This is a genomic window from Brevibacillus sedimenti, from assembly GCF_020923495.1.
Lineage (GTDB): Bacteria > Bacillota > Bacilli > Brevibacillales > Brevibacillaceae > Brevibacillus > Brevibacillus aydinogluensis.
In genome coordinates this window covers 2946208-3176893 of the sequence record NZ_CP064048.1, presented here as the reverse complement: position 1 = coordinate 3176893, position 230686 = coordinate 2946208, and the positions used below count along the sequence as shown (strand labels likewise).

Genomic DNA, 230686 nt, shown 5'->3' with positions numbered 1-230686 from the left:
CAATCCCGACAGCTTGGGCGGCAGGAGCTTGTCCAGGCCGTTCACCAGCTCCCGGATGATCGACTCCGGTCTGGGGCCAAACGCCATGTCGACCCGCTCCACCGTCCCAAACAGGTTGGTGACGACGGGAAATGATTTGCCTTTTACATTGGTAAACAGAAGTGCTGGTCCTCCGTCTTCAATCACGCGGCGGTGAATTTCCGCCAATTCCAAATACGGGTCAACCGGCGCGTCGATTTCCACCAACTGGCCGGATCGCCGCAGTTGTTCCATAAACGTACGCAGATTTGCGTGCATCTGTCGTAACCTCCACATCCGCTTCAATTCCCTCTCTACTGTACACGAACGGCGCTGGCGAATCTACCTTTTTTCCTGCGGGGGATGGTAAGATGAACGAGAGGTGAACCAACGATGATTTCAGCACGATTGCGCCTGACGCTGCAAACGCGAATGATTCTGCTGATGACGCTTGTCATCATCGTCTTGATCGGATCGATGGGCGCGGTGTTTTCTTCGATGATTGCGGCCACGATCGAAGACCAGGTGGGAAAACGCGCCCTGAGCGTGGCCAAGATCATGGCCAATCTGCCGCAGGTGCGCGGCGCTTTTGCCACCGGCCACCCCACGCAGATTATCCAGCCGATCGCGGAGAATGTGCGCATGCAAGCGGACGCCGAGTTCGTCGTGGTGGGAGACCGGAACGGGATACGCGTTGCCCATCCGCTGCCGGACCGCATCGGCCGGGAAATGGTGGGCGGCGACAACGAACCGGCGCTGCTGCACGGCCAGTCTTACGTCTCCAAAGCCGTGGGCAGCCTGGGGCCGTCATTGCGGGGAAAAGTGCCGATTCATAACGACACAGGGGACGTGATCGGGGTCGTCTCGGTCGGCTTTCTGCTGGAGGATATCGAAGCGGCGATCGACAGCTACCAGCAAAGGGTGATGCTGATTCTTGCCCTTGGCGTTCTGTTTGGCACGGCCGGTGCGATCTGGCTGAGCCGGTGCGTCAAGCGGGCCATCCTCGGCCTGGAGCCGGAGGAGATCGCCTCCTTGTACATGGAGCGAAATGCCGTGCTGGAATCGGTCCGCGAGGGGATTATCGCCATCAACCGCCACGGCAAGGTGACGATGGCCAACAAGGCAGCGATCCAGATTCTGGACCTGCCGGACGAAGAACTGCGGGACAAGCCGATCCTGGAGCTTTTGCCGGACAGCCGGATGCTGGAGGTGCTGGAGTCCGGGGAGCATCAGTTGGACCGGGAGAGCACGATTGCCGGAAAAGAGATCATCGTCAACCGCGTACCGATCAAGTGGATGGGCAAGGTGGTCGGCGTCGTCAGCAGCTTCCGCCTCAAATCGGAAATTGACCAGTTGACGTCCGAACTGTCCCAGGCGCGGCGGTATGCGGACGTGCTGCGAGCGCAGACGCACGAATTTCACAATCTTCTGTATACGATCTCCGGCCTGCTGCAGTTGGGGTCGATTCAGGAAGCGATCGAACTGATCACGAGTGAGACTTCGGCGGAGCAGGAACTGGTCCTGTTCCTCGCCAAGCAGGTGCCTGACCCGCTGATCGGGGCGCTGCTGTTGGGCATGCACAATCGGGCCAAGGAACTGAAAATTCAGTTTTCTGTCAATCGGGACAGCCGGTTGAAGGAGCTGCCGCCCGACATCAATCGGCAGCAGGTGGTCGTAATGCTGGGCAATCTGATACAAAACGCATTGGAAGCAGTTGGGGAGATGAAATCCGGCCCCAAAGTGGTGGAATGCTACCTGTCGGACGCCGGCAGCGAGATTTTGTTTGAAGTGGAAGACTCCGGGCCGGGCGTGGACGACTCGATGCGGGAGAAGATTTTTGAGCACGGCTTTTCGACCAAACCGGGCGAGCATCGCGGCATCGGGCTGGCCAAGGTGAAAGGCATCGTCGAGGAGTTGGGCGGGTACATTCTGATCGGAAAAAGCGAGTGGGGCGGCGCGTTGTTTACGGTGTCGCTCGGCAAAAGAACGGAGGGAAAAGCATGAAGCCCGTAGAGGTAGTAATCGTGGAAGATGACATTCGCATCATTGACATTAATCGGCGGTTTGTGGAAAAGATCGAAGGATTTCGCGTCATCGCCACCGCGACCAGCGGGGAGGAGGCCAAGGAACTGATCGCCCGTGCCAAGCCGCACCTGGTCCTCTTGGACGTCTATCTGCCGGACACGTTGGGGACCGAGCTGGTCTGGCAGATGAGGCAGCAGCATCGCGAGTTGGACATTATCATGATCACTGCCGCCAAGGAGATCGAGATGGTGCAGCACGCCCTGCGCGGCGGGGTGTACGACTACATCGTCAAACCGCTGGTGTTTGAACGCTTCCGCGAACGGTTGGAGAGCTACCGGGAGCATTTCTGGCGCACCCGGGAAGCGGGCGAGGTGGACCAGGAAGAGATCGACCGGATGTTGACCCGGCGGCTTGCGAGCGCGAAGCCGCGCGATTCGCTCATTCCCAAGGGGATTGACGCGCTTACACTGGACAAGGTGATCAGCGCCATCAAACGGGCGGACAAGTTGGGCCTCTCCGCCGAAGAGGTGGGCCGGGAGATTGGCACCAGCCGCACCACGGCGCGCCGCTACCTGGAGTACCTGGTGGCAGAAGGAAAAGCGCAGGCCGATCTGGTGTACGGTACCGTAGGACGGCCGGAGCGAAAATACAGGTTGCTGTGAGATGGATTCCCGGACGCGGGACGCCAGCGGTGCACAATATGAAAAAATGAACAAAATATTCAAAATATTACTTATGAACATAAACTGTTCAGCCTCCCTCCAGCGTGCTACGTTTATCTCAGTTTTGGATGCGCTTACAAAAAACGTTGGAGAAGGGGGCTTCAGTATGAAAAAACGAATCACTCTGACAGCGCTGTCCGTCGTCATAAGCCTGGCGCTTGTCGCGTGCGGCGGGGGGAACGGCACAAATAGCACTGCCACCGGGCAGGGGGGCTCGGCTGGTTCCGGGTATCCGGACAAGCCGATCGTCATCGTCGCTCCGTCCGGCGCGGGAGGGGGCTGGGACAAGACCGCCCGCTCCGTCGCCAAGGTGCTCGGCGAGAGCAAGCTGGTCAATCAGGCGATTACGGTGGAAAACAAGCCGGGCGGCGGCGGTGTGGTCTTTCTCGCCGATTACGTCAGCAAGGAAAAAGGGAACGCGTACCGGCTGTTTGTCAACTCACCGCCAATCTTGATCAACCACAACAAGAAGGAGGGCAACAGCCCGTTTGGGTTCCGCGACGTCACTCCGCTGGCACAGTTGACCAGGGATTACGGCGCCCTCGTGGTCAAGGCGGACTCGCCGTATCAGGACGTGAAGAGCCTGCTTGCGGCCATCAAGGAAAATCCGTCTGCCGTCACAGTGGCGGGCGGGTCGGCTCCCGGCTCGATGGATCATCTAATCGCTGTATTGCCGGCAGCCAAATATGGCATTGATCCGAAAGCAGTCAAATACGTCTCCTACGACGGCGGCGGCGAAGCGATGGCGGCGCTGCTCGGCGGCAACGCGGACATGATCGCGACTGACGCATCCAGCGTGGGCGAGTACCTGAAAGCGGGCAAAATCCGTGTGCTGGGCATCACGTCTCCCGCACGGCTGGGCGGTGACCTGAAGGACGTGCCGACGCTGATAGAGCAGGGGATTGACGCCGAATTTAACATCTGGCGCGGCGTATTTGGCCCGGCCCAGATGCCGGCTGACGCCAAGGCCTATTGGGATGCCAAATTAAAGGAACTGTCCGAGAGCGAGGCGTGGAAAAAAGAGCTGGCTGTAAACGGCTGGGAGAGCGAATACCGGGATTCCGCCAGCTTTACAGCTTTCCTCGAAGAGCAGGACAAATTGGTCAAGGAGCTGTTGACTTCTCTGGGTATGTCCAAGTAAGGAGAGGGCAGCCCTCTCCATTCTGCGGTCTTTTTCATTCATCATGAGGAGGTAACCATGAACAAGACATTTGATCGCACCAGCAGCATCCTCTTTGCCTTGATCGGGGCGCTGTTTGTCGCGGAAAGCCGCGACATTTCCACCAGCGCCTACGGCAGCGAAGTTGGCCCCAACCTGTTTCCGATGGGGCTGGGCATCATTTTGATCCTGCTCAGTCTTCGCCTGTTTTGGGAGACGTTCCGCTACCGGGAGTCGGTCACGTCTGCTGTCGTGCTCCGACACAAGCGCTTTTTGCTGATGTTATTGGCGACCGTTTTGTACGCCTGGTTTTTGGAGGATATTGGTTACGTCATCAGCACGTTTTTCTTTTTGCTGGCCGGGTTTCGGCTGATGGGCAGCGCCAGTTGGTGGAAGTCGGCCGCTGTCGCGCTTGCCTTTTCTGGCGGGGTCTACGCCGTCTACGTGCACATCCTGAAAGGAACGCTGCCAGGTTTTCCGACCTGGCTTGGCTTGTAGGGAGGGAGACGCATGGAAGCTTTGCAGTATTTGGCGGATGGCTTCACGATTGCCCTGCAATGGCACAATCTCGTCTACGCCTTTGTCGGTGTGCTGATCGGGACGTCGGTCGGGGTGCTGCCCGGCATCGGCCCGATGAGCGGGGTGGCGCTGCTGCTGCCGGTTACCGCCTCGCTGACAAACGGGCTGTCTCCCGAACAGGCCGCAGCAAGTGCGCTGATCCTCCTCGCGGGAGTTTACTATGGCGCGATGTACGGCGGTTCCACCACGTCGATCCTGCTCAATACGCCCGGCGAGTCATCCTCCGTCGTTACGACGCTGGACGGCTATCAGATGGCGCGGCAGGGGCGCGCGGGAGCTGCCCTGTCGATTGCGGCAATCGGTTCATTCGTCGCCGGTATAGTGGCGCTGGTGGCCCTGGTGTTTTTGGCGCAGCCGCTGTCCGAAGTGGCCCTCACGTTCGGCCCGGCCGAATACTTTTCGCTGATGATACTGGGGCTGTGCGCGGTCAGCGGCCTGGGCGGGAAGTCGATGACCAAGGCGCTGATCATGACCGTCTTCGGCCTGTTGCTGGCGACGATCGGTATCGACAACGTGTCCGGCGTAGCGCGGTTTACCTACGATATTCCCGACCTGTACCAAGGGTTGGAATTCCTGACGATTGCCGTCGGGCTGTTTGCGCTCGGCGAAGTGTTCAAGACCATTCTCGAGGCGGACGGAACGGAAGCGCAACTGATCAAGGTGGACCGCATCCTGCCGACCAAAGCGGACTTGAAGCGAAGTGCCGCCCCGATCGCAAGGGGGTCCCTGCTGGGCTTTTTCATCGGCCTCCTGCCGGGCGCGGGCGCGACGCTGGCGTCGTTCTTTTCCTATATCGTGGAGAAAAAGGTGAGCAGACAGCCGGAACGGTTCGGCAAAGGGGCGATTGAAGGTGTGGCCGCTCCGGAGTCGGCCAACAACGCGGCGTCCGGCGGAGCGATGATTCCGCTGCTTACCCTCGGGATTCCCGGCTCCGGGACGACGGCGATCCTCATGGGAGCGCTCCTGATGTACAATGTCCAGCCCGGTCCGCTGCTCTTTTCCGATCACCCGCAGGTGGCCTGGGGGCTGATCGCCAGCATGTTCATCGGCAACGTAATGCTGCTGATACTCAACCTGCCGCTGGTCAAAGTCTTTGCCAAAATCATCGAGACGCCCCCTCAGTACCTGATTCCGCTGATCATCGCGATTTCCGTGTTCGGTGTCTACGCGGTGCAGATCAGCACGTTTGACCTGATGCTGCTGATCGCCTGCGGGGTGGCGGGGTATCTGCTGGCGAAAAACGATTTCCCGCTTGCGCCATTGGTGCTGGGCCTGGTATTGGGACCAATGATTGAAAACAACATGCGGCGCGCCCTCACGACATCCAATGGCGACTTCCTGATTTTCCTGCAAAAGCCGCTGTCTGCGATCTTTCTCGCCTGTGCGTTGTTGTGGCTGGTCGTGCCGATGATATTGAAACTGCGCGGCCGTCAGGTAGTCGTCAACGAAGAAGCGTAGCCCGTCCCGTTTTCCCCTGTCGACAAAAAACAGCTTGACAGGCGATTAGCGGTATTCTATTCTTGGAAAAATTCCGCAGACATGTTCGGTTGGCTGCATCGAGCTTTATTTCGGAGAAGGAGGAGTATTGCATCATGCTGGAGATTGCTCCTGTCACGCTGGAAGGGGAAAGGGTGCGGCTGGAACCGCTCGGCCGCCATCATGTGGACGGCCTGTGGGAAGCGGGACGATACGAACAGATATGGACTTACATGTCGGTCGTGTTTCGGCAGCCGACAGATGCGGAGCAGTTCGTGAACCAGGCATTGCAGGCGCAGGAGGCGGGAACCGAACTGCCATTTGCGATTGTGGATCGCCGGAACGAAAAAGTAATGGGCAGTACCCGTTTTCTCAACATTTCTCGCAAGGACCGGGGACTGGAGATCGGCTTTACCTGGCTGACCCCGTCCGTATGGAAGACGCCGGTTAACACAGAGTGCAAGTGGCTGCTGTTGCGCCACTGTTTTGAAACCTTGGGCTGCATTCGCGTCCAGTTAAAGACGGACGCCCGCAATCTCAACTCGCAGCGGGCGATCCAGCGCATCGGCGGCGTCCGCGAAGGCGTGCTGCGCAATCACATGATTGTCCGCGACGGATACATCCGCGACTCCGTCTACTTCAGCATCCTTGATCGAGAGTGGCCGGCGGTGAAGAAGAAATTGCAATTGTTGCTGTTTGGTGAATAACGGCCCGTTCCGATTGTGGCCGTCCCGTAATGGTGTGTACAATAAGCGTGTGCAACACTGTTACGGGAATGAGGGCTGCGATGAATCGGACACATGCTTTGGCCAGATGCGTGCTGATAGTTGGCGATCTGGCCGCTTTTCTGCTCTTTACCTACTACGGAAAACGGGCCCACGGGCTGCCTGCCGACGCTGCGGGGATTTTGGCGACGGCTGCTCCGTTTTTGCTCGGCTGGCTGGCCGCCGCGCTGTTGTTGGGGGTTTACCGCCCCCATAGGTACGAGCGGCCGGGAAAACTGATCCTCATCACTGTGGCGGCGTGGACGGTGGCAGCGCCGATTGGCCTCATCATCCGCGCACTGTGGCTGGGCACGCCGATCACGCTGATGTTCGCGGTGGTCGCGTATGGGCTCATGCTCATGTTTCTGCTTGGTTGGCGCATCCCCTTTGGATTCGTTCACACGCTGATTCGCCGCCGGAATACGCCGCGCTGATAAAAGCCCGGAACTTCGGAGACGCTAGCCAGTGACGACAATCCAGGGGAGGTGTGCACATGGGCAAGAACAACAACAGCAAAGACCTCGGGAAAAATCGCGGGAAGACGCTGGATGAGCACGATCAGAACACCAATCTGCGTCAGTCCCAGCACAATGATCGGAACAAGCAGGAGTAACTAAAAACCGCCGGTGAATCCGGCGGTTTTTGTTTGCGAACAAAGTCCGGGGTGTCATGGGTGATGGTGCCCGCTCGCCCCCCTGACGATCGGCAAAAAAAGTGGACAGTGTCCTGACGTGGTGCAGGCTTCCGGCCAGGAACGTATGGGAAAAGCGATTTTTGCAACGACAAACCAACTGCATAGAGGGAGTTTCCAGGCAGAACGACTTGCGGGCCAAAACGAGTGGAGCAGCGATTTGCGGGCTTGGCGGAGCCGCATCGGCTAGTGATATAATAGGGGGAGTTTCTCAACAAGTGGGGGGAGCAACCGTGACCGAACCGATGCAGGATGTACAGCAGGTGACGCTGTCGACACAGGCGTTTTTGATTTTGTGCCGCCTGTTCGACGGCTGCTACGATGATATGAAGCAGCAGGAATCGATGCAAGATCTGGTGGAATCCATTGCCGATATTTTGTTGGCAGGAGTGCAGGAGCTGGAAGGGCGAGAGACAAAGCCGAGAACGGTCACGTTCCCGCTGACGCTGCCGCAATCGTTTTTGCTTCGCCGCTTGGCGCACGAGATGCTGGCTCGCGTGCCGGAGGGCCAGGAGGACAACATGACAAGCTGGCTGCAGGAGTGCGTGTCAGCATTGACAGGAGGGGCAGGGGCATATGGGACCCCGGCAACCTGAACTGCACGTCATCACCAGCGGCAGGCAGTCCCTCAATGAAGTGCTGAGGGTGGCGGAGGCCGCCTTTTTGGTCGGGATGGACTACCTGCACATCCGTGAAAAGCAGCGGACTGCCCGAGAATGCATGGAGTGGGTGGAAGCGCTGGCCCAGGTCATGCCCCGTGAACGAATTCTGGTCAACGACCGGGTAGACGTGGCAGCAGCGGCCGGGTGCAGGGGCGCTCATCTCGCGTACCACAGCTTGACCCCGGCGGAAGCCCGCCGTGTGTTAAAGCCGGGGCAGCAGATCGGCCGATCCGTTCATTCGCTGGCCGAAGCCAAGCAGGCGGCTGTGGAGGGAGCGGATTACCTCTTGTACGGCCATATTTTTCCGAGTGCGTCCAAACCCGGTCTGGAGCCGCGCGGAACGGATGAATTGCGTAAGATCGCTGCGCAGGTGAAGATTCCCGTCATCGGCATCGGCGGGATCACGCCGGAAAACGCCTCTCATGTGCTGGCAGCAGGCTCAGCGGGGATCGCTGTGCTGTCCGGCATTACAGCGGCGAGTGACCCGCAGGCGGCGGCGCGAGGGTACCGGGAGGCGCTGGATCGATGGAAGGAGAGTCAGAGATGAGAGACCGTGAACGCTTGCGGAAAAGCATGCAGGTCTATTTTGTGGTGGGCACGCAGGATTGCGGTTTTTCGCCCGAGCGTACGCTGGCCATTGTCCGCGAGGCATTGGCCGGCGGCGTCGGGATGCTGCAGCTGCGGGACAAGGGGAGCCGTTTGACGGACGAAGAGCGGTACCGTCTCGGCCTGGAAATGCGGGCCTTGTGCCGGCAGTACGGTGCGTTGTTTGTCGTCAATGACGACGTATCATTGGCAGTGCGCCTGAAGGCGGACGGGGTCCACGTCGGACAGGACGACATGCCGCTCGTCCAGGTGCGGGAGTTGGTTGGCGAGCAGATGTACATAGGCGTATCTGCCGGGACGGTGGAGGAAGCACTTGCTGCCCAGGCAGGCGGAGCCGACTGCCTGGGAGTCGGCGCGATGTATGCCACCGCATCCAAAGCGGACGCCGGGGAGCCGATTGGTCCTAAGGGACTGCGAGCCATCCGCGAGGCTGTCGGCAGCGGACTGCCGATCGTCGGCATCGGCGGCATCACGCTGGAGAATGCGCGGAACGTACTGGCGGCAGGAGCGGATGGCGTCGCCGTCATCAGCGCAATCACTCGTGCCTCGTCGCCCGCCGAAGCGGCCAGAGAACTGAAACGCATCGCGACAGATGCGGCGAAAGGGCAGTCAAGCTGAGCGCATAACGTACAATAACCAACAAAACAGTGCCCTCCCAAGCGGCGAGGAGGTGGAAATGATGAAACATCGCATATACCGGATCGGGTACGAATGGGTCAGCAAGCGGGAGCTTCTGGAGAGGTTGCAGTTGACCGATTGCGTGTTGGTCGAGCTCAAGCGGTTGTTCCCCGCGGATGAGGGCACGACAGGAGAGATCGTCCCGGAAGATGAGCGGCACGCCGTGCTGATTCGCAGCCAGCGCCGTCCGGGGGAATGGATCACCTTCAACGGTCTGTACGAAATTCAGTCCCGCGAGCCAATCCCCTGGATCGATTCGCCGCTGGAGTACCATCAGTTCGGCACAGAATTGATTCCGGGCAACATCCGTCGGGACAAGGCCCCTCAGGCGCGCATTCCGGCGCGGACCAAACTGCAGATCGCGGCCATCCGGCAGGAGACAGTGTTTGTCACGGTGCCCGGCCACCCGTCCCGCCGATACGAAATGTCACTGGCCCACGCCCGGTTCGCCAAAGACTTTCCCACGGAATTGGAGCTGAAACTGCAGGTGTATGCGTTTCCGCCCCGCCATGACATCTTTGTCGACTGGCTCCTGAAAGAAGGGCGAAAGACAGGAATTATCATCCGGCCGAATCAGGAGCGGGTGGAGCGTTCAGCGTTTCAGGTGTGGGAAGAACTGCGCCAGGAATACGGAATCAGCGTCAGCGCCGCGCTGATCGCCATCAAACAGGCCCTGATCGTACTGGACAGAGCCGGTCTGGAGAGTGATTTTCCTTATCCGGTCCAGGAGTTGTCCGACCTGTCGCTGTCCAACGACGCAGAACGGGACGCCTTTTACTCGTACCATGCCGTCCGCTGCGCCATGGCGGCCGTCTCGGCACTGTTGACGACTGATCCCAAGGACCCACTGCAAGATTTGCTGCTGGTGGACATCATGCTGGAACAGCAGATCAACCGCAGACGCGAGTAAGCGTCCTGCGGTTTTTTCATTATTTATGCTTTTGTTGTATAATGGAAGAAAATAGAAGTCGGATGATCTTATCCAGATAAGTTGAACAATAAACATTTTTTGCACAATTTTGGTCCGGGACGTGGTATGATAGATCGAGAAAGCGTTTTCACAAAAACCTGTTGAGGAGGCTGTGAGAATGAATCGTGTGGAATCCGATTTTTCTCTGGTGCAGGTGCCTGTCCATCTCAGAGAGTTTGTAGTGGAACAGGATTACGAGCGGTACACGCCCGTCGACCACGCCGTCTGGCGCTACGTGATGCGGCAAAATCTCAGTTTTCTCAGCAAGAAGGCCCACGCCGCCTACGTGGACGGTCTGCGCACTTCCGGTATCAGCGTGGAGCGCATCCCCAACATCCGGGAGATGAACGAAAGCCTGGCCCAGATCGGCTGGGGCGCCGTTACCATCAACGGCTTTATTCCGGCCGTGGCGTTTTTTGACTTCCAGGCGCACGGCATCCTGCCCATCGCCTGCGACATTCGCCAGTACGATCACATCGCATACACGCCGGCACCGGACATCATCCACGAGGCGGCGGGACACGCGCCGATCATCAAAGACGAAAAGTACCGTTCCTACCTCAAATTATTCGGGGAAATCGGTTCCCGCGCACTGTCCTCCCGCGAGGATTACGAATTGTACGAGGCCATCCGCTTGCTGTCGATCGTCAAAGAGGATCCCGAGTCCACCGATGAGGAGATCCGGGCAGCGGAGTTGGCATTGGAGCAAAAAGCGCAGGCGGTCAAGGAAGTATCTGAAGCCAACCAGCTTGCCCGTCTCTACTGGTGGACGGTGGAATACGGGCTGATTGGCGACCTGGAGAATCCGCAGATTTACGGTGCCGGCCTGCTGTCATCGGTAGGGGAGAGCATGAGCTGCCTGAAAGACGACGTGAAAAAAATTCCGTTTTCCCTTCAGGCCTGCATCGAAACGGATTACGACATCACCAAACCGCAGCCGCAGTTGTTCGTCTGCAGGGATTTTGACGAGCTGATCGAAGCCGTGCAGGAATTTGCCAAAACGATGGCCATGTCCGTCGGCGGCACACAGAGCCTGATCAAGGCGAGCAAAATGCCGCAGACGTCCACCTCCGTATACAGTTCCGGTCTGCAGGTGAGCGGCGTGCTCAGCGAGCTGGAATTTGACGACAGAGGTGAAGCGGTCTACTTGAAGACGACGGGACCGACTGCGCTGGCCGTGGGTGACAAGGAACTTCCCGGCCACGGCAAAACCTATCACGCAGAAGGCTTCGGCTCTCCGATCGGCTTGCTTGCCGGCGAACCCACCCCGCTGGAGGCGTTTACGGACGGACAGCTTGAGGCGTACGGAATCGTCGTGGACCAGACGACCACGCTGACCTTTGCCTCCGGTGTCCAGGTGGTCGGCAAAGTGGCGTACATTCGACGGGAAAACGGCAAGATCGTCTTAATCGGATTTGACAACTGCACCGTCACGTACCGGGGAAAAACGCTGTTTATGTCCGAGTGGGGGACGTACGACATGGCGGTCGGCGAAAAAATCGTCTCTGTCTTTGCGGGAGCGGCAGACCGCGAAGCGTTTGCCACCGGCACGCACAAGCCTTCGGCCGTCAACGCCAGACGCCCGGTGTACAGTCCGGAGCAAAAACGGCTGCATCGGTTGTATCAGCAGGTGCGCGACATTCGCGAACAGGCACCTGCTGCCGAGACGGCGCAGCGTGTACTGGCGGAAGTGCTGCGGGAAGTTGACGAGGCCTATACGGACGACTGGCTGATTCGTCTGGAAATCCTGGAGGTTCTCCACAAACGCGGCCTGCTCCCGGACAAACAGGCACAGCTTCGCCTGGCATTGGAAGCGCTGCGCGAGAAAGGCGAGGAGCAGGCGCAGTTGATCGATAACGGCCTGTTGTTGATCGGAACGTAATTTTGCGGCGGTTACAGCGGCGTGAATCGTGCGAGCCGATCATCACGCCGCTTTACACAGCGACAATCTTTTGGTGATAATAGGAAATGTAGGGCAACATCCAAAAATGGAAACAAGCGTGAAGGAGCCAGTGGGAAGTGAAAAAACGTGTCGCTATGCGCGTAACCAATCTGGCCCCTGATCTGGCGGCCAAAGCGAATTCGTTATTGTTGAACCACGACCAACTCTCCGATCTATTCAAGGCAGACGCCCCCCACACCCTGGCACTGCTGGAGCAGTTCATCAAGGGATTGGCGAATGTTTTGGAAACCGGGAACGGGTTGATGCTGGAACAGCAGATGCGAGAGTTTGCGTTGAAACAGGCCAAGCAGGGGGTGCCGCTCGCCAGCATTCTGGAATTTATCCGGCTGGGACGTGACGTGATTGTGGAGCAGCTGCAGGCAGAAGCGGAACAGTTGATGCAATCGCCCGCGGAATGGCCCTCATTTTCTTCAATGCAGATGGACGTGTTTCGTTATGTCGAAAAGCTGATAGACGCTGTGGTACAAACCTGTCAAATGGCCGAGCGCGAGGACATGCGCCAGCCTGAAAGCGCTCTTACCGCAGGTGAACCGTTTACGGAAGTGGCGGAACAGGGACTTGTGCAGCTCATCTTGAAGTCGACAGACATCGCCGTGCTGATGATCGACAAGGATCTGCGGATTGTGGAAGCCAACCAAGCCCTGGCAGATCTGCTCTCGGTGGAGCGGGAGCAAATCATCGGCAAGCAGATCGACGAAACGTTTCGCCCGCGCGAATGTGAACGCTTTCTGCAATGGGTGGTGGAGCGCGGCCAATCCGGTCACTACGTGGCGGAATACAATGGCAAGTGGACAACAGTCAGCACCAGCCCGATCTATCACGAAGGGGAACTGCAGGGAGCCATTGCCGTGATGCGCAACATTACGGAGAGCAAGCGGTACGATGAGGAACTGACCAAGCGGGAAGCCCTCGCCGCCGTAGGGCAGCTGGCTGCCGGCATGGCCCATGAAATCCGCAACCCGCTGACCTCGATCAAAGGGTTTATTCAACTGCTGCGGGAACAGATGGAGACAGACGGAAACCAATCGTATTTTTCCGTCATCTTGACCGAAATCGAGCGGATCGACGGGCTGTTGAACGACGTACTTGTCCTGGCCCGCTACCGGGACGACAAGATCGTAGCCGAACGGTTTTTGGTGATGGAGGAAGTGCTGGGCGTGATTCGCCTGCTGGAACCGGAGTCAATCCGACGGGGCATCCGGTTGGAACTGAACTGGTCCGGCGAACAATGGCATGTCTTCGGCTACCGCGCGCGCATTAAACAGGCGATTTTGAATATCCTGAAAAATGCGCTGGAGGCACTGGCATCCAAAGGGTCAGTCGTTCAGGTGTCGGCGTACGCGTCGATCAATCAGGTCGTCATTATTGTGGAGGATGACGGCGTGGGCTTGTCCGACAGTGTCAAGCAAAATCTGTTCGTGCCGTTTTACACGACCAAACCGGATGGAACGGGCCTGGGACTGTCCACGACGCAACGGATCATCATCGATCACGGCGGCGAGATCTTCGCCGACAATTCGCCGCAGTTGGGCGGGGCACGGTTTGAGGTTCGGCTGCCGATTTCCATGCAGTAAGCGAGCGGCAGAGAAAACGGGCACAAACCCTCGTGCTGATTGACCCGCAGTTGGACAGATACATATCAATTGAGAAAAAGACGGATGACTGTTTCATTCGTCTCTTTTTAGTTAGTGGGATCTTTTGGTTACAGCGAGTTACCATAATATATCTTCTGTAAACGAAATTCCAACGTTTTTAAGACAAAGTGCCCGATCCACTTTTTGGACAAGGACTGCATCCGTTACAATAGTACAAAATGGTGTCCTCGGAGGTAGTTATGACTGCAAATCTTTCCGTATTGCTGGCTTTTGGCGCGGGGCTTCTTTCCTTTGTTTCCCCATGCTGTCTGCCGCTCTACCCTTCGTTTTTGTCCTATGTGACCGGCATCACCATGGACGAGGTGAAGAAGGGGAGGGCGGTCTTTCAACGGCAGGCGTTGCTGCATACGTTGTTTTTCATTCTCGGGTTTTCCATCGTCTTTGTCGCACTGGGTCTGTCCACGTCCTGGCTGGGCAATCTGTTTGCCGAGAAAAAAGACCTGATCCGCCAACTGGGCGGCATTCTCCTGGCGGTGATTGGGCTGGTCCTGCTCGGTGTATTCCAAATGGACTGGATGATGCGGACGTGGAAGATTGATTTAAAATCTCGCCCGTTGGGGTATACTGGGTCCATACTGGTCGGCATCACCTATGCGGCGGGGTGGACGCCGTGTGTGGGTCCGATCCTCTCCGGGATCTTCGTGCTGGGCGTGACCGATCCGACGCGTGCGCTGACCTACACGCTGGCCTACACCCTGGGGTTTGCCCTGCCGTTCTTCCTCATGACGTTTTTCATCAGTAAGGTCGGAGCGATCGTCAAGTACTCGGACCGGCTGATGAAACTGGGCGGTGCAGCCATGATCCTGTTCGGGATCCTGCTGTATACCGATAAGTTGACGGAAATTACCCGCGTCCTGATTCAACTGTATGGAGGCTTTACCGGATTCTAAACGAGGTGAAGAGATGAAAAAACTGCTGCCGGCACTATTTGTAGCCTTTTTCGTCGGACTGATCTTCTGGCCGCATGCGGGACAAAGCCCGACGGTCATGGCGGAACCGAAAGCGGAACAAAAGCCGATACAGGGTTATGAAGCCCCCCATTTTACGCTGATCGGGATGGACAACCAGACGTATCAGCTAAACGGCAAGCGTAATAAGCCGCTCATCCTGAATTTCTGGGCTTCCTGGTGCGGTCCGTGCCAGATGGAAGCACCGGAACTGCGCAAGTTCTACCAAAAGTTTGGTCAGCAGGTGGATCTGTACGCCATCAACGTGACCAGTGAAGACAGCGTGGACGGCGCCAAAAACTTTGTGCAGACATACAAACTGCCGTTTCCCGTGCCGATGGACAAGACAGGGGAAGTGGCCAACCGCTATCGGATTATGGCGTTTCCCACCACATTTCTGATCGATCAGCAGGGAATCATCCGCAAAACCATCATCGGCATGGTTGACGCGGCCGTCCTGGAGCAGGAAGTACGCAAACTGCTGTCCGAGAAGCGCTGACCGCTGCGAGGTGCAGCGTTTTTTTCTTCGTGTTAGTGTTTCGATACGTACATGAAAAGGAGCCTGGATTTCCGGCTCCTTTTTTGTGATCCGTATGTCAGCGCAGGGCGTGGTGTTTCCGGTCGTCAGTTCATTGTGCCGTCTGGGCAGTCCCGCCATGCACGCTGCCGTCCGGATCGATCCTGACATGGGTGGAGATGGATTCGATCCGCTTGAGCAGGCGGGCGCCGTCCGCCTCGTTCATCGGCACCGCCTGTCCCAACTCCGCGTGGTACGGCAGCATCTTCAGAGTGCAGTCTCCCTGTTTCGTGCATGTCGCCTGCAGCACCATGGTCTCCCAGGTTTTCGGCTCTGCGGCACGCGTAAAAATGAAGTTGCCCAAACTGTACGCAATCCACTTGCCATGATACGATTCAACCCCCTGCAGCACGTGCGGATGACTGCCGACGACGAGATCTGCACCGGCGTCAATGTAGGCACGGGCCAGTTCCTTTTGGTGATCGACAGGGAGGTCCACTTTTTCCTTGCCCCAATGGGCGATTACGACGACGAGGTCGGCTTTGGAACGTGCCGCGCGAATCGCCTCGACAGCGCGGGCCGGGTCGTACGAGACGGCGAGTCCCGGCTTGTTTTTGCCGGCGTACCAACTGACTTCCGGTACAACCCGACTGAAGCCGAAGAACGCGATGGTGATGCCGTGTCGCTCGACCAACACCGGGGCGTATGCGCGGGCTGCATCCGCACCGGCGCCGACATAGGCGATCTCGTTTTCATCCAGTACGCGCATCGTGTCAAGCAGGCCTTCCACACCCTGGTCCATGGAATGGTTGTTCGCCAGGTTGACCAGGTCAATCCCGGCTGTTTTCATCGCCGGTACAGCTTCCGGGGGCGACTTGTACACATAGGTCTTGGCAGCGGGTGTTCCGCGCGTAGTCACGGGTGTTTCCAAATTGACGACGGTAACATCGTCGTGCTGAAACAGCGATGTAACGTGCACAAACGGAAAGTCGAAGCCATTCTCCCTCAACCTCGTTTCCACGTGGCCGGACATCATCGTGTCTCCCGCAAAGCTGAGCGTGACGGTCGGATCGCTGCCTGCCGTTGATTCGCCGGCTTGTTCCACTTGACCGCTTCCGCTCTGCCGGGGAATCTCCCTCTGCAGATTCTCCATATGATACAACCCGAAGAACAGAAAGAACATCACACCGAGTACGAGGCCATTAAGCAACATGTACAAGCGTCTGCGCCGTCTCTTCCTCTTTTCGGCCTTGACCCGTTCCGTTCTGGTCCGATTCATCGCTCTCCCACCTGTAACATCACGGTTTTTCTCTGACAGCAAACACTTCCTCATTATACCATCCTTTGCTTGGCTCCCACATGAAAAGCGGCCCATGACAGCCAATATGATGCGCAAGTCCTCCGTTCACGAGCGACGGTCATGAGGCCCAGATGGGGAGACGAATGGGCGATCTGTCGTGGGAAAGCAGCGAAAATACGGCAGTGAACGGCTTCAAAGGCAGTACTCCAAAGTGTTAGAATATTGAAAAAAGGAGGTCTTTCACATGGAGGAAAAGGTGTCCTTTTTGGAACGGTACAAGCGCGACCACCAGCATCCCGTCAACAAGCTGACCCACGCGTTCGGCATTCCCATGATCGTCATTTCCCTGCCGCTCTTTTTCTGGAGCTGGAAGTGGGCGCTCGGCCTGTTCATCGTCGGGTGGATCTTCCAATTTGTCGGCCACTACGTTGAGGGGAACCCTCCCTCCTTTCTGAAAAATCCCGTCTTTCTGCTGATCGGACCGTGGTGGATACTGAAGCGACTGTGGGGGTTTCTCACCGGCCAGCCGTACCGGTGAGGAGGTAATCCACAGCGGACCGGGGCCATGACGAACGGCCGGAGGCGCTTGCTGCGCGCCGGCTGTTTTGTGCCGACACCGTCATGGCGAGACACCGGGCGAACCAAAACCGTGCCGCATCTTTTCCGCTCCCGGCCCAAATTCCGGCGGGTGTCTCCGCTTTGTGTCCGTGCCCATGGAACAGGGCTGTTCTCCTTCATACAATAAACCGATCCAGCGGAGGAGGGAGAACGGATGGCAAAACCAAAAAAGGCAAAGACGAACCGGGAATCCCGGCAGCATCCCAACCAGTTGAATCTGAAAATCGTCACAGCCGAGACCTGTAAAGCGTGCAAGCAGCCGTGTGCGCGAGGCATGGCGTACGTCGACAAGATGTCGCGGCCGGGGGCGGTGGGCCGTGGTGTGCCCTGCATTCTGACGGCTCCCCGGACATGATGGAAACGACAGCGCGAACCCGCGCTGTTTGTTTTTGAGGATGGTTTTGGGAAACATGCAACGTCTGGAGTCCCTTGCGCGGGACAAGCCCAGGCACCGGTGAGGCCATAGCAGCTGAGAGTTAGGCTGTGAGCGGGAAGAAAGAGGATTTTTGTTCCGCTGTGTGGAAAGCTAGAACGGTACAGTGAATTGAGGAGGGGAAACCATGTCGGTCAATGTGGCCCACAAATTTGGAAACGGATTGAAGCCTCAGGTGTTCATGGACACCATGAGCAAAAATAAGGATGCCTTCGCCGGGTGGTATGAAGCATTTTCCTGGCCGAACGAAGAGGATCGGCAATTTTTTGCCTCGCTGCGCCACCGCGACGACTTGCGCTGCCTGATTTTGGCCGCCGACTGGTGCGGCGACGTCGTGCGCAATGTGCCCGTCTTGTTCCGCGCGTTGGAGGAAACGGAAATGCCCGTGGAAGTACTGGTGATGGAACAGCACCTCGATCTGATGGACCAGTTTCTCACCATGGGCGGCAGAGCGATTCCCATCGCCATCTTTGCCGACGCGGGCGGCCATGTGCTGGGGAAATGGGGACCGCGCCCGCAGCACGTCCAAGCGGTAATGGTCGCCTTCAAACAGCAAAACCCTGACCGCAGCGCGCCGGACTACGAAGAAAAGATCAAGGTTGCCCGCGCCGAGATGCTGGAGAAGTACGGTGAGGGAACGGGCTATCAGGCGGTAATCGTCAAAGAACTGAAAGAACTGCTTTCCTCGATCTAGGAAAGCAGCAACAGCGGATGTATGGAATTCCTCCGGCCAGACGCCCGACGCGATACATGGCCGGAGGTGCAGAAGAAGGGATGACGAGCTTGCATTACTACGGAAATGAGACGATTATGTCTGTGGAACAGGTACTCCGCCTGAAGCCAGGGGAAATCCGCATTCTGGAATGGGTGCGCACCTATGAATTCATGGAGAATCAATGGGGCGTGGACGAACCCGTTCCGCACTTTCTGGAAATCAAGTGCGAATCGGTCGGCGTCCGCATCCGCAAGAACCGCATCACCAATTTCCCCGATTACGTCTGCGAAGCGGAGCAGGTGTTCCCCGACGTGGAGCAGGCACTGCCAATATTCCACGAATGGGCGAAACGCATTCTCGAGGAGCAGGGGAAGTGAAACTTTCTCTGAAATTTCCTATTGACATGTATGACTTACTATGATAGATTTAATGGAGTCACCTCCTTTTTCACTCTTGATAAAAATGGGAGGCGGACGCAAATTTGCCGGTGTAGCTCAATTGGTAGAGCACCTGACTTGTAATCAGGGGGTTGTGGGTTCGATTCCTATCGCCGGCACCACGGGCATTATATGGGGAGATAGCGAAGTGGCTAAACGCGGCAGACTGTAAATCTGCTCCCTCTGGGTTCGGCGGTTCGAATCCGTCTCTCCCCACCATTGACGATTTCTTTCCAATCTGTTATAACATTATACAGACGTGCCGGTGTGGCGGAATGGCAGACGCGACGGACTCAAAATCCGTTTCCAGCAATGGAGTGGGGGTTCAAGTCCCTTCACCGGCACCATACTCCCAGATGCGGGTGTAGTTCAATGGTAGAACTCCAGCTTCCCAAGCTGGCGGCGTGGGTTCGATTCCCATCACCCGCTCCATATGAAACCCTTGAGAAATCAAGGGTTTTTTGCTTTTTGGAAAGGGAATGTTGAGGGGGGAAAGCGGGGGTGGTGACGGACTGTTGACAAAATCAAATTATTCGCTGTTTGCAAGGGTCAAACTTGTCGAGTTTGGATGTTGTTTCCTGCGCCACCTTTTTGGTTACGTGAGCGTTAAAATCTGCAGTTGTCTGGTATTTTGTATGACCGAGATGTTCTTGTACCGCGACTTCAGGTCAGCACCTTGTTCGATATAAGAGCGGTGCAGCCGTCATAAGAGAAGCCCTCTGCCGAAAAAACCGGTGGAGGGAATTTTTTATTCTCTCTCGTCTTTCTTCCTTCTGCCGCGAAGCCGGGGCGTGTCCATCCATGTTTGAACTTGCTCCCGAAGCCACAACGGTCCGCAAGCAAGCTCCTTGACGGGCTGCGGGAACTGTCCACGCCTCAGATACTCCTTCATGTAGTTCTTGGACTTGCCGGTCATTTCGCAGACCTCTGACAACCCCATGATGTCGTTCAAATTAATCTGTAATTATTTAATCCCTTCTTCCCAATGCTGCTGTTATCCACAAATATGCCACAACGTAAATCAGGATGGCTTTCTGCCACCACTGAGCAGCAGGCGAGTATGTGGCTAAAACAGCGAACCCTAACACTCCACGGATGGAACGCAGATTTCTGATGTCTATTTTTCTTGTCTTCATGCTATTCTTAGGATGGTGGGGGGCCTCACCAGTCACCTGCAGCGTTTACCTTGGCGGGAGCGCCGCTTTCACTTTTTCTTCCGCTAGCTTCGGGTGTACCTACTCCTTTCACCATCCCACGTACTCACCTCCTTTCTGGCCTTAATTATGCCAATTCGTTTAATCTGTAAAATATTGGTCTTCCCGCAGCAACTCTCTGCATGGCGGCGCAGGTTCGATTTCCATCACCCGCTCCAGATGAAACCTTTGAGAAATCGACGTTTTTTTGGTAAGAGGAAAAACCGCCTCCTGAGCGAAGGCAGGTTTTTTGCTGACACATCCTTGTATCCGAAGCATCGTTTATTAGCCCTTCGATCTCGTTACGACATGAACACACGCTGCTGTCGCAACACATACCAGAACAGACAAGGGGAATGTCAACAGGTACGCATTTGTAAAATAGGGAACGGCTTCGGCACTGACGAACATCATGACGTTTTCCCATGTGACAGGGCTCCCTTCCATTATGACATAGCAGATGCCGATCAGAAAAATCAGAACCTTTTCCGCAATGGCAGGGAGTATACCGATCCACACAGCTGCTTTTGATGCCCCTCGTTTATGAGCAATCCCTGCGTACAGACCACCGACGATATATGGGATGACTACCATTACTGATCCTAAAACCAGTCCTGACACATCTCGATGCTGGTCAATCGGCAGCTTCGTGATCGCAGTGTACATCCATGATGCAAGGAATAGGGTAACAAAATAGGAACCTGTAATCACATACCATCCATTTTTTATCACTGCTAGCCCCCCTGGGAACTGGAGTTCATACCGTATGACGAACAGATTGTCTGGCTGGTCACGTAAACAGCAGAAATTGCAACAACATTTTCGTATGGCGGCTTCTGCTCGTTGTACATATTAGTTCGCTTCAATAAGTGGAATATTTCAAATTTTGTGTGGAAATCCGTTTTTCCTGCCAGTTATGATGGTACTGTCACAAGCTTGTAAAAATCGGGGGGAAACCGGATGAATGCCTTTCACTACAATTGCTCCACGCGTATTGAAATGGGGATGGGCAAGGCTCTCCACCTGCCGGAACTGCTGCACTCCCTGCAGGTCGGCTCGTCCATATTGCTGGTCAGTGACCCCGGCGTGATCCGCGCGGGCCTGGTTGAACCGATCCAGACAGCTCTGCAGGAAGCGGGTTTTGCCGTGTCGCTGTTTGCGTCGCTCAGCCAAAATCCGCGGGATACGGAATGCTTGGCGGGAGCAGAACAATTCCGTGACACAGGTGCCAGCATGGTGGTGGCCATCGGCGGGGGAAGCGCCATGGACACGGGGAAAACGATCGCGCTGTGCGGACCAAATGGCGGAACTCCCGCCGACTACGCGGACGGACGGCTTCCCTACGCAAACATTGCCCCGATCATTTGCGTTCCCACTACAGCCGGGACGGGATCGGAAGTGACCCGCTCCGCAGTCATTACCGAGTCGGCCACGCACCGAAAAATGACGCTCAAACACGCCGCCTTGCGCCCAACGCTGGCCGTGCTTGATCCCAGTTTGACGCTCAGTGTTCCGCCCGCTGTCACCGCTGCCACCGGCGTCGACGCCTTGGTTCACGCCATCGAGGGGTATACCTGCAAGGTGACCAATCCGATCTCGCAAGCCCTCGGCGCCCGTGCGATGCAGACGATTGTCTCCGCACTGCCGGCTGCTTATGCCGATGGTCGAAATGTAGAGGCCCGTTCCGCCATGCTGGAGGGCAGTCTGCTGGCGGGGCTCTGTTTTGGCTCGGCGGATGTCGCGGCTGTGCACTGTCTGGCGGAAGCGCTCGGCGGGCTTTACGACACGCCCCACGGCGTCGCGAATGCAGTATTTTTGCCCCATGTGCTTCGGTTCAATGCAGTGGAAAACAAGCCGATGCACGCCAGATTGGCGCGTTACATGGGGTTTGCCGCCGATGCGGACGCGGACGAGTTGGCTGTCGAAAAGCTGATTGACGGCATTGAGGCCTTTACGCACAGCCTGGACATTCCAAAGCTGAAAGACTTGCCGGGTGTGCGCGAAGAGGACTTTCCGCGGATCGTAGAGCTGTCGGTGCAAAACGCCTCCACGCCAAGCAATGTGCGGACGATTACGGCGGAGGATTACCTGCGCATTCTGGAGGAGGCGTATCGGTCGTAAGAATGCCGGAAACAATTGAAGCGCTGCACTTCTGACGCAATCACCACAATGGGCTGACAATGGTGAACGAACACATGCTCCACGGACAGTGGGGCATTTTTTCTTGCATGTTCGCCTCATGTTCGCATATAATACAAACAAATGTTCGTATATACAGGAGGAATGACGATGATCGGGTACCTGCAGCGCTATATGAACAGCGGTCAGCTAGTCGAGATCATCTATCTGGATCGCCATGGGCGAACGTCGAAGCGAACTGTCCGAATTCATGAGATCAGCAGGGGGCGTGTAAAAGCCTACTGTTTTGCGCGTCGGGCGTTTCGCATCTTCTCCGTTGACAACATCCTCGCTGCAGTTCCAGTGGTGAAACAGCGTGCTGCAGGATATTGAACGGAAGGTGCTCCGCATCATCGCCAACTTTTCTGTTGGGCGCAGGCGAACGCCGAACGTGGATGAACTGTGCGTGAAAACAGGTCGTAGCCGCGCCGGTGTCATGGAGGTACTGGCCATTTTGGCACGGGAAGGGTACATCCAATGGGTTCGCTCACACCCGAACGACATCAAGCTGTTGGAAGCGTGGGAACGAAAGGAGACATCTAGATGGGGCAGAAAATAGGAGATTGGTTCAGAACCGCGCGGATGGTACAGCCGGAGAAAAAAACAGAAAGCGGGCCTGTGAACGCGGATGAAGGGCTTGCAGAGAGACCGGTTGTTGACGAGATCGACTATGATGAAAACTGTTTTCGTATCTATGACGCTACGCAGTACGACTACGCGATCAGCGTTACATGGTTCCGGGAAATATCCGCAGGACGCGGCGTGTTTGAAACGGCATGGGGGAGCGTAAAGCAGATTGACGCTGACGAACGACGGTTCCTGCTGGTCAGTGATTGGGATTCTGTGTGGATTCAGATCGAGGATGTCGTGCGTGTGACGAAATCGTACACCGGTTGACTCCTACAGCTCACTTGGTTCAAATGTTGTAAAATGTTGAAACCCCCATTATGGGGGTGGGGGTGGATTCATCATCTTACAGACCGATATGACGTTCTCTTTATTTCGAGGAGGACAAAGCCACCTCAAATGCATCCAGGATTTCGAGAAAGCGCGATGCTTCTCTGAATACGTGATCAGCGAGCAGCGGCGGGATTATGCTTTTTATTCTGCATGCCTCAATCAGTTCACGTGCTGTCTTCTTGAAGTCGCGCAATTGACGTACGGAAACGCGATTTTGATCGACAAATTGTTCAAGGAGAGGAAGGGTTTGTGACTGAGGCCGCATGGAGTTGAGGTCAATCGCTTGATAAAGGAGTTGATCAAAGTCATGGCTAAACTCACGAGCCTGTTCGACAAGTTTTCTTTCGGAAGGATCAAGCAAGTGGTTGATAAATTTGGCGTGGTCTGCCATGATTCTGAGGAAAAATACATTTTCATTAATGATGGCATCGGGCAAGGGATCAAGGGTTCCCGTATTTAATTGCTCTAATCGATTCATGAAATAGGCAGCTTCCCTGCTGATATGATCGACCAACAAGGGAAAATTATTTCCCCCAATCTTGCAGCGAATAATCAAGTCAAGGACTCTTCGTTTGAACTTCCAAATGTGACAAACCGCATGGTGAACGACATTGTTAAATTCGAAAATTCTTTGCGGGTCTGCATCCGGCGAGAAGGCATGGGCCTGATTTTCAATGTCTTCAAAAATGTTGTAAAACCGATTGGCTTCGTCGATTAATTTGGTATCGTCACAACGAAACCCCAATTTAAGGAACAGGGAATGTTCTTTCATGATTCTTGACCAAAATCTGATTTCATCTAACGACCGACTCACAAATGTATCTGCCATACGGTAACTCCTCCATGCATTTTTGTGTCGCTTCGCGCAATCCTGGCCACTGGGAATGGACAGTTCCCAGCGTGGATTCGCATCCGCAGACGACTCCTTTGTATTTGCAAGTACGATGTATCTCTATGCCAATACCCAGGTCGTGGACTGGGCTTACGCCTACATTTTGAAAAAGTGCGAACTTGGACGCTCACGCCCAAAAATGTTTTGTGCTGGAAACTGGCAACCGGAACTTTTCCATTTCATTGGCGTCTTAACATTTTGCAACACATTTGACGAAAGAGGGAGAAGTTACTTGAAGAAGTACAGAAAACACTGCTTGAAGATGGTAGTCGCCGGCGTTTTGGCGTGGAGCAGCGTCGGTTTGACGGCTGCGGCGGAGTCCGTTACGTTTCAGGACGTCACCTCGGCCTACTGGGGGTACGATACGATCAGATGGGGTGTGGAGCAGCGTTTGGTTTCCGGTTTCCCGGACCGCACCTTCAAACCGGATCAGTACGTCAAGGAAAGCGAATTTTTGGCGATGCTGCTCCGTTATTACGCTAACCACGGAAACGCACTGACGCTTCAGCCTGCAGGTACATACTGGGCTGACGTTTATTATCGTCAGGCCGAAGCGTATCATTGGCCGGTGTCCCGTGCTCAGTCGGATCGTCCGATCAAACGGGGCAGTGTAGCCAAACTGATAGCTGCCTCGCAGGGCTTCCGTTACGACACGAACAACGCGATCCAGTATTTGTACAACCAAGGGCTGGTCAAAGGGCGGGGGGAAACAGCCAGCTTGACCGGCTTTGCCAAGGAATCGTATCTCACCCGGACAGAAGCGGTTCAATTCATCAAGAATCTGGCGGACAAATCCATCGTCATGGCCAAGCCGGCGCCCGATCAGCCGTCCACTCCGCTCATTCCGCCGAGTGAGAAATTGTACCCGTTTAACCAAAACGGCAAATGGGGATACATGGATGCTGCGGGTCGTGTCCTGGTCGATCCGCAGTTTAGCAATGCCAGACCGTTTCGGGATGGATTGGGGGCGGTATACTTCAACGGCAAATGGGGATTTGTCGGAGCCAATGGCGAATTGGCGATTCCCCTGCAGTTTGATGATGTGAAAGATTTCAGTGAGGGACTGGCTGCCGCGCGGGTCGGTTACAAGTACGGGTACATCAATAAACAAGGGAAGTGGGCCATCAACCCTGTCTATCCGCTGGGGTCTGCCTACGAGTATGACAGAGGCGTCGATTTTCAAGAGGGGCTTGCTGTCATTGCACAAGGGAACAAGTACGCCTTCATCACCAAAAGCGGCAAGGTTGTCTCGGCAGCGTATGACGAGGTCATGCCGTTTCAGGAAGGACTTGCCGCCGTGCGGGTCGGCAACCTGTGGGGGTATATCGACCAAAACGGAAAGGTGGTCGTCAAACCGCAATTTGACATCGCCAACGACTTTCACGAAGGCCTGGCCGCGGTAGCGCGAAACGGTCGGTACGGCTATATCGGCAAAAACGGTGCCTACGTCATCAAGCCGCAATTTTCAGTGGAGGGGCTCAATTACAATTACAGCGGCAAGCCGCGGTTGTTTGACTTTCATGAAGGATTGGCCCGGGTTATGATCAACGGGAAGTACGGGTATATCGACAAAACAGGAAAGACCATCATTTCACCGACGTTTGACACCCGCAATCAAACAGGTGACTATGCCACGGATTTTTCTGACGGCCTGGCAATGGTCAGGATCGGATACCGATTCGGTTATATTGACAAGACCGGAAAAATGGTGATCCCGGCGCAGTTTGATGAAGCAGAGTCATTCTCCGAGGGGCTGGCGCGCGTCCGCGTCAAGGGGAAAGACGGATTTATCGACAAAACCGGAACATGGGTGATTTCGCCGCAATTTTCCCATGCACGCAGTTTTCAAGACGGTTTGGCGCTGGTGACGCCGGACGGGTCGAACGATCAAATCTATATTGATAAAAAAGGAAACTACGTAATGAAATAAGTGGCTGGAACTGACCTGATCCAATGAAGTGAGGGGCGAATGACTTCATGACCAGATAACGATCCCAGGCGGTTGATCGCTTAGCGCTTGGGATCGCAGATGCTTTTGCAAAAATACAGATACATGAGATAGGCGATTCGCCCGTTCTCCGTCTTGTGATCAATGCACCGCTTCAGGCATTTCACCATTTTTCTGTCGCAGCTGCACGCAAAATAGCCGCGTTTTTGGTAACACTTGTCGTGCATCATGCAGCACCAGTCTATTTCGTCAATGGGCGGATTTGGCCCAGAACAGCCGGGACCGCACCAGTTTCCGTAAAAACAGGGAATTGATCCAAAACGCCGCTTGCGGATTGGCACTTCGCATCACCGCCATGGAAAGAGTTACTACTACCATATCGGGTTTCGCCAAAAGTGATTGTACGCTTATCTGATCGACTGACGCTGCTTTTTCACCATTGACAGTTCAGGGATTGGCAGCCGGCGTCAAGACTGGCAGAATGAAGAGGACAAGCCAGCTTCCCTGTACAGGGCCGAAGCGTTTGACGAAGGAGAGAATTCAATGAAGACGGCATTATACCAGATCGCCTATCAAATCGGCATCCATCCCACAAAAATGGCCAAGCTGGTGCGGGAAGGCGAAATTACCGGCGAGGTGCCGGGAGACAACCCGCAGTCCAAGGAGGCCTGGATCGACCTCCTCTCCCTGCGCAATTACATCGAGTGGCAGCGTGAGCAGGGGCGACTGGACGAAGCAGCCTATTGGAAGGCGATTCGCCACATTGAACGAACGCTTAAAAACCGGTAACCCGCAGACAAGGCAAAGGAAGTGGAACACCCGCCGGGAAGAGCGTCCCCATCTGTCTTTGCGTTGTACACAGTACGAAACGTTTTCCGCCTCAAACACAAAATAGAAAGGTGCAGTCAACCATTCGCACTTCGCTTTGTTTCTACACATGAATTGTCGCTGAAAACGTGGTATGCTGATAAGGAACCTTAGTGAAAAGAGGAGAAAGACCATGAAGCGACCAGAAGACACGCGCGTCGTCGTCGGCATGTCCGGTGGGGTCGACTCCTCCGTGACGGCTTACCTGCTGAAACAACAGGGATACGACGTCATCGGCATCTTTATGAAAAACTGGGATGATACCGATGAATTTGGCCACTGCACGGCGGAAGAAGACTTCCAGGACGTCCGGCGCGTCTGCGAACAAATAGGCATCCCGTACTACACGGTTAACTTTGAAAAAGAATACATGGAGAAAGTCTTCCAGTATTTTTTGGATGAATATAAACGGGGACGCACGCCCAACCCGGATGTCATGTGCAACCGGGAAATCAAGTTTGGCGAACTGCTCGACAAGGTGATGGACCTCGGCGCCGATTACATTGCGACCGGCCACTATGCCCGGGTAGAGTACCGGGACGGAGCGTATCGGCTGCTGCGCGGTGTTGACACCAACAAGGATCAGTCCTACTTTCTCAACGCCCTGAATCAGCACCAATTGTCCAAAACGATGTTCCCGCTCGGTTCCCTGACCAAGCCGCAAGTGCGGGAGATCGCGGAAAAAGCGGGGCTGGCCACCGCCAAGAAGAAGGACAGCACCGGGATCTGTTTCATCGGGGAGCGCAATTTCCGCGAGTTTCTGCAAAACTATCTGCCCGCCAAACCGGGGAACATCGAAACGGTGGACGGCGAAGTGATCGGCCGCCACGATGGCTTGATGTATTACACCCTGGGACAGCGGCAGGGGCTGGGTATCGGCGGCGGACACGGAAAGACCGGCCAACCGTGGTTTGTGGTTGACAAGGATTTGGAGCGCAACGTGCTGATTGTCGCCGAAGGGGCCGGCCATCCCCGCCTTTACTCTACCAGTCTGATCGCTACTGACGTGAACTGGATCAGCGGCAAGGAGCCGGAGTCTTCCTTTACCTGTACAGCCAAGTTTCGCTACCGACAACCGGATCAAGGCGTGACGGTGCATCTTCGCGAAGGCAACACCGTGGAGGTCGTCTTTGATCAGCCGCAAAAAGCGGTTACGCCGGGACAAGCCGTTGTCTTCTACAACGGGGAGGAGTGCCTCGGCGGCGGAATCATCGACCAGGTAACGCGGCTGGATGCAGAGAATTAACGCGGATGGGAGAATCGGAACGTGGAAGCGACACAGAAATCAAAGCTGATCATCGTTTCGTTTTTGCTGGGAGCGATACTCATCGGGGGACTGGCCTACATGGGCTTGTACACCACAAGTCAGGAGCACGTGTCGATGATTCACGAAAAGATCGCCAGCCAAGGGGGAAAGGTGACAGCCATTACCGTCGTCCCTGTGGATGAGAGCCCGTTTGAGAAGAGCGGAAAAGGAAACACGATCTACAAAATCACGTACGAAAAGGACGGCAACACCTTGACGGCGTGGTACCGCTCGATCAATCATTCCTCGATCATCAAAGAGGAAGAAGCGTGGATTCTCCCCAGGTAACACCCGAGAAAACAAAGAGATGACAGGGGATGTGAGTGCATGAACATGATCAATGCGGAACAACTGCGCGACCTGGCAAGCCTGATTCGCAGGCTGGAGCCAAATCTGGCGGGAGCGTCGCTGACGATCCTGGCATACGAGCAACGCGATGCCATTGCCAAGGCGTTGGTGGAAGGACTGGGTGCCGACGTACCGGTACAGACCAGTTCGGGGGAGTACGCCAACCACCTGGCTGTTGTCCGGGTAGGGGGCAACAAGTACACGATCGCCCAGGACTGGCGGGAGGTGTACATTGCCGAGATCAATTACTGTCCATGCCGGATTCCGCCGCAATCGCACGGACTGCTCGTCTATCACAATGATTATCCCGGCGTGATTTACGACGTGTCCCGCATATTAGCCGACAATCAAATCAACATCTCCAAATTGAATGTCTCCCGAGAGCAAAAAGGGAAAAACGCGCTGCTCGTGTCCGTTACCGACGAAGCCATTACGCCTGACGTGGTCACCGCCATTGAGAAACTGCCGCAGATCACCCGCGTGATTTCCCTCCAATGAAGCACACGGCCGTCCGCAACCGCGGGCGGCTGTTTTTTGTACATCATTTGTACATCAGCAGATGGATGAGCGGGACGGGGCTGTATTCGGTCTGGTGGCCAAAATCGGGCCGCCCTCTAAATTGTGCGAGACCCGGGCTGGGAGAAACGCTTCTGATTTGTCCGCTCCCCTCATATGTATAAAAGGGATGAACATGAAAATGTAAGAGGAGGAGTGGCCATCGATGATCTACGCGCAGCCGGGACAACCAGGGGCAAAGGTTTCGTTCAAAAAGCGGTACGAAAATTTTATCGGAGGGAAATGGGTTCCGCCGGTAAAAGGGGAGTACTTTGAAAATGTCACGCCCATAACGGGACGGGCATTTTGCGAAGTGCCGCGCTCCACGGCGGACGATATTGAATTGGCGCTGGATGCGGCTCATGAGGCAAAAGCAGCGTGGGGACGCACATCACCGGCAGAGCGGGCGGCCCTCTTGAACAAAATCGCCGACCGCATGGAAGCCAATCTGGAAATGCTGGCCGTAGCGGAAACGTGGGACAACGGCAAGCCGATTCGCGAGGCGCTGGCAGCCGATCTGCCGCTGGCGATCGATCATTTCCGCTACTTTGCCGGCTGCATCCGGGCCCAGGAAGGAAGCATCAGCCAAATCGACGAGCACACGGTGGCCTACCATTTCCACGAGCCGCTCGGCGTCGTCGGTCAAATCATCCCGTGGAACTTTCCGCTGCTGATGGCCGTATGGAAACTGGCTCCGGCACTCGCCGCAGGCAACTGCGTCGTGTTGAAGCCGGCCGAACAGACGCCCGCGTCCGTTCTGGTCTTCCTCGAACTGGTGCAGGACCTCATTCCGCCCGGTGTCGTCAATGTGGTCAACGGCTTTGGACTGGAAGCCGGCAAACCGTTGGCCACCAGCAACCGGATCGCCAAAATTGCCTTTACAGGGGAGACGACGACCGGCCGCCTGATCATGCAGTACGCGTCGCAAAACATCATCCCGGTGACGCTGGAGTTGGGCGGCAAGTCGCCAAACATCTTCTTTGAGGACGTCTGCGCCAAGGATGACGCGTTTTTCAACAAAGCGGTGGAAGGATTCGTCATGTTTGCGCTCAATCAGGGCGAGGTCTGCACGTGCCCGTCACGCGCCTTTATCCAGGAGTCGATATACGACCGGTTCATGGAAAAAGCGCTGGCCCGCGTTGCGGCGATCAAGCAGGGCAACCCGCTCGACACAGAGACGATGATCGGTGCGCAGGCGTCGGCGGAACAATTGGAAAAAATTCTCTCCTACCTCGACATCGGCAGACAGGAAGGGGCTCAGTGCCTGATCGGCGGCGAGCGGAACATCCTTCCCGGCGAGCTGAAAGACGGGTACTACGTCAAGCCGACCGTGTTCAAAGGGCATAACAAGATGCGCATTTTCCAGGAAGAGATCTTCGGCCCGGTCGTCTCCGTGGCCACCTTCCGGAACCAGGAGGAAGCGCTGGAACTGGCCAACGACACGCTGTACGGGCTGGGGGCAGGCGTTTGGACCCGCGACGTGAATCTGGCGTACCGGATGGGGCGCGAGATCCAGGCCGGCCGCGTCTGGACCAACTGCTACCACGCCTATCCAGCGCATGCCGCGTTTGGCGGGTACAAGGTATCCGGCATTGGCCGCGAGACGCACAAGATGATGCTTGAGCACTATCAGCAGACGAAAAACCTGTTGGTCAGCTACAGCCCGGATGCGCTCGGATTGTTCTGAGCGAGACAAAGCCCCTGTAAAAGGAGGAAGCGCATGGGCACAGTGCCGAAAGTGCTGGCAACAGAAGCGGCGCTGCGGTTGATCGAGCGGCTGAAGGAGAGGTACGGACCGCTGTTGTTCCACCAGTCGGGCGGTTGCTGCGATGGCAGCTCGCCGATGTGCTATCCGCGCGGAGAATTTCTCATCGGGGAAAACGACGTGCTGTTGGGCGATATCGGCGAGACGCCGTTTTACATGAGCGCCGCCCAGTACGAATATTGGAAGCACACGCAGCTCATCATCGACGTGGTGCCGGGGAGAGGGGGCATGTTCTCCCTGGAAGGGCCGGAGGGCGTCCGCTTTCTCACCCGCTCGCGGGTGTTTACCGACGAGGAGATCCGCACGTTAAAAGAATCTGGCGAGCTGTGACAAGCGGCGGCGCGGTAAACTTCCGAAGCAAGTAACAAAGCATCCCGGAGGATCATCTTCGGGATGCTTTTTTTGCGGCAAACGTGTGAGCGTTTGGGCGAGACAAACACCTATCTGCCTCGCATTGAATACATGGAAGAGAGAGACAAAACGCGAAGGAGGAGGCGCATGCAAATTCATGTGGTGCAGCCGGGACAGACACTGTCAGGCATCGCCCAGGCGTACGATTCGTCTGTCGAAGCGATCGCGCGGGCCAATGAGCTCCCTGATCCCGGCAGGCTTGTCGTCGGACAGGCGCTGGTGATCCCCATCCGGGGCAGCTATTACTGGGTGAGGCAGGGTGATACGCTGTACACCATTGGCCAGCGTTTTGGCATCAGTGCCGCGGAACTGGCCCGGGCCAATCAAATTTCACAATTCCGTCCCCTGCAGGTAGGGATGCGGTTGTTCATTCCGCCGCGCCCGCGACCGGCGGCTGATTTTAACGCCTATGCCGAGCCGCGGCGAACGGTGACCCCGGCATTGGAGGCAGACGTGCGCAGAGCGGCGCCGCATCTGACGTATCTGGCGCCGTTCAGCTTTCGGATCAGGCGGGACGGCACGCTGTCGCCCCCGCCGCTAAATGACTTTGCGCAGATTGCCCGGGAGAATCGGAACGTCCTGATGATGGTGGTCACCAATTTGGAGGGGGAACGGTTCAGTTCAGATCTGGGCAGCCTGGTGTTGAACGACATGTCAGTGCAAAACCGGCTGCTGGACAACATCATCAGTACATCGCAGCGGCTTGGTTTTGGCGACATACACTTCGACTTGGAAGCTCTGCCTGCTGCTGATCGGGACGCCTACGTCCGCTTTTTGCGACGCGCCCGCCAGCGGGCGAGCGCAGTGGGAAAAATGGTCTCCGCCGCCCTGGCACCCAAGACCAGAGCAGATCAGCCTGGTCTTTGGTACCCCGCCCACGACTACCGGGCAATCGGAGAAATCGTCGACTTTGTCGTGATCATGACGTACGAATGGGGATACAGCGGCGGTCCGCCCATGCCGGTTTCGCCCATTGGTCCCGTACGCCGGGTCCTGGAGTACGCCTTGACGGAAATGCCCGCCAACAAAATCTTGATGGGCCAGAATTTGTACGGGTACGACTGGAGGCTGCCCTTCCAGCCCGGCACGACCGCTCGCTCCCTCAGCCCGCAGGCGGCAATCGCGTTGGCACGGGAGCGGAACGTCAACATTCAGTACGATTATCAAGCGCAGGCGCCGTTTTTCGAGTACACGGACGACGATCAGAACCGCCATCGCGTCTGGTTCGAAGACGCCCGTTCGATCCAGGCCAAGTTCAACCTGGTCAAGGAACTGGGCCTGCGCGGCGTCAGCTACTGGAAATTGGGGCTGCCGTTTCCGCAAAACTGGCTGTTGATCGAAGACAATTTTCGCGTTCGCAAACGAGTGTGAAGACTACGCAGAAACAAAAGGCGTACCTCCGAACGGGGCGTACGCCTTTTTCTTCGCCTGCCACTCATGGTATGATGGTGCAAAACGGAAGAAGGAGAGGGCATATGGGAGAATGCAGACTGAATCACAGCGTGGAAGACGTGCGGGCGAAGCTGGCGGAGCAGACGCCCTACCTGCCCGAAGCGCTGGCAGCCCGTCTTGAGGAATTGCTCGCAACGCCGCTGTCCCAGGAGACGTTGAACGAACTGTTTCATTTGTTGAAAAAATACGATCTCGCTTCGCCGGAGGAACGGGCAGAACGGGAGCAAAAACTGGCGCGACTGGCCGGCTGAGCGACACGTACATACGGCAGTATCCGGACGAGGGGAGACTTGCGTGAAGCGAAATGGATAAAACCTGCTGGAAGACAAAAATCGGCAGTAAGGAGCGGCTATGAACAACCGATTGTACTATGACGATCCGTATTTGCACACCTTTGAAGCAAGCGTGCTGAAATGGGGGACGGAACCCGACGGGACACCGTACGTGGTGCTGGACCGCACTGCCTTTTACCCGACAGGGGGAGGGCAGCCCTGCGATTTGGGCGAGCTGGGCGGCATCCGCGTCATCGACGTGGTGGAAGTGAACGGTGACATCCGCCACCGCTTGGAAGCTCCGCTGCCCCAGGAGCGGCAGCAGATCGCGGGCCAAATCGATTGGCCCAGGCGGTTTGATCACATGCAGCAGCACGCCGGGCAGCACATCCTCTCGGCGTCGTTTGTCGAGGTACTGGGGGCAGAGACCGTCGCCTTTCACCTCGGCAGGGATTACGTCACCATTGATGTCCGGTTGGATGAGCTGTCCATTCAGCAGGCGGAGCAGGTAGAAGCCCTGGCCAACCGCATCGTGCTGGAAAACCGGCCCATCGAGGCACGGTTTGTCACGGACGCTGAACTGGCCCTCATGCCTCTTTGCAAACAGCCAACCGTCAGCGAAAACATTCGTGTGGTAATTATCCCGGACTTTGACTACAACCCCTGCGGCGGCACCCATCCGGCTCGGACCGGCGAAGTGGGGCCGATTAAAATCATCGGGTGGGAGCGGCACCGCGGCAACATCCGGGTCACGTTCCTCTGCGGCTGGCGGGCTCTCGCCGACTATTCCCGCAAGCATCTGCTGCTGCGTGAGTTGACCCGCACGCTGAGTGCCGGCGAGCCGGAGTTGGCCGAGCAGGTACAGCGGCTGGTGACAGAACGGGAGCAGCTGAAAGCGGCGCTGGAGGAAAAAGAAACACAATTGCTCGAAGGAGAAGCGCAGTCTCTGCTGGCGCAGGCGGTACCGCTGTCTGACGTACGGCTGGTGAAGGCCGTGTGGGCTGGCCGGAGCATGCAGCAGCTGCAGCAGCTCGCCAAACTGGTAACGGCACAGGCAGCGGACGCGGTCTGTCTGTTCGCGGCCGAGGGAGACAAGCTGCAGATTCTGTTCGCTCGCGGCGAGCAGGTGGCGCTGCCGATGAACCAGTTGCTCAAGGATACGCTGCCCTTGATCGACGGCAAAGGAGGCGGCAATCCTGCGCTGGCCCAGGGAGGGGGCGCGCCGATTCTTCCTGCGGAAGCGGTGCTGGCACACGCCTGCCGGCTGCTGGAAGAATCGATCAGGGTATAACAGGACTGACGCTTTTTCAAGAAAGGAGAGATAGACATGTCGCTGTGGCAAACGGGAGATTTGGTACGCGTCTCCTACAGAACGGGCGAATACGTGACGGAAGTGTTGGAAAATCACGGGGACAAACTGCTGGTCAAGGTGCTTGCGGTATTGAAATACCCGACGCAGGGCGACCTGCACAACCCATACGAGGTGGATGTGCCGCTGTTTCATCAGCGTCCCGCGCTGTCTTATCAGGAAAAGATCATGGTGCCCAGTCAGACCGTGATCCGTTACGGTGGAGCGGTGCCCGACTACAAGGAATCGGTTCAGACCGCTTTGGAGCGGGAGATGGACAAACTGCGCAAAATGGTCACGTGGGCCCAGCGCTGTCTCGACGAGTTGGAGGCACTGCGCAAGGAGACCTTTACAAACTAAGGGCAGCGTGCTACTGTAGTAGTCGAGCAAGCAAAACTGCATAGCGCAATACCAAACGGGGGCCGAGCATAGTCGGCTGAGATTGTAACGAATGTGTTACTGACCGTTGAACCTGACCTGGGTCATGCCAGCGGAGGAAGAGGTATCGGCTGCATTAACGCACTGTCGTGATTTCGTGCCGCGACACGCGGACCGAAGTGCGATCACTGCACATGCATAACCAAAACCATCCGTGGCGGATGGTTTTTTTGTTTGCCGTCCGCCCGACATCGGTGCAAACGGCTTCTTCTGTCTGGACTTCGGTCAGTCAGGGAAGCTGTTTTTTTATCGGCTGGAAGACGACAAGCGGCCGGCCATTCCCGGCGGCGCTGACGAAAGGAGGGGGACCATGCTGGTACAGTTGAACGGCAAACGCGTGGAGCTGGACGACGAGGTTAATACTGTCAGAGCCCTGCTAATGTCCTACCAACTGCAGGAAAAGATCGTGGTCGTGGAGCGCAACGGCGAGATTGTCGACCGCGCCCGTTATGAAACCACGCCAGTCGCAGACGGCGATCGAATCGAAATCGTTCACTTTGTCGGAGGAGGCTGACAAGATGGATACATTGAAAATTGGACCGTATGAGTTTCATTCCCGCCTCTTGCTGGGAACCGGTAAATTTCCCGATTTGGACACGCAGACCCAGGCGGTGGCAGTATCGGAAGCGGAGATCCTTACCTTTGCCGTGCGCCGGCTCAATTTGGAAGATCCGCACGCGCCCAACTTTTTGGAACGGTTGGATTTGAAAAAATTCACCCTGCTGCCAAACACGGCAGGCGCTTACACGGCCGAGGAGGCGGTGCGGATCGCCCGGCTGGCCAAGGCGTCGGGGCTGTGCGACATGATCAAGGTGGAAGTGATCGGCGATCCCAAGACGCTTCTGCCTGATCCGATCGGCACCTTGGAGGCATCCCGCATCCTGGTGCAAGAAGGCTTCATCGTATTGACCTACACCAACGATGACCCGATTCTCGCCAAACGGTTGCAGGAAGTGGGTGTGCACGCAGTCATGCCGGGAGCGTCGCCGATCGGTTCCGGCCAAGGGATTCTCAATGAGCACAACCTGCGCTTCATCATCGAAGACGCCAAGGTGCCGGTTATCGTGGACGCGGGCATCGGGTCTCCGGCCGACTGCGCCAAGGCGATGGAGTTGGGGGCAGACGGCGTCCTGCTGAACACAGCCGTGGCGCTGGCAGACAACCCGGTGCTGATGGCCGAAGCGATGAAATTGGCCGTGGAGGCGGGGCGCAAGGGTTTCCTCGCCGGGCGCATCCCGAAAAAGCGTTACGCCTCGGCCAGCAGTCCGACAGAAGGGATGATTGAATAACGTGGAACGCGTCACGGCAGCTATAGCCGAGCGGAGAGAAGAGTTGTTTGCCCTGCTGGCCGAACTCGTCGCTCATCCCACGGTCAGCCCGCCTGCCCGCAACAGCGGCGGCGCGCAGAGCCTGATCGCCCGAAAACTGGACGAGCTGGGCTTTGAGGTAGATCGCTGGCCGGTCTTTCCCGGCGATGACAACGTGGTGGGCCGCCTGCGGGGCACTGCGCCGGAGCGGGCGCACAGCCTGATCATCAACGGGCATATCGACGTGGCGGAAGTGGGCGACGACAGCGGCTGGACCTATCCGCCGTTTACGCTTACCCGGGGCCGGGACGGACGCCTGTACGGACGCGGCGTCGCCGACATGAAAGGCGGCCTGGCAGCCAGCCTGTTTGCCATCCGGATGCTGCGCGAGCACGGAATCGAGCTGAAAGGCAACCTGATTTTTCAATCGGTGATCGGCGAAGAAGCGGGGGAAGCAGGCACTCTCTCCGCCATCGAACGGGGCTATTCCGCCGACTACGCCGTCGTGGTGGACACCAGCCACCTGCACATGCAGGGACAGGGCGGTGTGATTACCGGCTGGATCACGGTAGAAAGCCCCGTCACCCTGCACGACGGGATGCGGGCAAAAACCATCCATGCCGGCGGACGCGTGCACGGTGCCTCCGCGATCGAAAAGATGATGAAGATCATCGCCTCGCTGCAGGAGCTGGAACGCCACTGGGCAGTGATGAAGTCGTACCCGGGATTTTCGCCGGGCAGCAACACGATCAACCCCGCGGTCATCGAGGGCGGTCGGCATGCGGCATTTATCGCCGACCGCTGCGCGCTGTGGATCACCGTCCATTTTTACCCCAACGAATCGCATGAAGCGATCATTCAAGAAATCGAAGCCCATGTGCAGGCGGCGGCTGCGGCTGACCCGTGGCTGCGGGACCACCCGCCCACATTCCGGTGGGGAGGACGGTCGATGATCGAAGAGCGGGGCGAGATTTTCCCCTCGCTGGAACTGGATCAAAACCATCCGGCGCTGTCCAGACTGAAGCAGGCCTATCAGGCGGTGATGCAGCGTACACCTGTGGTGGACATGTCCGGAACGGTAACGGACGCAGGCTGGTTTGCCCACGCCGGCATTCCGGCGGTGATCTTCGGACCCGGCGAGCTGTCCCAGGCCCATGCCGTTGACGAGTCGATCGATCCGGACGAACTGGTCCGCTTTGCGCAAATCATGGCCCGGTTTCTCGCAGACTGGTGCAACACGGAAAAGGAGTGAATGTCCTCGTGGCCACTTTTACAGAGCGCCTGTTGAATCGCGTCGCCCCGATTTGGGAGCGTTCGCATCGTCATCCGTTCGTAACCGGCTTGGGCGACGGCAGTCTGCCGGTTGAATCGTTCCGGTTTTACCTGAAGCAGGATTACGTCTACCTGATCGACTACGCCAAACTGTTCGCAATCGCCAGTACCAAGGCAGACGATCTGGCCACCAGCGCCAGATTTGCCGCCCTGCAGGAGTCGACGCTTCATTACGAGATGGAACTGCACCGGCAGTACGCTGCCCGCTTCGGGATTTCCCGCGAAGAACTGGAGGCGACCGAGCCGTCATTTGTCATGCTGGCCTACACCAGCTACATGCTGAAAGTAGCCCACCAAGGCACGCTCGCCGAACTGGTCAGCGCCGTTCTTCCCTGCACGTGGAGCTATTGGGAGATCGGCAAGCAACTGGCGCAGGTGGACGGCGCACTGGATCATCCGCTCTACGGTGAGTGGGTGCGCACCTACAGCTCCGACGAGTTCGGCCAACATGCACAGTGGCTGATCGGACTGATGGATCAACTGGCGGAAGGCAAAAGTGAACGGGAGCTGAACCGTCTGGAAGAGCATTTTCTCAATACCTCGCGCATGGAGTATCTGTTTTGGGATATGGCATACCGGAGGGAAATGTGGCCGTGCGAGAAAAACTAGCCTTCGCCGGCGTCCGATTCTCCTACGGGGAGAAGGCCATTCTCGACGGATTTCAGCTTGCGGTCGGACGCGGCGAACTGGTCAGCCTGATCGGGCCGAGCGGGATTGGCAAAAGCACGCTGTTTCAGCTGGCGGCAGGCCTTCTGGAGCCGCAACACGGCGAGATCAGGCTGGACGGGGAACCGGCAGCCCGGCGGCTGGGGCAGGTCGCCTATATGCCGCAGCGTGATCTGCTGATGCCGTGGCGGACAGTCGTGGAAAACGCCGCGCTGCCGTTGGAGATTCAGGGCATGCCGCGCAGGGAGGCACAGGCCCGGGTAAGGCAGGAGCTGCCACGCTTCGGTTTGGACGGCTGGGCGGATGCTTATCCGGCGCAGCTCTCCGGCGGCATGCGGCAGCGGGTATCGTTTTTGCGCGCGCTGATGACGGGCAGCGACCTCTTGCTCCTGGACGAGCCGTTCAGCGCTTTGGACGGCATCACCCGGATGGAGATGCAGGAGTGGCTGCTTACGATGTGGCAGCAGACGGGTTGCACGATGTTGTTGATCACCCACGACATCGACGAGGCGATCCTGCTGGCGGACCGAATCGTCGTGCTGCTTGGCAGCCCGATCAGCAGTCCGGTGGAACTGGACGTCCCGGTGCCGCGGCCGCGCTCGCTGGCGAGCCGCAGTCATCCGGCGTTTCAGGCGCTGCGCGGGCAGATTTGGGAGCTGTTGCGGCAATCGGCCACGGCACAGCCGGTCGGGAGGTATGCGTGATGAAGACGGTTCACCAGGGTATCTGGTTTGGCCTCTCGTTCGTGCTGCTCTTGGCCGGCTGGGAAGCGGTCTGCCGCCTGTTTGCCATCCCGCCGTTTATCCTTCCGCCGCCAAGTGCCGTGCTGCTGGCCGTATGGGATTTGCGCGAGCAGCTGTTCGGCCTGCACCTGTGGGCAACGCTGCGGGAAGTGCTGTTGGGGTTGTCGGCGTCGATCGTGTTCGGCATTGCGCTCGCCCTGATGATGAATCTCAGCCGCCCGGTGGAACGGCTGGTCTATCCCTATATTGTGATTTCACAGACGATTCCCATCATCGCCCTGTCGCCTGTCTTCATCCTCTGGTTTGGCTACGAACTGTCGGGAAAAATCGCTGTGACGATCCTGTTCACGTTTTTTCCCATCGTCGTCAGCACCTATGATGGTCTGCGCGCGGCCGACCCGGAGATGGTCAACCTGCTGAGGACGATGGGGGCGTCGCGCTGGCAGATTTTTTCCAAACTGCAGCTTCCGGCCAGCCTGCCGCATTTTTTCAGCGGTCTGAAGGTAGCGGCCACGTACAGCGTAGGAGGGGCGACCATCGGCGAGTGGCTGGGCGCGAGCGAGGGATTGGGCTATTTCGGCCGGCGCGCATCGGGCAATTTTCAGGCACCCGCCCTGTTTGCCTCCGTGCTGCTGCTCTCTGCGCTCGGCATGCTGCTCTTCTGGCTGGCCGGCACGATTGAACGGCGGTTTGCACCACATGCGCGCACAAACACACGGAAACAGATGAAAACACAGTAAGGAGAATATTGAGCCATGAAACGTTATTCCAGATGGGCCAAGACATTGATGAGCTTGTCGCTGGCGGCCGGGCTGGCGGCGTGCGGCAGCCCGACAGGAAGCGAGACGGCACCGCAAGCCAATCAGCCGGCGGCGGGCACAGGCGAGCCGACCGAACTGACCATCGCGCTCGACTGGTATCCAAACGCCGTGCACTCGTTCCTCTACGCGGCAGAAGAACAGGGTTATTTTCGTGAGGAAAACCTGAACGTCCACCTGCAAATGCCATCGGACACCAACGACCCGCTGAAAATGGTGGCGGTCGGCAAGGTGGACTTGGCCATCAGCTACCAGCCGCAGGTGGTGCAGGCTCGTTCCGAAGACATTCCGGTCGTCTCCATCGCGGCGCTCGTGCGCGAGCCGCTGAACGTGATCATGACGCGCAAGGACAGCGGTTTGGACACGCCGGAAAAGCTGGTTGGCAAAAACATTGGCTATCCGTCCATTCCGCTGGACGAGTCGATCGTCCGCACTGTGCTGAAGCATACGGGCGCGGACGATTCCAAGCTCAGTTTTACCAACATCGGCTTTGACATCATCCCGGCGCTCACAGCGAAACAAGTGGATGCGGTAGTGGGCGGCTATATCAACCACGAACAGTTGATCCTGGAGAAAAATGGCGTGCCCGTCAACGTTATCAAGCCCAGCGACTACGGCGTTCCTTCCTACTATGAGCTGGTTATAGCCACCAGCGACGAGACCTTGGGCAAAAAGCAGCAGGCGCTGGAGGCGTTCCTGCGGGCGGCTGCCAAAGGACAGGAATACGTGAAGAACCACAAGGCGGAAGCGCTCCAGCTCCTCTTGGACAAACAGGCCAAAGAGTTCCCGCTGGATCAAGATGTGGAAACAAAGAGCCTGGACATCTTGCTGCCGCTGATGGACGCGGGCGACCAGCCGTTCGGCACCCAGACGGCCGAATCCTATCAGAAGCTGATCGACTGGATGAAACAAGAGAAGCTGATCACAAACGACGTCAAGGTGGACGACGTCATGCGCAATCTGTTGAAGTAGTTGAAGATAACGAACAAGCCCAAACGTTCAACACGCGTTTGGGCTTGCTTTTATCCTGCACACCCCCTTTCCTTTTTGCTGACAATGGTCTTATAATGGAAAGGGGAAATCAGGACAAGGAGACGTTTTGATGAACGACAATCGCGAAGATCGCTACAATAAGCTGATTATCTGGACGTTTGTCGGCAGTGTGTTGATTTGTACGCTGTCCGTCGCCATTTACATGTACATGATCATGTTTTGAATAAACGGGAACAACAATGAAGCCACTGACGCCGGTCAGTGGCTTTTTTTGGACGACGAGGCTGCTGAACGGACATCCTGGTAATGCGCTTTTAGTCGGCGGACTGTACCGTACCAGTTGAAAGAGGAGCGGACCCTCGCCCTGCCGTTGGCAATCAGCCGTCTGCGCAGTGCCGGATTGTTGCGAATGCGGGCGATGGCGCGGGCAAAAGCGGCCGGGCTGTTGGCCTGGTTGACCAGCAGGCCGCTGTGTCCGTGTATGACAACTTCCCGTATCCCGCCGCGATTGGAAGCCACAACGGGGATGCCGGATGCCATCGCTTCGGTGTTGACGGTGGCCAGGCCTTCGCGAAACAGGGTGGGGCAGACAAAGACATCTCCGAGCTGGAACATCTGGTGCACCCGGGAAGGCGGCACGTAGCCCGTGAAGCGGACAGGGACGCGCAGGCGCTTGGACAGATTGCGAACGTACCGCATGTATGGCGTCTGCCGCCTCACGCCTGGCCAGGAGGCGCCGACAGCCACCAGGCGGATGTTGGGTATGCGCCGTTTCAACTGAGCGACGGAGCGGATCAGGGTATGCAGTCCCTTGCCTCTGACGATTCGTCCGACGAACAGAACATTGAAACTCCCGGCCAATCCCATGCGTCTCCGCAGACGCAGTTTCGCCGCGGCCGGCCACGGACGGAATTTTACCGCGTCCACTCCGGGAATCGCGGTGCGGAATTTGTGGGCGTGGGCGGGATAGCGCCGTTTCATCGTGTTGGTGACAAACGACGATACGGACGTGATGCCGTTCACCTGACGGAGGATCGCATTGGCCTGCGGCAGGGTCAAGCGAGACATGAATGTAAGCGAGTGGAGCGACAGAATGATCGGCGTATGGGGGAACGCCTGTCGCACAAACGGAACAAATCGCGGCCGATTCTCAATCTGGATGATGTCAAACGACTGTCCCGCCACTTTGCGCAGCGCGGCGCGCAGGTAGGCGAACGGCCTGCTGCTGGGGACGCGGATCACCTGAAGGTTGCCGCCGACGTACCGGCTGACGCTCGGCAAGCGGGGATGGCTGCGGCTGAGCAGCACGACCTTTTCGCTTTGCGCCATGCGCTTGAAAATGTTGTACGTGACGGATTCGACGGAGCCGCCTTTGATCGGGGGGACCGGCAGTTGCTCTGGACAAACAACCAGGATGCGCACCTCTTCACCCCTCCACGTGTACGTTTGTTGAGTTAATGCCTGTATATCCTATGTCGGGACGAGGTGTGAACTCCTAGACAACTACCTGTTTTCAAAAAATAGGCCGCCCATGCCACACGGGGGATACAATGCTGCAAGAGAAACTGCCCCTTTGTTGCCGGTATGATATTTCGGAAAATTTTGCAAAATGGTATTATGGTACATAGGTCTGCTAGATTTTTCAATCTGGCACTACACTAGGAGAAGGAGGGTATTATGAATCAGTTACACAAACGCATAGGGATGTGGCTGCTGACGCTGCTGTTGCTGCTGAATGTTGCGGCGGTACCGGCCTTTGCCCAAAAGGCAGCAACCGCAGCCGACCCGCTGACAGCCCACATCGAAAAACTGCTGGCCGATCTGGCCCGTGACGAGAACAGCATCGGTCTTCACGCCGGCATCGCCGTATACGATTTGCAGGAAAAGGCGTATCTGTACCGGCACAACGCCCACCGAACGTACGTGCCCGCGTCCAACTTGAAGCTCTTTACCTCTGTCGCGGCGCTGGACAGACTGGGCCCCGATTACCAATGGAAGACGGAGGTGTACGCTGCGGGCAAGCTGCTGCCAAGCGGCGTGCTCAATGGCGACCTGATCCTAAAGGGGTATGGGAACCCCGGGCTGTCCGTCGAAGACTTGCAGCGTATCGCGGCCGCGCTGAAGGAGAAGGGGCTGACCCAGATAAACGGCGATCTTTTGGTAGACGACAGCTATTTCGATGACACCCGCCTCGGCATCGGCTGGATGTGGGATGACGAGCCATACGGCTACAGTGCCCAAATAAGCGCACTAGCGGTACATAAGAACAGCATCACTGTAACAGTCACGCCGGCGAAACAAGCGGGAGAGGCACCGACGTTGACGATGGAGCCGGATACGTCCTACATCCGGTTGGTAAACAAACTGAAAACGGTCGAGGGCACCACAAGCAACATCAGTGTAGAGCGGCCGCGCGGCACAAATACGGTCGTCTTTTCCGGAATGATCGGCATTCAGGCCAAGCCCTACCAGGAAGACGTGACGATGGAAGACCCCGCCCTGTTTGTTGCCGATGTGTGGAAGCGGCAGTTGGCTGCCGCCGGGATCAAACTGCGTCCCCAGGCGAAAACGGCCAAAACCACGGTCACTACGGGCGTCGCGCTCTACACCCACCTGTCCAAACCGCTGTCCGAGCTGCTCGTGGAACTGAACAAGGAGAGCGACAACTTCTACGCCGAGATGTTTTTGAAGACGCTTGGGGCGACGCAAAAAGGAGAGGGCAGCAGCAAAGCGGGGAGCGAAGTGGTCGCCGACGTGCTGAAGCGGGCAGGTATAGACGCCGGTTATCAACAGGTGGACGGTTCCGGCCTGTCTCGCTTCAACTGGATCACCGCCGAGCAGATGGTCAAACTGCTCGCCTTCGTGCAGGAGCAGGAGTATCGGGATGCGCTGGAAACGTCCCTGCCGATCGCCGGTGTGGACGGCACCTTGAAAAACCGTCTGCAGGGAACCCCGGCGGAGCGGAACGTCATCGCCAAGACCGGCTCGATGGGCGGCGTAAACAGCCTGTCCGGCTACGCCACAGCCAAAAACGGCCACAAGCTGGCGTTTTCCATCCTGATCAATGGCATCTACAAATCAAAGTACGCCCGCGATCTGCAGGACCAGCTCGCGATCCTGCTGACCCAGTACCCGGAGCTTGCCCCCCGGACAAATACGAGGCGCAGGAGCCCGCCACCTACAAGCTCTCTGCGCTGTTGGACCCGATCCTCGACGCTGCCGACCAGTCCGGTATCACCGCCGGCGTGATCGTCAAGTCGCTGGACGATAAAGGAGACGACGCTGTCTGGTACGAGCGCAACGCGGATACGTTGATGACACCGGCCTCCAATTTGAAACTGCTGACATCAGCGGCGAGTCTCCTCCAGTTGGGGAGTGGGTATACATTTAAAACGGAGCTGTATGGATCGGCGCCCTTGCCGAAAAACGGCGTGCTGAACGGCGATCTGTATGTCAAGGGCTACGGCGATCCCACCTTGCACACGGAGGACCGTCTGAAGGTGCAGGAAGGCGTTTCCGTCGAAGAAATCGCAGGCTGGCTGAAAGCGCAGGGCATCAAGCGGATTAATGGCAATCTGGTGCTGGACGACAGCTATTTTGATGACCAGCGGCTCGGCCTCGGCTGGGCCTGGGACGACGAGAGCTACTACTACAATCCGCTGATCGGCGCGCTGTCCCTCAACCGCGGCACGGTCATGGTGGAGTACCAGCCGGGTGCGAAAGCGGGAGAAGCGGTTCAGGTAAATCTGCTGCCCAAGACCGCGTACGTCAAGATCATCAACGAAGCGAAAACGGTCTCAGCCGGTGAGGAAAACACCTTTGCCATCACGCGCGAACGTGGAACGAACACGATTCACGTCACCGGAAACCTGCCGCTGGGAACGGCAGGCGACTACGAACGGGTACCGGTGGAAGAGCCTGCCTTGTACTTCGGCACAGTCCTGCGGGAGGTGCTGGAAAAGGAAGGAATCACCTTCGCCGGCAGCGGTAAGGTATTAGCAGGAACTGTTCCCGCTCAGGCGGTCAAGTGGACGGAGTTTGCGTCGCAGCCGCTGCGGGAGATCGTCTCCTATCTCAACAAGAAAAGCGACAACTTCTACGCCGAGATGCTGTTAAAAACACTGGGTGCGGTCAAAGGGGAGGAGGGCAGCGCTGTAGCCGGTGTGAAGGTCGTGAGTGATACTGTTCAATCGCTTGGAGGCCGCACCAATTTTGACATGGTGGACGGCTCCGGTCTGACCCGCTACAACCTCATCTCCTCCCGTCACGTCCTGTCAGTGTTGGAGGGAATGAGCAGGCAGGAGACCTTCGAGATGTACTACGACTCCCTGTCGGTGGCCGGCGTGGACGGAACGCTGCAAAACCGGATGAAGGGAACGGCAGCCGAACAGAACGTACACGCCAAGACAGGCTCGATGACAGGAGTGAACTGCCTGTCCGGCTACGTGACCACCCAGGACGGCAAGAAGCTGGCGTTCTCCATCCTGCTGAACGGGTACGCAAAAGGCAGCAAAACCTTTACAGACATCCAGGATCAGATCGCCATTGCGCTCGCCTCATTTCAAGAGGACCAATGAAAAGCTGGCGACTTCACCATAGCTGACAGACCACTTAAAGCTGACGGATGTTAGGAAGTCCGCAAGCCTTGTCGGATCGACGGCAAGCAGCTTGCGGACGTTTTTATTAACGGAAAATTCGTGATTGTATACGGATTGAAAATTGTCGTATAATGAAAAACAAAAAAAACGAAAACGGAATAAAAATTCCGAATATCGGAACGGAGGGTGAGGATTGTCGGACATTAACAAATCGGTCCACAAGGCGGCGGACCTGCTTCAGCTGTTTCTCGCCCGCCAGCACCTGTCGGAAACGGTCGAACATGCCGTTCACCCGAACATGTGCGGACACGGACTGGCATGGCGACAACCGTCAGGAGGGAATCGGCGATGAAGGTACGTCTGGAACCGCTCGGCGATCACGCCGTGGTCGTCCGCTTCGGGACAAGCATTGACCCGCACATTCACAGCCAGGTGATGCAATTTTCCGCATCGCTGGAGCAGGAGCCGCTGCCCGGCATGGTGGAATACATCCCCGCTTATGTTACTGTCACGGTGTTTTACGACCCCTTCCAGTTGTACGAGCGATACAAGGGACGGCAGCGGATGGACGGAGAAAGCCGTCAGCCGTTTTCACCCTATGAATGGTTCTGCGGGCAGATTCGCGAAAGGCTGAACAATCTGGGGCAAACAGCCCCTGTCAGCGGCCGGTTGGTCAAGATTCCCGTCCTATACGGGGGCGAAATGGGCCCCGACCTCGGGGAAGTGGCCCGCCACAACAACCTGACGGAGCAGGAAGTGATTGAAACGCACGCCTCTGGCGATTACCAGGTGTACATGATCGGATTTGCCCCCGGATTTCCCTATATCGGGGGGATGCCGGAAAAAATCGCCACACCGCGGAGACAGTCACCCCGCCTGTCCATTCCGGCAGGTTCTGTCGGTATCGCCGGCAAGCAGACTGGCATCTATCCGCTGGAAACGCCGGGCGGTTGGCAGATCATCGGCCGCACGCCGCTGAAGCTGTTCCGTCCGGAAGCAGATCCGCCCAGCCTGCTGCAGGCAGGGGATCGCGTCCAGTTTGTGCCCATAACGGAAGAGGAATTTCGCGCATACGAGGAGGGATCGGCATGACGATACGCGTCATTCGCCCCGGACTGCTGACAACGGTCCAGGATGCTGGGCGTTACGGGTATCAAAAACACGGCGTGATCGTAAGCGGGGCGATGGACCCGGTTGCCCACCGGGCCGCCAATCTGCTGGTGGGCAACTGCGACGCAGACGCCACGCTGGAAATGACGCTGATCGGACCGGCCCTCGAATTTACGGAGGACGCGCTGATCGCCATTTGCGGCGCCGATTTGTCGCCCACGATCGCCGGCGTTCCCGTGCCGCTGTGGAAGCCGGTGTGGGTAAAAAAGGGCGCCGTCCTGGAGTCAGGCGGCTGCCGTGCCGGGGCGCGCAGTTACCTGGCTGTGGCCGGAGGGATACAGGTGCCGGTGGTGATGAACAGCCGCTCTACATACTTGCGGGCCGGTATCGGCGGTCATGAGGGGCGGCCGCTTCGTGCCGGAGACGTTTTGAAAGCCGGGCCGCTTCCGGAACAGTCGGCGTTGATGATCCGCCACTTGCGCTCGCACGCGGAGGAGGGGGCATTTGTTCCGGCAGAGTGGGGGATCGGACCGGAACTGCTGCCGGCATACGATTCATCGCCAGTAATACGGGCCATGCGCGGCAGTCAGTGGGACTGGTTTACAGAAGCGAGTCAGGAGGCATTTTTTTCGCAGGCGTTTCGGATCTCACCGCAATCGGACCGAATGGGCTACAGGCTGGAGGGACCTGTCTTGTCGCTCGTCTCGCAGACGGAGCTGATCTCCGAAGCCGTGTCGTTTGGCACCGTGCAGGTCCCGGCCGAGGGCAAGCCCATCGTGCTGCTGGCCGACCGGCAGACGACGGGCGGCTATCCGAAAATCGCCCAGATTGCCAGTGTCGATCTGCCGCTCATCGCCCAGACCAAGCCGGGGGATGTGATCCGGTTCGTCGAAATCAGCCGGGCCGAAGCGGAAGCGCTGCTGCTTGAGAGGGAGTACAGCATTCGGCAGGCCAGGTTGGGCATTCAGTTCAAACTTGCATAGGAGGGATTTGCATGCACCGCGTGGATCTCAATTGCGACATGGGAGAGAGCTTTGGCGCCTACACGATTGGAAACGACGAAGCGATTCTGCCCTATATCACTTCCGCCAACATCGCCTGCGGCTTCCATGCCGGCGATCCGGGAACAATGCGCCGGACGGTAAAGCTGGCACTGGAACACGGCGTCATGATCGGCGCCCATCCGGGCCTGCCTGATCTGCAGGGCTTCGGCCGGCGCAACATGGCCGTATCTCCGCAGGAAGCGTACGATTTGATCGTCTATCAGGTGGGAGCACTGCAGGGCTTTGTACAGGCGGAAGGAGGCACGATGCAGCATGTGAAACCGCATGGAGCCTTGTACAACATGGCGGCTGCCAACCCGGAACTGGCCCGGGCGATTGCCGAAGCCGTCTATCGGATCAATCCGGAGCTTTACCTGGTCGGACTCGCGGGCAGTCAGCTTGTTGTGCAAGGGAAGAACATCGGTCTGCGGGTAATCAACGAAGTCTTTGCCGACCGCACCTATCAGAAGGATGGCTCGCTGACGCCCCGCAGCCGGCCGGATGCGCTGATTGCCGATGACGAACAGGCGGTCTCCCAGGTAATCCGCATGGTCAAGGAAGGTAAGGTGACCACACGGCAGGGGACAGACATCGAGATAACGGCGGAAACCGTCTGCATCCACGGCGACGGTCCGCACGCACTGACGTTTGCCCGCAAGATTCGTGCGGCGTTGGAAACGTCTGGAATCGCAGTCAAGGCGATGAAACATCCAATGTAGAGACAATCGGGGGGATCTAATATGAAAGCATCGAGAATCAGCCTGCTGTTGGGTGCCGCATTTTTGATGGCTACGTCCGCCATCGGACCGGGCTTCTTGACGCAGACGACTGTATTTACGCAGCAGTTGGCCGCCAGTTTTGGCTTTGTCATCCTGATGTCGATCCTGCTGGACATCGGGGCGCAGCTGAACGTGTGGCGCATTATCACGGTCTCGGAAAAGCGGGCCCAGGACATTGCCAACATGGTCCTGCCCGGCCTGGGTTACCTCGTCGCTCTGCTGATCGTCCTGGGCGGTCTGGCGTTTAACATCGGAAACGTCGCCGGAGCGGGGCTGGGATTGAACGTGCTGTTTGGCATCTCTGCAGAGACGGGGGCGTTGGTAAGTGCAATCATCGCCATCGGGATTTTCCTCGTGCGCGAAGCAGGCAAACTGATGGACCGATTTGCCCAGTTCATGGGCGCTGTCATGATTGTCCTGACCCTGTACGTAGCGGTCACCTCTTCGCCGCCTGTGGGGGAAGCGGTCGTCAAATCCTTTGTTCCCGACACCATTGACGTGCTGGCGATCGTCACCCTGGTGGGCGGAACGGTCGGGGGATACATCACGTTTGCCGGCGGCCATCGTCTCCTGGATGCGGGGATCAAGGGGTTTCCTCCTTGCCGGAAGTGACGAAAAGTTCTGTCTCCGGTATCGCCATCGCGTCTGTCATGCGCATCATCCTGTTTCTCGCGGCGTTAGGCATAGTCGCCCAGGGGCTGCAATTGGACCCCTCCAATCCGCCTGCATCTGTCTTTCAGTTGGCGGCTGGACAGGTGGGGTACAAGATCTTCGGCGTGGTCATGTGGGCCGCGGCGATCACTTCGGTCATCGGCAGCGCCTACACATCGGTCTCGTTTATTCGTACGTTCCATGAAAAGATTGACCGTTACCACAACTGGATCATCGTCGGCTTCATCGCTGTTTCCACGCTGGTCTTTGTGCTGGTCGGCCGTCCCGTGAAAATCCTCGTTTTGGTGGGGGCGTTAAACGGCTTGATTCTCCCGCTAACGCTCGGGGTGATGCTGATCGCCGCCTATCGCAAAAACATCGTCGGGGATTACAAACACCCGCTGTGGATGACCATTTTCGGCTTGATCGTCACGATTACGATGGCAGTCATGGGCGTATATACCTTGGTGAATGAGCTGCCAAAACTGTTCCAATAATCAAATGGATACCGCAGGACGCTTGCCGCCGCCTGCGGTGTTTTCCATGCAAATCACAAATGAATGGAGGGACTGAGCATGAACGAGTTTGCGTCGATGCATCCGAAAGAGGCCCGTATGCTGATGCGGGAAGGGCGTTGGGACAAACCGACGGCAGGAATGGCTGCCGGATATGCACAGGCCAACCTGGTGATTTTGCCGCAATCGCTCGCCTTTGACTTCCTGCTGTTTTGTCAGCGCAATCCAAAGCCGTGTCCCGTACTGGATGTGACCGAACCCGGATCACCCGTTCCGGCACTGGTCGCTCCGGACGCCGACCTGCGTACCGATCTCCCCCGATACCGTGTCTATCGGAAGGGTGTACTGGCGGAGGAAGTCACCCGGATTGACCATTTGTGGCGGGAGGATATGGTCGCCTTTTTACTGGGGTGCAGCTTTACCTTTGAACAAGCGCTGCTGGACAACGGCATTCCGGTGCGCCACATCGAACAACACTGCAACGTGCCCATGTACGTAACCAATCTGGACTGTGCAAAGGCGGGCCGCTTCTCCGGCCCCATGGTGGTCAGCATGCGGCCCATTCCGCACGATCAGGTGGTGCGGGCGGTACAGGTCACCTCCCGCTTTCCGGCGGTGCACGGCGCACCCGTCCACATCGGCGACCCGCGGCAGATCGGGATAGCCGATGTAAACACGCCTGACTTTGGCGATCCCGTCCCGATTTATCCGGGGGAGGTCCCCGTCTTTTGGGCCTGCGGCGTGACGCCGCAAGCTGTGGCGATGCGCTGCAAACCGGAACTGATGATCACCCACGCTCCGGGGCACATGTTTATTACCGACCAGCGGGACGCACAGTACGGGGTACTGTAACATGCGGCAGGCACTCTCGATCATTCAGTGGGCCATGTTTATCCTCGCCGGCAGTGTGGTGGCTCCGCTCGCGATCGGGCAGGCGTACGGCATGACGCCGGTGGAAATCGCCGACTTTGTGCAGCGCTCGCTGTTTGTCCTGGGGGTCGTATCGGTCCTGCAGGCCCTCTGGGGACACCGGCTGCCCATCGCCGAGGGGCCCGCAGCGCTGTGGTGGGGCGTGTTTCTCCTGTTTGCTTCCCTGGCTCCCGCGATGGGACTCCAGCCGCGCGAGGTTCTGCCTGCCCTGGAACTGGGGCTGATCGCAAGCGGCCTGATTTTCCTTGCACTGAGCGCGTTTGGCTGGATGGACCTGATTCGCCGGCTGTTTTCGCCGACGGTGGTCGGCACGTATTTTCTCCTGCTGGTGGCGCAGATGAGCGGACCGTTTGTCACCGGCATCCTGGGAGCAAAATCGGGCGCGATTGACGGAAAAGCGGCGGCCATTTCGCTCGCTACGCTCATCGTGTCGCTGGTCCTGGCAAGGAGCCGATACCAACTGCTGCGCAGTTATTCGGTGCTGATCGCAATTGCGTTTGGCTGGTCCTTGTTCGTCCTGGCGGGCCTGTACCAGAAAATCGAAGCACCGGCAGAGGACTGGGTTTCCCTGCCTCATCTGCTGTCGTGGGGATGGCCGCACGCTGACGGCGGCATTATGCTGACCTCGCTCATCGTCACCGTCCTTTTGCTGAGCAATCTGATCGCCAGCATGGAGGCGGTGAAACGGGTGGTCCACCCTGCCGAGCCCGTCAGTGCCAACCGGTCCGGCATCATCATGGGCATCAGCCAACTGCTGTCCGCCGCGTTTTCCACGATCGGCTTCGTGCCGGTGTCCTACACGGCCGGCTTTATCCTGACCACGCGGATGAAGGACAAATGGCCGTTTGTGATGGGCAGTCTGCTGCTGGTCGCGGTCAGTTTCATACCGGCGGTCACGCTGTGGTTTGCCTCGATCCCCGTCTCGGTGGGGTACGCCAGCGTGTTCCTCTCGTTTGCCAACATGATTGGCATGGGAATCCAGGAGATCGCCAAAAGCGGGCTGGATGAACGGCAGGGGTATATCGTCGGCGTTGCGCTGATGGCCGGTGTCGGCTGCATGTTTTTGCCCGCCTCATTCCTGGCGCAGCTGCCGCCCTACATCAGTCCGCTCGTCAGCAACGGTCTTTTGATGGGCGTGCTGATCTGCATGGCGCTGGAGCGGCTGGTCCACTCGCGGCCTGCGTCCAGCCGGGAAAGCGAATAATTCTTCCCATTTTTCTGCAAACGTGGTATGATGACACAGAACAAACGTTCGAGTTGGGAGGAAGGCATATGGAATGCGTGCTGGACGACGTGACGGTTCATTACGTAGAGTACGGTGAGGGATTTCCTGTATTGATGCTGCACGGATTTTCACCTGATCATCGGCTGATGACGGGCTGCATGGAGCCTGTCTTCGCCGACCGTCCGGGCTGGCGGCGGATCTATCTGGACCTCCCGGGGATGGGACGGACCAAAGCAGCGGATTGGATCACAGGATCGGATGAGATGTTGTCGGTCGTCGAGCGGGTGGTGGAGCGGCTGATACCGCACGGAGCGCCGTTTTTGGTCGCGGGAGAATCCTACGGAGGCTATCTCGCCAGAGGGCTGCTCACCCGGCAGGCGCATCGAATGGCCGGTATGCTGCTGATCTGTCCGGCCATTCACGCGGAAAAGGAGAAACGGGACCTGCCCCCGCTTACCGTGCTGGCTCGGGATGAGAAACTGCTGGCCGAACTGACGCCGGAAGAGCGGGAGGAGTTTACCTCCATTGCTGTCGTGCAGGACCGCTGCAGCTGGGAGCGCTTTGAGCGGGAAATCCTCTCCGGCTTACAGATGGCCGACAAGCACTTTCTGAACAAGCTGAAGCAGCGATTCTCGTTTTCCTTTGATGTGGAACCGCTGGTCGGGCGGTATGACAAACCGGTGCTGATCCTGACCGGACGGCAGGATGACTGCACGGGCTACCGGGACGTGTGGACGATCCTGGAGCATTATCCGCGGGCTAGCTTCGTCGTGTTGGATCGCGCGGGCCACAACCTGCAGATCGAGCAAAGCCGGCTGTTTACCGCGCTCGTCCACGAATGGCTGGACCGAGTGGAGGAGGAGCTGCGCAGGGAAAAACGGTAGTCTGCGTCAGTCAGGCAGCCGGTTATGTTCCTATGTCTCCGCTTGTCGTCCGCACGAGTAACAATTTCAGCGTGCAGACACAGGACTCGGCGTACCATCCTGATCAGGAACGTATTTTTCAAATAAATTGAAATCATTTACAAAAGTGAACATTGCGAATATCGCGTTGCTACTGGATTCCCGGCGGAAAAGTTGATAGAATCCCTCTCTATATAGGAGGAGGGAGCTATACTGTGAAACATACGCTGTCCAAAAAGGACATGGTCCTGATCAGTTTTATGCTGTTTTCCATGTTTTTTGGGGCGGGAAATCTCATTTTTCCGCCGTTTCTCGGCCAATCGGCCGGTGAGCAGGTGTGGCTATCCCTCGCAGGCTTTCTGCTGTCGGCGGTAGGGCTGCCGATTCTCGGGGTCGTTGCCATCGCCAAGGCGGGCAGCTTTTTCGCGCTGTCCCAACGCGTGCACCCGGTCTTTGCCTGGCTGTTCCCGCTCTTGATCTACCTGTCGATCGGTCCCGGTCTGGCGATTCCGCGCGCCGGAAGCCTGGCGTTTGAGATGGGAATGGCGCCGTTTCTGCCGGCTGCCTGGTCGACGCAGCCGTGGGGGCTGGCCGTGTACTCCGCCGTCTTCTTCGCGGTGGTCTTCTGGCTGAGCCTGTCCCCGTCCAAACTGGTGGATCGCTTCGGCAAGTTGTTGACCCCGACGCTGTTGGCAATCATTTTGCTCATCTTTGTTAAAAGCCTGCTGTCTCCGATGGGGCCATCGGCGCAGCCTGTCGGGCCGTACGCCGAGCATCCCGCGTTTCAGGGATTTCTCGACGGGTATCTGACCATGGATGCGCTGGCCGCTTTGGTCTTCGGCATCGTCGTGGCCAACACGCTGCGCGCCAAGGGCATCGAGGACAAAGGTCGCCTGTCCGTCTACATGATTGGCGCCGGTCTCGGGGCGGGTGTGCTGTTGGGCGTCATTTACGTGATGCTGGGGATGATTGGTTCCGCCAGTTCGTTCTTGGGCAAAGCGGACAACGGGGCGCAGATTCTGACCAACGTGATGGGCTACCTGTTCGGCGCCAGCGGGAAAGTGCTGCTTGGCGTCGTGTTTACGGTGGCGTGTCTCTGCGTTTCCATCGGACTGGTCACCTCGTGCAGCCAGTACTTCAACAGCCTGCTGCCGCGCCTTTCGTACCGGGCCTGGGTAAGCATCCTCTGTCTCGTCAGCATGACGATCGCCAACCTGGGGTTGACGCAAATTCTCGCGGTCTCCGTACCAATCCTGGGAGCGATCTATCCGGTCGCCATCGTGCTCATCCTTCTGGCGCTGGCCGACCGCGTCATTTCCGCCCGTTCGTTTGTCTACGTGACCACGGTCAGTCTGGTCGCGCTGTTTGGCGTGATTGATCTGATCAATGCGACGGCGGGAAATCACCGCTGGGACACCTGGCTGAATGCGCTGCCGCTGTACGCGCAGGGAGCCGGCTGGGTGATGCCGGCGCTGATCGGGTGCTGCGCCGGCATGGTGCTTGATTTCAGCAGACGAATCCGGGGCGAAAGAAGAGAGGAGCAGCCGTCCTAAGACGGCGATGCAGGGGGGAAGAAGCAGACGATTCTGCTTTTTCCGCCCTGTTTTATATTTCCCGCGTCTTGCGTAAGAAAGCTCGGGATTCATACCGGCAGCATCTCGTGCTTGCGCCCTTGTTATTCTGGAAGATTGTGACTTTTTGCCGGTACGTTCGTAGTAACCAAGGGAAGATTACATAGGAAAACACGGAAGATACGAAAAAGAAAGGATGACGCGAGTGAAGGCAACACCCGTCTCGGCTGGGGAGAGGATCGCCGAACTGGATGTTCTGCGCGGATTTGCCCTGTTTGGCATCTTTTTGGTGAACATGCCCACTTTCCTTATGCCTGACCTGTTTCTCCCAGATGACCGGTTGCCGCTGTCGCATTCGGTGTCGGACGATTGGATTCGGCTGCTGTTCGACATGTTTGTCCAAACCAAGTTTTACACCATCTTTTCATTTTTGTTTGGCGCCGGATTTTACCTGTTCATGAGTCGGGCAGAGCAGAAGGGATATGCGGCCAAACGGTTGTATCTGCGCCGCTTGACCGGGCTGATGCTGTTCGGGCTGGTCCACCTGCTGTTTTTCTGGTATGGGGACATTCTCCACACCTATGCGCTGGCGGGCTTGTGTTTGCTCTGGTTTTTCAACAGATCGGAAACGTCCATACGCAGGGCGGCACTCATTCTGCTGATCGGGTGGAATCTGTTGATGGCGCTGACGCTGTTGATTCCCGGCGAATCTTCGTACAGCGCTGAAACATGGCAGCTTGCACAGGAAACGATCTCCGTGTACAACCAGGCGGGGCTGGCGGAATGGCTGCAGTTCCGCTGGACCCATGAACTGCCGATCGTGCTGCAGAACGATTTGATAAACGTCTTGTCCATCCTGCCGCTGTTTTTGCTGGGATTGTACGCAGCCAAAAAGGGCGTCTTTCATCGTCCCGAACAGCACATGGCGGCCATCAAGCGCGTCTGGCTGTTGGCGCTGGCTGCAAGCGTTCCGCTGGTGGCGATGATTCCGCTTGTCCAATCTGGCGTCGTGGACCTGCCTGCACCGCCCGACATAGCTGGACTGGTGTTTATCGGGTGGAGCGGCCTGGCGCTGTGCGCGTTTTACATCACGTCACTGCTTCTGCTGATGCGGACAGGGCGAGGACGAAAGCTGCTGGCACCACTCGCGCCTGTGGGGCAGATGGCTCTAACCAATTACCTGGCGCAGACCGTTCTGTCGCTTTGCATCGTCCGGTTTTTCCATCTGTACGGGGAGGCGGAGATGTGGCTCGGACTTGTGCTGTGCCTGGTGATTTTTCCGCTGCAGGTGGCGTGGAGCCATTGGTGGCTTGCCCGCTATCGATTCGGACCGCTGGAGTGGCTGTGGCGCTGTTTGACATACGGTATTGTTCCACAGATGAAACGATGAGGCACATTCGCATCGGTCCGCCGCCCGCGCTGCACTTTCAGGCAAGTGCGGCGGATCGGCAGGATGTGAATATCTGTATTTTTTTGAACGGGAGAAAGGGTTGGAAACGAGTCAATGGCCCGAAAAGAACGAATTGTTGAACTGGACGCGTTACGCGCTTTTGCCTTTTTTGCAGTGGTGTATCAGCACGTGATCGGCGTCTACATGCGAAAGCCCGGAGTGGACGAGATGACGGCATTTTTGTACGGAAATCTATTTCACCTGTTCAAGTTTGCCGTTCCGGCTTTCGTCTTTATTACCGGACTGGTGCTGTTTTACAACTACTACGACCGGGTGAACTACCCCGGCTTTATCCGCAAGCGGTTTACCGAGATCGTCGTGCCCTACGCGATCTGGTCGTTGATCTACATGGTGTGGCGCCGAGACGTGACCGGGTGGGACGTCTCGGCGCTCGTCAGCTTCGTGAAATCGTTGGTCGCAGGCACCGCCTCGTACCACCTGTGGTTTGTCGTCATGATCTTTCAGTTTTATCTGCTGTACCCGCTGCTGTTAAAAGGCTTCAAGGCGGCAAAGCAGCGTTTGTCCGGCCGCGCGGCACAGGCGCTCGCCGTCGCAGCGGCGGCTTTCGTGTACGCGGGACTGATGTGGGTGTCGGCACGCTATCTGCCAGCTCATCCGTTCCGTTTTGACGTGGCCTGGCTGGACGCGTATCTGATCACCTGCAGGGACCGCAATTTCCTGTACTATTCCTTTTATTTCCTGATGGGTGGGATGGTCGCGTTGGCACTGCCCGCGTTCCGTTCGTTTCTGCAGCAGCGCTGGCCCTACCTGCTGATTGTGTTTGCCGCTGCCTACGCGTACATCGGGTATGAGCTGGTCAGGGATTCGGGCGGCTATATGGTCAACCTCAACGTGGCCACGTCGCTGAAACCGTCCATGTTTATCTATACGGTGGCCCAACTGCTGCTGATCTACCTGCTGGCCGTCCTCGTGACAAAACGGAACTCGCGCTGGACTGCCTTGTTTGCGATGATCGGCCGGAATTCGTACGGGGCGTACCTGGTTCATGCCCTTGTGCTCACGTACGTGATGAAGGGTTTGAACCTCTGGGATGTCACCTTTAGCAGCATGTTTGGCAGTGTGATCGCGTTTCTGCTCTGTTCAGCGGCTTCGATCGCTCTCTCGTACGGACTGGCAAAACTGCCGTTTGGAGCATTGTTGGTCGGGGCGGCGGAAAAAAAACGGGCCAGCGCGCCGGGACAGGCGGACAAGCAGTGGAAGCAGGCGATGTAAGAGGATGATACGAAAAAGGCTTCTCTACAGGGGAAGCCTTTTTGCATGTGCTCCGTCAGATTGACAATTTCCACGGCGTATCTGTATACTTAGCTGGGTAAAAGTTAGCTAGGTAAATAATTGACGGGAGGAATGTGTCACCGTGTACGGACACAAGGTGAATCAACTGGGCAGGCGTTTTTCCAAGACGCTGAACGAACGACTGACCCCGCTGGGTCTGTTCACGGCCCAGTGGGCTGTCGTCGTGCGGCTGCTGGAAGGGCCGGCCACGCAGACGGAGTTGTGCCAATACCTGTGCGTGGAAGCGCCAACAATGACCCGCACGCTGGCCCGGATGGAGCAGGCAGGATGGATCGAGCGGCACAGCGGTGCGGACAAACGGGAGCGGCGGGTGGCACTTACGGAGAAAGCCCGAGCGATGGCGGACGAGTGGATGCGCGCATCAGACTTCGTCGAAGCGAAAGCCGTGCGGGGAATTTCCGCCGACGAGCTGGCTGTGTTTTCCAGCGTGATAGATCGCATGATGAAGAATTTGAGTGAATCGTAGAAAGAGCCGCAGCAGGCGGCAGGAGATAGGAGAGGAGCAGAGATTGCGATGAAGCGAAAACAGGCAGGGTTGAGGCGTGCGGGGGTTTTCGGCGCCAAGCTGGTGCTGTTTGTCGCCGGTCTGATGGTGCTGGCGCTGGGCGCCGTGTCGTTGATGCGCGCCGCGGTGGGCGTCGCCACCTGGGACGTGCTGCACATCGGGTTGGCCGGGCTGACGGGCTGGTCGATCGGCACGTGGGTGCAGATCGTCGGCATCGCGATGATCGGCATGGCGTGTGTGCTGGACCGTCAGTGGCCGCGTATCGGCAGCGTCGCCAACATCCTTTTGATCGGCTATTTTGTCAACGGATTTCTCGACGCCGGGATCGTGCCGACGTTTTCGGCCTTGTGGGCCCGGTTTGCCCTGTTGCTTGCGGGGATTGTGCTGATGGGGATCGGGTCCGGCATGTACGTGGCTTCCGGCATCGGGGCGGGGCCGCGAGACGGGCTGACGCTGTCCCTGGCTCGGCTGACCGGCCGGTCGATCCGGCTCGTCCGCACCTTTCTGGAAGGGATTGCACTCTTGTGCGGCTGGCTGGCAGGCGGTCCCGTCTCCGTAGGGACGTTTGTCTCCGTGTTCCTGATTGGTCCGGTCATGCAGGCCTCGCTCGGCTTTTGGCGCGGTCAGGTGCAGCGCTGGGAACGCTGGGGCGGGGAGCAGTCGGGACCGCAGGCGATTCCCCGCGTTCAAGGCCAGGCAGAGCGCGCCTCCTGATTGAAAAGCGTCAAAGAAAAAGCGTTTTGGCGATAGAAGCCAAAACGCTTTTTTGCTGGGCGGTGCCGTGCTCTCCACTATTGTTGTCCCTGCAGGTCTTTTACGCCGCTGTACACCAGGTTGAACAGGTCCTCGATCTGTTCCTCCTCGATGCAGGAAAAGGCGATGCGCAGATCGGTGTCGCCCAGAGCGATCGTGCCGACGCCGTATTTCTCCAGCAGGTGCGTGCGGAGCTCTTCTGCGTTGACGGTTTTCAATTTGAGGCACATGAAGTAGCCGGAGTTGAACGGATAGTAGGTCCAGGCGTCGTCAAACCGGCCGCTGTCCAACAGCTCTTTGACGCGGTTGGCCCGGCGCTTCATGATCCCAAATTTTTCCTGCTTTTGCGCCTGGAATTCCGGGGCGTTCAGCGCATGCAAAACAAAGGTCTGCGACGGATGCGGACCGCTGGAGATGGTCGCCCGAATGATGCCGAGCGTTTTCTGTTCCAGTGCGGCCAGTACCGCATCGTTGGCTGCGCCGTACGTGATAAAGCCGACGCGGAATCCCCAGACGTATTCCTCCTTGGTGGCGCCGTCCACCTTTACCGGCAGCACGCGCGGATGCAGGCCGCACAGCTCGGCAAACAGGGATTCTCGCATCGAGTCTTCGAAGAACAGGCTGAAGTACGCGTCATCCGTAACGGCCACGATGTTGATACCGGCTTCGGCCGCTTCCTTCAGTGCGGCAACAATCTGCTTGCCTTCCTCGATGCCCGGCGTGTACCCTGTCGGGTTGTTGGGGAAGTTGAGCACGACGATGGCCTTGCCTTTTTCCTTTTGCGCCAGGATGGCATCGCGGAGGCCGGCTGCGTTAAACTTCATGTCCGCGTTGTAGAGCGGGTAGTAGACCAGTTCTGCTCCACGGCGAATGGAGAAGGTGAGCTCGTAGTTTTCCCAGTTTTTGTCCGGCAGAATGACGGCGTCTCCCGGCCCGGCGAACAGATCAGCGACTACGCTCAGCCCGTGGGTCAGCGCATTGGTGACGATTGGATTGCCAAAGGTTTTATCCGCAAGCGACGGATGTTCCTCGATCATCTTTTTCCGCCATGCCGCACGCAGTTCCGGTTTACCCGCGGGCGGGGCGTACTCGTACAGATCCTTGGGATTGTAGGCGGACAAGGTGCTTTGGATCACGTCCAGATGCATCGGTTGGCCGTTTTCCAAGGCAATTCCAATCGTGGCATTGTATTTGTGCCCTTTTGCCTTGGCTTCGGCAGACTGGCTGAGTATGCCTTCCTTGGGAAAGTAGATGAGCTTGCCCAGGTCGGACAGCATGGCAAAGACGTGCGGATTTTCTCGCTGAAGCGTATCGTTGAGCTTTGCTGCCAATGAATGCATGGTTTCCTCCCTCTTCGTTTCCATCATCAATCATGTTTACCATTAAAGATAGCGCATATAAGTGTGTTTGTCGATTGAAAAAACGGACGGAAGCCGGCGCAGATCAATTGACGGATGTCAGGTGCATTTGTTACGGTGAATACACGACAGTCTCAAACGAGAGGGGAACCGATATGGCAGAACGGCTCATCGTAAAATTGGGCGATCCGATCCTGCGGCAAATCTCGAAGCCAGTGACTGCCGTCACGAAAAACGTGGAAAGAATCTTGAACGACATGGCGGACACCATCTACGCCGACGAGGGCAGGGCAGGCTTGTCCGCAATCCAGATCGGCATACCGAAGCAGCTGGTCGTGATGGACTGCGGTACCGGCCTGGTGGAGCTGATCAACCCGCGGATCGTGGAAAAAAAAGGTGCAGAGATAGGGGCCGAAGGGTGCTTGTCCATTCCCGGCGTGGTCGGCAGAGTGAAACGGGCCACGTACGTGAAGGTAATAACGCTGAACCGGGCGGGCGAAGAAGTGGTCCTCGAAGCGGAAGGCTATTTGGCCCGCTGCATCCAGCACGAAATCGACCATCTGAATGGCATCCTGTACATCGACTACGTCAACGTTCTGTATGATGCCAGCACCGGCAAGCGGCTGAAACCCGAGGCCGCCAATCCGATTCTCGCGCATAAACGCCCATTGATCCGGTATTAGCGGTCTGCCCGGCATTGACGAAACGAGCGATGCAGCTGACGTCGCCGGCAAAAAAGCCGTGCCTCTCATGCGAGAAGCACGGCTTGCTGTTTCCATTGTTCATCGTTTATCCGGTAAATTCCTGCACCCAGTAACCATTGTAGTACGCCACGCCAATTTTCGTGAAGTTCGGATTCAAAATATTGGCGCGATGGCCTTGGCTGTTCATCCATTGCTGCATGACTTCCTGCGGGCTGCGCTGACCCATTGCGATATTTTCGCCGGCCGTTCTGAACGTGATGCCGTATTGTTTCATCATGTCAAACGGAGAACCGTAAGTCGGGCTGGTGTGGCTGAAGTAGCGGTTTTGGTACATGTCGACCGCTTTGTCCATGGCCACTTTGGACAGGGCGCTGTCCAGCGTCAGCGGCTTCAAGCCGGCTTTCGCGCGCTCCTGATTCACCAGGTCGGCCACCTGCTTGGCAAATTGAGAAACGGACGGTGCCGCTTGTTGGGCCGGTGCTTTCGGCTGGGTCACAGCATTGTTGTTGGCGGGAGCTGTCTGATTTTGTGCCGGTTGTTGCACCGGTTTATTAACAATTACCGGTTTCTTCACGATTACCGGCTGCTTGACGGTTACCGGCTGTTTCACAGTAGTCGGTTGTTTCACAATGACCTGGTTGTTCACGGTCCAGATAGGGGTAATGCTCCGTACCTTTTGGTAAAAATCGGAATATTGAACCAATTGTTTTTGGCTGGTGATCGATTGGTACGGGCACGTCGCGGCAAATGCGGACGTGGAAATGCTGGTTACGGCCAATCCCATAGCGATGGCAAGAATCGGCTTGGCAAATCGTTTCATGTGCACATCGTCTCCTTTTCTTCGCCTACGAGGTTAGTTGTCGGGTTAGGATTGAGGAGACAACCCTTTGCCATGCGGCAATTCACCCCATGCAGACCGTCGTCTGCAAAAAAAATCCCCCGCACTTCCACTCTCGGAAGTTTCGGCTTGTTTTTGGCTCGCTTACGAGAATAACAAAGATACCGGAAAAAAGGAACCTTTAAAATATGGAAATGAGATGGAAACGACGGTCACTTAGCGCCCGCCGTGCCCGCTGTTATCGGCCGTATAGCAATCTCGGATTTGCAACCATACTAAATGGGAAACCAACATGGGAGGCGATCAGCGATGGACAAGCAGACAGATGTCAATGTGGAACTGCAGCAGGTGGGCGCGTATCCGACCAAGCAGAAAATGCACCAGCAAAACGTGACGCTGCTGGATGAGAAAGAGCGCGAGACGACACCGACGAAGCAGCCGTCCAGCGAAAATACGCAGGGCTAATCAGGCAATCAGTCCGCGAATTGATACCAACAGGAAGTCATGGTACAAAACGGTTATCCTGCCCAGACGGGATAACCGTTTTTTTATGACGTTCGTGACAAACGGCGCAGGCATGTCGAGGTGCTCTCGGCCATGCTGCCATCATAAAGAACATGTATGGAATTACCAGAATGTTCTTGTTATCAGAAGCATGGATGATATAATGAAAAAGCAGCCATTTTTGGGAGGTGTAGCATGAACGGACAAATCGAATGGCTGCGAAGCAAAAGTCCCGCACTTCGATCAGCAGTCGGCTTCGAGCCGATCACCAATGGGTTTTCGACAGACAGAAAATATCTGGTCCAGATGGTGTCGGAAGAACGGCGAATCCTGCGCATAGCAGACCAGAGCAACTGGGAGCGGAAGCGGTCGGAGTTTCATATTCTCCACGCCCTGCAACCGTTCGGAGCGAGCATTCCGCAGCCGATTGAATACGGGATATCAGAGGACCTGCAGATTTGCTACATCCTGTTGTCCCATATCGACGGAGAGGTCGCCCGGGACATGCTGCCTCTCTGTACGGAAGAAGAACAGTTTTTTATCGGATGGCAGGCGGGTCAAGACCTGAGAAAACTGCACCAGCTTCACGCGCCGTCCGGCATCCCCGCCTGGAATTCGCGAGCCGTTCAAAAACACGCGAGATACCTCGAAGCGTATCGCACTGCTGGCAGTGCCATACCGCACGACGAGAAAATCATGGCGTTTGTGGAAGTAAACAAGGCGTATCTGCGCAAGCGGCCAAACCGGTTCCAGCACGATGATTTCCACGTGGGCAATCTGATCGTAAAGGACAAGCAATATGCCGGGACCATCGATTTCGACCGGTTCGATTGGGGAGATCCCATCTGCGACTTTTGCAAGCTGGCCTTGTTCAGCAGAGAAGTAAGCGTCCCCTTTTGCTTCGGACAGATTATCGGATATTTTTACCCACGCAAGATCCCGCCGGAGTTTTGGACGTTGTACGCGGTATACGTGGCGATGAGTCTGTTCTCCGCCGTGGTCTGGACTGCCCAAATGGGTCATGAGCAGCGTCAGGAGATGCTCGGCAGAGTGCAGCTCATTGCGGAAGATCACCTGTATTTTGAACGCATGGAACCGGTGTGGTTTTCACAAGATCGAGACAAGTGGGAAGCGTTCGCGCAGTCGCATTGTCAACATTGAAGAGGGACACGCAGTCCTGGAAAGGAAGGGGAAGCAAATGGCGGATGTGGCAGTGTTTCAGCAAAACGGATTTCACGCCCGTTTTGATTGGGGGTATGAAGGGGTGAAAGCCTTGGCCCCTGTTTCCGACATCGTGGTGATCGTCGATGTGCTCTCGTTTACGACCTGTGTCGATGTGGTCCTCGCTCGGGGCGGAGTGGTGTATCCATATCGCTATCGGCATGCGTCCGCCTCGGAGTACGCAGCCAGCGTACAGGCCGTATTGGCCGGTAAACGCGGCGAGCCCATCTCGCTGTCTCCCGCTTCGCTCTCTGCGATTGACGAGGGGTGCCGGATCGTACTGCCGTCGCCCAACGGAGCCACGTGCGCCTTTTTGGCAAAGGACAGCGGCGCGATTGTGGTGGCCGGCAGTTTGCGGAATGCCTCGGCGGTGGCCCGGTTCATCCGAAATACAGGGGGCATCGTCACGGTGATCGCCAGCGGAGAGCGGTGGCCGGACGGCAGCCTCCGTCCCGCATTCGAGGACATGGTTGCGGCAGGGGCGATCCTCGGCGAACTTCACGGATACCGGCTGTCACCGGAGGCCCGACTGGCTGTCGCTGCCTTTGACGCCGCCAAGTCGGAGATGTACCCGCTGCTGTGTGAGTCTGCCTCGGGACGGGAGCTGATCGCGGCGGGATTTGCCGAGGATGTGGCGATCGCTTCCGTTTGGAATGCCAGCCAGGTGGTTCCCGTGCTCAATCGCGAAGGGGCATTTGTTTCCGGATATTAAACATTTGTTTAAAAAATTCCTTCGTCTCACTCGCAAACGCTCCTCAATCATGATCTGCATCGTTGTGACAAACACGGACGCAGGGCCTCACTGTGCCATGTGGCCTTGCTCAAATTGATTGAACAATCACATATTTTTAATTATTCGATTACGTCAGAAATGTTGATTTACCAATGTTTTTTTTACTTGCACAATTGTCTTCGCGAAGAAAACATATTACAATACAATTACTTCAGCGCGAAGCAGAAGGAAAATAGTGTACAATTTTTCTCACTATTAGGAATGCTGAATAAAAATGGTACTGTCAAAAAACGGGATACCTGCCGCGTCATCGCGGACGAAAGGAGTGTCCCGCAGCATTCCTGAAAAGACAGCCGGTGTTGGCAGAAAGGAAAGAGGGAGCGACTAGTGGCGAACAAGGAATTGAAGCGGGGCCTGCAAGCGCGTCATATTCAAATGATCGCGTTGGGCGGAACAATCGGAGTTGGTTTATTCATGGGCTCGGCGAGCACGATCAAATGGACAGGCCCGTCCGTGATGCTCGCGTACGCAATTGTCGGGATTTTTATCTTTTTCATCATGCGTGCAATGGGGGAAATGCTGTACCTGGAGCCCAGCACGGGATCATTTGCGACCTTTGGACACAAGTACATCCATCCCCTGGCAGGTTATGTGACGGCCTGGAGCAACTGGTTTCAGTGGGTCGTCGTCGGGATGTCGGAAATCATCGCCGTCGGGACGTACATGAAATACTGGTTCCCGGATTTGCCCGCCTGGATACCAGGGTTGATCGCGATGCTGATCCTCGGTGCGGCAAACCTGTTCTCCGTGAAATCGTTTGGTGAATTTGAGTATTGGTTTGCCATGATCAAGATTGTGACCATTGTCTTGATGATCGTTGCCGGGTTTGGACTGATTTTCTTCGGTTTTGGCAACGGAGGAAACGCCATCGGGTTGTCTAACCTGTGGGAACACGGCGGATTCTTCGCAGGCGGCTGGACAGGCTTTTTCTTTGCGCTCTCGCTGGTGATCGGGGCTTATCAAGGGGTGGAGCTCATCGGGATTACCGCCGGTGAGGCAAAAGATCCGCGCAAAACGCTGACAAGTGCGATTCAAAGTATCATTTGGCGGATTCTGATCTTCTACATTGGTGCGATCTTTGTAATTGTAACCGTTTACCCGTGGGATCAACTGCAGTCGATCGGCAGCCCGTTCGTGGCAACCTTCGCGAAAATCGGGATTACGGCCGCAGCAGGGTTCATCAACTTTGTCGTCATCACTGCCGCCATGTCTGGCTGCAACAGCGGCATCTACAGTGCGGGTCGCATGCTGTACACGCTGGGGGTAAATGGACAAGCGCCGAAATTCTTTACCAAGCTGACCCACAACGGCGTGCCGCTGCTCGGAACGCTCGGCGTTCTCGTAGGGCTGGCCGTAGGTGTTGTCTTGAACTACCTGGCACCGGAAAATCTGTTTGTCTATGTATACAGTGCCAGTGTGCTGCCCGGCATGGTTCCGTGGTTTGTGATTCTGATCAGTCAAATCCGCTTCCGTAAGGCAAAAGGCGCCGAGATGGCACAGCATCCGTTCAAAATGCCGTTTGCACCGGTATCCAACTATCTGACGATTGCCTTCCTGCTCATGGTGCTGGTAGGGATGTGGATCAATCAAGAGACGCGCATCTCTCTTGTGGCGGGGCTGGTCTTCCTGGCTATTGTCGTGATCAGTTACTTTGCGTTTGGAGTGGGCAAGGCCAAAACCACGACGCAGGCGGAAGCCCATGAGGAAATCGCGTAAGAACGGATATGCGGTTAACGAAAAACGAAAAATCGATCTGTAAAGAGGGACATGTAAAAATGTCCCTCTTTTTTATGTTTATGCTCGCAATCAAAAAATAACTTGACTAAATAACTTAACCAGGGTTAACCTTTTAACTAAAGTCAAAAGATCAAGTGGAGGGATTAGCAAATATCCGGATTGCAGGAAAAGATACAACCGGAAGCTATCGGAAAAGGAGGGCAGAACCAACTGATGGGTAAAAAGGTGCCACTGCGTGAGCTCAAAAAGGCGAAGTCGAAAATTGCGCTCTTTCAGGCAAGTCTCGATCTGATCGGCAAAAAGTCGTTTAAAGACGTGAAGGTGGAAGACGTATGCGAAAAAGCGGAAGTCTCGAAGGTCACTTTTTTTAAATTTTTTCCGCAAAAAGAAGACGTACTGATTTACTTCATGTGCTTGTGGCTTACGGAGCGTATGATCGAACTCAAGCTGCATCCGAAACGGGGAATCGAGGCGATCCGTCATCTGTTTCAACACGTTGCCGCAGACGCCAGGGAAAGGCCGGGACTGATGCTGAGCTTGATCGGGTTTATGACGGAAGTAAACATGCACCCCCATATGCCGACCCTCAGTGAAGCGGAAATCCAGATTCTGTATCCCGACAAAGAAACGCTTGTTGACGCGGAAGCGCCCAATCTTGGTGCGTTGTTTACTCAGTTTATCGAGGAAGCGAAGGAAGACGGGGACATACCGGACCACCTGCCGACGGATGACCTGGTGAAAGCCACGTTCACCATTTTCTACGGCGCTTATCTTACCGCGCATCTATACAACTCTGATCAATTTATGGAGTTTTATGACCTGCATTTGCAACTATTTCTGTCAAACGGAGTGAACAGGTGAAGATGAGAAAAATAAGGATGCGAGTCGCGTCTGTACTGGCTTTGGTCGTTTCCGCGTATGCGATTGTGCAGTTTGTCGTGTTCAACCCGAAAAGCGCCGGGCTGGTACAGCTGCATTTGTTGGATAAAGAGTTTCCTTATACACAGTGGGTCAATTTCCTGTATCTGCATGCCGTCGGATCGGCGATCGCTCTGGCCGTCGGGCCGTTGTTGTTCAGCACGCGGCTTCAGACAAAACACCTGCGCCTGCATCGCCAGTTGGGCAAACTGTATGTATTGTCGATCGGGGTTGGAGGGGTCTCCGGCATCTACCTGGCCTTTGAGGCACTCGGAGGGGTGATGAGTCAAGCGGGATTCCTGGCGTTGGACGTGGTCTGGCTGGCGGCCACCTATCTCGGGTACAAACGGATTCGTCAAAAGCAGGTCGAGCAGCATCGGGAATGGATGCTGCGCAGCTACGCGCTGACGTTTGCAGGCGTCACGCTGCGGTTCTGGCTCGGTTTGCTGGGGATGCTGACCATCCCGGTTGAAAGCCTCTCACAATCCGACTTGCTGTTGGGTGACTTTAACCGCATCTACCGGATTGACGCCTGGTTGTGCTGGGTCCCCAACCTGATCGCTGCCGAATGGCTGATCCGCAGGCGGCGCAAAAGCGGAGCCCAAGCGCGCTTTCCGCTTGCCGACTGACATGCGGCACTCCGATTTTCCTGTACGAAAAACAAGGATTGGATGGAAATGGGGCAGTCGTGTTTTTTGTTCATGCAGGGTATGCTATGTGTCATATACAATAAAATCCAGTAGGAAAGGGGTTGTTCCCCATGACAACGCACCGCAAACCCAATCAATTGGCCAAAGAAAAATCACCGTATTTGCTTCAGCATGCCTACAACCCCGTTGATTGGTATCCGTGGGGAGAAGAAGCGTTCACCAAAGCCAAACAGGAAGACAAACCCATCTTCCTCAGCATCGGCTACTCCACCTGTCACTGGTGTCACGTGATGGAACGCGAATCGTTTGAAGACGAAGAAGTGGCCGCGCTGCTGAACGAAAAGTTTGTCGCCATCAAAGTGGATCGGGAAGAGCGGCCGGATGTTGACCACATCTACATGACGGTCTGCCAGGCGATGACCGGACAGGGCGGATGGCCGCTGACCATTGTGATGACGCCGGAGAAAAAGCCGTTTTTTGCCGGGACGTATTTTCCCAAGTCGGCCAAGTGGGGACGGCCGGGCGTGATGGACATTCTGCGGCAGCTTTCCGAGGTCTGGGAGAATGACCGGGGACGGATCGACCGCAGTGTGGACCACATTTACAACACACTGGCGCCGCAGATGGCCCGGACCGCTCCGGGGACGCTGAGCCGGGAGACGTTTGGGAAAGCGTTGGAGCTGTACAAACAGCAGTTTGACGACATCTACGGGGGCTTTGGCGAAGCGCCCAAGTTTCCCACGCCGCACAACCTCATTTTCCTGCTGCGCCACGCCAAGGCGGCGGGTGAGACGGAGGCGCTGCAGATGGCGGAAACCACCTTGGAGCACATGCACCGCGGCGGCATTTACGACCACGTGGGATTCGGATTCGCCCGCTACTCCGTAGATCAAAAGTGGCTGGTGCCGCACTTTGAAAAGATGCTCTACGACAACGCGCTTTTGGCCTACGCGTATCTGGAGGCGTACCAGGCCACCGGCAAACGCGACTACGCCCGCGTCGCCCGCGACATTTTCACCTACGTCCTGCGCGACATGACCGACCCGGACGGAGGCTTTTATTCGGCGGAAGACGCCGATTCGGAAGGAGAAGAAGGCAAATTCTACATCTGGACGCCGTGGGAAGTGCGCGATGTGCTGGGTGATGAACTGGGGCAGCTATACTGCGAGACGTATGACATCACGGAACACGGCAATTTTGAAGGACGCAGCATCCCCAATCTGATCGGGACCGATCTGGATGCGTTCGCCCGCCGCCGGGGAATGACTGTTGAGGAATTGACGCAGCGATTGGAAGAAGCGCGCCAGAAGCTGTTTGCCCGACGGAAACAGCGGACTCATCCGGGAAAGGACGACAAGATTCTGACGTCCTGGAACGGCTTGATGATCGCGGCGCTGGCCAAAGGGGGGCTGGTGCTGGAAGAGCCCGCATATCTGGAGGCGGCGGAGCGGGCATGTGAGTTTATCGAGAGCAAACTGCGCGACGCCAACGGCCGTCTGCTGGCTCGCTACCGCGACGGAGAAGCGGCGTATCTCGGCTACGTGGACGACTACGCTTTTCTCATCTGGGGGCTTACGGAATTGTATGAGGCCGGACAGGAGCCGCAGCACCTCAAGCGGGCGCTGGAGCTGGCCGATGATCTGCTCCGCCTGTTCTGGGATGAAGAAAACGGCGGACTGTTCTTCTACGGCAGTGACGGCGAACAGCTCATCGCCCGACCCAAAGAAATATACGATGGCGCGACTCCTTCCGGCAACGGCGTCGCCGCCTACACCTTCCTGCGGCTGTTCTACCTGACGGGACGAAGCGATTTGCGCGACAAGGCGGAGCACCTGTTGACGTCATTTGCGGGGAGCATCAATCAGTACCCATCGGGTACAGCTTTTCCCTCTTGGCGATGCAGCTGCTCCTGCATCCGGTGCGGCAGGTGGTTATCGCGGGCCCAAGAGACGATGAGCGAACGCAGGCGTTTCTCCAGGAGACGCGCAGCGGTTACGCCCCGTTCACAGTGACTGTGCTGCACGATCCGACCGAAGAGCTGGGCAGCATGGCTGAAGTGGTCCGGGACAAAGTGATGCAGGGAGGCGAAGTGACGGCCTACATCTGCGAAAACTTCGCCTGCCGCGCGCCGATTACCGATCGGGAACAGTTCCAAGCAGAGCTGGAGCAGACGCGCGCGTGAGGGACCATTCCTGAAAACGAAGAAGAATCGACGTCTACCACATATTACCATATAAAGAAGCCTCGCCGACTGGCTGAGGCTTCTTTTTTCTCCTATTCAAATCAGAAACATGGCCACCAGCGTGGTCACCAGCAGGCCGATCACGACCGGGTAGAGATTGCGCCGCGCCAATTCGAACGGATCGACTCCGCAGATGGCGGCAGCCGGAAGCAGCGCCCACGGGATAATCGTGCCGCCGCCCACCCAGATGGCGGCGATTTGCCCGAGTGCTGTCAGCGTCGCTTCTCCGCTTCCCAGTGCGGTCGCAAACAGTTGGGCAAGGGAACCGGCCAGCGTGATCCCGGAGAACCCTGAGCCATCCAATCCTGTGATGACGCCGATCGTCGTCAGGGCGAGAGCGGCCACCTCCTTGCCAATCGGGATGGTGTGGGCGAGAGCGACGCCCAGATCGTTGACGATCCCATGGGAACCGTTCGGCAGCATCTCGCCAAACACGCTGACGAAGCCGCTGTCACCCATGTAGAAAAACGCAGCGATGGGGATGACGGGACCAAATACGCGAAATCCGAATTGGAATCCTTGGATCAGGTGAGCGGTTACCTGTTCCAGACCAGCCTGTCTGTGGGCCAGCACGGTGACCATTAACAGGATCAACAGCGCGGTGCCGCCGACCAATGCGGTGGCGTCGCCTCCTCTCAGATCCAGCGCGAACATGGCCACGACATCCAATAGAAACAACAGGGGAACCAGCGTCGCCAGCCCGCTGCGCAGCACGGGCGAAAGCCGGACAGGTGCGGTGTCGCGAGGCGCGGAGAGTATGGCTGATGCTTCCGGATCGACGCGAAGTGCTCCGCTTTTCATGTCTTTATTCAGGTACCAAAACGCGGTCAGAGTGGTAACCGTCCCCATCACGATGACCAGCGGCACGCTGGCGGTCATCACTTCGGCGACGGGAAGGCCGGCCGCCTTTGCGGTGAGCGTGGGTGCACCCTGGATGATAAAGTCACCGGACAGGGCGATGCCGTGACCAAACAGGTTCATCGCGACGGCTGCGCCGACAGCGGGCAGCCCCACACGGAGAGCGACAGGCAGCATCACCGCGCCGATCAGCGCCACAGCTGGCGAAGGCCAGAAGAACCAGGACATGATCATCATGACAATGCCAATCACCCAGTATGCCAGCGCCGGCGTCCGCACCAGCGAGGCCAGCGGCCGGATCATCGTTTCGTTGATGCCCGTCTCGGTCAGCACGCGGCTCATCGCTACGATGATGCAGATGACCAGAATCGTCGGCAGCAGTTCCGTTATCGCGTATATGAAGCTGCCGAACACGCCACCCACCGCCGCCGATATTGAACCGGTAGCCGTCAGGCCGAGCGCGGCGATCCCGGCGATGCAGATGAGACTGGTATCGCGGCGGTGCACCATGGTGGCGATAATGCCGATTACGAACAGGACGTACACCCCGTGGAGCCAGGACAGTTCAACACCCATGCCCATCCCTCCTTCTCGTGTGTCGGGCAAACCTCTCTTGTTCACACACTATGCGGAGGTACAGACATGGGTGATAGCGGATTCTATCTTACAATTTTTTACAGTTTACTATAGTAGAGCACGCGCCACACTTCCCACATCCAGTGATGGGTGACGTGGTCCAGCTCTTCTGTTCGGCTCAGGATTTTAAAAATCCGTTCCATCAGATGATTGTATTCTTCATCAGACAGGTGAAGCTGGGGCATGACGATCCTCCTTTTGCATGTTTTGCTCTTGTTGGATATTGTTTCCAACACACACCTTCCATCATACGCGCGTGCCGCCGCGTTCATGCCAGCCGCCGTACCCCGCGTTCGTGCATTGGCTTGTGTGGTCCGATCAGGATGTATACACTACAGGTAGAGAGTGCCAACCGATACCAATCACATCTTGCACGAGGAGGGGGAACGGCGCAGCACGTCTGCCGTGACAGCACGATTGCGCCAGCGATGATGAACAAGTCAATCCCATTGACACACAAATTGGAACAAGCAGTCGAACTACTGGAGCGCCGTTTTCTCGAACGAAGCGAGCTGATCCGTCTGCTGCTGTTGGGCATCATGAGCGGAGAGAACGCCCTGCTGATCGGGCCGCCGGGTACGGCCAAATCGCAGATGGCCCGGGCCGTCGCTCAACTGTTCGGCTCCGAACACTGGTTTGAATACCTGCTGACGCGGTTCACCACGCCCGACGAAATTTTCGGCCCCGTGTCGCTGCAGCAGTTAAAACAGGACCAGTACGTGCGCAAGACAGCAGGCTACCTGCCGTCTGCCCAATTTGCCTTTCTTGACGAAATCTTTAAAGCCAACAGTGCGATCCTCAACTCCCTGCTCTCCATCCTAAACGAGCGCGTCTATTTCAACGGGAGGGAAAAAGAGGCGGTGCCGCTGCTGTTTTTAATCGCTGCGTCCAACGAGCTGCCGGACGAGGATGAACAGTTGACCGCGCTGTACGACCGCTTTCTCATCCGCTACGAGGTGGGCTACCTGCAGCAGGCCTCCAGCTACGAAAAAATGTTTTCACTGCCGAGCGAACCGCTGCCGGTTGTCTTTTCCCTCCATGACGTGAAGGACATCCAGCGCGAAGCGTCCCGGGTCAGCATCCCGGAATCGCTGATCTATTTCCTCTACCGCTTGAAGCAGGATATGGAAGCAAAGGAGTTCGTCCTCTCTGACCGGCGATGGAGCAAGATTGCCCACGTCTGGAAAACATCGGCCGCCCTTCACGGCCGTGAAAGTGTCTCGATCTGGGATACGGTGTTTACCCCGCACATGCTCTGGGACGTGCCGGAAGATTTGCCTGTATTGCAGGAACTGTTTGACCAGCGCTTCACCGAACAGTTGAAAGCAGACATGGAGCACGACTTGCCGCTTCGCCGTTCAAAGCAGACCGCTGAAAAGTGGATGGAAAAAGAAGCCGATCTGCATGCGTTTCAGTTTAAGAAAGAGATCGGGGCCAAACTGGGAAAAGAGGCCGCCGAGCGCTACCGTTCGCTCCTCGACGAATGCCGGTTGGAGCTGGAAGAGACCGGCCGCGACCTGCGCAACCGCCTGCTTCAGTGGCAGCAGCGGGAGCAGGATCTGACCGCGTTCGTGCGGGAGAAAAACCGACTGCTGCCCAATCCGGAAAAATACACAGTCAAATACGCCCATCTGCGCATTGAAGGTGAGCGAATCCTGCAAATGCTGCAGGGCATCTACCGTACGGTATTTGACCGGGAACTTCCCGGCACCGAATACGATTACACGTTGTAGGAAGGCAGGATGCAATCGCATGATCATTCGTGCCAGTCGGGTCGACCGCTACTTGTTTGATGCGTACCAGTACTCGTCGCGCACAGCGCGCGAATGGATGGAAGAAGCCAAAGCGCGGGCGCCGTGGTTCGACCGCGAACTGTTGGCCGATTTTTTCCTGGCGTTTTATCTTGTCCAACCCGAACTTGACCAGACGCAAAACGCACCGCCGTTTCACCGCTGGATGGTGCAGACGCTGATGAAACAGTATTTTTACCGGATGATCCACCCGCGGACGGCAGGCAATGAGAGCGCCGCCTTCAAGACGGCCATCAAGGCGCTCATGTGGCTGACGGCGTCATACGCGGAAGAAGTAAAACGCCGGGAGCGGGAACAGCAGCTGACGCCCTTGGTCGCCGGACTTAAGCAAAAGCAGGGACACGAGGGCAGAGAACAGGCCCAATTGTCCGAGCTGCTGACGGAAAAACAGGTTGCCAAGCTTCAGCTTGTCGGCTACACGCTGCAGCAGGGCAAGCGCATGGTAGAGGACAAACAGCAGGCGATGGACACCCGGCCGCTGGTGGAAGCGGAGATCCGCTCCCTGAAAGCGCGCATTCAGGAACTGCGGGAAGAGATGCGGGTGAATGTGACCAAGCGCCCCAAGCTGCAGCAAAAAGTCAAAAAGCTGGAGGACGAGCTGGGCCAGCGGGAAAAACAGCGAGAGCGGCTGTCCAGGCAGGAACGGGAGGCCGTGGCCCAGTTGGAACAGGAGCTGGGGCAGTGGCTGGACCGTTCCCTGAAAGAGACGCTGTCGCAGGAATCGGACGAATCGTTGTTCGTCCATGAGCTGCTTACGGCCAGCCAGCGCTTTGCCAACCGCCGCTGGGGGCATGAGTTGGGCAAGCTCCGGCGCCAGAGCTTTGAACAATATATGAAGTGGCTGGAAAAGTTGAAACGGCATCCGGACCTGGTTGATTTCCTTAACGAGGTGGGGCGCAACGTCCATCACGTCCGGATAAAAAGGAAGCAGATGCGCTCGCGGCGGCTGCCGGAAGAATACTACGATCTGAGGCAGTCGGGCGACATCGCGCACATGCTGCCAAGCGAAGCCGGCCTTTTGGCCGATGCGGATTACGAGACGTATTTTCTGCTCAAGTGGGTAGAGCAGAAGCTGATGACGTACGACACTGTCGGATGGCTGGAGGAGCCGCCCAAAGGTCCCGTGATCTGCATGCTGGACACTTCCCATTCGATGCGGGGGAGCAAACTGCGCCTGGCCCAGCTGTTTGTCATGACGTTTGCCGCGCTCAGCCTCCTGGAAAAACGAGACTTTTTGCTGCTGCTGTTTGGCGCAAAAGGAGAACTTCGCGAACAGGCTCTGTACCATCGGCGGCCGGACTGGCCCGCGTTTTACGCGCTGGCGCAAATGGCTTTCGGGGGCGGAACGCACTTTGATGCGCCCATGAAGCGGGCGATTCAAATCGTGGAGGAGAACCAGCAGTTTCGCGGGGCTGATTTCGTCATGGTGACGGATGGGGTGGGCGGCCTTTCCCTGTACGTGCGCGAGATGCTGGCCGATCTGGCCAAGCGCAAACAAGTGCGGCTGCACAGTCTCATCGTAGGCTCGCCCCGTCAACACCTGGTCCAGAAGTACGACATCCTGGGGGTCTCCCACCGGGTCCGCTTTGCCGCGACATGGGACTGCCAGGAAGAAGAGAACACCCGTTTGCTTCTCGATGTATTTGAGGAACGATACAAATCGTGAACAACCGCCGCGCATGTTAATTGAAAAAATCCCGGACCCTTATTCAAAAGGGCCGGGATTTTTCGCGTGCACGTTGGCGGTGCGACGACTCGAGCGTGTTTTCGCTCTATCGTCGCCGCAACATCATGGCAGACGGCGCTGTCGTGACTCAGCTTACCCTGCTGACCAAGGTGCGGCCAAACTCAAGTTCGGCAAACTTTTCTTGAACGCGTTCCCGATCGTACTCCCATTTTGCCGCTTCGAGTGAAAAATCGATCGGCGCATCGCGGAAAATCGTCGCCAGCTTTTTGCTCAGATACACCTGTTCGCGGTGTTCTTCCAGTTTGGCGCGCATTTTGGGCGTGCATGCATCCAGATTGGCGTACAGTCCGTCCAGCGAGCCGTGGGCGGCAATCAGCTTGACTGCCGTCTTCTCGCCGATCCCCGGGCAGCCGGGAATGCAGTCGGAGGCGTCGCCCATCAATGCCTTTACGTCGACGACCTGTTCCGGATTGATCCCGCGGACGGCCAGCAGGCTGGCGGGTGTGTAGTGTTCGTGCTTGCCGCCATTTTTCAGGATTTTCACGCTGACCTGCTCGGACAACAGCTGCAGGCTGTCATAGTCACCGGTCGCGATGACCACCTGATGCCCCTCGGCCTGAAGCCGCGTGCTGACAGTGCCGAGAATGTCGTCTCCTTCATATCCCGGGATGCCCAGGTTGGGGACGGAAAATGCATCCGTCACCTCCTTGACCAGATCAAACTGGGGGACCAGTTCTTCAGGCGGTGCCACCCGGTTGGACTTGTATCCCTCGTACCACTGACAGCGAATCAGGGTGTCCCGCGCAGCCACATCCCAGCCGACGGCGACGTGGGTGGGGCGCACCAGATCGATGTAGTCCAGCATCATTTTCGTAAACCCGTAGACAGCGTTTGTATAAACGCCTTGTGAGGTCTGCCGATACCCGCCCGCCCAGGCGGAGGCGTAAAACGCACGAAACAAAAAACTCATACCGTCAATGAGCAGAACTTTTTCGGGGTGGTTCACAAAAACGCGACTCCTCTCGTGTCCAACTGTCTCGCCCCATTATAACACAAAGCGTACGATCAACCTTGACAGATTTTACATCGACGAACACTGCATGGATGCGTTCAACGGAGGGATGATAGTAACACGAGAGAGCCAGAGTTGCTCTCACTCCACCGCCTCTCGGTCTCATCGGAGAGAAGCGGCTTCGCTGGCGGTTCAACCCCGTCCCGGGAGAAAACTTGTTATGAAGGAGGAATCACACGTGGCAAACAACACTGGTGGATCCAACAACCTGGTAGTTCCTCAAGCAAACGCAGCGCTTGACCAACTGAAGTATGAAATCGCTGCTGAATTCGGCGTAGTTCTTGGCCCTGACACCACCTCCCGTCAAAACGGTTCTGTAGGTGGCGAAATCACCAAGCGTCTGGTAAGCTTTGCTGAACAACAACTGGCTGGTCGCAGCTAACATCTGACAAAAAGCAAATAACTGGATGAACGAGGCCCCGGACAGGGGCCTTTTCTTTGCGTGTGCGTGGTGCACACGCCCTTTCTTTTTCTCCCGGTGTAAACACACAATCATATTCCGGGACTAGTCATATGGTGTAGGGAACAGGCAAACTAACCATGGCTGACGGAAAGGAGTGACGTCCGGGAATGAAAAAGAAAGAAGTAAAACGCCTGCTGCGGGACAATCCCGATTTCAAGGCGTGGCTGATGCAGGACGCTGCTCGCATCTCCAGTATCCGCTCCAATCCTGAAAAGGCAGGGGAGCTGTTCAGGCGCTGGAAGGACCGAAAAAAAGGGAAGATTGACTTTACCTCCATCTCGCAGAAGACAAAACGGGCAAGCGAGATGCTGACGAACATGACATCCATCATGGAGATGATGGCCGATTACAACAAAAGACAGGCGGAGCAGGAACAATAGGAAGGCTGGATGGTTAGCCTTCTTTTTCTTTTTCCTTTCCCGTATTCTTTTGGTATACTGGAAAATGGAAGGGAATGCGTCATTTTGATTGCTCGCCCATATACCTGGTCATTGGATTTCCATTCCCTTAAATGCGAAAGCCGGGCGCGTACCTGGTGCTGTCGGTGGACAAGCAGCATTTCGCCAGCCTGATCATCGCCCCCAACACGAATGCCGCCGACAAGCTGACTGTCAGCACACAGATGAACCAGATGCGGCACAACACGGAACGAATCGATGCCGACCAGACAGAGATAAACGCGGCACACTTCCGCTTTAGATGCCGTATTTTTCCGATACGTATCTCATGCCTGCCCCAAGGCCGTATGACGATGCCGTTTAGCTGTCAGCGCGTCGTCACGGGAAAGCCGCAAATTGTTTGCGGACAGGCTCAGACGCGGCCGAATAATCGACCGCATGGGGAGCACCGTTTTTTTCACAGGTCCCCATCCATCTGCACTGCGGCATGCTGATCTCACAACACGTATATGAACCCGCAGCCGCTGTGGAGACTCGCCTTTCCTCTGGGAGTGACATGGAGGTGAATTTGCATGAGCACTACACACGTACCCAACAAGGTGCTGAACAACCTTGTTCATTTTCTGGCCCCGTACGAACAGGCTGTCGATGAACTCAAGCTGAAATTGAAGGGCATCAAGTACGGTTTTTTGAAAAGAGGCCGTTATTCACCCATCGAGTTCGTCGTCGGGCGGGTGAAAAAGGTTGACAGCCTGATCAAGAAAGCGCAGGAAAGAGGGATCGATTTTCAGCAGGACACCTGGCAGGAGCGAGTGGCCAGGGAGATTACGGATATCGCCGGACTGCGCATCGTCTGCCGGTACATTGATGACGTGCGTGAAGTCCAGCAGCTGTTGCAGGAGCGGGAGGACATCGAAGTCCACGACATCAAGGACTACATCGCAACGCCCAAGGATTCCGGATACCGCAGCATCCACATGATCGTTTCCTACACAGTGTACCACGGAAGTGAAAAAATCACGCTGTTCTGCGAAATTCAAATTCGTACGTTGGGCATGAATTTTTGGGCGACGAACGAACACGAGCTGCGTTACAAATACGCCGGGAACATCCCGGAAAACGTGATGCAGCAGCTCCACGAGGCGTCCGTGATCACGCACCAGTTGGACGTCTTGATGAACAGCTTGCGCCAGGAGATTTTGACGCCGCCGGAAGTGAACACGTCGCTTGAGGAAAAACTGGAAGAAATCTTCTCGCTGTACGTGAAGCAGGATTTTGAATCAGCGGCAGCGTTGTACCGCGAACACGTAAGCGGTTTTGAACAGGCTTTTCAAGACAATCCGAAATTTAAAATGATTCACGATCTGCTGGGCAAGCGACTGGGCTAGCCGAGCACGGACGTGCTGATGCCCGCAAGTACAAAGAAAGGAACCGACAACCATGCGTCTACTGCTTACGTACCTGCTCGTTGCAGCCTGCGTTTTGTGCAGCTTCAACGTGCAGCCCGCATCCGCCCGTGGGGAAGACAATCTGACACCCAGCGGCATTTACGGGGAATCTGCCATACTGATTGACGCGGCAACGGGTCAGATTTTGTTTGAAAAAAATCCGCATCTTCGCCTGTATCCGGCGAGCATTACCAAAATCGCCACCGGGATTTACTCGATTGAAAACGGCAATCCGGATGATATTGTAACCGTCTCCAAAAGAGCGCGCTACGAAGAAGGCACACGCGTGTACCTGGGCGAAGGGGAGCAGGTCACCTTACGCAAGCTGGAGTACGGGCTGCTGATGAATTCCGGCAACGACGCGGCGACTGCGATCGCGGAGCATTTGGGCGGCAGCGTCGAGCATTTCGCCGATCTGCTGAACACATACTTGCAGGAAAAAGCGGGTGTCACTGAGACCCATTTTGCAAACGCACACGGCTTGCATGATCCCAATCACTATACGACTGCGGCAGACATGGCCAAAATCGCCCAATATGCGATGAAAAACCCGACCTTCCGCGAGATCGTGGCCACTGTCCGCCTGCCGTGGAACGGTCGCGAATGGCAGACGGAGCTGATTAATCACAACAAGCTGCTCCGCAATTACGAAGGGGCGACCGGGATCAAGAACGGTTTTACCGACCAGGCGATGCACACGCTGGTGGGTTCGGCCAAGCGCGGCGAAACAGAACTGATCGCGGTCACGATGAAAGCAGGGTCCAGCGCATACGCCTACAAGGACGTGACCGCCATGCTGGACTATGGGTTTGCCCACTATGAGACCAGACAGGTGGCCACTGCCGGCCAAACATTTGGTCAGGAAGCGGCGGCCAACGATGCTGCACCTGCGGTCACCTATCAGGCAGAGACTGATCTGTACGCCACAGTCCCCAAAGGGACGGAGCCGCAAACGGAGCTGACTGCCGACGGCCAGCTGCTGGTCAGGGCAGGGGAGATGACGCAGACGCTGCCGTTACTGCGGAAAGATCCCCCTCGCGCCGCCGCGATTGCGGATGCCGCACCCAAGGAGAAGGAAGCGGATTCCGCATGGCCGCGATACGCGATTTTCTTTGCCTGGCTGATGTTAAACCTGTTTTTGTTTGTCCTGACGGTTGCGCGATCTCGCCGCCGCCGTTGGGAGAGACTGCGGCATCTGCCACGCCGTGCGCATTGGTCCTGATTCCTGAGGATGGACGTCCCCAACCGGGCGTCCTTCTTTCGTATGGAATACCGCTTTCCAACAAACACTGAGCATGTGGGATCATGAGTTGGGACAGAGCGGATCGGTGGTGCACATGCGGCCCTTTAATTCTGCTCAGGGACGGCTGTGACAGCAGCCGTGTCCATTAGCCTCCTCCCGGCGTATCGTAGGATGAGACCCGATATTCCTGCGAAGGGGGAAACGCAATGGACAGCACGACATGTCCTGCACCTGAAGTGTCCGTGATTATTTCCGTCCAAAACGAGGCCCAGCGAATCGTCCGGGTCATCCAAGAGGCACGGCGTGTGTCCCCTTCAACGGAAGTGATCGTCGTATGCAGCGGCATGACGGATCACACACCCAAACGGGCGCTGGAACAAGGAGCCAAGGTTATCGAAGCGGTTCCCACTCTCGGTCAGGATGTTGGTCGTGCCATAGGAGCTTTTTTTGCCAGAGGCGACATCATGTTGTTCATCGATGCGGACTGTCTGGTGCCGGCTTCCAAACTTCGTCAGTACGTGGACGAAGTGAAAAAGGGATGGGATGTGGTGCTCAACGCTTCCACCGGCTGTCGGTATAACGGAACAGTCACCCAGGTCAGACGGCTGTTGAATCACATCGTGGGGCGGCCTGATCTGGCCGGCAGCTCCCTGACCACCGTTCCGCACGCCATGAGCCGGCAGGCGGCCGAACGGATCGGCTTCGAGGATTTGGCTGTCCCGCCCAGGGCGCTGGTCAAAGCCGCACTGCAAGGTCTGGCGATTACCAGAGTCTGCCCGATCAATACGGCGCGGCTGAACAATTCACGCGCCGGGCGAAACGATAGAGCTGTTGATCTTGAATTGAGCGATCACGCGGATGCCATCGCCACCTGTCTGCGAGAAAGGGGAGAGCGGGCAGGATTTTACGATCACGAACGTCATCGGGATCTGCTGTTAGTCCCTCCGCAGTTGCACCTGCGGACCGTATACAGTCAGATGATGAGAGGGACGACAGGGGGGGATTGGCGTGTCGTTCGAAAAGCCAAACAAAAGACTCGGCGCAAAACCGGGCCCAAAACGCGTCGTCCGCGCTAAACCATCATCCGGGCAGCAGCTAACGCCCCAACAGCTGGCAAGAAACAGCCGGATGCTCTCGGTAATTATCCCGGTCAGCAATGGAGAAAAGACGATTGGAGCGGTGCTGCGGCAGGTGGAAAAGCTGCGGCCCAAGGAAATCATTGTGATTGTCAACGGCTGCCGCGACCGTACGGTGGACATGGTCTGGAGTCACCCGGTCACCTGTGTGGTTTATCCGTTCGAGTTGGGACGCGACGTGGGGAGGGCCATCGGCGCTGGGGAAGCCAGCGGGGAGGTCTTGCTGTTTCTTGATGGCAGCTACGTCGTGCCCGCAGCGTCGCTGCAGTCATTTGCAAACGCCTGCTATCGGGGGGCGGACATCGCGCTGAACAACGCCAATCCGTTTTACCGTCAGCCAGCCAAACTGGACGCCGTCGCGATGGCGACATATTATCTCAACCGGATGCTGTCCCGCCCCGACCTGCGCTATTCGTCACTGAGCGCGGCACCGCATGCGATGAAGCGAAGCGCTGCTGCCGCACTTGGTTTCGACAGTCTGATGGTTCCGCCAAAAGCGCTGGCGATGGCGATTGCCAACGGGATGGTCGTCGTCCAGGCAGAGAGTGTGAACGTGTTTCGCCGAAAACTTTCACCCAAAATTCAGGAGCTGCTCCTGGGCGATCACCTGGAAGCGATACAGTACGTGCAACACGTGAAGAACTCTGACCGGATGGGTTTAGAAGACCCGTTTCGGCAGCGGGACGTGTTTTCGCACGTGGAGAAGGCGCGGATCATCAGCGATCGGCATGTCATACTGCCGTTTGAGACATAAAAAACTGTCCATGTGCCAGTACCACCGTTGTCACCTCATCGGGGTGGCGGCGGTGGTTCATTCTGTAAACGGATATACTTTGCGATTTGGGTCGTTTGTAGTACGATTACTTCGTAGGACAATCTGGAGTAGAAAAGGGGCAGATGATTTATGAGCATCCATATCGGAGCAAAGGCCAATGAGATTGCGGATACGATTCTGTTGCCAGGCGATCCGCTGCGGGCCAAATACATCGCAGAAACGTTTCTCGAAGATGCAGTGTGCTACAACAACGTTCGTGGCATGCTGGGCTTTACCGGTACATATAAAGGAAAGCGGGTGTCCGTACAGGGGACAGGCATGGGCGTGCCATCCATCTCCATTTACATCCATGAGCTGATGGAGGAATACGGCGTGCAAAACCTGATCCGCGTCGGGACCTGCGGTGCCATCCAGGAAGACATCAAGGTGCGCGACGTGATCATCGCCATGGCGGCGTCCACCGATTCGCAGGCAAACCGGCTGCGCTTCCAGCAGGTTGATTTTGCGCCAACGGCCAATTTTGATCTGCTGCACAAGGCATACCAGGCCGCCAAAGACCGGAATCTGTCTGTGAAGGTGGGCAATGTGTTCACCAGCGACACGTTCTATCAGGAAAGCCTGGACCTGTACAAAAAACTGGCCAGCTATCAGGTACTGGCTGTGGAAATGGAGACGGCCGCCCTCTACACACTGGCCGCCAAATTTAAGCGCAACGCCTTGTCCATCCTGACCGTCAGCGATCATATTTTCACCGGCGAAGCCACCTCAGCTGAAGAACGTCAGACCACGTTCAACGCGATGATCGAAGTGGCACTGGATGCAGCGCTGCTGAAGTAACACGCGGCCACAATCGAGGAAGAACTTTTGTCCGCAGGCAAATATGTCTGCGGATTCTTTTTTCTGCGGATTCCTAAAGCTTCTTATGTATTTACAGCGATTTATAGCGGAAAGATATTGCGAAGCGGATCGATTTCCTTTTGAGTCCGATAATATATATTATGTAAACTGATAAACATTCAAGAATCGCCATGTACTGGCGGTTCTCAGCAGGCATCCCATGATACAGACAGCGTCGCAAACTCCAAAGCAATAACGCTAATAGTGACACGAACAATGATTATCCAATAATAATCATCCGATGAGCATCCGATGACGTTTACCAGACAATCCTCATGACAAGAGCTCGATGACAAGTCCTTGATTGGAAACATGCGATCAGTAAGGTATCAGACACAGACATGCGACCATCACAATGGTTGTCGGATATTTTATATGATATTCCATCAAAGAACTCGTCGCTGGCTAGCGGTTCAAGCAGCATCCTGGCATAGACAACGTTGCCAAAGCCCATACAAAACGCAAGTTGTCAAGAACGAACAATATCGTTCGCCAAAAATGGAGATCAGCTGGTGCCTTGTGGATGGCTTTCTGTCTATTTTTTTGTATCAGTTCATGAAAATGCCATTTCATGAACTGATAATATGCTTCTTTTCAACCATGTACGCTGTATCTATTCCTATGCCATGTCCATGCGTTCTTTGAACCAATAAAAACGGAACGAATGAAAAACGCAGGTACGCCTTACTGGGTACCTGCGTATTCACACGACTCGATTTTTGTATTCCTATTTTATTCCGTTTTATTCCGGCTGTACGACTTTTTGCGGAGCTCCCCCCTGCTGCTGTTTGAGCAGCGGTAGAATCACCGCCACCCCAATGAAGAACAGCGCGGTAGCCACCTCGAACATCGTCACCAGCGAGAATGTGGCTTTCAACCATCCGGTGATGCTCATCATCAGCACCATCGCGCCCATGAACAGCGGGCTTAGAATGCCGTTGACACGCCCGACAAACGATGCTTCGGTGTTTTGCAGAATCAACGTGTTGATTCCGATATGGATGCACGGTATGACCAGACCGTTGATGAATTGGGCCGTCAGCGTCAGCCACAGTTCAGTCGACAGTCCCATCACCAGGAAACCGCAGGCGCTCACGGTCATCCCCAGCATGAGGAGCTTTTGCGGGGCAATTTTTTTCGCCAGGCCCATCATCACTCCTCCACCGAGGATCATGGCGACGCCGTTGACGGCCATCAGCCATTGCAGGTTCTCCTTCGGCAGTCCGAGACGTTCGGTGACGAGGAATACCACCAACGGCTGCGTCAGACCAATCGCAAACCCCGCTGCAGCAAAACAGCCGCCGAGGAGGGTCAACGTCCGGTTCCCCTGCACATAGCGCAAGCCTGCCTTCATCTCCTGCCAGAAGGTGGTGTTCTCATCCTGCTTCTCCACGTCGCGATCAGGCGGCAGCATCACAAGCACGACAGCGGACAGCAGGAAGGCTGCACCCGTGATTGCGATTGCGGCGCCGACGCCGTAATGCTGATACACAAATGTACCGACAACCGGTCCCAGGATCATGAACAGTGCAATCAGCGTCTGGTACATGGACATCCCCATCTGAATGAGCTGTTCCGGCACGTGCAGTTTGAACAACTTCATGCCGGACGGCTGCGAAAACTGCGACAGCACAGACGAGACCAGTGTCGCGAAAAAGATGGCTTTCCAACTGCCGAACACCAGCGTAAGCAGCACGACAAACATGGAAAGCGAACTGAGCAGGTCACACCAGATCATTGTTCGCTTGGGGCGCCAGCGGTCGGCAAACGTGCCCCCGATAAAGGAAAACAGAAAAATCGGCGCAAATTCAGCCACGGAGATGAGCGATACGGCAATCGGGTCCCCATTCGTCTGCTCCATCACGTACAGCAAAATAGCGTAGTTGCGGACCCAGATGCCGATCTGCAAAAATAACGCCGACAGCAGAATGGTCCGTACCACCCGGTTGCGGAACAAATTTCCCGCCGAATTGTTAGCAGTCGTTTGAGCTGTCATACCATCCCTCTTTCTTTTGTTTTTGTGTTTTTGTCATGTACATGTAAATGTCTGATAATAAGTCCAGCCGCATGTTTTGGCGATCACTCCTCTGTGGTCCGGTTGCGTCCCGGTCCGGTATTCAGCTGCCCATTCTCCACACTCCTGTTGCGTTGATCGGGCAACCCTCCACTGATTCGATTGCAGCGCACAGATTTACGTAATATGTGACAGCGGTTTTACCATGCATGAATGGCGGGTGTCCGGCACCTCGTCAAGCGCAAAAAGACGCCGGGCGTTTCCGACGTCTCACGCTGTGCACGAAGACGCGGGAACATTAATCATTCCGGCGTCTCGCGCTGCGCACAAAGAGGCCGGCACATATCTCCAGCGTCTCGCAAACACAAAAAGACGCCAGGTTGTTATCTGACGCCTCGTGCGGATTACGAAGACGCCGGGCTTTCCCCGCCATCTCGCAAACGCAAAAAGACGTCATGGTTCTTCCCGACGTCTGTGTTCATGCATGTATGGTTCCGGCTGTGCCGCTCGCCTTTCGCAATCCCTGATCCCATGGAACGGAAAGGGAACGCGAAAGAAACCTACGCTGCAATCGAACGATCGGGAAGTGTTTTCGTTTTGGCTGTTTGTACGAATTCACTTACCATGATCGTTCTTGCCTCCTTACGCAAAGTTTCCCTGTTACAGGATTCCAGGCACAAACCGTTTTGCCTGACATGGAAAAAGTATAGTATGGGTATTGGCAACTGTCAAGCAGTTTTTTTGAAATATTTTCGAAGAGTGGTACGCCCTAATTTCATTTCCGAAACAATTCAATGTAATTTCTCAATTAGTCATTTTTGTCAGTCAATGTTAAAATGATCGCATCACGCAACTCTTCTTTCCACAAAGGTTGTGACGACAGATGACGTTTTCCTGGAAGCGAAATCTCGTTGTGCTATGGATCGGGGTGTTTTTTTGCAGCACGGCGTACTCCATCTCCATACCGTTTCTGCCCCTCTTCCTCCACACGTCTCTTGGCGTCGATGAACATCTGGAGGCGTGGTCGGGCATTTCGTTTGGCATTACCTTCCTGGTGAGCGCCTTGATCTCTCCCTACTGGGGATCGCTCGCCGACCAGTACGGACGGAAACCGATGCTGATGCGGTCAGGGTTTAGCTTGGCCGTGTTGTACTTTTTGAACTATTTCGTCACCGATCCGTATACATTTCTGCTGCTTCGGGTACTGCAGGGGCTGCTGGCCGGTTTTGTCCCGGCATCCATCGCCCTGGTGGCGACGAACACACCGGAAAAACACGTGGGCTACGCGCTCGGCATCATGTCGACGGCCGGCGCCACCGGAGGGATTGTCGGACCGCTCGTGGGCGGCTTTGTCAGCCATTTGTGGGGCACCCGGGAAGCGTTTCTCTTCTCCGGGTACGTCGTGTTGGTGGCGGCGCTGATCGCCACGTTTTTCGCAAAAGAGACCAATGTAAACCGTTCCGCTGAGCGTTCCAACATACGCGACGACCTGCGCACCGCTCTGGGCAACCGCCCGTTTGTTGCCGTTCTGGGATTGTCGATGATCGTTACCGTGTCCGTCATGCTGCTGGAACCGCTGCTGACCGTGTACGTATTGCAGCTTGGAACGTCCCGGCAGGATGCGTCGCTCAGCGCGGGCATCATCTTTTCCGCCGTAGGCATCGCTACGGTGCTGGCCGCGCCTCGGTGGGGAGCGGCAGGGACTCGGCTCGGTTATACCAGGATTTTGTTTATCGGCCTGGTGGGCGGGGCCATTGGCAATCTCCTGCAGTTTTTCTTCACTCATCTGTACGGCTTCGGCGTGCTGCGGTTTGTGTACGGGCTCTTTTTTGCAGCCGTCTATCCGTCGATCAACGCGCTGATCGTCAGCGTCACCGCACCGGAGTTTCGCGGCAGAGCGTTCAGTCTCAATCAGTCCGTCACACAGTTGGCCACCATGATCGGCCCCGTGATGGGCGGCTTTTTGGGCGGACTGATTCCGATTCGCGCGGTGTTTCTCATCAATGGTGCGGCGCTGCTGGTCACGGCTGCACTGGTCAGATCAGGCAAACTGATCGGGAACGACCGCAGACAAGAGCGGCGTGCATCTGAAGGACACGTCCCAATCCAGGGGTAACGATAAACGCAAAAAAGAGGGGGAACTCCCCCTCATTTTTTATGACTGTCGCTAGCGGATAGCCGCCGGCTGCGGGCAAGCGTTTTGCGCCGTAAAAAACTCCTGGTAGAGCGCCAGCACCGCCCTGTCGGCATCGTCCGCCTTGACGCCAAAGATCATGCTCACTTCGGACGATCCCTGATTGATCATCTCCAGGTTGACCCGCGCGTTTGCCAGGGCAGTGGTGGCTCGCGCGCACACCCCGACGGAACGCCTCATCCCCTCTCCGACGATCATGACGAGCGCCAGATTTCGTTCGACGGAGACTTCATCCACATGCAGTTCGTCCATGATCCGCTTGATGACGCGCGACTCCGTCTCCTCGTCAAAAAACCGTTCCCGCAAGATGACGGAGATGTTGTCTATACCGGACGGCGTGTGTTCGTACGAAATGCCTTCTTCTTCCAGAATTTGCAGCAGTCTGCGGCCAAAGCCGATCTCCCGGTTCATCAGGTATTTGCTCACGTAGATGCTGCAAAAGCCTTTGTCGCTGGCGATACCGGCCACCGGCGCGTCTTTCGTTTCCCTGCCGGAGACGATCTTGGTCCCCGGCGCGGCGGGATTGTTCGTATTTTTGATGCAGACCGGTATGCCGGCGCGAAATGCGGGCAGCAGCGCCTCTTCGTGGAAAACGGTAAAGCCGGAATAGGCCAGCTCGCGCATTTCCCTGTAGGTGACGACGCGGATTTCTTTTGGATTGGCGATCAGGTTGGGGTTTACCGCGTAGACCGAATCCACGTCGGTAAAGTTCTCGTACAGGTCAGCCTTCACGGCGGCAGCCAGGATGGAACCTGTTATGTCCGAACCGCCACGGGAAAACGTGACAAGAACCCCGTCCGGCGTATACCCGAAGAACCCGGGGAACACGACGATGCCCTGCCGCTGGCCAAGAGACTGCAGCCGGTCGTACGCCTCCGGGAGCACCTGTGCGTTGCCGGCTTCATCCGTTACGTACAGTCCGGCTTCCCGTGGATTGACGTACTCCGCCTGCTCGCCAAGCTGGCGCAGATACGCCGCAACCAACTTGGCGCAGGTGTCTTCACCCGATGCTTTGACGGCGTCCACAAAGCGTTCGGGCTGATCGACGGGCGCCGCAGCCAGGCTCTCCTCCAGTGCGGCCACGATCTCGCGGGAAAGCTGTGCAGGAAACGCCAATCCCTCCATAATCTCCACAAACCGGTCGATGACGGCCTGCTTCTCGCTTTCCGCTTCGCCTTCGTTCAGGCGGCGTTGGGCATAAGCGATCAACAGGTCCGTCACCTTCGTATCCGCTGGATGCCGTTTTCCCGGCGCCGAGACGATCACGATCCGCCGCTCCTGGTCCGCTCTCACAATCTGGCACACTTTTTTGATCTGCTCGGCACTGGCCAGCGAAGTTCCCCCGAATTTTGCTACCTTCATCTCCTGATCCTCCTATCCCTCTAGTGAGGTGATCTCTCCTGGTTTTATCTTTCTTCTCTTCTTTTCATGGCATGTTTCCGCGGTCCCGACGCCGGCCGTGAAAGAGGAAGCCACCCTTTCGCCTTTGCGCGATGGCGGCTGATGCCGCGGCCGGACGATTGGCCCTGATGTCAATTCTTAGCTTACGCCATTTACGTCAAAAAGACAACTGTCTATTCCACATGGACATAGAGTAACACGGTTTGGCCGCAAACCATACGCAAACCATTGTAAAAACGCCTGCCATACCGGCAAGCGTTTCCTGGAACCTCTATTCACCTTTTGGCACCTCACATGCTGTTTTCCACTCCCCCGCTATCTCGTACAGCAACCGGTCAACGGTAACGTCAATGCGCTTGGAAGCCTGCACAAATGCTGCGCCCAAAAACATGTGATAGGTGTTCTCACCGCTGCCGCTCTGCCCGTATTCACCGGGCTCGCCCCGCTCGTTTGTCGCCGTTACCGTCAGCGGCAGTTTCCGATTGGTCCCCACTTCAGCATCGTTGGGCTTTCCGACAATCAGATGCATTCGAGGCAGTTTCTCCGCTTCCTGATGCTCATAGCGAATGGAAAAGGAAATGCCCCTGTCGTCGTAGTACAGTTCATCCAGATAGACATCGGTGTTTTTGATCGTGGCGAGGTGCTTCGCTACTTTTTCACGGTAGGAGTCTGTTTCATTGTTTAGGTGGCGGTCGTATGATTCAGAATCAATCGAAAAATGGATTTGGTCGTCTCCCGCGAGCCAAAGCGAATGCAGGATCAGTTCCAACTTTGCCGGCCGTTTGTCAAACGGTTCAAATTCGACGTAATGCTGCCCGTTTGGCCCTGTTTCGATCCGGCTCAGGTTGGAGTCGCGCACCTCTCCCGCTTCGGAATGCAGGGTAAAGGACACATGGCTCAACTGTTCGTGTGGTTCCGGGGAACGGAAGCGAAAGTACAGCCGATTGACCGTCGTGCCCAGTTCCAGGGACTCCAGGGTGATCGTGCGGTCCATCGCGTGCAGTTCCTGCTTCAACGGTACCGAGACCGTCACCTCCTGGCGAACGTCAAAACGAATGGGGAGAGTAATATCAGGCAGCGGAATGGTTTGTCCCCCGATGCTCACAGATACATCCCGCAGTACGATCTCGTCGACCTTGGACAAAATGTCGGTCATGCCATCCTTGTAAAGCGGGTTGGTGGTCGCGCGGTTGTAAAACCGCCCGTCGTAAATGACACCTTCATTTGGTTCCCAGTTCAAGGTAAAGAGCGGATGGCCCGGTCCATCCTGCTGATCCCCCGGCAGCCCCATCACAAACGAGACAATCGGCACCTCCCTCTCATTGGGGAGAGCCCCCAGAAATCCGGAAGGTACGTCAATGCTGGTAAAGAAAAAAACATGGTTGCTGTTGTACCAGATCTCGTCGATCGACAATGTGCGGCCGGTACCGGGTACAGGGATCTTCATGTCAAAGGTACGGACAAGATCCAATTCTTCCGCCCGTTTCAGTCCAGGGGTCTTGGTATATTGATACTGCTTGACTTCCTCCCACCTGTCGACTTTGATCACCTTCTGATCGACTGGTTGGTCCCATCGTTTCACAGCAAACAGGACTAGAAGCAAAACGACCAGAAGGATGACTCCTGTTCGTCTGTTACCGTACACCTTTTCCATTCCCCCCTGGATTGCAACAAGCGTGCTCAGCATTTCGCGAAACACCCATATTATACCAACGGGAACGAAATTGATCTAGGAGCGAACTCTTTCCACGTGAAAAAGCCCGACTCGACAAGCGAATCGGGCCATTCGTCCGAACCGGAGATTTACCTAATGTATCCCAGACCGTGACCAAACGGGTACAGGGTACCGCCTTTCCCGTCCGGAATGCTGACCGGCAGTGTTCCCGTCGGCTCGTTTTGACCGAAGATCGTCTCTGCTGTCGCGTGAAAGCTGGCGGTGCGAAAGCCGTATTGGGCCAGGTAGGCATCCACTTCCGGGTACGCCATGATGTCGTACGGATTGCGGATGCCCACGCCGATCACGGGGGTGTCCGCTTGCTGGCTGATCTCCCGGTAGAGTTTCATCAACGGGTTGTCCGAGGAACGTCCCTTTACGTCAAACGTGTAGGAACCGATAATGACCGCGTCTGCCTCCTCCACCTGCTTTCGCTGTTCGTCAGTCAGGGTGTTGTTTGTCACCTTGATCGTGACGGTGTTGGCATGATGTTTCCTGATGGCATCAGCCAGTTCGTCGACATACGTGGTGCCCACCACCGCAATGGTCGCTTTTTCGTCCATGTTGAGCGGCAGTACCCCGTCGTTTTTAACCAGGGTCACAGAACGAGCGGCTGCTTCCGCTTCCACCCGCTTGTGCTCCGCCGAGCCGACCACCTCGAGGGCACGGGCGATCTGGTCCTGTACATCAGCGGGCTGCTCGGCTTTAAAAATTCCCCGTTTTACTTTCAACGTCATAATCCGGCGGACGGACTGGTCGATCCGTTCTTCGCTGATTGTGCCGTCGCTGACGGCTTTCAGGACACCGTTTGTCACTTCTTCCAGTCCAACCGGCATCAGCACGATGTCCACGCCCGCCTGTATCGCGCGAATGGCAGCGTCCACCGGACCAAAGTGGTCGGCGATCGCCTGCATGTCCATCGCATCGGTGGAGACCACGCCGTCAAAGCCCAGTTCGTCGCGGATCAACCCGGTGATCACTTTGGGAGACAGGGTGGCAGGCAGTGAGATTTCCGTTCCGTCTTTGCGGGAGACGACTTTGGTGTCGTCGATTTTCGGGAAGGTAACATGGGCCGTCATAATTGCGTCCACCCCCGCTTCCATCGCCTGCTTGAACGGGTACAGCTCCACATTCATCAGCCGTTCCTTGTCGTGGGGAATTTCCGGCAGTCCCAAATGGGAATCGACAGCCGTATCACCGTGGCCGGGGAAGTGTTTGGCCGTAGCAGCTACGCCGTATTCCTGCAGTCCTTTGATGTAGGCCTCACCCATCTCGGCCACGAGCTTGGGATCTTCACCAAATGACCGCACGCCGATCACCGGATTGTCCGGGTTGTTGTTGACGTCCATGACCGGGGCAAAGTTGGTGTTGATGCCCAGGACGGAAAGCTCCCTGCCGATCACCTTGCCCACCTGATGGGCCAGTTCCGTGGAACGGGTGGCTCCGAGGGCCATGTTCCCCGGTGTGTCGGTGCCCTGCTGCAGCCGGGTCACGATGCCTCCCTCCTGGTCGATCGTCACGAGCAACCCGTATTTTTCCGCCGCCTGCTGGTAGTCGTGGACGAGACGGACCGTTTGCGCGGTATCCACCACGTTTTCCCTGAACAAAATGACACCGCCGATGTGGTACTTCTTCACCAGCTCTTCAATTTCCGGAAGCATGCGGGTCACATCGGTGCCGTTCCACTTGCGGAAGTCGGGCATCATCATCTGGCCAACTTTTTCTTCCAGCGTCATGCCGGCGATCGCTTTGCCGATGATGTCGTACCGCTTCCCTTTCTGCTTGACGATCTGTACCTGCGGCTCCCCTTTTTCCTTGTAGTCAATGGCGATGCGATCCTCAAATTTGCCGTCCGTTACGGAGATGAAGGTTCTGCCGTTGTGTCCGGTAATCGTGACGGTGCCCTGCGCATCGACACTGGCCACATTTTTGTTGGAGGAGTGCCATCTCAGCTTGCGCGACGTCTGCTCAAAATGGCCGTCCGCGTACAGATGCAGCGCCTGAAGCTGCAGCGTCATGCCCGACACGACCGCATCTGCCTCGGGGATGTTCAGGCTGATGATCAAATCGGTGACGCCGACCTTGTCTCCTTCTGGAGTCACAGGCGCTGCGTCTGCGCCAATCACGGCCGGGCAGAACATCAGCAGCAGCGCGAAGAAAATTGCCAGCCCTGCATGCTTTTTGTGCTTCACGATTATCTCCCCCTGTTTTTGCCTTCGTATGTCCAGCCTAGCGGGTTCCAGACGGTTTTAACCGGCTTGCCGGACGGGTCGGTAATGGTCGGGTTCTGCACATACCAGCCTCGGCCGTTCACGCTGGGATCGGTAGCGTAGCGGAACCGGACCTGTTGTGTACCAGCAGGAAGCTGCCACGCAACCGTCTGCCAGTCGCCTTCACCGGTAAGCGCAGTCCCCACCTCTGTCCATTGTTCGCCGTCTACAGACGCTTCCACATGGCCGAAGTCGCTCTCGTTTTCGATCCGGTACCAGGTGTCAAATGTGAGGAGTCCCCCTTCTGGCAGATCGGCCGTTGCCGTCAATGTGTTGTCCAGCTCATCGCCTGTCCCCGCAAACCAGGCACCGTCCTTTCCGGGCAGGTCCACCGGGATCGCCAGTGCGGCCAGACGAGCGACTCCCCGGCGAACCGGGTTGGTGGAGACGGTGTTGCGGGTGGGATGGACGCGGTTGGTCAGCACGATGCAGATCGTGTCGTTGTTGGGACTGACGACGATCGACGTGCCGGTGTAGCCGGTATGCCCCATGGTCCGGCTGTCGCCCAGCGCGTCCATGTACCAGCCCTGGTTCAGCTCCCAACCAAGCCCATGGTCGTCCCCAGGGAATTCCGGGATCTGGTTTTCCATCATCAGCTTCACCGATTGTTTGGACAAAATCCGCTTTCCGGCGTAGGTGCCGCCGTTGAGCATCATCTGTGCAAAGACAGCCAAATCGCGGGCAGTGCTGAACACCCCGGCATGCCCGGCGACGCCGTCCAGCGCCCATGCATTCTCATCATGCACCTGGCCCCAGACCAGCTCCCGGTTTGTCCAGGGCTGGTACTCCGTCGCCGCCGTCCGTTTCTGCAAGCGCTCAGGCGGATTGTACATCGTATCCGTCATGCGCAGGGGCTTGGTGATGTGCTCACGGACGTATTCGTCCAGGCGCTGGCCGCTCAGTTTCTCCACCAGCACCCCCAGTGCAATCAGGTTGAGGTCGCTGTATACGTACGCACTGCCAGGCTTGTTGACAAGGGGATGGCGAACAGCGATCTCCAGCCGCTCCTCCCGGCTGTTCCCCATCTTGTACAGGGGAATGAATGGTTCAAAGCCGGAGGTGTGGGTCAAGAGCTGTCGAATGGTCACGTCCTCCTTGCCGTTTTCCGCAAACGCCGGGATGTACCTGGCCACCGGATCATCCAGTTGGAACAGCCCTTGCTCGTGAAGCTGCATGACGGCGGTGGAGGTAAACAGCTTGCTGATTGACGCCAGGTCAAAGATGGTGTCGGTCCGCATCGCTACTGGTTGGTCCAGCAAATTCCCCTGGTCGTCGGCGAAGCGGGCGGCATAGCCATACGCCTGTTCCTTGACAATCACTCCGCGTCTGGCGATCAGCACGACCGCACCCGGCATCACGCCGTCCTGGATTGCCGTTTCAATGAATGAGTCGATTTCTCGCAACGGTGCAGGCGTCATCCCTGCGGCGGCAGGTGCTCCCGGATGCAGGATGGCGGAGGAGGGGCCGGGTTTGTCCCAGGGATGAGACAGCGGGTGCTTGACAGGCTTTGTCTTTTTTTCCTGCGCTTCCAATGCCGAGTGCGCCTCTTCGCCGTGCTTGGCGGCAACTGTCGGCAGTATGAACGCTCCCCATGACAAGCAGACGCACAGTCCAATCATTGCGGCGCGTTTGTTCATCGTCTACTCCTCCCTAGTGGTACAGCAGATAGGACTTGCGCAGTTTCTTGAATGCGTCCAATTCACCCCGCCACGATTTGACGATCTCCTCGACAGGCGTGCCTGCGTCCATCGCCTTGCGGACCTTGTCCGATCCGGTCAACTTGTCGATCCAGTTGTCGGCTCTCCAGGCGAAGTCGTCCGGATACAGGTCTTTGACTTCCTCGATAATGGCGAGAGCTGTGTGAATCGGATCGTACTTGTTCCGGTCGGTCACGTATACCTGCAGCCCGCCGACATTCACGCCCGCGTGCTTGGAAAACGTCGGATTGAAATACGCCTCGCGGAAGCTGACACCAGGCAGTCGGCGCGCATTCATCCGGTCGGCCAGCTCCCACGCCTTGATGTATGGTGCACCGATCAGTTCAAAGGGCCGCGTCGTTCCCCGGCCTTCGGACAGGTTGGTCGCTTCAAACAGACAGTTGCCCGGATAGACCGTCGCTGTCTCCAACGTCGGCATGTTGGGGGAAGGCAGCACCCAGGGAAGACCCGTTTCATCATACCACATGTCCCGCTTCCAGCCTTTCATCTTCACGACCGTGAGATCCGCTTTTTTCCCGATCTCCTTTTCCAGATACTGATCGTTAAACAGCATGGCCAGTTCACCCACGGTCATACCGTGGCGAATCGGGATGGGGTAAATTCCGACAAACGACTCGTAACCGGGCTCGAGAACGGGGCCCTCCACTTTTTCCCCGCCGATCGGGTTGGGTCTGTCCAACACAATAAACGGTTTGTCCTCCAATGCGGCCGCTTTCATCGCGTACGCCATCGTTGATATGTAGGTATAGAATCGGGAACCGACATCCTGGATGTCAAACAACACGACATCCACATCCCGAAACAGCGGCGCGATCTCTTCCGGCGACTTGTTGTACAGGTTGTAAAACGGCAGCCCCGTTTTCGGGTCTTCGTAGGTGCCAGGCGCCGAACCGGCCTGTTCTGTTCCGCGAATACCGTGCTCCGGTCCGTAGACGGCCACCAGGTTCACTTTTTTGGCCAGCAGGGCATCGACGTCGTGCGTCAGATCACTGGTAACACCGGTCGGGTTGGTGATCAACCCCACTCTTTTCCCTTTGACCAGATCCGGTTTGTCAAGCAGCACCTCGATGCCCGTCTGGACGCTGCGGCCGTTTGGCTTATCCTTGGCCAATCCGGGAGCGGCCGCACCCGCCATGCTTATCGTACCCAGCAGTGCCAGTGACAGAAGAAGCATCGACCAGCGGATGAGTATCAACAGGATCACCTCGTGTGTGAACATAGTCGACTGCAAATGGAAAAAGCCGCGACATTCCCTTTCACCTTGTCGAGAAAACCCGCTTGACTCCTGCCCCCTCCTCTCTGGAATGGAGATTTCTTTGACAGAAAATTCTGTAAGTATATCCTAATCATATAGGCTGTCCAGTCTTTTTTCTTGGGAATGATTACCTATATTTATGTATTTTCTTCAAATATTTCCCTTACTATACACCTAGTTCCTTTTGACTAGAGAGATTGGCAGGAAACGTACGCGGCCAGCGCTCTACTTTCATACGAAAAATAGCCGCGCCCACATCCGGACTGGATGCAGACGCGGCCGCATGCTCCTGGTGGGCAACAATTACGGGGAGCCCACGGGCGTTCTCCGTGACACCGACGAACGGGCAAACCATCGTGCGTCGGACTGGATATCCCGGTCAAATACGAACACCGTGATCGCGACATCGCTTGCGAGATTGATGTCCGCAAACAGCGTAACAAGTTTCGCGTGGACCAGTTTTTCCAGTTTCTCAACCACCTCGGCATGTTTGTAAATGTCTTTGACCATTTTCGTTCTCGTCTCATGGATGATGCGCCGGCCCTCTTCCGAATCAATCATCCACTTTTCCACGTCGGTCAAGTTGCCAGTCATCTCGGTGATGGCCCACGGGCCCACGAATCGCGTCCGGATCTTCTGCGGGCCGCAGCCCACGTATTCCTTGCGAATCTCGCGTACGAGCTTGCTGAATTCATGTTCCACACGTCTGGACATCCAATCACCACATCTCATGCCAACATTTACTCTTTCAATCCCTGCCCCATGCCTTTCAACAGGTTGAGGCCGAAGCTGATCGCCCGGTTAATGTCAGGGTCCTGCAGCGCTCTGACCAGGTCAAACAGGCCCACTTTGCTGTCCTGTTCGAGCCCTGCTTTGGCCTGCTGCAGCCCTTGGACCAGACTGCCGACCAGCTTTTTGGTCATGTCCGGCTCGATTTCCGCCAGAGCTTCGGCCGCTGCCATCGCGTTGTTGATCGAGTTGGTGACAGGCGGGCGAAGCAGTTGGCCCACGGCGATCTTGGCCACCTTTTCCTTTGCTTCGATGAGCGACTTCAGCGCCTCCAGAATGCCGCTGTCATGCAATTCCTGCAGCAGTTTCAGCGCTTCGCGGATGCCTTCCGCGTGCTGCGCCGCATCTTGTTTCACCTGCTCCAGCGCCTGCGCCTGCTTTTCTGCTTCGGTGAGCACAGGCCGCACGATTTTCGTCGTCGGTTTTGCCATTATTGCGCACCTCCTGCCGCGTTGACATCTGCGATGGGCTCGTAGTCGCTGCGCGCCCATTTGCGTTCCACCTGCACGCCCAACTGCGGGTTGCGCTTGGCGTAGCGCGGATTGTATCTCGGCAGCGGATTTTCCCCGTCCCGTTCGAGGATTTCCATGCGCACCTTGGCCTGCTTGTAGGCCGGGGTCTGCGTCCGCACGTCCACGGCGTTGCCGGTCAGGATGTTGATCGCGTTTTCGTGGCTGGCGGAGTGCATCGGGACAAACAGTTCCTTGCCGTGGACGCGATTGGTGACCACCGCCCGCAGCTTGATTGCGCCGTACGGGGACACCAGGCGGACCAGCGTGCCGTCCTGAATGCCGCGTTCGCGGGCCAGCTCCGGCGACACTTCGACGAAGACGTCCGGCACCTTGTAGGTAATACCTGAAGATTTGCCGGTCAGATTGCCCTCGTGGAAATGTTCCAGCATCCGGCCGTTGTTGACGACGAGGTCAAATTCCGCCGGATATTCGACCGGCGGCACGTAATCCACCAGCGACAAGCGCGCCCGGCCGTCCGGGAAGTTGAAGCGCTCCTTGTAGAGAAGCGGTTCGTCCGTTCCATCCGGGTGAACCGGCCACACCAGGCTGTTCCAGCCTTCCAGACGATCGTAGGAGACGCCGGCGAAAAACGGCGTGAGCGAGGCGATTTCGTCCATGATTTCGCCCGGGTGGCTGTAGTTCCAGTCGAAGCCCATCCGCTTGGCGACTTCCTGAATGATCCACCAGTCCGGCTTGGACTCCCCAAGCGGTTCAAACACCTGGTACAGACGCTGAATGCGGCGCTCCGTATTGGTAAACGTCCCTTCCTTTTCGAGAGACGGCGCGGCCGGCAGAATCACGTCGGCAAACTGGGCCGTCTTGGTGAAAAAGACGTCCTGCACGACGAAGAATTCCAGCTGGCTTAACATCTCATGGACGTGGTTGGAGTTGGAATCCACCCAGGCCATGTCTTCGCCTACCACGTACATCGCTTTCAGCGTGCCTTTGCCGATCGCTTCCAGCATTTGAATGCTGGTCAGTCCCGGCTCGCTGGAAATGGATACACCGTAAGCGTGTTCAAACCGCTTCCGGGCCACCTCATCTTTGACGCTCTGATACCCCGGCAGGAAGCTGGGCAGCGCCCCCATGTCGCAGGTGCCCTGCACGTTGTTGTGGCCGCGCAGCGGATAGGCGCCCGCCCCCGGACGGCCGAAGTTGCCGGTGATCAATAGCAGGTTGGCAATCGCCATGGAAGTGTGCGAACCGGCGACATTCTGCGTCACGCCCATTCCCCACAGCACGCACGTGCCGTCCGCTTCGTGAATCATCGTCGCGGCTTTGATCAGCTGTTCCTTCGGGATGCCGGTCACCTCTTCCGCATAGTCCAGCGTGTACTTTTCCACATGTTTCAGGTATGCTTCGTAGTTGTTCACGCGGGCTTTGATAAAGGCTTCGTCATGCCATCCCTGATCGATGATGTACTTGGCCACAGCCGTGATCCAGACAAAGTCTGTCCCCTGCCGCGGGTGCAGGAACAAGTCGGAACGTTCCGCCATCTCGTGTTTGCGCAGATCGGAGACGATCAGTTTCTGGCCGTACAGCTTCTTCGCCCGTTTGATGCGGGTGGCAAGCACCGGATGCCCCTCCGCCGGGTTGGCTCCGACAATGATCACCAATCCAGCGGATGCGATGTCCTTGATCGTGCCGGAGTCACCGCCAATGCCCACCGTATTCATCAGCCCGTCTGAAGCCGGCGTCTGACAGTAACGGGCGCAGTTGTCCACGTTGTTGGTTTCAAATACCTGACGGGCCAGCTTCTGCACCAGGTACGCTTCCTCGTTGGTCGTCTTGGACGAACTGATGAAGCCGAGCGCGCTGCCGCCATGCGTTTGCTTGATCGCGCCCAGTTTCTCGGCAATCAGCGTGAGTGCTTCGTCCCAGCTCGCCGGAACGAATGCGTCCCCTCGTCGGATCAGCGGCGTGGTCAGGCGCTGGTCGCTGTTGACAAAATCCCAGCCGAACTTGCCTTTGACGCATGTGGAAACGCTGTTGACCGGCGCATCTTCCGTCGGTTCAATTTTCAAAATCTGGCGTCCTTTCGTCCACACTTCAAACGAACAGCCCACACCGCAGAACGTGCAGACCGTCTTGGTCTTCTTCGTGCGGGTCTCACGCATGGCCGCTTCGATTTCGGAAATGGCCATGACGCTGCCATAGTCCGGCTCCACTTGCTTGACCAGATCGATCATCGGATTGAGCAGGTCTTTGTCCAGGCCGGTCATGAACCCCGCTTGGCCCAGCATCGACTTCTCCATCAGCGCGTTGCACGGGCATACGGTGACGCACTGGCCGCAGGAGACACAGGACGACTCGTTGATCGGCTTGTCGTCGTCCCAGATGACCCGCGGCATATCCCGCGCCCAGTCAATGGTCAGCGTTTCGTTCACCTGCAGATCCTGACACACCTCGACGCAGCGTCCGCACAAAATGCACTGGTTGGGATCGTAGCGGTAAAACGGGTGGGACATGTCGACTTCGTACCCTTTTTCCCGGAACGGACGGTTTTGATGCTGCACGTGCAGGAGTTCTGTCGTGTTGTGCACGCGGCAGTTTCCGTTGTTGTTGTCGCACACCGTACAGTAGAGCATGTGGTTTTCCAGTACCCGGTCCATCGCTTCCATTTGGGCGGCGCGGGCACGGGCGGATGCGCTCTCGATCTGCATGCCCTCGGTGATCGTCGTCGAGCAGGCGCGCATGATCTTGCCGTCGACCTCGCACATACAGGTGTCGCAGCTCTGAATCGGCCCCAACACCGGCGAATAGCAGATGTGCGGATGTTCGATCCCGTTCTCCAGCATGTAGTCCAGGACGCGGGTGCCTGTTTTGGCCTCGTGTACCTCACCATTCAAGTGGAATCGCACTGTTTTCTGTTCCATCGGTCCCTCCTCTGAAGCAAAAAACCCACCATAAAACAACCCGCGCCTGCAAAAAGCGCTCAAGCTGTTTTATGGTGGGTTAATACTTAGCATCTTCCATACCAGTTATCAATCCCGCCATAAGAACTGAGAAGCCAGGATGTGCCAGAAATGAGTGCATTCCTGCAAGCATCAATGAACTTCTCACCCTCATTATAACCAAATGGAGGAAGATTGCAAGGTAAAAACGCTTGCACGCGGCCTCATCATCCGACAGGAAATAGGATGTTTATGGCGAATCTCATCCAATATAAGAGAGAAAAACAAAAAAGGAAGGATGCCGCAATGGACTGCATTTTTTGCAAAATCGTGCAGGGAGAACTGCCGTCGAAAAAGGTGTATGAGGACGATCACATCCTGGCGTTTCACGACATCAATCCGATCGCGCCGGTGCATGTGCTGGTCATTCCGAAGAAGCACATCTCCTCGCTGATGGAGATTCAGCCGGAAGACAAGGAGCTGATCGGCCATCTGCACCTGGGTCTGCAAAAAGTAGCCGAGCTGACCGGCGTGAACCAGGACGGATTCCGCGTCGTGACCAACATCGGCAAGCACGGCCAGCAGACCGTCTTCCACATTCACTACCACGTGATCGGCGGCCGTCAGCTGCAGTGGACGATGTAAGCGGCCACAGCACCGAGCCGCATGAAAAAAGACAACGCTTGCCCGTACGGTAGGGCGCGTTGTCTTTTTTTCTATCCATCCGATTGGAGCTGACCGGCCAGATGGCGGGCGATCAGCTTGCCGTGGAAGCGGCCGTTCTCGATGAAGATGGCGTTGGCGTGGTGACCGGAGGCAATGACGCCGGCGATGTAGAGACCGGGAACATTGGTCTCCATCGTCTCGGGATCGTGTACGGGTACGCCGCTTTCGGGGTCTATCTTCCCGCCCAGGGCGTGCAGCAGCGTCCGGTCGGGACGGAATCCGATCAGCGATAAGACGAAGTCGTTTTCCAGCGTGAGCGTTTTTCCCTGTTGCACTATGTGGACTTCCCGCTCTGTAATGACCTGCACAGTCGCTTCGTAGAGAATGCGAATCCGGCCTTTCTGCACCATGCTTTCAAACACGGGACGCGTCCACGCCTTGACGCGGTCGGACAACTGCGGCTTGCGGCAAATCACGGTCACTTCGGCTCCCGCCCGCTCCAGCTCCAGCGCGGCGTCCACCGCCGAGTTGTTGCCGCCGACAATCGCCACTTTCATCCCGCTGTACGGGTGGGCTTCCGTGTAAAACGACGAAACTTTCGGCAGATCCTCGCCCGGCACGCCCAAGCGGTTGGGGTTGTCAAAATAGCCGGTGGCGATGATCAGGCGCCGGCACTCATACGTCTGCACCGCCTGAAACCGGTCGACGGTCGTCAGCCGAAACCCGTCCGCCGTCCGCTCCGCCGCCGTCACCGTCTCGTAACAGCGGACGCGCAGGTCATTGCGCGTTGCCACCAGCCGGTAGTAGTTGAGCGCTTCCAGTCTGGTCGGCTTTTCGTTGGCCGTGGTAAACGGAATATCGCCGATCTCCAGCAATTCCGGCGTGCTGTGAAAGATCATGTACGTCGGATACCGGTAGATGGAATTGACCAAGGGCCCTTTTTCAATCACGAGCGGGTCGATCCCTGCCCGCTTGCATTCCACCGCAGCCGCCAATCCGCACGGTCCGGCTCCGATGATAATCACCTGTTCCATATCCTCGTTCCTTCCTTTTCCTTCCTCACGTTCTGGCAGCCGTATTTTCATGATACCATACCCGCCGAGAGAGAAAAGTCCGGAATGTGCATCGAATTTCCATGAATTCATTCGATTTCCAGAAATTAAGCGGTGAATGTGCACATGGTTCCCTTTACACTGGATGTGATTGGTCTGCCGCCAAAAAAAATTTGACTATTTGAGTGAGTGCAACTATGCGAAAAAGAACCGTACATATGACAAGTCTATCGCTTCTGTGGATCGTTTCCCTCCTGTTTTTGACCATCGCGGTGCCCGCGTCGACAGCCAAAACCATGCCGCTGAAAGACATTGCCGACAGCTATGCGGAAGAGCAGATCCTGTCGCTGGTGAAGGCCGGCGTGATTGTCGGCGACCCTGACGGCTATTTCCGCCCCCACCAGTCCGTCAAACGGGCGGAGTTCGTCGCCTTGCTGAACCGCACACTGGGTATTCGCCCCGTCTCCAGCCAGATTCAGGCCTATACGGACGTGCCGAAATACGTCTGGTCCTATGGCGACGTGCAGGCGTCTGCTGCCTTGGGCATCGTCAACGGCACCAGTGTGACGACCTTTGCGCCGAATCGCACGCTTACCCGCCAGGAAGCGGCCGTAATCATCATGCGGGCGTTGGGCACAAAGCCCAGCGGGACGCCTAGCCTCCCCGTTGCTGATTCCTCCCTAATCGCGGCATGGGCAAAACCGTACGTAAGCGAAGCACTCAAGACCAAACTGCTGGTCGGCTACGCGGGTCACTTCCGCCCCACTGATCCAATCAGCAGGGAAGAGACGGCCGTCATTCTGCACCGGGTGCTGTCGCGTCTGGACAAACAACCGCCCAAACCTCCCGTCGTCCTCGGCTGGCAGTACCAGTCGACCACCCAGGAATTTCTCAACCTGGTGAACGGCTCCGAGGTCAATACGCTCTCGCCCCGCTGGTTTTTTCTAAATCCGGACGGGTCCATATCGGATTCCGCCGATCCATCGCTCGTCCAATGGGCACACGAAAAGGGGAAGAAGGTGTGGGCGCTGTTCGGCAACCGCTTTGACGCGAAGGCGACACACGATATCCTGTCAACCCCGGCCAAAATGAACGCCCTCGTGGACAAGCTGGCTGCGCTCGTGGATACGTACCGGCTGGACGGGATCAACGTCGACTTTGAAAACATGTATCCGGCCGACAGAATCGCCTTCACCACATTTGTCCGCGAACTCTCGGCCGCCTTGCACGCAAAGGGAGCGGTTGTCTCCGTCGACGTGCCGCGCGATTTGCACAGCGACTGGAGCGATCCCTACGATTACGCCGCATTGGCCCAACATGCCGACTACCTGGTGCTGATGGGGTATGAAGAGCATTGGAGCGGCGGTGCGAAAGCCGGTTCCGTCTCCTCCCTCCCGTGGCTGGCCGACAGCATCTCGGGACTGGTTGGACGGGTCCCGGCCGGCAAGCTGATCGTTGGGCTGCCGCTCTACACGCGGGATTGGTATCAGTCGAACGGCAAATGGCTCTCCGCCGACCTGACCATTCCCCAATCCTACCAGTTGGCCACTGCCAGCGGTGCGAGCATCCGCTGGGATTCCACACTTGGCCAGTACCGGGTAAGTTATCGAAAAAACGGGGTATCGCACACGATCTGGATGGAAGAGAGCCGTTCCATCGGACGAAAAGTGGAAACCAGTCTGAACTGGCCAGTGGCTGGGTTCGCGTTTTGGTACGTGGGATCGCCGGTGCCGGATATTTGGACAGCGGTGTCCAACGCAATTACCCTGCAGCAGGTCAGAGCAAACGTCCAATTGTAGCGACAAAAAGAGTCCTGCCCCCTGCAGAATCTTCACTGGCAAGAAAACGGCTGTCCGTCAATCGGACAGCCGTTTTTATGATGACTTGTCATTCAAATTCGGGAGCATGCCGTTCGCTCAGCCGATTTCCTGAAGCAGCTTTCCGCGCAGCTTGGCCAGCATGTCCTCGGTCATCTTCTCCAGATCGTACTCCGCCTTGAAGCCCCACTCTTCCCGGGCAGCAGACGCGTCAATGGAGTTTGGCCAACTTTCCGCGATCGCCTGGCGCACCGGGTCCACCTGATAATCCAGCGTAAAATCAGGGATGTGCTTGCGGATCGCGGCGGCGATCTGTTCCGGCTCCACGCTCATCGCCGTGACGTTAAACGCGTTGCGGTGCTTCAATTTGGCCGGATCGGCCTCCATCAGCGCAATAATCGCGTTCAGCGCGTCCGGCATGTACATCATGTCCATGTACGTATCCTTGGCGATGTAGGAGGTATAGGCGCCGCGGCGGATCGCTTCGTAGTAGATCTCCACCGCGTAGTCGGTCGTGCCTCCGCCCGGCGGCGCGACGTACGAAATCAGGCCGGGGAAACGGACGCCGCGGGTGTCGACGCCAAACTTGTGGAAGTAGTAGTCGCACAGCAGCTCGCCGGACACCTTGTTCACACCGTACATGGTCGTCGGCCGCTGAATGGTGTCCTGCGGCGTGTTGTCTTTCGGTGTGGTCGGGCCAAACGCGCCGATGGAGCTGGGCGTAAAGAACTTGCAGTTCAGTTCGCGGGCCACCTCCAGCGCATTGACCAGACCGCCCATATTGAGATTCCAGGCCAGGAGCGGTTTGGCCTCCGCCGTAGCGGAGAGCAGTGCAGCCAGGTGAATGATCGTATCCACCTTGTGCGTGCGTGCAAGCTCAAACATGGCCTTGTCATCCATCACGTCCAGGATGGCAAACGGACCGGACTGCACTACCGGGTTGTCCTCCGGCTGGCGGATGTCAGTGGCGATGACGTTATCTGCTCCATATACGTCGCGCAGTTTCATGGTGAGTTCGGAGCCGATTTGTCCGAGGGCCCCGGTAATCAGTATCCTTTTCATTTCAAAATCCCCATTTCTTTGCCCACTTTTTCGTAGATGTCCAACGCGCGGTCCAGCATTTCTTTCGTATGGGCGGCCGTCGGCATGTTGCGCACACGCCCCGTGCCTCTTGGCACCGTCGGGAAGACGATCGCCTTCGCGTAAACGCCCGCTTCATACAAGCGTTTGCTGAACTCCTGAGTCTGCTGTTCGTCACCAATGATACAAGGGGTGATCGGCGTCTCGCTGTGTCCGATGTCAAAGCCCAGCGCTTTCAGGCCGTTCTTCAGGTAGTTGCCGTTTTCCCACAGGCGCTCCTGCAGTTCCGTGCTGTTTTGCAGAATGTCAATGGCAGTGATGCAAGCGGCCACGTCTGCCGGCGTCAGTGCCGTGGAGAACAGGAACGGGCGAGAACGCACCTTCAGCCAGTCGATCAGCTCCTTGCGGCCGGCCACGTATCCGCCGACCACGCCGATCGCCTTGGAAAGTGTCCCGATCTGGAAGTCGATCTTATCCGACAGGCCGAAATGCTTGACTGTGCCTGCGCCGTTGCCGAGAACCCCGGAACCGTGCGCGTCGTCGACGTAGGTGATCAGGTCAAATTCTTCCGCCACCTCGACGATTTCCGGCAGCTTGGCAATGTCGCCGTCCATGGAGAAGACACCGTCAGTGATCACCATGATCTTTTTGTATTTGCCCGATTCCTTCGCTTCCTTGGCCTTGGCCCGCAGATCGTCGATGTCGGAGTGGTTGAACCGGATGATCTGCGCCTTGGACAGCCGGCAGCCGTCAATAATGGACGCGTGGTTCAGTTCGTCGGACAGGATCGCGTCGTTCTTGTCCATGACTGCGGAGATCGCGGCCATGTTGCAGTTAAACCCGGATTGATAGGCAATGGCGGCTTCCGTGTGCTTGAAAGCGGCCAGCTTTTCTTCGAGCTGAACGTGCAGCTCCAGCGTACCGTTGATCGTCCGCACCGCACCTGCGCCGACGCCGTACGTTTGAGCGGCCTTGACCGCAGCGTCGATCAAGCGCTGATCCGTGGCCAACCCCAGATAGTTATTGGACGACAGATTGATCAGTTCTTTTCCGGAAATGGTAATGACGGGGCCGTTAGCGCTTTGCAGAGGATCGATTACGTTGTACAGCCCTTTGCTTTTCAAGTCGGCCAAATTCTCGTGAAGAAATTGTTCCAACACCTTGCTTGCCAAGATAAATCCCTCCTGACCGGATCGTCTTTTTCGCGACGGACCATCTGATTTCTCACAAACAGTCGCAATCCGATGCACAAATGTCCTCGTGGAAAAGACGTTTTATCCGTTTGAAAAAAGCGATAAATCAATGTTCTTTACTACAACGATATCATTGTTTTCACAAAATGTCCATATGACAAAGACAAAAAAGTAAGCGCTATCAACTCATGGCAGCATGTTTACCATACCCAGCGGCGTCTGTTCGCATGTACCTGATGCCCGCTCGGTTGTTCGGCTGCAGGCCGGCAAAAGGCAATTCTCAACCTATCCTCTTTTTGCTAGAATATATGTTCGGTATCTTAGACTAGAATGGTGATGTGAACATGACGGTGACCAAACAGCGTGACGCTCTGCAGCTCTTAAAGACCATCCCTTTGTTTCCCTGGTACGTGGAAAAGTTCGTGGAGCACAAGAAGGCGAAAAAACACTCCCCTTCCACGCTGTTGGGGTATTTGCGCGACTTCGCCTTCTTTTTTCGCTGGTTGATGGCCGAGGGGTTGACCGACGCGCCGGAGATGAAGCAGATTCCGCTGCACGTGCTGAACGACTTGAAAAAGGAAACCGTGGAGAGCTACATCCTTTACCTGCAGGAATCCCACCTCTACGAGCGGGCCGCTCTCTTGGACAAGCCCACGCGCAGTTCCCGCCGGGAGTACAGCGATCAGACGATCAAGCGGAAAATCTCCAGTCTGAAGTCGCTGTTCCATTACCTGGCGTCGCTGGCGGAAGACGAAAACGGTGAATCCTACCTCACCCGCAACGTCATGGCCAAAATCGAGGTGGAGGCGGACGAACTGACCCCGCTCGCCCGGGCTCACGCCATGCGCGCCAAGATCTTGATCGACGGGGAGATACACCAGTTCGTCGACTTTGTCTACAACGGCTATCTGGCCCACTGCACGACCACAAAAAAACAGCAGTACCATTACCAGAACCGCGATCGGGACGCAGCGATCATCGCCCTGATCCTGTCCGGGGGGTTTCGCGTATCGGAAATCGTCAACCTCAATCTGTCCGACGTGGTGCTGGAAAAAAACCAGCTCAAAATGGTGCGGAAAGGAAAAAAGGAAGACGCGCCGTTTTTCAGCGACTGGGGCAAAGAGTACCTGCAGCGCTACCTGCAGGTGAGGAGCAAGTACCAACCGGCCGCAGGGGAACAGGCGGTGTTTCTTGCCGTATCGCCGACCAAACCGCACGGTCATCGGATCGAGGTGCGCTCCGTGCAAAAGCTGGTGAAAAAATACGCCCAGGCGTTTGGCATTCCCGACCTGTCCGTTCACAAGCTTCGGCACAGTTTTGCCACCCAGTTTCTCCGGCTTAACCCCGATCCGCACCAGCTTCAGGCACAGTTGGGCCACTCCAAACTGGAAACGACGATGCAGTACGCTCATGTGCTGGAAGATGCCTTGAGCGAAGCGGTCAACCGGACGACCCGAACGGTGGGCACGCTCTCCCCCGATACAACAGAGACGCACGATCCGACGGAGGAATCCTAGGGGTTTCAAATGAGCAAGACCTGCTTGCCGCAGCGGGCCCCACTCCACTTCGGCGGCGACAGTGCGCGGCATGAAAAACAGGTCCGGCCATGCTGGCGTTCGGACCTGTTGTGCTTGGATGGATGTGCGGCCGCTGTCACGTGCGCATCCGGTTGCTTTCCATCTGCCGAAGCTCGACGCGGCGGATTTTGCCGGACGTGGTCTTGGGCAGATCGGCGACGAATTCGATCTTGCGCGGGTATTTATAGGGGGCAGTCAGTTTCTTGACGTGTTCCTGCAGCTCACTGACCAGCGCATCGGACGGCGAGGCTCCCTGTTTCAGCACGACAAACGCTTTGACGACGTGGCCGCGTTCCGGGTCCGGACTGGCGACAGCGGCGCATTCCGCTACTGCCGGATGCTTGACCAGGGCATCCTCCACTTCAAACGGGCCGATCGTGTATCCGCCGGAGATGATGATGTCGTCGGCGCGGCCCTCGAACCAGATGTAGCCGTCCTCGTCCATGCGTCCCTGGTCGCCGGTGATGTACCAATTGCCGCGAAAAGCCTTGGCCGTTCGCTCCGGATCGTTTAGATAACCCTTGAACAGGGCGATCATCCCGCGGTCGATGGCGATGTCCCCCACGCTGCCTTGGGGCACCTCGTTCCCTTCCTCATCGACGATGGCCACGCGGACGACGGGAGAAGGGCGGCCCATCGAACCGGGCTTGGGGTCCATGCCGGCAAACGTCCCGATCAGGAGCGTGTTTTCCGTCTGGCCGTATCCGTCGCGCACAGTGATGGAAAAGACTCGGCGGAAGGTGTCAATCACTTCCCGGTTGAGCGGTTCGCCGGCGGAACATGCCGTCCGCAGCGCCTTCAGCCGGTATTGTTCCAGACCGGAGACTTTGGCCATCAGCCGGTACTCGGTCGGCGTGGCACACAGGACGGTAATGGGGTACTGCTGCATCAGCGTGAGATAGGCGGTCGGGTCGAAGCGTCCCTTGTACACGAATGCGGTCGCACCCATGCCCAGCGTGGAGACGAACGGGCTCCACACCCATTTGGCCCAGCCGGGTCCGGCCGTCGCCCAAACGAGGTCCTCCTCACGCACATCCAGCCACAGCTTGGCGGCCACTTCCAGGTGAGCGTACGGCCAGCCATGCACGTGCATCACGCCCTTGGGACCGCCGGTCGTGCCCGACGTGTACGACAAAAAGGCCAGTTCGTCCGAGCGCGTATCGGCGCAGACAAATTCATCGGATTGTTCGCCCAACAGTTCAGTCAGGGCAATCCAGCCTTCGCGCGCCTTGCCGATGGTGACCAGTACCGTAAGCGATGGACATTGGCCGCGAATCCCGTCTACTTCCTCCACGATGCCGTCAAAGCCGATCACAGCCTTGGCCGGTGCGTGATTGACGCGGTATTCGATATCTTTGCCGCGCAGCATCTCGGAACCAGGAATGATCACTGCCCCCAACTTGAGCAGCCCAAGGTACAGCCCGTACGCTTCCTTGCCTCGCGGAACGAGCACGAGAACCTTGTCCCCCGGGAAATCCCGAGCGACTGCAATCCGTTGGCGATGCGGTTGGAAAAACGGCGCAGTTCGCCGTACGAAACGATGGTTTCCTGACCGTCATTGGCAACTTCCCACACGGCCGGCTTGTCGGGGTGGCGGTTGGCCCACTCATCCACCTGTGCGGCAAAATTGTATCGTTCCGGCATTGTAAGCTGCATGAACATTCCCCCATTTCAAACAGGTATATAGGGTTACTTCTTCATTTTTTCAATTTTCCCTTTTTGGAAAATCATTCGACTTTTCCGATCAAAGGTACTGCCTGGTTCAAACAAACTGCCTGGCAAAGAAGAAAAAAGCTCCCGCGCCGCCGCGCGAGAGCAAAGCCTGTCCGCTCGTTATTCCGGAATGACGCGTTTGATCGTGACGACGCGTTTTTCCCAATTGGTGCCAAAGAATGTGGAGTACGTGACCCCCGGCTTGCCATAGGTGTGCAGAATTTTTCCGTCCCCTGCGTAAATGGCCACGTGCGTGATCCGGTCTGAACTGCTGCCGGAACTGCGCATGAAGATGAGATCTCCTTTTTTCAGCTGGCTTTTGGATACGGTTTTGCCGACAGTCGACTGCTGGCGGGAATCGCGAGGCAGGGTGATGCCTGCTTCCCTGAATACGCGCTGGGTAAACGACGAGCAGTCAAACGTACTGGTCGTATTGCTGCTGGAACCGTACTTGTACGGCGTCCCCAGGTACTTTTCGCCGATGCGGATGATCTGGTCCGCGATGCTGCTCACACTCTCGTTACTGCTCGACGCTTTCGGCGCAGCTGACGCCGTCGCCACATAGCGGCGGGCCCCCAGAAACTTGCTGGCGTAATCGGAGAGCTGCTTGAGAACGACCTGATCCTCGCGTTGGGACGAATAGACGAACTGGCCGCCGCCGATGTAGATGCCCATATACGTCGGTTTACTGCCGCCGCTGGACGAGAAGAAGAGCAGGTCACCCGCCTGCAGTTCATTCCTGCTCACCGGGGTACCGCCGCTGTACAGAGCCGTCATCGTATTGGCGATACGCATACCCGCCTGTCTGTAGACGTAAGTTGCAAACTGCGCGGAACCAAACGATTCCGGTCCTTCCGCCTTGTATTGGTAGTCTTTTCCGATCAAGGATTTGGCCGTCTGCACAATCGTTTCGGACATGGCAGAATTTTGCGAATATGCTGCTGCTTGTCCGACCTGACCACCCAGCAACAGGGATGTACTCAGCAAGAGGCCGATCGTTGATTTCCTTATCCAATCCCGTTTCGTCATCCTCTTTTCCTCCTTGTCATGATGTGATCCCGGTCAAGGGGTACATGGACAAGGGTAACGTAGGAAAAACAGGCAGATAACCCCTAAAAATTTTCCAATGCGGTAATTGGGACCTTGGAACCAGCTGCACTGCTACGTGACAGGACAGCGCTGCACACCGCTGTTCATCTGTGGGCAGCCCCATTTGGACAAGGCCGTTTCACACCAAAAAAACAGCCATCTATTGCCACAAACAGGCAACGAGATGGCTGCATGGTTGTCACACGATTACAAGATTACACCAGCTTGGCTGTAAAACTTCCCCATGTTTCGCCGCCCCACAGCAGCGCGAAGCGGTCGTTGTCCGCCACCGGACCGACGCCGGCCGGAGTCCCTGTGAAGATTACGTCTCCCTCGCCCACGCCAAAATGCTCATGCGTGTAGCGAATGATGGTCATCAGGTCAAAGATGACGTCGCGGATGTTTCCCCGCTGGACTTCCTCCCCGTTTTTTTGCAGGGAAAAATCGGTGGCGTGACAAGCTGCCAACCCCGGAAACGGCCGAAATGCCGTCAAGACGGCAGAATTGCGGAATCCTTTGGCCAACAGCCAGGGATGTCCTTTCTTTTTTAATTCGGATTGCACATCCCGCAGCGTGAAGTCTATCCCCAGGGCGATCTGATCCACCATCTCCTCCAGCGTCAGGCCCGGTTCGTACGGCCGGGCGATGCGAATCACCAGTTCGGCCTCGTAGTGCAGCTCGCCGCGGCTGCCCGGCAGCTCCAGCTGCTGCCCGTTTGCGTATGCGAGCGCATGCGTCGGCTTGCTGAACAGCATCGGATACTCCGGCACGGCATTGCCCAGTTCGGCCGCATGCAGACGGTAGTTGCGCCCTACGCAGTAAATGTTGCGGATCTGTTCCATGTCCATTCGCTCCTTTATATCTGTTGGTGCTGGCTTCTCCTCCTTACTATATCACGCCAATTTTTGGCTGGACAGCTACTCTGTTTCCCCGCTGCCCCATACAGCGCCGTACCAGAGCCGGGCATTGCCCTCCGCCTCCAGGGCGCAGACGGTGTCGCACAGCGAATCCAATACGGTTTCCAGATCGCGCTCCCCGCCGGCCGGCCAGTAAAACCGGTAATAGAGCATGCCTGCCGCTGCGTCCAATTGGTGAGCCGTCACCTGCAGGTCCCTTTTCCCGATGATGACGCTCTGCCGTGCCCGCAGCGTGTCGGAGAGGGGAAATATCCCGTCCCACGCCTGTGGATCGTATTGCGAGGTGACTTCCACCAACAGACGAGCGGAGTCGTGATCGCGCTGAAACGCGACGCGATCCTCCCGATAGAAGCCGCGTCCGGAAGGCAGGTGGTCTTCGATGGCAAAGCGGATACCCGCCGGGAGATCGGCAGGTTTCAACGCCGCGACCAGCCTTCCCGGGAGCCAAAAAAAGTCGTCCGGATGCCGCACCAGCTTTGCTCCCATCACATACAAGCTGACACGCCCCCGTTCTTGCCGCACTTCTACAAACATGACGGCACCTCCTCGTCTTACAGTATGGTCAGAGGCGCTCGCCCCAAAACAAAAAGGGAGGCAGTCGTCGGATCGACTGCACTCCCGTTCTCGCAGCGTTTTCATTCCGTTGTCCGTTAGGAGTAAAAGCCAGGTCGCGATCCTCCCTGCGCAGACGGCGGTTTGGGATTGGCGCAGGGGGTGATGGATCGTTACTGGAGTGTCGACATGTCGGTAGCCTGACGGAACGCTTGCAGGAAGTTGTCCGCCGGATGGGCGCCGGACAGCGCCAGTTTGCCGTCGATGATGAAAAACGGAACGCCGGTGATGTTCAATTCGCGTGCATACGCCAGGTCTTCGGCAATCTCCTCCCGTTTGGCGTCGGAGACAAGCTGGCTGCGGACCCAGTCAGCATCCATCCCCTGGGAGACGGCGATGGCGGCAAGCACATCCAGGCTGCCGATGTCTTTCCCTTCCTCAAAGTACGCCTGAAAAATCGCGTCCACCAGGTCGGTCGCCTTCTCCGGCGGCGCCAGTTTGATCAATGTATGGGACGCATACGTATTGGGCCACATTTTCACCCGGTCAAAGCGAAACGGAACGCCTGCCGCCTCACCCGCGTTGGCGGCATGCTGCACCATACGCTCCACGACGTCGCGACCGCCTTTCATCGCCGCCATCGTGTCCCAAAACGGCAAGCCCTCTTTGGGCGTATCCGGATTGAGCTGGTACGCGCGGTAACGAATTGTCACAGGCTCGCCGCCCCACTGACGAATCGCGTCAAACAAATGTTTTTTGCCGATGCGGCACCACGGGCAGATCGTGTCCTGAAAAATTTCAATGATCATGCTGAAAACTCCCTTCTGTGCAACTGAGGATTTCCAAGGCAGGCACAATTCATGCTCGAATGGTGAGCGGACGGACTGCCTCACCATCCGAAACGCATAAAAAAAGCCCAAGCGAAATGCGCTTGCGCTTTTTCGAATCTCGTCTAGGTTGTGGTTTGAGCTGATGCAAAAAGGTACAACGGTACGTGAACACGTACCATGTACCGTCTTGTACGGGATAGGTATGGTGCGGTCGAGAGGACTTGAACCTCCACGGTGTTGCCACCACTAGAACCTGAATCTAGCGCGTCTGCCAATTCCGCCACGACCGCATGGTACGGTGTGTATTGCAGGTATTCACATTGTCAATTAACTGCTGTTTTCCGGATTAAGCTGCCCGTACATGGCCCTGCTTGCACAAGAGGGATAATGGATGGTGCGGTCAAGAGGACTTGAACCTCCACGGTGTTGCCACCACTAGAACCTGAATCTAGCGCGTCTGCCAATTCCGCCATGACCGCATGTACATGGTGCCGAATCGCTGCACCGGTGTCGCTGTACGCGAAACGTTGTTTTAATGGCGGAGCTGACGGGACTCGAACCCGCGACCTCCGGTGTGACAGACCGGCGTGAACTCCAGCTTCACCACAGGTCCGTGTCTTCTGCCATCTGCTGATTTTCATCTCAGCGACTCTTGTAATATAGCATGGTCGAAAGGGAAAAAGCAAGCACTTTTTTGTCGTTCTTTGAAAAAATTTTTCATAGATTTACCATGCAAATTTCGCTACAATTTACCATAGAGACTTGCGGAAAATGCTGAATGATGGAGACGAACGACAATGAAACCAACTTCACGAATTTTCACTATCCTCTCCTTTATTGCCTTGACGGCGTCAGCGGCGATCCCGACAGCCGCCGCGCAGGAATCTCCCGCTGTCTATGTTGTGGCGGCCGGAGACACCTTGAGCAAAATCGCGCGTGAACACGGGACGACCGTGCAGGCGCTGATGCAGATGAACAACTTGACATCCGACCGGCTGGCGATCGGACAGAAGCTGAACCTGCCGCTCTCCGAAATCGCCCATGCTGAAACGCCGGTTCCACAACTTGCTGATGTTTCGCCGGCTTCCGGCAGCGATGTCGGTGTCCGCCCACCGGATATTGCTGATAGCCGGAACATGACAGTGACGGCGGATGTGCTGAATGTGCGTCAAACGCCTTCCCTCGACGGCGCGATTCTGGGAAAACTCCCCTTCGGCACCGTCGTGCAAATCCTGGAGCATGGTGCTGAATGGAGCAAAATCGCCTATGGATCGACGGAAGCATACGTCTACACTACCTATCTGAGCGACACCGCTGCCACTGCTCCTTCTGCTTCGCTGCCCGTTTTTTCTGATGATACCCGCGGCGCGGATCGTCTGCAGGCGATCGTCCAGCCGCTGCTGAAGACCCCTTACGTGTATGGTGGAACGACACCGGACGGATTTGACTGCAGCGGCTTTACCGCCTACGTCCTTCAGCAGCTTGGCGTCACGCTGCCACGCACGTCGGAGGAACAGTTTGCCGGTGGACAAGCCGTTCCCTTGGAACAGGCCGTACCGGGCGACTTGCTCTTCTACGACTCGCTGAACAAAGGGCGCGTCTCCCACGTCGCCCTCTACATGGGCAACGGCCTCATTGTCCACGCCAACGGAACCGACGTCCGTTACGAAAAAGTGGAAAACATGCACAAGCTCTACCCCTTTTACGGAGTGAAGCGCTACCTGATCCAATAGCTCCAATAGATCGCTCAGCGCGAACAAGAAACGGCAAGGCTTGCACTGGCCCTGCCGTTTTTTTATTTGTCATATACCCCTGTTGGCCGGTGTGGATATGACGCGCCAAGTCCTGTTCCGGACTGACGTCTGCGCCAAAAACGGGAGCAAAAATAAGACTTTTCGCTTTGTTTTTTTCCATCCTACCTGTGGTACAACTATGCTGAGTAATTCCAATCAGGAGGAAGCCGTTATGAAACTGTTTCGTCCCTCGTCGCGCGGCACGTGGATCGCTGCGGTAAGTGCGCTCCTCTTCCTGCCGTTTGTTTTTCCCGTACTCTCCCATGCTCCTGCTCCGGTTGAGGTCCAATCGGACGATCGCCGTCTGATCAAGGCGACGTGGCTGTGGGACGTACGCCGGATCGCGACCGAACCGGACGAGATCCTTTCGTTTTTGCAAAAAAACGGTGTGACTCTGCTCTACCTGCAGGTAAAGCCATCCGACGTCTCCGTCGATCACTACCGGCACTTCATTCGCAAAGCGCGGTCGCTTGGCATCGATGTACACGCCCTGAACGGCCAGCCTGAGTGGGCGCTGCGTAAACGCTATGACGACCTCCAGGCGTTTGTCGATTGGGTGCGTCGATACAACGATGCTGTACTGAGAAGCGAGAGCTTCACCGGCATCCACCTCGACATCGAGCCATATCTGCTTCCGCAGTGGAAAACCGACCGTGACCGAGTCATCCGCGAATGGAAGGAAAATACAGAACGCATCGTCGCGCAGATCAAGGAACACAGCGATCTGGTCGCCGGGGCCGATCTGCCCTTCTGGCTGGATGAGGTTCCGTCTGTTCCCGGAGAGACTCCCTCCGGGCAGCTCAGCTCGTGGATGATCCGGCAGTTTGATCACGTCACCCTAATGGCCTACCGCAACCAGGCAGTTGAAGACGACGGCATCATCGCGCATGTCCGCAGTGAGCTGAACACTGCCGCTGCCTGGAACAAGACCGTGCTGGTCGGCGTCAGCATCAACGCCACGAACGAAGGCGACAAGGTAAGTTTTTCGGAAAAAGGAAAGGCCGAGATGCTGCGCCAGTTGTCCATCACTGACGCGCATCTGCGGCCATTTGCCTCATATGGCGGGCATGCCATCCATGATTACGCCTCGTGGAAAGCGGCGAAGGACTAGATCGCCATGGACGGTTCCTTCGCCTCCACTGGCGCAATGGAGGTGCCCAGTTTGTATAAGTGCGGAACATGAATGCCGTCGAAAGCGTTACGCGTATCCAGAATGGCGACGCCCAGGTCGGCCAGTTCACGGTAATTAAACGCACTGTGGTTGGTGATCAGTACCATGATGTCATATTTTTTCCACTCGCGGATGTCGTACTCGACGCTCTTGACTTCTTGACCGTGTTTGTCTTTGAACGTGACGGCGTGCGGATCGTAGTAGTCAACGAACGCCCCTGCATCCTTGAACAGTTCGTATACTTGCAATCCCGGAGATTCGCGCACGTCGTCGATATCCGGTTTGTACGCCATACCCAGCAGCAGGACGCGCGAGTTGCGCAGCGATTTGGCGTAACGGTTGAGAATTACAGACGCTTTGTAGACGACGTAATCCGGCATGCCGTTGTTGATCGATTGGGCCAGGTCAATGAACTTGCTGAAGAAGCGGTAGCCTTTTGCCTTCCACGACAGGTACATCGGGTCCAGCGGGATGCAATGGCCGCCAATGCCCGGGCCGGGATAGAACGGCATGAAGCCGAACGGTTTGGTCGAGGACGCTTTGATAACTTCCCACACGTCGATGCCCATCCGTTCGCACATGAGCGCCATCTCGTTGATGAAGGCGATGTTCACGCTGCGGAAGGTGTTTTCCAGCAGCTTGGACATTTCCGCCACTTTCGTCGACGAAACGGGAACGATGTTTTCAATGAAGTTGCTGTACAACTTGACACCCAATTCCAGGCATTTCTCGGTCGTACCACCGATGACTTTCGGTGTATTGGTGGTTTGGAAACGGTTATTGCCGGGGTCCACCCGCTCCGGCGAGAAGCACAGGAAAAAGTCGACTCCCACACGGTAGCCCATTTTTTCCAGCTCCCACTGAATCAGTTCTTCGGTGGTGCCGGGATAGGTGGTGCTCTCCAGCGTGATCAGCGGTCCGTTTTGGACGTAGTGTTTGATCTGATCAACGACGCGGGAAATGTAGGACGTGTCCGGGTCCTGATTTTCACTCAGCGGCGTCGGCACGCAAATGCTGATTGCGTCCAACTCTTTCAATACGCGGTAATCGGCGGTTGGAATAAACCGGCCTTCTTCCACCAACGGGCGGACTGACTCGTTGGGTACGTCGCCAATGTACGACTCTCCCCGCTGCAGCGTCTCGATTTTTTTCAGATCCAGATCGATGCCAAACACGGTAAACCCGTGTCTCGCGATCTCGACGGCAAGCGGTAGGCCCACATAGCCCAATCCGATGACACCGACTTTTGCTGTTTTGTTTTCAATTTTTTGCTGCAATGCCGTAAATCTGTCCACTTGGCATCCCTCCGGTTTATTTGTATGTCTAGGAGACTAGCAAGCGCTTGATGCGCCAGTCCAGCTCAATGGGGGAAAATGGTTTGGTGATATAATCGGCAACGCCTTTTTGGAAGCATTTGGTCATGTCATCCTCCAGACGTTTGTCCGTCAGCACCACAATTTTGCATCGCGCTTCAGGTTCCTGCTGCTCTCGAAGCCAATCGATCACCTGAAACCCGTTCATCACCGGCAGCGTTAGTTCAGTGATTACCAGGTCAGGACGCAGCTGCAGGTATTTTTCCATCCCCTCTGCGCCGTCTATTGCGGTATGCACATCGTATCCGCTGCGCGCGAACCGAACCGCCAGGAGCTGCCTGACGACGGGGTCGTTCTCAATTAGCAGCAGGCGGTGAGGCCGCACAGACGGTTGGCACACGACAAACTGCAAACTGTCTGCGGCTCCGGCCTTTTGTTCCAGTCGCCGGATCACTTCCTGATACAACGCCTCGAACGAATCGCCGCTTTCGGGAAAGCTGGCAATGTAGACGCTCCCTTGCAGCCGGTGGCGCTCCTGCAACCTCTCCTTGACTTGCAGCGCCAGATAGTGCGTATCGGCCAGCGTTGTGCCGTCCAACAAGAGGAACAGCACCTTTGACTCGTCGTCGTAAAAGACCTGAGCAGCCTGCCGGGGATCGCGATCCTGGATATACTGCTGCAGTCCGGCCCATTCCGGGTCACCGTCTGATTCGCATCGGGCGGCAATCAGACCGCACGCCAGGTTGCTCGCCTCGTAGTACCGCAAAAAATACGACAGCTTTTCGGCAAACCGGGACTCTGCCACACGTTGGTTACCGCTTGTAGGCATCTTCTCCACTCCTTTGCAGATGCGTCACGATTGTCGCGTCTCTACTTTCCAACTCTGCCGCGTCATGACACCCCACGTGTTGTTCTTGCGGAAAAACTCAATGTGACCGAGGAGGCGCCAAATCGCTCCCAATTGGTAGTACCCGAAAAACATCAGGAATCCGTATCCCAGCAGCTTGGCCAGATCGCTCATTTTCGGATAACGGCGGAACGCCCGCTCTTCCAGCAAAATGGCGCTGACGGTGAGCATGTAGCCGTACAAGAGGTTGATCGCCATAAAGACCAGAACGATGTGTGCATCGGTCATGTCCATCAAACTGTATCCGATCAGGGCGAGCAGCCCGGTCAGCTTGAAATAGGGATTCAGCGTTTCAAACATCACGTTGTAAGGCATGGTCAACAGGCCCATGATCTTATACTTCGGATTGAACAGCATGTGCCGGTATTCCAGCATGTTTTTCAGGTTACCCCGGCCCCAGCGCTTGCGCTGACTGCTCAAGATACGGAATGTGTCCGGCGCCTGCGTCCAGCAGACAGCATCGGGACAAAAGGCAACACGGTACTTCAGCTTGTTCTCCAGCATGTACTTGTGCAATTTAATGATGATGTTCATGTCCTCGCCGGGGTACCCTTCGCGGTAGCCGCCAACTTTGATCACGCAGTCTTTGCGGAAGAGGCCAAATGCCCCCGACACGATGATCAAGCCGTTGATCGAGCTCCATCCAATCCGACCGCCGAGGAAGGCTTTCATGTATTCGATGGTCTGAAACATCGGCAGCAGTTTGTCAGGAAGCCTCACTTTCTTGACGATGCCGTCCTCGATCAGGCAACCGTTGGCGATGCGCACGTTTCCGCCGATGGCGACGGTCTCTTCCGGATTTTCCATGTACACCTGTGCCATCCGGATGAGTGCGTCTTTTTCCAGCAAGGAATCGGCATCAATTGACGCGATCAGCGGATAGTGGGACAAGTTGATGCCTGCGTTGAGTGAATCCGCCTTGCCGCCGTTTTCCTTGTCGATGACATAGAGCTGCGGGTACTGCGGGTTGTGATAAATCCCTTTAACGGGCGACGAGTGCACCACATTGCGGATCCGGGCGTGCGGCTGCCGGATCAATCCAAATTCCTTGATGAGCACCTGCAGCGTATCGTCCTTGGACCCGTCGTTGATGACAATCACTTCGTACTGCGGATAATGCAGAGCCAGCAGGGAGCGAACGTTCTCGATAATCGTCAGCTCCTCATTGAATGCCGGCACCAGGATGGAGACGGGCGGGACCCGATCCGATCCGGCAAGTGACTGATAACGGGTATACCGGGAACGCTTCATGATCTTCGAGATGTTCAGATGCGAGAAGATGGTAATCAGCAGGTATATCGAGTTGACCACCATGACGTAGTACATGGCAAACAACCCGTAACCCAGCAACAGATCGCGCATAATTCCTCCTTTCCCTCCGAAGAAATCTTCCATCGTAGACCTTCCGATGAAGTTGGCTTTCTCTCACGGAAGTAGTTCGTGCTGCTATCTCCCTTCTCGGGGAAGTATTCCACGCTTATCCTGTCATATGGCCTGCCTGCTGCGTGTTGAAATAAGAGTGGTACATGGCCTGCTTGGTTTTGGCTCCTGCGGCACCAGCCTGACCGCTGACGTCGCTCTCGCTGCGGAGCGCTTCCTGGATGTTTTGCATGGCCAGGTCGGCGATTTCAGGCTGCTTCGCCTGCGAAGCGATCTCGCACAGGGCTCTGAATCCGTCGTCGCCGAGTGCGGCCAGGCTGCGGGCGGAATTGTACCGCACCCACCAGTTCTCATCTTCAATGGCCCGACTGAGCAGCGGCACATAGCGGTCGTCTGCCCATCTGCCGATCGACTTGGCCGTAAGCGATCTGATCTCCCAATCCGGGTGCGTAATGAGCGATTCCACCTGCTGTGGCGTCACCCCATCCCCTGAACGGAGCAGCAGCTTGGCTGCGTTGATGCGGATCTCTTTCTCGTCCGCACCGATCAGCTTCCACAAGCTGCCGAGCAGCTCCTGGTCAGCCGTGGACGGCATCCCGGCCATCGCAACCAGCACCAGCCGCCAATCGGAATGTTCGATCCACTCCCGCATCAGCGGCACAGGATCGACAGCCGACTCGCTCAGAATCTCGGCCATAAGCCGGGGCGATTCCGGAGAAAGGGCGACCATGTGCGTAACCATTTCACGCAGATCCGCCGTATCTCTGGCGCAACGGGCGATAGCGCGGGCGATGATAAAGCGGCCCGGTTCGTCTCGCTCCGTTTTCAGGACCGACAACAGCGCAGGAGCAGCCTGGCTGCACCCCATCGCTCCCAATTTGTAGGCAGCGTCCAAGCGGCTCACGCCAAACGAACGGGACAGACGGGCCAGTTCCATTTCCGGCAGCCCCAGCCGCTCAAACAATTCGGCCAGCCGCTCGCGGTGTCTTCCTTTGACGCGCTCCGCCAGCTCGATCAACTGCTCTTCCAACACGGCCAGGTCCCACTTGTCGAGCGGACCAATCGGGAGTTTCAACTCCTCATCCGCATCGAGATGAGCGATGACGTACGCCACATAGTCCTGCTGCTTTTTTCGTGCTTCGTCTTTCATGCGAGCCACACGCAGGTTTCGCCACTTGAACACGAGCAGGAGGACCATCCCGCTGACAATCAATGCGGATGCGACGCAGATAAACCCGTATGCGATCTGCAGATGTTGAAACATGCTTCTCGCTCTCCTCTCCTCTCCTCTAACTTGACTACCTTGCCACTAGCGGTCGGCCGGAATGGTCTGCAGCGCTTTCTGGTAGATCGAATAGCTCTCTTTGAGTCGTTCCGAAAACTGCGGCAGTTCCCACTCCCGCCAGGTATACCGCTCCCATGTCGAGAGCGGAACAACGGTGCCGTCCACTCCCTGGAGCCGTCCGGACGCTTTATCCCCCCGCAGGGCAATGATGCGAATCCCTTCGGTCTTGACGGCGTCAAACGACTTTGTATTGCCGTCTCGATAGCTCAGGACGTGTTTTGTACTTGGATCGGTAAACCCGATCAGCATCCAGGGAATGCGTACTTCCAACCACTCACCGTTGACCTGCCAGTGTGCCTGTGAGCTGTAGCCTTCTTTTCCAACAGCGGTCGTCCCCCGACGTAATTTTCCTACCACCACCTCCTCAAACGGATGGTACTGCTTCGTATCCGGGGGAGTCATCTCCAGGCTGACCGCCAGCTTCACCGGCGTAAACACTCCGGAATTGTCTTGGCGCTCTTCCTCCGGGATGCTCAACATTCCGAAACGCTCTCCGTACAGTCGGCGATGGAAATCGTATTGGGCCGCCAGTTTGACCTGGCTTTCCTGCTCGGTTCCCAGCACAGCGAGCGCCTCCAGTCCCTCATCCAGCGACAGTCCGGGCAGTTCGCCGGATTGCCGGTTGCCGCCCGGTATGGTGTCAAAGCCGAGGTACAACGTTTCCTTCTCCGGCTGGAACGCACCGTCCAACCGAGCCAGCAAGTAGACGTAAGCTTCGTCATGCGTCATCCAGATGTCGCGAAATCCTGGCATATGTGCCGGCATCTTTCGTTTTTCCTCCGCCGGCAGCCTGTCCCAATCGTCCGCCTTTCCGTCGATGACCAGATCATCTTCCTTGCCGGCATCCATCGCCAGAAGCCCGAAGAACGATTCATTGGTCAGTTCGTTTTTCCAGTACGCCCGCCGGTCTTCCGGGATCTCGAACCGCATGGTGTTCCAGGTCCGTTTAAACCATTCGTCCTGCCAGGTGAACAGTATGGCGCCCGAATACCCTTCGGCGTAAATCTCCTGAAGCAGTTCCGCATTGATGCGTCCCTGCTCGCGCTCGTCGTGTCCGCCCTGATCGCGTCCCAAGGGGCCAAGGTGCGCGACTCCCAAGGACGAGGGAACACCAAACTCGGTAACCATGACAGGCATCCCTTTGTGGTGGGACTTCAATTGCCTGAGGTAGGATTTGTACGGATCGATCTCGCCGCGCTCGTTTTTCACCGTTCTGACCTCCGGATCAAACCGGAAAAAGTCCGGATAATACGGATAGACGTGATAGGCGGCGAAGAAACCCGCCTCCCAGTTGACGTTCTGGATATGCGTCGGATCGACGCTGACCATGTCCTCGTGAATGATCGGTTCACCCGGATGGGAGAGCGGATCGGTCGTGACCCAGTTGGTAAACGTCACCGGGTGCTGCCAGCCCCGTTTGGCTTCCAGTTGGGCTGTATAATCAAGCATCTCCGCCAGCCAGCTCTCAAACGGCGTGGCTGCGGGAGCGGCCTGAAAGTGACGCCCGTGATACATCGGTTCCTGTCTGCGCACTCGGTTTGTCTGGCTCACCATTTCCGGGTCCCATTCGGTTCCGATATGCCAGCCCAACAGGTAGGGACCGGCATTGGCTGTGTATGTACCACTTGCTTTGCCCTGCCGTTCGGGAATCTCGATGTCTCCGTACACCGCTCCAACGGCGTATTCGATTTCCTGGCGAAACTCGGTCTTGATCTCCGGTAAAAACGCATCCTTCTTTTCAATCAGCGCTTCTTCCGGCGACCAGATTCCCTGAATCAGGTAGAGCGGATCATCGGCGTGCTTCCGATTGAACTCCACCAGTGTCTCGTAGAAGACAGGCTGATGGATGGTGTAAATCCGCACGGCTCTGACACCCAATTCGTACATCTGGCCGAACCAGCGTTCGTAGTCTTCTTTTTGGATCGGCAGTTCGCCAGGATAATGCCCCGGCAGGGATGCCCCCAAGTTTATCCCTTTAACGAAGTAGGGTTTCCACGTGCTGTCTTTATACATCTGTAGCTGCTCGCCGTGCGTGCGGAATTTTATATGGTGTCCCTCCGACGTTTGCACCGTCTCAACCTGGGCAGACGTGGGAAACATCCACATGGCAAAGCCGACAGTGGCGCCGGCGAATCCCGCGAGGAGCAGCCAACTGATTCGTTTGCGAATCCCAGCCTTCTCCATCTCGACACTCCCCGATCACGTTTTACTCGGATTGACACGCCTGTCGGTCATTATACGGCAGGAAATTCCACACCGGCCATAGTCGCAGTTTCCTGCTTCACGAACACCTGTTTTGTAACGAAAATGTAATACAATTCCATTTTCGTGCCCAAATTCCCAGATAAATCATCAACCAGTCCTGCAACCTGTCAAGGACATATGGACAAAAGAAATGGAATGGCAGGATATGTAAACGCATACATAGGTCCATTTTACTTGAAAAAATTGGTATGTTGCTCCCAAAAAAGAAGCCTTCCACTTTACATGGAAGGCTGATTTATTACATGTTCTTTACAACAAGGCTGGGTCTACTGGTGGGTGGACTGTTGAGAGGAGTGTTGCTGGCCAATCTCGATTTTGCCCAACGCCTGTTTCATTTTGTCCAACTGCAACTGGTAATCCCGCACTACCTCGGTCAAGACGCTGACCGACTCCTTGAAATCGGGTTCATTCGTAATCCTGTCGATGGCTCTATGTAAATGGAGCATCTTGTTTTCCGTTTCCCGCAGAAGATCAAGCAACTGCAATCCGTTCACCACAATATCACCTCATCCTTTTTTTCATATCGTCTCCACCTGACCGGCTGGCTATACACACGTAAAAGCCCGACGGTAATCGTCGGGCTCTTGGGTAGGTCGGTTAGCTGCGGGATGCGGCCAGGGAGACGAATGTCTCCACATCCTCCGCGATCAGGGCGAGCGAGCCGCGCCAGAAATCGACGGAGCGGACGTCCACGTCCATGATGGCGGCAACGTCGGCTATGTTCATCTTGCCGGTGACCGCAAGCAATTGGTCGTACTGTTCAACAAACGAAGCGCCGCGCTTCAGGTACTCGGCGTACAGCCCTTTGGCAAACAGGAGGCCAAACGCGTACGGGAAGTTGTAGAAGTTGTAATCGGCAAAGTAGTAGTGCGGCTTGCACACCCACATGTACGGGTGCAGGAATTCGTGGTCCAAACCGTCGCCGTACGCCTCTTTTTGCGCCTGCAGCATGATTGCCTTCAGCTCGTTGACGGAAAGCGAGCCGTTTTCACGGCGCTTGAACACCTCCGATTCAAACAGATAGCGGCTGTAGATGTCGACAATGACTTGTCCTTCGCCGGAGATGGCATTTTCCAAAATGGCAAACGCCTCTTCCTCGGTCGCCTGCTGAAGCGCCGCTTTGGCGATGATCGTCTCGCAGAAGATGGAAGCGGTTTCGGCAATCGGCATCGGATAGTCGCTGTTCAAAAACGCTTCGTCTACCAGGCACTCACCGTGATAGCCGTGTCCCAGTTCGTGGGCCAACGTGCTCACGTCGTTGTACGAGCCGGTGAAGTTGGCCATGATCCGGCTTTCCTTGACGACGTGCAGGTTGTGGCAGAACGCGCCGCCCCGTTTGCCTTCGCGCGGTTCGGCGTCAATCCAGCGGTTGTCAAACGCACGCGCGGCGTAGTTGGCCAGCTTTTCACTAAAGCTGCCGAAGTGTTTGACGATAAAGTCCCGCGCCTCTTGATACGTAAAGCGCATGTCCGCCTCTCCCACGGGCGCAAACAGATCGTAGAACGGCAGTCCGTTCGCGTGGCCCAACAGCTTCGCTTTCGTCCGGTAGTACTTGTGAAAGACGGGCAGGCTTTCGCGCATCGCGGTCAACATCGCGTCCAGCGTTTCCTTGTCCATGCGGGAGTCCTGCAGCGTTTTGTCGAGAGCAGATTCGTAGCCGCGCAGTTTGACGGTGGTGATCACCTCGCCCTTGATGCCGTTCAGGCAGGCTGCAGACGATTCCTCGATTTTCTTGTACGCTGCAAGTTCAGCCTCATACGCCGTCCTGCGCACTTGCGGATCTTTTTCGTAGGCCATGTTGCGCACGACCGACAGCGGCAGCTGTTTCGCTTCGCCATCGACGGTGATGTCTACCATTAGTGTGGAGGTGAGCAGTTCCTGCAGCTTCGACCATGCGTTGGAGCCGGTGTTTTTCATCTTTGCCAGAATGATTTCTTCTTTTTCGCTCAGCAGGTACTTTGCCTTTTGCGCCGTCTCTGTGAGGAAGAACCGGTGCGTTTCCAGCAGCGGAGACTGGCTGATCAGACTGTCCAGGCCGGAAAGCGATCCCAACCACTTTTGAAACTGGACGCCTGGCTCCACCAGTTCCACCGCCTGCTCCTGAATCCGTTCCACCAATTGCAGGGCGCGTTCGTTTTTTGCGTCGACACTGGCGGTCAGCTCGGCAAAATGATACAAACGGGACTGCGTTTGCAGCACAGACGTCAGTTTGGTTATGTACGTTTCCATTTTGTTCACGGCGTCATCCTGCCCATGCAGGTGCTCTTTGCTCCACGCTTTCAGTTCCTTCATCTCACTGCACAATTTGTCCCAATCTTTTTGCAGTTCCGGGGAATCGAAAGACGGGTACAACACGTCCAAACTCCAGCGCATCTCCATACACACGTGCCTCCTTAGCAACTTCTTGATCAATTCCTTCCTTATTGTAAAAAAAATCTTATGGAGTGAGCAAGTTTTTCAAAAGGAACCCCTACCCTGATTCCGGGTAGGGGCAACGCTTACACTTTCATCTTTGTTTCGGGATGCTGCACCAGGGTCTGCCGCTTGATCGCCAGCGTCAGCAGGGAGCACAGGAGTAAAAACCCGCTGAGAAAAAACAAGCTGGCTGTCATGCTGCCCGTCGCTTCGTTCAAATACCCGAGCGCATAAGGGCCGAGAAAACCGCCCAGGTTGCCGATGGAGTTGATCAACGCGATGCCCACCGCCGCCGCTTCCTCGCTGAGGAACAGCGCAGGCAGCGCCCAGAACGGTCCAAAGAAGCTGTATATTCCAGCCGTCGCCACACCCATCATGAGGACGGAGAGGTACGGATCGTCGGTAAAGGCGCAGATGATCAACCCGAGCGCTCCCACCGCCGGAGGGATAGCCGCGTGCATCCGCCGTTCCCCGGTACGGTCCGAGCGGCGGGCCCATGCAATCATCGCCAATCCGCCGATCACATAGGGAATCATCGTAACCAATCCCACCTGCGTATTGGTCAGCTTGCCGGACAGCAGCTTGATGATCGTCGGCATCCAGAAACCGATTCCGTACAACCCCACGACCAATGTGAAGTAAATCAGGGCCAGATGCCACACGCGCGGGTTGGCCAGCACGTCTTTGGTCGTATACCGCTTTTGGTGCTGTTTGGCCATCTGTTCGCGAGCCAGTTCCGCATTGAGCCACTGCTTTTCTTCCGCAGTCAGCCAATGCGCGTCATCGGGACGGTCCGTCAGGTAGAAATAAGTGACAACGCCGCAGATGACCGCCGGGATACCTTCCAGGATGAACATCCAGCGCCATCCCGGCATGCCAAACCAGTTGATGTTGTCCATGATCCAGGTGGAGATTGGGGCCCCGATGATATTGGAAGCGGCCAGCGCCGTCATGAACAAGGCAAACGCGCGCGCCTGCTCCCGTGCCCGAAACCAGTACGTGATGTACAAGATGATCCCCGGGAAGAAGCCCGCCTCTGCCACGCCGAGAAGAAAGCGGAGAACGTAAAGGTGCATGGCGTTCTGCGCCCATGCCGTGACGATCACGACCAGCCCCCAGCTCACAATGATGCGGGCGATCCAGATGCGGGCACCAATCCGGTGCATCAGGATATTGCTGGGTATTTCAAATAGAAAGTACCCGATGAAAAAGATGCCGGACACAAGGCCGAACACCTCGGCGCTCAATCCCAGCGCCTGGTTCATCTCCAGAGCCGCGTAACCCAGATTGACCCTGTCCAAGAACGCAACGATGTACAGCAGAAAAATAAAGGGGATGATTCGCCGCATCACCTTGCGGACAGTCCGCTCGCCGACGGATGGCTGCACGGTTTGTTCCTGATTCATTGGCGTTCCTCCTTCGCGCATTTCAAGCGTGAACCGGCTGTGTCAGATAGGTCAGTGCGGACAGGGCAAACAGTTGGGTCGTCTCCACGAGTTGTGCGATGTCCACGTATTCGTCGACGTGGTGCGGGATGTGCCGGTCCCCCGCGCCGGTGGTCAGGATCGGGATGCCGGCCTTGTGCAAAAACGTCCCGTCGGTGGCGCCGGGCACTCCGTTGAAGACCGGCTCCTTTTTCGCCACTTCCCGGTATGCTGTCGCGACCGCCTGCACCACTTCCGCCTCCATTGGCGTCAACGTCCACGGGCGCTCCTCGATCACGTCCAGCACGGCCTTGAACTGGTCATCCTCGTGCGCCAGCCGCTCCAGAATGTCGTTCATCTCCCGGCGCAGCACATCGTGATCCTGGCCGGGCACCGTGCGGATGTCCAGCGTAGTCATGCACTGATCGGGAACGACGTTGATCTGCGGTTCTCCCTTGACCGGGGCCTGCACAATCGTCGGCGTGATGCTGGGCCACCCGAGCATGGGATGCTCTCCCAGACGTTCCTTCTCTCGTCGTTCCAACTCCTCCAGTGCGAGTATCACCCGGGCCATGCGGGTGTTGGGATTCACCCCGGTCAGCGGCATGGCGCCGTGGGCCATTTTTCCGTAGGTCCTGAGGATCGCCCGCATTGCCCCTTTCTGCGTGATGCAAAGCTGGTTTTCCTCGGGCTCGCAGATGATCGCAGCATCCACACCGTCCGCCCACCCGCGGCGGATGAAATCCTTGATCCCGATCATCATGCCTTCTTCGTCGCAAGGGATGCAGAGCAGAATTTTGCCCGGAAATGGGATGGCGGAACGCTGAATCGCCTTGACGGCACAGATTGCCGCCGCCAGGTTGCCTTTTGTGTCGCAGGCGCCCCGGCCGTAGATGCGGCCGCCTGCGATCTGCCCGCCGAACGGGTCGTAGCTCCACGCGTCGCGGTCCCCCTCCGTCACAACGTCCGTATGCGCCTCAAAGAGAAGCGTTTTGCCCGGACGGCCGGAATCGTAAAAGGCGATCACGTTGGGCCGCCCCGGCACCACTTCCTCGTAAAATACCTGAAGTCCCATCTGCTGCAGGGTCTCGGCGACAAATTGGGCGACCCGCTCTTCGTTGCCATCCGGCTGACCTGGCCGATACACGCTCGGGATGCGCACCAACTCCTGCGTAAGGCGAACGACTTCCTGCTCATCGACATAGGAAATGACTTGATTCATGGACAATCGCTCCTCTCCAGATTCTGCACGGATACCGCGATGGGACGGCATTCCGCTGGTCCGTTTCCGTCAGTCCCCCTGCATCACAACTTCCGCCGCTGTCTCACATGCACGCAACCGACAGTACATCATCCCGCTATCACAAATCTCCTGAAATTTTTGACTTTTGTTTGCCGGCCGAGCCGATTTTCTTCCACGCCACCACGACAGCCAGCGTCACGATAACGGAGACGATCGCTTCCGGAAGGCCACTGAACACCGCTACGCTGGCAGCGACGCCGACCGGCATGTAGCCGCGGATAACCGCCATCCCGAGCACCAGGATCGTGTTTGTCATCGAACCCACAAAGCCGGCAAGGGCAATCGCTGCATGCTCGTTGAGACGCCGCAAACCCGTGTACGTCAGGTACGCCGTGACCCCGATAAACAGCCGCGGCAGGATGGCGACCAACGGGTCTTTAAACAGCGGAACTGTGGCATTTAAAAAGGAAGAAACACCGAAAATGAGACCAATCACCAACCCAACGCCCCACCCTTCCACAATGCCGCCGATCACTGCCGGGATGTGCATGATCGTCGCATTGCCTGCCGCCGTCGGGACCGGAATGAAGCCGAGACGCGTCACGCCCAGCAGGATGGCAATGGCCCCTAACACACCGGCGATCACAATTTTGCGAACCGTCAAGCCCTTTTCCATGCGTCTTCCCTCCTAATTGAATGCTGATTATTGGCGATTTTTCCGTCCAGCAAGCACTCTCCACTACCAGGGTATCGCCACCATCACCGCAGCCATGACCACGCTTGCAGCAATGGCAGCGTAATCCCTGCCGTGCGCCTTGTAGTGGGCGTAGCGCGTCCGAGCCGCTCCCGGCGTGTAGCAGCGCGCCTCCATGGCGAGAATCAGGTCCTCCGCGCGAGACAGCGCCACGTTAAACAGCGGGATGAGAATCGGCAGCATGTCTTTCGTCCGTTTTACGATCCGCCACCACTCGCCGGTGCCAAAGTCGGCGCCGCGCGACGCCTGGGCCTTCATCATCTTTTCCATTTCCAGCGCAAAGGTGGGCACGAAGCGGATCGCGATGGTGATGATCAGGGCGAACGCGTGGACGGGAAACCGGATGGCTGCAAGCGGCCGTAACAGCCGCTCCATCCCGTGCGTCAGCTCGGTCGTCGACGTGCTGAGCGTCAGCACGCTGGAGAGAAAGATCACCTCCACAAACCGCATTGCCGACACGATCACCAGCCGAACGCTTTCGCTGGAGATGGTCACAATCCCGTACTGGAGATAGATGGTCCCGCCTCGGGCGATTTCCCCGTAAAAAAGCAGCTGCAACACGGCCAAGATGAGGATGAACGGCACAGCCGGTTTTACCCCGGACAGGCCGTAGCGCAGCGGAATCCTGGCGAGGTGAAACAGCCACAAGCAGACAAGGAGACCGAACAGGTTGCCCGCGTAGGTGCCGCAGATCGCAATCGCGAGGATGAGGATGACAAAGGCGGCCAACTTAAACCGCGGATCGAGCCGGTGCACGATCGAACCTGTCGGCAGATACTGGCCGATCGTGATGTTTCGGGTCAATTCAAATTCGGCGGACATGCGAATCCCTCCTCACCGCCTGATCAACGTCACGATTTGCTCCGCTGCTTCTTCGGCGCGGTACGCCCCCACATCGACCGAATACCCCTGGTCCCGCAGCCGGTAGAGGATGTCGACGCTCTCCGGCGTTCCGATCCGATGGGCGCGCAAAATCTCCTGGTTGCCAAAGATGTCGCGCGGGGTGCCTGTGCAGACGGTCCGCCCGCCGGCCATGACATAGACGCGGTCGGCCAGCCGGGCCACTTCCTCCATGTTGTGGGAGACGAAGATGACCGTCAGGCCTTCCTCTCGGTTCAGCCGGCGTATCCGCTCCAACAGCTCGTTGCGCGAACGCGGGTCAAGCCCGGCCGTCGGTTCGTCCAGCACCAGTACCTTGGGCGCAAGCGCCAGCACGCCGGCCAGGGCCACCTTCCGCTTTTGGCCGCCGCTGAGCGCAAACGTCGGTCTGTCTTTCATCTCCTGAAACGACAGCCCGACCAGCTCCATGGCCCACTGTACGCGGCGCCGCACCTCATCCAGCGGCAGCCCCATCTTGAACGGGCCGTACGCTACGTCATCGCCGACCAGCTTCTCGAAAATCTGGTCTTCCGGGTTTTGAAAGACCAGCCCCACCTGACGCCTGAGCGCTTTTACGTCCAGCTTCGGATGGGAGACGTCCAGCCCGTTGACGATGACGGTGCCGGACTGGGGACGGATCAAGCCGTTGAAATGTTGAATCAGCGTCGATTTGCCCGATCCGGTGTGACCGATGATGGCGATACACTCCCCTGCTGCCACCTGCATGGTCACGTCGGTGAGGGCGCGGTGCTCCAGCGGGGTGTTCTGCATGTACACGTGAGACAGATTCCGTACTTCAATGATCGGCTGACTCATGATCCGCTCGCCTCCGCCCGTTTAAGCGTGAGCCTGTTTACTTCCGCCACCACTTCCTCGTTGTGAATCAGCGCAGGGGAAAACGCCGGCACTTCCCGGTGGACCCATGCGGCAATCCGGCTGGCGTCCGGGACGTCCAAGTGAAGCTCACGCAGCCGCTCATGCTGGGCAAACACGTCCCGCGGGGTGCCCTGCAGCGCGATCCGGCCGCCTTCCATCACGATCACCCGGTCCGCTGCCGCCGCTTCTGACATGTGGTGCGTCACGTTCACGATCGTCATGCCTTCGCGATGAAGTCTGCGGACGACAGCAAGTATCTCCTGCCGTCCGAAGCTGTCCAGCATACTGGTGGCTTCGTCCATCACCAGACACTGCGGTTTCATCGCGAGGACGCCGGCAATCGCGATCCGCTGCTTCTGTCCCCCAGACAGATGGTGCGGCGGCCGGTGGCGGAACGCGCTCATGCCGACGGACTCCAGGGCAAAGTCGACGCGCTGCTTCATTTCCTCCGGCGGCACGCCGATGTTTTCCAGCCCAAAGGCGACATCCTCCTCCACGATGGTGGCGACAAGCTGGTTGTCGGGATGTTGAAAAACCATGCCGACAAGGCTGCGGATCTCGTGCATCCGCTTCTTGTCCCGGGTATTGATGCCGTTTACCCAAACATCGCCTTCCCGCGGCGTCAAGATGCCATTGAGGTGTTTGGAGATCGTCGATTTTCCCGAGCCGTTGTGGCCAATAATGGCCAGGTGTTCACCCCGGTACACCTCAAAGGAGACGCCGTGCAGGACGGGAATCTGCTGTTCGTGGTTCACCTGATAGGAAAACGAGACGTTTTCTACGCGAATGAGCGGCTCGTTTGTCATGCGTTCCCCTCGCTTTCACTTAAATTCCCCGCCCGCCGTCCACGTTGACAATTTCCCCGGTCACCATTCGGGACAAGTCGCTGCACAGATAAAGAGCAGCATGAGCGATATCGTCCGGCTGGATCAGGCTGCCGAGCGGGACGCTGCTGACAAAGATCTCCTGCGTGTCCCTGGAGATTTTCTCCGCATCCCCGCTCATGAATTGGCGCAGCATCGGCGTCTCCGCCGGACCGGGATTGATCCCGTTTACGCGAATCTTGTAGGGAGCCAGTTCGATTGCCAACGCCTTGGTCAGCATGATCGCCGCTCCCTTCGAGGCGCAGTACGCGTTTAGTCCCGGGCGGGCGCGGATGCCGGCGATCGAACAGATGTTGAGGATCACGCCGCTTCCCCGCTGTTTCATGACGGGAACGACGTACCTGGACGTCAGGTAGATGGACTTGACATTGACATCCATGATCCGCTGCCACAGCTCTTCCGACACCTCCTCGACCGGGGTAAACGTCATCGGCACCCCGGCGCAGTTGACGACGGCGTCCACCGTGCCGAATCGCTGAACTGTACGCTCCACCATCACCTTTACTTCGGCGTCAACGGCCACGTTTGCCGGAACCGCCCATGCGTCAGAGCCGCACGCTTCGGCTGTCTCCCGGGCGGCTTCCCCGTTCCAATCGACGACGGCCACCCGCGCCCCCTCCCGCACAAAGCGGCGGCAGATCGCTTTTCCCATGCCGGAACCGCCACCCGTGACGATAACCGCCTTGTCTTTCAACAGCATTGGCACGCCCCCCCTACTGTTTCAGATTCATCACGACCATGCGCAGGTCGGTCATCTCTTCGATCGCGTAGCGCGGCCCTTCCTTGCCCAGACCGCTGTTCTTGATGCCGCCGTAGGGCATCACGTCATTGCGGTACGTGGAGACGTCGTTGATGATGACGCCGCCGTACTCCAGCACCCGTGCAGCCCGCATGGCAATGTTCAAATCGTTGGTGAAAATGCCTGCCTGCAGGCCGTAGCTGGATGCATTGGCGACGGCAAAGGCTTCCTCGATGGTGCGGTAAGGGATGATGGTGACGACCGGGGCGAACACCTCCAGACAATTTACCTTCATCTCCGGGGTGGTTCGCGTCAGCACCGTCGGATGGAACACGGCTTTGTCCCGCCGGCCTCCGCAAAGCAGCTCCGCCCCCTGCGCGACAGCTTCCTGCACCCAGTTTTCCGCTCGGATCGCTTCCGCTTCGCTGATCATCGGCCCGACGTCCGTCTCCGGGTCTTCCGGATCGCCCACGCGCAGTTGACGAACCTCGTGCAGGAATGCCTCTGTAAACGCTTCGGCGACACGCTCGGCCACGAGGATTCGCTGCACGGCGATGCAGGCCTGCCCCGCGTTGTGAAAGCTGCGCTGGGCGATCAGCTTCGCCGCCAGGTCAAGGTCGGCGTCTTCGTGGACGATGTTGGGGGAGTTGTTGCCCAGCTCCAGCGCCACGGGTCGCAGGCCGCTGCGCTGCTTGATGATGGCGCCCACCTCCGCCGAGCCGGTAAAGGTGTACATGGCGATCCGGGGATCGTCCAGCATCCATTCTCCCACCTGGCTGCCGGAGCCGGTGACGATGTTGACGTGCCCTTTTGGAAGGCCGGCTTGTTCCAACAGTTCCACCAGCAGAAAGGACGCGATCGGCGTGGCGGTCGCCGGTTTCAGCACCACTGTGTTGCCTGCGGCGATGGCGGGAGCGACCTTATGCGTGCCGAGGAGCAGCGGATAGTTGAACGGCGTAATCGCCCCGATCACCCCTTTGGGCACGCGGATGGCAAAGCCGATCCGGTTTTCCGCACCCGGCGTAGCCGCGAGGGGCACCATCTCACCGGCAATCCGCTTTGCTTCCTCGGCCGACAGCCGCAGTGTATTGATGACACGGTCCAGCTCGCCCCGGGCGTCTTTGCGTGTCTTGCCCACTTCCCTGACCAGCGACAGTTCCAATTCCTCCCGGCGTTGTTCGGCAATCCGGCTTGCCTCCAGCAGGATGTCTGCGCGCATGCTCGGCGTCAGGGTGCTTCGGCGGAACGTCTCCAGCGCGCATGTGACGGCGTCTTCCACGTGCTGCCGCTTTGCCTTGGCGATCGTGGCGATGACCTCGCCCGTATACTTGTGAGTGACGGGAATGCGCTCGTCTGTCTCCACCCATGTACCGTCGATGTACAGTCGGTAGTGATGCACCTGTGCCTGTGTCCTTTCCATAGGTCATCCTCCCCTGCGGTATAGTTGTTCACGGATGGCCTGCCCCATCTCCCGCGTGGTGGCTGTCCCGCCGAGGTCCGGCGTGCGGACGCGCCGCTCCGCCAGGACGTCTTCGATGCTGTCCAGCACCAACCTGCCCAGTTCCCGCTCGCCCAGGTGATCCAGCATCATGCTCACGCTCCAGATGGTCGCGATCGGATTGGCAGTGCCTGTGCCCGCGATGTCGGGCGCCGATCCGTGAATCGGTTCAAACATCGAAGGGTAGTTTTTTTCCGGATTGATGTTGCCGGACGGGGCCAATCCCAGCCCGCCGACGAGGGCCGCACCCAGGTCGGTCAGGATGTCACCGAACAGGTTGCTGGCGACGACGACGTCAAACGTTTCCGGGCAGCTGACAAAATAGGCGGACAGCGCATCAATGTGTGTCAGCCGGGTCTCAATCTCCGGGTACTCCAGGCTCACTTCCTTGACGATTTCGTCCCAAAACGGCATGGAGTGGTTGATGCCATTGGACTTCGTCGCCGCTGTCAGGCGCCGCTTGCCGGTTTCTTTTGCCAGCCGATAGGCGTAGCGCACGATCCGCTCCACGCCGTAACGGGTGAAGACGTTGTTTTGCACCGCCAGCTCATACGGTGTGCCCTCGTGCAGGCGTCCGCCCATGTTGGAGTACTCACCTTCTGTGTTTTCCCGCACGACGACAAAGTCGAGATCGGCGTGCCCCTTGCAGCGCAGCGGACTCTCCAGCCCGCGCAGCAGCTTGATCGGCCGAAGATTGACATACTGCTGAAACGCTCGCCGGATCGGAAGGATCAACTCCCAGACGGAGATGTGATCAGGCACGCTGGGATCACCGATCGCCCCGAGCAGGATGACGTCAAACTGCCGCAGGGTCGTCAGGCCGTCCTCCGGCATCATCCGCCCGTGCTCCTGGTAATACCGGCAGTTCCAGGGAAAAGTCGAGGTCTCAAAGGCAAGTCCGCCGTGAATCTCGGCAGCCGCCTGCAAGAGAGCGAGTCCCTCCTCCATCACCTCCGGTCCGATACCGTCTCCGGCAATGACCGCGACCGCGTAATGCTTCATCGTGGCTCCTCCTTTGCCATGAGGATGCCCTTTTTCACTTGCAAATCCCATACCACAGTCGGTATATTCATAATTTTCAGTCGTATTGTGGCATGTACGGTCGCTACTCGTTGCATGGCGTACACTCGTTGTTGCAAAACGTGCAACATGTGTTGCAATCCATGCAGCATGTGTCACCGGCGCGTTCCGTTGTATCCGTACTTTTTCAGCTTTCGCCACAGAGTAGTCCTGTCCATGCCGAGTATCTTCGCCGCCTCCATCCGATTTCCCTTTGTCTCTTCCAAAACTTTCCGAATCAGCATGGCTTCCTCAGATTCGCCCGGCTGCGGTCTATCGCGGACACGCTGGATTTTGCTGACAAAAAATTCGGCATCAGACGCGTCCAGGCGGTCGGATTGACACAACAGCACCATGCGCTCTACCACGTTGCGCAGTTCGCGCACGTTGCCGGGCCAGTTGTGCTGCTCCAGCAGGGCAAAGATCGCCGGGTCCACCTCCCTGATCGCTTTGTCTCTTCGCTCGCCCACCTCGTGAATGATCGACCAGACCAGGTCGGGGATGTCTTCTTTCCGCTCTCGCAGCGGAGGGATTTCCAGCGTCAACACGTTCAGCCGGTAGTAGAGATCGGAGCGAAACTGGCCGGACGCTATCTGCTGCTCCAGATCGCGGTTGGTCGCAGCGATGATCCGCACGTCGACGGGCACGATGCGCTCCCCGCCGATTCGCCTCACCTTTTTCTCCTGCAGGACGCGAAGCAAAAGGGCCTGGATCGGCAGCGACAGCTCACCGATTTCGTCCAGGAACAAGGTGCCGCCGTGGGCCAGCTCAAACAGCCCCGGCTTTCCTCCCCTGCGCGCTCCGGTGAATGCTCCATCCTCGTAGCCGAACAATTCGCTTTCCAACAGGTTGCCGGGCAGAGCAGCGCAGTTGACGGCGATGAACGGACCGGCCGAGCGTTGGCTGACCAGGTGAATGCCCTGCGCAAACAGCTCTTTTCCCGTCCCGGTCTCCCCCGTAATCAGTACGGTCGCCTCCGTCTTTCCGAAACTGGCCGCCCACGCTTTCGCCTCGCGGATGGCCTGCGAGCAGCCGACGATGTCTTCCAGCCGGTATTTGGCCTCCAGTCCGCTCTCCATGTAGTGCTTGCGGATGCGCATTTCCATTTTTTGTACGTCGGTGATCTCCTTGAATGTGGAGACTGCTCCCACGATCTCGCCATCCACAATGATCGGCAGGCGGTTGATGATGATCTGCCGGTTGAGCACGGTAGCGATGTCGCCGATCTCCTTTTTGCCGGTCGCCAGGATGCGCAGCATGTCGGAATTCGGAATGTAGCGGGTGATCTTCTCTCCGACGATGTCGGCGGGGAGGCCGAGGATTTCGATCGCGTTCTTGTTTACCCAGATGACGGTGGAATCCCGGTCGACGGCGATGATGCCGTCATGCGAGGCGTCCAAAATGGCCTGGATGTGGATGTTGCTGTTCACTTTGCCGCATCCCCCTCTTGCGCCCGGTCCACCAGGGCGTTCACTTCCGCGGGCGGTTTTCGCGCCGTTCGCCGTTTGGTCCTGCGCTTCTTCTGCCTGAGGACCACCAGCGCCGCCAGCATCAACCCCAACGTTGCCAGCTGAATCGGCTGCACCATCTCGGGGACTACCCACCCGCTCATCCCGAGCAGATGGAATAGTACAGCCACGTACAGCAGAATGGCGGCCAGATTTTTGGCTTTCATCTCCCGTCACTCCTTTTTCCCGGCGTGGGGACGAGTTCATTTTCTGTGGGTGCAAGAAACTCCCGTGAAGCGCCATCGGCTCCACAGGAGTTTTTCAAGTGTCCGGCAGCCACCGCGTTCCCGTCAGATCGGACGAAGGGGGACGCGGTCCATTCCGGACAGGCGTTCCACCATCTCCACCCACGCCTGCGGCTTTTGCGGCAGGACGGCGTAGTAGCGGGTGAGGAAGGTGACGATCAGATCGGCTTCCAGGCTGTCCTGGTCCTCGTTAGTCGGCAGGAAGCACAGGTCAAGACCGGAAACGGCCTCGCCGTCATTTTGCCAGGACGGATGGACATACGGGAAGTCAATTCGCTTGTACCCGAGATGGGACAGCACTTCCCGCCGCACGAATGGGTCCATCGGCTTGATCCCGCCAAATTCGTGGTTCTCTACCCGGTACGGATCGTAAATCTCTGCGAACATGCCGTATAACTGCTTGCCCTGCGCCGCAGCGAGGGCGTTCAGGTCCTTTTGCCGTTCAAGCGCGAGAAAACGTCCGATGCCAAGCCCCTCCGCCCGATAATCGTAAAGTCGGTCATGGCCACGTTCAGGTCGGCGTAGTAGCGGTACTCGGTCGCCCCTACGACCTCGCCTTCGTGGACGGCCACAAATACGCGGATGCCCGGGTCTTCCAGCGGTTCTTTCCACAAGTCAAACGCCAGCACTTCTTCCGGCGGAAACACTTCCTGCATCAGGCGATGCATGCGCGCAAACAAGGGATCGTCAATGCTTGCAATGCGAATGTACTGCACGGATCTATTCCTCCTCGCCTATATTTATGGGCGCTCGATTGTCTGCATGGAGCACTATTGTCTCGTTGCGGACATAAAGGGGTTTTTCCACTCCATCAGCGCAGCGTAATTGCGAGATTCTTCGTCTTCCAGGTAGTTGGCCACCACTTTCAGGGGTGTGCGGCCGCAGCGCATCAGAAACGTCACGACCGGATCCTTCAATTCCCCGCTACCACCTTTTCCAGGTACGCTTCCGCCGTCATTTGGTCGGCGTACCGGCCGTAGCCGGGCATGCGGCCGCCGCCCAACAGGCGCTTCAGCCCTTTGTGGACGACCAGTTCGTACATTGCCTGCATCATCCATTTGCCCAGCCCCAGCTTGCGGTGGGACGGACGGATGCAGATGTCCACGATGTACAGGGTGTCTCCGTTGGGATCGTGGTTGCGAATGTAGCCGCTGTCGGTCACTTCCTCCCAGGTGTGGTCCGGGTGAGCCGGGTCAAACGTGACCAGCAGGCCGGTGATGGAGCCGGCGAGAACGCCGTCCACCTCGACGCAGACGGCTCCCTCGGGAAACAGGGTGACGTGGTTGGTCAGCTGCTCCTTGTTCCACCACAGTTCCGAGGGAAACGGCGGCGGAAAGCTCTCCTGCTGGATCCGGATCAGCTCGTCAAAGTCGTCCGGCGTATAATTGCGGATCATCGCCTTGACCGGCTTGTCCTGATCAAAGACGTACAGCTCTTTGCGGTACATGAGGCTTCCCTCCGTTTTACTTCCAATCAGGATACAGGTCGATGCGGCGATCGCGCCAGGTGGTGACGGAGCCTTTTTCCCGCACGTCGTACAGGAGCTGCAGATCCAGGTCGGCGGTGACGATCATGTCGTGGTTGATCTCCCCTTCTGCCAGGACGCCGCGCGGCGGGAACGGCACGTCGTTGGGCGTCAGCACGGCCGCTTGCCCAAAGTTGGCCCGCATGAAATCGACCGTAGGCAGCGAGCCGACAGTGCCCGTGACGACTACGTACACCTGGTTTTCAATGGTGCGCGCATGGCTGGTGTAGCGGACGCGGTGGAACGCGTGCCGATCGTCGGTGCACGACGGGCAGAAGATGACGTCGGCACCGCGCGCCTTGGCCATCCGCACCAGTTCGGGAAACTCGATGTCGTAGCAAATGATCACGGCGATTTTCCCTTTGTCCGTCTCGAAAATCACCAGTCCGTCTCCTGCGCCCATGTTCCATCCCTTGATTTCCCACGGGGTGATGTGGACCTTTTTCTGACGGCCGACACGTCCGTCCGGGTAAAAAAGGAAGGCTGTGTTGTAGAGCCGGCCGTTTTCTTCAATGATGTGGGTGCCGCCGATGATGTGCATGCCATGCCGGGCGGCCAGCGTGGAGAACAGATTGACGTAGTCCTCCGTAAACGATGGGAGGGCGGTAATGGGCAGGGCGCTGCCTGTCCCGTCGCCAATTGACATCAGCTGCGTGGTGAACAGTTCCGGAAACAGCAGGAATTCCGTTTCGTACTCCTCCGCCGTTTTCACGTAGTGCTCCACCTGGCGGGCAAATTCATCAAAACTTTGTATGGTATGCAGGTGATACTGCACCGCGGAGACGCGCATCTTCATGAAGACGATTTCCTCCTCGCAATATTCGTGATAGCTAAACTATAGCAAAAAAGCGCGCCAAAGTCTTCCTGCGGCCGCACTTTTGCCGCAGGTATCCTGAATACGGAACACGGCTGTCTGTACCAGGACAGACAGCCGTATGGAGAAATGCCGATTGGCGAAACCCATGACAGCCGGCGTTCACTAACGCCTATCGGAGCGCGGCCATCCGCAAGGCGGTGCGGTACAACAGTTCAGTGCCGAGCGCGATGTCTTCGGGGAGGCATACTCCTGCGGGTTGTGACTGATGCCGTCCTTGCAGCGGACGAAAATCATCCCGTACTCGCAAGCGTAGGAAAGCGCCAAGGCGTCGTGGAACGGGCCGCTCATCAGTTCGGGCGGCGTAAGTCCCATCCGTTTGCTTTCCTCCCGCATCACTGCCTTGATCCACTCGGCGCAGTAGCGCGGCTCGCTGTTTGTGTCTTCGGTGATCGTGTACGCAAGTCCGCATTCGACCGCGGTCTGTTCGATTACCTCGCGCAGTTCCGCCTCCCGCCGGTTTCGCCGGTCAAGGTCGATATCGCGCAGGTCGATGCTGAACCTGACCCGCTCCGGGATGATGTTGCGCGAATCGGGGAAGACCTCCAGATGGCCGACGGTTCCCACCGTGGGAGCGTTCGGGTCCTGACTGGCGATCTTGTTCAGGGCGGCAATTACCTTGGCGGCCCCCACCAAGGCGTCACGTCGCATCGACATCGGCACGGAGCCGGCGTGACCGGCAAAGCCGGCAAATTCCACAGTCCACCAGAGCGGACCGGAGATGCCGGTGACAATGCCGACGGGCTGCCCCGCCTGATCCAGTACCGGCCCCTGCTCAATGTGCAGTTCCAGATACGCCCCGATTGCCCCGGCCGGATAGACGGAGTCGGCAAGCCGCTCCGGGTCACAGCCAAAGTCGATCAAGGCCTGTCTGCGCGAGATGCCGTTTTTGTCCGTCCGTTCCAACTCTTCGGCCTCCACCTGCCCGAGGATGCCGCGAGAGCCGAACAGCCCCTTTTGAAACCGGCAGCCTTCTTCATCGCAAAATGCGACCACCTCAATCGGCCGCTCTGGCTGAAATCCGTTTTCGATCATCGTCTGCACCGTCTCCAGCCCGCCGAGCACGCCGATCGTGCCGTCAAAACGGCCGCCATACGGCTGGGAGTCGATGTGCGAGCCGATCATCAGCACCGGCGCATCCGGCTGTCCTCCCTCCAGCCGCCCGATCAGGTTGCCAAAGTGGTCGATCCGCGTCGTGAGTCCCGCCTCCTCCATCCAGCGTTTGACCAGTTCCACGCCCGCCCGGTCCTCGGGGACAGCGCCAGCCGGCACACCCCCGTCTCCCCGATTTTGCCGATTTGCGCCAATGCCTCGATCCGCTGCTGCAAGCGTTCCCGGTTGATCGCAAGCGCTCCTGCCTCGGTATTCATCCCTTCATGACCTCCCTGCCCTGTTTTTGGTAGACAATCTCTCCGTCGATCATGGTGAGCTCCACTTGCAGGTCCCTGATCCGCTCCGGTGCTGCGTCGAGAATCCGCCCGTTCAAGACGACCAGATCAGCCAGTTTTCCCGCTTCGATGCTGCCTTTGATGTCCTCTTCAAAGCTGGCGTAGGCGCCGTTTACGGTAAACAGGCGAATCGCCTCCATCACCCCGATCCGCTGACGGTCCCCCACGACCCGTCCGCTTTTGCTCCTGCGGTTGACGGCGGCGTGAATGCCCAACAGCGGTGAAAAATCCGTCACCGGGCAGTCTGAACCCCCTGCCGACACGATACCGCTTTGGAAAAAGTCGCCGACGGGATACATGTGGCTGACCCGATCGCCGATGCTCCGGACGTAACCGTCGCCGTACTCGTAGAGAAAGGCGGGATTGGGAATCGGCACGACGCCAAGACGGGCCATCCGCTCGACCAAGTCGGGGGCGGAGACGCCGGCGTGCTCGATGCGGTGGCGGTGGTTGCCCCGCGGATGTTTGCGCAGCGCGTCCTCGATACAGTCGAGCAGCAGGTCAATGGCCCGGTCCCCCTGTGCATGAGCGGTAATCTGGAACCCTTTTGCATGCGCTTCTCCCAAAATCGTATGCAGCTCGTCCCGGTTGTAGTAGAGGATTCCGCAGTCGCCGGGACGGTTGTCGTACGGCTGCCGCATCGCCATCGTCGCTGCGGTGCTGGCTCCGTCCACGAACACTTTGGCGGGGCCAATCCGAAACCGCTCGTCTCCCAACCCTGTCACGACACCTGCCTCCATCATGCGGCGGACGAAGGCGTCTGACTCGTTCAACGCGCAGATCATCGCGTAGATCCGCACTTTTACGTCGCCGCTCCGCACCGCTTTCTGCATCGCCCGCAGGTTGTCCGGCCCGTATCCGCCCGCGTCGTGCACACTGGTGATGCCCGCGGCCACAAAATCGTCCGAAGCCAGGCGCAGGGCTCTCCGGTACTCTTCCTCGCTAAATGCCGCCGTTTCAAACATCTTCATGTGCGCCGTTTCCACCAATAGTCCCGTCAGCGCCCCCGTCTCGTCCCGGTCAAGCCGTCCCCCCTGCGGATCGGGCGTATGTTCGTCAAACCCGGCCAAGGCGAGCGCCCGGCTGTTGACGACGGAGTGATGGGCGCAGGTCCGCATCACGAAAATGGGATGCTCCGTCGACACCTCGTCCAGTTCCTGCCTGGTAGGGTAACGCCGTTCCTTCATCCGGTTTTCGTCAAATCCGGAGGCGCGCACCCACGATCCCGCCGGCGTCCGTTCCGCCTGCCGCTTCAACGCCTCCAGCAGGCCGTCCACCGAGTCGATGCCCGCCGCCTTGCAGTCCACCCCCAATTTGTTCGTGCCGTAGAGTGTGATGTGCAGGTGGGCGTCGATGAATCCCGGCAGGAGACTCCTGCCTTCCAGATCAATCACGCGCGTGCCCGCGTGCACATGGCGGCGCATCTCTTCGTCTCCGCCCACGGCGACGATACGGTTTCCGCTCACCGCCACCGCTTCCGCCACGCGGTTTTGCGTGTCTGCCGTCACTACCTGTCCGTTCAGAAAAACGATGTCAGCCATCTCATCCCCTCCCTTTTCCTGCCCCTAGATTGTCGGCGACTTTTCCGCCGCTGCCCGAGTCCCGGACGCTGTCAGCCGGGCGGTCAGGACATGGACCACCCCCATCACCGCCACGTTGATGAGCAGGGCAATCACGCCCACGTTGATGTCCTTGATGAAGGCCGGCAGTGATGGAAACAGTGTGCCTATCGTCACATCGGCCACCGTCACGTAGACAACCGTCAGCACGCCGCAGGCAATGCCCGCAAACGCACCGTACTTGTTGACCAGCGGACGTGCGGGCAGGCTGAACAGCAGCGCCGGAAACAACTGCGTCACCAGGCTGTATCCCATCAACAGCAGCGTGACCAGCGCCTCTCCCCCGCTCAGCGTGTAATACAGGCAGATCAGCGAGAGCACGGGCACCAGCCCTTTGGCGATGCGGCCGATCCGCTCTTCTGTGGCCGCAGGCACAAACACGTGGATCACGTTTTTCGCCAACAGGGTGGCAGCCGTCATCAGCAGCATCGACCCGGGCACCAGGGCCGTGAGCAAACCGGCCGCGCCGATCAGTCCCACCACCCAGGGGTCAAACGTCCGTATCGACAGCCGCAAAAGCGACAGGTCGCCCTCCGCTCCCTGCAGTCCGGGAACCTGCAGGATCGCGGTGAATCCAACGAAGAAGACGAACAGCAGCATCAGGGTATAAAGCGGCAGCACGACCGTGTTTTTGCGAAACACGTTTTCATTTTTGGCGGAAAACACGGAGCCGAACGTATGCGGCCACATGTAAAACCCGAACACGGTCAAGAGCACGGTGGAGACAAACCAGGAGATGCTCATCCCTTCGTCAGGGAAAATCAAGAAGCCCGGCTTGGCCGCATCCACCGCTTCAAACATCGGCTGTATCCCGCCGTAGTAGTGATAGGGCAGATACAGTCCGAGGAAGACGACCACGAAAAAGATCATGATGTCCTTGATTACCGCCGTCCAGGCGGAGCCGTGAATGCCGGAGATCATGACGTAGATGGTCACCGCCAGCACGCCGATCCAGACGGCGGCCGTCGGAGCAATCGTCCCGTACGAGGTCTCCGACACGATAATCCCGAGCCCTTTAAACTGCAGCACCAGGTATGGAATGATCGCCAGCACGCCAACCGTGGAGACAAGGATGCCGAGCATCGGACTGTTGTACTTGCTGACGAAAAAATCGGGTTGGGAAACCAGCCTGTGCTCCTTGGCGTACCGCCAGATAGGCGGCAGCAGCCAGTAGGACAGCACGTACGCAAGCGAAATGTATGCCAGCACGTAGTAGGAGGGGGCGCCTTTCGAGTACGCCCAGCCGCTGCCGCCCAGAAACGTGAATGTGGTGTAGATCTCGCCGGCAACGAGCAGGAAGATGAAGACCGATCCAAAGCCGCGCCCGCCTACCGTCCACTGCTCCATGTTCATGTCTTTTCCTCTCTGGGCGCGGATGCCGAGGAAAAGCGACAGGGCAAGAAACAGAAAAAGGATGACGAGTGCCGGATTCACAGCTTCTCCCCCTTTCTGTCGGATTGGTCCAGCTTGTTGACGGCCAACATGATAAGCGAGGTCAGCACCACCCACATGACAATCCAAAACAGCACAAAAGGCATGCCCAACACGTACGGTTCCACCCGGTTGACAAACGCCACCCCGCCCAGCATTCCAATAAACGGCAGCGCACCCAGCGCATATTTGACCTTCATTCTCATCCCCCTTTTGGTATGCGGTTTGTCCCATTGCCGGCCGGCTTGTCGGACTTGTATGCTACTATTATCGAAAGATTCACTCTTTTCCTTTGTCCCGTCAGCCAGAAAGAACCGGCGCTTTTTGTCTGCGGGACCAACGAACGACACATGCAGCGTATGGGGAGGAGTCAGATGATTACTGTGCGTGAATTGATCGAGGTGGCCGGCATGGACACCACTGATGTGTTGGCCGGGGAAGCGTTTCTGGACAAGGAACTGCACGGGGTCACGTCGTTTGATTCACCCGACGGCCATCTCTGGCTGCGACCGGGAGAATTTGTCCTGACGACCGGTTTTCCGTTTGTCGCCCAAGGGCGGGAAACCGCTTCCGGCTTGATCCAGTTGATCGACGCCCTGGCGGAACGGGGAACACCTGGGTTTGCCATCAAGCTGGGCCGGTACATCGACGCGCTCCCGGAAGCGGTGATTGACCGTGCCAATGAAAGGCAGATGCCGGTGCTTTCGTTTCCCATGGAAAAGGGCTGGTCGGATGTGATCGTGCCGGTCACCAGCTACATCAACGCCAAACAACGGCAGGAACTGGACCGGACCCACGCCATCTACGAACGGTTTCACCGCCATCTCACCAGCGGAGGGAGTGTGGAAAATCTGGCCGAACTGCTGTATCACATCCTGGAGCGGCCAATCAGTATCTACCTGCGTACCCCTCGGAAAAAGCTGGACGTACCTGCCTCTGTCACCCACGCACCGCCGCTGGAAAAGCTGCTCGGCCGGACAGGCCCGAATGCATCCGCCCGTGAGCCCCTCACGCGTTACCGGGATCGTCACCTGATTCGCTGGCTTCTGCACAACGGCGAAACACAGGGGGCCATCCTGCTGTGGGAGGTGGAACGTGACCTCCACCCGTGGGAAAAGGTGGCGATAGAACAGACAGCCGCGCTGCTTTCGCTGGAAATCGAGCGGCACCAGACGCTCGCAGCGGCCTGCCAGCGTTTTCGCAACGACTTCCTGCACTTGCTGGTCGGCGGCTGTGACGCTTCGCGCGACCTCCTCTACCGCAAAGCAGAAGAAGCCGGCTGGAGCCTGGCGGACCACTATGCTGCCGCTGTGCTGAGCGATGCCGGCGCTCCCGACATCATGCACACCTGGAGGGAGCGGGTTTCTCTATTGGAGGCGCTGCGGAGCGAGTGGGAACATATCTCCCCGTCCGTACTCTGCGGCCTGGACCGTGAGAACCGGATTCTGCTCCTGTTCCCCGCCGACGCGGGCTCGGCGGAGCCATCCCCAGAGGCCGTGGAGAGCGTTAAGCGCATCGCCCGCCGTCATACGCGCCCGCTCTGTTTGGGCATCGGACGCCTCCATCCCGGTTTGGAGGCCGTCCCGCACAGTTATCGGGAAGCGGTGATCGCGTGCCGGGCCGCCCTGAACGCCGTCTCGAATGCCTCCGCCGACGGCCAATCAGCGCCGTTGGTCGTGCGATGGTTTGCCCGGCTGGGCCTGGAACGGGTGCTGTTTGCAGCGAGCCCCGAACAGGAAGCCAGGCGCCTGGCCGATGAATGTCTGAACAGTCTGAACCGCTACGACCGGGAGCGGAACGGACAGCTCGTTCGCACTTTGCGCGCGTTTTTGGAGGCCGATGGCAATCACGCGGTGGCGGCGGAAAAACTGTTCGTGCACAAAAACACCGTCAAGTACCGGCTGCATCTGATCCGCGAGCTGACCGGCCTGCAGCCGGAATGCGGCCGGGACCAGCTTCTGTTTCGCATCGCGCTGACCGTGCACAGCGCTGGATGAGGAATTCTTTAGCCGGGAGACAGACAAAAAAAGCCCCTGCTCCTCACAAAGGAAGAGCCGGGGGCATAGGGGGAAAACGACCGGCCTTACGCGTAATGTTCTTCGCGCAGCCGCTTGATCTCTTCGCTTTCCAGGTATTCATCGTAGGTCATCAACTTGTCGATGACGCCTTTCGGTGTGATTTCGATAATGCGGTTGGCGATCGTCTGCACGAACTGGTGGTCGTGGGAGACGAACAAAATCGTGCCTTCGAAGTCGATCAGCCCGTTGTTCAGCGCCGTAATCGACTCCAGGTCCAGGTGGTTGGTCGGTTCGTCCAGAATCAGCACGTTGGCGCCGGAGAGCATCATTTTCGCAAGCATGCAGCGCACCTTTTCGCCGCCGGAGAGGACGTTTGCCTTTTTCAGCGATTCGTCGCCGGAGAAGAGCATCCGGCCGAGGTAGCTGCGGATAAATGTCTCGTCCTGTTCTTTGGAATACTGACGCAGCCAATCGACCAGGGTCAGGTCGGTATTGAAATACTCGGAGTTGTCCTTTGGGAAATACGCCCGGGACGTGGTGACTCCCCACTCAAACGTGCCGCTGTCCGGCTCGACTTCGCCCATCAAAATGCGGAACAGCGTGGTTTTGGCCAGCTCGTTGGGGCCGACAAAGGCCACTTTGTCCCCTTTGTTGATCGTCAGCGTCAGGTTTTCGAACAGCTTTTCGCCGTCGACCGTCTTGCTCAAGCCCTCAATCGCCAGCAGGTTCTTGCCCGCTTCCCGATCGGGCTTGAAATTGATAAACGGATAGCGGCGGTTGGACGGTTTGATGTCCTCCAGCGTGATCTTCTCCAGCAGCTTCTTGCGGGAGGTCGCCTGCCTCGACTTGGAGGCGTTGGCGCTGAACCGGGCGATGAACTCCTGCAGTTCCTTGATTTTCTCTTCCTTCTTTTTGTTCTGTTCCTTGGCCATCTTCAGCGCCAGTTGGCTGGATTCGTACCAGAAATCGTAGTTGCCCACGTACAGCTGGATTTTGCCAAAGTCGATGTCGGCGATGTGCGTGCACACCTTGTTCAGGAAGTGACGGTCGTGGGAGACGACGATGACCGTGTTTTCGTAGTCAGCCAGGAAGTTTTCCAGCCAGCGGATCGATTCGATGTCCAGGTGGTTGGTCGGCTCGTCAAGGAGCAGAATGTGCGGGTTGCCGAAAAGCGCCTGGGCGAGCAGCACGCGCACTTTTTCGTTACCGGTGAGATCTTTCATCTTTTTGTCGTGCAGCTCGGCCGGGATGCCCAGCCCGGTGAGCAGTTCAGCGGCGTCAGCTTCGGCCATCCAGCCGTTCAGCTCCTCAAACTCCGCTTCCAGTTGGGACGCGCGCATGCCGTCCTCCTCGCTGAAGTCCGGCTTCATGTAGAGCGCGTTTTTCTCTTCCATGATTTCATAGAGGCGCTTGTGCCCCATGATGACGGTTTTCAGCACCTCGTATTCGTCGAACTCGAAGTGGTTCTGTTTCAGCACGGCGATCCGTTCGCCGGGCGTCACCGAAACGTGTCCGCTGGTCGGCTCGATTTCTCCGGCGAGAATTTTTAAAAACGTGGACTTCCCGGCGCCGTTTGCGCCGATCAGGCCGTAGCAGTTGCCGGGTGTAAACTTGATAGAGACGTCTTCAAACAGGACGCGCTTGCCGTAACGCAGCGTCACGTTATGTGTGCTAATCATCGCAATACCTGCCTTTTTCCAATCGTTCAAACATTTATCTTAGCAGAACCTGTTCTGTTTTGCAAAAAGGCAAGTCGATCGGGCGTCGCGACTTCGCCGGCTGAAACAGCAGACGCAGCGGACAGCGGCACGTTCCCTTCCTACGCTGATAGAACAACGGCATCGCGGGCACACTACCGATACAGCTCATGCCAATCGCGGAAAGGGGTGGAAACAGATGTCCAAGCATAACGGAGTCAAAAACGAACAAGGCGACAAGGAAAATCCGTCGCAAACCCGGTCCTCTACTACGATCGGTAAAGAAGAAACGCGCTCCAAACAGCGCGGGGAATAACGGTCATAAAAAACCGGTCCGCACCGCAGACCGGTTTTTTCATGTTCTTCTCCTAACCGTTTGCCCGCAGAGCCAGCGCGGAGGCAGCCGGCAGCGCCGCCTGGACAAACCGGTTCTCCGGCTCCACGTAGACATACACGTTGCGCAGCGTAATGTACAGGGTGTCGCCCGTCTGGACGTTCAGCTCGGCAAATTGCTGCAGGGTCACTTCCGCTTCCAACGTCTCCTGGGTATCCAGCCGCTTCAGCTCCAGCCTCATGAGCGACCCCAACGCGTAGATGTGCCGCACCTCGGCAGCCAGGCTCTGCGCGTGCTGCGGCGTCCGGCTGAGCTCCACATCGTGCGGACGGACGTAGCCGACGGCTGGAAGTTCCTCGGATTGATTGGACCATTCCGCCGTAAACTCCGCATTCCCCAGGGTCACTTTGCCGCCGCGGATACGCCCCTGAAACAGGTTGACCCTGCCGAGGAAGCCGTAGACGAACGGATTGGCCGGTTGGTGGTATACCTCCTGCGACGAGCCGGTTTGCTCCACCCGCCCTTCGTTCATCACCACCACACTGTCGGCCAGCTCCAGCGCCTCTTCCTGATCGTGTGTAACAAACACGATCGTCAGCTTCAGCTTTTCGTGCAGGCGGCGAAGCCAGCGGCGCAAATCCTGCCGTACTTTGGCGTCCAGCGCCCCAAACGGTTCGTCCAGCAGGAGATACTTCGGCTCGACAGCCAACGCCCTGGCCAGCGCGACCCGCTGCCGCTGTCCGCCGGAAAGCTGGGACGGATAGCGGTGGGCCAATCCCTCAAGCTGAACCAGGCGCAAGAGTTCATGGACCCGTTCGCGTATCTCTTCTTTTGACGGCCGGAACTTGCGCGGGCGGACGGTCAGGCCGAACGCGACGTTGTCAAAAATGGTCATGTGCCGAAACAGCGCGTAATGCTGGAAGACAAACCCGACGCGGCGCTCTCTCACGTCGCGATGCGTGTTGTCCTCCCCGTTGAAGTAAATTTGCCCTCGGTCCGGCGACTCCAGACCGGCAATCAACCTGAGCAGCGTCGTCTTGCCCGAGCCGGACGGCCCCAGCAGCGCGACCAGCTTGCCCTCGGGAATTTCCAGGCTGACGTCTTTGACGGCCGTAAACGACCCGTATGATTTGGTGATGTTGACCACTTTTATGCTCATCAGCTAGCCTCTCCCATCGCATGAAACTGAGGTGCCTCCGCCTGCTCTTGCCGCTCTGTCTTCCATTCGATGACGCTTTTTACCACCAGCGTCACCAGTGCCAGGGCGGCCAGCAGCGTGGCGACGGCAAACGCGGCGACAAAGTTGTACTCGTTGTACAGAATCTCCACATGCAAGGGCAGGGTGTTGGTCTGACCGCGAATGTGGCCGGAGACGACTGACACGGCGCCAAACTCTCCCATCGCCCGGGCGTTACAGAGAATCACACCGTATAACAGCCCCCACTTGACGTTGGGCAGCGTGATGCGGAAAAACGTCTGCCAACCGTTTGCCCCCAGCGACAGCGCAGCCTCCTCCTCGTCCTTCCCCTGCGCCTCCATGACCGGGATCAGCTCACGGGCGACGAATGGAAAGGTGACGAACGTGGTCGCCAACACAATCCCCGGCACGGCGAAGATGATTTTCAGATTGTGCGCCTCCAACCAGGGGCCAAACAACCCCTGACTGCCGAACAGCAGTACGAAAATCAATCCGGAGATGACCGGCGAGACGGCAAATGGCAGGTCGATCAGCGTCAGCAGCACGTTTTTTCCGCGGAAGGAAAACTTGGCGATCGCCCACGCCGCTGCCACCCCGAACACGACGTTGAGCGGGACGCTGATTGCCGCCGTCAGCAGGGTGAGCTTGACAGCGGCGAGCGTATCCGGATCGCGCACCGCTTCGAGAAACACGTCCACCCCCTGGCGGAAGGCCTGGGAAAAGACCGCGATCAAGGGAACGATCAGAAACAATCCCAAAAAGACAAGGGCAGTGCCGATCAACAGCCAGCGCACGACAACAGGTTCCGTCTGTTTGGTCAAAGGTTATCCCTCCGATCGGGCAGCGTTCAGTTTATTCGTCTTCCACTGCAGGTAATTGATCACCAGCAGCATCACAAATGAAGCGACCAACATGACAGAGGCGATGGCCGTTGCCCCCGTGTAGTCGAACTGCTCCAGCTTGGTCATGATCAACAGCGGCACGATCTCGGTCTTCAGCGGCATGTTTCCGGAAATAAACACGACGGAGCCGTATTCACCCAGTGCTCGCGCAAACGCCAGCGCGAATCCCGTAACCACCGCCGGAAGCAGATGAGGCAGTATCACGCGGGTAAACGTCTGCCACCGCGTCGCTCCCAGTGTCGCCGCGGCTTCTTCCACTTGTCTGTCCAAGTCTTGCAGGACCGGCTGGACGGTTCGGACCACGAACGGCAGTCCGATAAATGTCAGTGCCACCAAAATGCCCAGCGGTGTATAGGCGATTTTAATCCCCAAGACGGCAAACCACTGACCGATCCAGCCGGTTTCCGCATAAATGGTGGCCAGCGCGATCCCCGCCACGGCGGTGGGCAGGGCGAACGGCAGGTCGACGATCCCGTCAATCACCCGCTTCCCCGGAAACTGGTACCGTGCCAGCACCCAGGCCACGAGCACGCCAAACACCGCATTCAGGCACGCCGCGAAAAAGGAGGTCAGGAAACTGACCTGAAACGACGCGATCACCCGCCGATTCATCACCGTGTCGACAAACTGGTCCCACGTCATGCTGGAGGTCTTCAGGAACAGGACCGAGAGCGGGATCAGCACCAGCAGGCTCAAGTAAATCACGGTATAGCCCATGGTCAGACCAAATCCGGGCAAGACCCCTCTGGTTCGCTTAGATTTGTTCATGGATGGCACTCCCTACAACAACAAAATCGAGATAATCAAGGTTGGTAAATCTGGTCAAACACGCCTCCGTCCGCAAAATGGGTCTTCTGGGCGTTCTCCCAGCCGCCGAACACTTCGTCGATGGTGAACAGCTCAATGTCGGGAAACTTGTCTTGATTTGCCTTTCTCACTTCTTCGGAACGGGGACGGTAGTAATGCTTGGCGGCCAACTCCTGCCCCTCTTTGCTGTAGAGGAACTGGAGATACGCTTCGGCAACCTCACGCGTGTTGTGTTTGTCGACGTTTTTGTCCACCACCGCGACGGGCGGTTCCGCCAGGATGCTGACAGACGGATTGACGATTTCAAATTTGTCCTTGCCCAGCTCGTTGATCGCCAGGTAGGCTTCGTTTTCCCAGGCGAGCAGCACGTCGCCGATGCCCCGTTCCACAAAGGTGGTGGTGGCGCCGCGCGCGCCGGAGTCGAGCACCGGTACGTTTTTCAACAGGGCGGTGACAAACTCCCTGGCTTTCGTTTCGTCGCCGTTATGTTTCTTCAGCGCATATCCCCAGGCGGCAAGATAATTCCAACGGGCGCCGCCCGATGTTTTGGGATTGGGGGTGATGACAGAGATGCCCGGCTTCACCAGATCGTCCCAATCCTTGATTTGTTTCGGGTTGCCCTTGCGCACCAGGAAGACGATCGTGGATGTGTACGGCGAGCTGTTGTCCGGCAGGCGTTTCTGCCATTCAGCGGGCAGCAGGCCGTATTGGGCGATGGCGTCGATGTCATAGGCCAGAGCCAGCGTCACGACATCCGCCTCCAGACCGTCGATGACGGAGCGGGACTGCTTCCCCGATCCCCCGTGAGACTGCTTGATAGTAACGATCTGTCCCGTTTTCTCGTTCCAATACTTTGCAAAGTGTTCATTGATATCCTGATACAATTCACGGGTCGGGTCGTAGGAGACGTTGAGAAGCTCGACACCCGTACCGGAACCAGTCTGCTCTCCACCCGACGCCCCGCCACAGCCGGCCAGACTGAACGCCAGGACGATTGGCAGCAGTGATTTGTAAAACGGTCGGCGAACATGTTTCGAATGGTCCATGCCTGTTACTCCCCCAGATAAAGTCATAGTAATTTAATCGGAATTATATGTATTGTATTTCCGCTTTTTTCTCCCTGTCAACCCTTTTTTCCCCCATAATCCAGTCGGGCACCAGTGACGTCAATTTACCCTATGCGTCCAGCATGGGCAGCGTTCGTCTCGGCACGCGAAAAAAATACGACACCCTCTGTATGGGTGCCGCAAAGATGCAGACAAGGTCCGCTGCGCTAGGTGATGGGGCCGCGAACAGCCGATGCAGTCTGTCCGTTTACGCTTGTCCTGCCGACAGTCTCGATTCAAATGCCGCGCGCCAACTGTCAGACAGTTCCTTTACCGCCAGTATCCGCTCGATGGCGGCGCGGTTGCCCTTGTCGTGATACCTGATCCGGTTGACAAAGGCGACGCTTACCTCTGCATGCTGCCGCTCAAGCAGGCGAAACGGCATGTCCGTCCCGATCAGGCCCGGCTGCAGCACGCGGAAGTAAAAGCCGCTGAATCCGGTCTGCTGCACGAGATCTACCAGATCGGTCCGTCCGTACCTGACGTTTAGTTTGAAACAGGGACGGCGCGGCTGGCTCACCTGCACCACCGCCTCCCCCAATTGAAAGATGTCCCCGATGCAGACCGCTTCTTCTGTCAGCCCGCGAACCGTGATGTTTTCCCCGAATGCAGCGGGAATCAAGGGCTGTTTCAGCACGTTTTCCCAATGCGGATAATGATCGGCGCTGTAGACACAGAGGGCCTTGTCGGGGCCGCCGTGGTAGCGCAGGTCAGCCTGCCCGTCACCCTCCAACTGCGTCCAGTCCAGATAGACGGGACCATTTACCGGCTGTTTGAATATGCCGGTGCTCAGCTCCTTGCCCTGATAGGTGACAGACTGCGGCTTTCCTGCATTGACGGATACCACTTCCACAAAGACCACCTCCCTTCCATTTTCTGCTCATTGTACCACAGAGGCCATCCCTCTGAGTGTAAAATAGGAATCCAATAAAAACACCCTTGACCCTGTCATGACAGACAGGCGGTCAAGGGTGTTACTGCTTGGGAATCGGTCCGGAAGACTTACTGGACACCGCTGCTGCCAAACCCGCCAGCGCCGCGCTCCGTCTCATCAAGCTCGTCCACGACTTCAAACTGTGCCAATGGGACGAGGGCCAGCACGCCCTGGGCGATGCGGTCGCCTTTGCGGATCAGATAGGTGTGGCTGTCTACTTCCCGGTCGACTTTCACCGTTTTTTCACTGACGTCCAGGCAGGTATCGCCGATTTCGCCGGACGGCATGCGGGTGTTGTCCATCAGCACGCACACTTCCCCCCGGTATCCGGCGTCTACGGTACCAGGTGCATTGCTGATGCGCAGTTTTGTCTTGGCGCTGATGCCGGAACGAGGCCGCACCTGCAGTTCGTAACCATCCGGCAGGGCAAAGGCAAGCCCTGTGGGGATCTTTGCCGTCTGCCCAGGCGGTATCAAGACATCCTCCACTGCCACCAGGTCGAAGCCGGCGTCAAACGCCCGTGCATAGCGGGGAATGACGGCGTCTTGGTGCAGCAGTTTGATTTTCACCGGTGCAACCAGCCGTTGATTGATTGCGATTGTGCTCATAACAGGTCTCTCCTTGTAGATGGATACGTGTTTTACCTACCATTACAGATCGCTGCATGCAAAGCCGCTCGATGTGGTGCAAAAGATTGCTTTAGAAGTCGATCTGCATCACTCCCGCACCTTGGCGGCACACAGGTATGTAATCCGGTTCCGCTCGCGCACCATCCAGAGAAAAAACGGACTGGCGAGATGTCGTGAACCATTTTCATAGTGTACAGGATGCCGCTATCCCTCGCAAGCAAGCGGATCATATTTTCGGACACTTTTCCAGTGTGCTTGTCAGCAAAGCGTCAGAAGAATTACAATCAAATGGTGAGTTGAGAATAATCTGGAAGGAGTGGGGTCGTGATCCAGTTTTCCAGCCGTCTGCTCACCGCCCTGTCCGCCGCTGACAGACAGATGTTGGTGGAGACGGCCAACCGCGCTTTTCCCCACTGCGACCAAACCGCCTACCTGGCGGAGCGCTTTCCCCTGTATGACGCAGTGCTGATGGCCCATGACGAAACCGGACTGGCCTCTTTTCAATTGATACAGCGGTTTCAGACAGACCACGGCCGGTTTGTCTACCTGGGCCCCTTGTTCTCCCTGCGGAAGGCCTATCTGCCGATGCTGCTTCATTTCTTCCGCAGCGCAATGGACACCTGGCCGGACGAGCCGCTTCACTTCATGGCCGAACTGCAGAATCCCGCCCTGCTGCTCGTCTGCAAAACCCTGTTTCAGCGGTCGTACCCGCTGCTTCACACCCGCGAAATTCCCCCGACCGTTCGGCAAACGGCACAGGCATTCGTCGAACGGATTGGGCATATCGACGGGTTTAGGCCGGACAACCTCACTTCGCGCAGCAGCCATACCCTGTACCGCCCGGCGGTTGGCTGCGATTCAGTGATGAGCTGGCTGCACGCCAGGGGCGTACGGATGGACCAAGGAGACAGCCAGATCCTGCTGCTCATCTGCCCCGCCGATGCTTCATCCCGCTCCCGGCTCATGCAGGAGTTGGAACGCGGCCGGCTGATGCTCGCGCACTGGGAGCGGTTTCGTCCGGTGATGCTACGAAAATTTAAGGAGGGCGCTGCCCGTGACTGACCTGTATTTTGCACAGATTCGCGAAGACAGCATGGTGGAACGAACGCTTGCGGACCGGTACCGTCCGAAAACGGTCGCCGTCATCGGTTCCGGGGGGTGTACGGCGTTTTCCCTGCTGCGCGACGATGTGCAGACGATTTACGCGATCGATTTCAACCCCGCTCAGGCCGCGCTGATTGAATTGAAAAAAGCGGCCATCGGGACCATGAGCCGCGAGGAATACCTGGCGTTCGCGGGAGAGACGGACGGAGCAAGAGAGTCGGACGGATCGGATCGGCAGGAAACGTACCGCCGCCTGGCGCCGCTGCTTCCCGATTACGCCCGCACTTTTTGGGACAGTCATCCGCACCTGCTGGCGCTCGGCGTGAACCAGTGCGGCGCGACGGAGCGTTTCTACCGGTTCATCAGCCAAAATATTCGCTTCAACCTCTACGGCGACGAGGTCTGGCAGGAACTGCTTTCCTGCCGCACCTTGGACGAGCAGGCCGCCTTTCGCGAGCGCTACCTGAACACAGACGCCTGGCACACAGCCGTGCGTCTTTTGCTGAGCAAAACCACCCACCTGCAGTTCTTCCCTGCCCACATGTTTGCCCAGGCCAGGGAACAGGACTTTGGCGCATTTTTTGAGGCGATGTTCAATAGAGAGCTGGAGCGACGGTTGATTGGCGACAACTATTTTTTCACCCAGCTCATGTTTGGAACGTACCTGCTCGACAGACCGGAAGGAGCTCCCCACTACCTGAGCGAGGAAGGCTATGCCTCGGCGAAGCGCAACCTTTACAAACTGCGGGTGCTGCCGCTCTCCCTGCAGCAGGCACTGCCACAAATGCAGGGCATCGACGCCTTTTTCCTCTCCAATGTATTCGACTGGTCGGACGAAGCACAGCGTGCGGCGATTTGCGCCGCCGTGCTTGAAGCCAAAAGCAGGGAAGCGGTCCTGCTGTACCGCAACATGCTGTCCGCTCCTCCCCTTCCAGAGGCATTTTGCGAGCAGCTGGCAGTGGACGAAGCGTGTTCCCGTGAGATGACCGTCCTCGATCGGTCGATGATGTACCAGCGCATTACCGTGGGTGTGCTGAAATGAATTACTCGACATCCCCATTGACGAGGGAGCACAACGACGCACTGCTGGCCCTGGCCCATGCAACGGATACGGGCAGCGACCTGTTTGTCGTAGATCGCTCGCCTGATTTTTTCCGGCTGGGCGAAAGCTGGGGGGAATCTCGATACACGGGGCTGTGGCGCGGCAGCCGTCTGATCGGCTGCTTCGGGGTGACGAAGCAGGTCCGCTTTCTGAACGGCCAGGCAGAGCCCGTATTCTACCTGCACGATGTCAGGATTCATCCTGATTTTACCGGCACGCGCGCCTTTCAGCGGCTGGCGGGTCATGCTGCGGAGAGTCTGGGCCAAGTGTGCCGCTGGGTGTTTGCCGTCGTCCTGGACAGCAACCGGCACCGCTCGCCGCTGACACGGGCAAACAGCTTGTTCCCGGAAGCGGTCCCCATCGGCCGTATCGTCCACCTTGGCGTGCCGCTGTTCTGGCCGATGGACGGAGACTGGCGTCGTGTCACTCCGATTGACGGCGAGGAAGCGTGGTCCTGTTACGAGCGCTGGTCAGCGGACACTGCGTTTGCGTACGCCGACCGCGACCGTTTTTTGCGCCGGGATGGCTGGTTTTTGGGCCTGCATGATGGCGGCAAACTGCGCGCCGTCTGCAAAGTCATCGACCAATCATCGGAGCGCCGGCTGGTCGTCACCCGTATGCTCCCCCTTCCACTGCGCCTGATCCATGCAGCCTGTCGGTGGCGCGGGATCGCAGCCCTGCCTGGTCCCGGAGCGCCGTTTCTGCACGCCTACCTCGCCTATTACGCCAGCGCGGACGGAGAAGACAGGCGACGGACGTTTTTCGCCTATCTGGCCCGCTTTCACCGGCAGGCGTACCCTTATGTCTTTACCGGCGTCTCCACGCAGCTGGCGGAGAGGTATCGACACCCGTTGTTTATCAAGCTGCGCTCCACCGCCTACGCTTACGGAGATGTCCCGTCCGGCCTGGCGCTGGGCGCCTATGAACTCACCTTGCTGTAGGAGGTATTCTATGACAAATGCATATACGGAAGTAAAGCAGCTGGCCGAGCAGCTCTTTGCCCGGCACCAGGTGGAGCGGCATCCGCTGTTTCTCGCGCTGCACGACCGATCGTTTTCCCCGGCGCAGGCCAAGGAAGCGGCCTTGCAAATCTATCACGTCGTGGAGCATTTCCCCCGTTTTTTGTCCGCCATCCTGACCAATCTGCCTGACTACCGGCTGCGCATGCCGCTGGTGGACAACCTGTATGAAGAGCACGGCCGGATGAATGAAGCACATGTGCACCTGGAGACGTACAAGCGCTTTTTGCGCGGCATCGGCGTGACAGACGCCGAACGGGACGTGAGCCGTCCGATCATTCCCGTACTGGCGTACAACCGCGCCATCACCGATCTTTGCCTGCATTACCCGTTCCCGGAAGGGCTGGCCGCCCTGGGTGTGATCGAAGAGATCGTGGCCCGCGTCTCTCCGCTCGTCGGCGCCTACGCAGCCTCCGCGTACGGCAATGCGGCTGATTTGGCCCATTTTACCGATCACGAAATCCTGGACGTGACGCATGCCAACGAAATCTACGAAGTGGTCGCCCAGGTGTATTCCGGCGACAACAAGCCGCTGGTGGAACACGGCATGCAGTTGGGCATGTACTACCACACCCGGCTGTATACGGACATTTTGGACCATGTGCAGTCGTTTGCGGCTCACTTGTAACCGGCGGACATCAAATGGTCACATCCTTCCTGACATTTTTTTCGGCATTTATCAACGCAATGTGATATAATCACTGTTGCGTCAAAAATTCAATAAGAATAAAGGAAGGGTGAATTGTACCTTGCAAGTACAAAAGCCGTATCGTGTGCTGCTTTACTACAAGTACGTCCAGCTTGACGACTACGAGGAATACGCGGCGGAACACCTCAAGTTCTGTAAAGAGATTGGGCTGAAAGGACGTATCATCGTCGCACCGGAGGGCCTGAACGGCACGGTGTCCGGCACCATCGAACAGACCGACGCGTACATGGAATTCGTTCGCAAGGATCCGCGTTTTGCGGACATCTGGTTTAAAATAGATGAAGCAGACGGACATGCGTTCAAGAAAATGTTTGTTCGCCCGAAAAAAGAGTTGGTCACCTGGCGTCTGGAAGACGATTTCAGTCCGACCGAGCTGACGGGTAAGTACCTGACGCCGAAAGAATTCTATGAAATGATGCAGCAGGACGATGTGGTCATCATCGACGGCCGCAACGATTACGAGTACGAACTGGGTCACTTCCGCGGCGCCATTAAGCCGGACGTCCGCGCTTCCCGCGAGTTTCCGAAGTGGATCCGCGAGAATCTGAGCCAGTTCAAGGACAAGAAGGTGCTCACCTACTGCACCGGCGGCATCCGCTGCGAAAAGCTGACCGGTATCCTGCTGAAGGAAGGCTTCAAGGATGTGTACCAACTGCACGGCGGCATCGTCACCTACGGCAAAGACCCCGAGGTGAAAGGGCGCCTGTGGGACGGTAAATGCTACGTCTTTGACGAGCGCATTTCCGTGAAGATCAACCACACCGAGGAAGACGTTGTCATCGGCCGCTGCTACTACTGCGGCAAACCGGAAGACCGCTACGTCAACTGCGCCAACCCGTTCTGCAACAAGCAGCACTTCTGCTGCCCGGAATGCGAAGTGAAATACAAGCGTTCCTGCTCCGACGAATGCCGCGAACATCCGCGCAACCGCTACGTGGAAGAGGAAAACGCCAAGCTGCAAGCAGTCGGCTCTCAGGCGTAAACAGGCAAACAAGCTGATCTCGTGAATGAGATCAGCTTGTTTTTTTGCCTATGAGAGCATCTGGCTGCGCTGCCGTTCCTCCCCCATCCTGACAAGTAAAGGTTCGCTATTGTTCAAGGGCAGCGTAACGGTAAAGGCCGCCCCTTCCCCCGGTTTGCTCGTCACGCTGATGGTACCGTGATGCATGTCGACTATTTTCTTCACGATGGACAGACCGAGCCCGCTGCCGCCGCTGGAGCGATTGCGCGATTTGTCCGCCTTAAAAAAGCGTTCGAACAAATGCGGCAGATCCTCCTCCGCGATGCCGATGCCGGTGTCGGCAACGCACACGATCACATGCTGCCCGTCCTGCTCCAAACGGACGGAGATGCTCCCGCCGTGCGGGGTAAATTTCACGCTGTTGTGCAGCAGATTGACCCACACCTGACTCATCAGTTCTTCATCGGCGACGACGTACACTTCCTCCAGGGACACGTCCATGTCGATCGCTTTGTCCGCCCACTGCGGTTCGCAGGCGAGGATCACTTGCCGCAATTGCCGGTCCAGGCGGTAGCGCTTCGGCTCAAACGGATGATGGTCCGACTCCAGTGACGTGAGCTTCAGCAGGTTGTCGCTCAGCTTCGACAAGCGTTGGCATTCCGTCTCAATGATGCTGAGATAATGCAGGCGCTCCTCCCGGCTGAGCCGCTCGTTTTGCAGCGCCCGGGCAAACCCGCTGATCGAGGTGAGCGGCGACTGGATCTCGTGGGAGACGTTGGAAATGAACTCCTGACGCATTTTCTCCATTTGACTCAGCTCGACGGCCATATGGTTGATGCTCTCGACAAGCTGTCCGAGCGGATGGTGTTCGTCCGCCTTGACCTGCAGGTTGACGTTGAAATCCCCCTTGGCGATTCGACGCAAGGCATCGTACAGTGACTGCCACAACATTCTTTGTTTGGAGCGGATCAAGATGCCGATGGAAGCCATCAAAATGCCCGCCAGCACATAGCCGAGCATCACGGTGATGAGCTGCCTGACGTAATCGGGCATCTGCCTGGTCAGCCCGCCGGCGTACTGCGACATCAGGAAATAGACGGCCGACCAGCAGGCAGTAAAAAATCCCACCACAAACACGATGCCCGCTGCGTGGCGCAGGATTCTTTTTCCTTTCATGAGCGAACCTCCAATCGGTAACCAAGCCCGCGGATGGTGCGGATCCGAAACGAGTGCCGCTCTTCCGGAAAACGCTCGCGCAGGCGCTTGATGTGCACGTCGACCGTCCGCTCATCCCCTTCGTAATCGTATCCCCAGATCTGCTCGATCAACTCCTCGCGGGAAAAGGTCTTTCCTGGGTAACTGGCCAGTTTGAATAACAGTTCAAACTCCTTCAAGGGCAGAGTCAGCTGCTTGTCCCCCACCTGCACTTCGTAGGTCTTGCGGTCAAGCAGCAGTTCGCCGATCTGCACCCGCTGCGACACGGCGATCCGGTATCGTCTCAGCAGCGCTTTTACCCTGGCGACCAGTTCCAGCGGTTCAAATGGCTTGACCAGGTAGTCGTCCGTGCCCAATTGGAAGCCTTTGATTTTCTGCGACGTTTCTCCTTTGGCGGTCAGCATGAGCATCGGGGTGTCGTAAAGTTCCCGCAGTTCACGGCACAGCTGCCACCCGTCCATGTTGGGCATCATGATGTCCAGTATCACCAGATCCGCCCGGGTTGTTTCCAGGAGCGCAAGCGCTTCCCTGCCATCGGCGGCCTCCAGGACGGAAAATCCTTCCTCCCGCAGAAAAACGCCGACCAGCTCCCGAATATGGGGATCGTCATCTACAACCAGTATGGTGGCCATGCTCCTCATCCCTTCCCCGCCTGGATTTGCGCCGCGGTCTGCTGATCGATCCGCAGCTGTTGGCTGGCAAATTCGCGATACATCGCATGAGTGGTGAACAGTTCCTCATGCGTTCCCCGGCCGGTGATCCTGCCTTTTTCCAGAAAGATGATGTGATCCGCGTCCATGACGGTGGACAGGCGGTGGGCAATCACCAGCGTCGTCCGCCCCTTCATCAGATTTTGCAGCGCTTTTTGCACCTCGATCTCCGATTTGCTGTCCAGGCTGGATGTAGCTTCATCCAGCATGAGGATGCGCGGATTGCGCAGCAGCGCCCGGGCGATGGCGATGCGCTGACGCTGGCCGCCGGACAATTTGACACCTCTTTCTCCCACCTGGGTGTCGTACTGGTCCGGCATCTCCTCGATAAAGTGATCAGCGTAAGCCATGCGTGCGGCGCGACGTAGTTCTTCCTCGCTGACCTCCCGTTCCATACCGTAACAGATGTTCTCCCGGATGGTTCCGGCAATGATCGGGCTCTCCTGGGAGACGTATCCGATCTGGCTCCGCCACGAATGGAGAGAAAACGCGTCGATCGGGTCCTGGCCCAGCCTGATCGTCCCCCCGTCGGCCGGTAGTAACGTTCTATCAGCGAGAACAGCGTCGTTTTCCCGCTGCCGCTGGGCCCCACGATCGCCGTGACGCGCCCCGGCTCAATCGTGAAGCTGACGTCGTCCAGTACCGGTTCGCCCGCCTTGTAGGCAAAGCTCACATGCTCCAGGGTGATAGGCTGATGCGGGTCGGTGACCTCACGTCCGGCCGTCAGGTCTTCTTCTGCCGCTTCCAGCGTGGTAATGATTCGCTCGGTTGCTCCCCTCGTCTTTTGCAGATTGGTTACAAACATGGACAATTGGCTCATCGGGATGACGATTTGAAAGAGATACAGGATAAACGCGACCAGATCGCCTGCCGTGAGCGCTCCGGACGACACCCGCATGCCGCCGTACCCGAGAATGAGCACCAGCAGCGTCATCATGACGAGGGAAATAAACGGGGAGATCAGTGCGTGCACCGTCCCCTCTTTGATGCCGAGGGAAAGCAGATTGGTAATGCCCCGTTTGCCGTTTTGGTACTCGATCGCTTCCGCGTTTGATGCCTTCACCAGTCGAATCTCCGACAACACCTGGTTCAAGGTCGCGGAAAATGCTGCGGTCTCATCCTGCATCCCGCGGGAAATTTTGTGCATCGTCCTTCCCAGCGGCTTCAGGACCAGAATCGTCAGCGGAACGGCAGTCAGCATCAGCAGTGTCATTTTCCAGTCCAGAAAAAGCAGGATCGTTACCGAGCCGACGATGGAGATCGCACCGGTAAAAAAGTTGGTCAAGTGGTCCGTAATCAGTCCCTTGATGACCGCTGTGTCATTCGTCATCCTGCTGATCGTCTCGCCGGTCTGGTGGTCGTCGTAATAGGAAACCGGCAGAACGAGCAGCTTTTTCCACAAGCGGTCCCGCAGACCGGCCACCACGCCCTGACCGATCCGGTTGAGCAGGTAAATCGACAGTCCGCCGGCGAGCGATTGGGCGAGAAAGGCAACCGTCAGCACGGCCACCTGCCCCTTGTCCAGCGACGCCAGCGAAAAGCTGTTGACGAGGTCTTTCGTGAACAGCGGAACGAACAGGCCCACGACGGTGGAAGCTACACTCAGGAACAGCGCGATGGCCAGCGGCAGTGCAGGAGGTTTCGTCTGTCTGATCAGATTGAGAAATGGGCGCCAGCCACCCGATTGTTGCTTCGACATGTTCTCCATCTCCTTTTGTAAAAACGTTTGCCGTGATCCTTACAACGCTTGGGGGACCGCCTGCACGGCCGGGTCCCTCACCAGACCGCCTCGCGGTTTCCTGTCTGTCATACGTGTTCACTCCTTTTCCACTCTTATGGCCGTGAACAGGATACAACACGTATATGAACGGAATGTGAACGACGCGGGCTCAACGCACAAGACTGCATGACCGGATGGCAGGTGTCGCCGCCACAGTCAGCTCTCCGCCAATCAGGCCGAAAACTCCGGTGTTCGTCTAAAAGTACGAACAAACCGGAGTTTTCTTACGCCAGTTTTATCGTTTTTTTCAATGTTCTTCGCCCGGACGATTGCGCTGATTCCAGCACGTTTCTCGCTTCGCGCATCCGCTCGAGCGCGAGCAGCCGGTCTAACGGAATGGGGCGGCGCATGTCCTGGGAACGTCGGGCGCATTCGCCCCCGTTTACAGCGTGGTCTGGGACGTCTCCGCTTTGTTCAGCTGTTCTTTGAACACGTCACCCAGCACCCCGATATCCACTTCCCATTTGTTCTCTTTGTAATACACCGTCGCCTTGGAGTCGCCTTTTTTCCCAATGATCCGGATGCTGGAAGTCTTCACTTCGTAGCTGCCGTCGTCATGAAACGTAATATCCGCGTCCTTCAATTCCGCCTCCAGAATCGGGACGACTGTCTTCTGCACCGCATCCTGCGTGGTCTGCACGGCTGTGCGTCCCATATCGATTACCTGCTCCGGGCTGAAATGAAAGACCAGCACGAGAATGACGCCGATCACTGCCATCACGGCGAACAGCCGAAACAGGCTCCGCATGATCCATTGAAAGGCGGCGACCACCACAATCAAACATATGACGATGGGCCAATAATCTTTGACGAGGTTGAGCAGCGAATCCACATCCATCACTCCTTTTATACCCATTCTGACCCAAACGGGGCCGTACCTAACCATGCCTCAGGTTCCAGTTGCATACTGCCAGAAGCTATTCCTATTATGAATGGTTGTAAATGGTCCGGTCAAATGGCACGGCACGTTCCGTTATGGACGATCGTGTGAAAACTGCTCCTTCCCGGCTGCTGTTTGTGCACAACCCGCCCATCCATGGTATCATGGTGTACTGTACGAACAGCATGATGGACAAGGAGAGTAACATGAACAGATTTCGTGCGTTTTTCAAGAACAAGTTTGTATTGGTTTGCATCGCGCTCGTTGCCTTCATGTATGTAAACAATACATCGCTGCTGGCCGAGAAGCGGACAGGCTCCCCCTGCTGTTGGCTCATCGGGGATTGGCGCAGACGTTCAGCATGGAAGGCATCACCAATGACACCTGTACAGCCGCGCGCATCTTCAAGCCGGAGCATCCTTACCTGGAGAACACGATTCCGTCCATGGAAGCTGCCGTCAAGGCGGGAGCCGATATCATCGAGTTTGATATCCATCCGACAACGGACGGACAATTCGCCGTCTTCCACGATTGGACGCTGGATTGCAGAACCAATGGAAAAGGAGTTACCCGAGAACACACCCTGGATGAATTGAAAAAGCTGGACATCGGCTACGGCTATACGTATGACAACGGGAAAACGTATCCGTTTCGCGGTAAAGGCGTGGGCATGATGCCTTCACTCGATGAAGTGCTCGCTCATTTTCCCGAGCAGTCCTTTTTGATTCACGTGAAAAGCAACGACCCGGAAGAAGGCAAACAACTGGCCCGGTACTTGTCCGCACTGCCGGAAACGCGCCTGAAAAAGCTAGCGGTATATGGTGGAGATCAGCCGATCGAAGCGCTGCGCGAAGAGCTTCCACAGGTGCGCGTCATGTCCGTCGCGACGATGAAGAGCTGTTTACTCCCGTATATCGCCGTGGGATGGACCGGGTATGTCCCGGAGGCGTGCGCCAATACGCAGCTGCACATTCCGGAAAAGATCGCCCCCTGGCTGTGGGGCTGGCCTGACAAGTTCCTCAATCGGATGGATGCCCGCAACACCCGAACCATTTTGGTAGCGGGCGGCGGAGATTTCTCCGAAGGTTTTGATACGGTGGAAGACCTGACACGTTTGCCTGCCAACTACACCGGCGGCATCTGGACCAACCGCATCGATAAAATCGCACCTGTGTTCAAGACGCAATAGCAACCCTGCCGGAGATTGTTTGCATGAATAAGGGGCTGTCCCGAACCTGTTCGGGAAGCCCCTTTTTTCTTCGTACAAGATGTGACTGTTTGTAAAGCCCCGCTGTCACAGCGCCGCTTGTGACGACTGCCGCTCGTCTCCGGGGTGCTGCCGGATGAGGTACAGGGCGTATTGAATCGGTTTGCGGATCGCTTCTCGGTACACCTGAGGCATACCCAGTTCGCGGAAGATTTCACGCCCTGGCTTGGGATTTACCTCGATCAGCCAGGCACGGCCGTCAACGTCGATGCCGATGTCCAATCCCAGTTCGATCATCCGGCCGAAGTGCTGTTCTATCGTCTCTGCCGTCTGGTAGGCCAACTGCTCGCAATCCGTGATGATCTCCTGCGCCCGCTGTTCGCCAAACCGTGAGCGCAATAACGTCTCGACGGGTACGGCTTTGCCGCCGCCGTGCAAGTTGGCTGTGGCGCTCTTCTCCCCGCCGACGCGCATGCCCGCGCCGGTGATGCTCCAGCGGCCGTTGCCGTCTTTTTGGATCAGCAGGCGCATGTCCACTGACCGTTTCGGCACCAGATCGAGACGAAGCCCTTGCTGAATAATCATCTTCTCGGTTTTCCACCGGTCGATCCAGCGCAGCAGGGCCGGAATGCGTCTGATCAGTGCAGACACTTTCGCCCGATCCTTGTTGCGCGCCAGAAGGCGGTACCCTTCCGCCGTCTTCTCCAGCCGGACAATTCCCCTGCCGCCGGTGCCGTTCAGCGGCTTCAGGTAGAGCAGCCGATGACGCGCCAGCATGCTGCGCAGATGCTTGTGGTTGTACAGCATCGCCTCGGGCAGCCAGCGGTGCATCCGCTCATCCCGCCGCAGGACCTCGTGCACTTTCCACTTGTTGGCCAGCCGGCTGTTGGCGTACCGAAAGCCATTTGTCCGGCGAAACGTGACGTACTGCCGAAACGCCGCCGTCGGCTTGTAGCGGTAGCGGTCGATCACCACGTCGGGACGGGGAAACACGCGGGCCTTCCAGCTTCGCCCATCCGGGACAAAACCGCGCACCTGCCTGCCGGACGGCGACACGTCCTGCGGCGCAAACAAAAAAACCGTACCGCCCAGCGCCCGGCCTGCCCGGATCAGCCGGCGAAAGTAGGCCGGCTCGGCAAATCGTTTTCCCTCCCGCCAGGTCAGGATGCCGATCACGGGTCGTCTCATCACACCACCCTCTTTCGATCCCTTCCCTGGCAGTGTATTCACCTAGCGGCGCATTGGCGCTTGACGCAAGGTCTGTTCCAAACGGAGCAAATCGTCCGGCAGCGGCGATCGCACCTCCATCGGCCGTTCGCCAAACGGGTGGGAAAAGCGCAGGACGGCGGCGTGCAGGGCCTGGCGGCTGATCATGCCGCCCTTTCCGCCGTACAGGGTATCACCAAGCAGGGGATGGCCCAAATGGCTGAGGTGGACGCGAATCTGATGGGTGCGGCCCGTCTCCAGCCGGCACTCCAGCTTGGACGCTTGCGCATACCGCTCCACCACGCGGTAGTGCGTAACCGCCGGATCGCCATTGGATGACACCCGGCGCCGATTGGGATGATGGCGGTCCTTGCCGATCGGTTGGCTGATGGTGCCGCTGTCCTGCTTGACCATTCCGTGCACGAACGCGATGTAGGTGCGCGAAATATTCCGCTCTCGCAACCGTTCGTCCAGGAGGGCCGATGCCAGGGCGTGTTTTGCGTAGAGAACGACCCCGGAGGTGTCCTGGTCCAGCCGGTGGACGTGACGCACCTTGGCTGCCACCCCCGTCCGCGCGAAATGGCCGGCGATCAGATGATCGAGCGTCCTGGTGTGACGCGGCTCCGTGGGATGGAGCAGCAGCCCGGGGGGTTTGTTTGCGACCAGCAAATGGTCGTCTTCGTACAAGATGTCTGCCGGTTCATCAACCGGTGCGAGCCCCAGCGGTTCCGGTCGGCAGAGGCGGAGCCGAATCTCCTGTCCGGCTTTCGCCTCCGCAAGCTGGGCAGCCGGGGTGCCGTCCAGCAAGACCTCCTTGTGCTGAAAGAGCAGATGCACCTGCTTGCGCGGCAGTCTCCACTGCTCCCGGAGCAGCGCCCCTACGGACGCGGCGTCCTCCACGAGATGGCCGACCAGCCACTCCCCGTCTTTTTTCATGTGTATCATGCCGTCGCAACTCCTGGTTGGTATTCCATCCGGTTAGGCCTGCTTCAAGCCCTCGTACACTTCTACTGCGCGGTTCAGGAAGTGTTCGATTTCCTCCCGGCTTTTGCCCAGCTTGCTGACAAAGCGGACCAATTCCTTGCCGTTGGCAAAGGCGATAAAGCTGGGGATGCCGAAGACATCCAGCTTTTGCGACAGTTCCGGCAGGGTGTCGCGGTTGACAGCGACCATGTCCAGCTTGTCCTTGTAGGCTTCCTCAACTTCCGGCATGAACGGATCGATCCGGTGGCAGTCCGAGCACCAGTCCGTGTAAAACTTGACGACTACAGGTTTTTCCGAGGCGATGGCTTGTTCAAATTCTGCTTCGGTCTTGATTTCCTTCATTTCCAATCATCCTTTCTCGGATTTCGTGTGGATTTAGTGTATCACAGCCGCAGATGTTTGTCCCCGAAGGGTTGCACTTGGCTACATCGCGCTCCCCTGCTCCACCAGGGAACGGACAAACAACTCTGCCGGACGGGAGAGCGGCCGGTCTTTGCGGTAAGCGACGACCAGCGTGCGATACGGCCGTCCGGTCAGGCTCACGTAGACGGGCGGTGCCGTCGTGCCCGGTGCCAGGGAAATCATCTTGGGGGCAAACGAAAAGCCCATCCCCGCCGCCACCAGCGACTGCACCGTCTGGATGTTGCTGCTCTCAAAGACGATTCGCGGACGGAATCCGGCCTGTTCGCACAGGCGCAGCGAGATCGTGCGGAAGCCCTGCCCTTCTTTTAGCAGGATAAACGGCTGTCCGGCCAATTCGGCCAGATCTATTTCCTGCCGCTCCGCCAGCGGGTGCTGCGGCGGAACCGCCAGGTAAATCTCCTCGTGAATGGCGGGGATTACCTCCAGCGAGGGATCGGCGATCGGCATCGTCAACAGGCTGACGTCGATTTTTCCCCGGACCAGAAGCTGCTCCAGGTTGCTGGACGTCTCTTCTATTAGTTGCAGTTCGACGCCCGGAAACTGCCTGGTAAAGGCGGGGATGACCCGGGGCAGGACGTACGCGCCCGTAATCGGCAGACTGCCCACCAGAAGTTTACCGCTCTCGCCGACCGCGTAAGCGCGCATCTCCCGCTCCAGGGCTTCCGCCATATCAATCAGCGACTGGGCCACCTGAACGAAGCGCTGCCCCGCGTCCGTCAGCTCCACGTGCTGCGGCAGTCGATGAAACAGGGTTACCCCGAGCAGTTTTTCCAATTTGGCAATCTGCTGACTGAGCGACGGCTGGGCCAGATGGAGCCGGCCCGCCGCCCGGGAAAAGCTGCGCTCTTCCGCCACTGCCAGCACATAACGAATCTGTCGTAATTCCATGAAGACCTCCCGATAGGCAAAAGCTATCCATCTCATAATAATTATATCTTTGAACTATTCCTAATGCCATGATACAACCGTGATAAGAGTTTTGCACGAAGGAGGACGACACATGAAACCCCGCACGATGTTTGAAAAGATCTGGGATGCCCACGTGATTCACGAAGAGCCTGGCAAACCCAGCCTGCTGTACATCGACCTGCACCTGGTCCACGAGGTCACCTCGCCCCAGGCGTTTGAAGGACTCCGCCTGGCCGGGCGCCGCGTTCGCCGTCCCGACCTGACGTTTGCGACGATGGACCACAACGTGCCGACGGCTGATCGATTCAATGTCAAAGACCCGATTTCCCGTCAACAAATGGAGACACTGACGAAAAACTGTGAGGAATTCGGCATTACGCTGGCCGACCTGAACAGCCCCGATCAAGGGATTGTGCACGTAATCGGACCGGAGCTGGGATTGACTCTCCCCGGCAAAACGATCGTCTGCGGTGACAGCCACACCTCCACGCACGGCGCATTTGGCGCTCTAGCCTTCGGGATCGGCACGAGCGAAGTGGAGCACGTGCTGGCTACCCAATGCCTCCAGCAAGCCAAACCGAAGACGCTGGAAGTGCACGTGAAAGGCGAGCTGGGCTTCGGCGTCACCGCCAAAGACTTAATTTTGGCGATCATTGCAAAATTCGGGACAGACTTTGCCACCGGTTACGTAATTGAGTACACCGGTGAGGCTATCCGCAAACTGACGATGGAAGAACGCATGACTGTCTGCAACATGTCGATCGAGGCGGGAGCGCGGGCCGGCCTGATCGCACCGGACGAGACCACGTTCGCCTACCTCAAGGGCAGACGCTACGCGCCGCAAGGGGAAGATTTCCTGCGTGCCGTCGAGCGCTGGAAACAGCTCCGCACCGACCCGGGCGCCACGTACGATCACCGCGTGGAAATTGACGCCAGCGAAATTGCGCCGCAAGTCACCTGGGGAACCAGCCCGGGCATGGGCACCGACATTACCGGCACCGTTCCTGATCCCGATTCGTTCCCGACGGAAGCGCAGCGCAAAGCGGCCAAGGACGCCCTCGCCTACATGGGTCTCACACCGGGCACCCCGATGACCGCGATCAAGATTGACCGCGTCTTTATCGGCTCCTGTACCAACGGCCGGATTGAAGACCTGCGCCGTGCTGCCGAAGTGGCAAAGGGACGCCGCGTCGCCCCGCACGTGCACGCAATGGTGGTTCCCGGTTCGCAAGCTGTAAAGCAGCAGGCGGAACGTGAAGGCCTGCACCTGATCTTCCAGGAGGCCGGCTTCGAATGGCGCGACTCCGGCTGCTCCATGTGTCTGGCGATGAACCCGGACGTGCTTCAGGAAGGCGAACGCTGCGCCTCCACTTCCAATCGCAACTTTGAAGGACGCCAGGGACGCGGCGGACGCACCCATCTGGTCAGCCCGGATATGGCGGCAGCCGCAGCCATCGCCGGCCACTTCGTGGACGTGCGCGAATGTGGAAACGTGAAGGCGTGAACAAGGAGGTCCTGCAATAATGAAACCGTTTGTCGTACACACCGGGATTGCAGCGCCGTTGGACCGCGTCAACGTGGACACCGACGCCATCATTCCCAAGCAGTTTCTCAAACGCATCGAGCGCACCGGATTCGGCCAGTTTCTCTTTTACGAATGGCGTTTCAACGCTGACGGCAGCCCGATCGAATCGTTCGTGCTGAACCAGCCCAAATACGCCGGTGCCACCGTCCTCTTGGCCCGCAACAACTTCGGCTGCGGCTCTTCCCGCGAGCACGCTCCTTGGGCGCTGCTGGACTACGGCTTCCGCGCCATCATCGCGCCGTCGTTTGCCGACATTTTTTACAACAACTGCTTTAAAAACGGCATCCTGCCGATCAAGCTGAGCGAAGACCAGGTGCAGGAGTTGTTCAGCCGTGCCACAACCCGCGACAACTACCAGCTGACGATCGATCTTAAGGAGCAGTTGATTACGGACGGCGCCGGCCTCTCCTATTCGTTCGAGGTGGACGAGTATCGCCGGTACTGCCTGCTCAACGGGTTGGACGACATCGGCATCACCCTGCAATACGAAGATAAAATCGCCGCCTACGAGGCGAAGCGGGAAACGTTTGCGTAAATCCACGCAAACCGGCGAAGGCATGGAGCACTCCGTGCCTTCGCTTTTTCATGTGACCATACCTCCAGCTTTTCCCACCCATCATAGTGCACAGCGGCCGGAAAGTAAAGATGGCCCTTATCGAGCTGTTCCCAAGAGCTGCCCAACGCTGACAACGTCCGCTTCAAACTCGTATCGACAAACCAACGCCGGGGCATGCCCCGGCGTTAATCACTGTTCGCTTTCCACGCTGCTCGTGATCCATTGTCACACTGCATGTTGTTTTTCAACTCTTCGCAGTCCATCTGTCACGCGGTTTCGATGCTGTCCGCAGCCTCCAGGCCGAACGCGCGAATCGCCTGCTCCCGCAGCTTGAACTTCTGGATTTTGCCGGAGGCAGTCATCGGGTATTCGCTGACGAACTGGATGTAGTGCGGAATTTTATACCGGGCAATCTTGCCCTCGCAGTATGTTCGCACCTCTTCCTCTGTCAGCGTCTCCCCTGGTTTCACCTTGATGCAGGCCAGCACTTGTTCGCCGTATTTCGGGTCCGGCACTCCGACTACCTGGACATCCAGCACTTTGGGATGGGTGTAGAGGAATTCCTCGATTTCACGCGGGTAGATGTTTTCTCCGCCGCGAATAATCATGTCTTTCAGCCGGCCGGTGATGCGGAAGTAGCCATCTTCGTCCATCGTCGCCAAATCCCCGGTGTGCAGCCAGCCTTCTTCATCGATGACTTTGGCTGTCTGCTCCGGCATATTGTAGTACCCCTTCATCACAAGATAGCCGCGCGTGCACAGTTCTCCCTGCACACCGGGAGGCACCGTCTCTCCGGTGACGGGATCGATCACCTTCACCTCCACGTCGTCATGGGGCTTGCCCACGGTGGAGACCCGCCGCTCAATGGAGTCATCCGGCCGCGTCTGGGTGATGACCGGTGAGGATTCCGTCTGTCCGTACGCAATCGTGATCTCGCGGATGCCCATTTTCTCCACGACGCTTTTCATCACCTCAATCGGACACGGTGAGCCGGCCATGATCCCGGTGCGCAGTGAACGAAGATCCCGCTCTGCAAACGACGGGTGGTTCAATTCGGCGATAAACATCGTCGGCACGCCGTACAAGGCGGTACAGCGCTCCTCCTCCACGACGGACAAGACCATCCCCGGATCAAAGGTAATCACCGGAACCATCGTGGCTCCGGTCGCCACGCAGGCAAGCGTGCCCATCACACAGCCGAAGCAGTGGAAGAATGGCACCGGAATGCACACCCGGTCCTCCATCCCCAGCCGCTGGCACTCAGCCACCTTGATGGCATTGTTGACGATGTTGTTGTGGGACAGCATGACCCCTTTGGGAAAACCGGTCGTTCCCGATGTGTACTGCACGTTGATGACGTCGTCCGGGTGCAGTTCCCGCTGACGAGCCGCCCGCTCTTCGTCAGGCACGGCTGCGCCGCGTTCCAGCAGATCGCGCCACAAAAACATGCCGGGCTGCCGCTCCTCTCCGATGTAGATGACGTTTTTCAGATGCGGCAGGCGTGCCGACCGCAATTGCCCCGGTTCGCACTCGTCCAGTTCGGGGCAGATTTCCCGGATCATCTCCAGGTAGCTGACGCCCCGGAACGAGTCGATCAACAGCAGCGTGGTGGATTCCGACTGGCGCAGCAGGTATTCCAGCTCGTGAACGCGATAACTGGTGTTGACGGTGACCAGCACGCCTCCGATCTTTGCCGTGGCAAACTGGCTGATCACCCACTCCGGCACGTTGGTGGCCCAGATGGCGATGTGTTCCCCCTTTTGGATACCCAGCGAGAGAAACCCCCGGGCGACCTGGTCGCACACGTCCCGGAACTGTGAAAAGGTGTAGCGCAGGCTCCGCTCCTTATAGACCACGGCCTCTTTGTCAGGAATGCGGCTTGCCGTTTCGTCCAGCAGGTCACCGATCGTAATGGAACGCAACATGGAAAACACCCCTTTTCGTTTTATATGTCTGACTATTCTGTCTCTTGTAATCAATTCGATTTTTCGGCGGAATATTCCTTCCTGTCATACGCCTTTTCTCAACCGTTCTCCTGAGGGAAAGCCGATCCCATGACATCCAGAAAGAAAAAGCGTCCCTTTGTCGGAACGCTTTTTCCTCACTGCACCACGATTCGCTTCACCGCTTCCACCTTGTACGGCAGGTGATTGCTGTAATTCAGCTCAACCCGCAGCTCGTGCTCCCCTTTTGGCAGCTTTTTCAGCAAAAACTCCGGCTGGTAGATCATCCCCTTTGGTTCGCCGTTCAGGTACAGGTGTGCGTGCCCTTGACCGAACACAGCCTGGCTGGCATCACCCGAATCCTCGACAAATTGAAAGTTCTGGGTGAGCAGTTTGACTTCAGCTGTGTCTCCCTCCACCTTGACGTCCAGGTTGAGGGACGGCTTCGCGGCACCGGCCGGCGGATCAGCGGTCAGTGCGGATGCGGGGACGCTCTGATCTCCCGGGCTGTAGGGGTCGGATGCGTGCAGCGGGTCTTTGACCAGCAGGATGATGCCCGCCACCAGCACAATCAGAAAGACGATGCCGCCCAGGATCAGATTGCGCAGACTGATGATAAAGACCTTCATCGCTTACTCTCCCTTTCGCGTATGCTTGTCACCTATTGGTACATGCATACGCGAAGAGAGAAAAAATAGAAGCAAAACTTTTATCGGTAGTTGATAAATTGCACCTCAATCGGCAGGTCGGCCTTGCGGATGGCGGCGATCACCGCCTGCAGATCGTCCTTGCTTTTGCCAGACACCCGAATCTGATCGTCCTGGATCTGCGATTTCACTTTCAAGCCGGTCTCCTTGATGATGCCGGTGATTTTTTTCGCATTGTCCTTGTCGATGCCCTGCACGAGCTTCACCCGCTGGCGGACGGTCCCGCCTGCGGCAGGCTCCACTTTGCCGTAGTCCAGATTTTTGACCGGCACATTCCGTTTGACCAGTTTGCCGATGAGGATGTCTTTGACCTGGCCCAGCTTAAATTCATCGTCGGAGACCAGCACGATCTCCTCTTTCTCCAACGTGATGCTGCTCTTGCTGCCTTTGAAGTCAAAGCGGTTTTCAATTTCCTTGACAGCCGTGTGGATGGCGTTGGTCACCTCAGCCAGATCCACTTTGGATACGATGTCAAACGAACTTTCCTTGCTCATGCCTGCTCCCCTTCACCTGCATTTTCCATCCATTATAGCACAGCGATGGTCAGATTGCCTTGACCAGGCCGCCGTCGACAAGTAACGCCTGTCCTGTCACGTAGCTGTTGGCAGGGGAGGCCAGGAAGGTGACGACACGGGCGAACTCATCCGGTTGGCCGTAACGTCCCAGCGGAATCGCAGCCTCCGCCAGTCGTTTCACCTCGCCAACGTCTACCTGGAGCTGCTCCGCCCGCAACTTGTCCAGCGAAGCGACTCGATCCGTCGCAATGCGTCCGGGGCCGACCGTGTTGATGAGAATCCCGTCCGGGCCGAGCTCCACGGCCAGGCTTTTCGCCAGCCCGACAATCCCGGTGCGGAAGGTGTTGGACAGAATCAGGTTTTCCAGCGGCTGTTTGAACGACGAGGAAGCAAAATTGACGATGCGGCCGAACTGCTGCTTGCGCATGTGCGGCAGCACCGCGCGAATCGCCCGCACGAAGCTAAGCAGGTTCAATTCAAAAGCGGCGATCCACTGCTCGTCGGTCAGCTGATCAAAGGTGCCCGCTGCCGGACCGCCTGCGTTGTTGATCAAAATGTCCACACGGCCGAAGCGGGCGGCCGTCTCATCCACCAGCTTCTGGATGTCTTCGGCTTTGGTCACATCCACCAGCATCGCCAGCGGTTCTTTCCCTGTCTTGTCGATGATTTCCGCCCGAGTGGCGGCCAAAGCAGCTTCGTCACGGCCGCAGATGGCGACGTTCGCCCCCTCCGCCGCGAGCGACAGCGCCGTCGCTTTTCCCAGTCCTTTTGTCGAAGCCAGCACGATGGCCACTCTTCCCTGCAATTGCAGATCCATGTCAATTCTCCTTTCAGCTTTCGCAATGTTCTGGGATTTCATGTATGCCTTCATTCTACAGAAAAATCTGACCAATGCAAGCAAAAGGGAAGAGGCCGGACACTTTCCGGCCTCCTGGGTTGGCTAGGTGCAGGCGGCAGCCGTGGGCATGTGGATGCCAGCAGCAAGGGTCCCGGCTGGAACCCTTGCATTGCTTGCTGCCAACCGGTGCTGCTTACAGTTCGGTGGCAGGCATCTTGTTTTTCGCCTGCTGTTTGGCGAGCCGTTTGGCGTGACGGGCTGCTTTGCGGGCCAGTCGACGTTCCTTGACGCTTTCAAACAGGGAGTACAGGACCGGCACCAGGACCAGAGTGACCAATGTGTGGAAAATCAGGCCGGAAATGACGGCGGTTGCCAGCGGCGCTTCCAGATCAGACCCTTCGGCGAAAGCCAACGCCATCGGCAGCATGCCGAGAATCGCGGTCAGTTTGGTCATGATCACGGGCCGCACGCGGTCTTTCGTCCCCTGGAGAATTGCCTCCGTCAGCTCCATGCCGCGGCTGCGCAGCAGGTTGATGCGGTCGATCAGGAGAATGGCGTTGGAGACGGCGATCCCCACCAGCATGATGATGCCGATCATCGCCATTTCGCCGAGAATCCGCTGCGTCAGCACAAACCCGAGGATGACGCCGACCAGCGCCATCGGAATCGTCAGCATGATCAACAGCGGCTGGGACAGACGCCCAAACTGCGTCACCATGATGACGTAAATCAAGGCGATGACGCCCAGAAAGACGAAGAATCCCTGCGTCATGTTGGCGCTCTGCTCTTTCAATTTGCCGGCGATCTCCACCTTGTACCCGGCCGGGACAGCAAGCGCAGGCAGTTTATTCGCCACCTGGCGACCCACCGTTCCCAAATCGCTGCCCAGCAGTTCGGCGGACACGGTAACCATCCGCTCTCCCTTTTCACGGGCGATGGTGACCGGCGACTTGCTGTGCCGCCACTCCACCAGTTCGGAGAGCGGCACCTGCTCACCTGTATTGGAACTGATCATGATTTGCCGCAATTGCTCCGGATGCTTCAGCCAATTGTCCGGCATTTTGGCGACCACATTTACCTCAATCCCGTCGCTCGTGATCGTCGTGACCGGCTGTTCCCCGATCATCATGCTGATCTGCTGCATCAGGGAGCGGGCATCCACCTGCATCCGGGCGAGCGCTTCCTGCTTGGGAATCAAGGTGATTTTCTCCTTGCCCTCCTTGAAATTGTTGCGGATGTTGGTCACGCCCGGGATCGTTGCCAGCATGGCTTCCACGTCGCCGGCGAGCTGACGCATTTTCTCCAGGTCATCACCGACGATATCCAGCTGGACAGGTGGCTCATTTCCCTGGCCGCCAAATGCGGTCGTGATGCTCTCAATGCCGGGAATCGCCTTGAGCCGGTCGTTGATGTCCTGGGTCAGCGCTTCCTTGTCGCGCTCCCGTTCCTTCTTCGGCTTCAGGGAGATGAACAGTTCCGTCTTCTCTTTGTTCCCGAAGAAAAAGACGTCTTTTACTTCCGGGATTTGCCGCAAAGATGCTTCCGCCGCAATGCCCGCACGCTGCGCATCTTCCAGACTGGACCCGGTCGACATGGTCATCGATGCGAACACCAGGTTTTCGTTCGTGTCAATGCTCTGCCCCATTTTGACAAAAGGCAAAAGGAACGTGGAGCTGACAAAGATGACAATGGCGAGGATGACCGTTTTCACCCTGTGGCGCAAAGCCACCTGCAGCAGTCGGTTGAACCACAGCACGATCGCGTGGTCTTTTCCTTGTCCCTCCAGTGACACGTTCTTGTCCTTGCTGAGAAATCTGTCGGAAAAAACCGGGACGAAGAAAAATGCAGCAATGGTCGACGCCACAATCGCCGACGTGACCGTGAAGGCGATCGTCTGCAGAATCGGTTTCATCCAGTCTTCAAAGTCGGCAAAGACCAGCGGCAGAAAGACGATGATAATCGTCAACTGCGAAGTGAACACCGGGGTCAGCACTTCCCGCGTTCCTTTCACAATCGCCTGCTGCAGCGGCTCTCCTTTTTCCCGGAACTGATAAATGCTCTCCAGAACGACAATCGCCGCGTCGACGATCAGGCCAACCGAGAGGGAAAGTGACAGCAGGCTCACCATGTCGATGTTGTACCCGCCCCATTTCATCGCGATAAACGTCATCAAGGCGGACATCGGCAGCGTCGTGGCGATGACCAGTGTCACACGCCAGTTGCGCAGGAAGACAAACAGGATGATGATCGCCAGCGCCCCGCCGAGCAATACGTCCCGGCTGAGGTTGCTCACGGCGTGCTCAATGTAGGAGGCGGCCTCAAACATCACCTTGAGCTCGTAGCGTCCGTCGGCTTCGGCGTTGATCTGCTTCACGACCTCCTCCACGTTGCGTTGAAGTGTGATCAGATCGTGCCCTTCTGCACGCTTGACGCTGAGGTGGACAAAAATATTGCCGTTTGTCAGCGCGATCGAATCTTTAACCTTGCCGCGCAAATCTTCAACGGTGGCCAACTGGTCCAGGGTCACCGTCCCTTCCGGCGTGTCGATGTTCAATCGGTTGATCTCCTGGACGGTCGTGTACGTGTTGTCGATCATGATGACGGTGTCAAATCCGGGATTCTCCAGCATGCCGACAGCTTGTTTCCAGTTGGTCGCCTGGAGCTGCTCCATCACTGATGCGGTCGTCGTGCGGTAGGCGGCCAGCCGTTCCGGCCGCAGCGTGATGGCGATCTGATTCGCAAAACTGCGATCCGACACTTCCACTTCCTTGACCCCGGGGACGGATTCGATCCGGTCTTTGATCGCAGTTTTCGCCAAGTTGAGCATCGATTGCGGGTCCGCCCCCACCAGGGCATAGTCAATCAGGGCGTCGTCCCCGAAATTGGCCTGGGTGACGTTAACCGTGTCAACCGCCTTGGGGAATGAGTTGCGCAGGCGGCTCACCACGTTTTGCACTTCCTGCCTTACTTTGTCCCCTTTGCCTTCTTCGGCGATCACCGTGATGTTGACATTCCCGGTGGTGGTTGTGGACGTGTACTCTTTCACGTCAGGGATCGACTTGATCTCCTGTTCGATTTTCCTGGTGACCTTTTCTTCCATCTCCTCGGGCGGAAGCGATCCGCCGGAGACGTCGACGCTAATCCACGGGAAGTTTGTCTTGGGAACCAGTTCCACTTGAAAGCTGAACAGCGAGCCGAACCCGGCGATGACGATGACAAACGTGACCAGAAATACAATGAGGCGTCGCTTCAGCAGAAAGAGAATCGTCTTTTCCATGCGTTATTCCCCTTTCGCCTCCACTTTTTGCCCCTCAACGTAGAAGGTAATGCCGGCGCGCAGCAGTTGGTCGCCCGGTTTGACACCGGAAACGATTTCGATCTGATCGCCTACCAGTTGTCCCGTTTTGACTTCCCGCTTGATGATCACGCCGTTTTCCACCGCCATCACATAGTGCGTGGATTCACTCACGCCGACGCTTTCCAACGGTACGAGAAAACCGTTGATTGTACGCGGGATCTCCACTGTGGCCACCATTCCCCCGCGCCATATGCCTTTCGGATTGGGGACGGTCACTTCCACCCGAAACTTCCCGGTCTGCTTGTCGACCACCGGCGAGACGTAGGTGACGGTTCCCTCGTTCTTCTGGCCGTCTTCGCCAATGACCTGGACCTTGGCCTTCTCGCGGAACTGGTTGATTAGCTCATTGGTGACGTCCAGTGTCACTTTTACCTCCGACAAATCGACCAGATGGATGATGGATTCGCCCGGATTGGCCAATTCGCCCACCTGCTTGGAGACCTCCACCACCGTACCAGCGAACGGGGCGATGATTTTGGTGTCGTTCAGCGTCTTTTTCGCCCGCTCCACTTGACCCGCCGCCTGTTTCAGCGAAGCGTTGGCCATGGCGATGTCTTCAGGCTGAGCTCCCTTGAGCAGTTCGTCGAGGGTCAGCTTGGCGTTGTTCACGGCTAATTGCGCCTGGTCCAAGGCCCATTTCCGGTCGTTCCATTCGCTTTTGGAAATGGCACCGCCTTCGAACAGCTTTTGGCCTTGCTCATACTCCTGCTTGGCCTTCTCCAGCTGGTTCTGGGCGCTTTGCAGTTGCAAACGCTGCTGTTGAATCGCTTCTTCCGTCGCACCCTTCAACGTCTTGCTCTTGCGGGCCGCCGCTTCTTCCACCTGGCTTGCCGCCGCCTCCACTTCCTTCTGGTAGTAGCTGGCATCAAGCGAAGCCAGAAGCTGACCCTGGGCGATCTTCGCTCCTTTCGTCGCATGGATGGCCGCAACCGTGCCTCCCGTGCCAAACTGCAGGATGGCATCCCGCTTGGCTTCCACGATGCCGGTCACGGACAGCATGACGGGGTGATCCGGTTTCTTTACCGTCAACACCTGGACGACTTTGGCTTTGGCGGGCTGCTCTTCCGGCGGTTGAGCTGCCCCTGGTCCGCAGCCTGCGGTGATGACCAGCAGAGAAGCAAGAAAAATGGATGCGCGTTTGTTCACAATAATTCCCCCAAGTCTGTTACAGTCATTTCCAAGGAACATTGTGCCAGGGGCCCCATATTATTCGAAACCGTCAACAGGTGGAACTTTTTCTCCTCCTCAAGACGGAGCCAACCCCGACAATGTCCCCAGAAGGGTAATACGTCGCGGATGGAAAATGATTACATCATTATTAAAAAAAGTTGGAACAAATTCGCGCTGCAGCAAAAAAACCGGGACACGCTGTCCCGGTTTTGCACATTCGTTTAGTTTGCTCCCGCCAATTGTTCCATCTCCGTGAGCATCTCGGCAAAGACGCTCAGCGCCTCGCGGATCGGCTGCGGCGAGGTCATGTCGACGCCCGCTTTTTTCAGCAGATTGAGCGGGTAGTCGGAGCTGCCGCTCTTCAAGAACTGCAGGTACCGCTCCACCGCCGGCTGTCCTTCTTCGAGAATTTGTTTGGCCAGCGATGTGGCCGCAGAGAACCCTGTGGCGTATTTGTAGACGTAGAAGTTGCGATAGAAGTGGGGAACGCGCGCCCACTCCAGATCAATCTGGCTGTCCACGACCATCTCCGGCCCGTGGTAAGCCACATTCAGCTCGCGGTAGATTTCGCTCAGGCTGTCGGCCGTGAGCGGTTCATCCTGTTCCGCCTTGGCGTGCACGGTTTTCTCAAACTCGGCAAACATGGTCTGGCGGAAGACAGTGGTGCGGAACTGCTCCAGATAGTAGTTGATCAGGTACATCCGCTGTTTTTTGTCCGTGGTCGTCTGCAACAGGTGGTGCATCAGCAGCGCCTCGTTCAGCGTAGAGGCCACCTCGGCGACGAAGATCTTGTAGTCGGCGTAGGTGTACGGCTGCGTCTGATTGGAGTAGTAGCTGTGCAGGGCGTGCCCCATCTCGTGCGCCAGGGTAAACATGTTGTTGACGTTGTCCTGGTAGTTCATCAGCACATACGGATGTGTCGTGTACGCTCCCCAGGAGTACGCGCCGCTGGTTTTGCCCTGGTTTTCGTATACATCGATCCAGCCGCCGGCAAATCCTTCGGCGAGGACGCGGCCGTAGTCCTCTCCCAGCGGCCGCAGCGCTTCCTTGATCGTCTCCACTGCCTGCTGGTAGGGAATCTTCATCTCCACTTCCGGCACGATCGGCACGTAGAGATCGTACATGTGCAGTTCGTCCACACCCAGCATCTTTTTGCGCAGCGCGATGTAGCGGTGCATCAGCGGCAGGTGCTCACGGATGGTGGCGATCAGGTTGTCGTACACCGAAATGTCGACGTTGTCCGCAAACAGGGCGGCGTACAGGGCGGACGGGTATTTGCGGGTGCGGGCGTAGAACACGTCCGCCTTGACCGCAGATGTGAGCGAGGCGGCAATCGTGTTGCGGTGCTTGTCGTACGTGGCGTACAGCGCCTCGAACGCTTCCTTGCGCACACGGCGGTCCTTGCACTCCATGAACTGGACGTAACGCCCTTTGGTCAGTTCCACTTCTTCGCCGTTTTCATCGGTGATCATCGGGAATTTGATGTCGGCGTTGTTCAGCATCCCGTAAATTTTGGACGGCGCCGAAGCAATCTCGCTGACATTGGCCAGGATCGCCTCCTCCTCGGCCGACAGCGTATGCGGCTTGAAGCGGGTGATTTCGTCCAGCAGGATGCGGTAATGATCCAGTCCCGGCACCTGATTGATCCACGCTTCCAACTGCTCGGTCGGGATCGCCAGAATCTCCGGTTGTATGTACGAAATCGCTCCGTATACCTGCGTGCTGAGGGCGGTCGCCCGGTCGGTCAATGCCTGGTAGGTGCTGTTGGTGTTGTCTTCGTCACGCCGCATGCGGGCGTACACGTACACCTGGTCGAGCGTCATCAGCAGTTCGTCCTGCAGTTTCAGAACGTCCAGCAGTTGTTGGCCGCCCTGCGACAGCGTGCCTTTCTTGGCTGCGATCTGCTCAGCCATCTCCTTTACTTTGCGGACGTCGTTCTCCCAGTCAGCGTCGCTTTTGTAGATGTCTTCCAGCCGCCACTTGTACTCAGCCGGAATCTCGCTTCGCTTCGGCAGGGTTTTGCTATTGTTCACCGCGATCACTCCCTTGTATTTTCTCTCCTTGGGGAACCCTTCCATAAGTGTATGGTAGCGCATTCTACCATTCGGTTCAAATAGCTCCGTACGCAAAAAGCTGACTTTTCTCGACGGAAAAGTCAGCTTCTGCCCACGCCGACATAGACGAAACCGGCTTTCGACAGCGCATCGGCCGGCCAGGCGTTGCGCCCGTCAAACAGCACGGGAGCGTTCATCACCGCCTTCACCTGCTGCCAGTCAAGGTCTACACACTGTTTCCACTCTGTCACCAGCACGGCGGCATCCGCAGCCTGGAGCGCTGCATACGGATCGGACGCGTACGTCACCTGAGGGAACAGCCGGGCGACTGCCGGAGACGCCACCGGATCGTACGCCGACACCGCTGCCCCTTCACGGAGCAAAACATTCAGCACTTTTAGGGACGGAGCTTCCCGGATGTCGTCCGTATTCGGTTTGAACGCCAGGCCCAGCACGGCAATCCGCTTGCCGTGCAGCGTCCCCAGCCGATCGCGCAGCCGAGCGATAAACCAGTCCGGCTGCGTCGCATTCAAATCCCGCACCTTTTCCAGGATGGAGAGAGAGACGCCGTGCTGTTTGGCCAGCTGCAGCAGGGCGATCGTGTCCTTGGGAAAACACGACCCGCCGAAGCCCAGCCCCGCCTGCAAAAACTCCGGCCCGATCCGGCTGTCCAGCCCCATCCCGCGGGCTACGGTCTGCACGTCCGTGCCCAGAACCGCGCACAGCCGGGCCAGCTCGTTCATAAACGAAATCTTCGTGGCTAAAAACGCGTTGGACGCGTATTTGATCAGCTCCGCATCGGCTCGCGTCGTGAACACGCGCGGTGCCTTTACCCCTTCGTACAACCGCTTGAGGACGGCAAACGCCTCATCCGCGTCGGCCCCGATCACGATGCGGGACGGCGAAAGCGCATCCTGTAAGGCGCTTCCTTCCCGTAAAAACTCCGGGTTGGACGCCACGTGTATCCCCCCGCAGGCGGCAAGCAGGGCGGCCACGCGATCGGCCGTGCCGACAGGAACCGTGCTTTTGATCACCACGGTGCGCTGCTTCGGCACATCCGCCTGCAGGGCGCGAATATCATCCACGGCGGCAAACAGATAGGACAGATCGGCTGAACCGTCGGCTGCTTCCGGTGTGCCGACGCAGATGAACAACACATCTGCATCGCGTGCGCCCTCCTTTAGACTGGCGGCAAAGCGAAGTGCGCCGCTGTCGATCGCCCGGGCCAACGCTTCCTCCAGACCAGGTTCGTAGATGGGGCAGATCTTTTGTTTCAATCGGCTGATTTTCGCCGCGTCGACATCCACCCCCGTCACCCGATGTCCGTGCAAGGCAAAGGACACCGCCGTCGTCAGACCCACGTATCCCGTACCTACTACGGTTACCTCCATGCTTTCACCTCATCGCTGCTTTTTCAGTACGCGAAGATACAAGTCTTCCAGTTTTGCGCGCTGTTTCTCTATATCGTGGCGGCGCTCCACCTTTTCTCTCGCCCGGATCACCACGTCCGGCCATCGGTCCTGCTCCTTCAGCACGCGTTTGATCATCTTGGCCAGCTTGGCGACGGACCGCTCCGGCACGAGGTATCCCGTCTTGCCGTGTTTCACCAGTTCGGGAATACCTGCGTGATAGGTAGAGATGACTGGTCTGCCGACCGCCATGGCTTCCATCAGGACGTTGGGGATGCCTTCCTGATTGCCGTTTTTCGCCGTTTTGCAGGCGAGGACGAACACATGGCAGTTCGCCAGTTCACGCCCAACCTCGTGATGGGGCTGGGCGCCGCGCAGCGTAACAGCATGCTGCAGGCGGTGGCGCTTGATCAGGCGGCGCAGCTTCTGCTTCTCTTCCCCGTCGCCGACAATCGTCAGCGTCGCACGGGGATACTTGCGGCGAATGCGGGCAAACGCCTTGATCAGTGTGTCCATCCCCTTCTTTTCGGTCAAACGGCCGACGCTCAGCAGGCGAAACGCCCCGTCGACGACCGGCTGCGGAGGCTGCAGGGGAAATTTGCCCAGATCAATCCCCGAGCGGATCACGGTGATTTTTTTGCGCGGACAGCCGAGTCGGATCAGCTGCCGCTTCATGTGCTTGCTGACGACCGTAAACGCCTTTCCGTGACGAAACAGCCGCTTCAGCGCGCGGCGGTAGCGGCTGTCCTGCTGCACGCGTTTGGTCACGTCAAATCCGTGAAAGGAGGTGATCAGCGGCAGTTTCGCCTTTCGCGCATGCGGCAGCAGCTCCACTCCGGCCGTGCCAAACCGGGCGTGCAGACAGGCAAACTTCTGTTTTTTCAGCCAGCCGGCAAGACCCTTAAACCGCCTGCGCACGTACACGGGCCAATAGGGAAAATCCTTGCGGTTGCACTGCCGCCGCGTGAGCACGACCGGCTGCACACGCTGGTGGCCAAGCAGTTGTTCGTAGATGAAGGTTTCGCTTTTCGGCAGGAATTTGCGCCGGTAAACAAGAACCCGATGCATGCGATGGCCTCCCGATTACATCTGTGAGCCGTTTTGAACGGTGCGCATGTGCTTGCGCTGCAGTTTGTGGCGGACAGACGAAGAACCGCTCCCACTGCCAACACATGGCCGGCACGGTCCTCATCTGTGTGACCGCCTCACTCGCTTCAGCTCCTTGATGATGAGATACCCGCCTTTATAGCCGTAGACGGGTTTGTACTTGCCCCCCAGCGCGTGAGATAGTACTGAAAGGTCTCTCTGCGAAGCCGGTTCCGTTTCGATTTCATCTCCTTGTCGGTAAGCTGACCCCGGTGCTTGGTCCTGTTGTACAGCATGCGGTTGATCCACTTTACGGGATACCGTTCGATCAGCCGGAGAATCATTCGCCGGTCTTCCATGATCCGTCCCTCATACGGATCAGAGGTATCCCATCCTCCTACCTCCCGCAACGCCTCTACCCGATAGCACCGCGGCGCCACCATCCAGCGGTTGTACTGCAAAAAGTCGTATTTGTTGTGAAATTGCTTGTGGGTGATGATAAACGGATCGCAGCAGCGCTCGCGCTTGACCCGCCAGATTTTCACGTTTCCATAGAACAGCGCCGTGTTCTTCTTGTCTTTGCGGATGTATCGCTTCAGGATGGAGAGTGCCTCACGCGGCAGCCAGTCATCCGAATCCAACTGGACCAAAAACGGCGTATCCACCATCGCCAGCGCTTGGTTCATCACCTTGGAAATGCCGGAGTTCTCCTCCATCCGGAAATACTGGATGCGAGGATCTGTGAGATAGGGGGCGACCTTCTCGTACGTCTGGTCTGTAGACGCATCGTCCATGATCAGCAGTTTCCAGTCCGTACACGTCTGCTTGAGCACACTGCGGATCGCCTTGTCGATAAACGCTTCCCGGTTGTACGTGGGAATGACGACAGTGAACGTAGTGGGCTTGGGCGGCATTGTCGTCATGGCGGACTCCCCTTCGCCCTGGGCATGCGGATGGAGGATTTGTCACTGAGGATAAACACCCCACTGCTGTCCGCTCCGCTGCCGGCGAGATGGGATGAACGGCCAAACACGCTGTTGGTCACCGGCCATTCCACGTCATTGAGGGAGCTGTTTTCGAGCAGAATGCTGTTTTCAATGTGCTTGCAGTTTTTCAACTGAACGCCGTCCTGTATCGCCACATAGGGACCCAGCCGACAGTTTTCGATCCGGCAGCGCTTCCCGATCAACACCGGACCGATGATGGTGCAGTTTTCCACAATGCTGTCGCTGCCGATTTCGTGCCGGACGCCGAGCTCCTGTGTCAGCATCCAGCGGTTGGCCTCGAGCCAGCGTTCAATCGTTCCCACATCCGTATATTGTCGGTGGGTAACGGTATGGGCAATGTGATAGCCGCTGTCGATCATCGCCTGGATCGCGTCTGTGATTTCGTACTCACCGCGTTTGGACGGACGCAGGGTGGCAATTGCTGCAAAAATCGGGCGGGTAAACAGGTAGGCGCCGATCACTGCGAGATTGCTTTTGGGACGCTGCGGCTTTTCCTCTACGGAGACCAGACGCTCATCCTGGATTTCCGCGATCCCGTAATCCTGCGGTCGGTCCACCTTACTCAGCATCACGACACCGTCCGCCCCGGTGCGGGTAAAGGTCTTCGTCAGCTCGTGCAAGGAATCCATCAGCAGATTATCGCCCAACAGCAGGATAAACGGTTCGTCACGCAGGAACGGCTGCGCCAGCTGCACGGCATGGGCAATTCCAAATGGTTTTTGTTGTTCAAGAAAGGTAATGGTAGCCCCAAATTGACTACCATCACCAACATATTGTGGAATTTCCTTTTGGGACGGTTGTATGACAATTCCGATATCACGCACACCCACTTCACGCAGTTTGAGTATGCAGTAATGCAATACCGGGTGATTGGCCACAGGGAGAAGGGTTTTGGGTTGGGAATAGGAAAAGGGATGCAGGCGGGTGCCGCGTCCAGCACACAAGATTAACCCTTTCACGACAATCACTCCCCAGTTGTGCTCTGCGATACTTATAAGGTATGCGGCTTTTTCCTTCCGAGCAGGGCTTACGTCCTCAACCGCAAAAGAACGGGCGACCATCCCCTCCAATCGGTCATCCGTTCAGCCGATGCTGCGCAGCGGCTGCCTGCTCTGTGCCTGCTTTCGCCCTGTTCGTTTGGCGATGACTTCCTCGAAAACACGCAGATACTCCTGGGCGGTCGTGTGCCAGGAAAATTGCCTGGCTCGCATCAGCGCCCGCCTTCCCATGTCAGAACGGAAACGGGGAATCCTCCACAGCGACTCCCAGACGGAAGGAAGTTCCTGTGACCACTCCTCGGGCGGGATGAGGAACCCGCTGCCCAGGTGGTTGACCACTTCCGCGATGCCCCCCCGCGGCGTGGTGATGACTGGCTTGCCGGACGCCATCGCTTCCAGATTGACGCGGCAAAAAGGCTCTTGCCATACCGACGGTGTCGCCACCACATCGCCAATCTGGTAGTACAGCGGCATCTGCGCGCTGGGTACGAAGTTGACGAAGATCACTGCGTCGCCCAGCGGAGCCGCCAGTTCTTTCAGACGGCGCACGTAGGCATTTTCGCGGTTGCTGCCGTATCCCGTCCCTCCGACGATGACCAACCGGGCTTTTGGGTCCCTTTCGAGCACGTGCCGAAACGCTCTGAGTAATACGTGCACCCCTTTTTCGCGAATCAGCCGACCCGCGTAGACCAACACCCGATGATGCGACTTCAGCCCCAACTGCCGACGCAGTTTCTTCACCGCGCGGCTTTTTCGGGCTGCCTGATAGGGGGTGACGTCCACCCCGAGGTGTACAGCGTGCACCTTGGCCGCGGGCAGCCGGAGTTTCTCAATAAAATGGCTGCGCAAATACTCGCTGTTCGTGAGTATGCCGTCTGCCAGCCGGCCTACCCGCCGCATTTGTTCTGCGCTGATCAGCGGCGGGGACGCGTAGACGTGGGAGTGCATGTTCACAACGATCGGCACACGGGGAAAATGGCGCCGCAGCGCCGGTACATAATGCGGCCGGTTTTCCACCAGAATCACATCCGGCTGCCGCTTGCGCAGATCGCGGATCACGCTGCGCAGGTATGGGCCAGGGCCGCTGTAGTCGAAGCGGACGAACTCCCGGTGTCTCTCCCGAGTGGACTCTGGGTAGTCGGGACACGTGCGGGTGTAGATCGTCACCTGATGCTGCGGCCCGAACACTTTGCTCACTTCGTCTATATCGTGCTCTACGGAGCTGCCCTTGACTGGCGGTACGGAAAACGGACCGGGGCTAATGATCGCGATGTTCATCTCGCTCTTTCTCCCACTCTTTTTTCAAGGAGAGGACGACCTGGTACAGATACTCACAATCCCGTTTCTGTTCGGCTTCCAGCGCCTTGAAACGTTCCTCCCAGGCGGCGAGCGATTGCTTCAGCTCAGCTACCTGCGCCTCGAGCTGTTCGATCCGCTCCTTCCACGTCGGTTCCTCGGGCTGTTTGACCTGCTCATTCGGCGCCTGCCCTTCAAACGGAAGCAACTCCGGCAGTTTGACGGAGGTGACCCGTTCGACGGCTTCCTCGACGATGACATGACCGGAAAAGACGCCCGGCATGACCCAGTGGGGCGGTTCCCCTCGTTTTCGTTTTTCCACGGCAACATACCTCCAACCTGCGTGCCCCGGCGGCAGCGGGTCACCATGTTACCCCGTCCAAACCGATGCCGCACGGGCACACGTCACGTATTTCGTAATATGGTATGAAACGACGCGGAAATGGGTACGTGTACAGCCGCGAAACGGCAGCAGCCATTCACACCGGTAAGTGCCCAACAAAAAAAACCGCTGTGACTTACGTGCTCACAGCGGTTGCCGGTAATCGCGCGAGGGGGCCTGTCGCCGAAAACGCAGACTGTAATGCCGCGCCTCCTCCACGCTGGTGATCTGTTGTTTTTGCCACTCCAGAAGAATCCGATCGATGTAGCGGATGTGCAGTTTGCCCACGGCTGCTGCTTCCCGAAGGGCGGTCAGGATCAATTCCTCCGCATGGCCATCCTGCTCAACCCACATGTGGATCGTCTCGATTTCAAAGGGAGACAGGGGACGTCCGAAGGCCTGTTCGAACCGGCTGTACAGGTCGGTCGGCTCCTCGAAAGACGCCGCGGCCGCCTCGGCGAACGGTTCTGCCACCGAGTCGACGATGCGGGAAGCCGTGAGCTGCTCACGCCAGCTCTGGTACAACTTGCGGTACAGCGGCGTCAAATTGTACTGCTCGTGGCGCAGTCCCGTTTGCTGGTCAATGTATTCGTCAATCCTGATCCACTCTTCCTTCAACAGCTTTTGCAGCGTCTGGATCAGCCGCGCAGGCGTGAGGGACATGCGCTCTTCCAGTTCCTGCAGGGTGGGAAACCGCTTCCCCTCCTGTTGAAACGACAGCAGGTGGATGATCAGCATCATCTCCTCGTCGGACAGAGACATGCGCTTGTACATCTTCAGCAGCAGATTGGAGACGGATGTCGCGCCTTCTTGCAGCAGTTGCAAAATATGGGGGTCCATGAAACCATTCACCTCATTGACAGGCCGGTCATCCGGCAAATCCAAACAAGAAAACACCCTGCCGCCCACCGGCAACAGGGTGTCGGGCCGTCAGGCAGCCGCGCTGCCGCATAACGGTTGGGGCATTATGGGTAGAGACGGTACAGCATGCGCGGGAACGGGATCGTCTCGCGCACGTGGTCAAGTCCGCAAATCCAGGCGATCGTCCGTTCCAGACCGAGACCGAATCCGGAGTGCGGCACCGTGCCGTATTTTCGCAGATCGAGGTACCACTTGTAGGCGTCTTCGGACAGGTTGTGTTCGGCGAAGCGCTGCTCCAGCAGGACCGGATCGTCAATCCGCTGGCTGCCGCCGATAATTTCACCGTAGCCCTCCGGCGCGATCAGGTCGGCACAAAGCACCACTTCCGGACGGTTCGGGTCCGGTTTCATGTAGAACGCTTTGATCTCGGTCGGATAGTGGGTGATGAAGACCGGCTTGTCAAAGTGCTCGGCGATCATCGTTTCGTCCGGCGCGCCGAAATCGTCGCCCCACTTGATGTCGCTGCCCTTTTCCTGCAGCAGCTTGATCGCGTCATCGTACGTGATGCGCGGGAACGGAGCCACTACGTTTTCCAGCTTGCTGGTGTCGCGCTGCAGTGTTTTCAGTTCACGCTGGCAATTTTTCAGGACGGACTGCACGATATGGGAGACAAACGCCTCCTGAATGCGCAGGTTTTCTTCGTGATCGACAAAGGCCATCTCGGGCTCGATCATCCAAAACTCGATCAGATGGCGGCGCGTTTTGGACTTTTCCGCACGGAACGTCGGTCCGAAGGAATAGACACGCCCCAACGCCATGGCGGCCGCTTCCATGTAAAGCTGGCCGGATTGCGACAGGTAGGCATCCTCGTCAAAATACTTGGTGTGGAACAGGTTGGTCGTTCCTTCTGCGGATGTCGGCGTGAGAATTGGCGGGTCCACTTTGTAAAACCCGTGCTGATGGAAAAATTCAGTAACAGCGCGGATCACCTCGGAACGGATCGCCATCACGGCCCGCTGGCGCGGTGTTCTCAGCCACAGGTGACGATGGTCCATCAGGAAGTCAACGCCGTGCTCCTTGAGCGAGATCGGGTAATCTTGCGCGAGTTGAATGATGTCGATTCCGGTGACAGTCAGCTCATAGCCGCTGGGGGCCCGCTCGTCAGCGCGCACGACACCGGTTATGTACAGAGAGCTTTCCTGAGTCAGCTTGGAAGCCGCTTCCCACACTGCTTCCGGCACCTCGGCCTTAACCACGACGCCCTGAATAAAGCCGGAGCCATCGCGAAGCTGCAGGAATTGTATTTTACCGCTGCTGCGCTTGTTGTAGAGCCAGCAGCCCAGTCGCACTTCTTGTCCCACGTGCTGCCCGATCTGGGCAATGGTCGTCATCATCGGCTTGTTTTCCCTCCAATATCCCATTCAAAACAAATTCCGACTTGGTTGTAACGAATCAATTATACTATCGGGTATGTATAAATTCAATGAAAGACTGACTAGGACCAAGGTTACCGTAAAAATATTATGGTAACAAAACGCGCACGCGAAGCAACTGTCCCGCCTGCAGGTGCACGAGCGCAAAAACAAGGCCCTCCCTGCCTGAGAGGGCCCGCTTCTCCGTTGTCAGTGCTGCTCCGTCTCATCCGGATGGACGGAATATACGTTGCCTGGTTCGTTTTCGGCATCCTGCTCATCTGCGAATACGGGATGGCTGTCAGTCTCGGGCGCATCTTCGGTCTGTCCGGCGTCTTCGGCGTGGACAACAGCAGCCTCCTCCGTCTGTGCCTCTGCACTCAGGTCGACGTCAGGCTCTACGTCCTCCTCCGCCAACACAATCGGCTGTTCCTCGTACAACGTCTGCGCCGTTCCCTTTTCCCCGACCGCAATCCACTGCAATACGCCAGAAGTCTCCTGGCCTTCATCGGTGCGGAACACGCTCACGACGGCATACGTTCGGTTCGTGAATTTGAGCGATGTACAACATCCCAACTGATTGCTCATGGCGATCAGGCAGTAATGGGGATCTGCATAGGGAACGTTGAGCCGGATGGTCACATCTGTCGACTTTTCCCCGGTAGCCAGGTGAAACGGAACGATTCCGAACTGCTGCAGGGTGTTCCCTTGTATGCTGCCGGATTCCAGCGGCCGAAACGACAGCTTTTCCGGTGTGACAGCACCATCGGCGAGATGCTGCGTGACGATCGCGTTCTCAGCCAAATGCTCGGCAGTTACGGCACCAGCCGCCAATTTTTCCGCCGTCACGGCACCGGCAGCCAGCTTTTCCTCGGTCACGGCAGCCGCAGCCAGTTTCTCCTCGGTCACGGCGTCCGCCTTCAGATGGACAGCGGACACGATCGATTCCTGCAGATGATGAGACGCAATGCTCTTTCGCTGCAGGTGTTCGCCATGAACCGAGCCGTTGGCCAGCTTATCCCGATTGATCGACCGGTCCACGATGTGATCTGTCGACACTGCAAACACGTCCAGCTTATCGCCGTCCACGCTGCGTGCCGCCAACTTTTCCCGGGTGACCGCCTGATCGGCCAGGAATGTAGAAGTGATCAACTGCGGCTGGAGATGCTGAGGGCCTATCGCCTGCGGACGAATATGGTCGCTGTCGACGATCTGGGGAGTGAGCAGATCGCCGGTCACGCTGCCGGGAGCCAGGTGCTCACCGGTCAGGCTGCCTTTCACCACGTGCTCTCCGGTCACCGAACGGGCTTCCAGTTTGGTGCCATCCACACTGCCGTCCGCCAGTTTCTCCCGGGTGACGCTGCTGTCGGCCAGCTTTTCCCCCGTCACGGCGCCTGGTAGGATGTGTTCGTTGTGCACGGAGCCGCTCACCAGATGCTGGGCATGCACGGACTTCTCGGCCAGTTTATCCCAGGTGACCACGCCATTTGACAAATGACGTGCCTTGATGGCCTCCGTAGCCAATTTCGCCGATGTGACGGCCCCGTCCGCCAGTTTGGGGGTGGTGACGCTCAGGTCCGTGATTTTGTCAGTGGAGACAGATTCGCTCGCCAACTTCGACGTGGTCACCACGTGATCGGCCAGGTTGTTCGTCTGGATAATGTGATCCTTTAAATGAACGTTGCTGATAATGCGCTCGCGCAGATGGACATCTTCAATTGCGCTCCTGGCCAGCTTCTCCTTGGTGATCGCCCCTTCGGCGATGTGTCTGGCTTCGATCGACTCATCGGCCACATGGACACCGTAGACGCTGCGCGGCGCCAGCTTGTCGGCTTCCACCGCCTGATGGGCCAGTTTGCTGGTGGTCACCTGCTGGTCGCCGATTTTCTTGCTGGTCACCACGTTGTCCTGCAGGTGACTGGTTTGAATCACGCCTGCCTGCAGATGGACACCACTGACAGCTCCCTTGGCCAATTTTTCACTGGTGACACAACCGCTGTCCAAATGCTCCGACTGAACCGCGAACGGTGCCAGCTTTTGGCTGTTGACCGCCTCCGGAGCCAGATGGTGAGGGCCGATGATCAGATGGGCAATATGCTGCTCCCCAACGCAGCCCGGCATCAGGTTGACGCTGTCCACAGCACGTTCTGCCAAATGTTCGTGCAGAATTGCCCCGCGTTTGATGTGCTGGGATTCGACCGCTTCCTCGTCCAGCTTGCTTGCGGTCACTGACGCGTCCCTCAGTTTGTCGGTCGTGACAGCACCGTCCTCCAGCTTGACGGAATTGATGATGTAGTTGGCCAGATTGCCTGTTTGAATCGTGCCCATTTTGATCTTTTCCGACGTGATCGCCTGATCCTGGATCAGTTCGCTGGTGATCGCCTGTTCCTGAATGTGCTTGGTCTGGATTGCTCCCTCGGCAAACTTGATCGAGTCGATCGTCTTGTCTGCCAGCTTTTCCGATGTGATGCTGTTGTTCATCAGCTTGTCACCGGAAATGGTGCGGTCCTGAATCATCTCACCCGTAATGACGTATCTGCCGATGTGGATGGATTGGATGGCTTCCGGGGCAATCTTGCCGGACGTGACGCTGTTGTCGGCCAGTTTGGCGCTGTCGACGGCGTAGTCTTTCAGCAGGGTGTTGTCGATGCAGCCTGGCTTGATCTTGGAAGCGTCGATCGCCCGGTTCGCAATCTTTTCGGTCGTCACTGCCTGGTCGCTCAGATCGTCCGTGTAGACAAAGGAATATTCTTGCTCCTGTTTCCGCTCCTTGATGATCTTGGAGAACGTTGTTTGATTGGAGGAAACGTTTTGTGGGGGCACATTGTGCAGGGGCGGAATGACGTCACTGCTTTTGTTGGTGATTGTGAACGATTTCGGCTCAAAATCCTCGTAATCGTCTTCATCCGTCAATTCCGACTCCAGCCGTTCGAGCCAGACCAACTCTGATGTCTGCGGCAGAAAGGGAATCTCGAACGACTCATTCTTCGAGCGTTTTCCCAAGGATTTGTGCTGTTTTCTCCGGTTTACTTTTGCCATTGGGTCTCCTTCCCTTCTGATGTCACTCCCATGTGCTCTTGTAGGATATTCAACACGGGCGGGGTTGGGTACCCTGTCCTGCAAAAAAAGTCGAGACGACAACTGGTCTGAACAGCGGAAAACCGGCACGGCCTGTTCCCTGCCAGAGATTGTAGAAACACAAAAAAGCCGGCGGATCAAACCGCCAGCTCCTTGGACGATTGCCGGGCTTCGGCCAGCAGGCGGCGGAACGCATCGCCATGCAGCACTTCCTCTTCCAGCAGCGTGTTGAGGCCAATCTGGAACACGGAGTCGAATTTGCGCAGCAGCGCGCGCGTCTTCTCCAGCAGTTCCTCCAGCAACCGGTTTACTTCTTCGTGAATGTGCGTTTTGTCTGCGAATTGCAAATGGACAATCCCCAAGCGGGACATCCCGCTTTGGACAATCTCCGTCGCCATGTTCAGCGCCTGCTCAAAGTCGTTTTTGGAGCCGGTGCTCCGGCCGCCGTAGTAGATTTCTTCGGCAACGGCGCCGCCCAGGCAGACCATGATCTGCTGTTCCAGCGCTTCCTTGGTATACAGGTAGCGATCCTCCAGCGGATTTTGACGGACGTACCCCAACGCTTTGCCGCGAGGACTCAGCGTCACCTGGGAGACAGAACCCGGGCGCACGTGTTCGCTGACGATCGCGTGTCCCAGTTCGTGCAGCGCCACCCGTTTCTTTTCTTCCAGGGACGCTTCCCGGTCCACTTTTTCCCCCAGCATGACCTTGTCCACCGCCAGCGCAAAGTGGCGCGCCTCAATCATCTCACTCTGGTCGCGCATGGCGTAAATTGCTGCTTCATTTGCCACGCTCTCCAGCTGCGCGCCGGAGAAGCCAAACGTCTCCTGCGCCACTTTGTCCAGCGAGACATCGGAAGCAAGCGGCTTGTTGGCGGTGTGGATCATCAGAATCTGCTCGCGTGCAGTCTTGTCCGGCAGATCGACGCTGATGTGCCGGTCAAAGCGTCCGGGACGCAGCAGAGCGGGGTCCAGCATGTCCTTGCGGTTGGTCGCGGCAATCAGCAGGATGCGCGGCTTGTCGCTGGTGGCGATGCCGTCCATCTCGGTTAACAGCTGGTTCAGCGTCTGGTCGTATTCGCGCTGCTGCTGACCGTCGCGCTTGCCGCCGATCACGTCAATTTCGTCGATGAAAATGATCCCGCTGTCCTGACCGTTCTTTTCCGCCAGGGCTTTGACTTCCTTGAACAGATCACGAATGCGCTGAGCACCCACCCCGACGTACATCTCCACAAACTGGGAACCGGACGCAGCCAAAAACGCGGAATTGGTGTAATTGGCAGCCGCTTTGGCCATCAGCGTTTTCCCCGTCCCCGGGGGACCTGTCAACAGCACGCCTTTGATCGGGCGAATGCCGTACTGCTCAATTTTGTCCTTGTGCACGAGAAAATCGAGCGCTTCTTTCAGCTCGTTTTTGGCCCGCTCCTGTCCGCCGATGTCGGCGAACGTCACGTTGGAGGCGGGTACAGCGTGTTTGCTCGGCTGGGACTTTCCACCGAACGGAAGTTTTCCCTGATTCTGCCGCACGATCAGAAAATACATGGCCGTCAAGACGGCGGCAAACAAGAGAAACGGTGTAATGTTGACACCGAGAAACAGCAGAAAAATCAGGATGCCGGGAACCACGCCGATCAAGATTTCCTTACCCATGCATCGTCACCTCGTTTCCGGCCGAACGGGGAATGATCGCGTAGAAGTCGTCCTTCCCCTTTTTCAAGTAGACGTAGACGTTGCGGTCGTCCATCAGTGCGGACGCTTCATCCAGCCGATGAGCGGTCTTCCACTCCGTCAACATCTGCGGAATGCGGCTGTATTGATGCAAATCCAGCGCTTCCGTAAAGGAAAATAACCCATCCATCCAAATCTGTTCCAGGTCTTGCGAATCGTTGTCCACGTCAACTTCCACCGTCTTGCCCCGAGCCAGGTCGGCAGTTTCCTGGAGCAAGCGGCGGTATTCCTGCGGGAACAAATCCGGGCGGGTCACTTGCAGCTTTATCTCAATGCGATCCTTGCTAACATCCAAGTGCGTCAGTTCCGCTGACTTCATCTGTCCGATATGGGTGCGAAGCGGTGTTTCCACTTCCATTTTTTGGTATAAAAACCAACCACCGAACAGGAGAGTGAGCGTCGCCAGCAGCGAGAGGCCAATTGCACGTTTTCGCAGTTGCACAGCTACTCCCCCTTTTGTTGTATTGTGCGCTCAGTCAACGGTTCCAGTATATCACATCCGTATAGCGTTTTTTGTATGCAGATGTTGGATACCCGGCCCCGAGCAGAACGGCAAAAAGGCCTTTTTCACTTGGAAAAAGGCCTTTTGAGCGTACATCTGTACATCTGCATCCGGCCTACGCCGGCGAGACGATGTAAGAGGTGAGCAGCTTGCCGCTGAACAGGTCGTAGTGGAGATAGTGAAAGCGGCCGTCACGATCCTGCAGGGTGACTTCCCAGAAGCGGCTGTTTTCGTCCAACCCCGGGACGATGTGCAGCACACGCGCATCGGGAAAGCCTTTTTTGACTGCCTCTTCGACACTTTCCCGGCTGACCGCCCTGTCCATCGTGTCAAACACGGCCTTGTCGGCGGTCAACCATGCGACTACCGGTGTTCCGACCTTGTTTTTGCCCAGCACGACGGCGTAGGACTCTTTGCTGCGGTACTCGTCAATCACATCGATCTCGGTGATCGTCGTCCGTTCCTGTACCCACTGCCGCACCTGGTCTTCGAAGTCGTGCCGTTTGCCCACGACCGTGGACGTCAAGTGATAGGCGGCACCCAGGGTGACCACCAGACAAACGGCTACAGCCCCTATTATGATTCGTACCAACACAATGACAATCCCCTTTATCCTCCATACGTTACAGCCGGAAGCGAAGCTGGTCCTGCTTCGTGCCGGCCGGTGTCTTCATTTGCAGCAGTACGTCCAACTGCCGCAATTCCCGTGTCGCACCATCGTACCACACATGGTAATCCACGGAAATCTGGCGGGCCATTTCCGCCTCCTGGATGGGAAATGACGGTCCCAGCCACGTCGCCAAAAGCGAGCTGACCTCTTCAGCCGGGATGGACAAGCGGTACCCCTGCCACGCCCGGTTGGAGGGGTCCGACACGGCCAGCGGCGTGACCGAGTGCAGGTGAGCTTTCAACAGTGCCGCATGCTCGTGGGGCGTAAACAGGGCATAGGGCAGCGCTGTGTGGTCCTGCACCTGGCCGTCCACGCTCACGCTGACATCCTGTCCGCTTCGCCTAAGTTCCATGTGGTGACCGTCAAACTCCCCGCTTACTTGAAACTGCTGTCCCTGGTAGCGTCCGCTCAGGACGTGATCTTTGAGCAATACTTCAAACGGCCTCTCCTGTTGCCCGGTGAGCTGGTCCAAGAGAGCGGCCACGACCGTCCGATCCGCTTCCGCACGTTCCGCCTCCGCCATGATGGTCACCTTCCCGTCGTGCCGGTTGTGCAGTGCCCCCAGCGACACGCCAAGGAAAAACAGGCCGAGAAAAACAGGGATCAGCCACCAGAGCTGCTTGGGCCGGACGTACATGTCCTTCCCCTCCTGTCCCGTTTTTCCTTACCCTATGTGCGGCGGGAAGGTTTTAGAACGCTACGGAAAACTTGCTAAACATACCCCCGGTCGTCCCGGTCATACTACAGATACACCCCGAGGAGGTGAGCGCGTGAAACCGTCGCAACGAACGACATCTCCTGACGTGCTAGGGTATCTGCTCCAGGAATACCGCGTCTCCTGGGCAGCGTTGTCGTCGCCGCTGAGAACCTTGACCCACTCGCCCACACTTAAGTTCCGCCACGCCCCGCTTACGGACGTGTGGAAAAAATGAGCGTGGCATGGCGTCCAAACAAAACTTCCCCTACCTACACCTACGCTCCCCTTCTCCTGTCACTTGCCCTGACAGGAGACTTTTACCGTTTCAGCGTTTGGAACACGCGGTTTGCTTCAAAAATCACGCGCTCCTCGTCCACAGTCAACAGCTCGCGGTTGCGCATCAGGAACCGGCCGGCCACGATCGTGTCGGTCACGTCCCGGCCATTGGCCGCATACACCACGTGGGAGACCGGGTTGTGAGCGGGATGGAAATGGGCCTGATGGCTGTCCAGGACGATCAGGTCGGCCTGCTTGCCAGTCTCAATCGACCCCAGCGCATCCGGCTGGAACACGCCATCCGCCCCGTAGCGGGTAGCCATGCGCAGCGCTTCTTCCGCCGGAACGGCAACGGGATCGTAGCTCACTCCCTTGTGCAGAATGGCAGCCAGCTTCAACTCTTCAAACAGGTTCAGGTTGTTGTTGCTGGCGGTGCTGTCTGTACCCAGCGAAACGCTGATCCCCTTCGCCAACATTTTGGGAACCGGCGCCACGCCGCTGGCCAGCTTCAGGTTGCTCACCACATTGTGGGAGACTTTCACCTGATAGTTTGCCAATACATCTATTTCTTCATCCGTCAAATGGACGGCATGTGCTACCAGCGTCGGACGGCGGAACACGCCCAGTTTTTCCAGGTGGGCGACCGGACGAAGGCCATAATCCTGCTCGTTTTGCCCCACTTCCCACTTCGTTTCCGACATGTGGATGTGAATCGGCAAAGCAAGCTCTTCTGCCCGTTCCACAATTTGCATGATAAATTCCGGCGGGCAGGTGTAAGGCGCATGGGGTGCAAGCATCGTGGTGATGCGGCCGTCCGCCTGATTGTGCCAGTTTTTGGCAAAATCGGTGGCCTCCTCAAGTTTTGCCGCCCGCTCTTCCTCCGAGCAGAGGCCGATCATGCCGCGGCACAGCCGGGCGCGCATCCCGGTTGCTTCCACAGCTTTCGCCACTTCGTCCATGTGGTCGTACATGTCGACAAACGTTGTCGTCCCCGTGCGAATCATTTCAATCAGCGACAGGTATGTGCCCCATTTCACATGGTCGCCGGTAAACTGCGCTTCCAGCGGCCACATTTTGTCTTCGAGCCACTGCTGCAGCGGCAGATCGTCTGAGTATCCGCGCAACAGCGACATGCCCGCATGGCCGTGCGTGTTGATCAGGCCCGGCAGGACGTAGTTGCCCTTCAGGTCGATCACCTCGTCGTAGCCGGACACATCCTCAGGCGTCGGCCCAACGTACGTAATCGTGCTGCCGGCAAACGCGACGGCCCCATCATGAATCACTTCGTTCTGTTCGTTTACGGTGATCACGGTGGCGTGAGTCAAGATCGTCTGTTTCATCGTACCACTCCGTTCTTACGTTAGATAATAAGCCAGGCTTTGCAGACTGGACGTCACATCCGCATAGTGGATGCGCACCTCTTTCTCCGTCCGAATGGTCGTCGGCGCGAAGTTGAGAATGCCTTCGATCCCCGCCTCGATCAAGAGATCGGCCACTGATTGTGCGGCGGCAGCCGGGACCGTAATGATCGCCAGGCGAATGTGACGCTCCTTCACCGTCTCTTTCAGCTCTTCCAACGGCTGGATCGTGATCCCTGCGATCTGCTTGCCCTGCTTGGCCGGATCGCTGTCAAAAATCGCCGCGATCCGTATCTGATCCTTCAGGAACGCATTGTAATTGCTGATGGCATGGCCGAGATGGCCGGCGCCGACGAGCGCGACGCGGATTTCCTGATCCAGTTTGAGAATCTGGCGGATTTTTTCCACCAGGTAGTTGACGTCATAGCCGATGCCTTTTTTGCCGAAATCGCCGAACGCGGCTAAATCTTTGCGGATTTGGGCGGGGTTGATGTCCAGATTTTTGCCCATCTGCTGGGAGGATACCGTCGTCACGCCCACTTGCTGCAGATAGCTCAAATAGCGCAGATAGATCGGCAAACGGCGAACAACCGCTTCTGAAATTTTTTCACTTTTGGCCACCGTACGGTCCTCCCTCCTTACGTTTTTCGCTTGACGACACGGTAATCGCGGCCGTTGGACAGAATCGTGATCGTGCCGTGCTGGCTGGTGATGAAGGTCTCCGCCCATGATTCGCCCAGTCGTTCCAGCACTTCCTCCTGGCTGTCTTTCAGCTCGTTTCGGGACTTGCCGGTCAGAATGACTGCCACCTGCGGGTCCACCTTGGAGAGAAACGGCTGGGAAGAGGCCTGATTTCTCCCCTGGTCGGCCACCTTCAGCACTTCCGCCTTCAACTGCCCGCCGTACTGCTCCAATAGGCGCTCTTCCGCCTTTTCATTGATGGCGCTGGCGAAGAGAAAGCGAAGCTGGCCGTGTCGCAGCCGGAATACCAGGGAATTGTCCTGCGGAGACAAAAACAGCGGTTCGCTGGGATGAAGCACGTCCAACACCACGTCGTTGTCCAGTCTGATCGCGTCGCCGTCCGCGACGGGCAACAGCTTCTTGTCCCCTTTGAGCGGGACAAACCCGCGAATCGACGGCTCGATCAGACGGGGCAGAATGACCGTATCCACCAGCATCCGGTCACTGAGGAAGGCAAAGCCTCCCGCTTGTTCCGGCTGATCGTTGGTCACGACGACGTAGTCCAGCCGCGTCAGTTTTTGCTCGGACAACAAGCCAAACAAGACGGGCCAGTCTTCCGCGCTTCCCGTGTCGACCAGCATGGTCTTTCCGCTTGGCAGTCGGATCAGCGTGCTCTCGCCATGCGGCAGGGCGAGAAAGTGGATCACCAGCCCGACAAATTCGCGTTCGTCGTCGCTGGCGTAGGGGTCCTCCACCTTCACCGCGTTCTGCAAATGACTGTCGATCGAACAGCCGGCGAACAGCACGACGCACAGCAGCAGCCAACAAGCCTTACGCGTAATCCCCAGCATTTATTCTATCACCTAAATCCCTGCGAGACTATTGCTTCATTTTATGAGCCTCGCCAGGATTGCATGCAGACCGGCGCTCAACGCCTTTCGTTACGTGCCGGTCTCTTGGGCCAGAAACGGACCGATCCGTTCACGGAGCTCCGGCCAGGTGCCCGTCTGCACCTGAAACGGCGGCAGGGATTGCAAAAACGCCCGGCCGTAGCGTGACTCGATGATGCGTGCGTCAAACACGACCACGACGCCGCGATCCAAATGATGCCGGATCAGCCGGCCGACGCCCTGCTTGAACTGGATCACTGCTTGCGGCAGAGCCAGCGACATGAAGGCGTTTTTCCCGACTGCTTTCAACTGCTCCGCTCTCCCCTGATATACAGGATGGTTGGGCGGCGTAAAGGGAAGCCGCACGATGACCAGGCAGCTGAGCGCTTCGCCGGGGATGTCCACGCCTTCCCAAAAGCTGCTGGTCCCCAGCAGCACGCTATGTTCCAGCTGTTGGAACAGCCGGACCAGCTTGCTGCGGTTGCTGCTGTCAATGCCGTGGCCAAGCAGGGTGTATGGCTCGTCCGTCAACTGCTCCTTCATCATCTGGTATACCTGGCGGAGCATCGAGTGAGACGTAAACAGGATCAGTGTTCGACCACCGGCGGCGCGGATCACGTCCAGGCAGCCCTGCACGACTGCTTCCATGTAGTGTTCGTCGCTTTCTTTTCCCGGGGTGGGAAAATCAGAAGGGATGAACAGCAGTCCCTGTTCCTCATAGGCAAACGGGGAGGGCAGGGTCAGGGTGCGGACCTTCTCCTCCGGCAGCCGGTCCAGGCCAAACCGCTCGATCATGTAGGTAAAGCTGTTCTTCACCGTCAAGGTGGCCGAGGTGAGAATCAGACTGCGTTTTGCGGCAAACAGCGGATGGGCAAGCACATCGGCGACGTTTAGCGGTGCGGCGTGCAAATAGACGTGCTTGCGCGGAGTGCGGGCCTCCACTTCCATCCAGCAGACGTACGCCGTGTCCGGTTCCAGCAAAAAAAAGTGAAGCAGTTCGGCCGTTTCCTGAAGTTCGTCCACCAGGCCGGACACATCCGTCCGCAAGCTGCGCAGCTCATACGGCGGTTTTTCGTCGGCGGGGATGCACGCAAGCAGGCGGTCGATCAAAGCGGTGTACGACGTGAGGGCATCGATCACCCGGCGCGCCGCTCTGCGAATCCGCTCGTGTCGGCCGGAAAACGACTCCTTGCGGTACCGCACGGTTTCATGCCCGGTATCGGTCGTCTCCTCTCCCCGATCCGCCGCCCATTTGTACAGCAGCTGAGTCAACTGCAACGCCTTTTCGCGCAGCGCGGGCAACAGCCCGTCCATCTCTTCCAGGATCTCCGCGACTCTGCCCCCCTCATCCGCCTGCCAATCCAGCAGTTCGGCGGTGAAGCGGCGCACAAGGCTGCCTTCTTCCGTTGCCGCCCGATCCAGGAGGAACATCATTCCTGCTGTGGACAACTGCTTGCCGAGATGAGCGGTAGCGATCTCTTCCAGATGGTGCGCCTCGTCGATTACTGCCGTCTCATACGGCGGCAGGATCCGGCTGTCTGCCTGCAAATCGCTGATTAAAAGCGCGTGGTTGACGATCAGGATGTCCGCGTCCCGCGCCCGCTCCCGGGCCTGGAAATAGTAGCAGCGGCTGAACCACGGGCAGTTTCTGTGCAGGCAGGAAGCGGCATCGCTGTTCACCTGCTGCCAGTACAACTGTCCGGTGGCGGGCAGGCTCAGCTCTTCCACATCGCCCGTTTCCGTCTGGGTCAGCCAGATGAGCATTTGCCCTTTAACCAGGCGCAGTTCCTGACTGTTTCCCTCCACGGGTTCCTCCAGGCTTTGTTCAAACTTGCGCAAGCAGAGATAATTGCCCCGCCCCTTCAGCGTGGCGGCGGTAAAGTCAAACGGCAGCGATTGTTTCAGTGCAGGGATGTCCTTATGAAACAACTGCTCCTGCAGGTGGATGGTGTGCGTGCTGATCACCACGGGTTCACGATTCTGTTTGGCCCACACGATGCTGGGCAGCAGGTAGGCGAGCGATTTGCCGGTCCCGGTCCCCGCTTCCACCAGCAGATGGGCACCATCGCTCATCGCGTCATGGATCGCGCGCATCATCGCTTCCTGCGCTTCCCGCCGCTGATAGCCAGGCAGGTTGCGCCCCAGCGCCGCCTGTTCATCCAGCATCTGCTCCAGCAACTCGGCAAACGGTTTTGTCGGCGCGTCGGACCGGGCAAGCGGCACCTTGGCACGTCCGTCCCGTTTGCGCAGGGCAAGCTGGCGGTACACGTCCCACAGCTTTGACTCGTCTGCCCTGGTGCCGGATTCATCCAAAAGCGGCACCTCCGCCAGCTTTTCCATCTCAATGTGGCGCAGCAGCACGTCGATGTCAGTGCGAAACGACGAAACGAGCATTTGCAGCCGCTGCACCGTCACCAACGGAAGTTGGCGCAGGATGTCCAACAGATGCAAAAACAGCCTGGCCGTCGCCAACGCGTCGCTGTCCGCCTGATGCGGACGGTCGTGTTCGATCTGCAGGTCATCGGCCAATTCCCCCAGGCGGTAGCTGTTTTGCATCGGCATCAAAAAGCGGGACAATTCCACCGTGTCCAGCACATATCCGTCAAACGTATAATAGCCCTGGCTCAGCAGGGCTTCTTGCAAAAATTGCAGGTCAAATGCGGCATTGTGAGCGACAAAAGCCCGCCCCTCCAGCATGCGCAGGAACCTGGGGAGCGCTTCCTCCAGCGAGGGGGCATCTGCCACCATGTCGTCTGTGATGCCGGTCAACTGCGTAATAAACGGCGGGATCGGCTGCCCGGGATTGATCAGGGTGGAGTAGCTCTCCGTAATCTGCCCGTCGTCGATGGCGACGGCGCCAATCTGGATGATGCTGTCCCCCTGCCGCGGGTGGCTTCCCGTTGTCTCAAAGTCTACGACGATAAAACGATTCAATCTCTTGTCACCTCGTACGTGCGCGGACAGTAGGGCGTCCGCTTCCCTAGCATTCGGCAGCGTCCGTACATATTCCTGCTCCGGTCACTGTCTCCGGCTGCAAAAGCTCGCTGGCGACCGTCGGTCCCCCAAGTTTGGCGGCGCACAACTGCAGGTAGAGCGGAATTTCCTGAAAGTGGCCGCTGTGGGGAAGCACCCGTCGAAAATAGTGCTCCGCCAGCCGCCAATTCTCCTCCGCAACGGCAATCCGGCCGAGATGGTAATACCCGAGCGAACGAATATACGGATCACCGTCCTCGGTAAACGGCGCGGCCAATCGCTTGGCTGTCAGCGTGTCCCCCAGCCGCTCGTATGCGGTGATCAGTCCGGACTGGGCCAGCCGGTGATCCCGCTGGTTGCTTAGGATCGAGCGAAACGTCGCCAGCGCGTCGTCCACCCGGCCGTCAAACAGCAGCATCCAGCCGTAGCTGAAGGTAAAGTCGGGATTGTCCGGCGCTAGGCTGATCGCTTTTTTCATCAGGGTCAGCGCCCGCCGCGTGCCGGCGATTAACCAGGTGTTCCAGGCCAATCCGTGCCACGCCCACCCTTCGCGAGGAAATCGCTCTACCAAAAAGTGGTAGCACACCTGGGCGCGGTGATAGTTGCCCAACGATTCATAGAGGCTGGCCATCTCCCGCAGTGTCTCGCTGTCCAGCTTGCGCGTCGGCAGTTTCAGCAAGTCCGGAGGCAGCGGCTGCGCCGACTCGTCACGCGCCTGCAGGATGCGGGCCGCCCTCAACCAGAGCAATTGCGCTTCCCAGTCAGAATCCCCCTCGTGAAGCAGCGATTCGATCGTCTCCAGCGCCTCCTGCACATCGTCGTCCTGCAGGTAGCAGAGCGCCAGGTTAAACCGCGCCTCCCGCTGTTCCGGATGGTGTTCGAGCGCCGTCTTGAAGGCTTGTGCCGCCTCCAGCCACTGCCGTTCTTCCGCCAGCATGCAGCCGATCGCATTGTAGCTGATCGCCGCCACCACCGGCGATTGGGCTGAGCGGCTGAGCAGGCGGAATTCCCGGAGCGCTTCCTCTCTCGCCTCGGAAAACAACAGGCTGTAGGCGTAATACAGCCGACCGCTCTCCCAGTCCGGCGATTCCTTGAGCAGTTCGGCAAAGCACTGCCGGGCGTCCTGATAGAGGCGAAGCTGATAAAACCCTTCGCCTTTGCGGTACATGTGCTCAAAGGGACGACCGGCCACATCTGCCGGGAACGTCCCCAGGTTTACGGCGGCCGTGCTGCTGACATCGTCATGTTGTGTCCCCGACGATGCGTTGACGTCCGTAGTTTCCATCGCAGGTGCGGCTGCGCCCGGTTGACTTGCATCAGCAGACGGATACTCACCCTCCAATTGCGGGTATTCTCCCTCCAGCTGCTTGATATGGCGAATCGCAATGGACAGCTTTTCCTCAAACTGCAGCCACAGATCGACTACCCGATCACTCACCTGGCGCAGTTCAAACAACTCTTCGGCGAGCCGGAGCTTTTCATCCTGGGACGCCGTCGGCCACTTTCGTTCGATTGTCTCTGCTTTGGAACGCAGCGCAGAGAACCATTCTTCCAGCTTCATAAAAAAGCCACCCCCTTGTGGCGTGAGTAGTCTCATTGTCTCACAAGGCAGGTGGCTCTATGCAGGCCTGCCGCTTCCGTCAATAGACGGTCGCGTGCACTTCCTCCGCCAGCAATTGGGCAATTTTGTTGTTTTCGTCCATAATGGCTACGCGCGGCTTGTGGGTGCGAGCTTCTTCGTCCGACATCATCGCGTAGGAAATGATGATGACGATGTCGCCCGGCTGCACCAGGCGGGCGGCGGCTCCGTTCAGGCAGATTACCCCGCTGCCCGGCTCCCCTTCGATTACGTAGGTTTCCAGGCGCGCGCCGTTGTTGTTGTTGACGACTTGCACCTTTTCGTTCGGCAGGATGTCCAGCGCATCGAGGATTTCCTTGTCGATGGTGATGCTGCCGACGTAGTTCAGGTTGGCTTCCGTGACGGTGGCGCGGTGGATTTTTGCTTTCATCATCGTGCGAAACACGGCGGTCTCCTCCCTATTTTCTGTCGTGGTCGCTATACGGTTACGAGCATGTTGTCGATCAGGCGAGTGCGGCCGAACCGCACCGCCAGGGCGAATATCAGCTGCTGGCCGGGGCTGGCCGTGTCCACTGGCGTCAATCGCGGGTACGTCAGCACCTCGACATAATCAATCTCGGCCAACGGCTCGGCCGTGATCATCTCCGCCATGCGCTGCTTGATCTCGTCAAGCGGAACGCCCTCTTTGAGCCACGCATCCGCCTGTTTGAGGCTGCGGTACAGGACGGTGGCCTGCTGCCGTTCCTCCGGGCTGAGATAGACGTTGCGCGAGCTCATCGCCAATCCGTCCGGTTCGCGCACGATCGGGCAGGGCACGATCTGCACCGGAACAGACAAATCCTCCACCATCTGGCTGATGACGGCTAGCTGCTGGGCGTCCTTTTGTCCAAAAAAGGCGGCATCCGGCTGGACGATCTGAAACAGCTTCAACACGACAGTCGCTACGCCGTCAAAGTGACCTGGACGGCATTGTCCGCACAGCGGCTCGGACACCTGCGCCACGGAGACGGTCGTCAACACCTGACGCGGGTACATTTCCTCCACGCTCGGGGTGAACAGGAGGTCAACTCCGGCAGACCGGGCCAGTTCACGGTCCCGTTCCAGATCGCGCGGATAGCGATCAAAATCCTCGTTGGGCCCAAATTGCAGCGGGTTGACAAAAATGCTCATCACGACAAAATCGCACGTCTCCCGCGCCTTCTTGACCAGGCTGAGGTGGCCGTCATGGAGATAGCCCATGGTGGGCACAAAGCCGATCCGTTTCCCCTGCCGGCGCGCTTCGCCGACCAAACGGCGCAGTTCGGCAATCGTGGGTACCTGCAGCATGCGTTCGATCATCACCGGTTCACTCCTTCTCCGTAGAGCTGTTTCACCGTTTCCTCCGCCGCGTGAAAGACGTGTTCGGGAGCCGGAAAACGGCGCTCCTTCACATCGGAGACGTATGCCGCCACTGCTTCGCGGATGATGGTCCCGGTATCGGCGTAACGCTTGGCGAACTTGGGCTTCCAATCTGACGACCCGTAGCCGACCAGATCGTGCAGGACCAGCACCTGGCCGTCACAGGAGGGACCGGCCCCGATGCCGATGACCGGAATCTCCAGCTTGTCCGCAATGACAGCAGCCACTTCCTGCGGCACACATTCCAGCACGAGCGCAAACACGCCCGCTTCCTCCAGCGCCAGCGCATCTTCCAGCAGACGGCGGGCCTGATGCAGCTCACGCCCCTGCACTTTGTAACCGCCCAATTGGTGAACGGCCTGCGGCGTCAGACCGATGTGCCCCATCACCGGAATACCGGCCTGCACACAGCGCGTGATGATCGGGGACAGCTCCCGGCCCCCCTCCATTTTTACCGCTTTGGCCAGCCCCTCCTGCAGGAGACGGCCCGCGTTTTTCACTGCTTCCTCCACCGTTCCGTGGTAGCTGAGAAACGGCATGTCGCTGACCACGAAGGCCCGCTTGACCGCCCTGGTCACAGCTTTGGTATGGTGCAGCATGTCGTCCATCGTGACCGGGATCGTCGAATCGTATCCCAGTACCACCATCCCGAGCGAATCTCCCACCAGGATCATGTCCGCTCCCGCTTCCTCCACCAGCTTGGCGGAAGGAAAATCGTACGCGGTGACCATGGTGATCGGTTGGCCGTCACGCTTTTTTTTACGCAAATCGGACGTGGTGACCGGCGCCAGGTTGTTTGTCATCTCTCCCACCTCTTTGTGCGCCCCACCCCGTGGACCCATCCGGAAATAAAAAACCCTCTCGCCGAAAAGGGAGAAGGGTGTCCATGCAAACATATGTCCATGGTCGCTGGATTCCTTCTGTCTCGGTCCACACAGGCTCTGAGCAGATTGTAGTCCATTACGATGTGTTGTTCATACATAAAAAATACTCCCGGTTTGGAGTGCCGTTCGCCGGACGATACGGCCTCCACCATAGGAGTATACCAGAAGACTTATTCGTTTGCACCATAATTGACGTCGGCGGAATACACTTTGTTCCGTGCACCCGCGGCGTCTTCGATAATCAGGACGCCTTCTTCGTCGAGACCAACTGCTCGTCCTTCCAGTTCGGAATGGATGGTTTTGACGGTCACCCACCGGCCGATCGTGTAGGAGCACGCTTCCCACTCCGTCTTGATCCGGTCAAAGCCGTGCCGCAAATAGTGGTCGTACTCCGCTTCAAAGATCCGGCAAAACTGCTGGATGAACCGCACCCGGTCGACAGTCGTCCCGCTCTCGATCGCAAGCGACGTGGCAATGTCCCTAAGCTCTTCGGGAAAATCGGCCGCGGCGGTGTTGGCGTTGATGCCGATGCCGATGACGAGGTAATTGACACGGTCCGCTTCCGCATTTAACTCCGTCAGCACGCCGCACACCTTTTTGCCCCCGATAAAAATGTCGTTGGGCCATTTGATCTTGACGTCCACGCCTGTCTCCTGCTGCATCGTCTTGGCCACAGCGACAGCTGTCAGCAGCGTCATCTGCGGTGTTTTCGGAATCGGGATCACGGGACGGACGATCATGCTCATCCAGATGCCCGTGCCCTTGGGCGAATGCCAGGCGCGTCCCAGGCGCCCTTTGCCGCCCGTCTGCTGCTCCGCGATCACCAGGGTCCCTTCCGGCATCCCTTTGGCTGCCGCTTCATGCGCCAACAGCTGGGTGGAGACTACCGTGTCGTAGGCCAACACGTGCTGGCCAATCCGCTTTGTGTCCAAGCCGGCGATGACCGCTTCGGCGGACAGGCGATCAGGGGCGGCCAGCAATCGGTAGCCCGCCTTGCGGACCGCTTCCACCTCGTAGCCTTCCTGACGCAGTTCCTCGATATGCTTCCACACGGCCGTCCGCGAGCAGCCGCAGGTCTGGCTCAGCTCCTCGCCGGAGATAAATCGGCCGGGATTGGCGTGAAACGCCTTTAGGATTTCCTGCTTAATGTTCATGACGCGCTACCTCTCTCCTTGCCTCTTCCACCAGTGCCTCCGGGGTGTTGGGCAGTCCGTGCAGCGCCGTTTGCTCCAACAGGTGCAAGAGCACGCGCTGAATCCATCCCCCGGTTTTCGTTCCAGCGCCGCCTGCAGATCGCGACCGGTGACAGCCAGTTCGCGCAGCGACTTGACCGGCATCGACTCGTAGGCGGCAATCAGCGACCGGGAGGAGCGGCCGTCCTTCCGCTTCCACCAGCACGCCTGCAACAGGTTGTCCGTTTCCATGCAGACTTGCCACCCTGCCTGCAGCAGCAGTCGTCCCCACTCCACGTCGCGCGGCGCATCCCAATCCGGCCGCAGCGACGCCAGCAGCCCGACGAATTGGGCGATCGCTTCCACTTCCCGCTTGGACATCCGAAGCTGTCGACAGAGCGTGCGCGCCTCCTGCGGGTCAAACCGGGCGGCATACATCAGCAGGGCCCACTTTTGGGTGAGCGTACCCAGGTGCACCAGCCGCCACGCCTGCTCGTGCGACGTCCGGAACAGGCGATCGAGCAGCGGAGAAAAACCGGCCAAACCCGTCTGCACGATCAGTTCGATCCCCTTTTGCGGCGCCGCACTGTCGACGATCTTGTGCAGTTCGTCCCGAATTCGCTCTGCGGCGATATGCGACAAGAGCGGTGCCGTTTTCTCCATCGCCGCCAGGGTAACCGGCTCGATGGAAAAGTCAAGCTGCGCGGCAAATCGCACCGCCCTCAACAGCCGGAGGGCATCCTCGCAAAAGCGCCGCTCCGCGACCCCCACCGCCCGGATCAGCCGATCCCGCAGGTCGTCCCGCCCGCGAAACGGATCGCGCAAACGGTCGAACCGATCCATGGCCATCGCGTTGATGGTAAAATCGCGCCGCTCCAGGTCGAGCTGCAGGTCGGAGACGAAGCAGACCTCTGTGGGCCGGCGGTAGTCCTCGTACGTGCTTTCCACCCGGTACGTGGTCACTTCAAACATCTGGCCGTCAAGCCTGACTGAGACGGTGCCGTGCTGCAGGCCGGTAGGAAAGTGATCGGGAAACAGCCGCATGACGTCGCCGGGATGGGCATTCGTACATATATCTATATCGTGTACGGTTCTGCCGAGCAGCCAATCGCGGACGCACCCGCCGACGAAATAGGCTTCATAGCCGTTGTCCTCCAGTGTGCGCAGGATACGAACCGCCAGTTCCTTGAGCAACTCCTTCACCCCGTTTTTTCGTCCGCCCAGCAAAGGAGGCGTTTGTGTGAAAATCGTATATGGCCTGTTCATCATGATTTCCAAGCTGTTTCAGATGGCGAAAAGCAGCCTGTACCGTCCGTGACCGTCATGACGATCCTGAGCCGATCAGCTGGCGGTACAGCGATTCGTACTGGGACGTGATCTTCTCGTGACAGAAGGTTTCACACGACCGCCGGATACTGTTGCGGGACAGGCGATGGAAAAGATCCGGGTCGGTCAACAGGCGCACGGTCCGTTCCGCCATGCCAGCCACGTCCCCGACCGGCAGGAGAAAGCCGCACTCGCCGTCCAGCACCACTTCCGGCAATCCGCCCGCATTGGTCGTCACGACCGGCACGCCGCAGGCCATGGCTTCCAGCGCTACCAGCCCGAAGCTCTCCTTTTCCGACGGGAGCAACATGATGTCGGCCATGGAAATGACCTCGGCCACATCCTCCTGTTTGCCGAGGAAATAGGTGTCCCCTTCCAGACCCAGTTCGGCCACCATGTTGCGTACCGAGGCCAGGTCAGGCCCCTCGCCAATCAGCATCAGCTTGACCGGAAGCTGCTCCCGTACCAGCCGAAAAACTTCGATCACGTCCGGCACCCGCTTGACCGGGCGAAAATTGGAAATGTGCATCAGGATCTTTTCGCCGTTGGGTGCGAACACGCGCTTCCACTCTCCCACCTCTTTGGGATAGTAGCGCCGTTTATCCACAAAATTGTAGACCGGGACGATCTCCTTGTCGACTTGCAGCAGGTCGTACGTCTGCCGGATCAAATCCTTGGAGACGGCGGTGACCAGGTCGCTTTGCTCGATCCCGAAGCGAATCATGCCGCTCAGGCTGGAGTCGTATCCCAGTACGGTAATGTCTGTTCCGTGCAGGGTGGTTACGATCTTGAGCTGTTCGCCCACCATCTGTTTGGCCAGATAGGCGCACAGTGCATGGGGAACAGCGTAATGGACGTGCAGCAGGTCCAGCTTTTCGTTTTGGGCCACCTGCGCCATCCGGTTGGCCAGCGTCAAGTCGTACGGAGGGTATTTGAAAACGTCGTAATGATTTACTTCCACTTCATGGTAAAAAATGTTGGGATGAAACGTTCCCAGGCGGAAAGGCATGCTGGATGTGATAAAGTGAACCTGATGGCCCCGCTCCGCCAGCAGTTTGCCCAATTCCGTGGCAACCACGCCCGATCCGCCCAACGAGGGGTAGCAGGTAATGCCAATCTTCATCGAGGTGTTCTCTCCTTCCTACAAGCTCGTCAGCACGTAAGGCGCAGCGCTGACAAACCCCTCCGCGTACTTGACGCCTGCCTGCTGCCCGAACAGACGTTCCCTGTATTCGACCAGTTCCAGATACCCGTTGTTGAGCGGCGTAGCGACGCTGCCTTCTTCTTTTTCAAACTGGCTGCGGTACGCACGCAGCACCTCCATTTTTTGCTCGTACACCGGCGTGACGTCCACGACCACATTCGGCGTCACCGTCGTGTTGATAAAATAGTACAGCAATTGGCTGGGGCGGTAGGCGGGCAGGGATTGTTTCGCCGTATACAGACGAATCCCGGCGGAAAAGACTGCTTCTCGGACGATCCGGCTGACGCTCTCGTGATCGGGGTGACGGTCCTGCCAGTAAGGCGCAAGCACCACGCTTGGCCGCGTCTGCCGGATCAGGTCGACGACCCGGCTGATCGCCTCGTCGCGCACCCGTTCCAGGCCGCGATCCGGCAAGCCAAAATTGTAGCGGACGGCAATTCCCAGCCGCTTGTCGGCCTCGGCCGCCTCCGCCTGCCGGCGCTCGACGGTGCCGTTGGACGAAAGCTCGGCGTAGGTCAGGTCGAGGATGCCGACGCGTTTGCCCTGCTTCACTGCCAGCAACAGACTGCCGGCCGCCCCGATCTCCACGTCATCGGGATGCGCTCCGATGGCGAGGATGTCAAGCTCGCTCATGCCTGCTCCTCCTCGCGCACGACCTCGCGCCAGCGCAATTCGCCCCGTTCCAGCGCCTTCAGCAGCACTTCTGCCGTGCCCATGTTGGTGGCAAACGGAATCTTGTGCACGTCGCACAGGCGAAGCAGTGCGATAATGTCCGGTTCATGCGGCTGAGCCGTCAACGGGTCACGCAAGAATATGATCAGATCCATCTCGTTGCGGGCAATCATCGCTCCGATTTGCTGATCTCCTCCCAGGGGGCCGGAGAGAAACCGCGTGACCTGCAGGGATGTTGCTTCCATGATCCGAAGTCCGGTCGTCCCTGTGGCGTACAATTCATGCTCGCGCAGGATGGACTCGTAAGCCATTGCCAATTGAACGATTTCTTCTTTTTTTCTGTCGTGTGCGATCAAAGCAATTCTCACGCAAACCTCTCCCTCGCTGAAAGTAGCGTTATCCCGCCTAATCCTAATCAATCAGGTGCTCCAGTCCATAGATCAGTTCGCTCAGGTTCACAACGGCCTTAATTGCCATGTTTACACCCGGCATGAACGACTCGCGGTTGATCGAGTCGTGACGGATCGAAAGTGTCTGGCCAGTTGCCCCGAACAGCACTTCCTGGTGAGCCACCAAGCCCGGCAACCGCACGCTGTGAATCCGGAACCCGTGGTATTCCGCGCCGCGCGCCCCCGGGATGCTCTCCGCTTCTTCCGGGTGACCCTGTTTGATTTCCTCACGAACAGCTGCGATCATCTCCGCCGTTTTCAGCGCCGTACCGCTGGGTGCGTCCAGCTTCCGGTCGTGGTGCAGCTCGATGATCTCCACGTGCGGCATGTATTTCGCTGCCATGGCGGCAAATTTCATCAGCAAAATGGCCCCGATCGCGAAGTTGGGCGCGATGATGCCGCCAAGCCCCGCCTCCCGGTATCTCGCCGTCAACTCCTGAAGCTGCGCCGGTGTCAGTCCGGTCGTCCCCACCACTGGCCGAATACCGTGGGTAAGGCACAGTTCGAGGTGTCGGTAGACGCTGTGCGGCGTCGTAAAGTCAACGAGCACGTCGGGGCGCATTTCGTCCAGCTGCCGCTGAATCGCCTCATCATCCCCCCGCGTGTCCAGTGCTCCTGCGTACACCAACTCCTCATCCTGCTCCAGCATCTTGACCACTTCCTGGCCCATGCGGCCATGGGCCCCTGCTACTGCTACACGAATCAGTTTGTCCATTTCTAGTTCGTCTCCTCTACTCTGGTCCAGCGATCCTTATCGCGCGTGTTAAATTTGTGCATAATACGATCAAATGCCTCTTGCAAATCAATACCGAGCGAATTGGCGAAACACAGTACGATAAAAAAGACGTCGCCCAGTTCTTCCTCCACGGTTTTCTCCGCTTCGTCTTTTTTCTTCGGTTTTTCGCCGTAGTAGTGGTTGATCTCCCGCGCCAGTTCTCCCACCTCTTCCGTCATCCGGGCCATCATCGCCAGCGGGGAGAAATATCCTTCCTTAAATTGTGATATGTACTGGTCGACTTCCTGTTGGATTTCCTGCAAGGTCTTCCGCTGATTCATCAGGTCACTCCTCTGCCAGAGAATATTCGGTGACTTTATCGTACCTGAAAAGCCTGCGTTTGCCAAATCTCAATACGCTGGCTGGAAGGTTATGGACAAGCAAATCAACATTCCATTATAATGGCTGTCGAACCTACCAACAAGCCTTCAACTAACCATTCGCACGAAGCAGCCAGTCGGGCAGTCGCACGCCTCGGCCGCATCCAACCATGCGAATGTCTGCCGCCGCAAGGTATCCCCCAGAGGACCCTCCCGCTGCCTCGGACAGAAGCCTTCGGACGCAGGATCACCGACAAGAAGGGAGAACGCTTATGAATCTGCGCCTCAAAAGCATCATCGCCATCATCGTCGGATCCGCCATCATGGGATTCGGCATCAACGCCTTCAACATTCCAAACAATCTGGCTGAGGGAGGCATTACCGGCATCAGTATTCTGATCAAGCTGTTGATCCCAAGTGTCGACCAGGGGATCGTCTTTTTCGTCCTGAACGTGCCGCTGTTCGTGATCGGGTGGAAAGTGCTGGGACGCACTGCTTTTGCCTATACGATTCTTGGCACAGTTGCCCTCTCCGTCTTTCTCTCTGTATTTGAGGGCGTGCTGCCCCTGCCAATGGACGATCGGCTGCTCGCCTCGCTGTACGCCGGCGTGGCAGTCGGGGTAGGCCTCGGTATCATTTTCCGCTACGGCGGCACCACGGGTGGTATCGACATCATCGCCCGCGTACTGCAAAAATACATGGGCATCAGCATGGGCCGTACGCTGTTTTTTGGCGACATGCTGGTGATTGCCGCGTCGCTGATCTATTTGAATCTCGAAAGCGCCATGTACACCCTGGTCGCCGTCTTCATCGCCGCCCGCGTCATCGACTTTTTTCAGGACGGCGCATACGCCGGAAAGGCGCTCACCATCATCTCCAATCACGCCGATGCAATCGCCAAACAGATCCTGGAGCTGGGGCGCGGTGTTACGCTGCTGGCAGGCAAAGGAGCGTTTTCCGGCGAGCAGAAACAGGTCGTGTACGTCGTGGTCAGCCGTAACGAAGTGATGCGTTACAAAAGCATCGTGCAGGAGATCGATCCCCATGCTTTCGTGATTGTCAATGACGTGCACGAGGTGCTCGGCGAAGGATTTACCCTGGATGAAAACAAGCAGCCCATTCATGAGTAATCGGACCAAAGCCCATACCCTGCAGCTGCCACGGGGACATGCATTTCGCCTGCTTCGCCGTATCCCCGAATCACCGTGAGTCGTTTGGCTGCAGGGTGTGCAGGCACTAGGGAAGCGAAGCCCTATGCTCCGAACATTTTTCTGGCCCGCCATATCCGCGCTACTACGCCCTGTGCATAAAGCAGGTGCACAGGGGCCTTCGACATGTCGATACCGTATTGGTCCCCCATCGTATTTTCCCGGATCACCGCCTCGGCTGCCTGCAGACGCCAAGGTTCATGGCAAATATCCCCGCCGTAAATCCGCTGCGTGCGGGGGCACAAACAGCAAAAACGATATCGCTCGGTCAGCCAATGCTCAATGCTGCCTGGTCTGGCCGTGAACGGTTCGGACGCAGGACGGTAGATCGCGCTGAACCGCTGCTCCCCCCCTTTCCGCTCACTTTGGAAATGGATCTCCGCTGCTGTCCGTTTGATTGACATCTTCGCGTGGAAGTACGGTAGGTGATAGGTCAATTTTGCCGCTCCGACGGCCAACTGATTGGACGCGTCCAATGACAAAAAGAATACCGCCGGTTTTCCACCTAAGATCACGTATGTGCGCACATTGATTTCCGGAAAGGGAACTGTTACGGGAACTGGAAGAAACCTGAGCCGAATCTCGCTCATTTCAAACGGAATCAGGCCAATCCACGCCATGCCGTCAAATGTATCTACTTCCAACGGAGGAGGAACAAACGGCTGAATCCTTTCAACCGGAACAGGCCAATGGGCAAACAGCAAATCTGCCCAGGTTTGCGAGATGATCCATGTGCCTTTCATGTCGCCCCCCTCCTCTCGCTGCTCGTGTCAAAACGTCTCGAACAGACTCAGCACACTTGGACGCTCCCGGTTTGCCTCTAACTCCTCAGCAGTATCATCTCCCATCGACAACGCCATATCGTCTGGTTCCGCCTCTTCTGACGATGAGCCGGGTACGATCTCATATGGGTGAGTGACCAACCGCACCTTCGTAACCGTGCTCGTCCATTCGTCAAGCGCTACCAGATCGTCTGCGTTCACGTCCCTCAAGGAGGTCTTACCCAGCGCACGAATGGCGACTTTCATCTCTTCCACAAACGAAACCAAAAAATTCTCCAAGGAATGCGCGGCCTTCTCTATGTCAAACGCCTTCTTTTGGCTGCCCGTGTAATAGGCAAGCTGCGTGGGCGGCTCCCACGGAATGGCTTTGGTCACCTGCTCATGGGTCATGGCCCACAACAAGGCTGTCCCCATGAACACGGCATCCGCTCCCAAGGCGAGTGCTTTCAAACATTGGCCGGGCGTAGAAATTCCCCCACCGATCAGGAGGCTGATCCTATCTTTGACTCCCCGCTTTTTCAGGTAGTGAACTGCGCGAGACAAGGCGAAAATCGTCGGCAGGCCAAAGTCGTCTTCCAAAATCGGCGGCCCCCCTTTTGTGCCGGCCTGTCCGCCGTCCAGACTGATAAAATCCACTCCGGCCTGAATGGCTACTTCCAGGTCGGCTTCCAACTTTCCGCTGGCACACATCTTGACACCAATGGGGACGCCTTGCGTTACAGAGCGCAGTCTGTCGACCAAAAGCTTCAGATCCTGCGGTTTGACAATTTCCGCGTGACGGGAAGGGATGATGAGGCCCTCACCGTCCGGAACCTGCAGAAGTTCACGGGCCCGTCCATCTATATACTTGGACGGGATTCTGCTCGCGGCACCTGCTGTTGCCCCCTGACCAATATGAATCTCGATCGCATCTGCCTGCTGAAGAGTCTCCGGCTCTTTGGCCCAGTGCCCGGAATTGTACTGCAAGATGTAATGGGCGGCATGTGCTCGCTCTTCGGGCAGCAGAGGTCCTTCACCAGAGTTCGTCGCGGTTCCGACCGCTGCCGTTCCTTTGGCGATCGCAATTTTTACGTTTTCGGACACCCCGATGCCGTAACCCATTGCGCCGGCCATCACGGGGATTTTCAGGATGAGCGGACGTTGGGCAAGCGGGCCAATGGTCGTCATCATATCGACGGGCGCATCTTCCGGTGCGGGCAGTGTGGCAAGCTGAGCAGGAGAAAAAATCAGACCGTCAAAATCCAGAAACTTGCGCGGACTGCCAAACGGTCGCTCAATTACGCCGCCGCTGGATGCGCGAAGACTGTTTTCCACGACGATTCGGGGGCTGGTTCTGGTAAGCGCCGACACCATCTCCCAAATGTTTTCCGGGTAACGGTCAGCCATCAGCCGTTTCGTGAAGCGCCCGACTCCCCATTTGATCAAAGGGCGGGCAAACAGGAAGGCGATCAGCCCCGCACAGAGAATGGCCAGAAATGCCCCGGCGAACGCTCCGGCGAGATAGGAAAGCCACGTGTTGGTCATGACAACCTCCTAGCCCTTTTTTCATCCCTCATTATTTCGATCTTGCACGCAGCCTATGCGTCTGTCGCATAAAAGCACCGGTTGGAAACAAACGCAGCCACTCATTTGCTGGTATACACGTTTCCCCGTCTTATCCAGTTCCCCAATGCAGCCACATCCGTCATCAACGACTGCCGTACGTACCCGATATCCAAAATAGCAAAGAGCATCTACGCACATGGTAGATGCTCTTTTCACACCATCAGGTAGGGTTCATCTGCCCCCGGTATTTTTTCCAGGCCACATATGCCAGTGTCAGCACCACGGCTGCAACAATCGCCACAAACATCGGAAACGGCGAGGCCGGCCGCATCAACTGGGCGATGGTGCTCTGATCCTTTCCAATGAACGCTGCCTGCATCGTGACGTTCAAATCGCGCAGGGCGTTCCGAACCATCTGCCACTCGATCCGGTCGCGGCGCAGCTCTTTGGAGATGAGATCGTACGCAGCGTCGATCTGCCTGATCTGCTCTTCCCTTAAATGGATGCTCATCGCCGGTTTGATCGCCAGATACAAGCGGGTGTTTTCGTCGAATTGTTGGCGAAACTGGTCATAATTCCGCTCCACTGCCGACTCCATCAGATTTTGCATCTGGGTCGCATAGGATACGTAGTAGCTTCGCCACATTGGCTGATGATCATGGGTAAGCGCGTCGATGGCGATCCGCACGCGGGTCGCGTGCCACAGCAGTTGATCGCTCGTGCTGGACTTGGCAAAGCTGTTTTTCGCCGCCAAAATTGATTGCGTCACAGCGTTCAAACTGTCTATCCGCAGGGAGACGGGCAGGCGTTGCTGGGGAAAGCGCTCCGCCAGCTGCCGGATCTTCTCCTGTGCCGCCTCCAGCTCCCCTCTTTTCGTATGGGTTAACAACTCTTGCGCTATGTGATCCAACGCGGCCAACTGTTGTTCTTCGGCCGGACGGTCAAGCTTGTTGAGCAATGTATGGATGGGCCAGGACAGGAACAGCCCGATGATCAGGAAGAACAGCAGAAACCGGATGTTTTTTCTCAATGCAAAAACCCTCCTTCCCCTAGTAAAGACTATGGAAAGGAGGACAAGATTAGACCTTGATTCTGTTGAACCGCGTGAAGGTAAACCAGATCACTGCGATGGAAATCAGGCTGAGCAGAACCGTGCAAAGGCCGACGAATCCCTCGTACTGATCCAGCACGGCAGGCAGCCACGGATGGATGTCCATGACGTAATCGAGGAAATCGTTATTCAACGTCCACAGTGCAGCGATTCCCACCGGCAGCCAGCTCAGCTTGAAAAAGCGGGCATACAGCACCGATTCGACGGCCATGCCTGCGTGGGAGATCAACAACATGATATCTGTCCCGCTCACCTCGTCACCCAACAGCCATCCGGCCACGATGATGCCTACTGCCCAGACGCCGTATTTAAAATTGGTGATGCCGGCCAGAGATTCCAGCACCGGTATGTGCCGTCCCATCAGGTAGGTAAACAGCACGATGGTAAATAGTCCGCTCCCCGTGGGACTGTCCGGTACAAACGGGCGCAAATACCCCGGGGTAGCTGCCAGTTGATCGCTGTACCAGACAAAGCCGTAAATGGTTCCCAGCAAGTTGACGACGAACAGGGTCCAGAGAAACCACCTTTTCCCCAAAGACTGCCGGAACCACATCCATAACCAGTTCATGAACATCGTCTCCCACTATGTAGGCCGTTAAAGAAAAAGCTGACCGAACGTCAGTCAGCTTTTCTTGCATGGGCTTATTTCAACGTAGCCATGTACTCAGCCAATTTCTGGATTGCTTCTTCATCCTGAATCAGGCCGCCCGGCATTGCCGGCGGTATCCCGTTCTTGATGATCTCGGCAATCTGGTTTGCGTCATACTTGCTTCCGACCTTCTGCAGATTGGGCCCCATGCCGCCTTCCATGTTCTTGCCATGGCAGCCCATGCAGCCCGTTTGAGCAGTCCACAGTGCATCGGCCTTGAAGCTCGGATCAGCCGGAGCCGGAGCAGCTGCGTTGGAGCCGCCTCCGCTGCCGCTGCCGCCGTGATTGGACCCGTGGTTCAGGGTGTGCTCATGGTCTGCTGCCCACGTCAGGTAGAAAATCGACACCAGCGCCGTCATCATCAGACCGGTTGCCACCGGACGGCGGGACGGACGGCGTTCCTTGCTGGTATCCAGCCACGGAGCCAACAGCAGCGCACCAAAGGCAATACCCGGAATGATGACCGTACCCAGGACTACCCAGTCACCTGCCGCCCACGGATACTTGAGCATTTGATACAGAAACAGGAAGTACCAGTCCGGCAGCGGAATGAACGACGTGTCGTTCGGGTTGGCCTTGTCGGTCAGCGGCGACGGGTGAGAGACAGTCAACACCAGAAACCCGACCAGACAGACGGCTGCCACCATCCACTCTTTCAGCAGGAAGTTCGGCCAGAACGGCTCCGTTTTTCCCGGAAAGTCGGAGTACGACGGGGCAATGTTTGGAATGCGCTTCGCCGGTATCCGGGAGTCTCCGACGAAGGTAGCATCTTTTTCGTGTTTCGCCATGCTATTTCCTCCTTATAATCGAAGACTCATCATAGTGGACCCGAGATACCTTGCGCGCGAATCATGATAAAGTGTGCTCCCAACAGACCCAAGAGGGCACCCGGCAGGAAGAACACGTGAATCGCGAAGAAGCGGGACAGGGTTTGTGCCCCTACGATTTCGCCGCCGGTCAGCAGGGTTTTGACGTACGGACCGATTAACGGCACGGAGTTCGCGATCTCCAGACCTACCTTGGTCGCGAAGTACGCTGTGTTGTCCCAAGGCAGCAGGTAACCGGTGAAACCGAGGCCGAGCATGACGAAGAAAATCAACACGCCCACTACCCAGTTCAATTCACGCGGTTTTTTGTACGCACCGGTAAAGAACACACGCAGCGTGTGCAGAAACATCATGACAATGACCAGGCTGGCCCCCCAGTGGTGCATGCCGCGCACGATTACCCCGAATGCCACTTCGTTCTGCAGGTATTTGACCGATTCATACGCATTGATAATGTCCGGTACATAGTACATGGTCAGGAACATACCAGACAGGATTTGAATGACTGTAATAAAGAACGTAAGGCCACCAAAGCAATACACAAACGCGGAAAAATGGTGTGCCGGGTTTACGTGCTCTGGGACTTCGTGGTCGGCCAAATCGCGCCACATCGGGGTGATGTTCAGGCGCTCATCAACCCAGTCATACATTTTTTGCAACATCTTAGCCACTCACCCCCGGACGAGGATTTGGTTTCAGTTTGCCCAAATAGAGCTTGCCGTCCTTCACTTCCGTCTCGTATACATCGAGGGATGCTGTCGGCGGAGTTCCCAAAATGTGCGCACCTTCCTTGTCATAACGACCCAGGTGGCACGGACAGAAATACTGGTTGGGATGATTCGGGTCAGTGTTCCAGTCCACTGTACAGCCCAAGTGCTTACAGATCGGGGACAGTGCGAGAATCTCGCCCTTCTCATTCTTGGTCACCCACGCAGCCAACGTCGACTCGGACTCATACCACCCGTCCTTGGTATGTACCTTGAAATCCACACGCTTCGGCTCTGGACCGAACTCGTCCACGCTGCCGACAGCCACTTTATCTGTACCCGCACTGCTTTGCAGCAAGGGGTCGACTGCAAAACGAAGCATTGGTGTGATTATTCCTGCAGCGAGGAATCCGCCTGTTCCCATGAGTGCGTAGTTGAGGAACGTACGTCTGGAAATTTCCCGTTTGTCGCCCATGTCTTTTTCCCTCCTTACTCTGTAGAATAGCGCAACTTTGGCGATTTCCATACATATACACTAGGTCAATCCCAATCATAGCTAAACGCCTATAGAGATGTCAAGAATATCCGGGGGACGGGCCCGGCCCCAACCTCGTCTGATTGAGAGATTGTTGCCATTTTGTCAAATATGGCAACTCTCCCCTGATTGATATAGTATTTCCTGAAATATTTCCGCTTATTGACGGCCGCCGTGCTGCCAGTGACGAATAATTTCCCGGCTGAGGACATCGATCGTTACCTCAAAGCGGAGTGCCGATTCCAGGTCTTCATCTCCCACTGTCAGCCTCAAGCGACTGCCTTCACCCTCGTGTGCATCCAGCCGATCCCCGCTGAACTGCAGCAGGACGTAGTGGGCAAACCCGGCCGGCAGCCGTTGGGCAAGCGGCTCGTCACCGATCTGGTAACAGAGCGGGAACATCAGCACCCGTCCCTTCAAACGCTGTTCGATTGAAGCGGCCACCTGCACCAGATAACTCATCCGCTGCACGTGCTCCTTCACCGGCTTCTCCGGTCGGTACAAATAAAGAGGGAGCAGCGCGGTGTCCACATAGGTCCGCAGCTCCTCCCAATTTTCCAGTTCTTGAACATTCCACTGCATCAGGCGTCTCCTCTTTCCATTACTATCTGAAATTAAGCGTACCATGAACAGGAGGAGACAGGCAATCCACCATCAGCTGCCCAACGTTACGATTGTTCGTAGGCCATGATCTGGCGCAGTTCGTCGGTCAGACGCATAAACCGCTCCTTGTTTTTCATCGCCAGCGCTTCGTCGATCTCCTTGTACAGGGTGCGCTTACGATACAGACGCACTTGCTCGTCAATCACCATTTCCGACAACAGCCCCGACACCAATTGGTTATTCGTCCCGTACACATTGGAATTGGAATAAAAATTTGGCCACTCCATGATACATCCCTCACTTCAATAAAATAGTCGATTCGGCAAAGCCATTGTATTTGCGAAGCCATGTCTGGCTGGCATACGTCCCGGCGTACAGCCACTGACCGCTTTCATCCTGTCCGACCCGGAGCAGCCCCAGATGGACCATCATTTTCAGGACGCGGTTGGTCAGAATGTTGACTGGGTCATCGTAGTAAAACGGCCTGATCCAGGGTAGCAGCCGGTCCGAAAGTGCGTCTTGGCTGACCCAGCCTCCCGCTCCCAGCAGGGGAATCAGTTGGACAAGCATCGGCAGATTGGGGACCGCCCGCTTGTACAGCCGCATCCAGAAGCGGATCAGATCGTGGTGCAGTTGATCGTCATACGGCTGTTTCAACCGTTCTTCTCCCGCTTCCGTAAGCATTACCTGCCCCGGCATCTCTTCGATCCATTTCTGGTAGTAGCAGTAGTCGTAAAGCAGCGAGAACCGGTCCGGGTACAGGTCGAAGTGAAGTCCGTAGCCAAAACGCCATTTCTGCGGCGTGAGCGGCTCTTCCTTGATGTGCAGAAACTGAAACAACTGCTGCTGGTACCGCTTGTACATGGCACCGTCCGCAGTCAGCGGAACAGGCTCCTGCTGCAGGAATTGTAAAAATTGCATGATATCGTCACAGAGTGCGGTTCCTTCGTCGCGATAGGCCGTCGGTTCCGCTGCTGTAACAGTAACCCGCCATTTGTCCAGCCACGCCTGCAGGTACGGTTCCCGCATGTCCAGGGGAATCTGGTACTGGCCGCCCGCCCTGCTTTTTGCCGGGAAGATCCAGCCGCGCCGCATTGCGTCGGCGATAAATTTGCGCGCGTTTTCAGCCTTACGTTCCTTGTGTGCATCCAGTGCCAAGCCGGCCTTGGCCATCAGGTCTTCGAGCGACATCAACGTGCGCTTGTCGAGAAAGAGCAGGAGGAAAAAATGGGCTTCTTCCAGCGAAAGCCGCTCCACTTCCCGGGTGATGGTCTCCCGGTATCGTAAATTGGCAAGAAGTGACGTGATCAGTTCATTCTTGGAGTGAGGGTTGCATTCACAGCCGTAGTAATCGGCGATTTGATGGAGCTGCCGGATGTCGGTGTACACCAAGATCTCAGCCAAGTTCATCTGAGCATCCCTACTTTGCAAGGGTTTTTCTTACCCACCATTCTTGCCAAATTACGGCAAAATAAACAGGAAGCCGCCAGTGCAGCTTCCTGCCAGAGCCGTTTGTTATTCGTCGTCTACATTCCATTCGTCGTGCAGCTTTTGGTATTCCTTGGCTTCTTCGTAGCGGCCCGCTTGCGTCAACAGGGCGATCAGGCGGCGAATGTGGTCCAGGTCAAACCCGGACAGTGCCACGTATTGCTTGAGCGCATCGATCGCCTTTTCCGTTCGGCCGAGCGAGAGGTAGATGTCAGCCGCAAGCGGATAGGCGGCGACGTATTCCTCATCGATCGCCTGCAGGCTGGACACCAGCTCCGCCGCTTCCTCCAGCCTGCCGAGGTGAAACGCCATCAGCGCGCAGCCGTACAGCACTTCCTCCGAGCGCTCCAGGGCCAGCGCCTGGTGATACACCTGATACGCCTGTTCAAACTGTCCGCTTTGGGCGAGTGAGCGTCCCTTGGCCAAAAGCAGCGGCAAGCTCTCCGCTCCGGCCTGCTCCAGCAGTTTCATTGCCTCCGCATCGCGTCCCACGCGGAAATACATGTCGCCCAGTGCGGCGAGGATGTCGGGATCGTCCGGCTCCTTCTGACGGGCCTGTTCCAGGTACTTGACCGCTACTTCGTCGAGGTCCTGCATGGCGTACAGATCTGCCAGCAGCAGATCCAGCCGGATGTGTTCCATCCCCGATTCCTTCAATTCGTACAACAGGTGCTGCGCGGTCTCAAAATCACTCGAATCCAGCGCAATTTCCGCCATCATCATCTGGCATTCTTGCCGCTGCGCCGCCTGTAACCCGGGATGTTCCTGCAGTATGTTGGAGAGCAGACTGGAAGCCTGTTCGAGATGGCCAAGGCGGTACCACACTTCCGCCAGGTACATCATGACCTCCGGCAAATCCTTGCCGTGCTCCTGTACCTTTTGCAGCGCTTTGAGCCCCAGTTCCACCTCGTCGTTTTCAATCCGTTTGATTGCTTCGTCTATGACGTACAGCCATTTGTCTGTCATCGTCCTCACCTCGTATGTATGGTTGCTCTCGTCATGTAAAAGAGCCGCAAAAGACCGTCCGAAGACGGTCTTTTTCCGTATGTTCCTTCTATTAAATCATATACCATTATGCCCGTGTCAACCAACTCATGGAGAGGACGGTGACCAAGATGCCAAACACGCTCAGCACGATCCCGTAGTTGGGTTGGGTTGGGTCAGTCGGCGAATGCACACTGTTGAACGGTACGATCGAGGCCGTCTCCCTGACCAGCGGCTTTTCGTCAGATACCAGCGGCTGCGGTTCCACGACGTAGGTGCCGTCCTCCGTCTGGATGGAGGATGTGATGACTTGCGCCTTTTTCCCCATCGCTACCACTTCTCCGTCAATCATCAAGGAGTTGGCCTGCTCGGTACTGCTCGTATTGACGTACAACGTAAACGAGCAGAGCATCAGCAGGATAATGGCGGCACACGCGCCAACGCGTCGCATCCGGGCCGTCACGGTAAACACTTTTTTCCCAATCGGAATCGCCCACTTCTCTTCCGAAAGAATTCGGGCCATTACGGCATCGACAATCGATTTGGAAGGCGTGACAGCATGGTACCGTTCCCTGTCCACTTTCATCCAATCGCCGCTGTCTTTCCACAACGCGAAATCGGCACTGCAGGCACGGCAGTTCGTCAAGTGATTGTCAATCCGCCGGCGCGTCAATTCGGACAGCAGGCCGTCGGCGTAATCAGGCATCAATTCCTGTACTTCTTCACATCTCATCATCGATTCATCCCTTCAGCTTCATCCAAATGAGGGTCCAGGATGTAGGCTTCCAACTGTGCTCTAATGCTCTGCCGCGCCCGAAACAACAGGGATTTTACCGAACTCACCGTCAAGTCTAGAATGGTGGCGATCTCGTTGTAATCCATCTGCTCGTATTCCCTCAGGATCAAGGCTGAACGCTGCTTTTCCGGCAGGTTGTTGATTGCCTGTCTGACCAGGTGCTCCCGTTCGTTTCGCAGCAGGACCTGCTCCGGCAGGCGATCGTACGACGCAAGCGGAACTTGCGGATTATCCTCAAGGTATACGTCCGAATTCCGGCTTTTGCGCAGCTCGCTCAGCACGGTATTGCGGGCTATGGTGTAGAGCCACGTAGAAAAGGTCGCTTCTACATCGCGGAACGAGTGAATGCTTTTATATGCCTTGTAAAACGTATCCTGACAGATATCCTCCGCCATGTGCTCCAGATGAGCCTGGCGAAGCAAGTGAGTGACAAATGCAAGAATCTTTTTTTCGTATCGCCGGATCAGTTCGGCATAGCATTCCAGGTTGCCTTCTTTAATTTCACGGATAAGCTGGGAATCGGTCATGTGCAGGAATACCTCCTATTGCAATTCCGATCCCTCAGCGGCCTTTGTTACATTAGACTGCTGGGGATGTAAAAAGTTGCGCTGCCCGGGCAATTCTTTTGCCTCACCCGAGGCTGGCATCCACTGCGAAAAAACCCCAGATGTTGGGGCTATATGACATAATTATACGGCTTGATATCGAGGAGGCATCGTCCCATTCCTATTGTCGAAGCATAACACTGGTTTCGGTACAACCACTTTCCATTTGACATGACAGATGTTGGCAGAAAAAATTCACTCAGGTTGAGAATAGTGGAAAGAGCAAAATTTGTCAACCAGTGTTCTTTTTTCAGGAAAAGAATGTCAGCATCAGCACCAGGCATGATGCGGCCCTTACGCGGATACAGACCAGCGGCCTTGGCAGCGTTTGTCGAAGCGACGCGAACAAGCAGGCACAAGAGCGATTCGGGGTCATAATCTTTGTGTCGCAAGTCGACCTGCACCTCGTCCAGCGCAGCTACGACCGGCAGCGAACGGAACCAGTGGCCGACGAGCTGACGCAGCGCCCGTTCACATTGCTCGCCGCGAAGACGGAAGACGTGGTAGTACGGGTCGCAGTCCTTCACGTCAAGCGCGGGATCTCCCTCCACCCACGTGCGGATTTTCCAATGGCGGCACAGGGAAAGCCACTGCCGATGCAGACGGAGACGCTCCTCATGATGTAATTTCGCTTCCTTCGGCACCCGCAACTGCAGCATCACCTTGTATGACGTAAGAAGGGGTGAAATCGTTTCCCAATCTATGCGAAAAAGTTCTTCGGGTCGGTGCACGACGACCCGCAGCAACCGGTATCCTTCGCCGCACCACCTGCGGACCGTCTTGCCGTTCAGCCACGAAGCCGGCAGTTCCACCAGCAACGTGTAATCGATCAGATTGTTAAAGTGCATCGCCGTCTGGTAGCGCACCTGCGAATGATCCATCCACGCTTCCGGCTGGAGCGTGTCCACCAGACAGGTATATCCCTGCCGGATGAGCAGACGGATTGCATCAAGGTACTCGGGCAGCCGCCTGGTCCGCCCGTGCGGCCGTTCCGGCATGGCGACAAAGCCTGGCAGCAGGTACATCCCGGATGCGTCGATCTCGTGAGGACGTGCCTTTCCCATCACAGCTTTTGGCAAGCTGTCTTTGGCGATCCGGCGGATAATCCCACGGGAAATCCAGACGTCTGCTTCGATGATTCCGTATGACGTCACGACGTTTCCTCCACGTATCACAACCTCTTCCTGCCCCACAGCTCGTCCCTCCCCCCGCCATCCGGCGGCTTGTTTCAGTACGATCTTATGCGCAGAAAGTGAAAAAAGAACAAAAAAAGACCGCCGTTAATGTAAGCGCATTCAAAACGGCGGTAGCACTATTCGTGCAACAATATATTGGATAGGAGTGGAGAGAAACCATACTGTACCTTTATTATAGCGTAAGGTAAGCTCTTGTCAAATCTTTTTTTTCAAGTTTCGTTTTATATTGGTCACTGGCACGAAGCAGCAAACAGCGCGATCGCGATGAAAAAACCCGCGCTCGGCGGGTTTCTCTCGCTTGGTTCTGGACGCTCTAGTTTGCTTACCGTATGCTGATGCGCGCCAACAGGTCGGCAAAGCCGGGGAAAGAGACGTTGATCGCCGCGTCATTTGCGATCACCGTTTCGCCCTCCGCCGCCAGACCGGCGATCGCCATCGCCATGCCGATGCGGTGGTCGCCCATGCTGTCGATCGCTGCTCCGGTCAGCGGCGTCGCCCCCTCCACGATCAAACCGTCCGGTGTGGGCGTTACGCTCGCCCCAAACTTGGACAGTTGGCTGGCTACGGTCGCGATCCGGTCCGTCTCTTTTACACGCAGTTCTTCGGCGTCGCGAATCACCGTACGACCGTTGGCCCGCGTGGCCATCACAGCGATGACGGGGATTTCATCGATCAGGCGCGGAATGATTTCACCGCCGATCTCGATGCCGCGCAGCTCGGAATGGGTGACGAGCAGGTCGGCTACCGGCTCTTCGTTGACGATCCGTTCGTTTTGCAGCTCGATACGGCCGCCCATGGCGCGGACCACATCGATAATCCCCGTGCGGCTGGGGTTGACGCCCACGTTTTCGATCAAGAGGGAACTGCCGGGCACCATCATCACGGCCGCGATCAAAAACGCCGCTGACGAGATGTCGCCTGGCACGCGGATCGCCCTGCCCGTCAAGGTTTGTCCACCTTCGACGGATACGGTCAGACCGTCGCGGACCACCTTCACGCCAAACGCCTGCAGCATGCGTTCCGTATGGTCGCGGGAGAGCTGCGGCTCTGTCACACTGGTGACGCCTTTGGCCTGCAGACCGGCCAGAAGAATCGCCGATTTTACCTGGGCACTGGCAACCGGCGACTGGTACGAGATGCCTTGCAGGCCGCCGCCGCGGATGGACAGCGGAGTGTATTCGCCGTCTTTGCGGCCGTCAATTTTGGCGCCCATCTGACGCAGCGGTCCGATGACGCGCCGCATCGGCCGCTTGGCAATCGACTCGTCCCCCTCCATGACGGCGAGAAACGGCTGCGTTGCCAAAATCCCCGCCATGAGCCGTATGGTCGTGCCGGAGTTGCCCACGTCCAGGTGCTGCGACGGTTCCTCCAGTCCGTACCAGCCTTTGCCGTAAACAGTAACACGATCTCCGGCCTGTTCGATCTTCACGCCCATCCTGCGGAAGCAGTCGATGGTGCTCAGGCAGTCAGCCCCCGGCAGAAAGCCTTCGATCGTGGTGGTTCCTTCCGCCAGTGCGCCAAACATGACGGCACGGTGCGAGATTGACTTGTCCCCGGGCACCCGGACTGTCCCTTCTATCCGTTTTACTGGTTGTACGCGAAGCACAGTTCCACTCCCCTTTTTCTCTGTTACGTCTATTACGTCTATCGGTGCAAAAAGTTGTTGACAGTCGCGCGTCAAAGCGTCTACGCCCCAAAGCACGAAGGTACGCCCACGCTACTCGCGCCTGTATACATTGTAATCGAAAAAGCGCAGGAGTTCTTCACCCTTTTCCAGTTCCGCCAGGGAGCGGAAGGTGATCCGCAGCACGCCCAACATATCTTCCCGGGTTTCCCTGATTTGGATGTTGGTGATGTTGATCTGCTTGGCACCAAGCAGGGTGGTGATCCGTCCGATCTCCCCGGATGGTCGGGAATGTCGATGTACAAGTCGTACAGCGGCGGCAGCGCTCCCTTTTTCCGCTCCGGCAGTCCGTCGCGGAATTCGCGTGCCGACTTGAAAAACTGCTCGATGCGGTCGGCGTCTCCCTCGCGGACCAATGCCATGACTCCGTCCAGCGCCCTGGCCCAGTCGTCGGCGATTTTCAGCAAGTGCTCGCGGTTGTTCAGGAGCACATCCCGCCACATGCGCGGGTTGCTGGACGCAATGCGGGTGATGTCGCGAAATCCTCCGGCGGCCAGCCTGTGGTGCCAAGGGTTTTCGTTGTCATACCCGGCCACCAGATTGACCAGGGCGGAAGCCAGGATATGCGGAAAATGGCTGACTGCTCCCACTACCTGATCGTGTTCGTCCGGGTCCATCCGCACCACTTTGGCACGGGTCAGCGCCAGCAGCTTTTCGAGCCGCTCCACCTGCTCCTCCGGTGTCCCCGGCGCGGGCGTCAGCACGTAGTACGCATTTTCAAACAGACGATCCGAAGCCGCTTCCACGCCCGACTTGTGCGAGCCGGCCATCGGGTGACCGCCGATGAACGTCACATCGGACGGGATATGTGCCTCGGCAAAGCGGACGACGCCCGATTTGGTGCTGCCCACGTCCGTGACGATGACGCCGGGCTTCAGGTCCAGATTGCGTAGTCGGTCCAGTGTGGCATATATCTGTTCCACCGGCACGGCGAGAAAAATCACGTCCGCTTCCCGCACGGCCTCCTGCAGGTCGGTCGTGCCCGCGTGAATGACGCCGAGTGCCAACGCCTTGTCCAGAAAATCCTGCCGGACGTCGAAGCCGATGATACGGTTGTGCTCATCCCCACGCAGGGCAAGTGCGATCGAACCGCCGATCAACCCGACGCCGATTACAGTGATGGTTGTCGTATTCATCTCCGCTGTCTATCCTCTCTGTGTACGTGTAGACAAAGATGCCGGACGAACGCCGGCATCCTCGTCGTTATTTCAATGCGCCAGCCACGATGCTGCCAAGCGCCTGCAAAACCTTCTCGTTTTGTTCCGCCGAGCCGACCGTGATCCGCTGATATCCGGGGAAACCAAGCGCCCGGCCGGAGCGCACGATGATTCCCTGCTCCAGCAGCTTGCGGAAGACAGCGTCGGAGTCCTGCTGCAAATCGACCAGGACAAAGTTGGTCTGGGACGGAAAATACGACAGTCCCCACTCGTCAAAGCGGTCGGTCAACTGCTTCATGCCCTCCCGGTTGCGCTTGCGGCATTCCTCCACGAACGCCTGGTCCTGCAGCGCGGCGCGGGCGGCTGCCTGAGCCAGGGTATTGGTGTTGAAGGGTTCACGCACATGGTCGAGGTGGCCGACAATCTCTTCCGACGCGATGCCGTATCCGATCCGAAGCGCCGCCAGACCATAAATTTTGGAGAACGTGCGCAGGATGATCAGATTGGGGTAGTGCTCCAGCATCGGCACGGTTTGCGGATAGGCCGGGTCCACCACGTACTCGTAATAGGCCTCGTCCAGCACCACCAGGACGTCCTTCGGCACTTTTTGCAAAAACGCCTCCAGCTCGTCACGCGTGACGATCGTTCCGGAAGGATTGTTGGGGTTGCACACCCAGACGACGCGCGTCTGATCGTTGATCGCCGCCGCCATCGCTTCCAGATCGTGCACGCCGTTTTTCAGCGGCACCTCGATCAGTTCCGCGCCCTCGATGATGGCATTGGAGCGGTACTGCGAAAAGGTGGGCGTCGCCATCACCGTGTTGGTGCCTTGCTCCAGATAGGCGCGGGCGATCATCTGCACCACTTCGTCCGAACCGTTTCCGAAAATCAACTGCGCAGGCTTGACGCCGATAAACTCTGCCAACTCCCAACGAAGCATGAGACTGGCGCCGTCCGGATAGATGGCCAGCGTATCCAGTTGGGCGGCAATCGCTTCTTTCGCCTTCGGTGAGCAGCCAAACGGATTTTCATTGGACGCCAGCTTGATTACTTCCGTCAGTCCGAATTCTCGTTTCACATCGTCGATCGGCTTCCCGGGCTGATACACCGGGGCGCCGAGAATGCGCTGTTTCGGCAGCATCTGGTCTCACTCCAGTCAAGTCGCATTTTCCCCTTATTGTAGCGCACCGGCCAGCCGTTGTACAAACGTTTTTATTTTTTTGACACCCTGTTTTAACTGTTTGGGATCGGACAGCAGCTCCAGATGCCGTTCCATCTCCTGCACGATCGCACTGCCGACGATTACCCCATCCGTGTGCTGTGCCACCGCCCGAACCTGCTCGGGTGTGGAGATGCCGAACCCGACAGCCGTGGGCACGGAGGTGCTCGTCTTGACCCGCTGCAAAAACTGGGCAAGATCCTCACGCAGGCTGTCGCGGGCGCCAGTCACGCCGAGCGACGACACGCAGTACAGAAATCCGCTCGCCTGCGCGCCAATTGTCCGGATGCGGGATTCCGATGTGGGGGCTACCAGCGAGATGACATGCAGCCCGTGCGCTTGGGCAGCAGCCACTGCCGGCCCGTTTTCCTCCACCGGCAGGTCAGGAATGACGATGCCGTCCGCGCCTTTTTCCGCCAGTACGGCAAAGAAGCGCTCCACGCCGTACTGCAGGACCGGGTTGTAGTAAGAGAAAAGCACGATCGGCACCTGCATCCCGGATGCGCGCAGGTTGGCGACCAGTTCCAGGGCGTCGTCGATCGTCACCCCGTTTGCCAGTGCCCGTTGGGAAGCGCGCTGAATGGTCGGGCCATCCGCCAGCGGGTCCGAATAGGGAACCCCCAGCTCCAGCATGTCGGCTCCCGCTTCCACCAGGGCGTGCGCAATCTGAAACGTCGCGTCAAGGTTTGGGTCGCCAACCGTGATGAACGGGATGAAACGCTTGCGGCTGCTGTCGGCAAACAGCCGGTCGATTCGATTCACGGGCGCTGTCATTGTGCGTCTCCCCCTCTCGGTTCGTCGTCAAGCGCTGCCTGGATCGTCGCCACGTCTTTGTCTCCGCGGCCTGACAGACAGATGACCAGGACTTGATCCGCTCCCATCTGCGGCGCCCGTTTGATCGCCTCGGCAACGGCGTGGGCGCTCTCCAGAGCCGGGATGATCCCCTCCGTCCGGCAAAGCAGTTGAACCGCCTCCAGCGCCTCCCGGTCCGTGACGGAGGTGTACTGCACCCGTCCGGTTTCCTTCAGGTAGGCGTGCTCGGGTCCCACGCCCGGGTAATCCAGCCCGGCCGAGATGGAGTGCGCCTCCTGCACCTGCCCGTACTGATCCTGCAAAAGATACGTCATCGCGCCGTGAATCACGCCGGGCCGTCCGAGCGTAAGCGTCGCCGCATGCTTGTCGCTGTCCAAGCCATGTCCGGCTGCCTCCACGCCCCGCAGGGCAACATGTTCGTCCTGCAAGAACGGGTAAAACATGCCGATCGCATTGCTTCCTCCGCCCACGCAGGCAATCACTTCATCAGGCAGGCGTCCCATCTGTTCGAGAATCTGGCTGCGCGTCTCTTCGCCGATGATTTTCTGAAACTCCCTCACCATGTAGGGATACGGATGGGGGCCTACGACCGAGCCGATCACGTAAAACGTCTCATCCACGTGGGAGACCCAGTAGCGAATCGCTTCGTTCGTCGCGTCTTTCAGGGTGCGGGTGCCGGTCACGGCGGGAATGACCTCCGCACCGAGCAGCTTCATGCGAAACACGTTCAGCGCCTGCCGTTTGATGTCCTCTTCGCCCATGAACACCTTGCAGGACAGCCCCAGTTTGGCGGCGACCGTGGCGCTGGCCACACCGTGCTGCCCTGCCCCGGTCTCGGCGATAATGGACGTCTTGCCCATCCGCTTGGCCAGCAGACCTTGTCCCAGTGCGTTGTTCAGCTTGTGGGCACCGGTGTGGTTGAGATCTTCCCGCTTCAGATAGATACGCGCCCCTCCCAGCGCTTCCGTCAGTTTGTCAGCGTAGGTCAGAGGAGTCGGCCGTCCGGCGTATTCGCGCAACAACTGCCCCAGCTCAGCGCGAAACGACGGATCACGCCGCGCCTCTTCAAATGCCTGTTCCAATTCCGCCAGGGCGCTCATCAGCGTCTCCGGCACAAACTTGCCGCCAAATGGTCCAAAGCGTCCATGCTTGTCAGGCACGGTACGCGTTTCCTTCTGTGATACGGTCATGTTCCCTCACCCTCTCCACGAATTGTCTGATTTTCTCCGCGTCTTTTTCTCCGTCGCTCTCCACGCCGCTGGACACGTCGATAATTGCGGGCCTATATCTGCCCACCAGCTCGGCTACGTTGTCCGCGTTGATGCCGCCTGCGATGATGCAGGGGGCAGGTGCCGTCCATTTGCGCAACAGGGGAATCTGCTCCCAGGAAAAGCGTTTGCCCGTGCCGCCCGCCTGCCGGGGATCATAGGTGTCAAACAAAAACGCGTCGGCTGCTCCCCGGTACGCGTCCACGACATTCTCCAGCGGCTCGCCGCCCCCGACTGCCAGCGCTTTCCAGACCGGCAGGGAAAACCGCTGCCGCACGCTCTCGCAAAAGGCGGGGGATTCCTGCCCGTGCAGTTGAATCACGGCAAGGGGGGCATGGGTCAGCACGTGCTCCAGCTCCGCTTCCGTCGGGTTGACAAACACCCCGACCGCCGGCGGATGATCCGGCACGGCCGCGAGCAGCGCCCCCGCCGTCTGCGCGTCCACTCGTCGCCTGCTTTCCGCAAATACCAGTCCCACGTAGTCAACATCGAGCCGGGCCAGCAGGCGAAGGGTCTCCGCCCGCTTGACGCCGCAAATCTTGATCCGCGTCATGACCGCACCTGCGGGCTGGCGCCTTCCCGCTCACCTACCAGTTGGATTACGGCTTTGCCCACATCCTCGTGGCGCATGAAGTGTTCCCCGACCAAGATCGCCCGCGCGCCCGCCTGCCGCACTTCCTCCACGTCCGCCGGTGAAGAAATGCCGCTTTCGCTGACAGTGAGAACACCGGATGGGATCTCCGCCGCCACCTCACGGGTCACAGACAGGTCTGTCCGGAACGTCCGCAGGTCGCGATTGTTGATGCCGATCAGCATCGGTGTCACATGGCGAAACACCATCTCCAGCTCACGCCGGTCATGTACTTCGATCAGCACGTCCATGCCGAGCGCTTCCGCCGCCTGCGACAGATCACGAAGCTGCTCCCCTTCCAGAATCGCCGCGATGAGCAGGACGCAATCGGCGCCGCACGCCCGGGCCTCGGCGATTTGCCACTCGTCGATAATAAAATCCTTGCGCAGCAGCGGTTGGTCCACGGCCGTGCGGATGTTTCGCAAATACTCGGTCTTCCCTTGAAAAAAGGGGTCGTCCGTCAGTACGGAGATGCACTCTGCACCGGCAGACGCGTAGGACCGAGCGATTCCCACCGGGTCAAAGTCAGGCCGAATCACACCTTTGGACGGCGAAGCCTTTTTCACTTCCGCGATGACGCTGACCGGCCGCGTGCTGTCTGCCAGTGCTGAACGGAACCCGCGCGGTGCGGGCATGTGTTTCGCCTCGTCCAACAGGGACTGCAGGGTCGTGGAAGCGTGCAGTCTGGCCACCTCTTCTCTTTTGGCCTCGACGATCCTACGAAGCATGTATCATCCCTCCCGCCACCTGCCGGATTTGTTCCAGTTTACGCTGGACCGCGCCGTCGTCGATCAGTTCCGCGGCCCGGATCACCCCTGCCTCGATGCTGATTGCGCGATCCGCCAGGTACAGGATGGCACCCGCGTTGAGCAGGACGATGTCACGGGCGGCTCCCCGCTTGCCGGCGAACACTTCGCGGATGATCGTCGCGTTTTCATACGCGTCGCCGCCGCGCAGTTCCTCCATCGGATACCGTCTCAAACCGAACTGTTCGGGCACGATCTCGTACGTGCGGATCTCACCGTCGCGCAGCTCGGCGATGCTGCTCGGACCCGTCACGGTCAATTCGTCAAGGCCGTCAGCACCGGCCACCACCAGGGCCCGTTCCACTCCCAATTCGCGCAGGACGGCCGCCACGGTGGGGAGAAGCTGTCTGTCGTACACGCCCAGGAGCTGCCGCTTGGCCCCCGCCGGATTGGTCAGCGGTCCCAACAGATTAAACACCGTCCGCACCGCCAGTTCTTTTCGCGGGCCGGCTGCGTGCTTCATCGCCTGATGGTAGAGCGGCGCAAACAGGAAGCACAGATTGGTCACCCGTAGGCAGTCGGCCGCCGCTTCCGGCGTCAGTGTGATCGGAATGCCCAACGCCTCCAGCACGTCGGCGCTGCCGCTCTTGCTGGAGACAGCCCGGTTGCCGTGTTTCGCGATGCAGACACCGTCACTCGCCGCCACGATGGCGGCTGCGGTGGAGATGTTGAACGTATGGGCACCGTCCCCGCCTGTGCCGCACGTGTCCATCAATCCCGGCACTTCCAGCGGGAACCGGACCGCCCGCTCCCGCATGGCCTGAACAAACCCGATAATCTCCTCCACCTGTTCCCCTTTCAGCCGCAGTCCGGCGAGGAAGGCACCGATCTGGGCGGGGGTGGCTTTGCCGTCCATGATCTCGCCCATCGCCTGGCGGGCGGTCAGACGGTCCAGATCGCGTCCGCGCAATATGTGTTCCAACGCTGTGGTCAGCATGGCTGTTCCTCCTTTGGGGCAAACAACTGCTCCGCCTTCTCCAACGCGGAGAGCATGGCTGCCGCTTTGTTCACTGTTTCCTGATACTCGTTGGCCGGGACGGAGTCGGCGACGATGCCGGCGCCCGCCTGCACGTAGGCGTATCCGTTCTGGAACAGGAGGGTGCGGATCGTAATGCAGGTCTCCAGC

The 230686-nt window shown here is 57.5% G+C and carries 208 protein-coding genes, 7 tRNA genes, 9 pseudogenes and 2 riboswitches (2 of these 226 running past the window's edge); of the genes and pseudogenes, 94 read left to right on the top strand and 130 right to left on the bottom strand.

Features of this window, described 5'->3' with window-relative positions:
* Positions 1 to 297: the start of a menaquinone biosynthesis decarboxylase gene (locus IRT44_RS15620; protein WP_212132512.1), read on the bottom strand. Its footprint begins 1464 nt before the window's first position; the window shows 297 of its 1761 coding nt (coding positions 1–297); it begins with the start codon at positions 295 to 297; the stop codon falls past the left edge of the window.
* A gap of 114 nt (positions 298 to 411) precedes the next feature.
* On the opposite strand from IRT44_RS15620, the gene IRT44_RS15615 reads away from it, so the two are divergent.
* The 15 genes from IRT44_RS15615 to IRT44_RS15545 all read left to right on the top strand — a co-directional run bounded on the left by IRT44_RS15615 (position 412) and on the right by IRT44_RS15545 (position 15414).
* Entirely contained in the window at positions 412 to 2022 is a 1611-nt protein-coding gene (locus tag IRT44_RS15615) for an ATP-binding protein (protein ID WP_230076956.1), read from the top strand.
* Entirely contained in the window at positions 2019 to 2705 is a 687-nt protein-coding gene (locus IRT44_RS15610) for a response regulator (RefSeq protein ID WP_230076955.1), read from the top strand. Before IRT44_RS15615 ends, IRT44_RS15610 begins: the two co-directional genes overlap by 4 nt.
* 166 nt (positions 2706 to 2871) lie before the next feature.
* Entirely contained in the window at positions 2872 to 3906 is a 1035-nt protein-coding gene (locus tag IRT44_RS15605; protein WP_230076954.1) for a tripartite tricarboxylate transporter substrate binding protein, read from the top strand.
* Between the two features lie 57 nt (positions 3907 to 3963).
* Positions 3964 to 4422, top strand: coding sequence for a tripartite tricarboxylate transporter TctB family protein (locus IRT44_RS15600; RefSeq protein WP_230076953.1), 459 nt, complete (start codon positions 3964 to 3966; stop codon positions 4420 to 4422).
* A 12-nt stretch (positions 4423 to 4434) separates the two neighbouring features.
* Positions 4435 to 5961 carry a tripartite tricarboxylate transporter permease gene (locus IRT44_RS15595; RefSeq protein ID WP_171566773.1) on the top strand — a complete coding sequence of 509 codons (1527 nt, stop codon included), beginning with the start codon at positions 4435 to 4437 and terminating at the stop codon, positions 5959 to 5961.
* 134 nt (positions 5962 to 6095) lie between these two features.
* A complete protein-coding gene (locus tag IRT44_RS15590) occupies positions 6096 to 6686 on the top strand; it encodes a GNAT family N-acetyltransferase (protein ID WP_230076952.1) in 591 nt (196 codons plus the stop codon).
* 80 nt (positions 6687 to 6766) lie between these two features.
* On the top strand, positions 6767 to 7177 hold the full coding sequence (locus IRT44_RS15585) for a DUF3054 domain-containing protein (RefSeq protein ID WP_171566775.1): 411 nt from the start codon (positions 6767 to 6769) through the stop codon (positions 7175 to 7177).
* A gap of 490 nt (positions 7178 to 7667) precedes the next feature.
* Positions 7668 to 8030 carry a hypothetical protein gene (locus IRT44_RS15580; RefSeq protein WP_171564756.1) on the top strand — a complete coding sequence of 121 codons (363 nt, stop codon included), beginning with the start codon at positions 7668 to 7670 and terminating at the stop codon, positions 8028 to 8030.
* On the top strand, positions 8011 to 8643 hold the full coding sequence (locus IRT44_RS15575) for a thiamine phosphate synthase (RefSeq protein WP_171564757.1): 633 nt from the start codon (positions 8011 to 8013) through the stop codon (positions 8641 to 8643). The genes IRT44_RS15580 and IRT44_RS15575 overlap by 20 nt, the downstream gene beginning before the upstream one ends.
* On the top strand, positions 8640 to 9320 hold the full coding sequence (thiE, locus tag IRT44_RS15570; protein ID WP_230076951.1) for a thiamine phosphate synthase: 681 nt from the start codon (positions 8640 to 8642) through the stop codon (positions 9318 to 9320). The genes IRT44_RS15575 and thiE overlap by 4 nt, the downstream gene beginning before the upstream one ends.
* 61 nt (positions 9321 to 9381) lie before the next feature.
* On the top strand, positions 9382 to 10290 hold the full coding sequence (locus IRT44_RS15565) for a hypothetical protein (protein ID WP_230076950.1): 909 nt from the start codon (positions 9382 to 9384) through the stop codon (positions 10288 to 10290).
* A 178-nt stretch (positions 10291 to 10468) separates the two neighbouring features.
* Positions 10469 to 12232, top strand: coding sequence for an aromatic amino acid hydroxylase (locus tag IRT44_RS15560; RefSeq protein ID WP_230076949.1), 1764 nt, complete (start codon positions 10469 to 10471; stop codon positions 12230 to 12232).
* A 137-nt stretch (positions 12233 to 12369) separates the two neighbouring features.
* Positions 12370 to 13887: a two-component system sensor histidine kinase NtrB gene (locus tag IRT44_RS15555; RefSeq protein ID WP_230076948.1), complete on the top strand. Its 1518-nt coding sequence runs from the start codon at positions 12370 to 12372 to the stop codon at positions 13885 to 13887.
* 260 nt (positions 13888 to 14147) lie between these two features.
* On the top strand, positions 14148 to 14858 hold the full coding sequence (locus IRT44_RS15550) for a cytochrome c biogenesis CcdA family protein (RefSeq protein ID WP_171564762.1): 711 nt from the start codon (positions 14148 to 14150) through the stop codon (positions 14856 to 14858).
* Positions 14859 to 14871: 13 nt separating this feature from the next.
* Entirely contained in the window at positions 14872 to 15414 is a 543-nt protein-coding gene (locus IRT44_RS15545) for a TlpA family protein disulfide reductase (RefSeq protein ID WP_230076947.1), read from the top strand.
* 130 nt (positions 15415 to 15544) lie between these two features.
* On the opposite strand, the gene IRT44_RS15540 is transcribed toward IRT44_RS15545, so the two are convergent.
* Positions 15545 to 16711 (bottom strand): CapA family protein, encoded by a 1167-nt coding sequence (locus IRT44_RS15540; RefSeq protein WP_230076946.1) that lies wholly within the window; start codon positions 16709 to 16711, stop codon positions 15545 to 15547.
* A 265-nt stretch (positions 16712 to 16976) separates the two neighbouring features.
* Here IRT44_RS15540 and IRT44_RS15535 point away from each other — a divergent pair, with 265 nt between their 5' ends.
* From IRT44_RS15535 to IRT44_RS15500, 8 genes are all read left to right on the top strand, one after another.
* A complete protein-coding gene (locus tag IRT44_RS15535; protein WP_029099143.1) occupies positions 16977 to 17270 on the top strand; it encodes an Mpo1-like protein in 294 nt (97 codons plus the stop codon).
* A 234-nt stretch (positions 17271 to 17504) separates the two neighbouring features.
* Positions 17505 to 17705: a hypothetical protein gene (locus IRT44_RS15530; RefSeq protein WP_212132502.1), complete on the top strand. Its 201-nt coding sequence runs from the start codon at positions 17505 to 17507 to the stop codon at positions 17703 to 17705.
* Between the two features lie 205 nt (positions 17706 to 17910).
* Complete coding sequence (locus IRT44_RS15525) at positions 17911 to 18477, top strand: thioredoxin family protein (RefSeq protein ID WP_230076945.1); 567 nt, start codon at positions 17911 to 17913, stop codon at positions 18475 to 18477.
* 89 nt (positions 18478 to 18566) lie between these two features.
* Positions 18567 to 18875 (top strand): hypothetical protein, encoded by a 309-nt coding sequence (locus IRT44_RS15520; protein ID WP_171565013.1) that lies wholly within the window; start codon positions 18567 to 18569, stop codon positions 18873 to 18875.
* A 106-nt stretch (positions 18876 to 18981) separates the two neighbouring features.
* A tRNA-Thr gene (locus IRT44_RS15515) sits at positions 18982 to 19057 on the top strand.
* A gap of 12 nt (positions 19058 to 19069) precedes the next feature.
* A tRNA-Tyr gene (locus IRT44_RS15510) sits at positions 19070 to 19154 on the top strand.
* A 42-nt stretch (positions 19155 to 19196) separates the two neighbouring features.
* Positions 19197 to 19282: transfer RNA gene (locus tag IRT44_RS15505), tRNA-Leu, on the top strand.
* Positions 19283 to 19293: 11 nt separating this feature from the next.
* Positions 19294 to 19367: transfer RNA gene (locus tag IRT44_RS15500), tRNA-Gly, on the top strand.
* Positions 19368 to 20413: 1046 nt separating this feature from the next.
* Here IRT44_RS15500 and IRT44_RS15495 read toward each other — a convergent pair.
* A complete protein-coding gene (locus IRT44_RS15495) occupies positions 20414 to 20860 on the bottom strand; it encodes a hypothetical protein (RefSeq protein ID WP_230076944.1) in 447 nt (148 codons plus the stop codon).
* Between the two features lie 228 nt (positions 20861 to 21088).
* Here IRT44_RS15495 and IRT44_RS15490 point away from each other — a divergent pair, with 228 nt between their 5' ends.
* From IRT44_RS15490 to IRT44_RS15475, 4 genes are all read left to right on the top strand, one after another.
* A complete protein-coding gene (locus IRT44_RS15490) occupies positions 21089 to 22249 on the top strand; it encodes an iron-containing alcohol dehydrogenase (RefSeq protein WP_212131936.1) in 1161 nt (386 codons plus the stop codon).
* A 168-nt stretch (positions 22250 to 22417) separates the two neighbouring features.
* On the top strand, positions 22418 to 22639 hold the full coding sequence (locus tag IRT44_RS15485; protein ID WP_171564793.1) for a WYL domain-containing protein: 222 nt from the start codon (positions 22418 to 22420) through the stop codon (positions 22637 to 22639).
* On the top strand, positions 22623 to 22865 hold the full coding sequence (locus IRT44_RS15480) for a LexA family transcriptional regulator (RefSeq protein WP_212131937.1): 243 nt from the start codon (positions 22623 to 22625) through the stop codon (positions 22863 to 22865). Before IRT44_RS15485 ends, IRT44_RS15480 begins: the two co-directional genes overlap by 17 nt.
* Positions 22850 to 23203, top strand: a complete 354-nt coding sequence (locus tag IRT44_RS15475; protein WP_212131938.1) for a YolD-like family protein — start codon at positions 22850 to 22852, stop codon at positions 23201 to 23203. The genes IRT44_RS15480 and IRT44_RS15475 overlap by 16 nt, the downstream gene beginning before the upstream one ends.
* A gap of 100 nt (positions 23204 to 23303) precedes the next feature.
* Here IRT44_RS15475 and IRT44_RS15470 read toward each other — a convergent pair whose 3' ends face one another.
* Positions 23304 to 24095, bottom strand: coding sequence for a DUF2935 domain-containing protein (locus IRT44_RS15470; protein WP_230076943.1), 792 nt, complete (start codon positions 24093 to 24095; stop codon positions 23304 to 23306).
* A gap of 295 nt (positions 24096 to 24390) precedes the next feature.
* Between IRT44_RS15470 and IRT44_RS15465 the strand changes: the two genes are divergently transcribed.
* Complete coding sequence (locus tag IRT44_RS15465) at positions 24391 to 26088, top strand: WG repeat-containing protein (RefSeq protein ID WP_230076942.1); 1698 nt, start codon at positions 24391 to 24393, stop codon at positions 26086 to 26088.
* 80 nt (positions 26089 to 26168) lie between these two features.
* On the opposite strand, the gene IRT44_RS15460 is transcribed toward IRT44_RS15465, so the two are convergent.
* Both IRT44_RS15460 and IRT44_RS19350 read right to left on the bottom strand, forming a co-directional pair.
* The gene (locus tag IRT44_RS15460) at positions 26169 to 26417 is read right to left on the bottom strand and encodes a phospholipase A2 family protein (protein WP_230077890.1); all 249 of its coding nucleotides are present in this window, start codon (positions 26415 to 26417) and stop codon (positions 26169 to 26171) included.
* On the bottom strand, positions 26356 to 26484 hold the full coding sequence (locus IRT44_RS19350) for a hypothetical protein (protein WP_256379856.1): 129 nt from the start codon (positions 26482 to 26484) through the stop codon (positions 26356 to 26358). Before IRT44_RS19350 ends, IRT44_RS15460 begins: the two co-directional genes overlap by 62 nt.
* A 165-nt stretch (positions 26485 to 26649) precedes the next feature.
* On the opposite strand from IRT44_RS19350, the gene IRT44_RS15455 reads away from it, so the two are divergent.
* From IRT44_RS15455 to IRT44_RS15375, 17 genes are all read left to right on the top strand, one after another.
* Positions 26650 to 26895 (top strand): hypothetical protein, encoded by a 246-nt coding sequence (locus tag IRT44_RS15455; RefSeq protein WP_171564799.1) that lies wholly within the window; start codon positions 26650 to 26652, stop codon positions 26893 to 26895.
* A gap of 211 nt (positions 26896 to 27106) precedes the next feature.
* Positions 27107 to 28219 (top strand): tRNA 2-thiouridine(34) synthase MnmA, encoded by a 1113-nt coding sequence (mnmA, locus tag IRT44_RS15450; protein WP_212131940.1) that lies wholly within the window; start codon positions 27107 to 27109, stop codon positions 28217 to 28219.
* 21 nt (positions 28220 to 28240) lie between these two features.
* Positions 28241 to 28567: a hypothetical protein gene (locus tag IRT44_RS15445; RefSeq protein ID WP_171564801.1), complete on the top strand. Its 327-nt coding sequence runs from the start codon at positions 28241 to 28243 to the stop codon at positions 28565 to 28567.
* Between the two features lie 45 nt (positions 28568 to 28612).
* Positions 28613 to 29125 (top strand): ACT domain-containing protein, encoded by a 513-nt coding sequence (locus IRT44_RS15440; RefSeq protein ID WP_212132044.1) that lies wholly within the window; start codon positions 28613 to 28615, stop codon positions 29123 to 29125.
* Between the two features lie 223 nt (positions 29126 to 29348).
* Positions 29349 to 30869 carry an aldehyde dehydrogenase gene (gene adh / locus IRT44_RS15435; RefSeq protein WP_171564802.1) on the top strand — a complete coding sequence of 507 codons (1521 nt, stop codon included), beginning with the start codon at positions 29349 to 29351 and terminating at the stop codon, positions 30867 to 30869.
* Between the two features lie 33 nt (positions 30870 to 30902).
* On the top strand, positions 30903 to 31277 hold the full coding sequence (locus IRT44_RS15430; protein ID WP_230076940.1) for a DUF779 domain-containing protein: 375 nt from the start codon (positions 30903 to 30905) through the stop codon (positions 31275 to 31277).
* A 168-nt stretch (positions 31278 to 31445) separates the two neighbouring features.
* The gene (locus IRT44_RS15425; protein WP_171564804.1) at positions 31446 to 32729 is read left to right on the top strand and encodes a glycoside hydrolase family 18 protein; all 1284 of its coding nucleotides are present in this window, start codon (positions 31446 to 31448) and stop codon (positions 32727 to 32729) included.
* Positions 32730 to 32833: 104 nt separating this feature from the next.
* Positions 32834 to 33061, top strand: a complete 228-nt coding sequence (locus tag IRT44_RS15420) for a 50S ribosomal protein L7ae (protein WP_171564805.1) — start codon at positions 32834 to 32836, stop codon at positions 33059 to 33061.
* A gap of 100 nt (positions 33062 to 33161) precedes the next feature.
* The gene (locus tag IRT44_RS15415; RefSeq protein ID WP_230076939.1) at positions 33162 to 34373 is read left to right on the top strand and encodes an alanyl-tRNA editing protein; all 1212 of its coding nucleotides are present in this window, start codon (positions 33162 to 33164) and stop codon (positions 34371 to 34373) included.
* A 36-nt stretch (positions 34374 to 34409) separates the two neighbouring features.
* The gene (locus IRT44_RS15410) at positions 34410 to 34790 is read left to right on the top strand and encodes a kinase-associated lipoprotein KapB (RefSeq protein WP_171564807.1); all 381 of its coding nucleotides are present in this window, start codon (positions 34410 to 34412) and stop codon (positions 34788 to 34790) included.
* A gap of 45 nt (positions 34791 to 34835) precedes the next feature.
* Positions 34836 to 34946: riboswitch (TPP riboswitch) on the top strand.
* Positions 34947 to 35178: 232 nt separating this feature from the next.
* On the top strand, positions 35179 to 35382 hold the full coding sequence (thiS, locus tag IRT44_RS15405; RefSeq protein WP_171564808.1) for a sulfur carrier protein ThiS: 204 nt from the start codon (positions 35179 to 35181) through the stop codon (positions 35380 to 35382).
* Positions 35383 to 35386: 4 nt separating this feature from the next.
* On the top strand, positions 35387 to 36157 hold the full coding sequence (locus tag IRT44_RS15400; protein WP_171564809.1) for a thiazole synthase: 771 nt from the start codon (positions 35387 to 35389) through the stop codon (positions 36155 to 36157).
* Between the two features lies 1 nt (position 36158).
* Positions 36159 to 37427 (top strand): acetylornithine deacetylase, encoded by a 1269-nt coding sequence (locus tag IRT44_RS15395; protein ID WP_371808872.1) that lies wholly within the window; start codon positions 36159 to 36161, stop codon positions 37425 to 37427.
* Between the two features lie 8 nt (positions 37428 to 37435).
* Complete coding sequence (gene tenA / locus IRT44_RS15390; protein WP_171564811.1) at positions 37436 to 38116, top strand: thiaminase II; 681 nt, start codon at positions 37436 to 37438, stop codon at positions 38114 to 38116.
* On the top strand, positions 38101 to 38877 hold the full coding sequence (locus IRT44_RS15385; RefSeq protein ID WP_171564812.1) for an ABC transporter ATP-binding protein: 777 nt from the start codon (positions 38101 to 38103) through the stop codon (positions 38875 to 38877). The genes tenA and IRT44_RS15385 overlap by 16 nt, the downstream gene beginning before the upstream one ends.
* Positions 38877 to 39656 (top strand): ABC transporter permease, encoded by a 780-nt coding sequence (locus IRT44_RS15380; RefSeq protein WP_171564813.1) that lies wholly within the window; start codon positions 38877 to 38879, stop codon positions 39654 to 39656. Before IRT44_RS15385 ends, IRT44_RS15380 begins: the two co-directional genes overlap by 1 nt.
* 15 nt (positions 39657 to 39671) lie before the next feature.
* On the top strand, positions 39672 to 40706 hold the full coding sequence (locus IRT44_RS15375; protein ID WP_230076938.1) for an ABC transporter substrate-binding protein: 1035 nt from the start codon (positions 39672 to 39674) through the stop codon (positions 40704 to 40706).
* Positions 40707 to 40985: 279 nt separating this feature from the next.
* Here the strand turns inward: IRT44_RS15375 and IRT44_RS15370 are convergent, their stop codons facing one another.
* Complete coding sequence (locus tag IRT44_RS15370; protein ID WP_230076937.1) at positions 40986 to 42149, bottom strand: glycosyltransferase family 4 protein; 1164 nt, start codon at positions 42147 to 42149, stop codon at positions 40986 to 40988.
* A 255-nt stretch (positions 42150 to 42404) separates the two neighbouring features.
* On the opposite strand from IRT44_RS15370, the gene dacB (IRT44_RS15365) reads away from it, so the two are divergent.
* The 15 genes and pseudogenes from dacB (IRT44_RS15365) to IRT44_RS15295 all read left to right on the top strand — a co-directional run bounded on the left by dacB (IRT44_RS15365) (position 42405) and on the right by IRT44_RS15295 (position 58034).
* Positions 42405 to 43976 (top strand): D-alanyl-D-alanine carboxypeptidase/D-alanyl-D-alanine endopeptidase, encoded by a 1572-nt coding sequence (gene dacB, locus IRT44_RS15365; protein ID WP_230076936.1) that lies wholly within the window; start codon positions 42405 to 42407, stop codon positions 43974 to 43976.
* The gene (dacB, locus tag IRT44_RS15360) at positions 43925 to 45304 is read left to right on the top strand and encodes a D-alanyl-D-alanine carboxypeptidase/D-alanyl-D-alanine endopeptidase (RefSeq protein ID WP_230076935.1); all 1380 of its coding nucleotides are present in this window, start codon (positions 43925 to 43927) and stop codon (positions 45302 to 45304) included. The genes dacB (IRT44_RS15365) and dacB (IRT44_RS15360) overlap by 52 nt, the downstream gene beginning before the upstream one ends.
* A gap of 214 nt (positions 45305 to 45518) precedes the next feature.
* Positions 45519 to 45677, top strand: coding sequence for a hypothetical protein (locus IRT44_RS15355; RefSeq protein ID WP_212131948.1), 159 nt, complete (start codon positions 45519 to 45521; stop codon positions 45675 to 45677).
* On the top strand, positions 45674 to 46417 hold the full coding sequence (pxpB, locus tag IRT44_RS15350) for a 5-oxoprolinase subunit PxpB (RefSeq protein ID WP_230076934.1): 744 nt from the start codon (positions 45674 to 45676) through the stop codon (positions 46415 to 46417). The genes IRT44_RS15355 and pxpB overlap by 4 nt, the downstream gene beginning before the upstream one ends.
* The gene (locus tag IRT44_RS15345) at positions 46414 to 47418 is read left to right on the top strand and encodes a 5-oxoprolinase subunit C family protein (protein ID WP_230076933.1); all 1005 of its coding nucleotides are present in this window, start codon (positions 46414 to 46416) and stop codon (positions 47416 to 47418) included. Before pxpB ends, IRT44_RS15345 begins: the two co-directional genes overlap by 4 nt.
* A gap of 11 nt (positions 47419 to 47429) precedes the next feature.
* Positions 47430 to 48197 carry a LamB/YcsF family protein gene (locus tag IRT44_RS15340; RefSeq protein WP_230076932.1) on the top strand — a complete coding sequence of 256 codons (768 nt, stop codon included), beginning with the start codon at positions 47430 to 47432 and terminating at the stop codon, positions 48195 to 48197.
* A gap of 21 nt (positions 48198 to 48218) precedes the next feature.
* Positions 48219 to 49405 (top strand): annotated as a pseudogene (locus tag IRT44_RS15335) (NRAMP family divalent metal transporter).
* A 78-nt stretch (positions 49406 to 49483) separates the two neighbouring features.
* Complete coding sequence (locus IRT44_RS15330; protein WP_171564822.1) at positions 49484 to 50275, top strand: putative hydro-lyase; 792 nt, start codon at positions 49484 to 49486, stop codon at positions 50273 to 50275.
* 1 nt (position 50276) lies between these two features.
* A complete protein-coding gene (locus IRT44_RS15325; RefSeq protein WP_171564823.1) occupies positions 50277 to 51557 on the top strand; it encodes a purine/pyrimidine permease in 1281 nt (426 codons plus the stop codon).
* 68 nt (positions 51558 to 51625) lie between these two features.
* Entirely contained in the window at positions 51626 to 52462 is an 837-nt protein-coding gene (locus IRT44_RS15320) for an alpha/beta fold hydrolase (RefSeq protein ID WP_171564824.1), read from the top strand.
* A 260-nt stretch (positions 52463 to 52722) separates the two neighbouring features.
* On the top strand, positions 52723 to 54033 hold the full coding sequence (gene brnQ / locus IRT44_RS15315; RefSeq protein ID WP_171565017.1) for a branched-chain amino acid transport system II carrier protein: 1311 nt from the start codon (positions 52723 to 52725) through the stop codon (positions 54031 to 54033).
* A 214-nt stretch (positions 54034 to 54247) separates the two neighbouring features.
* A complete protein-coding gene (locus IRT44_RS15310) occupies positions 54248 to 55441 on the top strand; it encodes a DUF418 domain-containing protein (RefSeq protein WP_216369281.1) in 1194 nt (397 codons plus the stop codon).
* Between the two features lie 114 nt (positions 55442 to 55555).
* Positions 55556 to 56734, top strand: coding sequence for an acyltransferase (locus IRT44_RS15305; protein WP_230076931.1), 1179 nt, complete (start codon positions 55556 to 55558; stop codon positions 56732 to 56734).
* A 142-nt stretch (positions 56735 to 56876) separates the two neighbouring features.
* Positions 56877 to 57281 (top strand): MarR family winged helix-turn-helix transcriptional regulator, encoded by a 405-nt coding sequence (locus IRT44_RS15300; protein WP_171564827.1) that lies wholly within the window; start codon positions 56877 to 56879, stop codon positions 57279 to 57281.
* A 48-nt stretch (positions 57282 to 57329) separates the two neighbouring features.
* Positions 57330 to 58034 (top strand): YczE/YyaS/YitT family protein, encoded by a 705-nt coding sequence (locus IRT44_RS15295; protein WP_212131954.1) that lies wholly within the window; start codon positions 57330 to 57332, stop codon positions 58032 to 58034.
* A gap of 77 nt (positions 58035 to 58111) precedes the next feature.
* Here IRT44_RS15295 and IRT44_RS15290 read toward each other — a convergent pair whose 3' ends face one another.
* Positions 58112 to 59413 carry an aminotransferase class I/II-fold pyridoxal phosphate-dependent enzyme gene (locus IRT44_RS15290; protein WP_230076930.1) on the bottom strand — a complete coding sequence of 434 codons (1302 nt, stop codon included), beginning with the start codon at positions 59411 to 59413 and terminating at the stop codon, positions 58112 to 58114.
* A 173-nt stretch (positions 59414 to 59586) separates the two neighbouring features.
* Here IRT44_RS15290 and def point away from each other — a divergent pair, with 173 nt between their 5' ends.
* A complete protein-coding gene (gene def, locus IRT44_RS15285) occupies positions 59587 to 60114 on the top strand; it encodes a peptide deformylase (protein WP_171564829.1) in 528 nt (175 codons plus the stop codon).
* A gap of 106 nt (positions 60115 to 60220) precedes the next feature.
* Here def and IRT44_RS15280 read toward each other — a convergent pair whose 3' ends face one another.
* On the bottom strand, positions 60221 to 60955 hold the full coding sequence (locus IRT44_RS15280; protein ID WP_171564830.1) for a CAP domain-containing protein: 735 nt from the start codon (positions 60953 to 60955) through the stop codon (positions 60221 to 60223).
* Positions 60956 to 60962: 7 nt separating this feature from the next.
* Positions 60963 to 61113, bottom strand: a riboswitch (cyclic di-AMP (ydaO/yuaA leader).
* A gap of 169 nt (positions 61114 to 61282) precedes the next feature.
* Here IRT44_RS15280 and IRT44_RS15275 point away from each other — a divergent pair.
* From IRT44_RS15275 to IRT44_RS15245, 7 genes and pseudogenes are all read left to right on the top strand, one after another.
* Positions 61283 to 61438 (top strand): hypothetical protein, encoded by a 156-nt coding sequence (locus IRT44_RS15275; protein WP_171564831.1) that lies wholly within the window; start codon positions 61283 to 61285, stop codon positions 61436 to 61438.
* 234 nt (positions 61439 to 61672) lie between these two features.
* Positions 61673 to 62638: a phosphotransferase gene (locus IRT44_RS15270; protein WP_171564832.1), complete on the top strand. Its 966-nt coding sequence runs from the start codon at positions 61673 to 61675 to the stop codon at positions 62636 to 62638.
* A 37-nt stretch (positions 62639 to 62675) separates the two neighbouring features.
* Positions 62676 to 63410: a 2-phosphosulfolactate phosphatase gene (locus IRT44_RS15265; protein ID WP_171564833.1), complete on the top strand. Its 735-nt coding sequence runs from the start codon at positions 62676 to 62678 to the stop codon at positions 63408 to 63410.
* Between the two features lie 408 nt (positions 63411 to 63818).
* Positions 63819 to 65207 (top strand): amino acid permease, encoded by a 1389-nt coding sequence (locus IRT44_RS15260; RefSeq protein ID WP_171564834.1) that lies wholly within the window; start codon positions 63819 to 63821, stop codon positions 65205 to 65207.
* Positions 65208 to 65441: 234 nt separating this feature from the next.
* Positions 65442 to 66089, top strand: coding sequence for a TetR/AcrR family transcriptional regulator (locus IRT44_RS15255; protein WP_230076929.1), 648 nt, complete (start codon positions 65442 to 65444; stop codon positions 66087 to 66089).
* A gap of 17 nt (positions 66090 to 66106) precedes the next feature.
* A complete protein-coding gene (locus IRT44_RS15250; RefSeq protein WP_230076928.1) occupies positions 66107 to 66775 on the top strand; it encodes a DUF2306 domain-containing protein in 669 nt (222 codons plus the stop codon).
* 131 nt (positions 66776 to 66906) lie between these two features.
* Positions 66907 to 68978 (top strand): annotated as a pseudogene (locus IRT44_RS15245) (thioredoxin domain-containing protein).
* Positions 68979 to 69074: 96 nt separating this feature from the next.
* Here the strand turns inward: IRT44_RS15245 and IRT44_RS15240 are convergent.
* Both IRT44_RS15240 and IRT44_RS15235 read right to left on the bottom strand, forming a co-directional pair.
* Positions 69075 to 70472, bottom strand: a complete 1398-nt coding sequence (locus tag IRT44_RS15240) for a hypothetical protein (protein WP_230076927.1) — start codon at positions 70470 to 70472, stop codon at positions 69075 to 69077.
* 98 nt (positions 70473 to 70570) lie between these two features.
* The gene (locus tag IRT44_RS15235; RefSeq protein WP_171564839.1) at positions 70571 to 70717 is read right to left on the bottom strand and encodes a hypothetical protein; all 147 of its coding nucleotides are present in this window, start codon (positions 70715 to 70717) and stop codon (positions 70571 to 70573) included.
* A 246-nt stretch (positions 70718 to 70963) separates the two neighbouring features.
* Here IRT44_RS15235 and IRT44_RS15230 point away from each other — a divergent pair, with 246 nt between their 5' ends.
* Both IRT44_RS15230 and IRT44_RS15225 read left to right on the top strand, forming a co-directional pair.
* On the top strand, positions 70964 to 72265 hold the full coding sequence (locus IRT44_RS15230; protein WP_171565018.1) for an AAA family ATPase: 1302 nt from the start codon (positions 70964 to 70966) through the stop codon (positions 72263 to 72265).
* 19 nt (positions 72266 to 72284) lie between these two features.
* Positions 72285 to 74009, top strand: a complete 1725-nt coding sequence (locus tag IRT44_RS15225; protein ID WP_171564840.1) for a hypothetical protein — start codon at positions 72285 to 72287, stop codon at positions 74007 to 74009.
* 148 nt (positions 74010 to 74157) lie between these two features.
* On the opposite strand, the gene IRT44_RS15220 is transcribed toward IRT44_RS15225, so the two are convergent.
* Positions 74158 to 75036 (bottom strand): 5'-3' exonuclease, encoded by an 879-nt coding sequence (locus IRT44_RS15220; RefSeq protein WP_171564841.1) that lies wholly within the window; start codon positions 75034 to 75036, stop codon positions 74158 to 74160.
* Positions 75037 to 75280: 244 nt separating this feature from the next.
* Here IRT44_RS15220 and IRT44_RS15215 point away from each other — a divergent pair, with 244 nt between their 5' ends.
* The 7 genes from IRT44_RS15215 to deoD all read left to right on the top strand — a co-directional run bounded on the left by IRT44_RS15215 (position 75281) and on the right by deoD (position 81402).
* On the top strand, positions 75281 to 75484 hold the full coding sequence (locus IRT44_RS15215) for an alpha/beta-type small acid-soluble spore protein (protein WP_304414317.1): 204 nt from the start codon (positions 75281 to 75283) through the stop codon (positions 75482 to 75484).
* 188 nt (positions 75485 to 75672) lie between these two features.
* Positions 75673 to 75945 carry a hypothetical protein gene (locus IRT44_RS15210; protein ID WP_171564843.1) on the top strand — a complete coding sequence of 91 codons (273 nt, stop codon included), beginning with the start codon at positions 75673 to 75675 and terminating at the stop codon, positions 75943 to 75945.
* A gap of 590 nt (positions 75946 to 76535) precedes the next feature.
* Complete coding sequence (locus tag IRT44_RS15205) at positions 76536 to 77351, top strand: GTP pyrophosphokinase (protein WP_171564844.1); 816 nt, start codon at positions 76536 to 76538, stop codon at positions 77349 to 77351.
* A 52-nt stretch (positions 77352 to 77403) separates the two neighbouring features.
* Positions 77404 to 78633, top strand: a complete 1230-nt coding sequence (locus tag IRT44_RS15200; protein ID WP_230076926.1) for a D-alanyl-D-alanine carboxypeptidase family protein — start codon at positions 77404 to 77406, stop codon at positions 78631 to 78633.
* Between the two features lie 227 nt (positions 78634 to 78860).
* A complete protein-coding gene (locus IRT44_RS15195; protein WP_230076925.1) occupies positions 78861 to 79730 on the top strand; it encodes a glycosyltransferase family 2 protein in 870 nt (289 codons plus the stop codon).
* Between the two features lie 52 nt (positions 79731 to 79782).
* Positions 79783 to 80544 carry a glycosyltransferase family 2 protein gene (locus IRT44_RS15190; RefSeq protein WP_171564847.1) on the top strand — a complete coding sequence of 254 codons (762 nt, stop codon included), beginning with the start codon at positions 79783 to 79785 and terminating at the stop codon, positions 80542 to 80544.
* Positions 80545 to 80694: 150 nt separating this feature from the next.
* Entirely contained in the window at positions 80695 to 81402 is a 708-nt protein-coding gene (gene deoD / locus IRT44_RS15185) for a purine-nucleoside phosphorylase (RefSeq protein WP_171564848.1), read from the top strand.
* An 802-nt stretch (positions 81403 to 82204) separates the two neighbouring features.
* Here deoD and IRT44_RS15180 read toward each other — a convergent pair.
* Complete coding sequence (locus IRT44_RS15180; protein WP_171564849.1) at positions 82205 to 83458, bottom strand: MFS transporter; 1254 nt, start codon at positions 83456 to 83458, stop codon at positions 82205 to 82207.
* A gap of 901 nt (positions 83459 to 84359) precedes the next feature.
* Between IRT44_RS15180 and IRT44_RS15175 the strand changes: the two genes are divergently transcribed.
* Positions 84360 to 85592: an MFS transporter gene (locus IRT44_RS15175; protein ID WP_230076924.1), complete on the top strand. Its 1233-nt coding sequence runs from the start codon at positions 84360 to 84362 to the stop codon at positions 85590 to 85592.
* 51 nt (positions 85593 to 85643) lie between these two features.
* Here the strand turns inward: IRT44_RS15175 and IRT44_RS15170 are convergent, their stop codons facing one another.
* The 8 genes from IRT44_RS15170 to fdhF all read right to left on the bottom strand — a co-directional run bounded on the left by IRT44_RS15170 (position 85644) and on the right by fdhF (position 98205).
* A complete protein-coding gene (locus IRT44_RS15170) occupies positions 85644 to 87032 on the bottom strand; it encodes an aspartate kinase (RefSeq protein ID WP_171564851.1) in 1389 nt (462 codons plus the stop codon).
* Positions 87033 to 87342: 310 nt separating this feature from the next.
* The gene (locus IRT44_RS15165; RefSeq protein WP_230076923.1) at positions 87343 to 88758 is read right to left on the bottom strand and encodes a hypothetical protein; all 1416 of its coding nucleotides are present in this window, start codon (positions 88756 to 88758) and stop codon (positions 87343 to 87345) included.
* Between the two features lie 116 nt (positions 88759 to 88874).
* Positions 88875 to 90926: a beta-N-acetylhexosaminidase gene (gene nagZ, locus IRT44_RS15160; protein WP_230077889.1), complete on the bottom strand. Its 2052-nt coding sequence runs from the start codon at positions 90924 to 90926 to the stop codon at positions 88875 to 88877.
* A gap of 53 nt (positions 90927 to 90979) precedes the next feature.
* Positions 90980 to 92692, bottom strand: a complete 1713-nt coding sequence (locus tag IRT44_RS15155) for a serine hydrolase domain-containing protein (RefSeq protein ID WP_230076922.1) — start codon at positions 92690 to 92692, stop codon at positions 90980 to 90982.
* A 13-nt stretch (positions 92693 to 92705) separates the two neighbouring features.
* Positions 92706 to 93947, bottom strand: a complete 1242-nt coding sequence (locus IRT44_RS15150; protein WP_212132047.1) for an exo-beta-N-acetylmuramidase NamZ family protein — start codon at positions 93945 to 93947, stop codon at positions 92706 to 92708.
* 384 nt (positions 93948 to 94331) lie between these two features.
* The gene (locus tag IRT44_RS15145; protein ID WP_230076921.1) at positions 94332 to 94742 is read right to left on the bottom strand and encodes a Na-translocating system protein MpsC family protein; all 411 of its coding nucleotides are present in this window, start codon (positions 94740 to 94742) and stop codon (positions 94332 to 94334) included.
* Positions 94743 to 94768: 26 nt separating this feature from the next.
* Positions 94769 to 95248 carry a helical membrane plugin domain-containing protein gene (locus IRT44_RS15140; protein ID WP_171564855.1) on the bottom strand — a complete coding sequence of 160 codons (480 nt, stop codon included), beginning with the start codon at positions 95246 to 95248 and terminating at the stop codon, positions 94769 to 94771.
* Positions 95248 to 98205 carry a formate dehydrogenase subunit alpha gene (gene fdhF, locus IRT44_RS15135; RefSeq protein ID WP_171564856.1) on the bottom strand — a complete coding sequence of 986 codons (2958 nt, stop codon included), beginning with the start codon at positions 98203 to 98205 and terminating at the stop codon, positions 95248 to 95250. The genes IRT44_RS15140 and fdhF overlap by 1 nt, the downstream gene beginning before the upstream one ends.
* 324 nt (positions 98206 to 98529) lie before the next feature.
* Here fdhF and IRT44_RS15130 point away from each other — a divergent pair, with 324 nt between their 5' ends.
* Positions 98530 to 98868 carry a histidine triad nucleotide-binding protein gene (locus IRT44_RS15130; protein ID WP_171564857.1) on the top strand — a complete coding sequence of 113 codons (339 nt, stop codon included), beginning with the start codon at positions 98530 to 98532 and terminating at the stop codon, positions 98866 to 98868.
* Positions 98869 to 98939: 71 nt separating this feature from the next.
* On the opposite strand, the gene IRT44_RS15125 is transcribed toward IRT44_RS15130, so the two are convergent.
* Positions 98940 to 99923, bottom strand: a complete 984-nt coding sequence (locus IRT44_RS15125; protein WP_171564858.1) for a YpdA family putative bacillithiol disulfide reductase — start codon at positions 99921 to 99923, stop codon at positions 98940 to 98942.
* Positions 99924 to 100159: 236 nt separating this feature from the next.
* Between IRT44_RS15125 and IRT44_RS15120 the strand changes: the two genes are divergently transcribed.
* Positions 100160 to 101740: an S-layer homology domain-containing protein gene (locus IRT44_RS15120; protein ID WP_230076920.1), complete on the top strand. Its 1581-nt coding sequence runs from the start codon at positions 100160 to 100162 to the stop codon at positions 101738 to 101740.
* Between the two features lie 117 nt (positions 101741 to 101857).
* On the opposite strand, the gene IRT44_RS15115 is transcribed toward IRT44_RS15120, so the two are convergent.
* Both IRT44_RS15115 and IRT44_RS15110 read right to left on the bottom strand, forming a co-directional pair.
* Positions 101858 to 102820 (bottom strand): L-threonine 3-dehydrogenase, encoded by a 963-nt coding sequence (locus IRT44_RS15115; protein WP_171564860.1) that lies wholly within the window; start codon positions 102818 to 102820, stop codon positions 101858 to 101860.
* Entirely contained in the window at positions 102817 to 104010 is a 1194-nt protein-coding gene (locus IRT44_RS15110) for a glycine C-acetyltransferase (RefSeq protein WP_171564861.1), read from the bottom strand. Before IRT44_RS15110 ends, IRT44_RS15115 begins: the two co-directional genes overlap by 4 nt.
* A gap of 365 nt (positions 104011 to 104375) precedes the next feature.
* Here IRT44_RS15110 and xerS point away from each other — a divergent pair, with 365 nt between their 5' ends.
* The gene (gene xerS / locus IRT44_RS15105; RefSeq protein ID WP_212131970.1) at positions 104376 to 105548 is read left to right on the top strand and encodes a tyrosine recombinase XerS; all 1173 of its coding nucleotides are present in this window, start codon (positions 104376 to 104378) and stop codon (positions 105546 to 105548) included.
* Between the two features lie 136 nt (positions 105549 to 105684).
* Here the strand turns inward: xerS and IRT44_RS15100 are convergent.
* From IRT44_RS15100 to IRT44_RS15065, 8 genes and pseudogenes are all read right to left on the bottom strand, one after another.
* Positions 105685 to 107264 (bottom strand): annotated as a pseudogene (locus IRT44_RS15100) (acyl-CoA synthetase).
* A 177-nt stretch (positions 107265 to 107441) separates the two neighbouring features.
* A complete protein-coding gene (locus IRT44_RS15095; protein ID WP_230076919.1) occupies positions 107442 to 108350 on the bottom strand; it encodes a C40 family peptidase in 909 nt (302 codons plus the stop codon).
* Positions 108351 to 108625: 275 nt separating this feature from the next.
* Positions 108626 to 109252 (bottom strand): fumarylacetoacetate hydrolase family protein, encoded by a 627-nt coding sequence (locus IRT44_RS15090; RefSeq protein WP_171564865.1) that lies wholly within the window; start codon positions 109250 to 109252, stop codon positions 108626 to 108628.
* Positions 109253 to 109327: 75 nt separating this feature from the next.
* Positions 109328 to 109861 carry a hypothetical protein gene (locus IRT44_RS15085; protein ID WP_230076918.1) on the bottom strand — a complete coding sequence of 178 codons (534 nt, stop codon included), beginning with the start codon at positions 109859 to 109861 and terminating at the stop codon, positions 109328 to 109330.
* A 191-nt stretch (positions 109862 to 110052) separates the two neighbouring features.
* Positions 110053 to 110688, bottom strand: a complete 636-nt coding sequence (locus tag IRT44_RS15080) for a DsbA family oxidoreductase (protein ID WP_171564867.1) — start codon at positions 110686 to 110688, stop codon at positions 110053 to 110055.
* Between the two features lie 224 nt (positions 110689 to 110912).
* A tRNA-Leu gene (locus tag IRT44_RS15075) sits at positions 110913 to 110999 on the bottom strand.
* Positions 111000 to 111101: 102 nt separating this feature from the next.
* A tRNA-Leu gene (locus tag IRT44_RS15070) sits at positions 111102 to 111188 on the bottom strand.
* Between the two features lie 57 nt (positions 111189 to 111245).
* Positions 111246 to 111322 (bottom strand) — tRNA-Asp (locus IRT44_RS15065).
* A 184-nt stretch (positions 111323 to 111506) separates the two neighbouring features.
* Between IRT44_RS15065 and IRT44_RS15060 the strand changes: the two genes are divergently transcribed.
* Both IRT44_RS15060 and IRT44_RS15055 read left to right on the top strand, forming a co-directional pair.
* On the top strand, positions 111507 to 112442 hold the full coding sequence (locus IRT44_RS15060; RefSeq protein WP_230076917.1) for a C40 family peptidase: 936 nt from the start codon (positions 111507 to 111509) through the stop codon (positions 112440 to 112442).
* Positions 112443 to 112674: 232 nt separating this feature from the next.
* The gene (locus tag IRT44_RS15055; RefSeq protein WP_171564869.1) at positions 112675 to 113613 is read left to right on the top strand and encodes a hypothetical protein; all 939 of its coding nucleotides are present in this window, start codon (positions 112675 to 112677) and stop codon (positions 113611 to 113613) included.
* Here the strand turns inward: IRT44_RS15055 and IRT44_RS15050 are convergent.
* The 25 genes and pseudogenes from IRT44_RS15050 to IRT44_RS14930 form a co-directional block, all read right to left on the bottom strand.
* The gene (locus IRT44_RS15050) at positions 113610 to 114968 is read right to left on the bottom strand and encodes a nucleotide sugar dehydrogenase (protein WP_230076916.1); all 1359 of its coding nucleotides are present in this window, start codon (positions 114966 to 114968) and stop codon (positions 113610 to 113612) included. The genes IRT44_RS15055 and IRT44_RS15050 overlap by 4 nt on opposite strands.
* 28 nt (positions 114969 to 114996) lie before the next feature.
* On the bottom strand, positions 114997 to 115815 hold the full coding sequence (locus IRT44_RS15045) for a response regulator transcription factor (protein ID WP_230076915.1): 819 nt from the start codon (positions 115813 to 115815) through the stop codon (positions 114997 to 114999).
* A gap of 24 nt (positions 115816 to 115839) precedes the next feature.
* Entirely contained in the window at positions 115840 to 117255 is a 1416-nt protein-coding gene (locus tag IRT44_RS15040) for a glycosyltransferase family 2 protein (protein ID WP_171564872.1), read from the bottom strand.
* A 115-nt stretch (positions 117256 to 117370) separates the two neighbouring features.
* Positions 117371 to 118537, bottom strand: coding sequence for a HEAT repeat domain-containing protein (locus IRT44_RS15035; protein WP_230076914.1), 1167 nt, complete (start codon positions 118535 to 118537; stop codon positions 117371 to 117373).
* A 45-nt stretch (positions 118538 to 118582) separates the two neighbouring features.
* Positions 118583 to 120802: a hypothetical protein gene (locus IRT44_RS15030; RefSeq protein ID WP_171564874.1), complete on the bottom strand. Its 2220-nt coding sequence runs from the start codon at positions 120800 to 120802 to the stop codon at positions 118583 to 118585.
* A gap of 347 nt (positions 120803 to 121149) precedes the next feature.
* Positions 121150 to 121380, bottom strand: a complete 231-nt coding sequence (locus IRT44_RS15025) for a hypothetical protein (protein ID WP_171564875.1) — start codon at positions 121378 to 121380, stop codon at positions 121150 to 121152.
* Positions 121381 to 121480: 100 nt separating this feature from the next.
* A complete protein-coding gene (locus tag IRT44_RS15020) occupies positions 121481 to 123262 on the bottom strand; it encodes a M3 family oligoendopeptidase (RefSeq protein ID WP_212131980.1) in 1782 nt (593 codons plus the stop codon).
* 119 nt (positions 123263 to 123381) lie between these two features.
* Complete coding sequence (locus IRT44_RS15015; protein WP_230076913.1) at positions 123382 to 124704, bottom strand: MFS transporter; 1323 nt, start codon at positions 124702 to 124704, stop codon at positions 123382 to 123384.
* A 22-nt stretch (positions 124705 to 124726) separates the two neighbouring features.
* Positions 124727 to 125944, bottom strand: a complete 1218-nt coding sequence (locus IRT44_RS15010; protein WP_171564878.1) for a M20 family metallopeptidase — start codon at positions 125942 to 125944, stop codon at positions 124727 to 124729.
* A gap of 139 nt (positions 125945 to 126083) precedes the next feature.
* Positions 126084 to 126641: an ECF transporter S component gene (locus IRT44_RS15005; RefSeq protein WP_171564879.1), complete on the bottom strand. Its 558-nt coding sequence runs from the start codon at positions 126639 to 126641 to the stop codon at positions 126084 to 126086.
* Positions 126642 to 126704: 63 nt separating this feature from the next.
* Positions 126705 to 127541 (bottom strand): energy-coupling factor transporter transmembrane component T family protein, encoded by an 837-nt coding sequence (locus tag IRT44_RS15000; protein ID WP_212131982.1) that lies wholly within the window; start codon positions 127539 to 127541, stop codon positions 126705 to 126707.
* A 12-nt stretch (positions 127542 to 127553) separates the two neighbouring features.
* A complete protein-coding gene (locus tag IRT44_RS14995; RefSeq protein WP_171564881.1) occupies positions 127554 to 128414 on the bottom strand; it encodes an energy-coupling factor transporter ATPase in 861 nt (286 codons plus the stop codon).
* A complete protein-coding gene (locus IRT44_RS14990; RefSeq protein ID WP_230076912.1) occupies positions 128411 to 129280 on the bottom strand; it encodes an energy-coupling factor transporter ATPase in 870 nt (289 codons plus the stop codon). Before IRT44_RS14990 ends, IRT44_RS14995 begins: the two co-directional genes overlap by 4 nt.
* A gap of 19 nt (positions 129281 to 129299) precedes the next feature.
* Entirely contained in the window at positions 129300 to 130058 is a 759-nt protein-coding gene (locus tag IRT44_RS14985; protein WP_171564883.1) for an SDR family oxidoreductase, read from the bottom strand.
* A 13-nt stretch (positions 130059 to 130071) separates the two neighbouring features.
* On the bottom strand, positions 130072 to 131517 hold the full coding sequence (locus IRT44_RS14980; protein ID WP_171564884.1) for an aldehyde dehydrogenase family protein: 1446 nt from the start codon (positions 131515 to 131517) through the stop codon (positions 130072 to 130074).
* Positions 131518 to 131520: 3 nt separating this feature from the next.
* Positions 131521 to 132597 (bottom strand): tartrate dehydrogenase, encoded by a 1077-nt coding sequence (locus tag IRT44_RS14975; RefSeq protein WP_171564885.1) that lies wholly within the window; start codon positions 132595 to 132597, stop codon positions 131521 to 131523.
* A gap of 173 nt (positions 132598 to 132770) precedes the next feature.
* The gene (locus IRT44_RS14970) at positions 132771 to 134084 is read right to left on the bottom strand and encodes a sigma-54 interaction domain-containing protein (RefSeq protein ID WP_171564886.1); all 1314 of its coding nucleotides are present in this window, start codon (positions 134082 to 134084) and stop codon (positions 132771 to 132773) included.
* Complete coding sequence (locus IRT44_RS14965; RefSeq protein WP_171564887.1) at positions 134081 to 134329, bottom strand: hypothetical protein; 249 nt, start codon at positions 134327 to 134329, stop codon at positions 134081 to 134083. The genes IRT44_RS14970 and IRT44_RS14965 overlap by 4 nt, the downstream gene beginning before the upstream one ends.
* Before the next feature lie 123 nt (positions 134330 to 134452).
* A pseudogene (locus IRT44_RS14960) lies at positions 134453 to 135123 on the bottom strand (GNAT family N-acetyltransferase).
* Between the two features lie 54 nt (positions 135124 to 135177).
* Positions 135178 to 135854, bottom strand: a pseudogene (locus tag IRT44_RS14955) (GNAT family N-acetyltransferase).
* A 16-nt stretch (positions 135855 to 135870) separates the two neighbouring features.
* The gene (locus IRT44_RS14950; RefSeq protein WP_230076911.1) at positions 135871 to 136728 is read right to left on the bottom strand and encodes a carbon-nitrogen hydrolase family protein; all 858 of its coding nucleotides are present in this window, start codon (positions 136726 to 136728) and stop codon (positions 135871 to 135873) included.
* Between the two features lie 190 nt (positions 136729 to 136918).
* Positions 136919 to 138176: pseudogene (locus IRT44_RS14945) on the bottom strand (M20 family metallo-hydrolase).
* The gene (locus IRT44_RS14940) at positions 138173 to 139795 is read right to left on the bottom strand and encodes an amidohydrolase (protein WP_230076910.1); all 1623 of its coding nucleotides are present in this window, start codon (positions 139793 to 139795) and stop codon (positions 138173 to 138175) included. The pseudogene IRT44_RS14945 and the gene IRT44_RS14940 overlap by 4 nt, the downstream one beginning before the upstream one ends.
* 24 nt (positions 139796 to 139819) lie before the next feature.
* Positions 139820 to 141307, bottom strand: coding sequence for a sodium:solute symporter family protein (locus IRT44_RS14935; protein WP_171564893.1), 1488 nt, complete (start codon positions 141305 to 141307; stop codon positions 139820 to 139822).
* Entirely contained in the window at positions 141304 to 141504 is a 201-nt protein-coding gene (locus tag IRT44_RS14930; protein WP_171564894.1) for a DUF3311 domain-containing protein, read from the bottom strand. The genes IRT44_RS14935 and IRT44_RS14930 overlap by 4 nt, the downstream gene beginning before the upstream one ends.
* A gap of 174 nt (positions 141505 to 141678) precedes the next feature.
* Between IRT44_RS14930 and IRT44_RS14925 the strand changes: the two genes are divergently transcribed.
* Positions 141679 to 143301 carry a PucR family transcriptional regulator gene (locus IRT44_RS14925; protein ID WP_171564895.1) on the top strand — a complete coding sequence of 541 codons (1623 nt, stop codon included), beginning with the start codon at positions 141679 to 141681 and terminating at the stop codon, positions 143299 to 143301.
* Between the two features lie 86 nt (positions 143302 to 143387).
* Here IRT44_RS14925 and IRT44_RS14920 read toward each other — a convergent pair whose 3' ends face one another.
* From IRT44_RS14920 to IRT44_RS14890, 7 genes are all read right to left on the bottom strand, one after another.
* The gene (locus IRT44_RS14920; protein WP_171564896.1) at positions 143388 to 145001 is read right to left on the bottom strand and encodes an ABC-F family ATP-binding cassette domain-containing protein; all 1614 of its coding nucleotides are present in this window, start codon (positions 144999 to 145001) and stop codon (positions 143388 to 143390) included.
* Between the two features lie 386 nt (positions 145002 to 145387).
* Positions 145388 to 146512, bottom strand: a complete 1125-nt coding sequence (locus IRT44_RS14915; RefSeq protein ID WP_171564897.1) for a sulfate/molybdate ABC transporter ATP-binding protein — start codon at positions 146510 to 146512, stop codon at positions 145388 to 145390.
* Positions 146512 to 147372: a sulfate ABC transporter permease subunit CysW gene (gene cysW, locus IRT44_RS14910; RefSeq protein ID WP_171564898.1), complete on the bottom strand. Its 861-nt coding sequence runs from the start codon at positions 147370 to 147372 to the stop codon at positions 146512 to 146514. The genes IRT44_RS14915 and cysW overlap by 1 nt, the downstream gene beginning before the upstream one ends.
* A gap of 3 nt (positions 147373 to 147375) precedes the next feature.
* Positions 147376 to 148221 carry a sulfate ABC transporter permease subunit CysT gene (gene cysT, locus IRT44_RS14905; protein WP_171564899.1) on the bottom strand — a complete coding sequence of 282 codons (846 nt, stop codon included), beginning with the start codon at positions 148219 to 148221 and terminating at the stop codon, positions 147376 to 147378.
* 35 nt (positions 148222 to 148256) lie between these two features.
* Complete coding sequence (locus tag IRT44_RS14900; RefSeq protein ID WP_212131988.1) at positions 148257 to 149306, bottom strand: sulfate ABC transporter substrate-binding protein; 1050 nt, start codon at positions 149304 to 149306, stop codon at positions 148257 to 148259.
* A gap of 268 nt (positions 149307 to 149574) precedes the next feature.
* Complete coding sequence (locus IRT44_RS14895) at positions 149575 to 150219, bottom strand: MOSC domain-containing protein (protein WP_171564901.1); 645 nt, start codon at positions 150217 to 150219, stop codon at positions 149575 to 149577.
* A 149-nt stretch (positions 150220 to 150368) separates the two neighbouring features.
* Positions 150369 to 150908: a dUTP diphosphatase gene (locus tag IRT44_RS14890; protein ID WP_171564902.1), complete on the bottom strand. Its 540-nt coding sequence runs from the start codon at positions 150906 to 150908 to the stop codon at positions 150369 to 150371.
* A 345-nt stretch (positions 150909 to 151253) separates the two neighbouring features.
* Between IRT44_RS14890 and IRT44_RS14885 the strand changes: the two genes are divergently transcribed.
* The 5 genes from IRT44_RS14885 to IRT44_RS14865 all read left to right on the top strand — a co-directional run bounded on the left by IRT44_RS14885 (position 151254) and on the right by IRT44_RS14865 (position 155845).
* Positions 151254 to 151991, top strand: coding sequence for a hypothetical protein (locus tag IRT44_RS14885; RefSeq protein ID WP_230076909.1), 738 nt, complete (start codon positions 151254 to 151256; stop codon positions 151989 to 151991).
* Positions 151984 to 153075: a DUF3419 family protein gene (locus IRT44_RS14880; protein WP_230076908.1), complete on the top strand. Its 1092-nt coding sequence runs from the start codon at positions 151984 to 151986 to the stop codon at positions 153073 to 153075. The genes IRT44_RS14885 and IRT44_RS14880 overlap by 8 nt, the downstream gene beginning before the upstream one ends.
* Positions 153072 to 154076, top strand: a complete 1005-nt coding sequence (locus IRT44_RS14875; RefSeq protein ID WP_230076907.1) for a hypothetical protein — start codon at positions 153072 to 153074, stop codon at positions 154074 to 154076. The genes IRT44_RS14880 and IRT44_RS14875 overlap by 4 nt, the downstream gene beginning before the upstream one ends.
* Before the next feature lie 10 nt (positions 154077 to 154086).
* On the top strand, positions 154087 to 154782 hold the full coding sequence (locus tag IRT44_RS14870; RefSeq protein ID WP_230076906.1) for an iron-containing redox enzyme family protein: 696 nt from the start codon (positions 154087 to 154089) through the stop codon (positions 154780 to 154782).
* Between the two features lie 121 nt (positions 154783 to 154903).
* Complete coding sequence (locus IRT44_RS14865) at positions 154904 to 155845, top strand: oxygen-dependent tRNA uridine(34) hydroxylase TrhO (RefSeq protein ID WP_230076905.1); 942 nt, start codon at positions 154904 to 154906, stop codon at positions 155843 to 155845.
* Between the two features lie 48 nt (positions 155846 to 155893).
* Here IRT44_RS14865 and IRT44_RS14860 read toward each other — a convergent pair whose 3' ends face one another.
* The 4 genes and pseudogenes from IRT44_RS14860 to IRT44_RS14845 form a co-directional block, all read right to left on the bottom strand.
* Positions 155894 to 157000: a sensor histidine kinase gene (locus IRT44_RS14860; protein WP_230076904.1), complete on the bottom strand. Its 1107-nt coding sequence runs from the start codon at positions 156998 to 157000 to the stop codon at positions 155894 to 155896.
* Positions 156997 to 157671 carry a response regulator transcription factor gene (locus tag IRT44_RS14855; protein WP_212131990.1) on the bottom strand — a complete coding sequence of 225 codons (675 nt, stop codon included), beginning with the start codon at positions 157669 to 157671 and terminating at the stop codon, positions 156997 to 156999. Before IRT44_RS14855 ends, IRT44_RS14860 begins: the two co-directional genes overlap by 4 nt.
* 5 nt (positions 157672 to 157676) lie before the next feature.
* A pseudogene (locus IRT44_RS14850) lies at positions 157677 to 159457 on the bottom strand (ABC transporter ATP-binding protein).
* A 454-nt stretch (positions 159458 to 159911) separates the two neighbouring features.
* Positions 159912 to 160367 (bottom strand): hypothetical protein, encoded by a 456-nt coding sequence (locus IRT44_RS14845; RefSeq protein ID WP_216369304.1) that lies wholly within the window; start codon positions 160365 to 160367, stop codon positions 159912 to 159914.
* Positions 160368 to 160615: 248 nt separating this feature from the next.
* Between IRT44_RS14845 and IRT44_RS14840 the strand changes: the two are divergent.
* Positions 160616 to 161598 (top strand): annotated as a pseudogene (locus IRT44_RS14840) (glycerophosphodiester phosphodiesterase family protein).
* A 105-nt stretch (positions 161599 to 161703) separates the two neighbouring features.
* Here IRT44_RS14840 and IRT44_RS14835 read toward each other — a convergent pair.
* From IRT44_RS14835 to IRT44_RS14820, 4 genes are all read right to left on the bottom strand, one after another.
* Positions 161704 to 162804: a YheC/YheD family endospore coat-associated protein gene (locus tag IRT44_RS14835; RefSeq protein ID WP_171564913.1), complete on the bottom strand. Its 1101-nt coding sequence runs from the start codon at positions 162802 to 162804 to the stop codon at positions 161704 to 161706.
* A gap of 42 nt (positions 162805 to 162846) precedes the next feature.
* Positions 162847 to 163767 carry an RluA family pseudouridine synthase gene (locus IRT44_RS14830; RefSeq protein WP_212131992.1) on the bottom strand — a complete coding sequence of 307 codons (921 nt, stop codon included), beginning with the start codon at positions 163765 to 163767 and terminating at the stop codon, positions 162847 to 162849.
* A gap of 33 nt (positions 163768 to 163800) precedes the next feature.
* Positions 163801 to 164148 carry a thioredoxin family protein gene (locus tag IRT44_RS14825; RefSeq protein WP_230076903.1) on the bottom strand — a complete coding sequence of 116 codons (348 nt, stop codon included), beginning with the start codon at positions 164146 to 164148 and terminating at the stop codon, positions 163801 to 163803.
* 81 nt (positions 164149 to 164229) lie between these two features.
* Positions 164230 to 165117: a LysR family transcriptional regulator gene (locus IRT44_RS14820; RefSeq protein ID WP_230076902.1), complete on the bottom strand. Its 888-nt coding sequence runs from the start codon at positions 165115 to 165117 to the stop codon at positions 164230 to 164232.
* 112 nt (positions 165118 to 165229) lie between these two features.
* Between IRT44_RS14820 and leuC the strand changes: the two genes are divergently transcribed.
* Positions 165230 to 166642 (top strand): 3-isopropylmalate dehydratase large subunit, encoded by a 1413-nt coding sequence (leuC, locus tag IRT44_RS14815; protein WP_230076901.1) that lies wholly within the window; start codon positions 165230 to 165232, stop codon positions 166640 to 166642.
* 19 nt (positions 166643 to 166661) lie between these two features.
* Positions 166662 to 167258 (top strand): 3-isopropylmalate dehydratase small subunit, encoded by a 597-nt coding sequence (gene leuD, locus IRT44_RS14810; RefSeq protein ID WP_171564918.1) that lies wholly within the window; start codon positions 166662 to 166664, stop codon positions 167256 to 167258.
* A gap of 287 nt (positions 167259 to 167545) precedes the next feature.
* Here the strand turns inward: leuD and IRT44_RS14805 are convergent, their stop codons facing one another.
* The 20 genes from IRT44_RS14805 to IRT44_RS14710 form a co-directional block, all read right to left on the bottom strand.
* Positions 167546 to 169204, bottom strand: coding sequence for an AMP-binding protein (locus tag IRT44_RS14805; RefSeq protein WP_230076900.1), 1659 nt, complete (start codon positions 169202 to 169204; stop codon positions 167546 to 167548).
* A gap of 176 nt (positions 169205 to 169380) precedes the next feature.
* Positions 169381 to 169851, bottom strand: a complete 471-nt coding sequence (locus tag IRT44_RS14800; RefSeq protein ID WP_171564920.1) for a hypothetical protein — start codon at positions 169849 to 169851, stop codon at positions 169381 to 169383.
* An 80-nt stretch (positions 169852 to 169931) separates the two neighbouring features.
* Positions 169932 to 170423, bottom strand: a complete 492-nt coding sequence (locus IRT44_RS14795; protein ID WP_171564921.1) for a YajQ family cyclic di-GMP-binding protein — start codon at positions 170421 to 170423, stop codon at positions 169932 to 169934.
* A gap of 49 nt (positions 170424 to 170472) precedes the next feature.
* On the bottom strand, positions 170473 to 171261 hold the full coding sequence (locus IRT44_RS14790) for an SDR family oxidoreductase (protein ID WP_171564922.1): 789 nt from the start codon (positions 171259 to 171261) through the stop codon (positions 170473 to 170475).
* Between the two features lie 214 nt (positions 171262 to 171475).
* Positions 171476 to 174559: an efflux RND transporter permease subunit gene (locus IRT44_RS14785; RefSeq protein ID WP_212131993.1), complete on the bottom strand. Its 3084-nt coding sequence runs from the start codon at positions 174557 to 174559 to the stop codon at positions 171476 to 171478.
* Positions 174560 to 174562: 3 nt separating this feature from the next.
* Complete coding sequence (locus tag IRT44_RS14780) at positions 174563 to 175786, bottom strand: efflux RND transporter periplasmic adaptor subunit (protein WP_212131994.1); 1224 nt, start codon at positions 175784 to 175786, stop codon at positions 174563 to 174565.
* A 245-nt stretch (positions 175787 to 176031) separates the two neighbouring features.
* On the bottom strand, positions 176032 to 177843 hold the full coding sequence (gene pepF / locus IRT44_RS14775; RefSeq protein WP_171564925.1) for an oligoendopeptidase F: 1812 nt from the start codon (positions 177841 to 177843) through the stop codon (positions 176032 to 176034).
* Between the two features lie 122 nt (positions 177844 to 177965).
* Positions 177966 to 179255: a UDP-glucose dehydrogenase family protein gene (locus IRT44_RS14770; RefSeq protein WP_230076899.1), complete on the bottom strand. Its 1290-nt coding sequence runs from the start codon at positions 179253 to 179255 to the stop codon at positions 177966 to 177968.
* A gap of 9 nt (positions 179256 to 179264) precedes the next feature.
* Positions 179265 to 180341, bottom strand: a complete 1077-nt coding sequence (locus tag IRT44_RS14765) for a glycosyltransferase (protein ID WP_230076898.1) — start codon at positions 180339 to 180341, stop codon at positions 179265 to 179267.
* 146 nt (positions 180342 to 180487) lie between these two features.
* Positions 180488 to 181282, bottom strand: coding sequence for a glycosyltransferase family 2 protein (locus IRT44_RS14760; RefSeq protein ID WP_230076897.1), 795 nt, complete (start codon positions 181280 to 181282; stop codon positions 180488 to 180490).
* Positions 181279 to 182325 (bottom strand): glucose-1-phosphate thymidylyltransferase, encoded by a 1047-nt coding sequence (locus IRT44_RS14755; RefSeq protein ID WP_326838920.1) that lies wholly within the window; start codon positions 182323 to 182325, stop codon positions 181279 to 181281. The genes IRT44_RS14760 and IRT44_RS14755 overlap by 4 nt, the downstream gene beginning before the upstream one ends.
* A 123-nt stretch (positions 182326 to 182448) precedes the next feature.
* Positions 182449 to 183642 (bottom strand): glycosyltransferase family 4 protein, encoded by a 1194-nt coding sequence (locus IRT44_RS14750; protein WP_171564929.1) that lies wholly within the window; start codon positions 183640 to 183642, stop codon positions 182449 to 182451.
* Positions 183623 to 183982, bottom strand: coding sequence for a hypothetical protein (locus IRT44_RS14745; protein WP_230076895.1), 360 nt, complete (start codon positions 183980 to 183982; stop codon positions 183623 to 183625). Before IRT44_RS14745 ends, IRT44_RS14750 begins: the two co-directional genes overlap by 20 nt.
* A gap of 204 nt (positions 183983 to 184186) precedes the next feature.
* The gene (locus tag IRT44_RS14740) at positions 184187 to 184882 is read right to left on the bottom strand and encodes a DnaD domain-containing protein (RefSeq protein WP_171564931.1); all 696 of its coding nucleotides are present in this window, start codon (positions 184880 to 184882) and stop codon (positions 184187 to 184189) included.
* Between the two features lie 125 nt (positions 184883 to 185007).
* On the bottom strand, positions 185008 to 186297 hold the full coding sequence (gene asnS / locus IRT44_RS14735; RefSeq protein ID WP_171564932.1) for an asparagine--tRNA ligase: 1290 nt from the start codon (positions 186295 to 186297) through the stop codon (positions 185008 to 185010).
* Between the two features lie 228 nt (positions 186298 to 186525).
* Positions 186526 to 189354 (bottom strand): WIAG-tail domain, encoded by a 2829-nt coding sequence (locus tag IRT44_RS14730; protein WP_212131997.1) that lies wholly within the window; start codon positions 189352 to 189354, stop codon positions 186526 to 186528.
* 176 nt (positions 189355 to 189530) lie between these two features.
* Positions 189531 to 191042 carry an AAA family ATPase gene (locus IRT44_RS14725; protein ID WP_171564934.1) on the bottom strand — a complete coding sequence of 504 codons (1512 nt, stop codon included), beginning with the start codon at positions 191040 to 191042 and terminating at the stop codon, positions 189531 to 189533.
* Positions 191035 to 191562: a hypothetical protein gene (locus tag IRT44_RS14720; RefSeq protein WP_171564935.1), complete on the bottom strand. Its 528-nt coding sequence runs from the start codon at positions 191560 to 191562 to the stop codon at positions 191035 to 191037. Before IRT44_RS14720 ends, IRT44_RS14725 begins: the two co-directional genes overlap by 8 nt.
* Positions 191563 to 191737: 175 nt before the next feature.
* The gene (locus IRT44_RS14715; protein ID WP_171564936.1) at positions 191738 to 192217 is read right to left on the bottom strand and encodes a cell wall elongation regulator TseB-like domain-containing protein; all 480 of its coding nucleotides are present in this window, start codon (positions 192215 to 192217) and stop codon (positions 191738 to 191740) included.
* Positions 192218 to 192245: 28 nt separating this feature from the next.
* A complete protein-coding gene (locus tag IRT44_RS14710; protein WP_171564937.1) occupies positions 192246 to 192929 on the bottom strand; it encodes a hypothetical protein in 684 nt (227 codons plus the stop codon).
* Between the two features lie 133 nt (positions 192930 to 193062).
* On the opposite strand from IRT44_RS14710, the gene IRT44_RS14705 reads away from it, so the two are divergent.
* Positions 193063 to 193224, top strand: a complete 162-nt coding sequence (locus tag IRT44_RS14705; RefSeq protein ID WP_171564938.1) for a hypothetical protein — start codon at positions 193063 to 193065, stop codon at positions 193222 to 193224.
* Positions 193225 to 193306: 82 nt separating this feature from the next.
* On the opposite strand, the gene IRT44_RS14700 is transcribed toward IRT44_RS14705, so the two are convergent.
* The 15 genes from IRT44_RS14700 to IRT44_RS14630 all read right to left on the bottom strand — a co-directional run bounded on the left by IRT44_RS14700 (position 193307) and on the right by IRT44_RS14630 (position 208907).
* Positions 193307 to 194605, bottom strand: coding sequence for an amidohydrolase (locus IRT44_RS14700; protein ID WP_230076894.1), 1299 nt, complete (start codon positions 194603 to 194605; stop codon positions 193307 to 193309).
* A gap of 15 nt (positions 194606 to 194620) precedes the next feature.
* Positions 194621 to 195244 carry a redox-sensing transcriptional repressor Rex gene (locus tag IRT44_RS14695; RefSeq protein ID WP_171564940.1) on the bottom strand — a complete coding sequence of 208 codons (624 nt, stop codon included), beginning with the start codon at positions 195242 to 195244 and terminating at the stop codon, positions 194621 to 194623.
* Positions 195245 to 195261: 17 nt separating this feature from the next.
* Positions 195262 to 196155, bottom strand: a complete 894-nt coding sequence (locus IRT44_RS14690; RefSeq protein ID WP_171564941.1) for a ComEC/Rec2 family competence protein — start codon at positions 196153 to 196155, stop codon at positions 195262 to 195264.
* A 90-nt stretch (positions 196156 to 196245) separates the two neighbouring features.
* Positions 196246 to 199128 carry an ATP-dependent DNA helicase DinG gene (dinG, locus tag IRT44_RS14685; RefSeq protein ID WP_230076893.1) on the bottom strand — a complete coding sequence of 961 codons (2883 nt, stop codon included), beginning with the start codon at positions 199126 to 199128 and terminating at the stop codon, positions 196246 to 196248.
* Positions 199129 to 199174: 46 nt separating this feature from the next.
* Positions 199175 to 200728: a tetratricopeptide repeat protein gene (locus IRT44_RS14680; protein ID WP_230076892.1), complete on the bottom strand. Its 1554-nt coding sequence runs from the start codon at positions 200726 to 200728 to the stop codon at positions 199175 to 199177.
* Positions 200729 to 200807: 79 nt separating this feature from the next.
* Positions 200808 to 201191 carry an aspartate 1-decarboxylase gene (panD, locus tag IRT44_RS14675; protein WP_171564944.1) on the bottom strand — a complete coding sequence of 128 codons (384 nt, stop codon included), beginning with the start codon at positions 201189 to 201191 and terminating at the stop codon, positions 200808 to 200810.
* Between the two features lie 32 nt (positions 201192 to 201223).
* Positions 201224 to 202084: a pantoate--beta-alanine ligase gene (gene panC / locus IRT44_RS14670; protein ID WP_230076891.1), complete on the bottom strand. Its 861-nt coding sequence runs from the start codon at positions 202082 to 202084 to the stop codon at positions 201224 to 201226.
* Positions 202084 to 202947, bottom strand: coding sequence for a 3-methyl-2-oxobutanoate hydroxymethyltransferase (panB, locus tag IRT44_RS14665; RefSeq protein ID WP_171564945.1), 864 nt, complete (start codon positions 202945 to 202947; stop codon positions 202084 to 202086). The genes panC and panB overlap by 1 nt, the downstream gene beginning before the upstream one ends.
* A gap of 251 nt (positions 202948 to 203198) precedes the next feature.
* A complete protein-coding gene (locus IRT44_RS14660; protein WP_230076890.1) occupies positions 203199 to 204182 on the bottom strand; it encodes a biotin--[acetyl-CoA-carboxylase] ligase in 984 nt (327 codons plus the stop codon).
* 6 nt (positions 204183 to 204188) lie between these two features.
* Positions 204189 to 205403: a CCA tRNA nucleotidyltransferase gene (locus tag IRT44_RS14655; protein ID WP_230076889.1), complete on the bottom strand. Its 1215-nt coding sequence runs from the start codon at positions 205401 to 205403 to the stop codon at positions 204189 to 204191.
* A gap of 118 nt (positions 205404 to 205521) precedes the next feature.
* On the bottom strand, positions 205522 to 206649 hold the full coding sequence (gene bshA, locus IRT44_RS14650) for an N-acetyl-alpha-D-glucosaminyl L-malate synthase BshA (RefSeq protein ID WP_212132001.1): 1128 nt from the start codon (positions 206647 to 206649) through the stop codon (positions 205522 to 205524).
* Positions 206650 to 206667: 18 nt separating this feature from the next.
* Positions 206668 to 207363 carry a bacillithiol biosynthesis deacetylase BshB1 gene (gene bshB1 / locus IRT44_RS14645; protein ID WP_212132002.1) on the bottom strand — a complete coding sequence of 232 codons (696 nt, stop codon included), beginning with the start codon at positions 207361 to 207363 and terminating at the stop codon, positions 206668 to 206670.
* Positions 207360 to 207770, bottom strand: coding sequence for a methylglyoxal synthase (locus tag IRT44_RS14640; RefSeq protein ID WP_171564949.1), 411 nt, complete (start codon positions 207768 to 207770; stop codon positions 207360 to 207362). Before IRT44_RS14640 ends, bshB1 begins: the two co-directional genes overlap by 4 nt.
* Before the next feature lie 43 nt (positions 207771 to 207813).
* Positions 207814 to 208566 (bottom strand): 4-hydroxy-tetrahydrodipicolinate reductase, encoded by a 753-nt coding sequence (gene dapB / locus IRT44_RS14635; RefSeq protein WP_212132003.1) that lies wholly within the window; start codon positions 208564 to 208566, stop codon positions 207814 to 207816.
* Between the two features lie 2 nt (positions 208567 to 208568).
* A complete protein-coding gene (locus IRT44_RS14630; protein ID WP_171564951.1) occupies positions 208569 to 208907 on the bottom strand; it encodes a nucleotide pyrophosphohydrolase in 339 nt (112 codons plus the stop codon).
* A 311-nt stretch (positions 208908 to 209218) separates the two neighbouring features.
* Here IRT44_RS14630 and IRT44_RS14625 point away from each other — a divergent pair, with 311 nt between their 5' ends.
* The gene (locus tag IRT44_RS14625) at positions 209219 to 210076 is read left to right on the top strand and encodes a YitT family protein (protein WP_171564952.1); all 858 of its coding nucleotides are present in this window, start codon (positions 209219 to 209221) and stop codon (positions 210074 to 210076) included.
* Between the two features lie 122 nt (positions 210077 to 210198).
* Here the strand turns inward: IRT44_RS14625 and IRT44_RS14620 are convergent, their stop codons facing one another.
* The 23 genes and pseudogenes from IRT44_RS14620 to trpE form a co-directional block, all read right to left on the bottom strand.
* The gene (locus tag IRT44_RS14620) at positions 210199 to 210897 is read right to left on the bottom strand and encodes a YqjF family protein (protein WP_171564953.1); all 699 of its coding nucleotides are present in this window, start codon (positions 210895 to 210897) and stop codon (positions 210199 to 210201) included.
* 27 nt (positions 210898 to 210924) lie between these two features.
* Entirely contained in the window at positions 210925 to 212460 is a 1536-nt protein-coding gene (locus IRT44_RS14615) for an FMN-binding glutamate synthase family protein (RefSeq protein ID WP_212132004.1), read from the bottom strand.
* A gap of 241 nt (positions 212461 to 212701) precedes the next feature.
* A complete protein-coding gene (locus IRT44_RS14610) occupies positions 212702 to 213511 on the bottom strand; it encodes a sporulation protein YpjB (RefSeq protein ID WP_171564955.1) in 810 nt (269 codons plus the stop codon).
* 49 nt (positions 213512 to 213560) lie between these two features.
* Positions 213561 to 214160: a DUF1405 domain-containing protein gene (locus tag IRT44_RS14605; RefSeq protein ID WP_212132006.1), complete on the bottom strand. Its 600-nt coding sequence runs from the start codon at positions 214158 to 214160 to the stop codon at positions 213561 to 213563.
* Between the two features lie 74 nt (positions 214161 to 214234).
* On the bottom strand, positions 214235 to 215029 hold the full coding sequence (locus IRT44_RS14600) for a menaquinol-cytochrome c reductase cytochrome b/c subunit (protein ID WP_171564957.1): 795 nt from the start codon (positions 215027 to 215029) through the stop codon (positions 214235 to 214237).
* A 29-nt stretch (positions 215030 to 215058) separates the two neighbouring features.
* Positions 215059 to 215730: a menaquinol-cytochrome c reductase cytochrome b subunit gene (gene qcrB / locus IRT44_RS14595; protein WP_171564958.1), complete on the bottom strand. Its 672-nt coding sequence runs from the start codon at positions 215728 to 215730 to the stop codon at positions 215059 to 215061.
* A 1-nt stretch (position 215731) separates the two neighbouring features.
* Positions 215732 to 216250, bottom strand: a complete 519-nt coding sequence (locus tag IRT44_RS14590; protein ID WP_212132008.1) for a Rieske (2Fe-2S) protein — start codon at positions 216248 to 216250, stop codon at positions 215732 to 215734.
* Positions 216251 to 216469: 219 nt separating this feature from the next.
* The gene (locus tag IRT44_RS14585; protein WP_171564960.1) at positions 216470 to 216892 is read right to left on the bottom strand and encodes a DUF2487 family protein; all 423 of its coding nucleotides are present in this window, start codon (positions 216890 to 216892) and stop codon (positions 216470 to 216472) included.
* Positions 216893 to 216978: 86 nt separating this feature from the next.
* Positions 216979 to 217200, bottom strand: a complete 222-nt coding sequence (locus IRT44_RS14580) for an IDEAL domain-containing protein (protein ID WP_171564961.1) — start codon at positions 217198 to 217200, stop codon at positions 216979 to 216981.
* A gap of 10 nt (positions 217201 to 217210) precedes the next feature.
* A complete protein-coding gene (locus tag IRT44_RS14575) occupies positions 217211 to 218323 on the bottom strand; it encodes a hypothetical protein (protein WP_171564962.1) in 1113 nt (370 codons plus the stop codon).
* Between the two features lie 105 nt (positions 218324 to 218428).
* A complete protein-coding gene (locus tag IRT44_RS14570) occupies positions 218429 to 219367 on the bottom strand; it encodes a tetratricopeptide repeat protein (RefSeq protein WP_230076888.1) in 939 nt (312 codons plus the stop codon).
* A 106-nt stretch (positions 219368 to 219473) separates the two neighbouring features.
* Positions 219474 to 220121, bottom strand: a complete 648-nt coding sequence (locus tag IRT44_RS14565) for a zf-HC2 domain-containing protein (protein WP_230076887.1) — start codon at positions 220119 to 220121, stop codon at positions 219474 to 219476.
* Positions 220118 to 220708 (bottom strand): RNA polymerase sigma factor, encoded by a 591-nt coding sequence (locus IRT44_RS14560; RefSeq protein ID WP_171564965.1) that lies wholly within the window; start codon positions 220706 to 220708, stop codon positions 220118 to 220120. The genes IRT44_RS14565 and IRT44_RS14560 overlap by 4 nt, the downstream gene beginning before the upstream one ends.
* 149 nt (positions 220709 to 220857) lie before the next feature.
* A complete protein-coding gene (locus IRT44_RS14555) occupies positions 220858 to 221940 on the bottom strand; it encodes an amidohydrolase family protein (RefSeq protein WP_230076886.1) in 1083 nt (360 codons plus the stop codon).
* Positions 221941 to 222304: 364 nt separating this feature from the next.
* On the bottom strand, positions 222305 to 223588 hold the full coding sequence (aroA, locus tag IRT44_RS14550; protein WP_230076885.1) for a 3-phosphoshikimate 1-carboxyvinyltransferase: 1284 nt from the start codon (positions 223586 to 223588) through the stop codon (positions 222305 to 222307).
* A 111-nt stretch (positions 223589 to 223699) separates the two neighbouring features.
* Positions 223700 to 224802: pseudogene (locus tag IRT44_RS14545) on the bottom strand (prephenate dehydrogenase).
* A gap of 67 nt (positions 224803 to 224869) precedes the next feature.
* On the bottom strand, positions 224870 to 225964 hold the full coding sequence (gene hisC / locus IRT44_RS14540) for a histidinol-phosphate transaminase (RefSeq protein WP_212132013.1): 1095 nt from the start codon (positions 225962 to 225964) through the stop codon (positions 224870 to 224872).
* A 33-nt stretch (positions 225965 to 225997) separates the two neighbouring features.
* Positions 225998 to 226816 carry a tryptophan synthase subunit alpha gene (gene trpA / locus IRT44_RS14535; RefSeq protein ID WP_171564970.1) on the bottom strand — a complete coding sequence of 273 codons (819 nt, stop codon included), beginning with the start codon at positions 226814 to 226816 and terminating at the stop codon, positions 225998 to 226000.
* Positions 226813 to 228045, bottom strand: coding sequence for a tryptophan synthase subunit beta (gene trpB / locus IRT44_RS14530; RefSeq protein WP_230076884.1), 1233 nt, complete (start codon positions 228043 to 228045; stop codon positions 226813 to 226815). Before trpB ends, trpA begins: the two co-directional genes overlap by 4 nt.
* Positions 228008 to 228676 carry a phosphoribosylanthranilate isomerase gene (locus tag IRT44_RS14525; protein WP_171564972.1) on the bottom strand — a complete coding sequence of 223 codons (669 nt, stop codon included), beginning with the start codon at positions 228674 to 228676 and terminating at the stop codon, positions 228008 to 228010. Before IRT44_RS14525 ends, trpB begins: the two co-directional genes overlap by 38 nt.
* A complete protein-coding gene (gene trpC / locus IRT44_RS14520) occupies positions 228673 to 229482 on the bottom strand; it encodes an indole-3-glycerol phosphate synthase TrpC (RefSeq protein WP_230076883.1) in 810 nt (269 codons plus the stop codon). The genes IRT44_RS14525 and trpC overlap by 4 nt, the downstream gene beginning before the upstream one ends.
* Positions 229472 to 230497 carry an anthranilate phosphoribosyltransferase gene (trpD, locus tag IRT44_RS14515; protein ID WP_171564974.1) on the bottom strand — a complete coding sequence of 342 codons (1026 nt, stop codon included), beginning with the start codon at positions 230495 to 230497 and terminating at the stop codon, positions 229472 to 229474. The genes trpC and trpD overlap by 11 nt, the downstream gene beginning before the upstream one ends.
* Positions 230491 to 230686 carry the 3' end of an anthranilate synthase component I gene (gene trpE / locus IRT44_RS14510; protein WP_171564975.1) on the bottom strand. Its footprint extends 1322 nt past the window's final position, so only the last 196 of its 1518 coding nucleotides appear in the window; the start codon falls outside the window, past its right edge; the stop codon is at positions 230491 to 230493. The genes trpD and trpE overlap by 7 nt, the downstream gene beginning before the upstream one ends.

Bases quoted from the DNA above. Each gene is read 5' to 3' on its own strand.
- IRT44_RS15590 (WP_230076952.1), top strand. From the start codon at position 6,096: ATGCTGGAGATTGCTCCTGTCACGCTGGAAGGGGAAAGGGTGCGGCTG.
- IRT44_RS14725 (WP_171564934.1), bottom strand. From the start codon at position 191,042: ATGGGTAAGGAAATCTTGATCGGCGTGGTTCCCGGCATCCTGATTTTT.
- asnS (WP_171564932.1), bottom strand. From the start codon at position 186,297: ATGATGACGACCATTGCCCAGATCGGGCAGCACGTGGGACAAGAAGTG.
- IRT44_RS15610 (WP_230076955.1), top strand. From the start codon at position 2,019: ATGAAGCCCGTAGAGGTAGTAATCGTGGAAGATGACATTCGCATCATT.
- IRT44_RS15180 (WP_171564849.1), bottom strand. From the start codon at position 83,458: ATGACAGCTCAAACGACTGCTAACAATTCGGCGGGAAATTTGTTCCGC.
- IRT44_RS14985 (WP_171564883.1), bottom strand. From the start codon at position 130,058: ATGCTGTTGAAAGACAAGGCGGTTATCGTCACGGGTGGCGGTTCCGGC.
- IRT44_RS14785 (WP_212131993.1), bottom strand. From the start codon at position 174,559: ATGGAAAAGACGATTCTCTTTCTGCTGAAGCGACGCCTCATTGTATTT.
- IRT44_RS15375 (WP_230076938.1), top strand. From the start codon at position 39,672: ATGAAACGTTATTCCAGATGGGCCAAGACATTGATGAGCTTGTCGCTG.
- IRT44_RS14870 (WP_230076906.1), top strand. From the start codon at position 154,087: ATGACAAATGCATATACGGAAGTAAAGCAGCTGGCCGAGCAGCTCTTT.
- IRT44_RS15525 (WP_230076945.1), top strand. From the start codon at position 17,911: ATGTCGGTCAATGTGGCCCACAAATTTGGAAACGGATTGAAGCCTCAG.
- IRT44_RS15205 (WP_171564844.1), top strand. From the start codon at position 76,536: ATGAGCACTACACACGTACCCAACAAGGTGCTGAACAACCTTGTTCAT.
- IRT44_RS15115 (WP_171564860.1), bottom strand. From the start codon at position 102,820: ATGAAAAGGATACTGATTACCGGGGCCCTCGGACAAATCGGCTCCGAA.
- IRT44_RS14580 (WP_171564961.1), bottom strand. From the start codon at position 217,200: ATGGAGTGGCCAAATTTTTATTCCAATTCCAATGTGTACGGGACGAAT.
- IRT44_RS14790 (WP_171564922.1), bottom strand. From the start codon at position 171,261: ATGGATCTGCAATTGCAGGGAAGAGTGGCCATCGTGCTGGCTTCGACA.
- IRT44_RS15325 (WP_171564823.1), top strand. From the start codon at position 50,277: ATGCGGCAGGCACTCTCGATCATTCAGTGGGCCATGTTTATCCTCGCC.
- IRT44_RS14825 (WP_230076903.1), bottom strand. From the start codon at position 164,148: ATGAAGGAAATCAAGACCGAAGCAGAATTTGAACAAGCCATCGCCTCG.
- trpD (WP_171564974.1), bottom strand. From the start codon at position 230,497: ATGCTGACCACAGCGTTGGAACACATATTGCGCGGACGCGATCTGGAC.
- IRT44_RS14770 (WP_230076899.1), bottom strand. From the start codon at position 179,255: ATGGAGGTAACCGTAGTAGGTACGGGATACGTGGGTCTGACGACGGCG.
- IRT44_RS15060 (WP_230076917.1), top strand. From the start codon at position 111,507: ATGAAACCAACTTCACGAATTTTCACTATCCTCTCCTTTATTGCCTTG.
- deoD (WP_171564848.1), top strand. From the start codon at position 80,695: ATGAGCATCCATATCGGAGCAAAGGCCAATGAGATTGCGGATACGATT.
- mnmA (WP_212131940.1), top strand. From the start codon at position 27,107: ATGAAGCGACCAGAAGACACGCGCGTCGTCGTCGGCATGTCCGGTGGG.
- IRT44_RS15475 (WP_212131938.1), top strand. From the start codon at position 22,850: ATGGGGCAGAAAATAGGAGATTGGTTCAGAACCGCGCGGATGGTACAG.
- IRT44_RS14765 (WP_230076898.1), bottom strand. From the start codon at position 180,341: ATGCATCGGGTTCTTGTTTACCGGCGCAAATTCCTGCCGAAAAGCGAA.
- IRT44_RS15130 (WP_171564857.1), top strand. From the start codon at position 98,530: ATGGACTGCATTTTTTGCAAAATCGTGCAGGGAGAACTGCCGTCGAAA.
- IRT44_RS14525 (WP_171564972.1), bottom strand. From the start codon at position 228,676: ATGACGCGGATCAAGATTTGCGGCGTCAAGCGGGCGGAGACCCTTCGC.
- IRT44_RS15550 (WP_171564762.1), top strand. From the start codon at position 14,148: ATGACTGCAAATCTTTCCGTATTGCTGGCTTTTGGCGCGGGGCTTCTT.
- IRT44_RS14575 (WP_171564962.1), bottom strand. From the start codon at position 218,323: ATGAACTTGGCTGAGATCTTGGTGTACACCGACATCCGGCAGCTCCAT.
- IRT44_RS15540 (WP_230076946.1), bottom strand. From the start codon at position 16,711: ATGAATCGGACCAGAACGGAACGGGTCAAGGCCGAAAAGAGGAAGAGA.
- qcrB (WP_171564958.1), bottom strand. From the start codon at position 215,730: ATGTTGCAAAAAATGTATGACTGGGTTGATGAGCGCCTGAACATCACC.
- IRT44_RS14565 (WP_230076887.1), bottom strand. From the start codon at position 220,121: ATGATGAGATGTGAAGAAGTACAGGAATTGATGCCTGATTACGCCGAC.
- IRT44_RS14875 (WP_230076907.1), top strand. From the start codon at position 153,072: ATGAATTACTCGACATCCCCATTGACGAGGGAGCACAACGACGCACTG.
- IRT44_RS15565 (WP_230076950.1), top strand. From the start codon at position 9,382: ATGAAACATCGCATATACCGGATCGGGTACGAATGGGTCAGCAAGCGG.
- IRT44_RS15200 (WP_230076926.1), top strand. From the start codon at position 77,404: ATGCGTCTACTGCTTACGTACCTGCTCGTTGCAGCCTGCGTTTTGTGC.
- IRT44_RS15250 (WP_230076928.1), top strand. From the start codon at position 66,107: ATGCGAGTCGCGTCTGTACTGGCTTTGGTCGTTTCCGCGTATGCGATT.
- IRT44_RS15430 (WP_230076940.1), top strand. From the start codon at position 30,903: ATGGGCACAGTGCCGAAAGTGCTGGCAACAGAAGCGGCGCTGCGGTTG.
- IRT44_RS15380 (WP_171564813.1), top strand. From the start codon at position 38,877: ATGAAGACGGTTCACCAGGGTATCTGGTTTGGCCTCTCGTTCGTGCTG.
- IRT44_RS15415 (WP_230076939.1), top strand. From the start codon at position 33,162: ATGAACAACCGATTGTACTATGACGATCCGTATTTGCACACCTTTGAA.
- brnQ (WP_171565017.1), top strand. From the start codon at position 52,723: ATGGTCCTGATCAGTTTTATGCTGTTTTCCATGTTTTTTGGGGCGGGA.
- IRT44_RS15280 (WP_171564830.1), bottom strand. From the start codon at position 60,955: ATGAAACGATTTGCCAAGCCGATTCTTGCCATCGCTATGGGATTGGCC.
- IRT44_RS15575 (WP_171564757.1), top strand. From the start codon at position 8,011: ATGGGACCCCGGCAACCTGAACTGCACGTCATCACCAGCGGCAGGCAG.
- IRT44_RS14600 (WP_171564957.1), bottom strand. From the start codon at position 215,029: ATGGCGAAACACGAAAAAGATGCTACCTTCGTCGGAGACTCCCGGATA.
- bshB1 (WP_212132002.1), bottom strand. From the start codon at position 207,363: ATGAGCGAGCTTGACATCCTCGCCATCGGAGCGCATCCCGATGACGTG.
- IRT44_RS15305 (WP_230076931.1), top strand. From the start codon at position 55,556: ATGGCCCGAAAAGAACGAATTGTTGAACTGGACGCGTTACGCGCTTTT.
- IRT44_RS15535 (WP_029099143.1), top strand. From the start codon at position 16,977: ATGGAGGAAAAGGTGTCCTTTTTGGAACGGTACAAGCGCGACCACCAG.
- IRT44_RS15085 (WP_230076918.1), bottom strand. From the start codon at position 109,861: ATGTTTGTAGAAGTGCGGCAAGAACGGGGGCGTGTCAGCTTGTATGTG.
- IRT44_RS14965 (WP_171564887.1), bottom strand. From the start codon at position 134,329: ATGAAAGCCAAAAATCTGGCCGCCATTCTGCTGTACGTGGCTGTACTA.
- IRT44_RS15195 (WP_230076925.1), top strand. From the start codon at position 78,861: ATGGACAGCACGACATGTCCTGCACCTGAAGTGTCCGTGATTATTTCC.
- IRT44_RS15120 (WP_230076920.1), top strand. From the start codon at position 100,160: ATGACAAGTCTATCGCTTCTGTGGATCGTTTCCCTCCTGTTTTTGACC.
- xerS (WP_212131970.1), top strand. From the start codon at position 104,376: ATGACGGTGACCAAACAGCGTGACGCTCTGCAGCTCTTAAAGACCATC.
- thiE (WP_230076951.1), top strand. From the start codon at position 8,640: ATGAGAGACCGTGAACGCTTGCGGAAAAGCATGCAGGTCTATTTTGTG.
- IRT44_RS15330 (WP_171564822.1), top strand. From the start codon at position 49,484: ATGAACGAGTTTGCGTCGATGCATCCGAAAGAGGCCCGTATGCTGATG.
- leuD (WP_171564918.1), top strand. From the start codon at position 166,662: ATGAAACCGTTTGTCGTACACACCGGGATTGCAGCGCCGTTGGACCGC.
- IRT44_RS15265 (WP_171564833.1), top strand. From the start codon at position 62,676: ATGGCGGATGTGGCAGTGTTTCAGCAAAACGGATTTCACGCCCGTTTT.
- IRT44_RS15455 (WP_171564799.1), top strand. From the start codon at position 26,650: ATGAAGACGGCATTATACCAGATCGCCTATCAAATCGGCATCCATCCC.
- IRT44_RS15410 (WP_171564807.1), top strand. From the start codon at position 34,410: ATGTCGCTGTGGCAAACGGGAGATTTGGTACGCGTCTCCTACAGAACG.
- IRT44_RS15310 (WP_216369281.1), top strand. From the start codon at position 54,248: ATGACGCGAGTGAAGGCAACACCCGTCTCGGCTGGGGAGAGGATCGCC.
- IRT44_RS14920 (WP_171564896.1), bottom strand. From the start codon at position 145,001: ATGATTAGCACACATAACGTGACGCTGCGTTACGGCAAGCGCGTCCTG.
- IRT44_RS15490 (WP_212131936.1), top strand. From the start codon at position 21,089: ATGAATGCCTTTCACTACAATTGCTCCACGCGTATTGAAATGGGGATG.
- IRT44_RS14820 (WP_230076902.1), bottom strand. From the start codon at position 165,117: ATGGAATTACGACAGATTCGTTATGTGCTGGCAGTGGCGGAAGAGCGC.
- IRT44_RS15140 (WP_171564855.1), bottom strand. From the start codon at position 95,248: ATGGCAAAACCGACGACGAAAATCGTGCGGCCTGTGCTCACCGAAGCA.
- IRT44_RS14590 (WP_212132008.1), bottom strand. From the start codon at position 216,250: ATGGGCGACAAACGGGAAATTTCCAGACGTACGTTCCTCAACTACGCA.
- IRT44_RS15190 (WP_171564847.1), top strand. From the start codon at position 79,783: ATGCTCTCGGTAATTATCCCGGTCAGCAATGGAGAAAAGACGATTGGA.
- IRT44_RS14830 (WP_212131992.1), bottom strand. From the start codon at position 163,767: ATGATACACATGAAAAAAGACGGGGAGTGGCTGGTCGGCCATCTCGTG.
- IRT44_RS15035 (WP_230076914.1), bottom strand. From the start codon at position 118,537: ATGTTTCAACATCTGCAGATCGCATACGGGTTTATCTGCGTCGCATCC.
- def (WP_171564829.1), top strand. From the start codon at position 59,587: ATGGCAGAACGGCTCATCGTAAAATTGGGCGATCCGATCCTGCGGCAA.
- IRT44_RS14625 (WP_171564952.1), top strand. From the start codon at position 209,219: ATGAATCTGCGCCTCAAAAGCATCATCGCCATCATCGTCGGATCCGCC.
- IRT44_RS14915 (WP_171564897.1), bottom strand. From the start codon at position 146,512: ATGAGCATAAAAGTGGTCAACATCACCAAATCATACGGGTCGTTTACG.
- leuC (WP_230076901.1), top strand. From the start codon at position 165,230: ATGAAACCCCGCACGATGTTTGAAAAGATCTGGGATGCCCACGTGATT.
- IRT44_RS15585 (WP_171566775.1), top strand. From the start codon at position 6,767: ATGAATCGGACACATGCTTTGGCCAGATGCGTGCTGATAGTTGGCGAT.
- pxpB (WP_230076934.1), top strand. From the start codon at position 45,674: ATGAAGGTACGTCTGGAACCGCTCGGCGATCACGCCGTGGTCGTCCGC.
- IRT44_RS15595 (WP_171566773.1), top strand. From the start codon at position 4,435: ATGGAAGCTTTGCAGTATTTGGCGGATGGCTTCACGATTGCCCTGCAA.
- IRT44_RS14630 (WP_171564951.1), bottom strand. From the start codon at position 208,907: ATGAATCAGCGGAAGACCTTGCAGGAAATCCAACAGGAAGTCGACCAG.
- IRT44_RS14845 (WP_216369304.1), bottom strand. From the start codon at position 160,367: ATGGATGTGGATTCGCTGCTCAACCTCGTCAAAGATTATTGGCCCATC.
- thiS (WP_171564808.1), top strand. From the start codon at position 35,179: ATGCTGGTACAGTTGAACGGCAAACGCGTGGAGCTGGACGACGAGGTT.
- IRT44_RS14890 (WP_171564902.1), bottom strand. From the start codon at position 150,908: ATGAGCACAATCGCAATCAATCAACGGCTGGTTGCACCGGTGAAAATC.
- IRT44_RS19350 (WP_256379856.1), bottom strand. From the start codon at position 26,484: ATGGTAGTAGTAACTCTTTCCATGGCGGTGATGCGAAGTGCCAATCCG.
- IRT44_RS15055 (WP_171564869.1), top strand. From the start codon at position 112,675: ATGAAACTGTTTCGTCCCTCGTCGCGCGGCACGTGGATCGCTGCGGTA.
- trpB (WP_230076884.1), bottom strand. From the start codon at position 228,045: ATGACCGTATCACAGAAGGAAACGCGTACCGTGCCTGACAAGCATGGA.
- panB (WP_171564945.1), bottom strand. From the start codon at position 202,947: ATGACAAACAACCTGGCGCCGGTCACCACGTCCGATTTGCGTAAAAAA.
- IRT44_RS15400 (WP_171564809.1), top strand. From the start codon at position 35,387: ATGGATACATTGAAAATTGGACCGTATGAGTTTCATTCCCGCCTCTTG.
- IRT44_RS15125 (WP_171564858.1), bottom strand. From the start codon at position 99,923: ATGGAACAGGTGATTATCATCGGAGCCGGACCGTGCGGATTGGCGGCT.
- IRT44_RS14990 (WP_230076912.1), bottom strand. From the start codon at position 129,280: ATGACAAACGAGCCGCTCATTCGCGTAGAAAACGTCTCGTTTTCCTAT.
- IRT44_RS14710 (WP_171564937.1), bottom strand. From the start codon at position 192,929: ATGTACGTCCGGCCCAAGCAGCTCTGGTGGCTGATCCCTGTTTTTCTC.
- IRT44_RS15225 (WP_171564840.1), top strand. From the start codon at position 72,285: ATGATCATTCGTGCCAGTCGGGTCGACCGCTACTTGTTTGATGCGTAC.
- IRT44_RS14795 (WP_171564921.1), bottom strand. From the start codon at position 170,423: ATGAGCAAGGAAAGTTCGTTTGACATCGTATCCAAAGTGGATCTGGCT.
- IRT44_RS15440 (WP_212132044.1), top strand. From the start codon at position 28,613: ATGATCAATGCGGAACAACTGCGCGACCTGGCAAGCCTGATTCGCAGG.
- IRT44_RS14750 (WP_171564929.1), bottom strand. From the start codon at position 183,642: ATGAACATCGCGATCATTAGCCCCGGTCCGTTTTCCGTACCGCCAGTC.
- IRT44_RS14700 (WP_230076894.1), bottom strand. From the start codon at position 194,605: ATGAAACAGACGATCTTGACTCACGCCACCGTGATCACCGTAAACGAA.
- IRT44_RS14585 (WP_171564960.1), bottom strand. From the start codon at position 216,892: ATGCAGTGGAATGTTCAAGAACTGGAAAATTGGGAGGAGCTGCGGACC.
- IRT44_RS14620 (WP_171564953.1), bottom strand. From the start codon at position 210,897: ATGAAAGGCACATGGATCATCTCGCAAACCTGGGCAGATTTGCTGTTT.
- IRT44_RS15020 (WP_212131980.1), bottom strand. From the start codon at position 123,262: ATGGAGATGCGCTGGAGTTTGGACGTGTTGTACCCGTCTTTCGATTCC.
- IRT44_RS14975 (WP_171564885.1), bottom strand. From the start codon at position 132,597: ATGAAGCATTACGCGGTCGCGGTCATTGCCGGAGACGGTATCGGACCG.
- IRT44_RS15230 (WP_171565018.1), top strand. From the start codon at position 70,964: ATGAACAAGTCAATCCCATTGACACACAAATTGGAACAAGCAGTCGAA.
- IRT44_RS14680 (WP_230076892.1), bottom strand. From the start codon at position 200,728: ATGAAGCTGGAAGAATGGTTCTCTGCGCTGCGTTCCAAAGCAGAGACA.
- IRT44_RS14950 (WP_230076911.1), bottom strand. From the start codon at position 136,728: ATGAAGATGCGCGTCTCCGCGGTGCAGTATCACCTGCATACCATACAA.
- IRT44_RS14690 (WP_171564941.1), bottom strand. From the start codon at position 196,155: ATGCTGGGGATTACGCGTAAGGCTTGTTGGCTGCTGCTGTGCGTCGTG.
- IRT44_RS15210 (WP_171564843.1), top strand. From the start codon at position 75,673: ATGAAAAAGAAAGAAGTAAAACGCCTGCTGCGGGACAATCCCGATTTC.
- IRT44_RS15170 (WP_171564851.1), bottom strand. From the start codon at position 87,032: ATGAAGGTAGCAAAATTCGGGGGAACTTCGCTGGCCAGTGCCGAGCAG.
- fdhF (WP_171564856.1), bottom strand. From the start codon at position 98,205: ATGGAACAGAAAACAGTGCGATTCCACTTGAATGGTGAGGTACACGAG.
- panC (WP_230076891.1), bottom strand. From the start codon at position 202,084: ATGATCGAACGCATGCTGCAGGTACCCACGATTGCCGAACTGCGCCGT.
- cysT (WP_171564899.1), bottom strand. From the start codon at position 148,221: ATGAACAAATCTAAGCGAACCAGAGGGGTCTTGCCCGGATTTGGTCTG.
- IRT44_RS15470 (WP_230076943.1), bottom strand. From the start codon at position 24,095: ATGGCAGATACATTTGTGAGTCGGTCGTTAGATGAAATCAGATTTTGG.
- IRT44_RS15145 (WP_230076921.1), bottom strand. From the start codon at position 94,742: ATGTCCAGACGTGTGGAACATGAATTCAGCAAGCTCGTACGCGAGATT.
- IRT44_RS15175 (WP_230076924.1), top strand. From the start codon at position 84,360: ATGACGTTTTCCTGGAAGCGAAATCTCGTTGTGCTATGGATCGGGGTG.
- IRT44_RS14995 (WP_171564881.1), bottom strand. From the start codon at position 128,414: ATGAGTCAGCCGATCATTGAAGTACGGAATCTGTCTCACGTGTACATG.
- IRT44_RS14980 (WP_171564884.1), bottom strand. From the start codon at position 131,517: ATGGAAAGGACACAGGCACAGGTGCATCACTACCGACTGTACATCGAC.
- IRT44_RS15600 (WP_230076953.1), top strand. From the start codon at position 3,964: ATGAACAAGACATTTGATCGCACCAGCAGCATCCTCTTTGCCTTGATC.
- IRT44_RS15530 (WP_212132502.1), top strand. From the start codon at position 17,505: ATGGCAAAACCAAAAAAGGCAAAGACGAACCGGGAATCCCGGCAGCAT.
- IRT44_RS15045 (WP_230076915.1), bottom strand. From the start codon at position 115,815: ATGCCTACAAGCGGTAACCAACGTGTGGCAGAGTCCCGGTTTGCCGAA.
- IRT44_RS15615 (WP_230076956.1), top strand. From the start codon at position 412: ATGATTTCAGCACGATTGCGCCTGACGCTGCAAACGCGAATGATTCTG.
- IRT44_RS14800 (WP_171564920.1), bottom strand. From the start codon at position 169,851: ATGAAGGTCTTTATCATCAGTCTGCGCAATCTGATCCTGGGCGGCATC.
- IRT44_RS15425 (WP_171564804.1), top strand. From the start codon at position 31,446: ATGCAAATTCATGTGGTGCAGCCGGGACAGACACTGTCAGGCATCGCC.
- IRT44_RS15420 (WP_171564805.1), top strand. From the start codon at position 32,834: ATGGGAGAATGCAGACTGAATCACAGCGTGGAAGACGTGCGGGCGAAG.
- IRT44_RS15560 (WP_230076949.1), top strand. From the start codon at position 10,469: ATGAATCGTGTGGAATCCGATTTTTCTCTGGTGCAGGTGCCTGTCCAT.
- IRT44_RS14760 (WP_230076897.1), bottom strand. From the start codon at position 181,282: ATGACGACAATGCCGCCCAAGCCCACTACGTTCACTGTCGTCATTCCC.
- IRT44_RS14835 (WP_171564913.1), bottom strand. From the start codon at position 162,804: ATGAGACGACCCGTGATCGGCATCCTGACCTGGCGGGAGGGAAAACGA.
- IRT44_RS14740 (WP_171564931.1), bottom strand. From the start codon at position 184,882: ATGGACCCCCATATTTTGCAACTGCTGCAAGAAGGCGCGACATCCGTC.
- IRT44_RS14900 (WP_212131988.1), bottom strand. From the start codon at position 149,306: ATGGACCATTCGAAACATGTTCGCCGACCGTTTTACAAATCACTGCTG.
- IRT44_RS15295 (WP_212131954.1), top strand. From the start codon at position 57,330: ATGAAGCGAAAACAGGCAGGGTTGAGGCGTGCGGGGGTTTTCGGCGCC.
- nagZ (WP_230077889.1), bottom strand. From the start codon at position 90,926: ATGTTCTGCCCGGCCGTGATTGGCGCAGACGCAGCGCCTGTGACTCCA.
- IRT44_RS15040 (WP_171564872.1), bottom strand. From the start codon at position 117,255: ATGCGCGATCTGTTGCTGGGTTACGGGTTGTTTGCCATGTACTACGTC.
- IRT44_RS14930 (WP_171564894.1), bottom strand. From the start codon at position 141,504: ATGAAGGTCAAATATGCGCTGGGTGCGCTGCCGTTTATTGGAATGCTG.
- IRT44_RS14940 (WP_230076910.1), bottom strand. From the start codon at position 139,795: ATGGCTGACATCGTTTTTCTGAACGGACAGGTAGTGACGGCAGACACG.
- IRT44_RS15275 (WP_171564831.1), top strand. From the start codon at position 61,283: ATGGACAAGCAGACAGATGTCAATGTGGAACTGCAGCAGGTGGGCGCG.
- IRT44_RS15235 (WP_171564839.1), bottom strand. From the start codon at position 70,717: ATGCCCCAGCTTCACCTGTCTGATGAAGAATACAATCATCTGATGGAA.
- IRT44_RS15270 (WP_171564832.1), top strand. From the start codon at position 61,673: ATGAACGGACAAATCGAATGGCTGCGAAGCAAAAGTCCCGCACTTCGA.
- IRT44_RS14605 (WP_212132006.1), bottom strand. From the start codon at position 214,160: ATGAACTGGTTATGGATGTGGTTCCGGCAGTCTTTGGGGAAAAGGTGG.
- IRT44_RS15005 (WP_171564879.1), bottom strand. From the start codon at position 126,641: ATGGAAAAGGGCTTGACGGTTCGCAAAATTGTGATCGCCGGTGTGTTA.
- IRT44_RS15340 (WP_230076932.1), top strand. From the start codon at position 47,430: ATGCACCGCGTGGATCTCAATTGCGACATGGGAGAGAGCTTTGGCGCC.
- IRT44_RS15605 (WP_230076954.1), top strand. From the start codon at position 2,872: ATGAAAAAACGAATCACTCTGACAGCGCTGTCCGTCGTCATAAGCCTG.
- IRT44_RS15000 (WP_212131982.1), bottom strand. From the start codon at position 127,541: ATGTCCGCCGAATTTGAATTGACCCGAAACATCACGATCGGCCAGTAT.
- IRT44_RS15090 (WP_171564865.1), bottom strand. From the start codon at position 109,252: ATGGAACAGATCCGCAACATTTACTGCGTAGGGCGCAACTACCGTCTG.
- IRT44_RS14860 (WP_230076904.1), bottom strand. From the start codon at position 157,000: ATGAAAGGAAAAAGAATCCTGCGCCACGCAGCGGGCATCGTGTTTGTG.
- IRT44_RS15030 (WP_171564874.1), bottom strand. From the start codon at position 120,802: ATGGAGAAGGCTGGGATTCGCAAACGAATCAGTTGGCTGCTCCTCGCG.
- IRT44_RS15255 (WP_230076929.1), top strand. From the start codon at position 65,442: ATGGGTAAAAAGGTGCCACTGCGTGAGCTCAAAAAGGCGAAGTCGAAA.
- IRT44_RS15290 (WP_230076930.1), bottom strand. From the start codon at position 59,413: ATGCATTCATTGGCAGCAAAGCTCAACGATACGCTTCAGCGAGAAAAT.
- IRT44_RS15150 (WP_212132047.1), bottom strand. From the start codon at position 93,947: ATGCTTCTTCTGTCACTGGCACTGCTGGGTACGATAAGCATGGCGGGT.
- IRT44_RS14855 (WP_212131990.1), bottom strand. From the start codon at position 157,671: ATGGCCACCATACTGGTTGTAGATGACGATCCCCATATTCGGGAGCTG.
- bshA (WP_212132001.1), bottom strand. From the start codon at position 206,649: ATGAAGATTGGCATTACCTGCTACCCCTCGTTGGGCGGATCGGGCGTG.
- IRT44_RS15010 (WP_171564878.1), bottom strand. From the start codon at position 125,944: ATGAATCAAGTCATTTCCTATGTCGATGAGCAGGAAGTCGTTCGCCTT.
- IRT44_RS14560 (WP_171564965.1), bottom strand. From the start codon at position 220,708: ATGACCGATTCCCAGCTTATCCGTGAAATTAAAGAAGGCAACCTGGAA.
- dacB (WP_230076936.1), top strand. From the start codon at position 42,405: ATGAATCAGTTACACAAACGCATAGGGATGTGGCTGCTGACGCTGCTG.
- trpC (WP_230076883.1), bottom strand. From the start codon at position 229,482: ATGCTTCGTAGGATCGTCGAGGCCAAAAGAGAAGAGGTGGCCAGACTG.
- IRT44_RS14925 (WP_171564895.1), top strand. From the start codon at position 141,679: ATGATTACTGTGCGTGAATTGATCGAGGTGGCCGGCATGGACACCACT.
- IRT44_RS15155 (WP_230076922.1), bottom strand. From the start codon at position 92,692: ATGAACAAACGCGCCGCAATGATTGGACTGTGCGTCTGCTTGTCATGG.
- IRT44_RS15545 (WP_230076947.1), top strand. From the start codon at position 14,872: ATGAAAAAACTGCTGCCGGCACTATTTGTAGCCTTTTTCGTCGGACTG.
- IRT44_RS15165 (WP_230076923.1), bottom strand. From the start codon at position 88,758: ATGCTGAGCACGCTTGTTGCAATCCAGGGGGGAATGGAAAAGGTGTAC.
- trpA (WP_171564970.1), bottom strand. From the start codon at position 226,816: ATGACAGCGCCCGTGAATCGAATCGACCGGCTGTTTGCCGACAGCAGC.
- IRT44_RS15080 (WP_171564867.1), bottom strand. From the start codon at position 110,688: ATGATCATTGAAATTTTTCAGGACACGATCTGCCCGTGGTGCCGCATC.
- IRT44_RS15485 (WP_171564793.1), top strand. From the start codon at position 22,418: ATGATCGGGTACCTGCAGCGCTATATGAACAGCGGTCAGCTAGTCGAG.
- IRT44_RS14730 (WP_212131997.1), bottom strand. From the start codon at position 189,354: ATGGCAAAAGTAAACCGGAGAAAACAGCACAAATCCTTGGGAAAACGC.
- hisC (WP_212132013.1), bottom strand. From the start codon at position 225,964: ATGCTGCCGAAACAGCGCATTCTCGGCGCCCCGGTGTATCAGCCCGGG.
- IRT44_RS15240 (WP_230076927.1), bottom strand. From the start codon at position 70,472: ATGGGTGTTGAACTGTCCTGGCTCCACGGGGTGTACGTCCTGTTCGTA.
- IRT44_RS15015 (WP_230076913.1), bottom strand. From the start codon at position 124,704: ATGAATCAGGAACAAACCGTGCAGCCATCCGTCGGCGAGCGGACTGTC.
- adh (WP_171564802.1), top strand. From the start codon at position 29,349: ATGATCTACGCGCAGCCGGGACAACCAGGGGCAAAGGTTTCGTTCAAA.
- IRT44_RS15095 (WP_230076919.1), bottom strand. From the start codon at position 108,350: ATGACGAAACGGGATTGGATAAGGAAATCAACGATCGGCCTCTTGCTG.
- IRT44_RS14805 (WP_230076900.1), bottom strand. From the start codon at position 169,204: ATGTTGCGTTCCATTACGATCGGTGACCTGCTGGACGAAACGGCAAGC.
- IRT44_RS14615 (WP_212132004.1), bottom strand. From the start codon at position 212,460: ATGACCAACACGTGGCTTTCCTATCTCGCCGGAGCGTTCGCCGGGGCA.
- IRT44_RS14660 (WP_230076890.1), bottom strand. From the start codon at position 204,182: ATGAACATTAAGCAGGAAATCCTAAAGGCGTTTCACGCCAATCCCGGC.
- IRT44_RS14570 (WP_230076888.1), bottom strand. From the start codon at position 219,367: ATGACAGACAAATGGCTGTACGTCATAGACGAAGCAATCAAACGGATT.
- IRT44_RS15345 (WP_230076933.1), top strand. From the start codon at position 46,414: ATGACGATACGCGTCATTCGCCCCGGACTGCTGACAACGGTCCAGGAT.
- IRT44_RS15320 (WP_171564824.1), top strand. From the start codon at position 51,626: ATGGAATGCGTGCTGGACGACGTGACGGTTCATTACGTAGAGTACGGT.
- dapB (WP_212132003.1), bottom strand. From the start codon at position 208,566: ATGGACAAACTGATTCGTGTAGCAGTAGCAGGGGCCCATGGCCGCATG.